The sequence below is a fragment of the Phyllobacterium sp. 22229 genome (genome assembly GCF_052056495.1).
Taxonomy (GTDB): domain Bacteria; phylum Pseudomonadota; class Alphaproteobacteria; order Rhizobiales; family Rhizobiaceae; genus Phyllobacterium; species Phyllobacterium myrsinacearum.
Window position 1 is genome coordinate 114,058 of record NZ_JBQEPA010000004.1, and the last position, 214,836, is coordinate 328,893.

The following is a 214,836-nucleotide window of genomic DNA, read 5'->3' on the forward strand; positions in this document are numbered from 1 at the left end:
GGCCAAGGCTATGGCAAAGCTGCCCTGCGTCACGTGCTGGAGGAGATCAGAAGTCTCGGCCATGTGCGCCAGGTTTCGATCTGCTATGAACCGGAAAACGAAGGGGCACGGCATCTTTATCGCGCCGCAGGCTTCGTCGAGGACGGGCTGGACGAAGACGGAGAAATGATCGCCAATCTGGTTCTGCCGGTGCAGACGGATCACCCGTGACACGACCTTCCCACGATCCCGCAAACCCATCAGCAGAAATGATCCTCCTGGAAGCCATGAACGGCATTGCACCGTCGGGCATCCGGGTCGGATGCCGGAGCATCCGTGAAGAGGATGAGGCTTTCCTGCTGCCCCGGGAAGCGCGCTCCATACCATCGCACCACCCGGCCAGGCGACGGGCCAGCGGTGCCGCGCGGCGGGTCGCACACGGGTTGCTGGCGGAGCTTGGCCTGCACGACATTGCTATCCTGCGCTCGTCAGCCGGTGCGCCGGTATGGCCTGACGGGATAACGGGTTCCCTCGCCCATGACGAGGACATGGCCGTAGCGGCGGTCGCGCCTCTGTCCGCTCGTATCGGCTCGATCGGCATCGATGTTGAACCCGCCATAGCGCTGCCGGATGATATTCTTGCGCTCGTCGCGACCCCGGACGACGTCACGGATGCCGTGGAGCCAAGCCTCGCCGGCCGCCTTCTCTTCTCGGCCAAGGAAGCCGTGTACAAGGCTGCGTATCCACTCGATCACTACATGCTGGACTATGAGGATATCGCCGTGGATCTGAATGCAGGCCGTGCGATGACCAAGACCGGACGCAGTGTCAGACTTGCATACTGCATCTCTCCCAGAGTGGTCGTCATCGCTTTTGTTGGCGGGAGTGGGCCGGGCGGGTTCGCTTAACCTGCCCGGCCCGCCAACTTATCTGCCTTGACCGGATATCGGTGCGTACTTGGCTGGTTTCAACGTCATATCACCATCTCGGGGCGCAGTGGCTTGCTTGCCGCTGTCAACCGTTTTGCAAAATTGATCATCCGCTTTTCCACGACCACAAACACGGCCCATGAGACCAAAATCGTAAGAAGAACGCACAGGCCCATAACAAACAGATCGCTCCACTGCCCGGTCAACGGAAAAACCCGGTAGACGAGCGTACAGACGATCCAATGGAACAGGTATATCGAATAGCTAATCTGACCGATGAACGAAAGGAACGCAAAATTTGGTCGCGCGCTCCAGACCGCAGCAATGAAAACAACAGCGGCAAGCGCATAGGCTCCCAGGACCGGTTGCAACCCAGCGATGACAAAACCATCGTCACGCCCAAGTGAAAAATCTGATATTGCCGCTATTGAAGCAAACTGAACACACAGCAGGCCGATCGCTGCCAGCCCGGCATATCGAACCTTTTCCACGATCGCCAGACGCAGCAGCAATCCGCAGAACAAGAATGACAGATGCAAGCCGATATATTGGACCGGAATGTTGGCAGAGAAATGAAGCCGAGCTAAAATCGGCAAGACTGTCGATGCCACGAGAAGAAGTCCAAACGCAAAGATCGCGCGAAAATCAAAGAGCAATCTGGTTGCAAACAATGCGGCTGCCAGGAAATAGAACACGAGCTCGATGAACAATGTCCAGTAAATACTGGAAAGCCAGGTTTTGCCGAACAAGGTCGGTGCCATCGTCAAGTTTGCGGTGATTGTCGTAAGACTCGGCGTGTTCCCGTCACTCCAGTACAGCACCGTGAGTGCGGCGATCGCCACCCATAGCGCCGGATAGAGCCGAAACAAGCGCGATATCGCAAATCTCTTGAGAGGCCGATCGCCGCGAATGCTGAACGGGACGACGAAGCCGCTGATCAAAAAGAATAAAACGACGCCGAAGCGTCCGAGGTCGATATTGTCGATCGACTGGCTTGCGAAGCTGAACAAAGGACCTGGTCCTGCAGCGCTGCTGCGCAGTAGATCGCCGAACATATGTTGAACCAGAACAGAGAGCGCAGCGATGGCCCGCAGGCCATCGATATGTGATAGTCGGTTTAATGACATGGTCGATCATTCAGCAGTTAGAGAAAATTGTCAGCCTAAAGCAACGAACCGTTACCCGACCCCCAGCCAACACCGCACATTCCCCGAAATGTCGCGTCATGTTGTCGTCTTTGAATATTCTAGTTTTACCCTACCAGCCAATTATTATCCGTTGCATCAACAATTCAATCAAATTGTCTTAACCTGCAGCAACGCATTTGACAGCAGAGCACTGAGTATTTGCAGCTGGCTTTTCGAGCGGTGTCAAGCGGTATTGAGCGAGATGGCTCATCGGCTACCCCATTCTGTTCCTGCCGAAGAAATAATGCCACGGGATGCCCCAAAGTCTAACGCGAGAGCGCCTGGCTGGGATAACGCAATGCCGGATCAAAGGGATTAAGCTTGGCGCTGATCGCAGCCGCCTCTGACTTCAAAAGTTCCGTCATGGTAGCGCGGCGTGCGTCAGTCAGCCGGTCGGACAGTGTACCGATACTGAGAGCGGCGACCGCACTGCCCTTGTTGTCAATGATGGGCACACCAAGACCCGCCATGCCTGCGATCATGTCGAAATTGATATGGGCCGCTCCCAAGCGCCGCACTTCCTCAATCTTGATACGCAAATCGACCTCGTCGATCTGCGAGCGGTCAAGAATGCGGGGCATATTGAATTGAATGATTGCGTCACGTTCCGGTTCCGGCAGAAAGGCCAGAATGGCAATACTCCCCTGACCAATTCCAAGCGGCACCTTCCCGCCGATATCCCCGGTAAAGGAGCGTATCGGGAAGGGGCCTTCCACGCGGTCCAGGCAGACAGCATCAAAATTGCTGCGCACGAGAAGAAACACCGTGTCATTCAGGGTTGCCGAGAGCCGCAGGAGTGACGGCCTTGCGATCTCCAGAATACCATCGCGGCGGCGCGCCTGAGCAGCCATTGAAAAGAACTCAAGTGACAGGCGATACAATTTGCTGCCCGGCAGTTGCTCGACCAGGCTCTCTGCAACCAGCGATTTCAGCAAGCGATGGGCCGACGGTTGATTCAACCCGACAGTCACGGCCATATCCTTCAGGCGCATGCCCTCTGCCGGCCCGCGTGCGAGTGCCCGCATGAGATTTACGGCCTTGTTCAGGCTCGTGCTTGTCTCGATCTGCTCTTTCATTTCCGCGACCATCATTCCCCTAATGTGCAATATAATTTTGCATTCCGAAATTTTTATTATTTTTATTCCAAAATACAAGATTCTAATTGCTGAACCTTGCGAATTCCGGTCACTAATAGTGAAACTGCCACACAGCAACCACGATGGCGGATCTGAATACAGGGGATTGCGGCATGGGATTTTTGCAACTCGAGCAGGTTTCCAAACTTTATGGAGAGTTTGCGGCTGTTCGCGATTTTGATCTGGAAATCGAAAGGGGCGAATTCATTTCGCTGCTGGGGCCATCCGGTTGCGGCAAGACAACGACCCTCCAGATGATTGCAGGACTGGTGACGCCGACAAACGGCAGAATTACCCTCGATGGCCGGGATATCACACGGGAGAAACCGGCCAGACGCGGCCTTGGCGTTGTCTTCCAGAGCTATGCGCTCTTTCCGCACATGACCGTTGCACAGAATGTCGCCTTCGGCCTGGAAATGCGAAAAGTTGCAAAGGCTGAGCGTGACAGACAGGTTGCGGAAATCCTTTCGCTGGTCAAGCTGACCGCCCTTGCCGACCGTTATCCGCGTGAAATGTCCGGCGGCCAGCGCCAGCGGGTGGCCATCGCCAGGGCGCTGGTGATCAAGCCGCCCGTATTGCTTCTCGACGAACCCCTCTCGAATCTCGACGCAAAACTGCGCGAAGAGATGCAATTCGAACTGCGCCGCATTCAGCGCGTCGTCGGCATCACCACGATCATGGTAACCCACGACCAAGCGGAAGCCCTGTCCATCAGCGATAGAGTCGTGGTGATGGAAGGTGGAAAGATCACGCAGGTCGATCATCCCTACAGCCTGTACGAACATCCGAAGAACAACTTCATTTCCTCCTTCGTCGGCAAGTCGAATTTTCTGGCCGCCCGGGCGATGAATGAAGCAACAGGCGTATCGCTGCTCGTTGACAACACGGATCTGAAAATTCCGGCAACCGGCAGCTATCCCGGCGGCGAACTTTGCCTGTCGGTCAGGCCGGAAAAGATCCGCTTGACGGATCCCGCCGGCGCCATGCTGCACGGACCGGTATCGAGCCGTTACTTTCTCGGGAACCACTGGCTTCTCAGCGTTTCGACCCCGGCGGGCGAAATATCCGTTGCGGTGGCCAATCTCGGCGCTCCCCCGCCATCCGAGGGAGACATCACGGGATTAACGTGGAACATCGAAGAATGCCGGGTATTGGCCGCAGAACAAGAAAGCGCTCTGCAATCATGACGGGCGCTGCAACCAGAACCCCGCCGCGTCCGCTGGCACCGTTCCTTCTCGCAGCACCGGCGACATTGCTCTTTGTCGGGCTCATTCTTTTGCCCCTCGCATTGACAGCCGTTCTGTCATTCAATGTCTATGATTACAGCAGCGGGGTGCGAAACCAGTACACAACGGCAAACTATCTGACCGTTCTCCAGGATCCCTACTACCTCGCCATATTCTGGCGGACACTGCGTCTTGCCTTGCTCACCACGGTGATCGCGGTCCTCCTGGGAACACCGGAGGCCTATATTCTCACGCGTATGGGCAAGCCATGGCGCTCGATCTTCCTGCTGGTCATCATCGGGCCGCTTTTGGTGTCCGTCGTTGTCAGGACCTTTGGCTGGAGCATGCTGCTCGGCCGCGACGGCCTCGTCAACCACGCATTGGCCGTGCTCGGCCTTGAGCCGGTACAACTGCTTTATACGGAAACGGCCATTGTCATCGCGCTCGTTCACATCATGCTGCCCTTCATGGTCATTCCGGTGTGGACGGCCTTGCAGAAGCTTGATCCGACGGTTGAGGCTGCCGCCCTGTCGCTGGGCGCTTCGCGGTTTACCGCGTTGCGGCGGGTTGTCTTTCCCCAGGCAACGCTCGGCATTCTCTCCGGCAGCCTGATCGTTTTCGGGCTTTCGGCCAGTGCCTTTGCCATCCCGGGCCTGCTTGGCGGACGGCGGCTCAAAATGGCTGCGACCGTGGTCTACGATGAATATCTGATCGAGCTGAACTGGCCGCTCGGCGCGGCGATCGCCATCATCGTGCTCCTGGCCAATCTTGCGATCATGCTGGCCTACAACCGCATGGTGGAGCGTCAGGCAAAGCGGAGGCTCGGATAATCCCATGCAGAAGAACGGCCCCTTTGCCCTCGCATTTCACACGCTGATCGTGCTTTTCGTGCTGGCACCCCTGATTGTGGTCTGTTTTGTCGCCTTCACGCCCCAGAACACGCTTTCCCTGCCATGGAATGGCCTATCCCTGCGGTGGTTTGCGGCGGTCTTCCATCATCCCGACTTCGTCGCCTCGTTCTGGAACAGCGCGCGTCTGGCGTTGTTTTCGGCAACCATCTCCACAATGCTCGCCGTGCCCTCAGCGCTTGCCATCACCCGCTATTCGTTCAGAGGCAGGGATGCACTCAATGCCCTGTTTCTGTCGCCGCTCATCATTCCACATCTGGTGATTGGCGTGGCATTCCTGCGCCTCTTTTCGTTCATCGGTGCAACCGGTTCATTCGGCTGGCTCGTGGCCGCCCATGTGATGGTGATCATGCCCTATGCCCTCCGCCTGATATTGGCCGCCCTGAACGGCATGGACCTCAGCGCTGAAATGGCGGCGCGTACGCTTGGTGCCGGTGAGTGGACCGTGTTCCGGCGCATCACCTTCCCGATGCTCCTGCCTGGCATCAGCGGCGGATGGCTGCTCGCCTTCATCAACAGCTTTGACGAACTGACCATGTCCATCTTCGTGACTGCGCCATCAACGGTCACCCTGCCGGTGCGCATGTACATGTATGCGAGCGAGTCAATCGATCCGATGATGGCCGCTGTCTCGACCCTGATGATCGCTTTGACAGGTGTGACGATGATCATCCTCGACAGGTTGTTCGGGCTTGATCAACTGCTGGTTGGAAAAGGCTGATGGCGACGCATTATTCCCGGCCCCAGTTTCAGCGTCACTTCAGACGCGATGAAGCGCATATCCCGTTTACGATAGATGGCACCGCCTACTCGGGACGGCGCGGCGACACGGTGCTCGTGGCCATCATGTCGGTGACCGGCCAGTTGCGCAGGAGTGAATTCACCAGCGAACCGCGTGCAGGGTTCTGTCTTATCGGAGCGTGTCAGGATTGCTTCGTGACCCTTGCCTGCGGAACACGGGTGCGCGCGTGCACCACGCCGCTCGAGGCACATATGGCGTTTACAACAAGAGAATCCGGCAATGAATGAGACTGCATCCGTTGTTGTTGTCGGAGCCGGGCCCGCAGGAATCTGCGCCGCCAAAGCGCTTGTCGCCGCGGGGCTGCGTCCGGTTGTAATTGACGAAGGTTTGCGTGCCGGTGGCCAGATCTACCGCCGCCCGCTCGTCGATGACGGCCGCAGTGCAACCGATCTTTATGGTTCGGAAGCGGCCAAAGCCACCCGACTGCACCGGGAGTTCGATGCTCTGCTCCCGTCCATCGACTACCGGCCGCAGACACTGGTCTGGAATATTGCGGACAATCAGCTCCACCTCACCGCAAATGGAGTGCATCAACGGATCGGTTTTCAAAACCTGATCCTGACGACCGGCGCCACGGACCGCGTGCTGCCTTTTCCCGGCTGGACATTGCCAGGCGTCTATACGCTGGGCGCAGCCCAGACCGCGCTGAAAGCGCAGGGCTGCACCATCGGCAAGAGGGTCGTCTTCCTCGGATCAGGCCCGCTTCTCTACCTGGTTGCCTGGCAATATGTGAAGGCTGGCGGCGATGTGGCCGCCGTGCTCGACACAGCTCCGTTTGCGGCCAAGCTCAATCTTCTCTCCGCTATCCGGTTCGATCCGCGTCTTGTGCTTACAGGCATGTCCTACGCAGCAAGGCTCGTGCGCCGCGGGGTAAAGCTTCACTACAACGTTCGTCCAACGGGCGTGAACGGCTCTCAACATGTCGAGGGGTTGAGTTTTAAGTCAGGCGCAAAGACGCATTCCATAGCGTGCGATGCAGTGGCTTATGGTTTTGCACTTCGCGCCGAAACACAATTGGCTGACCTTGCAGGCTGTCCATTCCGCTTTGATGACAGGGATCGTACCTGGCTGCCGGTAACGGACGATGCAGGCCGCACAAGCTGCAAAGGTATTTACCTTGCCGGTGATGGCAGCGGCATTGCCGGCGCCGATGCCGCGGAGATTTCCGGTGAACTTGCCGCCCTCGCCGTGATTCAGGATTCCGGAATGGCTGCTGATCCCCGGCGCATGTCCGTGCTTGCCGGAGCGCGCCAGCGCAAAGCCAAATTGAGAGACATTCTCGAAAAGGCATTTCCCTTTCCGCAAAACTGGTTTGACCAGATTCCCGGTGCGACAACACTCTGCCGCTGCGAGGAAATCACCGTTTCCTCCGTTATCGACACCGTGCATGGAAACGACCTTCGCGAGCTCAACCGGCTGAAAGCGCTGAGCCGCGCCGGCATGGGCCGCTGTCAGGGCCGTATGTGCAGCGCGGCCATGGCTGAAATCCTTGCCTCGACGCAAAAGCTCAAACTCGCAGAGATCGGCCGCTTGCGGGCGCAGGCGCCCATCAAGCCGCTGCCGCTGTCTCTGCACGAGGCTGGCTCATGACCCGGCGTTTCTCCGCGGATGTGGCCATCATTGGCGGCGGCCTTGTTGGCAGTTCGGCCGCGCTTGCACTGCGCTTGGCGGGTCTCTCGGTCATCCTCATGGATAAGGGCTTTTGCGGGGCGCAAGCGAGCGGCGTGAACTATGGCGGCGTGCGGCGTCAGGGCCGCCCGATGGGCCAGCTGCCACTCTCGCAACGGGCACACCAGATCTGGCCGCAACTAAACGCTTTGATCGGGATCGATGGAGAATACCAGCGCAGCGGCCATCTGAAACTCGCGCGCACGCCGGAGGATTTCGCAAAGCTCGAACACTACGCGGAAACCGTAAAATCCTTTGGTCTTGATCTCGAGCTCTACACCGGCGCGATGGCGAAAGCCCGTTTCCCATGGCTGTTCGGAAACGTCGCCGGCGCTTCGCTGAGCCCGGACGACGGACAGGCCAATCCCCGGCTGGTGTCGCCAGCCTTTGCCAAGGCAGCACGGGATGCCGGGGCGATTGTCCTTGAACACACCGCTGTTCATGCGGCCGTGCACACAAATGACGGGTTTGCCCTCCAGGCGGGCGTAGATTGCGAAATAACCTGCCGCTTCCTCATCAACAGCGCCGGTGCCTGGGCCAACAAAATTGCCGCCGGTTTCGATGAACCAGCGCCGCTCTCGCGCATCTATCCCTCGATGGTCGTGACCGAGCCTCTGGCACCGCGATTGCCCGTCAGCCTGGGCGAAGAAGGCGGCGGCTTCTACTGCCGGCAGGTGACGCGCGGAAACTATATCATGGGCGGCGGACGTGGTTACGCCCTTGCCGACCCCGATTTTTCCCGCCCATCCACGACAGCGGCGCTCTCCGTCATGAAACGGGCCACCACGCTTTTCCCGCATCTTGCCGGCGCACATGTGATCCGGTTCTGGTCGGGGACGGAAGGACAGCTTCCCGACAACAATCCCGTCATTGGCCCCAGCGGCACGACACCGGGACTTTTTCATGCATTCGGCTTTTGCGGCGCCGGTTTTCAGGTGGCACCGGCAGTGGGTGCCGTTTTGTGCGACCTCATCACATCAGGCGAAACAGCAACGCCGATCGATGCCTTTTCGATTGAACGCTTCCGGAACATGTCTTCACAACACAATGAGAAAAAGGGAACTCACAATGAAATGGTTGAATAATTGCCTGGTATCCACGATCACCCTGACCGTGGCTGCTTTTGCCGCCTCGCACGCGCAGGCTGAAACGAAAACGCTCTATGTCGGGATGAATGGCGGGAATTACGAGCGCACATTCACCCAGGATGTCTTTCCTGAATTTGAAAAGGCCAATGACGTCAAGGTGGTCGTCGTGCCTGGCACATCCGCCGATATTCTTGCCAAGGCAACCGCCGCCAAGGACAATCCGCAGATGCACGTCATGTTCCTGGACGACGGTGTCATGGTCCGGGCGATTGGCACGGGCCTGTGCCAGAAACTGCAGGCATCCCCTGTTCTTGGCGACATCACGCCCGGAGCACGCATGAAGGACGACATGGCCGTCGGCATTGACATGGGTATGACCGGCCTTGCCTACAACAAGCAGATGTTCGACCAGAACGGCTGGAGTGCACCCACATCGTGGATGGATCTTGCCGATCCCAAATTCAAGGGCAAGGTTGTCTTCCAGTCGGCTTCCGTCTCGACCTTTGGTCTGCATGCGTTTCTGATGTTCAACCGGATCCAAGGCGGCGATGAGAACAATGTCGAACCGGGATTCGAAAAATTCGCCGATACAATTGGCAAGAATGTTCTTGAATATATCTCCAGTTCGGCAAAAATCTCGGAAATGGTCCAGACTGGCGATGCCGCGATCTTCCCGCTGACACCGACTGCCGTCAACAATCTGAAGGAAAAGGGCATTCCAGTCGAATATGCCCAGCCGAAAGAAGGCTCGGTCGTATTGACGGTTTCCGAGTGCGTGATCGCCAACAACAGCGAACCGGAACTCAGCCAGAAACTGGCCCAGTATCTTCTCTCCGCCGAAGCACAGGCCAAGGCGCTGGACAAGGGGAATATCGTCCCTTCCAACGTCAAGACGCGTGCGGGAACAGCGGGAGGAGAAGAAAAATTGACGGCCTTCCAGACCTATATGGGCAACGCCAAGGTTGTGGACTGGGACGCAATCAACAAAAACCGGCCGGAATGGAACAACCGCTGGAACCGCAAGATCGAACGGTAAACCATGGCGTAGTGAGCGCGGCATGGATCAGGCTGCGCTCACTGCTTTGATGGACAAGGAGGCCCGTACCATCAAGCTGTTGACAATACCCGGGCGGCGGCCGCCTTTATATCGTCGATCAACCGGCTGACAAACGCGTCTTCCATTCGCTCGTGCAGAACATAAATGCCCACATTGAACCTCTCGAGCACGTTCTCGTCTTCAACAATGACGGGATAGACGTCCCGTTGCCTGAACGTGTGCGACATCACGGCCGAGTGACAGAAGACCGCATCCGTCTCCTTGATGTAATCAAGACAAGCCGCCAATGAGTTGGAGGCAAATGCAAACTTGTAGGCATTGGAAGCGATGTCGGCCCGCTCCCTGACATTGTAGCCAAAAAGCCTCAAGTGCCGTGTTTCCGGCGAGTTGCTGACCACAGCCGGATACTCCTCCAATTCGGCCAGTCTTCGCGGCTTATCGAGCAGTGGGTGACCCGCCCGGACAAAATAACCATTGTGCACCTGTGTCAGCGGGAGGAAGGTCGTCCCTGTATCCCGCGCCATGCCCTTCACCTCATGGCCGATGAAAAGGGAAGTATCGCCGGAGAGCAACTGATCCATGCAGCGCAACTGATTACCGATGCTCACATAAATCGGCGCATTTGGATTTCTCCGGCGATAATCAAGGATAAGGTCCTTGAGGAAAAGTGACCACCAGGAATAGCCGGTGCCGATATTCAGACCTTGCTCACGGCGCGCGCGCTGTTCCTCGATGGACGCGATTGTATTGTCGTAGAGGCGGCGCATGACACGGGTGTTTTCATACAGCGTCTCGCCGTAACTGGTGAGGGTAATGCCGCGCGAGGTGCGCACAAACAGGGGCACACCAAGGCTATCTTCCAGCTTTTTCATGTTGAATGTCAGCGTGGGCTGGGTCACGAACAATGTGGTTGCCGCCCCGCTGATGGTGCCGGCTTCCGCGATAGCAAGAAACTGCTGGAATACCTTGTCCATGACATTTGCTCCCCTCTGAGGACCGGTGAGGTAGCTGCCAGCGCGTTTGCTTCCGGCATCCACACGATGATGACTCGGCGTCATGATATAGATTTTATCTATAATACGATGCTCATTTCGTATTTTTCCATAGTCTGGTGACCTGTTACTGTTGCGTGCCGTCATCCGGTGAGGAGACCGATGCCGGCTCGTTTCAGTGGGAGGCACTATGAACGGACAAATCGACAGGCGTCATTTTCTCAAGGCGACAAGCGCATGGCTGGCAATGGGAGCCATGGGGAGCCGGATGGCCTTTGCAGAAGGCAATAATCTGCGTCTCATCTTCTGGGGAAGTCAGACGCGAGCCCAAGTCACCAACGCAGCCGCGGACCTCTACGCAAAGAGAGAGGGTGGCAGCGTTCAAAGCGAGTTCCTGTCATGGAACGATTACTGGCCAAAATTGGCCACGCAGACCGCCGGCGGCAACGCGCCTGATGTGCTGCAGATGGATTACCGCTACATCGTGGAGTACGCTTCGCGTCAGGCGATTGCACCGCTTGATGAGTTCATCGGCGACGCGCTCAATCTCGGTCAATTCGACAAGGATCAGCTCGCGGGCGGCTCAGTCGGCGGAAAATTGTATGGCATCAGTCTCGGGGCGAATTCATGCGCCACGATGATCAATACGGATGCCTTCCAGGAAGCAGGCATTGCGGTTCCGACAAACGCCCTTACCTATGACGGTCTTCGCGACATTGGCGCGGCGTTCAAGAAAGCCAATATACGCGGCGGCATCAGGGCGATTGCAGATACATCCGGGCTTGAGCCGGTTCTGGAAAACTGGCTGCGGCAGCGTGGCAAGGCGCTCTACACGGCAGACGGCAAACTTGCATTCGATGCGGACGATATTGTTCAGTGGTTCAAATTGTGGACTGAGCTGCGCGATGCCGGAATCTGCGTGACCGCGGAAGATCAGGCGCTCGACACGGGTTCGCTCGAGACCTCGATGCTTGTGACCGGCAAGGCTGCGATGTTCCCCGCCAATTCCAACCAGCTTGTAGCCTTGCAGGCGCTCGTCAAAGACAAGCTCGCACTGTGCGGTTATCCGCGCGTCGCGGCAACCACGGGCGGCGGCCACTACCGCAAGCCGGCCATGCTGTTCTCCGTCGCCGGTTCATCCAAGCAAAAGGCGGCAGCGGCCAAGTTCATCAGCTTTTTTGTCAGCGACCCTGATGCTGCCAAGCTGCTCGGTACGGAGCGGGGCATCCCCTGTTCGGCTGCCGCGCGCGAGGCCATTGCAGCGACGCTCAACGAAAACAGCCGGATGGCACTCGACTTCGTCACCAATCTCGGTGACCTGCTTGGACCAATTCCTCCGTCGCCGCCGAAAGCTGCAGGGGAGATCGAACTCTCTGTCCTCAGAACCCTCAGCCAGGAAGTCGCATTCGGGACCAAGACACCCGAAAAGGCCGGGCCTGAATTTGTTGCACTTGCCAATGATCTGCTGAGCAGGGGCTGACCATGGACATCACCGCCTCTAATCCAGCTGCCCGCACAAACCGGCGGGCAGCAACAGGAGAGCTGTCACGCGGTTTTGGCTCCAGGGAACGCTACGGCTATCTGTTCCTGGCTCCCTGGTTCATTGGTTTCTTCGGCTTGTCAGTCGGGCCGATGATCTGGTCCTTCTATCTGTCATTCACAAACTTCGATCTGTTGACCGATCCCAAATGGGTCGGCGCCAGCAACTACATCCGCATGTTCACGACCGATCCGAAATTCATGACGTCCATGCGCGTCACCCTGTTCTTCGTCGTCCTCTCCGTGCCGCTGAAACTGATCGCGGCCTTGACCGTCGCCCTGTTGCTCAACCGCGGCATGAAGGGCTTGCCGATCTACCGCGCCCTGTTCTACCTGCCGTCGCTTTTGGGAGCCAGCGTGGCAATCGCCATACTCTGGCGGCAAATTTTTGCGGGCAACGGGCTGGTCAACAAATTTCTGGCGCTGTTCGGCATAGCCGGGCCAAGCTGGATATCCAATCCCTCCTATTCCCTCTGGACGCTCATCATCCTGTCGGTTTGGCAGTTTGGCTCGCCGATGATCATTTTTCTCGCTGGCCTGCGGCAAATTCCTGCAGATGTGTACGAGGCTGCCAGCCTTGATGGTGCCGGACGCTGGCGGCAGTTCATCAAGATCACTTTGCCCCTGCTGTCCCCGGTGGTTTTCTTCAATGCGATCATTCAGACCATAGAAGCGTTCAAGAATTTTACGCCGGCCTTCATTATCTCCGGCGGTACCGGCAATCCCATCAACTCGACCCTGTTCTATACGCTTTACCTCTATCAGGAGGCATTCGGCTTCTTCCGCATGGGCTACGCCTCGGCGCTTGCCTGGGTTCTTCTTGCGCTCGTTGCGATCTTCACCGCCTTTGCCTTCCTCACAGCGAAGTATTGGGTGCACTATGACTGACACCGCAAAGCAACCGGCTGTAGTGCCAGAGGCGTCACAGAGCGCGCGAAAATATCTGACATTGGGCGCAACGCATATCGTCCTGATCATCGCCTGCGTGGTGATGCTGTATCCGCTTCTGTGGATGCTGGCGGCCTCCTGCCGTCCCGAGCAGGAGATATTCACATCGGTCAGCATCTGGCCGTCATCCTGTCGTTTTGATGCCTATGTCCGTGGATGGAGCGGACTGAAGGTTGGTTTCGAGACCTTCTTCAAGAACTCGCTCGTTATTGCGCTGTTGTCGGTGGCGGGCAACGTGCTCAGTTGTTCCATGGCGGCTTATGCCTTTGCCAGGCTGGAGTTCCGGGGGCGCAACTTCTGGTTCGCCCTCATGCTGATGACCATGATGCTGCCCTATCAGGTCACGCTCATCCCGCAATATGTGCTGTTCCGGCACTTGGACTGGGTGAACACCATCCTGCCGCTGGTTGTCCCGAAGTTTCTCGCGGCCGACGCCTTCTTCATCTTCCTGATGGTGCAGTTCTTCCGCGGGCTGCCCAGGGAATTGGACGAGGCCGCCATGATGGACGGCTGTTCGCCCTGGCGGATTTACTGGAAGATTATCCTGCCGCTTTCAACGCCGGTGCTGGCGACCGCAGCAATCTTCACCTTCATCTGGACGTGGGACGATTTCGTCGGCCCCCTCATCTATCTCAGCGACATGCGGCAATACACCGTGATGCTGGGGCTTCGCACCTTCACGGACTCAACCGGCATTTCCGACTACGGCAGCCTCTTTGCCATGTCGGTTCTGTCCCTTGTGCCAATCTTCGCCTTTTTCCTCTTCTTCCAGCGTCTTCTGATCGAAGGCATCGCAACCACAGGAATGAAACGATAAGCCATGTCCCATCTGAATTTTGCAGCCATTGGCATCAATCACAGCCATATCTACGGTCAGGTTGAGTGCCTGAAACGGGCGGGAGCGCGTTTTGTCTCCTTTCATGCGCAGGAAGATGATCTTGCCACCGCATTTTCCAGCAAATTTCCGGAAGCCACACGCGTTGCCGATCCGCGCGCGATTTTCGACGACCCGTCCATCCAGATCATAACCACTGCCGCAATTCCGGCCGAGCGCGCCGCGATATCGATTGCCGCCATGCAGCATGGAAAAGATGTTCTATCCGACAAGCCGGGAATGACAAGCTTTGAACAGCTGGCGGACATTCGGGCGGTCCAGAAGGCCACCGGGCGAATATACAGCGTCCTGTATTCCGAGCATTTTGAGGTGCCGGCGACGGTCAAGGCGGGCAGCCTTGTCGCTCAAGGAGCGATTGGCGAGGTTATCAACACCGTCGGTCTCGGGCCCCACGCCATCCGCAACAATCACCGGCCCGACTGGTTCTTTGACAGAGCACAATACGGCGGAATTCTCTGCGATATCGCCAGCCACCAGTTTGAACAGTTTCTGTTCTTTTCCAATGCGATCGACGGGGAAATCATTTCGGCCACCGTTGCCAACCGGGGCAATGCGGCTCAACCCGGCCTGCAGGACATCGGCGATGTCCACATGAAGACAGAACGTACATCCGGCTACGTCCGCGTTGACTGGTTTACACCGCAGGGACTTCCCACCTGGGGCGATGGCCGCCTAACCATCCTCGGCACGGAAGGATATATCGAGCTTCGCAAATATATCGACATCAATGGACGCCCTGGCACGGACCACCTTTTCCTGGTCAACGCGGACGGCGTCCAGCATATGGACTGTACGGCCGTGGACCTGCCCTTTGGACGGCAATTCCTTGATGACGTGCGCAACCGGACCGAAACGGCCATGCCGCAGGAACGATGCTTCAACGCCATGAAACTTGCCTTGACCGCTCAGCAACTGGCCGAGCGCGGTACGGAGTGGAATCAATGACACGCCTCAGAACAGTCGCCGTCGTCGGATGCGGTATCGGCAGAAGCCATATTGTCGAGGGATATGTTCCCAATGCCGACAAATTCAGGCTTCTCGCCATCTGCGACATTGACGAGATAAAAATGCACGCGCTTGCGGATGAATTCTCCGTCGAGCGCCGGATTGCTGATTTCGACGACCTGCTGGCCATGGACGATCTTGATATCATCGATATCTGCACGCCGCCGAAACTACACTTCCCGATGGTCATGAAAGCGCTGAAGGCGGGGAAACACGTCATCTGCGAGAAGCCCCTCGTCGGGTCGCTGTCCGAGGTGGATCAGGTTATCGCCCAGGAGAAATTGTCCAAGGGCCGCCTGATGCCAGTGTTCCAGTACCGCTTTGGTGATGGGATCGAACAGGCAAAGGCCATTATCGACGCCGGCATCGCGGGAAAACCGTTCATCGGTTCCGTCGAAACATTCTGGACGCGCGGACCGGACTACTACGAAGTGCCGTGGCGCGGCAAATGGGCGACGGAACTCGGCGGCGTGCTGATGACGCATGCCATCCATCAGCATGATCTGTTCAATTATCTAATGGGCGATATCAAACGTCTGTTTGGCCGGGTCGCCACCCGGGTCAACAAGATCGAGGTGGAAGACTGCGTCACTGCCTCGATTGAACTGACCAACGGCGCGCTTGCCAGCTTCACCGCCACCCTGGGCTCCGCCGATGAAATCACCCGTATCCGTCTCACCTTCGAGCATGTAACGTTCGAAAGCGACCACGAGGCCTATAACCCCGGCGCAAAACCCTGGGTTATCCTGCCACGGGATCAGGCAACGAAGGACAAGATCGACGCCCTGCTCAAAGACTGGAAACATGTTCCGTCGCGCTTCCAAACACAAATGGCACGGTTCTTCGATGCGCTTGAAAATGATAGCGCGCTTCCGGTGACAAGTGCCGATTCACGCAGGGCACTCGAATTGGTCACCGCATTCTACTACTCATCACTGACGCATCAGGACGTGGAGTTGCCGATTCCGAACGACCACCCGAACTATGAAAGCTGGATTCCCGCCGCATTCCGGCAGACAGATGAGGTGCCGCATGGCAACCGCAGTTGAGCTCCAGAATGTTGTAAAGAGCTACGGTAATCTGCAGGTCATCCACGGGGTGAACCTGACGATCGATCCCGGCGAATTCACTGTCTTCGTCGGTCCGTCAGGTTGCGGCAAGTCGACATTGCTGCGGATGATTGCAGGTCTCGAAGCCATCAGCGACGGGGATCTGCTGATTGACGGCGAGCGCATGAATGCCGTCACGCCGTCAGAGCGGGGGATTGCGATGGTTTTCCAGTCATACGCGCTCTACCCCCATATGAGCGTCTACAAAAATCTTGCCTTTGGTCTTGAAACGGCGCGGCTGCCGCGGGCTGAAATAGCAAAACGGGTGCAGCGGGCCGCTGAGATCCTGCAAATTGAACCGCTGTTGAACCGCAAGCCGAAGCAGCTCTCCGGCGGACAGCGCCAGCGTGTTGCCATTGGCCGTGCCATCGTGCGCGAACCGAAAATTTTCCTGTTCGACGAACCCCTGTCAAACCTTGACGCGGAGCTGCGGGTTCAGATGCGCGTGGAGATCGCCAAGCTCCAGCAGCGACTGGGCAACACGACGATCTACGTCACCCATGACCAGGTCGAGGCGATGACCATGGCGGACAAGATCGTTGTCCTGCGCGATGGCAGGATCGAACAGGTCGGTGCGCCCCTTGATCTGTACAATCATCCGCGCAACCTGTTTGTCGCCGGCTTTATCGGCTCGCCGAAAATGAACTTCCTGCAGATCTCTGCCGCCGGGATCGAGGCCGATGCTAACGCAACTGGATCAGCGGCGGCCGGCCGGCAGGACGTGCCGATGACACTGGGTATCCGTCCTGAACATATCAGCATAGACCCAAACACCGGTGCCGCCCTTGGTTCGCTGAAAGTCGTGCTGGTCGAGAGCCTGGGCGGTCAAACCGTGGTCTACGCGACCGCGGCGAACGGACAAACCATTACGGTTGTTCTCGATGGACAGGTTGCAGTTGGAGAAACGCTGGAGGCATTTTTTGATCCGGCCAAGGCCCATCTTTTTGCTGCCGACGGCAATGTGGTGGCGGGTGCTCGCCTGCCACACATCATCACGCTCGCGTGACGGATATGGGCGGTTCGGTGGTTTGCGTCACGCGTTTCCACGCCGATACGGCGGTGCGTCAGGTCATGATCAACCACAGCTGAAGGCCACATCGGGCAAAATGGGATCGGCATCAACGCTCTTTGCAGAAAGGAATAAAATATCCATAACGCATTGAAATCAGGAATATATTATTCTAGCCTGATGTTACTGATCTGACTTGTCCATGCGGTAGAATGAACATCCATCTCGAAGTCACAGAAACTCCCTCGCCAACCGATCTCAAATTCCTGGGAGATCAGCTGACGGCATTCAACGACAGCGATGTCGGACCGAGCCAGAGAATGCCACTTGCGGTCTTTGTGCGCGATGAAAGCGATAGGGTTGTCGGTGGAATATCGGGCTACACCGCGTGGGGATGGCTCTATATCCAATGGTTGTGGGTGGATGAGAGTTTTCGCGGACAGCACATGGCAGGCAGAATGCTTGCTGTCGCAGAACGAGAAGCGGCGAAACGCGGATGCCATGGCGCTTATATTGATACCTTCAATCCAAGTGCCGCGAAGACTTACCTGAAGCAGGGATACCAGACCTTTGCCACCCTGCCTGATTTTCCGATGGGGCGTAACCGCATCTTCCTGCAGAAACGGCTCTGACTAACCTGCGACGCGTCCACCACACGTAGGCTCGCGAACGCCTGTCGTCGTCGGAAAACTGATCGGCAGGTCCCTGAGGACGCGCACCGCAAGAAAACCAAAGCATTCCGCTTCGACCGCGTCGCCGCGCAAACCCAAGGCTTCGGCGGACACAACTTCGACGCCGGCACGATCCGCAAGCATGGCCATGATCGCCGGGTTGCGGCGGCCGCCTCCGCAAACCACCAGCCGCCGGGGCCGTTGCGGCAAGAGATCGAGCGCTTTCCCGACGGCCGATGCGGTAAATGCCGACAGAAGTGCCGCCCCATCCCGTGCATTGAGGCCATCGGCCATTTCTGCGCCAAAGTCGAAGCGGTCCAATGATTTTGGATAAGGGGCTGTCAAATAAGGATGCTGCAGGAGCTTGGAAAGGCGTTCTTCGTCAACTGTTCCGGCCAAAGCCAGAGCACCGTCGCGATCCATTTCACCCAGCCCTTTCGACTTGACGAAATCATTGAGCGGCGCATTGGCAGGCCCGGTATCAAATGCGATGAAACCACCGTCGCCGTCCCACCAGGTGACATTCGCGACACCGCCCAGGTTCAGCATCGCGGTGTCATTTCCAACCCCGGCAGCCTGCAGCAGCGCGGCATGATAGGCCGCTGACAAAGGAGCGCCCTGCCCGCCCATGCGCATATCCGCCGAGCGGAAATCATAGGCGACTTTCGTTCCAAGAATGGCGCTCATCAATTCGCCATCGCCAAGCTGTCGGGTTGCACCGGGACGGCCTTCTTGCGGTGCGCGGTGCAGGACAGTCTGGCCGTGAAACCCGACGATGCCGATGTCGGCCATTGTGAGGCCGGCACCATTGACCAAATCCTGGACCGCTGCCGATTGCGCGCGCGTCAGCGCCTCTTCGGCTTGCCGGAAGATCACCGGTTCGGGGCCGTTGAAATTCCAGACACGGGCCTGGTTCAACGTCTCCTCCAGCAGAACTCGAACGGATGCGTCGTAGGGGGTCAGCGCGTAAGCGCCGAACGCCTCTATGCGTTCGCCATCGGTTTTGATCAGGGCAACGTCAATATTGCCATCAAGTACTGTGCCGGTCATCAGGCCGACGGCCCATATTGGTCCCATGGTTGAATTCCTACGATCCGTTGACGAGATTGCCGACTTCTTGCCGAAGCAAGGCTATTCCACTGTCGAAATGGCGCGTCGGATGAATGCGGTTGGTGAGCAGTGTCCATGCCCTGCCTTTGTCGAAATCAATCCACAGGCCGGTGCCGGTGAAGCCCGTATGACCGATTGTATCTGCAGAACACAATCCACCACCGGACCAGTCGTCATACGGCCGCTCCCACCCATGCGTGCGTTTGGCGGACAGAGGTTCTTTCATAAGCGCAATCGCACCCTCGGATGCTCCGGTTCCATCCAGCAGACCTTGCGCGAAATCCAGGACGGAATGGGCCGTTCCGAACAGTCCGGCATGACCAGCCCCCTGCAAGGCGGCACAATTGTCGTCATGCACCTCGCCCGAGAGCACCCGGTGCCGCCAGGTACAATCCTCGGTGGCCGCTGCAGCATCAGGGGCAGCAGAGAATGCAAAGCCTGGCCCCGGATCAATGTCACGGATGGAGCGTTTGGACAGGCGCTCCAGTACAAAGCCCAGAAGAATAAAGTTGATATCGGAATAGACCGGTTCCCCGGCCGGCCATTCGCGCTGCAGGATGAAACTGCGCAGCAAATCCGAATCGCGGCCATAGGTATAGATGGGGGCAACAGCTGGTAACGGCGTTTGATGCCCAAGACATTGCCGGAATGTGATTTTCCGCTCCCAGGCGTTCGCATCATACTGGCGCAGATCCGGCAATACGGAAATGAGCGGTGCGTCGAGGTCAATAATACCCGCTTCCGCCAAAGCAAGGATACGCGGCGTCGTAAAGATGACCTTGGTCAGCGATGCAAGGTCGAACCATGTGTCGACCCGCATCGGTCTGATATTCGGAATGCGTTGAGCTGAGCCAATCGCCTGGATAATCCGGCGCTGATCCCGATCAACGATGCCGAACACGCCCCCCGGAATGCGGCCGGCTGCCACGGCATTGGCGAGCGGTGCAAACGCGCGATTGAACAATTGCGAAAGCGCGGTATTGGCGAATTGTTGGGTGCGATCGGATACAGGCATGATCTATCCCGCCGTTTGCGAATGTGTTGGAGCTTCGGCACGTGCCTTGTGATCGGCACCAAAATGTGTCCAGTCGGCCGGGCCGGGTTCAAAACCCGGCTGGCGTACCAGGGACGGAACCTGCCGCGTATCCAGTTCAAAGTGCTCCTTGCGGCGGCTGACCGTCGGAACGGCGGCAATGAGCCTTTGTGTGTAGGAATGCTGCGGATTTGCCAGCACCGCGGCGGCACGGCCGATTTCAACAATCTGTCCGGCATACATCACGGCAATCCGGTGGGCGATCCGCTCGACAACGGCCATATCATGCGAGATGAACAGATAGGCCAGGTTGAACTCCCGCTGCAGGTCCACCAGCAGTTCCAGGACCTTGGCCTGCACAGACACGTCCAACGCCGAAACAGCTTCATCGAGGACCACAACGGCTGGATTCAGCATCAACGCCCGGGCAATGCACAATCGCTGGCGTTGACCGCCGGAGAATTCATGCGGATAGCGGTCAAGACTGTTGATCGGCAGGCCGACACGTTCGATCAGCATGGACATTCTTTCGCGCGTCCGGCCATCGAGCCGCCCGCCTGCGGCGATCACCGGCTCCGCAAGAATGCTCTCAACGGAGAGCCGCGGATTGAGCGAGGCATAGGGATTCTGGAACACCATCTGCACCGGCCGCTGGCTTCGCCGCGCGGAGGCTTCCTGCGTGATGGCAGAAAACGTTCCGCGCGTGGACTTTGTCAGGCCCAGAATGGCGCGCGCCGTCGTTGATTTCCCCGAACCGCTTTCACCAACGATTGCCAGCGTTTCCCCAGGCATCAGATCAAAATCCACACCCTCTACCGCGTGAACCGCACCAGCTGGGCGGCGAAAAATACCCGACGTAACCGGAAACCGCACCGTAAGACCGTCAACCCTGAGGGCTGGGACGGCCGGCGCCTCCTCACTGCTGCGCTTGCCGTCGGTACGCGCTGCCTGCCCGCTGGCGAAATGCGGGACGGCGTGCAGGAGATGTTGCGTATAGGGATGTTGCGGGCGATCGAGTATCTGGTTCAACTCTCCCTGTTCCACTGCCAGCCCGTTCTGCATCACCATGACCCTGTCAGCAATTCCCGCGACCAGACCAATGTCATGCGTGATGAAGATCATCGACATCCCGGTTTCCCGCTTCAATTCTGCAAGAAGCGCCATGATCTGTGCCTGCACGGTGACATCCAACGCCGTCGTGGGCTCATCGGCAATCAGCAGACGAGAGTTGCATGCCAAAGCCGTTGCTATCATCACGCGCTGGAGCATGCCGCCGGACAGCTGGTTCGGATAATAGTTCAAGCGTCGCAAAGCGTCGGGAATCCGCACGCGATCGAGCGCGTCCTTTGCCGCCGCATGCGCCTGCTTTCCGGTTAAGCCCCGATGGAGGCGAAAGGACTCTTCAATCTGTGTGCCTATGGAAAGCACGGGGTTGAGCGATGTCATCGGTTCCTGAAAAATCATGCCGATTTCAACGCCGCGCACTTTTGTCAGCTGCAGTTCCGTCGCGGCTGTCAGGTCCAAAATGCTGTTGTCCGCCCGTGTCAGCTTTATGGAACCGGAGACGATGCGGCCTCCGCCGAAATCAACGAGACGATTGATCGACAGCGCCGTGACTGACTTTCCGGAACCGCTCTCGCCGACGATGGCCAGTGTTTCACCGGCGGCCACATCAAAGCTTACGCCGCGCACAACCGGATTGATTTCAGTATCGCGGCCAAAGCCGACGCGCAGATCACGGACAGAGAGTAACGGGCTCATGGGTTTGACCTCCGCATTCTCGGATCAAGGATATCGCGCAGCGCATCACCGAGCAGGTTGAAACCAAGGATGCTCACCATGATTGCAAGGCCGGGGAAGATCAGCAACCATGGAGCTGTCTCCATCAGATTGCGGCTATCGCTGAGCATCAGACCGAGCGACGATGCGGGCGGCTGGGTGCCGAGCCCAAGGAAACTGAGGCCCGCTTCCGTCAGAAGAGCCCATGCCAGCGCCAGGGTGATCTGAACCGTCAGCGGCGCCACCAGATTGAGCAGGAGATGTCGCGTCAGGATATATGTGCGACTGCTGCCGAACGTGCGCGCCGCGTCAACGAAATCACGCGCCTTCAGCGACAGGGCTGGGCCGCGCACGACACGGGTGAATATGGGCGTGTAGACAATCCCGATCGCCACAATACTGGTCCAGGTTCCCGGTCCGACAATGGCCACGACCAAAAGGGCGAGAAGAATGGCTGGAAATGCCAGCAACACATCCATCAGGCGCATGATGATGCCGTCCATCCGATGGCCGAACCATGCCGCGGCCAGGCCAAGGACAGTTCCCGCGAGCGATGCAAAGGCAACCGACAGGAAGGCGACGGTAAAGGACTGCCCTACCCCGCGCATGAGACGGCTGGCGACATCCCGGCCAAACAGGTCGGTGCCCATCCAATAGGTGATGGTGGGAGAGTGCAGACGGTCCAGGCGGTTCTGCATCAAGGGGTCATGCGGTGTGAAGCCCGTGAGGCCGAGCAAGGCGATCACGAGGTAGAGCATGACGATGATCCCGCCTATTCTGCCGCTTGTGTGTCCAAAGATGGCGCGGAGAATGCGCATTACCGTTCTCCCAAACGAATACGGGGATCAAGCGCCGAATAGGCAAGGTCGACCAGAAGATTGACGACCATGAAGTTGAAGGCAATGAACAGCACGCTCCCCTGCAGCAGGGCATAATCCCGCTGCAATATCGCGTCGAGAACCACGCGTCCCAATCCTGGCAGCGCATAAATCTTCTCGACCAGAACGGCGCCGCCCAGCAGATAACCGAATTCCATACCGCTGAGGGTGACGACCGGGATGAGCGCGTTCGGCAGCGCGTGCCGCCAGATGACACTGCGCGCCGGCGCCCCCTTGCTGCGTGCGGTCCTCACATAATCATCGCTCAGAACATCGAGCATGGCCGAACGGGATATGCGGGTGACGGAAGCGGCAAATGCCAATCCAAGCGTGATGGCCGGAAAGATCAACTGGCTGAGGTTGCGCAGCGGGTCCTGCCAGAAGGGCGAAAACTCTCCCATCGTCGGCAGCGCGCCGAAGCCGACGGACAGCACATAGATAATCAGAAGGCCGACAACGAAGCTCGGTGTGGACTGGCCGATCATGGCAAAGATGCGCACCGCCAGATCGGATGGCCTGCCATTGTGGGTGGCTGCAAATACTCCTGCCGGAAGACCAACCGCAAGCGCGATGATCATGGAAAGAAAAGCCAGCTCCAAAGTCAGGGGAAAGCGATCCAGTATCACGTCGAGAACCGGTTTTCCGTAGGCGACCGAGATACCCAGATCGCCGCGGAAAAGCCCGAGCAGCCAGTGCCAGTATTGAACGAGCCAGTTCTGGTCGAGGCCGAAATAGGCCGTCAACGCCACACGCTGCTGCGGCGTCAGCAACCCTGCCTCCGTCCCCAGCATTGCCGTGATGGAATCGCCGGGAACGAGACGGATCGCAACGAACACAAGTATTGAGACGCCGATCAAAACCAGCGGAAACGTCACCAGACGCCGTGTAAGATAACCCATCCAGAAACGTCTCCGGGTAAGAAGTGATCGGCAATCCCGGCCCAGCTATTGCTGAACGGTCACCTTGCTGAGGCCGAAAAGCGAACCGATGGGCGTTCCAGTAAAGCCCTGGACACTCTTCTGCTGCGCCGTATAGCTGTAGGAGGTATAGAGCCAGATCCACGGAGACATCTCCGCCAGATGTTTTTCGAAATCGCCGAAAATGGCCTTGCGTGCTGCGGGATCGGTCTCGGCACGGCCCTTCTGCATGAGGCCATCCAGGGTATCGTCGATGTAATTTGCGACCTTCTGCAGGTTTCCAGTCTTGGTCCAGTAGCGGCTGTACATCGAATAGGGATCAGCACTGCCGCCATTGAGGGCAACAGCCATGTCGAAATCACCTTTCAGCCATGTATCGACATAGACATTCAGTTCCATGACCTTGATATCGAGTTTGACGCCGATTTCGGCCAACTGTGACTGAATGATCTGCGCTTCTGCGGCGGCCGTTGGCGGTTCGCCGGTTGCCGCAATGACCGTGGCCGAGAAACCCTTCGCATATCCTGCGTCGGCCATGAGTTTCTTGGCTTTCTCGACATCCCGCTTGTAACAGAACAGACTATTGGGATCGGTTGCAAAGGATGGTGTTGTTATCGGGCCTGTCACTTTGCCTTCCCCCAGCGAAGCCGTATCGAGAACTTCCTTCCGGTCGATGGCACAGGAAATGGCCTGCCGCACCGCAAGTTCGGTCATTGGCTTGCGCGACGGATTAAGCTGCAGCACGTGATAGGCAAGAACCGGCGCACGATTGAGAACAAGGCGGTCCTCGCGCGGTATGAGCGTTGCGATCAATGGATCATTCAGCAGCGCAAAATCGATCTGGCCGGTGCGCATGGCTGCCAGGATCGCTGTCTCGTCGGGAAGAACGCTGATGTTGATGCCCTCGATACCGGTTGCGCCTCCCGCCCACATTTTGTTGGCAACCAGTATCTCGCGGGAATTCGGGTCCCACTTCTCAAGCTTGAAGGGCCCGGAGCCAACCGGCGTCGTGTTGATCGCCCCTTTTGCAATCTCGCCTGCGGAAACGATGGCCGCATTCAGATTTGTCATCGCCGTCAGAATTGGCACGTCAGGCTGAGAAAGATGAAAAACCACCGTGTGAGGATCGACAGCATCGATACTGGCAATCGACAAGAAGTTGGCCCGCGCCACCGCTCCGGTCGCCTCATTGAGTATGCGCTCAAATGACGCCTTCACATCCGCCGAGGTGACCGGCTCGCCGTTCTGGAATTTTGCATTCGGATTGAGCTTGAAGGTCAATTCCGTACCATTGGACGAAAATTGCCAGGAATCGGCAACAGCCGGAACAATCTGCAGATTGGCATCCAGGCGCACGAGCGGCTCATAAATGAGCTCGAGCAACCTTATGGAGGAGAAAGCGGTCTGCTTGTGCGGATCGAGCCCTGTTGCATCCTGCGACCAGGCCATGCGCAGCGTTGCCGCGCTTGCTGGCGAACCAACCATCGCCGCGCCAAGGGCTGCAGCTGTTGCAAGACAAGAAACCAGTTTCGCTGTTGAACGCCTTTTCATTTTTCTTTTTCCCTCTGGAGCTATTTTGAGCGGCCTTATGGACGCTTGATTCGTTTTACTTCCGGCGGAACCGGCATAGTCCTACACCGGCTTTGCATTTATCGCTTTTCGCAGAAAACCTCCTGCATCTTTTAGCGCCACCCGCGCTTTTTCCACGTCCATTCCCGTTTTGACCATCAATATCGCCAGTTTCACATCATTGTCTGTCTGATCGAGAGCCTGGCGCGCCTGCCCCGTGCTACAACCGGTTGCCTGCATGACAATCCGGGACGCCCTGGCCACGAGTTTTTTGTTGCTTGCATGAACGTCTACCATGAGATTCTGATAGCTCTTGCCGATCCTTATCATGCTGGCCGTCGTCAGCATGTTGAGAATGAGCTTCTGCGCGGTGCCGGATTTCAATCGGGTCGATCCGGTCAGAACCTCCGGGCCGACGACAGGAGAAATTGCGATATCGGCAATTCCGGCAATAATTGAATCCGGGTTGCAGGACAAGGCAATGGTCGCAGCCCCCAGCTGTTTGGCATAGTTCAATCCGCCGATCACATAGGGCGTGCGTCCGCTGACGGCGATACCGACAACCACATCCTGCGCCGTCAGGCCGATGTCCCGCAGCGCTTGTTCACCCTTGTGCGGATCGTCTTCGGCGCCCTCTATGGCCCTGACCATCGCTTCGGGCCCGCCGGCGATCAGCCCGACAACCAGGCCTTCGGGCACGCCAAATGTCGGCGGGCATTCGGAAGCATCCAGAACCCCCAAACGGCCACTGGTTCCCGCGCCCATATAGATCAGCCTCCCTCCGGCTTGAAAGGCGGTGACGACCCGGTCAACCGCCGCGGCGATATGGGGAATGACTTTCTCGACAGCCGACGGAACGCCTTTGTCTTCATCATTGATCTTCTGCAAAATATCAGCCGTTGGCAGAAGATCGATCTGCATCGTCTGCGGATTTCGGCCCTCGGAGACCAGTTTTTCCAACTCGGATATCAACGCCTGCTCAGTCATTGGCCAACTTTCGGGGGAACTGTTTTATGAGAATGCGATACCGCGAAGGGCCACGAGATGGCTTCGTCCGCGCATTGCATGAATTGTCTATTCCGCATCCGGAATGCGGCTGCTCGCTCCCTGCTGCTACAGTTCCCATTCTTTTTATATTAACTTTTTATGATTTATTATTCCTATTGTCAATATAAGTTTGGAATTATATATTCCTAATCAAGCGCGCTTGCCCATTGGCGGAAACTCGCGGGCACCCGCCTTCTGCGAGCGCCCGGCCGTGACTAGGCGGCGCTTACCAACGACAATGATGGGCAATGGTTGTCTGAAGTCTCAGCGCGATTTTCTCGCCAGAATGATCGCACCTGAAACCGCATCGCCATCAGCTGGTTTAAGGCGCCGGCGAATATCCGGAGCAAGCCATGGCTCCAGCGGCGTCGACAGCCCGCCGAGAAGCGTGACGCGGGGCGCACCCTTTTCGATCAAGGCGCGGACAATGGAGTCAATCTGTTCGGCCGCTCCCTGAACCAGACGCCGCCCCACCACGTCACCCTGATCCGCATGACGCATTACCATGGGTGCGAGCACGGCATAATCGGTCGCCGTCGCGCGATCCATCCATGCAACCACTTCCACCGGGTCATTCTGGAACCGCTGCATGACTTCGCTCAGCAATGCGCTCTGCTCGTGGCGGCCGTCAAATGCCCGCAAAGCGAATTGGACAGCTTTCAAACCCAGGTCCGCACCGCTGCCCTCATCGGATATTGGAAAGCCATAACCGCCAACCCGCAGATCGCGCCCCCCGGCAAAACCGAGGCCGATGGAGCCCGTTCCGGCAATGACAATCGCGCCATCCTCGCCGGAGTGAGCCCCCAGACAGGCCGCAACGCCATCGCTCGTGAAAGCGATGCTGGCAAACGGATGAGGGATCGCCCGAAGCGTCTCAAGCGCACCTTTGCGGCCAATGCCGGCAAGACCGATACCGGCATGTATGCGCGTGGTTTCCCGCTCCGTGAAACCAGCTTCCGCTATTGCCGAGGCAAAGGCGCTGGCGACGGAAGCCCAGGCTGCGTCCACGCCCAGACGGGTCGTCGCGGGACCGGAGAGGCCCTGACCAAGGATCGTACCAAAGCCGTCTTCAATGCGGGCGCGGCAGCCCGTGCCGCCGCCATCGACGCCAAGGAAAAACGGCTTTTCATGCATGGCGTCACTCATGAGCTAATCCGCTCGATATCCGCGCCACAGAGACGAAGCTTGCGATCCAGCTGCTCGTAGCCGCGATCCAGGTGATACACCCGGTTGATGATCGTCTCACCGTCACAAACGAGCCCTGCCAGAACGAGCGAGACGGACGCCCGCAAATCCGTCGCCATGACCTGCGCACCGTGCAGCGGTTCCCCGCCGCGCACCAGCGCAGTCGTTCCCTGCAATGTTATGTTTGCTCCCAGACGCATGAGCTCCGGGACATGCATGAAGCGGTTTTCGAATATGGTTTCACGCAGCAGCGATGCACCCTGGCTCCGGCACGTCAGTGCCATGAACTGGGCCTGGAGATCCGTTGGGAATCCCGGATAGGGCTCCGTGGTAATGTCAACGGCCTTCAGCGGCCCCTCCCGCGATACAATCAGGCCCCGGTCGCTGGGCCAGACGCTGACGCCGGCCGCTTCAAGCGCTTGTACAACCGAAGCGAGATGTTCCAGACGGGCATGGGTCAGCTCGAGCTGGCCGCCGGTGATGGCCGCCGCGATGGCATAGGTGCCCGCCTCTATCCGGTCAGGAATGATAGCGTGCCGGGCGGCGCGCCAGGTCGTATCGCCTTCCACAAGGATCCGGTGTGTTCCAGCACCTTCGATGCGGGCTCCCATCGCATTGAGGCAAGCGGCGAGATCAACCACTTCCGGTTCGCGTGCCGCATTGAGGATTTCCGTTTCACCTTTTGCTGCGGTGGCCGCCATCATGGCCGTTTCGGTTGCCCCCACGGATGGAGAACTGAGAACAATACGGGTTCCACGCAGCGAACCTTGCGCAGATGCAACGATGACGCCGTTCTCGATGGCAATATCGGCTCCAAGCGCGGCAAGTGCGCTGACATGCATGTTGACCGGCCGCGCACCAATCGCACATCCGCCCGGCAGCGAAACCCTGGCATGCCCGAAGCGGGCAAGCAGTGGTCCGAGAACCAGTATGGTCGCGCGCATCCGCCTGACGGTGTCATAGGATGTTTCTTTCGACACGACAGCGCTTGTATCGATGATTGCCGCATGCGGTGACCGGTCAATGCGCGCGCCGTGAAGCTGCACCACGCCCAGCATGTTCTCGACATCATTGACAGCAGGCAGATTGGTCAGTTCCAGCGGATAGGAGCTCAGCAGCGCAGCGGCGATTTGCGGAAGCGCCGCGTTTTTGGCGCCGGAAATGGTGACCGCACCTTCCAGCCTGTTTCCCCCGATGATCCGTAATCTATCCATGATAACCACTGCCTGATCCGAGGAGCATGAAAACAGGGCAGGCCTTGTGACCGCCCTCCCGACCCGTGGACAGCCATCCGGCACTGATTGCGCGGCCGCCACGGCGATGTACAAAAACTAATTGATCATTCCACCATGTCAATTGATTTAGGAATATATTATTCTATGCCTGAGTGTTGGCGCGCGCCGCGTTTTTCCGGCCTGCCTCTTGCGCGGTTGCCAGGAGTAGCCAGTGCTTTGAATTGACGGTAGGTATGTCATTTGAGCGAGCCTGAAGGCTCCGATTATTCCAGAGGTCCGCGCTCAGGCGCGTGCTGAACTGCCAACGCGCAAAGGAACGCATGTCTATACTGCAGAAAATCAATGCACAGTTGGACTCCATGGCGCCTGCCGATCGCCAGATCGGGCAGTTCATCATCGACAACCCCGATCAGATGCTGCGGCTGTCATCCGCTGCTCTAGCGGTGGAGACGGGCCGGAGCCAGTCCAGCGTCGTGAAATTCAGCCAGAAGCTCGGCTATGCCGGCTATATGGAGCTGAAGCTCGCCGTCAGCGAAGCCAAGGCGCAGGAATGGACGGCCCCGGCGGGAATGATCCACGGCACGATCGAAATAGGCGACAGCTATCTCGTCATCCTGCAGAAACTGATCGGCAGCAAACAATTGTCGATGCAGCAGACGGTTGCCGTCAACAATGAAAAAGACATCGGCATCGCTTTGGAAATCCTGCGCAATGCCCGGCGTATTCACATGGCGGGCGTGGGTGCGTCCTCGCTGGTGGCGCGCGATTTTGCCTATAAGCTGATGAAGCTCGGGCGCAACGTGCTGCACGACAGTGATAGCCATGTCCAGATGGCCAACGCTTCCACGCTTGGCCCCGACGACGTCCTGTTCGCTCTCTCCTATTCGGGCGACAGTATCGAGACGTTGCGGATTGCCGAACTTGCCAGCCAGCGCGGCGCGACCGTCATTGCCGTGACCGGCCTGAAGGACAATCCGCTGAGCCGCGTGGCGAACATCCGGCTTTACACTTTTGCCGATGAAGAGCGCGTTCGCTCTTCATCCATCACCGCGAGAGATGCGCAACTGACGCTCACCGATCTGTTGTTCATCCTGCTCATTCAGGGGCAACCGGATGCCCATGAATATATCCACAACAGCGAAGTGGCGGTTTCCGTTCTCAAGGCTGAGCGTCCCTAGCGATCCTCGACAGCCCATTCATACCGACATCCGTTTCGGTTACGAAACAGCCTGTATTGCCCTGATCCGATCGAGGCCTCCGACAATGGGAGCAAACTGCTCCCATACCCCCTGCGCGCCGCTTTCCCACGCCGCACGATTTTCCGGCTGGAGAATTTTACCCCCATGGTCCCCAGCGGCTTTCATCGATCCGGTTTCGTCCTCGACGATCAATTGGCTGAAATAATCGGCGCCGGCGGCTGACGCTTCAAGGAAGACCTGCTTCTGCTCGGCGTTAAGGCCGCTCCAGAACGCCGCCGAATAATAGACGACGCCGGATGCCCAGACATGGCCTGTCTCGGTCAGATAGGGCACGACTTCGTACAGCTTGAAACCCGCATAGGCCGATTTCGTCAGATCCATTGCGTCGGCAACGCCCGTTGACAAGGCATTGTAGGTTTCAGTGATGGGGATACCGATGGGCGTGGTGCCGAATGCCGCCCAGAGCTTGGTATGCAGAGGGCTCTGGATAACGCGGATCCGCTTGCCCTTGAGCTGCTCCGGTCGCGTGACAGGTTCCTTGGTCAGGAGGTGGCGCGCGCCGTAGTTGATATAGCCGCCGACGACAAAATTCTGCGCAAGAAGCTTCTCCTTGAGTCCCGTTCCCACATCTCCCTGCACGACTTTGTGCACATGCCCGGCATCGCGGAAGAGAAACGGCAGATCGAGAATCTGCAACTCGGGCACCCAGCCGGAAAGCCATGACACCGTTGACTGGCTGGCCTGGATCGAGCCGAGCCGCACGCCTTCCGCAACTTCCTTCTCGCCCCCGAGCGCGCCATTCCTGACGATGTTGAACTTGAACTGGCCGGGCAGTTTCGCTTCGACAAGGTCGCGAATTTTGAACCATATCCTGGTTTCCGGTTTGTCATCGCCAAACAGAGAGGCAACGGTAATCGTTCGGGTTTGAGCGGCGGCACGGCCGACAAGCGCGGGGGCCGCAAGCAATGCCGTTCCAGCGACGGCGACGGATTTGATGAAGGTACGGCGATGCATGATCATTGGATGGCTTCCTGATTTCTAGAAAATGATGGCCCAGGCGCAGATGATCGCCAGAGCTACAAGCAGTGCGAAGAGATAGGGAACAACAGCGCGAAACAGCGCCGATGCCGGCAGACGCGTGACACCGCTGACGACAAAGATCAGCATGCCGAGCGGCGGCGTCAGCCCATGGATCATCAGATTGACGACGATGATCACGCCGAAATGAACGGGATCGATACCGGCCGCCACCGCGGCAGGGAGCAGGATCGGGCCAAACAGAAGTATTGCAGCCCCGATATCGAGCACCAGACCGACGACGAGCAAAATGAGATTTGAAAGCAGGAGCACGGCAATTGCACTTCCGCCGAGCGCGGAGGTCAGGTTCGAGATAAGCCCGGAAACATCGTCCACCGCCAGCAGGAATGCAAACGGCCCCGCGGTTCCAATCAGCAGTCCGATGGCCGAAGCTTCCGTCGCCGCCTGTCGGAACGCGCTGAAGAGCGAACCGAACCGCAGACGCGCCCCGATCCCGAGAAGCAGGGTATAGATCGCCGCAAGCGCCGCCGCTTCCGTCGTCGTGACGACGCCCATGCGGATACCGACAACGACGATGATGCCGAGGCCAAATGCCGGAATTGCGCCGATGGCGGCATTCCAGCGTTCTGCCCTGCCCGCACGCGGTTGCGGCTGTTGCTCGCGAACGGTGAGGTGGATGGCAACTGCAAGACAGACGGCCATCACACCACCGGCAAAAAAACCGCCGACAAGCAGCGAGCCCACCGAGAGATTGGTCGCCGCGGCCAGGATCAGGAATGCGACGGACGGCGGTATGATGTTGTCGAGAACAGAGGTGGAGGCGATGATGGCGGCAGCCTGGGCCGGCGGGTAACCGCGCTTGACCAGTTCGGGCTGGAATGTCGATGCACCAAAGGCCGCATTGGCAACCGATGAACCGGACGCACCGGAAAACAGCACGCTGGTCAAAAGTGTCGTCTGCGCCAATCCGGCGCGGCGATGGCCGACAAGCGCCGATGCAAATCGCACCAACTGATTAGCAACACCCGATGCGGTCAGCAATCCGCCGGCCAGCAGGAAGAACGGAATGGCCAGAAGCAGAAATTTTGACATTCCGGTGACGGTAGAGGCGACAACGGCGGGCTCGGGCAATGTACTGCCAAAGGCAATCACGACATAGGCCGCCGCAAGAAACGCGTGCGGCAGCGGCGCAGCCACGACCAGACCTATGGCGGCGATCAATCCCAGAACGATGCTTGGAGGCCAGTTGAAACCCAGATCAAGGTGCGGAACAGCAAAGTAAAGGGCGGCCCCGATCATGCCGGCCGTGACGATCTGCACCGCTTTGCCGTCTGCCAAGCGTTGCAGCAGCACAGCGGCAAGCAACAATGAGCCGCCCGCGCCGAGGAAGCCGAACCGTATCCACTCCGGCAGCCCCAATGTCGGTGAAACGCCGCCGAGCATTGTCATGATCTCGCTGCTGCCGAAGCTCAGGATAAGTCCGGTCAAGACGGTAAAAATATCGGCGATGGCATTGGCAACAATCCTGCCGGATGGAGGCAACAGATTGGCAAAGACGTCAAGCCGCATGGCCAGGGCGCTGTTCAGGCTGAGAGGCGCACCGAAGGCGATGAGCGCAACGTGCAGCCCCACCGACAGATCCTCCGATCCCATGAAGCCGGCGCTGAAGACGTACCGCAGCACGACCGTTGCCAGGACAACCGCGAGCAAGATGGCGAGCAAAGCGGCACAGAGCCAGCCAAGCACGGCCTCCAATCGCTTGAGCAGTTGGCTTGAAATCCGGGCAAGCCCTTCACCGGGCAGAGGTTCTGTGGTCTCGATAAGGGTCACGTATCTGTCTCTTTCGCTCAAGTGGCAAAAACTTATGCGGATTTGGCACTGCCCAGGTCTTTGTCGAACAATGTCGACCAGGTGAAATGTTTCGCCTGCGAAACCTCTCGCGTCACGTCGAGACGCGGCAATACGAGTTCGCCGAAGCGATATGCCTCTTCCAGAAGCGGCATCCCGGAGAGAATGAACGTGTCGACGCCTGCCAGCCTGTAAGCGTCCATCGTCCGCAGAACGGTATCAGGAGAACCAACAATGGCGGTCCCGGGCCCTGGGCGGACGAGGCCGATTCCGGCCCACAGATTGGGCGCTATTTCGAGATCGCGCAGATCGTCCGGTTTGTGGCCGCCATGCAGTGCGCTCATGCGTTGCTGACCGACGGAATCGCTCTTGGAAACAAATCGCTGGTTGGCAGCGATCGCAACGGCATCCATGCGCTCATAGAGATCATTGGCCGCATCCCACGCCTTGGCATCGGTCTCCCGCACGATGACGTAGAGCCTGATCCCATACTCGAGCGTCCGGCCGAGCCGGCCCGCCCGCTCCTTGACCGCATCGATCTTTTGCCTGATCTGGTCGGGTGTTTCGCCCCAGGAGAGGTATACGTCGACATGCTTGGCTGCAACGTCGAGCGCCTTGTCGGACGAACCGCCGAACCAGAGTGGCGGCGGGGCGATGCCGGTTCCAACGGGAAGGGCGAGTTTGGCACCCTCCGTTGAAAAATACTTGCCCTGATGGGTCACGCTTTCGCCGGCAAAGAGCCGATGCCACAGGGTGAGATATTCGTCCGCCATGTCATAACGCTGGTCGTGCGGCAACGTCATGCCATAGGCACCCAGCATTTTGGCATCGCCCGAGACAACATTGATAAGCAAGCGGCCGCGCGAAAATTCCTGGAACGTTGCCGCCATTTTGGCCAGCAGCGTTGGCGCAATCAGACCGGGATGCACCGCCACCAGAAATTTCATGCGCTCGGTATAGGGAAGAAGCGCACCCGCCAGCACCCAGACATCGTGAGCTCCGGTTGCAAAAAGTGCTCCGGTATAGCCGAGATGATCATAGGCCTGCGCCAATTGCCGGTAATAGCCGTAGTCGACCTGACGCGAACCTTCCGGCTGCCAGGGATAGGCACCATCCGGTGCGCACATGTACCAAAGTACGTTCATGGCATTCTCCTCCGCTCAGACGCTGCGGGCCAATTGTCCAAGGCGGACGGGGTTCTTGAAATATCCATGGCGATACAGGGTATCGGCCTCTTCCTGCTGCTCTGCGATGATGTCCGCATCGGCCGCCACAACGCTGAAATCCCGGGATCGAACCACGCGCTCCCACGCATCAAGGTCGGCATCGCCGGCGCCGTTCGCGACAAGCCGTTCGGCAGCAATGCGCGTATCCGCTGCCACCTCGCGGCCGATACGGGACAACTCCGCGACAATCCGCTGACGCGTTTCCCGGGACAGCCGGCGATCGTCCGTCGTCCAGAACAGGGAGCGGTTGGGAATTGTCGAGCCGCAGCGCGCAATCAGACGAATGTCGCTGCGTTCCATCGCCTTTTCCAGACGTGGCGCCATGGCAATCCAGGCATCCACACGTCCTTCAAGCAGGGCTGGCAATGAATCTGCGGCCCCGGTCTCAAGGCGGCTGACATCCGGCAGCCGCAGCCCTTCGCCTTCAAGGGCTCGCGCCAGAAGATAGGTGTGAAACGAGCCGTCGATCAGGGAAATGCGTTTTCCCCTTAGATCGGCAATGGAACGGATCGGGCTGTCCCTGGCAACGAAAATACCGCCATTGGCTGGCCGCGGCGCGGATGCCGCGATGTAGGTGACATTCCAGCCAGACGCTTCGGCAGCAATCGGCGGCGTCGATCCGGTGCCGCCAAAATCAATCTGACCATTGCCGATCAGTCTGATGGTATCACGGCCTTCGTTGTAATTGACGAACTCCGGCTCAAGCCCCGAAAAAGCATCGGGCCAGGCCTGCGCGAGACGCAAGTGCAAATTGCTCGGATGAACGCCGATTTTCATGCTGATGTTCCAATAGGGTTGAAATGACTGCAGAAAACAATTTATATTTTTATATATTGTTCAGGAAAGGCAGCCATCCCAATTCACGCAGAGCGGCGAGACAAGATTTCCAATGGCTGGGGAAAAGAGAGAACAATTTTGCATTCTTGCCGGAGGCTGGTTTTGCGCATTGAAAGCGAAGACACCTCAATCTATCTTTTTATAAATGATGAGGGACACCAGTCATGGCAAAAGCGATTTCGTCCAAACTCTGCCGCAGCGTGGGAGATGCAAGCGAGCTGCTCAAGCACATTGCCAATCCCAACCGCCTTTCGATCGTGTGCTATCTGATGGAAGAGGAAAGCTCCGTGTCACATCTTGAGGAGGAACTCGGCATTCGCCAGCCCACACTTTCCCAGCAGTTGAGCGAATTGCGTGATGCCGGCATTATTGAAGGGCGGCGTGACGGCAAGACCATTTACTACCGTGTCGCCGACCGCAGGATTGAAAGACTGGTGCAGACACTGCGCGACCTTTTTTCCGGGCTGGATGATGTTACCGGCAAGCATTCCATGAAAAATTCCGGCGGCCTCCCCGTCGATGAAATGATGTTCGACTGAAGCCGCCGTGATTGACCTCTACACTTGGATCACCCCCAACGGATTGAAGGTTGCCATCGCGCTGGAGGAGTTCGGGGTGCCCTACCGCATCCATACCATCGACATCACCAAGGGAGAACAGTTTGCCGCCAGCTATCTCGATATCAATCCCGGCGGGAAAATACCCGCGATCATTGACAATGAAACCGGTATCAAACTCACGGAATCGAGCGCAATTCTGCTCTATCTGGCGGAAAAGACCGGAACGTACCTGCCGCATAAGGGCGTTCTGCGCGTACAAACCCTGGAGTGGCTGATGTGGCAGACCGGCGGACTGGGGCCGACGCTGGGGCATGCGCATCACTTCCTGACCTACCACGAGGGGGAAGCCCCGTTCGCAGAGGATCTTTTCCGCAACGATACCCGCCGTCTCTACGGAACATTGGACGCGCGACTGGCTGACCGGCCTTATCTGGCCGGCAACTATTCGATAGCCGATATGGCGGCGTGGCCGTGGGTTTCACGTTTCACGCGTCACAAAATCGATCTGAATGATTACCCCCACGTGAAACGGTGGTATCTTCATATCGCGGAACGGGAAGCCGTCCAGCGCGGCTATCGCGTGCCCCATTTCACGGGAGCGGTGCCGCTGCCCTGATACGGCGATCACGCCAAATTGCCAACCTGCTCCATGCTGGACACAGGGGACGGCGACTTGACCCGGGGGAAATCATAACCATTCACCTTGGATGTCTTGTATCCCGCCCCGACCAGCGCCTCGGCAACCTTGACGGCTGCCGTGACGCCGTCAATGACGGGAATACCGGTCGCGGCGCTGAGCCGGTCACACAACAGGGACATGCCGGCACAGCCAAGAACGATCGCTTCCGCGCGGTCTTCCTGCTTCGCCTTACCGATCTCCATCACAAGCAGACGCTCTGCCTCGACCGGGTCTTCATCCAGTCCCAGCACCGGCAGATTGATGGCGCGCACATTGCGGCAATGGTGGTTCGCGCCGTAAGCGCTGACCAGATCTTCGATGATCGGGATGGAGCGGGGCAATGTCGTGATCACCGTGAAGCGCCGGCTGATGGTCATCGCGACCTGTATGGCCGCCTGGCAGATGCCGATCACCGGACCCCGCGCAATCTCCCGCGCCGCATGCAAGCCGGGATCATCGAAGCAGGCAATGACATAGGCGTCAACGCCTTGCGCCTGCCCTTTGCAAATCTCGGAAAGCATGGCCGGAACGGCCATGGCTTCGTCGGCCCCGCCCTCGATGCTCACCGGCGTATCCACGGGGTTAACCGCGGTGATGCGCGTTGTCGGATAGGCCACCCGGACGGCACTTTCCAGAACCTGGGAAGTCATGGACGCGGTGGAATTTGGATTGATGAGAAGAATATGCACGGTCGAGTTCCTTCAGCGCCACTCAGTCGCGGCGGGATTTGATAAAATCGGCAATTGGCGGAGGCGCCAGAACGAACTGTCGATCGGAGGTGATGTAGTTATCGGCGTGGAGACGGGCGATGGGTTGATAAACGTCCGGATTGACGTAGCGCCCCTCCGCATCAAGGCAATCACGGCGCACATGCATGTGGACGACTTCGCCAAGGACAAGCACCCGCTTCGGAAATTCGATCAGGCGCTCGACGCGGCATTCCAGGGCGCAGGGAGCCGTGGCCGCATAGGTGGCATCGATCTGGTTGCATGCGGCTGCCTCCAGACCAGCCATTTCCAGCTCGTCCACCTCACTGTCGAAACCCAACCCGCAAATAAGCATCTGCTGCGCCATGCTCATGTCGACCATATTGACGGCAAACTCACCCGTACGGCGGATATTGGCGATCGTGTCTTTCTCTTCCCCCGACGGCCGTGGCTGTACGCCGAGGATCAGAATCGGCGGATCATGCGAGAACACATTGAAGAAGCTCATGGGAGCCGCATTGCTGTGACCGGCGCTTGACCGGGTGGTTACCAGGGCGATTGGCCGTGGGCCGATAAAATTCGTCAGCAGACGATATCGGCTCTCCGGCTCAAGCGCTGTAAAATCAAACTGCATTCCGACTCTCCCGTTTCGCCATATAGTATACAATTAATAGCATTATTGTCTACAATCATGCAGACAAAACGAGTTGACATTTTCCATTTGATCGCGATTGTCTGTCACGATCGGGAGACAGGTACATGACTGAACAAGCAGGGGCTTCAACACAGCAGATTGTTGAACGGGTATGGCTTTCCATTGCCGAGCGCAGGCTTCGACCCGGCGTGCAACTCAAGGAAGGGCAACTGGCGGCGATCTTCGACGTCAGCCGCGCCCGCATCCGCCAGGCACTGGCTGCACTTGAACGGGATGGACTTGTCACGATCATCCCGAACCGCGGCGCATTTGTCTGCCAGCCTTCGGTGGACGAAGCCCGGGATGTCTTTTTTGTGCGCCGTGCGGTCGAACGCTGCATTGTCGAGCGGCTTTGCAAATCAATCTCCAAGGTCAATGTCACGCGGCTGCGAACCCATGTTTCCAAGGAACGAACCGCCAATGCGCAGGATAGCACGACCGATATCATCAAGCTGTCAGGCGGCTTCCATCTCTTGCTTGCAGAGGTCGCGAATTCGGACTTCCTTTTCGCCACGATGCGCGATCTAATCGCAAGAAGTTCCCTCATCACGGCGGTCTACCGCAACACCAATCGCTTCAATTGCGGGCCGGACGAACACGCCGAAATCGTCGACGCAATCGCAAACGGCGATCTTTCCAAAGCAACAGGGCTCATGGAACACCACCTTGAGCATGTGGAGTCCGAGCTCGATCTGAGCGAAATCCGTGATCTTCCGTACGATCTGCGCTCGGCGCTCGCCTGAACCGCTGACCATCACCGTGCTGCATGTGCAACCTGCTCTTCAACCAGGTGGCACGCCACGCGCGTGCCGCCCGAAAGGGTGCGGACCTCGGGCACCTCGGCCGAGCAACGCCCGATTGCAACCGGGCAGCGCGGGTGGAAAGTACAACCGGATGGCGGTTTGAGCGGGCTCGGCACCTCACCCCCGCCAACGACCCGGTCCCTGTTCGGCTGCTGCACGTTGGGGATCGTCTGCAGCAGAAGCCGCGTATAGGGATGCCGTGGATTGGCAAACAGCTCTTCCGTATCCCCTTCTTCGACGATACGCCCGAGATACATGACCGCAATGCGATCCGACATGTGCCTGACAACGCTCATGTCATGGCTGATGAAGAGATAGGTAAGGCCGAGTTCGTCCTGCAGTTTGCGCATGAGATTGAGAACCTGCGCCTGCACCGACACATCGAGCGCAGATGTCGGCTCGTCGCACACGAGGAATTCCGGCTCGCTGGCGAGTGCCCGGGCGATTGAAATGCGCTGGCGCTGGCCGCCCGAAAACTCATGCGGATATTTTTCACCATCCGAAGCCGACAACCCGACGGTTTCGAGCAGTTCCTCAACGCGTTCGGTAATTTCAACCGAGGTTTTGAGCAGTTTCATCTCGCGCAACGGCTCGGCAACGATGTTCTTCACACGCCAACGGGGATTCAGCGAGGCATAGGGGTCCTGAAAGATCATCTGTACCGAAAGCGGTGCCCCGTTGCGCCCCGGCGCAAAGCGAAGTTCGCCACCGCTTGGCCTGTGCAGCCCGGTTACAAGGCGTGCAACCGTTGATTTGCCGCAGCCGCTTTCTCCGACGATGCTAAGGCATCCACCGGCGGGTACGGTAAAGCTGATATCATTGACGGCCTGCAGAAGCTGCCGCGGTTTGCGCTCGATAACCCGGCTCAGCCACGGTGCCGAGACATCGAATGTCTTGACAAGGCGTTCGGCGGTAAAAGCCGGCTTTTTTTGTCCGGTCCCGGTCATGCGGTTCCTCCCGCGTTGAGCCAGCAGGCGCTTGCGCCATCGCCCGCCGGCATGAGTTCAGGTTGCTCTCGAATACAGCGCGGCCCGACCGATTTGCAGCGCGGATTGAAGGCGCACCCATCTGGAATCGCGTCGAGCCGGGGCATGGATCCGTCGATCTGGTTGAGCCGCTCCACGCGGGCAGCAAGTGCCGGAATGGAAGCCATGAGACCACGGGTGTAGGGATGTGATGACGCGTGCAGCACCTGGTTGACCGGGCCAACCTCGATCAGCCGGCCGGCATACATGACCGCCACCCTGTCGGCTGCTTCTGCAATGACACCCATGTCATGGGTGACCAGCATGACGGCCGTGCGCTTCTCCTTGCATAGCCTGCGCAGCAGCGAAATGATCTGCGCCTGAATGGACACGTCCAGCGCCGTGGTCGGTTCGTCGGCGATCACCAGCTTGGGCGCCGCCGCAAGTGCCAGGGCTATGACCACTCTCTGCCGCATTCCACCGGAAAACTGATGCGGGTAGTGGTTGACCCGTTCGTCCGGGGAAGGAATGCCGACCTCTCCAAGCAATTCGATCGCCCGGGCCTTCGCCTGCGATTTGCTCATGTTGAGATGCTGGCGGATCGTCTCACCCAGCTGGGCTCCGACAGTGAACAGCGGATTGAGCGAGGTCAGAGGATCCTGGAAGATCGCGCCGATTTTGCGGCCGCGGATTTTTTCCATTTCATAGTCATCAAGCGTGTCGATCCGGCGTTTTTCCAGCCAGATTTCGCCGCCGCTGATATGGCCGGGGCGCTCAAGCAGCCCCTGGATGGCCAGGCCGGTCATCGACTTGCCGGCGCCGGATTCACCGACCACACCGAGAATCTCACCCGCCCGGATGTCGAGGCTCACATCCGAAAGCGCGGCCACCGTCCCGTGGCGACCGGGAAATTCCACCGTGAGATTGCGAACCTCAAGGATGGGCTGATCCATTGTTTCACCCATGTGCGCTGCTCTCTATTGGATAACTTGGAGGGAATATTTCGGCGACCGGCGGATGTGCCCAGCTTCGCTCAGGATATTTGGCAATCAACCCGTCAAACTGTTTCTGTATCCGTTCCCGGGCAGACGCCATATCGATGCCGGCCACCTCACCGAACAGCATGGAAGGACGCCCGTCGACAAAGGCCGCCCGCGTTACCTTGCCCGATCCGCCGGCAACAAGCGTTGTGATCGGATCGATCGATGGCGCCATGATCGCATCGTCAAGGCCGAACACCGCAATATCCGCACGCGCGCCCGGTGAAAGATGGCCAAGGTCAGTTCTGCCGAGCGCCCGTGCACCGCCAAGCGTCGCCGCATCGAAAAGATCAGCGCTGCGCACCCGGTCCGGCACCCCGTCATTGATACGGGATGTGATCAGTCCGACGAGCAGATTCATCAACATGTCAGCCGGTGCCGTGTCGGTACCCATCGCAATGTTGATGCCGCGGTTGCGGCATGCGGAAAAAGAATTCAGCGTGTTGCCGCCGCGGGCAGACACAAGCGGGCAATGCACGATCGACACGCCATTGGCCGCATAAAGACGCAGATCTTCATCCGTTGCATTGGTTGCGTGCGGCGCAATCAGCCGCTCGCTCAACAGTCCCGATTTTGCGAGCCAGACCGGTGCAGTCGATCCATGCAATGCGCGGACCGTCTCGACTTCCATGATGCCTTGCGCCATGTGCAGGCGGATCTTGCAACCGAGTTCGCGTGCGACCGCATCGGTGCGTTGCAGCAATCCGGTTGTGCAGGTCTCAACACGGTCCGGAACAAGCATACCCCGCACGAGATCGTCATGACGCCCGCTCTGCCGTTCGATGAAGCGCGCGGCATCTTCCAGGCCGCGCAAACCGCGTTCCTCATCGAACACCGGTCGTATCTGGCCCGGACTTTCAAGAACCATGCCGCCTGACCGGTAGGCAGGACTGAGATAGACCCGCAGGCCGAGGTCTCCCGCCGCATCTGCAGCCGCGTCGAATTCGGCTACGGTCTCACCCCATTCGCGATAGAACAGCGATGCGATGGGCGCGGCGGTGGTTATGCCGTTCAGCAGAAGCTGACCGAAGGAAAACCGCTTCTGGAAGGCCAGCTCTTCGGGCGTGTACATCTCATAGGGACCGGCATCGACATAGCTGCGGGGCCAGACCCGCCCCTTGGCCCAACCGGGATGGTTGTCGATACCGAGGATCGTCGTGTCGAGATCGGAGAGTGCATCGAGGTCGATGAACCCTGGACTGATCAACGACGTCCCGAAATCGATACGGCGTGCCACCTCACCCGGAAAGTCGTGTCCGGCGAACAGAATTTCGCCGTTCTCGAACACAACTTCTCCCTTGTGGATAAGGCGATGGGTTCCGTCACGATGGCCGAGCACCCAATCGGCAGTCAGCAGCGTGCGCCCCTCGGGTCTGCGGCCAAGCGTCAGTGTCTCAAATCCGGCTCTTGTCATGGCATGTCCACAATGGCTTGGCCTTGCCGTGCCGTGACACGTCCGCCCTTGATGACCAGCGGACGCGGGGCAATGTCGACAACCGCATGCGCCAGGGTTTCACCCGTCAGAAGAGTCAGGTCGGCCGCACACCCGATCTGCAGACCATAGCCCTCGATCCGCATCACATCAGCACCGCCCTGCGAGACGATATGCAGAACATGCTCAAGTTCGCGATCTTTGCGCAGCCCGTTCTTCATGCCAATAATCTTGGCCCTGTCGAGCATGTCGGGCTGACCCCACGGCCCCCACGTATCGCGGATACCATCGCAGCCGCCGCCAACGCGTATGCCGGCTTCCTTCAGCCGCATGACCGAGGGAACGGTGGCAGATGGCGCGCCGGTGGTGAGGATCGCCACGTCGAGCGCCGCGAGTTCATCCATCAGCTTTCCGACGCGCAGATAGTCGTTCATGCCAAGCGCGAATGCATGGCTTATGGCGACTTGCCCCTGCATGCCGTTTGCGCGGATGCGTTCGAAAATGAGCTCCATGGTGAATGCACCGAGATCCCCGACCTCGTGCAGATGGATATCGATCGGCCGTTGATGTTTGACGGCAAGCGCAAATATCGTGTCGAGCTGGCCCTTCGGGTCGCGATCTATACCGCAGGGGTCAATGCCTCCCAGCACCTCACAGCCTTGCCGCAGAGCCTCATCAAGCAGTTCGGCAGTGCCGGGCATGACCATGACACCGGACTGGGGAAAGGCGACGATTTCGATATCGATGATACCCCGCAGTTTCTCGCGGGTTTCCCAAACGCCTTCCACGATGGACAGGCCATGGGTCGGATCAATGTCGACGTGGCTGCGGATATGGGTTGCACCATGCGCCGCCAGCCCGATCGCATGGCGCATGGACTGCCGGTGCGGATCAATGCCGATCGCACTGCGGTTCTCGCGCTCAAAATCAATGCGCTCGCGCAGCACCGCCGCCCGGTTGTTCTCGTGCCACGGCATGCCCCATGTCGTCTTGTCGAGATGGGTGTGGGCGTCAATGAGACCCGGAATGACAATGGAATTGCCTCCGTCCTCGACCGGCATGCCAGGCTCCGGCGTAAATTGACCGAAAGCAGCAATCTTCCCATCCTTGATCAGGATATCACAGCTGTCGCCAGCCATGGGCCGTACGTTACGCAGCAATAGATTGGTCATGTGTCGTCTACCTCAATTTCGGGTTTAGGGCGTCGCGCAGCCAGTCGCCGAGCAGGTTCACCGCAACAACGAGAAGGCAAAGCTGGAGCACGGGAAACAGCACGATCCACCACGAGCCGGAAAACAGGAACTGGTTGCCGATGCGGATCAAGGTTCCGAGCGACGGCTGGCTGGGTGGCATGCCTATGCCGAGGAAAGACAGCGTTGCCTCCGTCAGAATGGCCATGCCGAAGTTCAATGTCGCCGCCACCAGGACCGGTGTGAGCGTGTTGGGCAGGATGTGGTTGGCCATGATCCGGCGGGCCGGCACTCTGATGAGCCTGGCTGCGTGCACATAGTCCTTGCCGCACTCCACGATCGTCTGGGCACGGACCGTGCGCGCATACTGAACCCATGCGGATAGCGCGATTGCAAACACCAGCACGGCCGACGCACCCATTTCCCGCAGCTCTGCGGGAAGCATTTGCCGAACGACCGTCGAAACCAGGATGGCCACGAGAATGGTGGGGATCGACAGGGTGACATCGCCGATACGCATCAGAAGATTGTCGACAAAGCCGCCGAAATAGCCAGCCACCAGACCGGCACTCATGCCGATCAGCAGGGACAGGGCGACCGACGCTATGCCGATGAAAATGGAAATGCGTGTCCCGTAAAGGATAGCCGAGAGCATATCGCGGCCCTGCGTGTCGGTTCCGAGCAAATAGGGCCATTCACCGCCCTGCTCCCAGATCGGCGGCAGCTCCGCCTTCCACATGTCCAGCTGTGCCCCGTCATAGGGGTTTTGCGCCGCGATCAACGGCGCAAACACTGCCGTGAGGATCAGGATTGCCAGAATGACGGCGCCCGCGATTGCCACCTTGCTGTGGGTGAACGACCACCAGAGGTCGCTGTTGCGTATGCGCTTGAGAAGCGGCGCTCGCGCAGGCCTTGGTACTTTCGGTGTGTTCGATACATCTGTTGTCATCGGACAGGACCCTAACTTCGGGGCTAGCGTGTGCTGCGCAGACGCGGATCGATGACCGCATAGGCGATATCCACGAGCATGTTCAGAACAACGAAAATGAAGGAGATGATGCACAGATATGCCGCCATCACGGGGATATCGATGAATGTCACCGCCTGGATGAACAGCATGCCCATGCCCGGCCACTGGAAGACGGTTTCCGTGATAAGCGCGAAGGCGATCAGTGAGCCGACGTTCATCGCGGTCATGGTGACAACAGGCATGAGGCAGTTTCTCAGCGCATGGCGGAAATAGATGCGCCAGCGGGGAATACCCCTCGCCCGGGCGAATTTAATGTAGTCGGACCGGAGCACTTCCAGCATCTCGGCCCGCACCAGCCGCATGATCAGGGTGATCTGGTAAAGTGACAGCGCGATTGACGGAAGAATGAGAGCAGCCCGTCCCGACGATGTCAGCAACCCGGTCGACCACCAGCCAATTTTGACGACGTCGCCTCGTCCGAATGCCGGCAGCCACCCCATGCTGACCGAGAACACCAGGATCAGCAGAATACCGACGACGAAGCTGGGCAAGGACACGCCGACAATGGAGAGGAACTGGAGGCCCTCCGTATACCACTTGCCGCGCTTGATTGCCGTCAGAACGCCCAGAGGAATGCCGAACACCAGTGAAATGAGCGTTGCCACCAGCACCAGTTCCAGGGTTGCGGGAAACCGGTCGGCGATGAGCGTCAGCACATCCTGGCCATTGCGATAGGAGATACCGAAATTGCCCTCAGCCGCGTGGACAACAAAGCGGATGTACTGGGTGGGCAGGCTATCGTTGAGACCCAGGCGTTCGCGCAGATTGTCGCGATCCGCCTGCGTCATCTGTTCATTCGCCATAAGCTCAACCGGATCGCCGGCAAGCCGGAAAATCAGGAAGGCGAGCATGGCTACTGCGAGCATCACCAGGATTGCGTTTGCCAAGCGCCTCACAATAAAAACCAGCATCTGTCGCCTCCCTTAATTCTGTCTGCCTTGAACCCGTCGCGGCAAACCGCCACTTCTACTTGGCAAAATGCGTCAACCAGTGACGGGGCTTGTTGTCGGGCAGTTGAACGATATGGTCGATCTTGTCCGTCATCACCCAGGCCATGGGCTGCTGGTGCAAGGGAAGCATGATGATCTCATCCTTGACCATCTGCAGGGCCTTGGTCTGCAGCGCCAGCCGCTTGCTCCTGTCCATCTCCGTCGAGGCCTGTATGACCAGCTTGTCGATTTCAGGATAACTCCAGCCTCCCCAGTTGAAGACACCGGCATTGTCCGTCTTCGTCTGTATCATCTGAAGCAGGATAGAATAACTGTCGAGCATCGGCTCGTTCGCCCAACCGATGAGATAGACATCAGCCTTGCCATTGGTGCGTTTGGGCGTTTGAGCAGCCACCGGTGCAATATCGAGCTGCGGTTTGAAGCCGGCACGGCTCAGCATGTTGACCATACCCTGGCAGAGCTCTTCTTCGTTGACATAAGCGTCTGTCGTGCACACGAGCGTGAAAGCGAAATCTTTTGCTCCAGCCTCCGCCAACAGTTTCTTGGACAGTTCCGGATCGTAGGACACCGGCTTGTCGAGCGCCTCGGTATAACCCGGAATTTCCGGTGCGATGATTGCACCCGCCGTGCGCGATTTACCGCGCATGATGCGTTTCTGGATCAATTGCGGGTCGAGCGCATGGGCGAATGCCTGCCGTACACGCAGATCGTTGAACTTGTTGTCATCACCGTTGGTGAGCTTCGGCTTGCGATTGAACCCCATCATGACCGTCCGCAGATCGGTCCGCTCCATGACCTTGAGTTCAGGCTGGGCCGAGAGGCGGGGCAGGTCCTGGGAGGGCGCGTTATCGGTGAAGTTGATCTCGCCTGACAGGAGAGCCGCAACACGGGTGGCGGCAGATGTTATCGGCGTGAATTCAATACGGTCGACATTGGTTTCAGACTTGTCCCACCAATTCGGATTCTTGACGAGAACCGTCTTGCTGTCCGGGACCCGGCTTTCAATGACGAAAGGGCCGGTGCCATTGGCATGATAGGTCGCATAGCCCTCAAGCTTTGCGCCGACGTCAGTCGGCTTCAGTGAATTGTTGTCGGCAAGCCAAGCCGCATTGAAGATGTGAATGTTGGTCAAGTCGTTGAGCAGAAGCGGGTACGGCCCCGTCAGCTCGATATCGATAGTATAGTCATCAACCTTTTTTGCCGATTTGTAGGCGGGCAGATTTCCACGCAGGGGCGAGGTCTTGTCGCTGACGCGGGTGAGCGAGGCCAAGACGTCATCGGCGGTAAAACCCGCACCGTTGTGGAACTTCACTCCCTTGCGCAGATGAAACCGCCAGACCGTGTCCGACATCGTCTCCCACGATGTGGCAAGGGCCGGCTCAATCTTCAGCTTGGCGTCGTACCGGACCAGGCCTTCATAGACGTGGTTGAGGAAGGCAAGCGTATAACTGTCACCGTAGGAATATGGATCGAGCGAGTATATATCATGGGGCGCGCCCCATTTGAGTGTTGCGGCTTGGCCTGGAAAAATCAGGCTCATTGCCACCGTGGCCGCGAGGCCTAGTTGCTTCAACATTGTGGTTTGCTCCGCTTCTGGACGTTTGCCGCCTCCTTGAACGGAGGTCTTGCCTTGGTTATCAGACAGCGCCAAAGGCGCTGCAGATCAGTCGGTCATGCGCGTCAGCCAATGCCGCGGCTTGTTGTCAGCCCGGATCACGACGTTCTCGATCTTGCTGGTCATGGCCCATGCCATCGGCTGCTGGTGCAGCGGGATCATGATTGCCTGATCCTTGGCAAATTTGAGCGCGGCGGTTTCAATGGCCAGGCGCTTGTCGCGATCCTGCTCCGTAGCGGCCTCTTTGACCATCTTGTCGAGTTCGGGATAGGACCAGCCACCATAGTTTGCGACACCATCGGCGCCATGACGGGTGGAAAGCACCTGAACCAGGATCGAATAGGCATCAAGCGTGGGTTCGTTGGCCCAGCCCACCATGTACACGTCGGATTTACCGCTCGAGCGTTTTGGTGTCTGCACGGCGCGCGGGCCGATATCGAGCGTCGGCTTGAAGCCGGCACGCGTCAGCATGTTGACGACACCAGAGCAAACGTCCTCCTCGTTCACGCTTTCATCGTTCATGCAAAGATAGGTAAAGGCAAGATCGCTCTTCCCGGCCTCGGCCAGAAGCTTGCGCGACAATTGCGGATCATAGGTTGCAGGCTTATCCAGCTCCGCGCTGTAGCCCGGTATTTCCGGCGCGACCAATGCACCGGCGGGATGCGCCAGTCCGCGCATGACTTTCTTGTTGATCAGATCCCGGTCAATCGCATGGTCGAACGCCTGCCGCACCCGCAGATCGTTGAACGGATTGTCACGACCGTCCGTCAGCTTTTCCCGGCGATTGAATGCAATGGAAATGGTTCGCAGATCCGAGCGCTTATCGACCTTGATACCCGGTGTTGATTCAAGGCGACTGATATCCTGGATAGGGGCCGCGTCAACCAGATCGACCTCTCCCGACAACAGAGCCGCGACGCGCGTCGCGGCGGATGTAATCGGCGTAAACTCGATGCGATCGATATTGTGCTTTTTCTCGTCCCACCAGGCGTCGTTTACGACAAGGATCGTCTTGGCGTCGGGAACGCGGCTTTCGAGCTTGAAAGGCCCGGTCCCATTGGTGTGATAGGTTGTATAGCCCTCGACCTGCGCGCCCACATCGGTGGGCTTCTCGCTCTTGTTGTCGACCAGCCATTGCGCATTGAACATGAAGATGTTCGTCAGATCGTTGAGGAAGAGCGGCGATGGCGCTGAGACTTCGATATCGACCGTATAATTGTCGACCTTTTTCGACCCGACGTAGAGTGGAATATTACCCCTGAGCGGCGAGCTCGGATCACTCACGCGCTTAAGCGATGCAATGACGTCATCCGCGGTAAAATCAGCTCCATTGTGGAATTTCACGCCCTGGCGGAGCTTGAAACGCCAGTACTTATTGTCGATGAGCTGCCATTCCGTGGCCAGCGCCGGAACAACCTTGAACTCCGGCGTGTAACGGACCAGGCCCTCATAGATGTGATTGAGAAATGCCAGATTGGAGGTCGAGCCGTAGGAATAGGGATCGAGTGAGAATATGTCCCGTTGCCCGGCCCACCGCAGTGTCGCAGCCTCTGCCGCCGTTCCAAACAATAGCAACGATGTCATTGCCACCAAGACGGATTTTCGCAGTCGCGTCATCGGCATTTCCTCCTCGTGTGTGCCCCGTCGCTAGGCTTGCCCGCGACTTTTATTTCCCTCCATAGGCCACAAGGATTTGGCTTTGTCAACGATATTGTCGACAATTTTCTCTATTATTGGCACCAATAAAGTATACAGTTCATAGGCAACCATCACTGAATTTGGCTCAGGTCCTCAACGATATCGTTGTCGAAACAGTACTTCCCCTTTGCCGGACACCGCAGTATCGCCGCCATATTTTCCCGGCTTCGGGCCGAGAAGCGGTTTGTCGATGATTTTCTCATCCATAAGAAAGCGATCGAACAGATGGGAGAAAGCGATATCAGGCTCGCCGCACGGCATGAAAGTTGGCGACAAATTCTCCGGCGGGCGATCAAGCAGCAATGAACCGCGCTTCATGAGATAGCCAGTCATGGCGCCGGTACGGCCGGTAATGACAAGTGTTCCGGCGATCATGCGATAACCGGCATAATTGCCACAGCCTTTGAGTATCGCGATCGTTCCGCGGCGAAGGCGGTCCCCCGCATAATCTGCAGCCTTCCCGCGGACGATCAACAGGCCGCCTTCCATGCCGGAGGTTTCACCGGCAAGCGATCCGCCGAGATAGTCTCCGGCATTGCCTTTGATCTCGAGCCGTCCATTGATCATGCCCGAACCCACATGGGTTCCAGCACTCCCGTCCACATACAGCGTGCCTCCGGACAGCCTTCTGCCCGCCTGGTTGCCGACATCCCCCATCACTCGGACTGCACCAGCGCTCAGCCCTGCCCCCAACTTGTCAAACCGCGAACTGCCGCCCTCGAACACGATATTGTTCACATCCTTGCCGGTGATCCTGAATACATCGCCAACCAGGGCCGGATTACGGCTCGTCCCGATGCGCAGTTTGGCAATCTGGACATCAGCCAGTCCGGCCAAAGCGGCGGGCGTCAGGCATGATAGATCCAGACGTTCGTCCGGTTGGGCCAACAGCGAGAAGGTCAAAGCTTTCATGGCAGCAAATCCTTCAGATGATAATGGAATTTGCCAAGCTTGCCGCCGTAGTTGCCAGCGCTTATCCGCAACGCGCCTTTCGCCGGACCAAGATCAATGGCCGCCTTCAACCCCGCGCGCATGGCAGCCGCAACCGCGTCACTGGTCTCTCCGTCAATGACGATTTCAAGCACAGCGTTGACCCCGGGCGTCAAGGCACTGTCGACAACGCCGCGCAATGTCGGTGCAAAGGCGTCATTGGTCGAAGCCATCATCCCCTTGTATTTTCCGCCCACTTTCGAACCGGAACGGACAATGCCGCCGGGAAATGGCATGATTGCCCCCGCTACTTTCTCGATAGCGGCAACCGCATATTCCGCTGCATTCAGGGCTTTGGCGTTATCGGCCGCGAGAAACAGCAGATTGCCGCCGCCAACTGCAAGCTTGGTCAGCCCCGTTGTTGCTTCACACAGGAACTCGCCATCCATGACGGGAACGCGCCAATAATGCTTTCCGCCAAATTTCTTGGATATCTGCCAGCCGTCGCCGAAGTAACGCAGCGAATTGCCGAGGTCGAGCGGGGCCGTACCTTCGAGCCCGGCAAAACAGGCACTTCCCGGCGAAGTCAGCACGCATTGGCCAAGCCTGCTTTTCAATTGCTTCTGCAGATCGTCGGTTCCCATGGCAAAAATCATCACGCGGCATCCCGGCCGCCCGTCCGGCGTCTTGGATGCGGGCAAATCGACATCAATCGCGGCCTCGCAACCGCAGCCAATAACGGAGGTTGCATAGCCCGTCATGGTGATAGCGGCCTGCCGCGCCCATTTCAGGGTCGGCGCAGTGATGATGATCGCCGTCGCACGCATGCCGAAAGCTTCGGCGAAGGTATCGTCAATAAGAACGCCATTGCGGCTCAACTGTTGCATGGCACCTCGGCAAAGGGTTCGTCGCGCTGGATGGCAGAATCCGGAAATGTGAACCAGTCCAGCGACAGTCCATAACGCTCTTCGTGATAGGCCTTCATGCGCTTGATGATCGCCTTATCGGGCGGCGGATTGAGCCGAAGGGTTTTGCCCCAACGATATTGACTGACCTTGCCATTTTTAACGACCAGATCGCCATTCTTGAAAACCAATGCCGCCTCGCGGAACATTTTGGCGATATCCCTGCCCTTCCGGTATACGGCGATATCGGCAATAGCCCCTGCCCCCAGATGACCGCGATCCTTGAGGCCAAGCAGTTTGGCGGGCGCCGCCCGGGTCATGATCGCGATCTCTTCCAGGGTATATTCACGACGAACCGACGCGAGCGTTGTCAGTTCCAGCGCGGCAGCATTGAGTTCTGCCGATTTCACATCGCGGGACGCACTGCTCATCAGCAGCTCGAACAATTCCGGATAGGCCGTGAATGGTGCGCCGTTGGGATGATCGGTTGTGAAGAACACCCGCCATGGATCGGTGATCAGCAGGAAGAGTTCAAGCCCGATAGCCCATTGCAGCGAACCGTAATAATCCTGTTTGTAGCGGTAGGGTACGATTCCGCCGCCGCCATTGCCGTCGCCATCAAAGATGATCGTCTTCTTCGGACTGGCATTGCCGATGGCGGAAAACTGCCGCATTACGTCTGAGGAAATTGTCACGGTCTGACCGAACATGACCTGACCGACATCGATTGTGACATCGGGATTGGCATTGACGGCTTCGGCCAGCCGCGCTGCCTCCGACGAGAACTTCCGCTTGCCTCCGGTCCCATAGCCATAGAATTGCAGATGGGCCAGATGCAAGGGCACACCTTCCGTTGCCGCGATGGTTGCAGCCGCCGTATCGGCGCTGCCGGCAATACCGAGATTGTTGGCGTGGACATGCAGCGGATGCGGGATGCCAAGCCGGGTCACGGAAGACTGAAGCGACTTGACGATCTTGCGCGAGCTGACGCCATATTCCGGAACCACATCATCCAGAGAGAACGAGCGGACATTGTCCTTGAACGCCGCAGCGGCGCCGGCATTGATGACTTTGACGCCAAGAGCGCGTGTTGAACCGACCACCCATGCCACATAGTCGTCGATCATTGCCGATGATTTGCCGTCACGCAGCAAGGACAGGGTAAAATCGTCATTGCCGAGTATCGCCAATGTCGCCCTGTCAATAATTGGAATATCGGCCAGCTCCAGGTGCGTATGCAACGCGGTATAGGGTGCCATGGCCGGCTCCACCACCGTCGTGAAACCCATTTGCGCATAGAGGCAGCCGGTCTGGAAAGTCGACCAGCCCGCATTCGACAGTGGCGTATTGGCAGGCCTTGGCATGTGTGCCGCATGGTGCTCCGGCAGAAGCAGACGTGCGGTGTTCACATTGCCGCCACCGATATGGGAATGAATATCGATAGCGCCGGCCATGACGATACAACCCGAAACATCATGGGTTTGATCGGCCGCTTCGCCCTTTGGCGCATCGACAAGCACTTCGTCCCTGATCCAAACGTCGCGCTGGCTGGTTTTGCCGTTGACGGGGTCGACGACGTCACCACCTGATAACCGGATCAGCATGCGAATTCCCTTCGTCCGGGCAGCGCATCAGCCAATTGGCCTATGACCTTTGAAACACTGGGCAGATGCGACGGCGTGGCGGCCTGGACCGCTCTGAACGTGCCGATCCGGCTCGAATAGGCAACCCCATCGTGATCGACCCCGGCCTGGCCAACGGCAATCGTTACCGCCGCACCAGATGTTGGAACGTCGGTCCGACTCAACGAAATCAAGACGACCTTTCCCCCTTTGGGGGGAGTTTGACCGCCGCGCCCCGACACCCAGACATGAAGATCCGTTTCCTTTGCATGAATCATGCGCTGGACGTCCCATTGCACCGGGTCATAGCTTGGGAGGCTATTGATAAAACCTGTCCGGAGTGGAAATCCGGTCATCCAAAGCGAGACAAGAGCAGAACCCCATGCATCGTCATCAGCCGGCAGGAATACACTGCTGGCACGCCCCTTTCTGTTCAGGTCGGCGATCAACCCCTGCAACATGACGAGACCCGCGGCTTCAACTGAACCGCCGGAAAACACGAAAACCGGGAACTGCGCGCTCGCCAGGGCCTTTTCAAGAGAATCGATATTGCTCAGCGAGGACAATGCAGGACGGTGCTGCAATCGAGCCCGCAAAAGCGCCAGTGTCGCTTCCAGTGAAAGGCCCTCGCCGCGCAGCGGTTTAGCCTTCAACTGCCGCAGAAGTTTGCCATGCGATGAACTCGTTTCATCGCCCGAGATATGAAACCAGCGACGGGTGTGTTTGTCGCCAAGATCGGGTTGCGAAGTCGCCCAGGCCTGCAAAAGGTCGTGATGCAGGGGCGGGATTTCACCGACCAGAATGATCAGGCTGGAGCGACGGCGCGCTTCTCCCGGCGTCGTGAACATGCCGCCATGATTTGTGAACAATGCAACTTCATTTGCAAGCACCTGACCCTTGGCATGATCGTAGGCGCCGCCCAACATGGTCGCCAGCGCGATGGTGCTGCGCGTACCATGCACATCCGTATCGAGAGTAAAAACTGGGCACCGGCATGATGCCAGAAGCTTCGCAGCGTTCCGAATTGCATCCGTCAAAGGTACCGGCTGGCTGCCAATCCATGCAACCGACATATTCCGCAACTTTCTGGTGCCAACCTGAGCTTAGCTATTTTTTCTAGAATGTGAACCCTGCGCAGATGCAAAAGTTTACGGGATCAATTGTCGTACTTGATATAGGCAAAGCGCTGGTCAGTTTGCGGCGTCCCTTCAAGCGATCCCGCCTCCTGGCCCGGCTGCCATTGGACAACGCTTTCAATCTTCGCCGCAAGATCGAAGTCCTTGTCGGTAACGCCTTTGGCGGCATGGTTCATCAACAAGACTTCCACCCAGGCATAGGATGCCTTGAGATCCGGATGATGCCAGGCCGCCTCCGCCAGATGACCGATGGTATTGATGACCATCAGGGTCGATTTCCAGCCATGCGTCTTGTATTTCCGACGAATCCAGCCGTTCTCATAGCGCCAGTGTGGCAGATCTTTCTCGAGTTTCGCAATAATTTCAGGTTCTGAATACACCTTTTCAGCGGGCCTCGTCCCTTTTGCTTCTTCAACCATTTGACCAATCCTCCACTTCTTTGCTCATGGTGCTTGCGCCTCGCCCGAAAGACGATATCATACTGCAGGGCCCGATTTCTGAGATTGTGTAAATTAAGCAAATGTCGGAATCCGTCACGATCGAAGTCCCGGCCCGTCTTCACCTTGGCTTCCTTGATATACCACGCAACGTGCCCGAACCTGGTCAGAACCGGTTCGGCAGCATTGGCTTACCCATTCAGGACATTTCCACCGTTCTGACGATCTCCCGCGCGGCAAAAGACCATATTGAAGGAGATGAGCGGGAACGCGTTGCACAGCACGTTGCAACCCTTTCCCGTCATCTTGGGATCACCGCACACCACAGGGTTGTCGTGCATCGAACCATTCCCCGACATATCGGCCTTGGCTCCGGCACCCAGATTGCCCTTGCCGTTGCAGCAGCGTTGCGCACCCTGCATGCGATACCGCTTGATATCGTGAACGATGCCCATCTGTTGGGACGCGGGGCGCGGTCTGGCATCGGCATAGCTGCGTTCGATGGGGGTGGTGTCATTATCGATGCGGGCAAAGCCACCCACGGCGCTGCCCCCACCATTATATCGCGGATTGCATTTCCCGAGGAGTGGCGAATCATTCTCGTCTTCGACACGTCAACCCAAGGCATTCACGGCAGTGCCGAGGTCGACGCTTTCAAAGCATTACCTCCGTTCCCGGTAACGACATCGGCAGCGATCAGCCGTCTTGTGCTGATGAGCGCCATGCCCGGCCTGATCGAACAGAACCTTGCCTTGTTTGGCCGGTCGATCGCCGCCATCCAGACCGAGATTGGCAATTATTTTGCACCCGCACAGGGGGGAATTTTCACCAGCAAACAGGTTGAAACCACCATCATGCAGCTTGCAGAGGCCGGCGCGGTCGGTATGGGCCAGAGCTCATGGGGACCGACGGGCTTCGCCTTCGCCGCGTCACAGGCGGAAGCCGAGCGGATCGTCAATACCATCCACAGCAACCCGCATGGCACGGCCATTCAAATCGTCGCGGGAAGAAATGCCGGGGCTGATATCACGCATACTGCTCTGAATCTTGCCAGAGCTTGTACCATGGGCGCCGTCATCAAGAAGGAGCGGATACCGTGAGCCGCAAAACGATCCTGCATATGTTAACCCCGCTTCGGCAAATGAGCCCTTTCGACGTCAACATGGCGCTCGACGCAGGTTATGACGCCGTTGTTCCCTACACTGATGTCACTCTTTCGGATGTCGGAAATCTTGTTCAAGACGCCATATTCTCACGGCCGCCGGATGCGGGTGTGGCCACGGGCATTTTCCTTGCTGGCAAGGATGCACCCGCAGCGCTCGACATGCTTGATGCCGCAAGAAACGCCATGGTTCCGCCGTTCGAAATCTCGGTGTTTGCCGACCCCGCGGGATCATTCACGACCGCCGCCGCCATGGTGGCCAAAGTCGAAAAGGCTCTCGCCAAAATTTGCGGCCGCAAGCTGGAAGGAACCAGCGTGGCAGTCTTCGGCGCGACAGGCGTGGTGGGCTATTGCACCGCGGTGATTACAGCCCAGCAAGGGGCGAGCGTGACGATCATCGGCCATGACGGCATTGAGCGGGTGAAGGCGATCGCCGCGTCGATCAAGCAAAGATTCAATCTGACCGTTGAGCCGGCCGACGGGTCAACCGAAGCGAAAAAGATGGAGGTGCTGCGAACCGCGGAGGTTGTGCTGACCGCCGCAAAAGCGGGTGTGCAGGTGATATCGGCAGCACAACTTGCCAAGGCGGGCAAACTTCTGATCGCGGCCGACGTCAACGCGGTTCCGCCAGCTGGTATCGAAGGACTGAAGGTCAACGCCAATGCCGATCCGCTCGATGCGACAGAAGCTGTCGGCATTGGCCCGCTTTCCATCGGTAATGTCAAATACAAGACTCAAGCCGGTTTGTTCGAACAGATGATCAAGGCGAAGAAGCCGGTTATCTTTGATTTTCGGGACGCATTTGCCCTTGCTCGCGAACTCGCCAAATAATGCGGTTCTGATAGCCGCTGTCTCTGGACGCTCGCTTGCCGCGGCAGCGCGGCGGGCTGGCTTGCGGCCGTTGGTCGCCGACCTCTTCAACGACGCTGACACGCTGGAATTGGCGGAACGCGCCGTGAAACTTTCGGGGAGCCTGCAGAACGGTATCGACCGAAAACGTCTCGTTGAAACGCTGCAAAAACTGGCCGGCGATGATAACCCGGTGGCTGTGATCTACGGCTCTGGTTTTGAGCGCGATCCGCAGATGATAGCGGCGATCTCACAACACTTTGCCGTTGCAGGAAACAGCGCCAGGACGGTTCGTCTCGTCAAGGACCCCGTCTCTCTGTCGCAGTTGTGCACCGATTTTGCCATACCGCATCCGGATATATGTTTCGACACTCCTGACAATCCTCGGGATTGGCTGATAAAGTTGACCGGTGGTGCTGGCGGTTCACATGTGAGGCCTGCGCATCACGGAACATCGGGACAAGAATACTATTTTCAGCGGTTTGTCCGAGGCAGGAATCTCTCTGCCCTGTTTCTGGCCAATGGGAACAAGGCGCACATGATTGGCCTGAGCCGGCAATGGTTTTCTCCGTCGGAAAGCAGTCCCTTTCGCTATGGAGGCGCGGTCCGGCTGCTCCGCTACAATCCGCACAGAGCACAGCAGATAAGCGATTGGCTGACGGCTTTAACCCGGCGGACCGGTCTGACCGGATTATGCAGCGCCGATTTCATCGTTGGTGCAGAGGGTCTGCATCTCATCGAAATCAATCCACGACCAGGTGCCACGCTCGATATTTTCGACACGGAAGAAACGCCTCTTCTGCGCCAGCATTTACATGCGGTCACGGGGTCGGATTTCTCGACACCCAGCTACAAAATCTCGGCGGCCTCGGCAATCGCCTATACCACAAAAGCCATCAGCGCATTTCCGGATGTTGTTTGGCCGGCGCTCACCGCAGACCACCAAACAGCAGGCACCTCCCTTCAAGCCGGTGATCCTGTTTGTACCGTTTTCGCCACGGCTCCCTCTGCCTCCGCAGCGATGAAAGCCGTGAAGGGCCGCGTCAAACAACTCGCGGTTAATTGGAGGGAGGAGTTTTCATGAGAGACGGTCACGCCTATCTCAACAGAAGCGCTCAACATCTGGCCGACAAGATGATCGAGCAAGCGGGACGGCTTGGCATCAATCACAGCCGTGGCCACCTTGGCGAACATGTGATTGACGCAGGGGCGAGTTGTCCGGGCGGCGTCGAAGCCGGACTGCGGATTGTCGAAATCTGCATGGGCGGTCTTGGCGTGGTTTCGGCAACCCTCGATACGGGCAAATGGCCCTACAGCGTGAATGTCAGATCTTCACAACCGGTTTTGGCCTGCCTTGCCAGCCAATATGCCGGCTGGAACCTCTCGCACGAGAAATACTTTGCCATGGGATCTGGGCCAGCCAGGTCTCTGGCGCGGGTCGAGCCGCTCTTTGATGAAATTTCCTATCGTGAGCCTGAGGCAAAATCGTCAGTCATCGTCCTTGAAACCACAACGCCGCCGCCTGCAGCCATCGTTGAAAAAGTGTCCAAAGCAACAGGATTTGCGCCTGAGAACCTGACATTCATCTATGCGCCGACACAAAGTCTGACAGGTGCCGTGCAGATTGTCGGGCGTGTTCTCGAAGTTGCAATGCACAAGGCACACGATCTGAAATTTCCGCTGGGTGACATCGTGGACGGCGCAGGCCGCGCGCCCATCCCTGCTCCGCATCCGGATTTTCTGAAAGCAATGGGCAGGACCAACGATGCCATCATCTATGGCGGCACGGTCCAGCTTTTCGTGCGGGGCACCTCAGAAGCCGCACGCACACTCGCTGAACAGCTTCCGAGCCATACATCACGCGATCACGGCCAGCCTTTTGCCGACATATTCAAGAAGTTCAAAGGCGATTTCTACGCGATCGATCCGCATCTGTTCAGCCCCGCCGAGGTCATTGTTACCGCGATCGAAACCGGCGATACTTTCCGCAGCGGCGGAATCCATGAAGCAATGCTCAAACAATCCCTGGACTGACGGACACGATGACAGAAACAATACTGATCCTTTCCGACCGGCCCGACGGTCAGGTAAAACAACTGCGTACCGCACTGCGATCGCGTGGCTTCAATGTTCAGACATTGCCGCTGGCAGATATCGGTTTTGACACCCGGTACCCCTCCGGGATTGCCGTCCCGCGCATGAACGGCGCCTTACCCGCCGCCGTGATCGTGCGGTCGATTTCATCGGGGACATTCGAGGCGATCACGCGCCGTCTCGGGATACTGCACGCCCTTGCTCATCTTGGCATTCCCGTTTGGAATTCTGCCAAGGCGATCGAGCGCTGCGTCGACAAGTCCACGACGACATTCTTCCTCGCACAGGCGGGGTTGCCGACACCGGAAACCTTTGCGGTCGAAAGTCTGGAGAATGCCAGAACCATTGCCGAGCGGGAACTGACCCACGGACCACTGGTGCTCAAACCGCTTTTCGGTTCACAAGGCCGGGGGATCAGGCTGATCCGCAACATTGAGGATCTGCCTCCGCCGGAGGAAATGGACAATGTTTATTATTTGCAGCGTTTCGTGGCGCGGCCAGGACCACCCTACTGCGATTACCGGGTCTTCACCTGCGCGGGCGAAGTGCTGGGTATGATGGCACGCCAGGCCGAAGGATGGATCACCAATATTGCCAAGGGCGCGAAGGCGGAGCCGGTCATTGGCCCGTTGAGGAACAAGCTGGAAGAACTTGCGCTCGCCGCGTCGGCCGCTATCGGCACGGATTTTGCCGGGATCGACATCATTCCTGCGGCTGACGGCAAACTTCTTGTTCTTGAAGTCAACAGCATGCCGGCCTGGTCCGGGCTTCAATCGGTCGTGCCGGTCCGCATTGCAGACTGTATTGCCGGCGCACTTGTCACCCGGATTGAACCTGACATCGGTGAGAGGCCTGCAGCGTGAGCCTGACACGCGAACATATCCGCCGCGCCTATATCGATGCCTGCTATCAGGAGATCGAAGCACTGAAACCAGGCAACGTGCATGTTTTCGCGGATGGCCATCGCATGAATGCACAGCAGTTTTTCGACAGCGCCCAGGTCTCATCGGGCCCGCTGAGCGATCCCGCCAATTCTGTCGGCCAACGGATTCTTGCCGCCGTTGCCGCGACGCGACTGAAGGTTCAGACCAATACGAATCTGGGCATTCTTCTCCTGTGCGCTCCGCTTGCCCGGGCAGCAGCCAATCGGACATCAGACCTGCAGCTCAGCCTCGCCGCGACACTCGCCCAACTCGACATGAACGATGCACGTGACGTATTCGCGGCAATCACATTGGCGCAGCCAGGCGGCCTCGGATCCGCACCAGAGCATGATGTTGCCAATGAACCGGATGTGCCGCTTCTGGAAGCCATGCGCGCTGCATCCGAGCGGGACATGATTGCCCGGCAATATGTGACCAACTTTTCAGACATCTTCACCGGCGGTTTGTCAGCTCATGGCGCAGCCATCGCCCACAATGAACCTGGGATGTGGCCGAGCGTATTCGTTTACCTGTATTTTCTCTCGAATTTCCCCGATAGCCATATTATCCGCAAACACGGCATGCCAATTGCCGAGGAAACGCGGCTGGCCGCAGAGAAAATCCTTGCACGAACGATGGAGATGCAAGATGGCCGCGAGCGAGAAAAACTGCTCCTTGCTTTCGATGCTCAACTTAAAGCTCAAGATATCAATCCAGGCACCTCGGCTGATCTTACAGTTGCAACCCTTTTTGCATCCAGACTTATCTGGCTCTTGCATAATGGCGAGGTAAATGCTTGAATTTCTCCAGCGGATTTTGTCCGCTGCTATCTGGCCAACCGACCCCGTTCTGAGGGTGCTGTGAACAAGGATAGCTGTCCATCGAGAGTCGTGTCTCGAGGTACGGCGTCTTTGGACAAACCACTTGGAAACAGTTTAGGGAGGAATTTGGCTGTGGCTAAAATCAATAAGGTTATGGTTGGCGAGTCGCTTGTAGGCGATGGGAACGAAGTTGCGCATATCGATCTCCTGATCGGACCGCGCGGCAGTGCAGTTGAAACAGCATTCTGCAATGCATTGACGAACAACAAGGATGGCTTCACGTCCCTGCTTGCAGTCATCGCGCCGAATTTGGCGTGCAAGCCAAACACCATTCTGTTCAACAAGGTTACCATCAAGGGAGCCAAACAGGCAGTCCAGATGTTTGGCCCGGCACAGCATGCGGTGGCTAAAGCGGTCCAGGACAGCGTTGCGGACGGCACGATTCCGGCAGATGAAGCAGACGATCTGTTTATCTGCGTCGGCGTTTTCATCCATTGGGAGGCTGAAGACGATGCCAAGATTCAGGACTTCAATTATCGTGCAACCAAGGAAGCTCTTGAGCGCGCAGTAACGGGCAAGCCGACTGCCGCCGAAGCGACCGCACAGCGCGATTCCGTGAAACACCCCTTCAGCGCTTAGACAAGAGACAACCTCGCACAGAGCATGCCCTCTGTTGCACCGGATGGCCTGTTGCGCCGGTTGGCAAAAAGTTTGGGCTTCTGAACCCGGACAAGGGGAAGAGCAATCATTCCCCTTGTTCACCCCGTCCCGGACTCGTTTCCGCTCATCAACGACGAGATCGTCTCCGGGGCAAGGGAGCCGTTGTGCAGAGAGGTCGCCACAAGTGCTGCTGAAATGCCGAGCGCTTCCAGTTGTTCAAGATCGGCGGCATGTCGAATGCCCCCAGCCGCAATGACGGCGCGATCACCGGCGCGGCGCTTGATCTCGGTCAATCGTTCGAAATCCGGCCCCGAACTGCTGCCAACGCGGCGAAGCGTCATCACGATAACCCGGGAAGGCCAAAGATCCGCATTCTCGAAAAGCTCGGAAGGTCCAACAAACTCATCCCCACGAAAATCCAGGGAGAGAACAAGTCGCGGATTTCCGCTCAAATGCCCAAGCACAGAGGTATCCGTCTGGGACTCCGAACCCAAGACCGGCCAGACCCCGTCCATTGTCAAGACGCCCTCCAATTGGTGCAGGCTCGCAAAGCCGGCATCCAGCCAGACATCAGCCACGGCAACCAATGGCTTCAGACGCTCCAGCGTACGGGGGGCAAGACCTTGCTGTATGGCATCCAGCTCAGCGACGTAAAACGCAGGAAAGGGGTAGAGCTGGCGTAGACCTTGCGCGACATCGAGGATATCGGCCGTTGGGCTGAGTGGCGTTTCGATGGGCCGATAGGCCGCGCGATTGCCCATGTGAGCACGGACAACGAGACCATCTTTTATGTCGAGTACCGGAATGATATGCACGAGCAGAATCCAAGGAATGATACAGCCATGAAATCCCGATTTGCCAGCAAAGGAAAGCCCCTGATCACCGGTTGGGATGTGGGTGGCGCCCATCTCAAGATGGCCCAATGCCGAAATGGCGAGATTGTCTCGGCAAAAATCTTCAAGACACCGCTTTGGCTTGGTGTCGATCAGGTGCGCGAGGCTCTGCGTGAACTGGGGCCTTTGCAGGCAGACGGCACCTTCAATGTATTCACCATGACCGGAGAACTCTCGGATACTTTCACGTCACGCGATGCGGGAGTTGCCAGCCTCCTCGATTTCATCGGAGAAAAATTCGGCGACGACAACACGCTCATCTATGCGGGTCGAGGAGGTTTCTGCGACATTGCCACAGCCCATGGTCTGGGAGGCGATATCGCCTCGGCCAATTGGCACGCAACGGCATCACTGAGCGCAAAGCTGGCCGATACCGGTCTTTTTGTCGACATGGGGTCAACAACGACGGATATTCTTGCCTTCATGAACGGCGACCTGATCCACCGCGGATATTCCGATGCGGAGCGACTGTTGACCGGTGAGCTGGTCTATACGGGGTTTGCCCGCTCGGCGTTGATCGGCATCGCGGCGCTTGTTCCGGTAGGAGGACATATGACCCCGCTCATGAACGAATATTTCGCCAACACCGCCGATCTCGGCCGCATTCTCGGCACGCTGGATGAAGCTGACGATAAATATCCATCTGCCGACCGCCAGCCGAAAACGCTCGCCGGATCGATCCAGAGACTGGCGCGCATGGTCGGACGCGATAGCAGTGACCTTAAAGAGGCTGAATGGATCGATATTGCCCGGTGGTTCAGCGAGCATCAGTTGCGAATGATCCATGATGGCGCAATTCGCGTGTCACGCGATCTTGCGTCAGCCGCCGATGCACCGATTGTCGGTGCCGGTATTGGCAGACCGCAGATCAGGCAACTCGCAAAGCGCATGGATCGGCCCTATGTCGATTTCGGAACGCTAATACCTGCAGCGTCAGCTGCGCGCGATGATGCCAGCAAAGCTGCGCCAGCAGCGGCAGTCGCGCTGCTCGCCTCGATGCACTTGCAGGGATAATTTAGGCTGTGCCGGAAGGATGGGCCGCGCTCTTGCCTTTGGAATCGGCCATCGCCTGATATTCTTTTACCCGCTGCAGCAGCCATGACCAGGCCAGCAGTTCATCCGGTCCGGCAGTCTTGTCAATTGCGATCGTAAGATAGTCAATTTCCGCCTCGATCTTTTCTTGCGGCAGCATGTGCAGCCGGCTGACCAGAATAGCCAGTTCAAGCACCGCAGCCTTGGCACGGTTGAGCCCGGTGAAAGGGGCGTGCATCGCTTCGGAAACCACTTTGCAGAAATGACGCGGTCGGAGCCCGTCATCATCGACAGACACCACCTCGAGTACGGAATGGCTCAGCGCCGATTGGAGACGCGGAACCGGACAATTCGGGACGGCAACGGTGGGCCAGTCCTTGCGTCCAGTCAAACAACCGGCAAACACCAGCATATCGTCGGTATAGTTGGCAATGGCGAAGGGAACCGCCGCCAGGTTCTCCAGCGTCTTCGAAGGACGAAACGGAGCGATGATCCAACCATGATCCTGCTCGATGATGCCGAGCGGTGCAATGTGAACAATACCGGCGGCATCGACCGTGGTGACGATGGTTTCCCTGATATAGGTCAAGTCGCCCTATCCTTCTTCGCTCGCAACGTGTGGCCCGCTTCCTTTAACCTGAGACGATCCGCCTGCACTTCCGGCGCACCCACTCCCCAGGAGAGTGGTTCGTCCTGCGTGTAACGCTTGCCCAGTTTCCAGGCTATTTCAGCCTTGGTCAGTTCCGCTCCCAGATAAAACGCATGAGCGCCATCCGATTCAACGTCGAGGCCTGGGAAAAGTTCAAATGCATCCTGCGCAGTCGCGTGACCGCTGGCGTTGAAAACATGGATACCATCCGGCGCGGTCATAATGCGGAAATTGCCATCCCGCACATTGGTGGCCAGCGCAGCGATATCCTCAACGCTGTTTGGATAGGGTTTGCGATCATGAATCTGCAACAGGCCCGCATCATAGCCGCGCGGCAGGGCATGATCCTGTTTGGCTGCAAACATCATGCGGCGGGCGTGATCATGCTCCTCGACCGTGCGGACCGTGTGGGGGCTGACATTGACGACCAGAACATTGTCTATCGATAGTTCCGAGCAGATGCCCGAGAGCAACGCCGTTACACCGGAGGAATCCGCATCGGTGAGTTCGGTCAGATTGCCCGTACCCATCATCATCGGAATATCTGGCCAGCGGCGGCGCGCCTCCATGAACCGGCCAAGCGAAGCGGCAAACCCGAAATGGATGGGATCGAGAACCGGATCAGCGATGAAAGAAATCTTGGCTGTCCGTGCCTTGTGAATCGCACGGCCAAGCGAATCGAGATCGCCGGCAATCGAAGGAATAAGGATCGGCGTGACGCCGTATCTTACCGCCAGATCAACGGTTTCCTCGGTCAGACTGAGAAGATAATCCGCGCCGGCCGTGGCGCCGGTTTCAAGCTCCCCTGGGTTGGCTGAATCCACGCTGACGGAAAGACCTTGCGCCTTTAAACGGCGAATGGCGTCGGCAAGATGCGGAAAGGGCGTTTCAGGCAGGCACCCCAGATCGATGACATCGGCGCCGGCAGCGGCAAGTTTCAAAGCGCGCTGCACCAACGCCTCCAGCGACAATGCCGACGCATCGACGATTTCTGCAAAGATACGCATATTGTGCCTGGAGAGATCAACGGGCTTGCCCACCCGCCCGAGGAAGACAGGCAGATCGGCAACCTCATCGGGACCTCGAACGAAGGGAACGCCAAAGCGCTGGTTCAGGCGATCAAGATCGCCGCGATATCGCCCGGGCAGAATGATGCGGTCGGCGGCCACAGGCATTTTCAATCGACGCGTGATAATCTCCTCGCTCATAAGCGCCGCAACCTTCACGCCGATGTCAACGATTTCATAGGTGAACGCCGGATCGTTGAGGCCGGCAAGGATGCGCTCCAGCCGTGAGCGGGCCAAATGCCCGGTCAGGAACAGGAGATGCTCCGCCATATCAAGCAACCTCTTTGGCACGGCGCGCAATGGCTGCCTTCAACTCTGCCAGCGACTCGACGACCTCGGTCCGCTCATAGGTCTTGAGGCGTGCCGTGTTTTCAAGATCGATTGGCCTGGGATAAACCTTGACCATGCCGCCGGGTGCCATTGTTTCAAGTTCAGGTGCCGTATCACAGGCAAAGACAATGGACGGCACCCGACATTTGCCGGCCTGTGCATAAACATTGGTCGGAAGGGAATCTGAAATGCCGGCAACGCATTTGGCGACGGTATTCGACGTCGCCGGTGCAATAATTGCCGTATGATAGACCCCGTTATAGAAGCCGCCAACCGGCACGGAACTTGCGGTCTTGTCATGCAAGACCCGCGTCGTCTCGGGGAAATCGAGCTTCACCTTATACATGCGCAAGACTTCATTGGCGGCCTTGGAGACGAACACATCACAATGTTCGAGTGTTCTTATGAGCTCGAAACTCTCCACGAAGAAATGGCCGGAGCCGGTCAGCGCCCAAGCCCATCGCGGCGTATGCAGTCGTGTCATTGCTCACCCGTTGCTTCGAAATAGCTGTTGCGCATCATCACGCGTCCCGGAAAGTCTGCCAAGGGTAAATCCAATGCGTCCAGCATCGCCGGTCCGGCAATATGAAGGGTCATCCCGTCTCCAAGCATGTCCCGAAGCATACTGTCGACGATACCCGCAGCGGCAATGTCTTCTACCGATGAATAGTATTGGTGTTCATCGGTCTGTTTGATGAGCAGCACTGCGTCGGCTTGCAATTGTCCGGCAAGCCACGCGCTCAAACTATCCGAGGTGATATCCCATGACATGGGAATGTCCGGTGCTCCGGCTGTCATCACAGATGGCAGCCAAACGGGTATGAACCCCGCTGCAAGTGCGTTAGCGATTTCCACGATGGACCGTGCCGTTTGGAAACGTTCATGACGTTCAGCAACAGCAATGCCAAACTGATCCATCGCAAGGATTGCCATCGCATGGGCTGCTTCGTCCGAATAGCCAAGACGTTTTTGCGAAACCCGCACCTGATCGGCAAAAGGGCCGCCGCCTGGAACAATCACCAGCGGGAACGTTGCGCTTGCCAGCGCGTCGATCCAGCGCCGCATTTCCACATGGCCCGCCGTGCTTCCTCCAAGCTTCACGACAAGCGCCTTCATGAGGACTTCCGTCCCCCATGCACCTGTGCAAACCGCAGCTTGGCGGAATTTTTCACATCGCGCGTACGCTCGATCTCGACACCGACACCGCCGGGTCCAATTTCGAGTTTTTCCGCGCGGACCGAGACCCGTGTCACCCGTGGATTTCGAAGCACCAGTGCGGCCACCTGTTCTGCCAATGTCTCGGCTAGTTCAACATGGCCCTCGGCAACGATGGCGCGAATACCGTCCATGATGAGGTCGTAGGAAACCACGTGCCGCATATCCTCAGGATTGCGCGTGACACGCAAAACCTCGGCCGTCACGTCAAACCGTACCTTCTGGGATTTCCCATGTTCGAAACGATAGGCACCGATATGCACAGGCAAAACAAAATCACGAACGAAAATCTTGTCGGTGCCCAGTCCCGCCTCTTCCGGTTCAGGAAAATAGCCCCGTGCAGCAAGCAGTTTGTAATCGACGCTTGCAGGCATTCCCTGCTCAAGCACTTCGGGAATCAGACCACGAATCTTCACCGTTGCCAGCGCATCAATGGACGCCTTGCGGTCGAGGTCAGCGCAGAGCGCTCCGCGAAACCCCATAAAATCGGGATTGTAAGTTAACAGCCGCGAGATATCCGGTGCTTCGAGCGATCCCGCGACGCCGACCATCAATCCATTCGATTGTCCATTCCCGATGAACTTACCGATCTGGTCCGGAGACAGATGATTGAGCAAGCGGCCCTTGGACTTGTCGGCGGTGTCGATCATCACGCCATGAAATCCGCTGGCCGCCAAGGTTTCAAACAGGTTTTCACCGTAATCGCTCCAGTTGTCGGCAAAGACAACGGCAATCAATTTATTGTGTAAAGCGAGAGGCCACAGCGCCGTCACGCAAGCATCAAACTGCCCGGACGGAAACAAACCTATCTTGATATAGTCGAGACCCGCTGCCGCAAACTCTTTCACCGTCCGCCTGAGCGTTTCCGGATGCATGGGAAGGTCGCCGCACGCTGCACTGATGGGCCGCCTGCCTGATAAAAAGCCCTTCACTTCCAGGACCTTGCTCAGGTCAACCGCGCCAAGTGCACCGTTGGCCGGATCTTTCATATCGATGATATCTGCTCCGCTTTGAAAGACAATTTCGGCTTCCTGACGGTTCTGCACACTGGCCAACATCTTCGTCATTGGCTTGCCCCCGCATGAAAACGAGAAACTTTGCCTCGCATGCAAGAAAAGCTGACCTGAAGGGTTGAGATTGTGGTGGGGTTGTTTAAAAACACTATGGGCACCTCTGTTCTTAACCCACCGCCATTACTTGAATGGCGGCAGTATGAATGGTTTGGTCATGAAGAGTACGGTGCCAATTACTCTCACGTTTTTATTCGGCTTTTTTTTGCTGTTCGTCAACGTGTCTGAGTTATCGGCGCAGCAGCCGGCAGCAAATCAATCAGCAAAGCCTGGGGTAGACGCACGCATCGGCTATCTTCGCGCCTACGAACCGCAATTGGCCCTTTCGGTTCTGGATATACCGCCGCGCGATGAAGGTGTCGCCGGTGCGAACGTCGCGATTAGCGACAACAACACGACAGGCAAGTTTCTCGGCCAGCAATTCACGCTCGATGTCACGGAAACAAAATTCAACGCCGATGTGATTCCGGCGTTCAAGGAGATGGTTGCGCGCGGCGATCGCTTCGTCCTTGCGGATGTTTCCGCCAAGCAATTGTTGTCCATAGCGGATATCGCAAAGGATGCAGGTGTGCTGCTTTTCAACATTGGCGCGACCGATGACATTTTGCGCGAGGAGGAATGCCGTCCGAATGTCTTTCATACGGCACCGACCCGCAGCATGCTTGCAGACGGGCTGGCGCAATATCTTGTCTGGAAACAATGGCGCAAATGGGTACTGCTCTACGGCTCCCACGAGAATGACAAGCTTTATGCTGACGCCATCCGGCGTGCTGCGAGCCGCTTTGGCGCAACAATTGTTGAAGAACGCCTGTACGAAGACCGGGGCACGGCACGCAGGACCGACAGTGGCGTCGTCCTTGTGCAGCAGCAGATGCCGGTTTTCACACAAAACCTGCCCGAACATGACGTCCTCATTGTTGCTGATGAAAGTGAAGTCTTTGGCAGCTATGTTCCCTACAGGACATGGACGCCACGGCCGGTGGTGGGAACCGCTGGCCTCGTAGCCTCGAGCTGGCATCCCGCAAGCGAACAATGGGGCGGCGTTCAGATCCAGAGCCGTTTCGTCAAGATGGCCGGACGGCGCATGCTGTCGAAAGACATGCAGGCATGGACCGCCGTGCGCATCCTGGGCGAAGCAATCACCCGGACAAAGAGCGCCGAGACCAAACAGGTCGAGGATTACATCAAATCCGATGAATTCTCCATCGCGGCTTTCAAGGGCCAGAAGCTCACCTTCCGCAATTGGAACTGGCAATTGCGGCAGCCGATCCTGATTGGCGACGGACACGGCGTCGTTTCGACATCACCGCAAGCGGGATTCCTGCACCAGTTCTCGGAGCTGGATACGCTGGGTGTCGACAGGCCAGAAACCAAATGCAGGCTCAAATAAACGATAAACCGATGGGAGGACTGGATGCGACATCACATGTGCCTACTTGCTGCGGCCGCAGCGCTGCCGTTTCTTGCGCAACCCGGCTGGGCAAACATGGTTTATGTTTCCAATGAGAAGGGCAATTCGATTACCGTCGTTGATTCCACATCAATGGAAGTGGTGAAGACCATCGAAGTCGGGCAACGCCCGCGCGGCATCACGATCTCGCCGGACGGGAAAATAGTCTATGTCTGTGCCAGTGATGACGACACCGTGCAAATGATTGATACGAGCACCGGCAAGATTGTCGGTACTTTGCCTTCCGGTCCGGATCCCGAACTTTTCATCCTGTCCCCTGATGGCAAGACGCTTTATGTGGCCAATGAGAACGATAATCTCGTCACCGTCATCAATGTGGAAACACGGGCAGTCGTTGCGGAAATCCCTGTTGGCGTGGAGCCGGAGGGCATGGGCGTGAGCCCCGATGGCAAGACCATCGTCAATACGTCGGAAACGACCAACATGGCGCATTTCATCGACACATCCACGCACGAGATCACCGATAATGTGCTTGTCGATTCGCGCCCGCGTTACGCCCAATTCAAGCCAGACGGTTCGGAAGTGTGGGTATCGGCAGAGATTGGTGGCACCGTCTCTGTCATTGACAACAAGACACGCGCGGTAAAGCACAAGATTACCTTCGACATTCAGGGGTTGCGCTCAGAACAGATCCAGCCGGTCGGTATACGCATCAGCGCAGACGGCAAGAAAGCCTATGTGGCACTTGGCCCCGCCAACCGGGTTGCCGTCATCAATGCCGAGACTTACGAGGTGGAAAAATATGTTCTGGTGGGGCAGCGGGTCTGGCAGCTTGCTTTCATGCCGGACGGCAAAACCATCATCAGCACCAACGGCCTGTCCAACGATATTACATTCATCGACACCGCGACGGATGAGCCGATCAAGTCGGTCACCGTGGGCCAGTTGCCGTGGGGTGTTGCGGTCGCGCCGAACTAGACAAGATCATCGACCAAAGGGAGGAACCATATGTCGACTTTCAAAAGATTTGCACTGGCGGGATTTCTTGGACTGGCGCTTGCCCCATCCTTCGCCTTGGCACAGGCAGATGACGACGACGACAAAGCAGCAGCTGAGCCAAAGGCCGCGACCGAAGCCAAGACACCTGCGGTCACCCGCTCCAGCAAGAACCTGCCGGAACTCATCCTTGGCTCAAAAGACAGCGACTTCACGGTCAACCAAAAGGATTTTGAGCTGGTGGCCGGACAAGGCTATCGCTGGAAGATTACGTCGGCCGCAGGGCTGGAGTATAAATTCGTCACCGACCTCTTCCGCAATGTCTGGATGAATCAAATCGTCATCAACAACCTCGAAGTGCATATGAACGGCGCTCCCGCCTGGCTTGAATTCGACTCCCCGGGTACAATGAGTGTTCAATTCACCACAGTACGTCCAGGCAAATACACCTGGTCGGTGCCTGATCTTGCTGAGAAAGGAATGAAGGGGACAATTACCATCAAATAAGCGCTAACATCAGCGAGCGCGGCAACTGCAGCGGGTAACCAAGGGTGGAGCTTGATGGGTCCGGATGTTGAGTTGAAAACTGTTCATGACAAGCCGGCAACGGATGCGAGTGTGCCGGCGCTGGAACTTGCCGCAGTCAGTTATGCCTATGGCAGGCGACAGGCGCTGGACAATATCTCGTTCTCAATTGCGCCCGGTCGTTTTGCCGTGCTCCTGGGTTTGAACGGTGCGGGCAAGACGACGCTGTTTTCCCTGATCAGCCATCTTTTTGCCACCCGCAATGGCCGCATCCACGTCTTCGGCAACGACATCGATCGCAGATCCGGCGAAGCATTGCGGCGCCTGGGAATTGTCTTTCAGGCCCGCACACTCGATCTCGACCTGACGATACACCAGAATCTGGCCTATCACGCTTCTCTGCATGGGATCGGGTCGCGCGAAACCGATCGGCGCATTCATGAGCTGATGCAATCAATCGACATGAGCGACCGGTTGCATGAAAAAGCCCGCAGCCTTTCCGGCGGCCAGATCAGACGTGTCGAAATCATTCGCGCCTTGTTGCATCAGCCATCCCTGTTGCTGCTGGACGAGGCAACCGTCGGACTTGATATCAAATCGCGGGCGACAATCCTTGCCGATATTCGCAGGCTGGTAGCGGAAAAGAGTATCAGCGTCCTGTGGGCCACCCATCTGATCGACGAGGTCAGCCACGCCGATCAGATCATTGTCCTCAATCAGGGTAAGCTGGTCGCCAATGGCACGACGCAGGATGTCATCAAGGATACGGGCGCCGACACCATGAACGAAGCGTTCTCACGCCTCACCGGTATCATCTCTTTGAATGCCGGAGGCCGTCTATGACCGATATCCCCGGCAACATTTCCATCAGGAGCAGTGGGCACAACCGCTTTGGCCCCATGCAATATCTGGTGTGCCTCAAGGGTATTCTCGTGCGGGAAGGGCTTCGCTATCTGCATCAACGCGAGCGCTTCATTTCATCGCTTGTCCGGCCCCTGCTCTGGCTGTTCATTTTTGCAGCAGGCTTCCGTCAGGTTCTCGGCGTCTCAATCATCCCGCCTTATCAAACCTACGTACTTTATGAGGTCTATATCACGCCGGGCCTATGCGGGATGATCCTGCTGTTCAGCGGCATGCAGTCCTCGCTGTCCATGGTCTATGACAGGGAGATGGGCAATATGCGCACCCTGCTGGTCAGCCCGTTTCCCCGCTGGTTCCTGCTCATGTCCAAGCTGCTCGCCGGTGTCGCGGTCTCGATTGTGCAAGTCTATGCGTTCCTGTTCATCGCCTGGTTCTGGGGCGTCAAGGCGCCGGCGTCCGGCTACGTCTTGACGCTGCCGGCGCTCTTCATCGCAGGTATGATGCTGGGTGCGCTCGGCATGCTGCTCTCATCCATGATCAAACAGTTGGAAAACTTTGCGGGGATCATGAACTTCGTGATCTTTCCGATGTATTTCGCCTCCTCCGCGCTTTATCCGCTCTGGCGCGTGCAGGAGGCCAGTCCCCTGCTTTACAAGATATGCCTGCTCAATCCCTTTACCTATGCCGTCGAACTGGTGCGGTTCGCCTTCTATGGGAAGATCGAATGGATGTCTCTTGCCGTCGTCTGCGGATTCACTCTCGTGTTCATTGCCGGCGCTATCATCGCCTATGATCCCTCGAGAGGCCTCGTCATCAAGAAACAAGAGGGAGGAAACAATTGAGACACTGTCGCATTATCGCAACCAGTCTTCTCATCTGCACCGCTTCGGCCGGAGGGTCTTTTGGCGCGGCGCAGAATGATCCGAGCTGGCCCTGCGTGCAGCGCAAGGTGCCCGAATTATCTGTTGGTCAGGTTTGGAATGGCCCCGATATTCCCGACTCCGCGAAGGGCTGGGACAACGATGCTGCAATCCATGCTCTGGTCGATGATTTGGCGGCGCGCCGCAATCCGCTCGATACAGCTCAGACCAGAATCGTCGAATTTGCCAATGGCCTGCCGAGGGATCAGGTGAATGACAAGATGTTGCTGCTGTTCCAGGGTCTGTTTGACACCCTGAACCGCGAGCGGATACAGGTCATCTCCGGTATTTCACGCTATGCCGGCAAACAGCGCGAAATGGCAAATGATCTGCGCACGGAAGCTGCCAGGGTCGATGCCATGCGAGGCAAACCTGATACAGACCCGGATGATCTGGACCGGGCCAATGAGCGGTTGACCTGGGAAACGCGGATATTCCAAGAACGCGTGCAGTCCCTGACCTATGTCTGTGAGGTGCCGACAATCATCGAACAGAGGCTTTACAGCCTGTCCAAGACCATCAGCCAATCCATGCTCAAGCAATAGCCTTCAGGCAACAGGCCCGGCAGTCTTGCCAATACGGCGATAGATGAAGCCATCTGCTGCCGCGTCCGGGGATTTTGCTGTCACGGCTTCGTCGATCAGCGCGGCCATCCGCGCGTGCAACGGTGATTTGATGCAGGCGGGGTCAGTCGCGGCGGCATCCCCCGCGATTGCCATGGCCTGACAGCGGCAGCCGCCCCAATCTATTTCCTGCCGTTCGCAGCTGCGGCACGGCTCCTGCATCCAGTCTGTCCCGCGAAACGCATTGAACGCCGGGGATTCATGCCAGATGCGACTGAGGCTCCACGCGCCGAAGCGTTCGAAATGCAGCGATTTGATCGATGCGGCCGCGTGGCACGGCAATACTGTTCCATCCGGTGCAACCATGAAGGCATCCCGCGCCCATCCCCCCATGCACGGCTTGGGATATACAGCGAAATAATCGGGTGTGACGAAGTCAATCGTCATGATACCGCGAAGCCGCTCCTGTGCTTCCTCAACGATCTGCACCTGCCGTTCGACAGCTTCCCGCTCGGGCATCAGAACCTTGCGATTGACAAGTGCCCAGCCCGCATATTGCACGTTGGCAATCTCGAGCCGTTCCGCGCCAAGCTCAAGCGCCAGGTCAATGAAATCCGGCACCTCTTCCATGTTATGGCGGTGTATGGGGGCATTGATGGTCAGTGGAAGACCGGCAGCGCGAACGCGACGGGCCGTTTCGAGCTTCTTTTCGTGCGCGCCGCGAGCGTTGCCGATCTTCTCGGTCGTGGCAGCAAAGGCGCCCTGAAAACTCAGTTGGATATGATCGAGCCCGGCATCAGCGAGGGCCTCGATACGCCCCTCGGCAATCCCGACCCCGGCCGTGATCAGATTGGTGTAAACACCGCGTTTGGCCAGACCGGCGACGAGTTCGGCAAGATCGGTGCGCAGCGTCGGTTCGCCGCCAGACAGATGCACCTGGAGGACTCCGAGATCCGCTGCCTGGTCGAACAGGGCAAGCCAGCTGACCGTATCCATCTCGCGGTTGGCCTTGAGCAATTCAACCGGGTTGGAGCAGTAGGCACATTGCAAGGGGCAGCGGTGGGTCAGCTCCGCCAGCATGCCAATCGGAGGAAGCACAGGGCTCATCATAGCGACACCAGGAACTTGTCGGACCACTCCTGCAGAAAGGCGCTGATGTCAGGTGCGATTTCTTCCTGCTCCGCGGCGTACTGATCGGCAAGAAGCGCAATCATCTGTGCCACATTGTGCCGGCCATTGCACAGTCGCAAAATGTCGAGACTGACTTCGTTCGGCCAGAATATTTTTTCCGGCGACAGCAGCGCCCAAGCTTCACGCACACCATCATATTGCAGCCGCACATGACGCTTCAAAACAGGCCGCGACTGCATCGATACGATAGCGCGTGAGCGGACAGCTGCTGTCATATTGCCTCCGGAACAAAGGCACCGGGCGGGATATTGCCCTTCTCACCATAAGCATGCGCCAACGCATCCAGCATCGCCCAGAGGATATCGCATTTGAAGACAAGCGCGTCGATCACCGACTGCTGCTTCTCGGCATTGTCGGCATGTTTCATCACATAGGCGAGTGCAAAATCGGAATCGCGCGATGCAAGCGCCGGACGTTTGTCGAAATAGGCGAGAATGTCCGCGGTGATATAGTCATATTTCGCCAGCATCGCCGGAACGCGCTCGCCAATGATGACGGGCGAGAACAGCTCCGTCAGCGATGACGCGACGGCTTCGAGCATTGTCCGGTTTGTGCAGTATGACAGATAGGCACCCACGGCAAAACGTGTACCCGGCAGCACGAATTTCTCACTTTTGACCATACCGGCATCAAGTCCGAGACCCGTTGCGAGCTTCAGCCAGCGTGCAATACCACCGCTCCAGCCGTCGCCGCCATCATGGTCTTCAATCCGTTTGCGCCATTCGGCGCGGAACGTTGGATCGTCCGACCGCATGATGATGGCAGCATCCTTGCGCGGAATGACCGATTGGTAGGCATAACGATTGAGAGCCCAGGCCTGCATCTGGCCCTTGCTCAGAGCGCCACTCGTCATCTGGTGGTGGAACGGATGCCGGTTGTGATAGCGCGCAGCACCCACGTCACGCAGAACGTTTTCAAGCTGGGCCGGAGATAACCCACCACGTGCCGCATCGCCAAATTCGCTCAAAGTCTGACCTCCATGCCATCGAATGCTATTTCCCAGCCGGCCGCGACAACCGCGGCGTGCTCGGCCGATGCGGCGTCAAGGACGGGATTGGTGTTGTTGATGTGAACGTAAATCCTGTTGCCGATGCCAAGTTCTGCCAGAGCAGCCAGCGACCCGTTTTCACCTGAAATGGAAACATGCCCCATCCGCGCGCCGGTCTTTGAACCGACGCCTGCCGCAACCATTTCGTCGTCGGTGTACAGAGTGCCATCAAAGAGCAGGCAATCGGCCCGCTGCAATCTCGACGTGAGTACCGCATCGATGCGGGCACAACCCGGGACGTAGAATGCTGCCCGTTCGCTGCCCCTTGAGGAAATGCAAAGGCCGATCGTGTCGCCTTCCTGCGTACCGAAACCTTCACCCGCTTTGCTGTGATCCTCAAGAAACAGTGCCACCTTGCCGGGTACAGCAAAGGCTTCAACCGAAATTCCTGTTGGGATTTTTGCGACGTCAAGAATATCGGTTCGTCCGCCGGCCGTCAGTTCGCGCCGGTCAACAAGCGCCCGATCAAGCACGTTGAAAATGGAATTGGCCTCAAGCACATCGAGAACACGCCGCGTCGCATAAATCACGAATGGCTCGCGCTCGCGCAAGCTGAGCAATCCGGCAATGTGATCGACATCGGCATTGGTCAGGACCACTGCGCGTATCGGCGTCGAGCGCAAGCGCCCGTTCTCCTGTGGCTGAAGTTCCGGTGTTGCCGCGATCTGCTGACGAATATCAGGCGACGCATTGAAGAGAACCCAGTCCGTTCCATTCGAGCTGACGGCAAGACTGGACTGCGTGCGGGAACGCACGTTTTCATCGCCGTTCCATGCGCGGCGGCTCAATTGATAATTGCAATTCCATTGGGGAAACCCGCCGCCAGCCGCCGAGCCGATTATTTTCAATCGCATTGCACACAATACCCCAACAGACCGGAATCCGCCCCGCGTGATTGGCTCACGCAGGGCGAAGACTGGAGATTACTTCTTTGTCTTCAGTTCAGCAGGCATGTAACGCGTCAGTTCCATACCAGCAGCAACCTGACACATGGTCGGCTTTGTCCAAGTTTTCTTCATGCTAGCCTCCTTCTATCCAAAGATCACCGCAGTGATCTTTCTCCGCCACCATACGCCATCATGGCGCAGGATCTAAATTAATAGGGTTCATTTTTTTGTGTGGCCTGCCCCGCCGCGATCCAGCCGTCCGTGCCGAGCGGGTACCAGAATACGGAACGATATCCCCATTCGACTGCTCTTTTGGCGGCATTCCACGACATCCAGCAATTCTCCATACAATAGAACAATACCCTTCGATTTTTCTCACGCCCGAGACGCGATTCCAGTCCCTTGCGAAAATAGGCTTCCGTCTCCTTGTTCAAAATTCCGTATCCCGTGTTTGCGAGCCAGATGCTCCCGGGAATGTCCTCCCGCGTCTTGTCTCGCCATATGGTTCCGGCCGGAAGATTTGCCGGTTTGGGATCATGCGGGAGCACGTCGACAAAAACGGTTTCCTTGTCTTTCCACAGAGCGATGGCCTCATCCGTCGTTACCACTCTTGCTCCCTTCAGCGTGGCCGGAACTGGAGCCCGGTACATCTCTGTCCGGTATCCCGCAGGTTCAGGCGCATTTCCTTCCGCACCAGCCAGATTGACACCCGTGTTCATCAAAAGGACTGCAGAGACAAAACAGATCGGCGCTGCGGCGCTCCACAGGCTATTGGGTGATCGGCTTGTCATTTTCGTCTATCAGCGGCACATGGTATTCGCCCAGAATCCGATTGATCTCCGGCTGGTTCTCCTTGATGACCTTGTTCAATGTCCGCTTCCATTCCTGATCGGACGGACGCACACCCATGGTGATCCGGTAAGCCATATGTCCGGACTTTTCCTTTGCCAGCGAGACAACCGCCAGATCCGGATTGATCTCATGCGCATAATAGCCCGCCATCGGTCCCCAAAGGATTGCCACATCTATCGTGCCCTTCATAAGATCCTTGATCATCACGTCAGCCATGGACGGTGCGAGGCGTGTGTCCACCATCAAAGGATAGGGAACAACGCTGCGCATATACCCGGCCTTGGCAAGATTGGCAGCCGGCGGCGTTCCCGCGACCACACCGATCTTCTTGCCTGCCAACGTCTTGTCCTCGATCGACACCACATCGTCGAGACCGGCTCCTTTCCTGTAGACCATGACATAGGTGGAGCGATAATAGGCATTGGTATTCTGCACCAGATCATCGCCTTGGGCGTATCCCATGATGATATCGCAATGGTTGGACCGCAGTGTATTGCGAACGAAGCCGGTCGCCATGGGATACCAGGTGTAGGCCACCGACTTCCGTCCGGTTTTGGCTGCAACCAGTTCAGCCAGCTTGTTTTCAAATCCTTTCCCGCTTTGGTCGGAAAACGGCATATTCGACGGGTCTGCGCACACGCGCAGTATATCCGGATCAACAAGCTCACCGGCAGCTCCCAAGCCGGCGCTCTGCGCCAGGGCAGCCGACGGCACAGCGAGCATCGCCGCAATGAAGGCTGCGATCCGGTATTGGCGGAAGTTCGCGCGCTGCATCATCTCATCCACCCATGCATGAATCTTCCGCCTGTTTGGCGGCCGCCGACTTGTCTTCATGCTTTGCAGGACGCCCACGCGGAAGATCCCCGACGGCACGTGCCCGCAGATAGACGTAGAGATCGTCCATGTAGCAATAAACGTTCTTGTTGTCGCCGAAGGCCGGCATCACCTTGTCGTTGCCGTTCGACAGATTCTTCCGGCCTCCCGCCACTGTCGACAGGAAATCGGCATAGGACATTGTCTTGAGCGATTCGGCGAGAACCGGCGCGAAGGACGACCCCGCACCGTCTGCTCCATGGCAGACATTGCATTCCGAATTGAACCGCCGGTAACCACTATAGGTATGCCAATCAACAGTTCCATCCGGTTGTATCTTGAATGTCGGATTTCCGTCCTTGTCGGCGTATTTGCCATTGTCGTCGGAAGCAACCGCTGCTGCGGCCTTGTCATCGGCACGGCTGCTGCCCTGCCCTATCAGGAGAGCAAGAGTGGCAGTGACGGCCAGAAGGATTGTTCGAATCGGCATTCGGTAACCTCGCATTCGCGCGTCGGGCAACACCTGTTGGCGCCAGCTCAACGGTTATGATTGATCATCAGGTATCGGTCAGGTGACACGAGGGGCCCGGCCTGATTGAAACCGGGCGCCCTGTTCAAGTGTCTGCTCGCCCCGGTTTATTCGGGGACGGCGAAAACGGTCAGCTGACCGCCCAAAGCCGTATAGTCGGAGAGACCGGCATAACCGCCGACCGCGCCCAGACCATCCGTACCTTTTGTCAGGCCGGCAGCAAGACCAATGCCTGCCCAGCCGCCAACACCGGACAGAACGGCAATATATTGCTTGCCCTTGTGTTCGTAGGTGGTGACATTGCCGATAATGCCGGAAGGAGTCTTAAACTTGTACAGTTCCTTGCCGTTCTTATCGACTGCCTTCAGATAACCTTCAAGCGTACCGTAGAACACCACGTCGCCATCGGTTGCAAGCGCACCGGACCAGACCGAGAACTGCTCGGGTTTGGACCAGACGATTTCACCCTTTGCCGCATCCCAGGCAATGAAGTTGCCCATGCCGCCATGGCTGTTCGGAGCAGGATACATGGAAAGCGTTGCACCGATATATGGCTGACCGGCGGTATAGCTGACCTTGTAGGGCTCGTAATCCATGCAGACATGGTTTGTCGGGACGTAGAAGAGTTTCGTCTTCGGTGAATAGCTGGCAGGCTGCTGATCCTTGGTACCAAGTGCAGCAGGGCAAATACCGGTCGTGTTGACGTCTTCACCCTGTTTTGCCGTCGAATATTTGTCAACGACGACAGGACGGCCGTAGTCCTTGCTGTTCTTGTCCATCACAACTTCTGTTGCCCAGTTCACAGCCGGATCGTATTTCTTGGCGACCAGAAGTTCGCCGGTTGCACGGTCCAGAGTGTAGGCAAAGCCGTTGCGATCAAAATGCACCAGCACATTGCGATCCTTGCCGTCAATTTTGATGCCATCTGCAAGGATCATCTCATTGACGCCGTCATAATCCCACTCGTCATGCGGGGTCATCTGATACAGCCATTTCGCCATACCAGTGTCGGCATCACGGGCCATGATTGTCATGGACCATTTGTTGTCACCAGGACGCTGGCTGGGATTCCATGTGGATGGGTTACCCGTGCCATAATAGATGAGGTTCAATTTGGGATCATATGAATACCAACCCCATGTTGTTCCGCCACCGATCTTCCACTGGTCGCCTTCCCATGTCTTGGTGCTGGAATCTGCGCCAACCGGCTTACCGAGTTGGGTCGTCTTTTCCGGATCAATCAATGTGTCCTTGTCCGAACCAATTGACCATGCCCGCCAGGCCTGCTTGCCGTCTTTGATGTTATAGGCAGTCAAAGCACCGCGAACGCCGAACTCACCACCGGAAATACCGACGATGACTTTGTCCTTAACGACCATCGGAGCCGATGTGCCGGATTCGCCTTTACTGCCATCGGCAGCTTCACCATTCTTCACAGACCATTCGGGCTTGCCGGTTTTTGCATCGAGAGCCACGAGGGTTGTATCGGCCTGGTACAGGAAAATCTTGCCATCGCCATAAGCTACGCCGCGATTAACGGTATCGCAGCACATGATTGGAATAACATTAGGGTCCTGTTTGGGTTCATATTTCCACAGGATCTTGCCGTCATTGTTCAGGTCAAGCGCATAGACTGTATTCGGATAGGGCGCATGGACATACATGACATCCCCGATGATGAGCGGGCCACCTTCGTGACCACGCAGCACGCCAGTCGAAAACGTCCAGGCGACCTGAAGGTTCTTGACGTTGTCCTTGTTGATCTTATTGAGTTTTGAATATCGGGTGTTGGCATAATCGCCGGTCTGGATCGCCCAGTCCTTCGAATTGGAAATCAAGGCTTGCAGATCGTCATTGGCTAAAGCTCCTCCCGCCAATGAAAACGACAGAGTAAAGGTGGCCAACGCTCGCATTAAATTCTTGTGTACACGCATTATGAGTCCTCCCTAAGTTCACATTTATGAACCATCGGGCGGAGCCGTTTATCACAGCGGTCCGCTCCATTAGCTCACGCAAATGGGGAAGTATTTCCGGCAGCGTGTCACGACCTAAGCCAGGCGCGCAGAGGGCACCGTTACTGCCCACCCCGCTTGGCCTACGAAGACTGTCACCACTCCCTTGACGGTAACGTCCTTGAAGCCGGAAACAAGGTGACGATAGGAGAAAGATTTGCATTAGGCAAGCATGTTTATCAATTTATATTTTCTGCGTTGCAATATACATATCTTGCACCGCAGCATGTATCGCGATTCCCCATTTTATTCTACAATCTATATGATCATCATGATTTGATACTTTAATACTGGACAATTCTTGCCAATCAATATTACTATTTGTTATCCATTTGAAAACTGCGGCACCTCACCAGCGCGAAGGCAACGGTCCGATGGCAATATCAAAAGCCCTGCAATTATGCCTGTTAGCAACCGCAGCAATTGCATATTCTTCGCCGGCAAAATCGGCCGCGGATTACCCCACGCCAGCCCTTGCCGAGTACGTTTACGGCTGCATGAAGGCCAACGGAGAGAACCGGGATTCGCTGCAACGCTGTTCCTGTTCGATCGATGTCATTGCCTCTGTCATCTCCTATGATCACTATGTTGCCGCTGAAACATACAAATCAATGGGAATGGTTCCCGGCGAAAACGGCGCGCTCTTTCGCGAAAGCGCTCCGGCGAAAGCTTCCATCACCGAACTGAAACGCGCCCAGGCCGAAGCCGACATACGCTGCTTCTGAATCCTCAGTTCCCTTCATCACAAACTTGATGATTCAAGCGGCCATTCATCCTTGAATTGCTTGCCTTCCGTGTCGGCCGCTTCAACCTTGATATCCTCTCCCGGCTTCGCATCAAATTCGAAGCGGAAGTTCGGATCTTCCGAAATCGAAATTCCGCCTTCCATCGACATGATCAGCCGATTGCCCTGTGACACCGTCAATCCCTGAATGAAGTGCGCGGGGATGTAGTATCGGGTTATCTGGTCCATCTGCAGCCCGGAATTGTTGGGATGGCGGATCATCAGCTGCATTTCCGTCGCACGGGTCATTGGCTCCATACCGGATGTTTTCGACGAGAACACGCGCAGTTTCATTTTGCCCAGATTGGCGAGTGCTTCATCGGTGTTCTTCATGGCCGGCGCCGAGCATCCTCCCGATGCCTTGACGAAGGTCTCCGTCATATGAAGTTTGCCGTCCTCGGTTTCCGCGATGGCTCTTACATAGGAATAGGCATTCACACGCAATCGCGTTGCCAGATGGGTCACCCCGGCATCGGGACCGAACTTGAACACAGCAGCAACCGGCGATGGATTTTCATCCACGATCAAGGTCACGGCCTTGATGCGGCCAGTACCGGTATCGGTTTTGAAATGCAGATCAACCGGCACAATCGCAGCATCTTCGGCGCGCTTCGGCGCATCAATCCTCACAATGCCGTTTGCCGGTTCAATGGTTTTCTGTCCAAAGACATCACCTTTCAAACCGTTCCAGGTCGCGCTTTCGGGAGGCCCAGCATTTTGAGCCCATACGGGAAATGAAATAACCGCACCAACCAACACAAGAAGCGCAATGGCAACCATCCGGTTGCGCGGCTGTAATATCGCAAGCATCGTGTTCTGCCTCCACCAAGGATAATTTGGCGGTGCCCGGCTCTGTTATCTATATCACCCATCCGAGTGGTCTGGCAAATGCCAAGACCGCCCAATCATTCCCACTCGAGTTCAGCGAAAGCAGCTGTTGCGTTGCGCTGATTGTATTCGTCAAAGAGTTTCCAGTTCGCACGTTCGCGTTGCGCCGCTGACTTGACGGCATCCGACATCGGCACACCATCGGCAATGGCTTTGCGCATATCGCTCGCAAGCACATCGAAGTAACGACGCTCCGCTTCCAGTGCCTGCGGCCATGGTGATGGTATGGGTCCATGCCCGGGGACAGCAGATTTCGCCTTGATCCCGTTCAGAATATCCAGTTGCGCAATCCATCCAAGCAGCGATCCGTCCATCGTTGGCAGATGGCCGATAAAGCAGAGATCGCCGGTAAAAAAAGTATCGGTTTTGTGGTCAAAAACGGAAAGATCATTGTCCGTATGCGCTGGCTTCCATGCCTTCAAGGTGAGTTTACGGTTGCCAAGATCGAGCTCTTCCTCATCGCTTATGAGCTTGGTCGGCGGAACGATCCTGATGTCCGCCATCAGATCATCGCCCATCGCGTCCCTGTAACTCTGCAGATAGTAAGCCCCGCGGCTTTCCAAAGCGCGCGGCAAGTTGCGGTGACCGACGATGATTGCGTCGATAGAATCGAACGCAGCATTGCCGAAGATGTGGTCCGGGTGCATATGGGTGTTGATCAGATAGCGGATCGGCCTGTCGGTTCTGGCGCGAATGGCCTCGATCAAGGCCTTGCCTTCAACCACGCTGCCGCCACTGTCGATGACAGCGACCGCCTCGTCACCGATGATGAAACCGACATTGCAGATCTCGCCATCATTCTGATCGTTCATCATCGCAGGGATGCCTGCAAAGGCAAACACCCCGTCGGCAATCTGTTTCACCGGCAGCGGATCACCTGGCCGTGACTGAGCCAGCGCCAGACGCGCATGCGACATGCCGCAACAGGCAAAGACCATAGCTGTTTTAAGAACACCGCGCCGGGTCGTGCCGCTCATGGACCGGCACCTCCGTCCGAGAATTTTGCGTGGAACGAACGCAAGAGATCTGCCCTGACCTGTGCATTGCGGCTGTGTCGCGGCACCCTGATGTCGAAAGTTCCGACGACATGGGCAGGACGATCCGAGAAAACGATGATCCGGTCCGATAGCATGATTGCCTCCTGCACATTGTGGGTCACCATGAGCGCCGTCGTCGGACGTTCGGACCAGACCGACAGGAGCAGGTGACGCAACTGATCCGCCGTTGCTTCATCCAGTGAGACAAAGGGTTCATCCAGCAGAAGAATGTCTGGTTCGATTGCCAATGCCCGCGCGATTGCCGCGCGCCGCGCAAGGCCGAGAGACAACTCACCGGGATAGAACGTCCGCATTGCGGCCAGCCCCAAGATGCGGAACAGGGCATCGAGATTCGCGCCCCTCGACCGTTTCGGCAATGCAAGGCGCACGTTTTGCTCGACTGAACACCACGGCAACAAGATCGGTTCTTGAAACACGGCCCCGACACGCGGTTCGGCCAGCCCCGGCAACTCAACGGAACCGTCATAACTCCCTTCAAGCCCGAGCAATATGCGGAGTGTTGTCGTCTTGCCGCATCCGGAAGGACCGAGGATGCAGGCAAATTCGTTCTGCTCCACTTCGAAATGCAGATCGCGCAGAACATCGATCGCTTCGCCATTGGATGAACGAAACGATTTTTCCTGGATATCGACCTTAAGCCGGGCGACGCCAACGCGTTGATGTGTGTTCAAGGGGCTGTACCAATACAAGTTCGATGAAAAGCATCACGGCAATGAACGCCAGAGTGTAGGCGAGAATTGCAGCAACATCGAAGAGTTGAAAAAACAGGTTGATCTGGAAGCCGATGCCGTTCGACCGGCCCATGAGTTCGACAACAAGCACAATCTTCCAAATCAGCGAAACGCCGGAACGTGACGTTGCAGCGATGTAGGGTTGCAGCTGCGGTAACAGGATATGCCGCAAACGGTCGATTGCGCTGAACCGGTAAACCCGCGCCATCTCCGCATAACGCCCGTCGAGCGCCCGGGTCCCTTCGCGCATTGTCACGACCACATTGGGGATCTTGTTCAGGGCAACCGCACCAATCGCTGCCGCTTCGTTCAGGCCAAACCAGATATAGGCCAGGACGATGATGACGAGGGCCGGGATGTTCAGGAAGAGAATGAGCCAGGGATTGAAGAACTGGTCGGCTCGCCGGTGGGTGCCCAAGAAAACGCCGATCACGGATCCGATGATCATGGCAAGGAAGAACGAGGCTGCCACACGCCATAGCGTGATTGCCAAATGATAGGGTAAATCGCCGCTCGCGGTCTCGCTTGTGAACTTTTGCAGAACGAGCAGCGGCGCCGGAAAGGATCGGCTCGGCCAAAACGTAGCCCCGATATGCCAGAGGATCATGAGGACTGCAAAAGACAGCAAAACCATGACGGATGAGGTCCAGCGCCGTGACCGCGGTAACGGCGCTACCTCACGTGCTCCTCGCCGTTCGGTGGGGACCACAGACATCTATCGGGCCCTCCAGAACGTGCCGGGAGTCAGCGTGACCGCCGGACCGACCAGCTGGGGGCCACCGAGTTCCGCGAGAAGCGCATAGAGCTTTTCTGCGTCGGCCTGTTCGGCGTCGACGGATCGGGAGGGAATGCCTTCGCGATAGCGATCCCGCAATATATCGAGTTCGCGCCCTTCGGCCTTTACCACCGGCGCGAGCCGCTGCCATTCCGCATCAGAGCTGCCAAGAAGCGCCTTGGCGTCTCGGCTGGCCTTGATGAATCCCGCAATGGCCTCGGGATGGGCGTTTGCCCATTTGTCGTGAAATATGTAGCCAAGAGCTGATGCGGCACCCGTGGCGCCGAGCGCCTTGGCGGCATCGCTCGTGCTGATCACCCTGCGAAAGCCGTTGGCCTCCAGCCGCGCACAAAAATTCCAGAAATTCAGAACGGCATCGAGCTCATTCTGTTGCGCTTTCTCCGCAAGCAATGGCGGAGCGCCAAAGACAATGTCGTTTTGCGCCGCCAGATCGAGCGACTGACGTTTGGCAAGCCCCTGAATGAGCAGCCAGCTCTTGTCGAGAGGTCCGCCGGCAATGCCGATTTTCTTGCCTTTGAGATCCGTGAGACTTTTGATCGGCGAGCCATCTCGCACCATGAGTGCGCCGACAGAACTGGAATAGGGCACGAAAGCCAGGTCTTCGCCCGAGGCGCGTTGACGCGATACCCAAAGCCAATCGCTGACGATTATATCAACATCCCCAGCCAACATCGCGACATTGGTCGCCTCCTCGCCGGCAAAGAACCGGACATCGACATGCACACCATATTTCTCATCAAGCTTGTTGTGCTTGATCGTGTCGAGTTCCCAATTCACCGTGCCGAATTTGAGAACACCGACACGAACCGTTTCCGATGCCAGACCACTCGCCGTGCCGCTGCACACAATCGACAATGTGAATAGCAACGCCAAGAAAAATCGATATTGATATTTGCCCGTCACAAAACCTCCCTGACAGATCGCTGCCGGATTATCCGGTCATAAAGTCAACTCGTTGGTTGGATAGGCGCACTTCCAGCGCGCAACACGCAGTTTTGGATGTTCTCCAGCCCACTTTGCAATTTCAGCGGGAGCGAGGAACATACAATTGAGAAGATTGCCCTTGTTCTCAAAGTGCAGGCGTTCCTCCCGGCAGCTTGACGGGTTGGATATAAGACAGACTGTCAGGATAAGATCGATAACGTCCATTCAGCACCTTCAATCCGCTACCCCTCCCCGCCAATGCCTCGAATACACAAGGTGGATTGACTGGATCAGAAGCCATTCGACGGATTCCTCAAGGTGCCCGATGAGAAATATCGTTGCATCCAAATTACGGTTACCGCCCGCTGCCGTCAATCATGCGTTCCGCGGAAAACGCAATCGTGATGCTGCGGCGTTATTTCCGCAACCCGGCGATTGACTTATGCAATGTCGCGGGTAACGTTTTGGAACGCTATGATCAGTCGTTCTACAACAAAAAGATCAAGCAAAATGGTGGTGCCAATGCATGGAAATTGGTGCCAGTCTTCGTCTAGGGCACCCTTGGCGAAAATGAGGAAATGCCATGCGATACCCTGTACTACTGATTGGTATGTCAGTTGTAGTTCTGTCAGTTGCCGGTGCCCGCGCTCAAGATGCGGGTGATGCAACTGCAGGTGCAACAGTTTTCAAGAAATGTATGGCCTGCCACGTGGCAGACACCGACAAGAACAAGGTCGGGCCATCTCTGTTCGGACTGTTTGGGCGAACAGCCGGTACACATCCGGGATTCGGCTATTCTCCTGCGATGAAGGCAGCCGGTGCGGGCGGTCTTGTGTGGGACATTGCCAGCTTGCGCGACTATTTGCATGATCCGAAGGCCAAGGTTCCAGGCACCAAGATGGCCTTTCCCGGCCTGAAAGATGAGACGGAAATTACCAACCTCGAGGCCTATCTCAAACAATACTCGAAGTAACAGATTGCCGCCGGTCGGATCGCCGGCGGCATCACTCTGTCAGGGCGAATCGCGCCATTTGATGGAGCAGCCAACTGAGGCGATCTGTTCGCGTGGTCCGGTGCCCGATTGCGCAATCTGGCGCATTGCCTCGAACAAATCCCGGCGCAGGTCTGCGATCGCTTCCTGTTTGCGCGAGCCGTCCAGCCGCCCCCGGTATTGCAATTCACCCCTTGCGTTGAACCCGAAGAAATCCGGCGTGCAGACAGCACCATAGGCACGCGCAACCGCCTGGTCCGCATCGTGCAAATAGGGAAAGGGAAACGCATTCTCCCGGGAAAACCGCTGCATATTTTCATAGGAATCGGCGGGGTAAGCTGCTGCATCATTGGCATTGATGGCAACAAAGCCAACATCCAGTGCTGCGAGATCATGCGCGTCACGCACGATACGCCCGATGACGGCCTTCACATAGGGACAGTGATTGCAGATGAACGCGACGACAAGTCCATGCCGTCCAGCCTGAGCCAAGAGAGAGTGCCGTTGGCCGCCGGTCCCGATCAAGCTTGCATCGACAGCTCGCCAGCCGAAATCACAAAGGGGTGGGACTGCCGCCATTGATGTTTCCTCCTCTCAGGCTGCCTTCTGGTGCCTGGCGTCATCGGCAGCATGGCGGATGGCGGCGATATTGGCAGCGTAAGCAGCCTTGCTACCTCCCTTGAAAATCGCCGATCCGGCAACAAGAACATCGGCGCCGGCAGCCGCCACCAGAGGGGCGGTCTCCGGGGTGACACCGCCATCGATTTCGATATGGATCGGACGATCGCCGATAAGAGCTTTCAAGCGCCGTGTCTTTTCGATAACCGACGGGATGAATGCCTGTCCGCCGAACCCCGGATTGACCGTCATCAACAATACGAGGTCGAGGCGGTCCAGCACATATTCTATTGCCGTTTCAGGCGTAGACGGGTTGAGGGACACGCCTGCTTTCCTGCCGAGATTGCGAATGGTCTGCAGCGAGCGGTCCAGATGCGGCCCCGCTTCCGCATGAACGGTGATGAAGTCGCACCCGGCGTCGGCAAAGGCCGCGAGATAGGCATCTGCCGGTGCGATCATGAGATGGCAATCGAACACCGCTGCGGTCCGGCCGCGGATCGACTTTATGACTTGAGGACCGAAGGTGATGTTGGGAACGAAATGCCCATCCATCACATCAAGGTGCACCCAGTCTGCTCCAGCCTCGATGATATCCTCCACCTCTTCACCCAGCCTGGAAAAATCCGCGGACAGAACGGACGGCGCGATGAGCGTCTTGCGGTTCATGGCATTTGCCCCTCCGCAGGCGGCATTGAAAAGACACGGCTATTGCCGATATCGGCTGCAGTGATTGTCGACAAGGCGTCTGCGTTCAGCAACCCCTTTGATGTCTCAAACAAGCGATTGGCCTGCCGCAGACGTGCCCGATCGAGTGCGTTACGGATGGAACGGGCATTGGCAAAATGCGGTTGTTGCCGGCGCCGCTCAATATAGTCAGCCATGATTGCACGGCCTTCCGCATCGAAGCCATAATTCTGCTTCGCCAACATTGTCTCTGCAATGCGAAGCAATTCGTCGGAGCTGTAATCCGGAAAATCGATATGATGAGCAATACGGGAGCGAAAACCCGGATTGCTTTCGAAGAACTTGTCCATGCGATCCGTATAACCGGCCAGGATAACCACAAGATCTTCGCGCTGATTTTCCATCACCTGAAGCAGTATCTCAATGGCTTCCTGACCATAATCACGCTCGTTCTCCTGCCGGTGCAGATAGTAGGCTTCATCGATGAACAGCACGCCGCCCAAGGCTTTCTTCAATATCTCCTTGGTCTTCGGCGCGGTGTGGCCGATATACTGCCCGACCAGATCGTCGCGCGTCACCGAAACGAGGTGACCTTTGCGGATATAGCCGAGCCGGTGCAGAAGATCGGCCATACGCAGCGCCACCGTGGTCTTGCCTGTGCCCGGATTACCACTGAAACTCATGTGCAGCGTCGGCGTCTCATGGGCAAGCCCCATCCGCCGGCGCGCCCGTTCCACCAGCAGCAGAGCGGCAGTCTCCTTGATCCGCAGCTTAACCGGCTTCAGGCCGATCAAATCACGGTCGAGTTCATCGAGCACGTCTTTCACACCGGATTCAACATATTCAGCGCGCAGATCAATTGCAGCTGGAATGTCCTCGCTGGCACGCGCGAGCTCTTCGATCCCGATGTCAGCCATAACGTTGCCCCGCCGGCTTGTCCGTTGCGTAGGATCTCGTCGTGTACCGGACGACACGGCCTTCGCCTTCCTGACGCGCAAGATGGAAGCCGGGCTCTTCCTGCGGTCGATTGACGAGGAAGGACAATTTCACCGACTCCCAGCCATGCGAATTGTCGAACGCAACGAAGCGAATATAGCCATCGCCATAGACCTTGCGGCATTCCTTCAGTTCCATGATCAATGCGGCGGCATCCGGATTGTCGAACATCGGATGCCCCCACATCTCCCAATAGGTATTGCGCGGATGCGGATCATCGGTGAATTCAAGACTGACAGCCCAGCCATTGTCGATGCAATACTGCGTTTGCCGGGCGATCTGCTCGTCTGTCAGGTCGGGCAGGAACGAGAATGCTCCTTGGGTAATACGCATGTCGTTTCTCCTATTCGGCTGCTGTTGCCGTCGGAACGAAGTCCGGCGAGTCCGTTGAGGTATAGTTGAAAGAAACGTCCTTCCAGACTTCCAGCGCCTGCTGCAACGGCTGACAGCTGCGGGCCGCCATCCGCAGGATGTCCGGCCCCTCGCGCAGGATATCCCGGCCTTCATTGCGGGCGAGCACCATGCATTCGAGTGCAACACGGTTGGCAGTGGCTCCAGCCGCGATGCCGAGGGGGTGACCGATCGTACCGCCGCCGAACTGCAGAACGACATCTTCGCCGAGAAGATCCAGCAGCTGATGCATTTGACCGGCATGGATACCGCCAGACGCAACCGGCATCATCTTGTTGAGAGAAGCCCAGTGCTGATCGAAGAACACGCCGTTTTCAAGCCGCATCGGGTTGAAATCTTCACGGCAAATGTCGTAGTAGCCGCGCGTGGTTGCAGGGTCACCTTCGAGTTTGCCGACCACCGTTCCAGCGTGAATATGATCCACACCGGCGAGACGCATCCACTTGGCGATCACACGGAACGAGACACCGTGTGACTTCTGCCGTGTATAGGTGGAATGGCCGGCGCGATGCAGATGCAGGATCATGTCATTGCGACGCGCCCATTTGGCCATTGATTGGATTGCCGTATAGCCGATGACGAGATCGATCATGACGATGTTGGAGCCCAGCTCCTTGGCAAAATCGGCACGTTCGTACATGTCCTCCATCGTCGCCGCCGTGACGTTGAGGTAACTGCCCTTGATTTCGCCGGTGGCAGCCTGGGCCTTGTTGACGGCCTCCATGCAGTAAAGGAACCGTTCGCGCCAATGCATGAAGGGTTGCGAGTTGATGTTCTCGTCATCCTTGGTGAAATCCAGACCGCCTTTCAGCGCTTCATACACGACACGCCCGTAGTTGCGGCCGGACAATCCAAGCTTTGGCTTGACGGTCGCGCCAAGTAGCGGCCGGCCGAACTTGTCGAGGCGTTCGCGCTCGACAACAATACCTGTCGGCGGCCCCTGGAAGGTTTTGACATAGGCAACCGGCAGTCGCATGTCCTCCAGCCGCAAAGCCTTGAGCGGCTTGAATCCGAAGACATTGCCGATGATCGACGCCGTCAGATTGGAGATGGAACCGGGTTCGAAGAGATCCAGATCATAGGCAATGTAAGCGAAATATTGACCTTCGCCATTGGGAACGGGATCAACGCGATAGGCCTTGGCGCGATATTTTTCGGTTGCCGTCAGCCGGTCCGTCCACACCACCGTCCAGGTTGCAGTCGATGATTCACCGGCAACGGCGGCGGCAGCCTCGATCGGATCAACGCCATCCTGCGGCGTAATGCGAAAAAGCGCGATGATATCGGTGTCTTTCGGTTCATAATCGGGCTCCCAATAGCCCATCTTCTTGTATTCCATGACACCGGACCTGTAGCGGTCCTTTCCCGTGACCGTTTCCGACTTGTTTGACATGATAAGGTCCTTTCCGTTTCATTCGGGACTCAAGCAGCCTGCGCTGCGGCGATTTGTGGATCGAGCTTGCCAGCTGCATAGCGTTTGGCCATGTCATCGAGACCGACGACCTTGATTTTCAAGGCATGGCCTGCCGTGCCGAACCGCTCGAAGCGGTCCCGGCAGAGATCACGCATTGCATCCATGGCGGGTTTCAGGAACTTGCGCGGGTCAAACTCAGCCGGATTTTCGGCGGCTATCTTGCGGAATTGTCCGCTCATCGCCATCCGGCAATCCGTATCGATGTTCACTTTCCGCACGCCATGGCGAATGCCCCGCTCGATTTCCTCCACGGGTACGCCATAGGTTTGCGGCATCTCGCCGCCATACCGGTTGATGATGTCCTGCAAGGGTTGCGGGACGGATGACGAACCATGCATGACCAGATGCGTGTTCGGCAGTTTGCGGTGGATCTCCTCGATCACACCCATCGCCAGAATGTCACCGTCAGGCGCGCGGGTGAACTTGTAGGCGCCATGCGAAGTGCCGCAGGCTATTGCGAGTGCATCCACTTTTGTGCGCAGCACAAAATCGACCGCCTGGTCCGGATCTGTCAGCAGTTGATCATGGCTCAGCACACCGCTTGCGCCGTGCCCGTCCTCGGCCTCCGCCTCGCCGCTTTCCAGCGATCCCAGCACACCGAGTTCACCTTCCACAGAAACGCCAAGCCAGTGGGCAATGGATGTGACCCGCTTGGTGATCCCGACATTGTATTCGTAAGATGCAGGGGTCGCCGCATCCGCTTCGAGCGAACCGTCCATCATCACCGACGTGAACCCATGCCGGATCGCCGTCATGCAGGTGGCTTCGTCATTGCCGTGATCCTGATGCAGGCAGACAGGAATGGCTGGGTACAATTCCACCAGCGCGTCGATCATCCGCGCCAGCATGACATCCTTGGCATAGGAGCGCGCGCCACGGGATGCCTGCAGAATAACCGGCGCCTCGCAGGCAGCAGCGGCTTCCATCACGGCAAGCCCCTGCTCCATATTATTGATGTTGAAGGCAGGAACGCCGTAGCCATGCTCAGCCGCGTGATCGAGCAGTTGTCGCAGTGTAATACGGGCCATCATCAATACTCCTTCTCGCTGATGAGCTTGCGTGCAGTGGCAACGATCTTTTCGGGCGTGATGCCGAAATGACGATAGAGGTCCGGCGCCGGCGCGCTGGCGCCAAAGCCGTGCATGCCGATGAATGCGCCCTTGTCACCGATCCAGCGGTCCCAGCCGAGACGTGCGGCCGCCTCGATAGCGATGCGCGGCGCCGCAGCCAGAACCGACCGGCGATAGGCCGGGGTCTGTGCCTCAAACAGTTCCCAGCAGGGCATGGAAACAACAGCCGCTACGATCTTGTGTTGCGCCCGCAGCATATCGGCAGCGGTACAGGCAATCTCGACCTCCGAGCCCGTGGCCAACAGAGTGACCGCACGCGGTTCGGCTGTTTCACGCAGGACGTAAGCGCCGCGGGCCGACCGGTTTTCGTCGGTATAACCAGGGCGCAGCATCGCAAGGTTCTGGCGGGACAATACGATGACGCTCGGACGGTCACTGTGTTTCAACGCCAGTTCCCAGCACTCCGCCGTCTCGATAATATCCGCCGGCCGGAATACGTTGATACCCGGTGTGGCACGCAGCATGGCAAGGTGTTCAATCGGCTGATGCGTCGGACCGTCCTCACCAAGACCGATCGAGTCATGGGTCATGACATAGACGACCTGCTGCCCCATCAAGGCGGAAAGGCGTATGGCTCCCCGTGCATAATCGGCGAAAGCCAGGAACGTACCGCCATACGGGATGAAACCTCCATGTAGCGCGAGGCCATTCATCGCGGCGGCCATGCCATGCTCGCGGATCCCATAGTGAATGTACCGGCCGGAAAAATCACCGGATGCAACAGCGCGCATACCGGGCGTTACGGTGAGGTTCGAATGCGTAAGATCAGCGGATCCGCCGATCGTGAGATCGGTAGCGGTGTTGACGACGCCAAGCACCATTTCGGAAGCCTTGCGCGTCGCGACCTTGGTGGCCTTCTCGATATGGTCGCGGCGAAACGCGGCAAGTTCTTCAAACACTGTTGCCGGCACCTGTTTCTGCGCCGCCAGCTTGAAGTCCTCACCAAGCGGCGATTTTGATACCCGCACCGACCAGTCGCGCCGTTCATCCGCACCCCGGCGGGCAACATCCCGCCATGTCTCAAGGATGTGCTCCGGGACGGTGAATGGCTCATGCGGCCAGTCCAATGCCAAGCGCGCATCAGCAATTTCCTCAGCACCCAGTGGCGCACCATGGGTCTTTTCAGTGCCCTGCAGATTGGGCGCCCCTTTTCCGATGATGGTGCGGCACGAGATCAACGAAGGCCGTCCAGAGGCCTTGGCATGGGCAATCGCCCCAGCAATTTCATCGAAGTCATGACCGTCGATGTCCTGCACGTCGAAGCCCGCGGCCTTGAAACGCACCAGCTGATCCGTAGACGTCGAGAGCGATGTTGACCCGTCGATGGAGATGGCATTGTTGTCCCAGAACACGATAAGCTTTGACAGGTTCAAATGACCTGCAAGATCAATCGCCTCCTGGCTGATACCTTCCTGCAGGCAGCCATCTCCCGCCATGACATAGGTATGATGATCAACGATATCCGCCCCAAATCGCGCGGCCTGCATGCGCTCGGCCAGCGCCATGCCGACCGCAGTGGCAATACCCTGCCCAAGCGGACCGGTGGTCATCTCGATGCCCTGTGCATGACCGTATTCCGGATGACCCGCGGTTTTTGCACCGATCTGGCGAAAACGCTGCAGTTCCTCAATGGGCATATCCGGATAGCCGACAAGATAATGCAGCGCATATTGCAGCATGGAGCCATGCCCTGCCGACAGGACAAACCGGTCACGGTCAGGCCACTGCGGGTGCAGCGGATCAAGTTTGATGAAACGCCTGAACAGCACGGTTGCGACATCCGCCATTCCCATCGGCATGCCTGGATGTCCGGAATTCGCCTTCTGGACGCTATCCATGACCAGAGTGCGGATTGCATTCGCCATGTCCCGTTCTGAAAGGATTTCGGTATCCGGCTTGTCTTGAAGCAGAGCTTGCGTGTTCATCGTCTTCTCCTCACGAGGCTCGGTTTTTGCGCTCAATCAACTGCATGATCAGCGGCGTCAGGATGAGTTGCATCGCCAGGTCGAGTTTATTGCCGGGCACCACGATCGAATTGGCGCGCGACATGAACGAGTCGTGAATCATCGAAAGCAGGTACGGAAAATCAATCCCGCGCGGCCGGGCAAACCGGATCACCAGCATTGACTCGTCGGGCGTCGGTATCCACCTGGCGATGAACGGATTGGACGTGTCGACAATGGGTACGCGCTGGAAGTTGATATCCGTCAGCGTAAATTGCGGCGTGATATAGCGGACATAGTCCGGCATGCGGCGCAGGATGACATCCATCACCGCTTCGGTGGAGTAGCCGCGGGTCGAGCGGTCCCGATGAATTTTCTGTATCCACTCGAGATTGATAACGGGCACCACACCGATCTTGAGATCCGCATGGCGAGCAAGATTGATGCCTTCCGTGACAGCGCAGCCGTGCAGTCCCTCATAGAAGAGAAGGGTGCTGGGCGGAAAATCGCGCCATTCGGTAAATGTACCGGCTGGCGTATTGTACTGCTCGGCTTCGGCATCATCATGGATGTAGGTCCGCGTCTGACCAGTTCCCTTGCGACCATATTCTTCAAACACCGCGTCGAGCTTGGCGAGTTCATTGGCGTCCACGTGGAAATGCGTAAAGTTGGGATTGCCCTTCTTGTCTTCTTCCGCAACCTTCACCTTCATGGTGTTGCGGTCATATTTGTGAAAGGCATCGCCTTCGATGAAGGCGGCTTCGATGTGCTCACGGCGAAAAATCTGTTCGAAGATGCGCTTGACCGACGTGGTGCCGGCACCAGACGAACCGGTGATGGAGATGATCGGATGCTTTGCTGACATGATTGATCTCCCTCCCCTCAAGCCCTGAACAGGCCACGGTTGCTGAAGAGCGGTGCTCGCTCGCCAATATTGCTGGGTTCGGCATGGTAGCGGCCGATCCGGGCCACTTCCCGTGCTGAACCAAACACGAACGGAACCCGCTGATGCATGGTATGGGGTACCAGATCAAGAATGCGGTTCGCCGTATCCGTCGCACCTCCGCCCGCTTGCTCGATGAGAAAAGCAATGGGGTTCGCCTCGTAGATCAGCCGTATCCGGCCCTCGCCGTAGCCTTTGCGCTTGTCACCGGGATAGAGAAACACGCCGCTGCGCATGAGAATGCGGTACGTCTCGGCGACCAGCGACGCGATCCATCGCATGTTGAAATCACGCTCGCGCGGCCCCTCGCTGCCCTTCAGGCAATCATCGACATAGAGCTGTACTGCCTCGTCCCAATGCCGATAATTGGCTGTGTTGATGGCAAACTCATGTGCCTGGCTTGCTATGACGATACTTTCATAGGCCTGCACGAAGGTTCCAAGCCGGCTTGAAAAGACAAAAACGTGTGTACCGCTGCCAAGTGTCACCACAAGAGCCAGCTGCGGACCGTAAATGAAAAAACCGGCAGCGAGCTGGCAGTCGCCCTTTTGAAAGAACGATGCGCCAGGCTCGCTGCTCGGGTCACCGGCCACCGGGAGGACGGAGAAGATGGTTCCGATCGAAACATTGGTGTCGATATTGGACGAGCCGTCGAGCGGATCGATTGCAAGTGCCAGCGGCGCACGCGGATTCAGCACTGCCGGATACGTCAGCTCTTCCGAGCCGTAGAGGGCGACAGGAGACTGCCGTGCCGCTTCGAGGAACATATCGTCGGCAAATACGTCGAGCGCCTTTTGCGGGTCACCGTCGGCATTCCTGTTACCGGTTCCCCCGGAAAAGGCCTTTCCAAGGGCTCCCTGATTGACAACACTGCGAATCTTGACTGCGGTCAAAGCCAGTTGGCGCAGCAGCGCGGATACCGATGCGCGCAAGGGATCGCCACATTCCGCATAGGATCCAAGAAAGGCGTCTAATGTCGCCGTGGTCATGGCCGTCCTCCCGTGCCTGATCGTCATTCTGCGTCAGACTTCGGTGCTAAGGGACCATTGATGGATACCTAAGTAAAATTTAATATATTTACGTATTAGATAAAATTTATTAACTTCGCACAATGCGCAATCTGAATCTCAAACAGCTACGGGCGATACAGGCAATCAAGAAGCATGGAACAATCGTCGCCGCTGCCAACGCGTTGGGACTGACGCCGCCTGCCGTGACCATTCAGCTCAAGCTGGCAGAGGAAGATGCGAATATTATCCTGTTCGATCGCACCAATGAGGGACTTCGCCCCACCGTTGCAGGTCTTGCATTTCTGGATGCCGCGCAGATGATCGAGGAAAGACTACGGCTCCTTCACGACGAAATCGATGCCATCAAGGGTTTGCGGGTAGGCACCCTGTCCTTGGGCGTGGTGTCGACAGCCAAGTACTTTGCGCCGCAGCTCATGGCGATTTTCGCAAAGGACCATCCCGACATTGTCGTCAAACTGGCAATCGGCAACCGCGCGGAAATCATCGACAGTTTGAAAAGCCATGCAGTGGACCTTGCTCTGATGGGGCGGCCGCCAAAGGATATCCCGTTGCGTTCGGCGGTTTTTGGCGATCATCCACTGGTAATGATCGCCGCACCGGATCACCCCCTGGCCAAATGCCGCGACATAACGAAAGAGCGTATCGCGCAGGAGCATTTTCTGATCCGCGAGCCCGGGTCCGGCACCCGCATTTCGCTGGAGATCTTCCTGAGCGAACTGCCGGGACGTATCGATGATCTCGGCACCGAAATGTCCTCAAACGAAACAATCAAACAGGCTGTCATGGCGGGGCTGGGCATAGCCTTCATTTCAGCCCACACGATCGCGCTCGAACTGGAAGTCGGCAGGCTCGTGATGCTGGATGTCACTGGTATGCCCATTCGCCGTCAGTGGTTTTCGGTCATGCGGACAGACCGGACATTGTCGCCGGCAATGCGGGCTTTCCAGGACTTTCTCAACCGCAAAGGCGCGCAATGTCTGCCCTCCATCGATCGGCTCTATCCCATGACCGGTGCGCAAATTTCGCAAAATCAGCGGGCTTAGACATGTGGGAATGGCGTTTAGTGAGCGCGGGATGTCCGGGGGTACCATGATTGAACAAAAGCCGCTGAGCCTGGCGTCGCGGATTACCTATTTTGCCTCCAGCCTCGTGTTCGCGATCTTGATGACCATTGGGTTATCAGTAGTATATCTTGCAGCACTCTCCAACCCTGCGGTGAGCAGGATGGATGTTGGAGCCTTGATGGTCGGGATGTTGTTGGTATGCATACTGCTCGTTGCGGCATGCTGGCTCGCATATTTTCCGCTTCGCCGGCATCATGGACTTATCCGAATTGTCACAACTGCCTTCTGTCTTTTGATCGCTATATCCGCCGTTCTTATCGTGTTCATTGACTGGGGTTAACAATCAAGTTGCAAACGGACAGACCGTCCGCGTTATGGTTCGCGTTTCGGACGTGGTGCTGCTAAAACGCCCACGCTCACTGATTGGCAAACGTAGGGACACTGAAATGAATTCAATGCGTCGCGGTGTGCTGGCTTTTTTGGGTGGTCTCGTCATCGGCAAGCCTTCTCTCAGCACTGCGTCCAGCAGGCTTCCGGCATATGCTGCACTGCGTTCCAGCTACACGCCGCGCCATGTGCTTTGTTTTCTTGGCGGTGAGCACGGTCTTCCGGCCCTGGTCGAAAATGCCCGCGCCGCCATACAGAAACTGGCGGATGGCTTTACCGCCGATGAAGATGGGTCCCGCAAAGAGCCCGATGACCGCATGGAGCGATCGTTCAGCGTCTGCTGGGATCGCGTTGATCCGGAAAGCTATCAGGACACCGACGAAAAAGCGGTCGCCGGGCACGGGTCTGTCCTCTACGTGCTCGGCCCGTCAATGACAGCGGAAACAAGTGTAACAACATCGGCAAAAGCCCTGCAGCTTGTACAATACATGCTTGATCACGGTGCCATTGCCGCAAAAGGCGAGAGTGCAGGGGTGGCCCATGGCGCACGCCGATGGAAAGAGCTGGCTGAACAGGCCCGCAGTGCATCGGCGGCCGGGGATGGCATGGCACTTGCCAGAAGCTGCCGTTTGGCCTTTGCGCGCCGGCCTATTGGCGACGACATCGACGGCATGGCCAGCGTCGGATTTCATTTGGTTGGCCTGCCCGATGTGCTTGTAACCACCGTTCGGCCGGACGATCAAAGGCCATCAACCAGTGCCGAACAGCTCAAGATTGCTGCTCTCATTGATGCTATCGCCGACGAGATGGCCCGTGACGGCGTTGAAGCCGCGCTAGCGGATCGCCGTGCCGCCCTGTCCAACGACACCCGCTATGAGGAAGACGAGTACAAGTTCAATCCATTCGGAGTTGTGCGCATTCAAATGAAAGAGCTTTAGCAAACCGATACTTGAAAGCTGCCATCAGCAGGAAATTCTTTGCTGGGCTGATTGACTTATCCGGTGTGCAGGATGACAATTTCAGTCAGGAGGGGGTTTCATGAAATATTGTGTCCTTCTTATCGGCTTGTCGGTTGCTGTCCTTTCCGCTGGCGGAGCGCACTCCCAGGAGGGAGATGCTACGGCGGGCGCAGCTGTTTTCAAGAAATGCAGCATCTGCCACGTGGCGGAAACGGACACGAACAAGGTAGGTCCCTCGTTGAACGGCCTGTTTGGCAGAACAGCTGGAACACATGCGAGCTTCAGTTATTCACCATCGATGGTGGATGCGGGCAAAGCTGGTCTTGTGTGGAATGAGACCTCGCTGCGTGACTATCTGCATGATCCCAAAGCCAAGGTGAAAGGCACGAAAATGGCTTTCCCCGGACTGAAGGATGATGGCGATATCACCAATCTGATTGCCTATCTGAAACAGTTTTCCAAGTAATTCTTCCGCCCGCTGAGAATGAATGAGCGTGAATAAAGTCAGTATGTCCGGAGAATAGATGTGGGAATAGGGCCTATACATGCGTTTCTTTCGGCCTGATTGCCTGTCTTATCCGTTCATGAGATAATAGATTTGTCTTTCCCAAGATGCGACCCATGTCCACACCCAGTAAAGGCCGGGAGGGCAGAAAATGGCAGTCGTGGTAATTCTGATCGTCATCGCTGTCGGCTCGGTATTATTTCACCTGCTGAGCCCGTGGTGGTGGACGCCTATCGCGTCGAACTGGGACTATATCGACAACACCATTATTATAACGTTCTGGATCACCGGGGTCGTTTTCGTCGCCGTGGTCCTGTTCATCGCGTTTTGCGTCTACCGCTTCCGGCACAATCCCGGCAAACGCGCCGCATATGAGCCGGAAAACAGGGTACTGGAGTTCTGGCTGGCGACCGTAACTGCCATCGGTGTCGCTGCTATGCTCGCGCCGGGCCTGTTTGTCTGGAATCAATTCATCACGGTCCCTAATGACGCCACGGAAGTGGAAGTGGTTGGGCAGCAGTGGCTGTGGAGCTTTCGTCTCCCGGGGAAAGATGGCCGGCTGGGAACCGCCGAAACCAGCGATGTCAGCTCGGATAACCCGTTGGGAATCAATAAGAAGGATCCCGCCAGCCTTGATGATATCATCATACAGGGCGGTGAACTGCATTTGCCCGTCGGCAAACCCGTCAAGATGCTGCTGCGATCCCTCGATGTCGTGCACGATTTCTATGTCCCCGAGTTCCGGGCCAAGATGGATATGATCCCGGGATCGGTCAGCTATTACTGGTTTATCCCGACACGAACGGGAACGTTCGAGGTTCTATGTGCGGAACTCTGTGGCGTTGGTCATCCGCAGATGCGCGGGACGGTCGTCGTTGACACCGAGGCAGACTATCAGACGTGGCTGCAACAGCAGCAAACTTTTTCCCAGATGGTGGCATCGGCAGGAGAGATTCAGGCGGCAAAATGAGAATGGCCGCTGTCGGGGAGAAGGGACGCTAGAGGTCGGGAGAACAGGGAATGGCCAATATTCCAGCTGGTATTGATGACACGGTTCCGTTAGCGGAAGTCGCCGACGTCGAACTTTACCACCCGAAGAGCTGGTGGACGACCTATGTGTTCAGTCAGGACGCCAAGGTCATCGCCATCCAGTACTCACTGACCGCCATATCAATCGGTTTTGTGGCCCTGGTCCTGTCATGGCTGATGCGCATACAGCTTGCCTTTCCCGGCGCGCTTTCCTTCATCGATGCGGAACACTACTACCAGTTCATCACCATGCACGGCATGATCATGGTGATCTATCTGTTGACCGCCTTGTTTCTTGGCGGCTTCGGCAATTACCTCATCCCGCTGATGCTGGGCGCCCGGGATATGGTGTTTCCCTATGCGAACATGTTGAGCTACTGGCTTTATCTGCTCGCTGTGCTGGTGCTTGTAGCCGGCTTCTTTGTACCCGGCGGGCCAACGGGTGCGGGGTGGACGCTCTATCCGCCCCAATCCATTCTTTCCGGCACCCCCGGCGGAAAGGACTGGGGCATCATCCTGATGCTGACCTCGCTCATCCTCTTCATCATCGGCTTCACGATGGGCGGGCTGAATTATGTGGTTACGGTCTTGCAGGGACGAACAAGAGGCATGACCCTGATGCGCATGCCGCTGACAATCTGGGGTATATTCACGGCGACCGTGATGGCCTTGCTGGCGTTCCCTGCCCTCTTCGTTGCCTCGGTTATGATGTTGTTCGACCGCGTTCTTGGGACCAGCTTCTTCATGCCGACCATTGTCGAGATGGGCGAGCATTTGAAGAATGGCGGCGGCAGCCCCATTCTCTTCCAGCACCTGTTCTGGTTCTTCGGCCACCCGGAAGTCTATATCGTCGCTCTGCCGGCCTTCGGCATTGTCTCGGACCTCATCAGCACCCATGCGCGCAAGAATATATTTGGTTACCGCATGATGGTGTGGGCGATCGTGGGGATCGGCGCGCTGAGTTTCGTGGTTTGGGCACACCACATGTATGTCAGCGGGATGAATCCCAAATTCGGATTCTTCTTCGCCACAACCACGCTGATCATCGCAGTACCGACCGCGATCAAGGTTTATAATTGGGTCCTTACCCTATGGCGGGGTGACATCCATCTGACCTTGCCGATGCTGTTCGCTCTCGGATTCATGGTTACATTCGTCAATGGCGGACTGACGGGGCTCTTTCTTGGCAATGTCGTGGTCGACGTTCCCTTGGCCAAAACGCTGTTTGTCGTTGCGCATTTTCACATGGTGATGGGCGTTGCCCCCATCATGGTGGTCTTCGGGGCGATCTGCCATTGGTATCCCAAGGTCACCGGCCGAATGCTGGACGAAACACTGGGCAGGGTGCACTTTTTCGTCACCTTCGTGGGTGCCTACGCCATCTTCTTTCCCATGCATTATCTCGGGCTGCTGGGCGTGCCCCGCCGCTATTCCGAACTGGGCGATACGGCGTTCATTCCGCCGTCCGTGCAGGCACTCAATGAATTTATCACGATCATGGCGCTGATCGTCGGGGCCGCACAGATACTCTTCCTGTTCAACCTGGTCTGGAGCCTGCGGCGGGGCAAGGAAGCTGGAGGCAACCCCTGGCGGGCAACGACGCTCGAATGGCAGACGCCGCAGACGCCGCCAGCCCATGGCAATTGGGGCAAGGAACTGCCCGTGGTCTATCGCTGGGCCTATGATTACAGTGTTCCAGGCGCCGCGCAGGATTTCATTCCGCAGAACCAGCCCAATGGCGACCGGATTTCCAGGGAGCCCGCATCATGAGCACCATTCTGGTTTTCCTGGCCGGCCTTGCCGTCATCATCACGTGGTGGATGGCGCAGCAGCGCTTGTCATCCAAACCCTGGCTTGAAGCAAATGGTATTCATGACATTCCCGTTTTGACCCGGTCTGCCGTTGCCACCGAGAAAATCGGTCTGGGCGTCTTCCTGGCCATCGTCGGCGCCTTGTTCACCCTGTTTATCAGCGCCTACTTCATGCGGATGGGGTTGCAGGACTGGTGGGCCATCCCGCTTCCGCGCATTCTATGGCTCAACACCGGCATGCTGGTAATAGGCAGCGCCGCGCTGCATTGGGCGAAGATGGAAGTGGTACGAAACAATGGCAATGCCTTGAAGCTTGCCCTTGCGACCGCTCTTGCAGCTACCACCGGATTTCTCATCGGGCAACTGTTCGCATGGAAGGAGCTTGTCACTGCCGGCTATGTCATCGCTGACAACCCCGCGAACAGTTTTTTCTACCTAATTACAGGAATGCACGGCCTGCATATTCTTGGCGGGCTTGTCGTCCTCAGCCGCACAACGTCCAGGGTATGGGAGGGCGCCGCGCTCGCAAAGGTGCGGCTGAGTACCGAGCTGTGCGCCATCTACTGGCATTTCATGCTGGTGGTATGGCTGGTTCTGTTTGCCCTGTTTGCGGGCTGGGCCAATGATTTCGTCGCCATCTGCCGGCAAGTGCTCAACTAGGATCTATGACCCATGTCTCACTCCGCACAAGCAAAACCCGAGATCGCCCTTCCCCGGCCGGCTGGCCTGCGCGGCTTCGCTTCCGACTGGGCTTCCGATCAGCGCGCATTCAAGAACGTTTCCTGGGGCAAGGCCATGATGTGGATCTTCCTGCTCAGCGACACGTTCATCTTCGGATGTTTTCTGGTCGCTTACATGACGGCACGCGTGTCCACTGCCATTGCCTGGCCCAATCCCAGCACTGTCTTCGCTCTCAGCATCGGCGGCAAGGAAATCCCGCTCATCCTGATCGCCATCATGACCTTTGTCCTCATCAGCAGTTCAGGGACGATGGCCATGGCCGTCAATTATGGATACCGGCGTGATCGCCGCAAAGCCGCCATCCTCATGCTGACCACGGCATTGTTCGGCGCGATCTTTGTCGGCATGCAGGCTTTCGAGTGGACCAAGCTGATCACCGAGGGTGTTCGCCCATGGGGAAATCCGTGGGGTGCGGCACAATTCGGTTCAACGTTTTTCATGATCACCGGCTTTCACGGCACGCATGTCAGCATCGGCGTCATTTTCCTTGTCATCATAGCGCGCAAGGTCTGGCGCGGCGATTTTGATACGGAAAAACGCGGCTTTTTCACCAGCCGCAAAGGCAATTACGAGATCGTCGAAATCATGGGCCTGTACTGGCACTTCGTCGACCTCGTCTGGGTTTTCATCTTCGCATTTTTCTATTTGTGGTGAGGATCATGGAACAACCGGTGACACATTCGGAAACACAGGTGCTGACGCACACCGACCATCAACAGCATCCCATCAAGCTTTATCTGGTGGTCTGGGGGTTGTTGTTTGTTTTGAGCGTCTGCTCATATATGGTCGACTATCTCGGGTTTCAGCACTACCTGCGATGGGGTCTGATCCTGCTCTTCATGGTTTTGAAAGCCGGATTGATCGTCGCCATCTTCATGCATATGGCGTGGGAAAGACTGGCCCTGGTTTATGCCGTGATCCTTCCACCCGTATTGGTGCTTGTCTTTGTTGCCCTGATGACTTCGGAAGCGCACTACACCTTGTTCACGCGCATGACGTTCTTTGGCACTGCGCAATAGAACGCGGTTCGCGTGGGTGCATCGCGCTTCACGATGCCGCAAGAAAACTTACCGGCGAACCGGACGTTTCTTCGCCTCTGCCAGGATGGGCTGGGGTTCCACCACCTTGCGGTAGAGGTGCCAGGTGGCATGGCCAAGCACCGGAATGATGATCGCCAAACCAACAAAGAGGGTCAAAAAGCCGACCACCAGCAGTGCCGCAACGATCAATCCCCACAATGCCATCGTCACGGGGTTGACGGCGACCGCCTTTATCGAGGTCAGAACGGCAGCAAATGCGCCAACATCCCGGTCAAGCAGGAGCGGGAATGTCACGACGCTTGTGCACAGCACAACCACGGCAAAGACAAAGCCGATCGCATTGCCAAGAAGGATCATTCGCTGGCCTTCCGGCGTGTTGAAAACCTGATCAAGGAATGCGCGCATCGATACCGGTGCTTCGGAACCGAAAAGGCTCGTGTAAAGAGACTGAGCCGTCAGCAGCCAGGCGATGAAAATTGCAAACAGCATGACGCCGACGGCAATGATGGAAGGAATGGCCGGCGAATGCCTGACCTCAAACGCGTGACGCCAGGAGGTATCGAGATTGAGTTCGCGCCTGCGGCTGATTTCGTAGAGACCCAGAGCTGCGAGGGGACCGATCAGCGCAAAGCCGGACATCAGCGGGAAGATGAGCGGCAATGTGTTGGCACCCGAGGACCACCGCATGAGGACCACACCGACAATCGGATAGATGAGACAAAGAAAAACATAATGGGACGGTTTGTCCCAAAAATCATCCAGCCCTTCGCGGAGAGCCGCAACGATATCGGATACGCCAATTCGGCGGACTTGGGGGTAGACAGGAACCTCGCTTGCACCAGCAATCACATGAAATTGCGCCATGACCAGTTCTCCCAATTCAGTTATGGGCGGCAACGATGCACCGATATACCTGGCATTGGCAGGGCTACCGGATCGAACCTGAACCCTTGTCCAATATACGCCCATCAACCTCGTTTTGCCAGAGTTCGATCTTTACCCGATCATATCAAAGGCCATGTCGGCGCCGCCGTTCAATTGCTCACTCGCCGACATAGCCTGTGAACCGGCCGTGCAGTTCCGAAACCTTGTTCATGCGCTTTTCGACGGAAATGCCCAATTCATTGAAAACACCGTTCAGGAGCAAATTGCCGAGACTGGCCATCTGCGCCGTGGATTCCCAGAACATATCGAATTCCGTCGGAACAACGAACATTTCATCGGCCAGATCGTGCCCCCAATCGCAGAAGGCATCGGTAATCAACGTGATGGGGATTTTTGCCTTTCGTGCCTCGCGGGCCAATGACAATGCCAGTTGCGAATAGCGGCGCGCTTCAAAGAGAACAAGACAGGCCGATTTGGGCGGCGCCATGAGAATTTCATGAAAATTGCCGCCCGCGACATCGGCCAGGAACACGTCCGGGCGAAGGTACTGCAGCTGGTTGGCAAAATACTGCGCCATGCCGCGCTCGGTCTGGAAGCCGGCCACGAAAACCCGCGGCATGGCGGCCAGGCGCTTTATCGTGCGTTTCCATTCTTTCGTATGCGCAACTTCGTATATCCGCACCAGCGCAGCAATTTCGAGATCCAGACTGCGCGCAAGCCCATCGCCCTCAAGATTACGCTCACGGAATTCCTTGAGACGATCGCCGACGAGCCATGGCCGGTCGCCGATGTTGTCACGAAGATCCGCCTTCAAATCCTTGAAACGCGCATAGCCAAGCGACCGGCAAAAGCGGCCAACAGTGGGCTCGCTGACGCCCACCTTGGCAGCCAAGGTCGCGGATGTTTCGAACGGCAAGCCGTTCAGGTTTGCCAGCATGTAGTTGGCGATTGCCTTTTCTGCATTGGTGGCAGTGGCAAGGCTTTCGCTCAATCTGGCCCGAACTGATTCAGTCATTCTCTTCCTCGCAGCGTTCCGTCGAATAAATTGACAGATTTCTAACATTATAGCAATTGACGTTTGTTTTCTTTCATTCTAGCTTCGCTCTACCATGTTGGGAGGCATGATGAAGAATGGGTGCCGCAACGCATCTCCGGGCACAGCCATACATATCATCACAAGAAACGACGGGCTTGTCGCGAACGGCCGATATCAAATCCGATTTCATCAGCGAAGCCCTGTTCATGCCGCGCAATCGTAACGGATGCGGCGGGACTGGGAAGGAAAAACAATAAAGGGGAAATAGCATGAACCGGCGTGAATTCCTTACATCAGCATCGGTCGTCACCTTGGGTATCGGCCTCGGCCTGACATCCGGCCTGCCAGCTTACGCGGCGGAATCGGAGGCGGTCATCGTGCTTGGCAGCGCAGAGGCCGGAGCACCGAACCAGGATCCGATCCGCGCTTCCCTGCTCAGCCTCGCATCCAATCTGATTTATGACCGCCTGGTCGAGCAGGATGATGATCAGTCCTATCATCCGCACCTCGCCGAATCCTGGGAAACTGACGCGGATGGCATGAACTGGACCTTCAAGTTGCGCCAGGGTGTTACATTCCACGACGGCGAACCGTTCAATGCCGCCGCGGTTGTCTGGTGGATCGGCAAATATAAAGGCAGCGTCAACGAATACATGACAGCTGCGATCGACCGCGTCGAGGCCGTTGATGACCACACGGTCCGTTTTGTGATGAAGCGTCCCGAACCCAACCTGATTTTCAACCTGGCTGCCGTGTTCATGGGCATCCCCTCGCCGAAATCCTACGAGGCGGCTGGCGACAGCTACGGGGTGACCGAAGCAATAGGCACGGGGCCCTACAAGCTGGAGAGCTTCGTCGTTGGCCAGGAGATCGTGCTTGTTGCCAATGAAGATTATGCCTGGGGCACCGCGCTCTCGGAAAACCAGGGAGCACCGCACATCAAGCGGCTGACACTCCGTGAAATTCCCGACTCATCGACAGCCTTTCTGGAACTGAAAACGGGCGGTGTCGGCATGCTCTCCAGCGTTCCCGATGAATTCCTGCCGCAATTGCAGAAGGAAAAGCAGGTAAGCTTTCGCGACCTGCCGGGAATGGGTGTTACCTATCTGATCTTCAACAGCCGGTCCGAACCTTTCTCCGACATCGCAATGCGTCAGGCGACAGCGCTGGCCGTCGACCAGAGCGCCGTTCTCAAGAGTGTTTACAGCGGCGTCGGCCGGGAGGCCCATCAATTCCTCATCAGTTCCCTGGCGGAATCGAAAGTCGATCCTCAATTCGAAATTCGCCACGATCCGGATAAAGCCAGGAAACTGCTCGATGCGACTGGCTGGACCGTGGGCGGCGACGGTATCCGCGTAAAGGACAACAAGCGCCTGCGCATCAAATTCTGGACGAGATCCGAAACGGAATTCAAACGCATAGCCGAGGTGGTCCAGGCCCAGCTCAAGGCGGTGGGTATGGAAACCGAGATCGTCACTTTCGACAACACGACCTTGCGTGACCAGCTTCGCAAGGGCGAACACCAGTTGGTCGTAAGCCACTACGATTGGAACAATGCCGACATCCTTGACTGGTGTTTCAGCGCCAAGAACATCCCTGCGCCAAATTCGGCAATGTGGAACGACGCCAAGTCGGAAGAATTGCACGATATTGCCATGCTCCATTCGAAGAATTGGGATGAACGGGTGGCGAACTTCAAAAAATACCAGGAGCATCTCCTCAGCCAGTATGCGTTCGCGCCGCTGCACGAACCGGCACAGAACACCGCCTACAACAAGGACCTGCTTGAAGTCCCCGAGAGAATCCGCGGACCCCAATTGGGCCAGTCAACCATTGTCGACATGAAAGCCGTGCAATAGCGGTGCCAAGCGAGGGCGTGATATGTTTCTGTTCATCGTGAAGCGGCTCGTTTTGCTTGTACCCGTCTTCTTCGTGGTTTCCGTGGTGGTGTTCCTCATCATTCACCTCGTTCCGGGTGACCCGATCGACAATCTCCTGCGTGCAGGATCGTCCACGGCGCAGCGGGTGCAGATTGCTGCGAAATACGGCCTCGACCGCAGTCTTGCCGAGCAGTATTTCGTATGGATGAGGCGGCTGGTATCAGGCGATCTCGGCACATCGATCATCCAAGGCCGCCCAGTTGGCGCGCTTATCGCCCAGAACCTGCCCTACAGCCTGCAACTGGGCGGGGCAGCCCTGCTCTTCTCTGCCCTCACCGGTATTGCCGCCGGCGTTCTGGCTGCCAGCTTTCACGGCACAAAGCTTGATGATGGCATCAGCGGCCTCATCTTGCTCGGCTCTACTGTGCCGAGCTTCTGGCTCGGCCTGCTGCTCATCCTGGTTTTTGCCGTATGGCTTGGCTGGGTGCCGATCTCAGGCGCACGCGGCTGGACGTCACTGATCCTCCCGGTCATCGCGACGGGTATTGGCGGCATTGCACTGGTGGCAAGGGTGACCCGCATCGCCATGATCGAGACAGCAAGACAGGACTTCGTGATGTTGCTGCACGCCAAGGGGCTTTCGCCTGCAATAATCCAGGTGCGCCACGTCTTGCGCCATGCGTTGGTCCCGGTCGTGACCATCCTTGCTCTGCGGATCGGCTGGATCCTCGGCGGCACCGTGACGATTGAGTATGTCTTTGCCCGTCCAGGCCTGGGATCGTTGCTCATTCGGGCGCTGAACCAGCGCGATTACCCCCTGGTGCAGGCCTGCCTTCTCATGCTGGCCATGGCAGTCATTCTTGGCACGCTGCTCGGTGACATCATCCAGGCAGCAATGGACCCGCGCCAGCGCGAGGTGCGGTCATGAAAGCTCTGCATGCACTGCCCGTCATCAAGACGCTTGCATCGGTCAAAGGCAGCATAGCCGCCGCCTACCTTCTCCTTCTGATCGTCGGAGCAGTCTTTGCTCCCTGGTTGTCGCCCTATCCATATGACCAGCAGGATCTGACAATCATGAACCAGCCGCCATCAATGACCCATCTCATGGGCACCGATGAATTCGGACGTGATGTGTTGTCGCGCCTGATCACCGGTGCCCGCACCTCGCTCTCCGTCAGTGTCACCGCGATCAGCGTCTCCGTACTCTCGGGCCTCATTCTCGGTGCAGTGTGCGGCTACTTCGGCGGTGCCTTTGACCGTGCCGTCATGATCGCGGTCGACCTGACCTGGTCATTCCCGGAAATCCTGATTGCGCTGATGCTCGTCGCGATCATCGGGCCGGGATTACAGGGGGTCGTGCTTGCCATCGCCATCGCCTATCTCGCTCAGTTCACCCGGCTGACACGCACCCAGGTCATGGTTTTGAAAGGCGAAACCTTTGTCGAGGCCACCGTCAATCTCGGGGCCGGCCACACCCACATCCTGTTTGCCCATCTGTTGCCGAATGTATTGGCGCCGGTCCTCGTGGCGGCAATGCTGGCAACGGGCGATGCCATTATCCTCGAGGCGACACTCGGATTCTTCGGTTTGGGGGCACAGCCGCCGACACCCAGCTGGGGCGCAATGATGAGTTCCGGCACGGCTCAGCTCTTCATCGCGCCCTGGGTGATACTGCTCCCCGGTCTGGCGGTGGCACTCACGGTGATCTTCCTCAACCTGTTCGGCGACGCGATCATCGCTGCGCTGGATATCCGCACAAAACTCAGGGAGGCCTAGTCATGCTTTTGACTGTAGACGGGCTGCAGATCGGTTTCGGAGCATTCTCTCCGGTCGACGATGTCGCCTTCAGCATCGACCGGGGTGAAATCCTTGGCATTGTCGGGGAATCCGGATCCGGCAAGTCGCTGACCGCGACCGCCATCATGGGGCTTCTGCCGCGCGTTGGCGGCCGGGTCGTGGCGGGCCGGATCTGCTTTGACGGCACTGACCTTGTCGGCCTGGCTGAACGGCAGTTGCGCCGCTTGCGCGGCGGGCGCATCGCTCTCATCACACAAAATCCGATGACCTCCCTCGATGCAATGATGCCGGTCGGGCCGCAGATCGATCAGGCGGCACGGCTGCATCTCGGACTTGATCGCAGCGCTGCCCGTGCGCGCAGCCTGGAGCTGATGGCCGACCTCCGGATTCCGGACCCGGCCAGGGTCTATGCCCTTTACCCGCATCAGCTCTCCGGCGGCATGAAACAGCGTATCGTGATCGCGATGGCCCTGGCAGGAGATCCCGAACTTCTCGTTGCCGATGAGCCGACGACTGCGCTCGATGTCACGGTTCAGGCGCAAATAGTTCAGATTCTCGTCGAGCTGGTCAAACGGCGGGGATTGGCCATGATCCTCATCACGCATGACATGGGTGTCGTTGCCCAGACGTGCGACCGGGTCGCGGTGATGTATTGCGGCCGGGTCGTCGAACGCGCGCAGGTCAATGCAATCTTCGAGGACGCGCGTCATCCCTACACCCAGGCATTGATCCGCTGCATTCCCCGCCGCGATATGCTGCGCGGCAGCATGCAACCTATTCCCGGCATGGTGCCGACGGCGGCCGCCCATCCCGCCGGTTGCCGCTTCCATCCCCGTTGCCCGCGCGTGTCTGATCAATGCCGTGAGGAAGCTCCGGTCCTGCGAACCGGTATCAGCGGTCACGGCGTCGCCTGTCATAGGGCGGACGCAGCATGAGCGATCTTCTTTCTGTCGACCACCTCAGCCGCCGCTTCACGAATGCGGGCCTGTTTCAAAAACGCCAGGTATTTCATGCCGTCAGCGATGTCTCGTTCACCCTTGCCCGCGGCCAGATCCTTGGCGTTGTCGGTGAATCCGGCTGCGGCAAATCCACATTGGCACGTCTGATCCTGCGGCTGATCCAACCCAGCGAGGGATCGGTCCGGTTCGATGGCATAGACATGGCGTCCCTGTCGCGCGCAGATTTGCGCCGTTTGCGGCAACGCATGCAACTGGTCTTTCAGGACCCCTATTCCGCAATCGATCCCCGATACCGCGTGCGGGATGCACTGCTCGAACCATTCAAGGTTCAGGGCGTAAAACTCAAATCAGCGGACGCAACCGTGGCGTCGCTTCTTGAGATGGTCGGGTTGAACCTGGCGCTGACGCACAGCTATCCGCATCAATTGTCGGGCGGGCAAAAACAGCGCATTGGCATTGCCCGCGCCCTTGCGCTCAACCCGTCACTGGTCGTGCTTGATGAGCCGACCGCGTCTCTGGATGTCTCCGTGCAGGCGCAGATCATCGCACTGCTCAACCGGCTGCGGGAGTCGCTGGGACTGACCTATCTTTTTATCTCGCATGATCTCGGCCTGGTGCGTTACTTCTGCGACAAAATCCTTGTCATGTACCTTGGCCGCATTGTTGAAATCATGCCCAGCGATGCGCTGCCGGCCCATCCCTATACGCGGGCATTGCTTGACAGTACCTTTGAACCCGATCCACGCCAGCGCCGCACGATTGCGCGGCTTTCGGGCGAAATTCCAAGCGGTTACAACCCGCCGCCCGGATGTGCTTTCGCCGCGCGTTGCCCACGGGTATCCGGGCTTTGCCGCACAACGCTGCCACCGCTTCAGCCGCTCACCGATCGTCATCAGGCGGCCTGCCACCACCCGTTGGCCGGCGAGGAAAAACCGGAGACCGTGCAGCAGATTGATACACGGTTGAGCGCTGTTCCCTAGGGGCCGGCAGCAACACCAATGAACCCCGCCTACCGCTTATATTATGGAGGAAAGTGCTGTGAGTTTCACCAGTGCCTTGAATGACTATCTTAACTCAGAAATAGAGCAACAACAGATTCCGGGTCTTGGGGTCGCCGTTGTCCAGCACGGTCAGATCGTGCATCTTGCGGGCTACGGCCTGGCAAATATCGAACACAAGGTTGCGGTTACGCCGGATACGATTTTCCAGTCGGGATCGACCGCCAAGATGTTTACCGCCACGGCGATTCTGCTTTTGGCGAGAGATGGCCGCATCGATCTCGATCACCCGCTCACCCGCTATATCCCCGAGGGGCCTGCAATCTGGTCCGCCATTACCATTCGACAGATGCTTTCGATGACGAGCGGGCTTGGCAACTTCGCGGAGGTTTTCGCGCCAACGCCTATTCAAGACGGCGTCGTACCGATCAATGTATGGCAGGACTACAGCAGCGATCAGCTGGTTGCACTGGCGGCGCTGTCACCGCTCGTCTTTCAGCCCGGCGAAAGCTACGAGTACAGCAATATCGGCTACGTCCTGGCTGGGATTATCATAGAGCGGATCACCGGCGAACCTTATTACACCTTGTTGAAGGATCGCGTGTTCAAGCCAATCGGCATGGCCACTGCCCGCGAGGCAAGCTGGTTCGATATTGTCCCAAACCGCGCGGCCGGACACAGCATTGAAACCGGCGCCTTGACCAGCAGGCATTGGACCGCCCCAACACTGCTTCGCACGGCAGATGGCGGGCTCTATTTCTCGCCACGCGACCTTGCCCATTGGCTGATCGAGCTGGAGTCGCCGCGGGTCCTGCCGCCGGAACTCCTCTCGGTCATGTTCGAACCAACCCTATTGAACAATGGTCACCCCGCCTTCAACAACTATGCCCTCGGTTGGGAAAACACTGAAATTCGCGGCCATCACAAGATCAGGCATGGCGGCACATGGGATGGATTCAGGGCTGAAATCGCACGTTTTCCAGCACAGGGTGTTTCCGTTGCGGTGCTGGCGAACATTCAGGAAGCTTGCATCGCTCATGTCGCCCAGACAATCGCTGGCTTTGTCGACCCGGCATTGGCACCCTATGCGCCGATCGAGGACACTGATCCGGCCTCGACGATCAACGACCGCATTCTGCTGCGCTCCATCCTGACCGGCCACCCTGCGGCTGAAGCCTTCACGGCGGAAGCCTGGGAAGCCTGGTCGGGCAATGGATGGCTCCAGCAGCTGATTGCGAGCGGCGGCGTGAATTGCACCAACAGCACGCTGCAACTGTTGGAACACGGCCAAACCCCCGACAGGAACATCCGTCATTACAGCCTGCCAACCGAATATGCCTATCAGATGCATTGGCTTGTTCGCCGCAGTGACGATGGGCGGGTAAGCGAAATGCGGTTCAGCCGAACGTAACCGTATCGCGGCTGCACGCCCCGCCGGTCAACAATTTCCCAGTTTAACGCCAAGCAATGTTTTGGAGGAGATCGCCATGAATTTTCGTGTCCTGACTGCTGAATTTGCACACGAGACCAACACTTTCAACATTCGGAAAACCGACTACGACGCCTTTGAGGTCGAAGGCGTTCTTTTCGGCGATGCGGCTATCCGCGCCCGGGGCCAAGCCAATACGGAGATCGCAGGTTTTCTGGATATCGCCCGCAAGTTCGACTGGAAGATCGAACATGTCGTCAGTGCATCGGCCGAACCTGCAGGTCCGGTGACACGTGACGCGTTCGACCGGATCGGCGGCGCCATCGTGCAGGCCGCCATGGCCGGAAAGGACAATCTCGACGGTATCCTGCTTGGCCTGCACGGCGCCATGGTGACCGATTTCACTCCCGACGGCGAAGGCGAACTTCTGGCCCGGCTGCGCGCCGTGGTCGGGCCGGATGTGCCGATCGCCGTTACGCTCGATCCGCATGCCAACGTCACGGCGAAAATGTGCGAGTATGCCGATATCCTGATCTCGTTCAAAACGTATCCGCACATTGATATGCGCGATATTGCCCGGCACGCAGGCGAACTGCTTCAACGGACAATGGCGGGCGAGATCCGGCCAAAAACGTTGCTTGTCCGCCGGCCGATGCTCGAGGAAGCCAATGCCGGACGGACCGATGTCGGCCCCATGATCGGCTGGATCAGCAAAGCGCGGGACCATGAAAGAACACCTGGCGCCTTGGCGGTCAGTATCAACGGCGCCTTCCCCAATGCCGACATCCCGGAAGTTGGCCCGACGGTGCTTGTCACCTATGACGGAAATCCCACGCCGCACGAACTGTTTGCCGAAGGCATTGCCGACCAGATCTGGGAATCGCGGTTTGACGTGCTGAATACGTTCCACAGCGTGGAAGAGGCAGCTGACATTGCCCTGACCTACCGGGGGGACCGGCCGCTGATCATTGCCGATTACGCCGATAATCCCGGCGCAGGCGGCTATGGCGATGCAACCTCATTGCTTGGCGGCCTGCTCCGGGCGGGGATCGGCGACGCCTGCTTTGGTCCGATTGTTGATCCCGAAACAGCCCTTCTGCTCCACCGTGCAACCGTTGGCGATGTCGTTCAACTATCACTGGGCGGCAAGACAGACTCGCGCTTTGGTGGCGGCCCGTTGCAGGTTTATGCGAAGCTGCTGCACCTCAGCGACGGGAAGCTGATCGGTGACGGACCGCAGCTCGGCGGCCTCGCGTTCACTTTCGGCCTGACGGCGGTCGTCCAGATCGACGGCATCAGCGTCCTCGTCGTCAGCGAACCCTCGCAGATGCGCGACCTGCAGCAGTTCCGTGCCTTCGGCATCGACCCGAGCGCACACCGTGTCGTGGGACTGAAATCGATGCAACATTTCCGGGCCGCATTCGAACCCATTGCAGGCAAGATCATTGTCTGCGACAGCGGCGCGCTGTGCACGATGGACTACGGCAAGATGCCCTATCGCAATGTACCGCGTCCGATCTTTCCACTCGACCGCGACATGGCGATTTGAACAGCCAGGATACATGATGTCTCAGACAGGCAATAAAAGTGAAGTCATCGTTCTGGGCGCCGGCATTGTCGGCGTCTCCATCGCGCTGCACTTGCAGCAGCGCGGCAGGACCGTGACGCTGGTCGACCGGCGGGGGGCCGGCGAGGAAACAAGCTATGGCAATGCCGGCTTGATCGAGCGATCGAGCGTCATACCCTACGGTGTCCCCCGCGATCTTTCAGTCATGCTGCGCTATGGTTTGAATCGCTCCGCGGACGTGCATTTCGACTGGCGCTATCTGCCCCGCATCGCACCCTGGCTGTGGCGCTTCTGGCGTGAATCCGCGCCAAAGCCGCTGGCACGGGCCGCAAACGACATGTGGCCGCTGATCGAACGCTCGGTGATCGAACACGAGACGCTCATGTCCCAGGCCGGCGTGTTGCCGCTGTTGCGCAAGACCGGCTGGATTGAGGCTTACCGGAGTGAACGGACATTCGAACAGGCGTGCCGCACCGCTGCAGCCCTCCATCGGTTTGGTCTGAACTATGATGTGCTGGATGCAAAGGCGCTGCAGCAGCGAGAACCTCATCTCAGCAACGTACTGACCGGCGCCATCCATTGGCTCGATGCGGCGACAGTGCCCGATCCGGGCGGCATTGTGAAAGCTTACGCCAAGCTCTTTACGGAGCGCGGAGGCCTGTTTCTTTGCGGTGACGCGTACAACCTCAAGCAGGAACAAACCCGGTGGAGCATCGCCACCGCCAGCGGGACCGTTGAGGCACCCGAAGTCGTCGTGGCGCTGGGACCATGGTCTGACACCGTGTTCCGGCCGCTCGGCTACAGGATACCGCTCCTGATGAAGCGCGGCTACCACGTGCATTTCGGTACCCAGGCCAACGCTGTTCTCAACCACCCGGTGATCGACGCCGAGAATGGCTTTCTGATTGCGCCGATGAACCAGGGTATTCGTCTGACGACGGGTATTGAATTTTCCCGGCGTGACAGCCGGCCGACACCCGTTCAGCTTGACCGCACGGAACCGCTTGCACGGGAAATCCTTCCCCTTGCACACCGCATCGAGGCCGCTCCCTGGATGGGATCACGCCCGTGCCTTCCCGACATGCGTCCGGCTATTGGGCGCGGCTGGCGGCACAAAGGCCTCTGGTTTGCCTTCGGACACAATCATCACGGCTTTACGCTGGGTCCGGTGACGGGCCGTTTGCTGGCGGAGATGATGACCGGCGATACCCCGTTCACGGACCCCGCCCCTTACGCCCTGCAGCGTTTCGCCCCTTGAGGTTTTGCGATACCGGCTAAATGACGATTCATTGCCTGTACAAACAACATGGCCCTTGAACCATGTCTGGGAATCAGCAAAGAATCATGTTCGTACAGTATCGGACGGCCCCGTTTCAGCGGCCTGTATTCATACAATCAAATGGTTTGGAAAACACTGTGAGCAGCAACGCGTTCAAGCGGACGGCGAGTCATTCGGATTCGTTGGCGCACGCAAATGCAGCAGGGTGGGGTCAAGGCTTCTCCACCCTTGTCCGCATTACGCATATGACGCTTCGCCATCCCTGGCAGACGACATTTGCGATCGGAGCCACCGTGATTGCGGCAAGCCTCCAGCTAATGATCCCCAAACTTCTGGGCCGCGCCATCGACGAGACCCAGACGGCCATGGCCGGAGGAACCGCGGGCACGATTGCGCAGAATGCGCTGCTGGTGACCGCTTTCGTTCTCCTGGCGGTCAGCGTTCTGCGCGGCGTCTTCACCATGATTCAGAACTATTATGGAGAGGCCGTGGGTCACCATATGGGTTATGAGTTGCGCCTGGCCTGCTATGAGAAAATTCAGCGGCTCAGTTTCAGTTTCCATGACAGCGTTCATTCAGGCGATCTCATCACGGTCGGCATGCTCGATCTCGAAGGGGTCCGCATGTATTTTTCGACGGCGCTGATACGCACCGTCCTCCTTTTCATTCTGATCGGCATCGGCGCTTATATGCTCTTGTCGACGGATTTCGTTTTAGGGCTTGTTGCGCTCAGCTTTGTGCCCTTCGTCGCATGGCGCTCGTCAGTCACGCAGCTGCGCTTGCGTGCGACATGGCTCGATCTGCAAGAGCGTCTGTCGGTGCTCACCAGGGTCATGGAGGAAAATCTCGGCGGCATTCGCGTGGTACGCGCGTTTGCAGCAAAGGACCATGAGCTGGCAAAGTTTGACAAGGCCTCGCAAACCGCACTCGATCTTGCGCATGATCGCGTCGGTATCCGCGTCAGAAACACCAGCGCGATGACGCTTTCCTTTTTTGCCGCCATGGGGCTCGTGCTGTGGGTTGGCGGCAACAAGGTCGTTGCAGGCGAAATCACAGTGGGAACCCTGACATCGTTCCTGACATTCATGACCATCCTGCAAATGCCCGTGCGGCAGCTCGGCCTGATGGTCAACTCCTACGCCCGTGCCTCCACATGTGGAACACGTATCTTTGGGCTGCTTGACCTCGACGTCGCGATCAAGGACCCCGCAAATGCCAGGGAACTTACCATATCAGATGGCCTGTTGCGCTTTGAGGATGTTGGCTTCTCCTATCCGCAACTCGGCAACCGGCCGGTCTTGCAGCATCTGAGTTTCGAAGCCCGGCGCGGTGAAACCATTGGCATTGTCGGCAAGCCAGGCAGCGGAAAAAGCACGCTGGCACACCTCATTCCACGATTTTACGATGCGACCAGCGGCAGGATCACCATCGACGGACAGGATATTCGCAGCGTGACGCTGGAATCGTTGCGCCAAGCCGTCGCTGTCATTCAGCAGGATGCATTCCTGTTCACAACGACAATCGAAAACAACATCGCCTATGGTGATCCATGGGCGGAAGAGCCTCGAATCGAGCGGGCAAGCGAGTCCGCGCAGCTGCACAATTACGTTCTTGGCCTGCCCATGGGCTATGGCACAATCGTTGGTGAACGCGGTGTTTCATTGTCAGGTGGACAACGGCAGCGCCTTTCGATCGCGCGCACCCTCATGCTCAAGCCGGCGGTCATGGTGTTTGACGATTCAACGGCTGCAATCGACGCCGGCACCGAGCAGCGCATCCGCATTGCCATGCGCCGCTACGCCAAGGACCGGGTAACAATCGTTGTCGCGCATCGCCTGAGTTCATTGATGCACGCCGATCAGATTCTGTTCATTGAGGATGGCCAGATCGTCGAACGCGGTACCCATGACAGCCTGCTTGCAGCGGGCGGCCGCTACAAGGCTCTTTATGATCTGCAGGTCCGCCCGGACGACGGCCTCGCCGCGACGGAGAAAACGGAGATGGGATCGTGAGCGACGAGAATGAGACAGAGCGGAATGACGTTCGCGACGATGGACGGCGTCCGCCGCGCGCCGTCGTCGGGTCGCACCGGATCGAAGAAGAAATGTTCGGCAAGGTTTTTGATGGCAACATCGTCAAACGGATCTGGGCGTTCGTGGCACCCTACAAGACACAGATGCTCGTTGCCGTTGGCGCCGTACTGACATTCACAGCCACCCAATTGATCATCCCGCTCATCATCCGCTACGCCATCGACCATGGCATTGCGCCGGGCGGCAATCACGCCGCGCTTGCCTATGCGATCGTTGCATTCGCTCTGGCGATACTTGTCAATTTCATGGCCAGCTATATCCAGGAAACTGTGGTCGGACGTGTTGCGGAAGACGTTCTGTTCGACATTCGCCGGGCGATGTTCTCGCATCTCCAGCGTGTTTCGCTTTCCTTCATGGACAAGACGGAGGTTGGACGGCTGATGTCGCGGCTGCAGGGCGATGTGAACTCGATGCAGGAGTTCCTGGAAACCTCCGTGCTGTCGGTTGGCGATATCACCCTGCTTTTCGGCATTGTCTTCGTCATGCTGTATCTGGATTTTCGCCTCGGTCTTTTGACCCTTGCCGTACTTCCCATTTTGTTCGTCGTGCGCATTTTCTGGCTGCCCCGGGCCCGGATCGCCTTCATGGCCGCACACGAAACCAATTCCGTCACCAACGGTGCGCTGGCTGAAACCATCCATGGCGTGCGTGCCGTTCAAAGCATGGGACGTCAGAGGGTGAATTTCATGCTCTATAATGACAAGGCTCACGCCAACCTGATGGCACATCTCCGAGCAGCGAAATATGCCCAGGTCATGGTGCCGATCGTGGATTCGCTCACCGGCGTTGCCATGGCACTCGTCATAGTCGTCGGCGGCGCGCGCGTGCTCAATCAGGCGCTTGACGTCGGCGTCATGGTCGCATTCCTGTTTTACATCCAGCGCTTCTTTGACCCAATCCGCTCCCTGACCCTGCAATATTCGGTGATGCAGCGGGCCATGGCGTCGGGACAGCGGCTGACTGAAGTGCTGGATGTGCCGATCAGCATTACCGATGCGCCGGATGCGCGCGTTCTCACGCCGGACACGGATGGATCGGTCGAGTTCCGCAACGTCGTTTTCGGTTATAATCCCAAGCATCCGGTTCTGAAAAATGTCAGCTTCAAGGTCAACCCGGGCGAGACGGTAGCGCTTGTTGGCCCCACCGGTTCCGGCAAGTCGAGCGCGATGGCGCTCATTCACCGCTTCTACGATGTCCAGCAGGGGCAGGTCCTCGTCGGCGGCCACGACGTAAGGAATCTGACCCAGGATTCCCTCGGTCAGCAGATCGCAATGGTCCTGCAGGAGCCGTTTCTGTTCACCGGAACGGTTTTCGAAAATATCCGCTACCACAAAGACAGCGCATCACTCGACGACGTCATCGATGCCGCCAAAGCTGTCGGCGCGCACGAGTTCATCATGAATCTCGCCGAAGGATATCAGACGGAGCTTGGCGAGCGCGGCGGAAATCTTTCGCTTGGCCAGCGCCAGCTGATCAGCTTTGCCCGCGCACTGGTGGCCGATGCCAAAATCCTCGTTCTTGACGAAGCCACGGCAAATATCGACAGCTACACCGAGATGCTCATCCAGAAGGCCCTCGTCAAATTGCTGGAAAACCGCACCGGGCTTGTGATCGCCCACCGCCTCGCCACCATTCGAGAAGCCGATCGCATCATCGTCCTGCAAAACGGGCAGATGATCGAGATGGGAGATCATGACGCCCTTATGGAGAACGGCAAACTCTACGCGCAGCTCTACAATCTCAACTATTCATCCTTCGACGATATTCCGGCCGTCGAGCCCGAATGGGGCCAGACCAAGGATTCCGGCACATAGAGAATTCACCGCAGATGGCAGTGCCGGGAATGCCTATTTTGGCGCGCGTTTGCCGGCAATTCGGGCCCGCGGACCGCGTTTGTCCGGTGCCGGTTCCAGGCGCGGCTTGCCGGTAAGTTTCCCCTCGGCAAAGGTGAGATAGACTGAACCGCTCCAACCGTCAGGAACGATCCTCGGCAGTGCCGCCAGTTCCAGATGGAGCATCCCCGCAGCGGGGGCATCAAACAAGGCGGCGAGTTTCGAACCGATGGGCGAGCCGATGCCTGTGCAGGGATCAGGACCGATGCGTGCCCGGTAATAGCCATTGTCGCCCGCAGTGATGTCATTGAAACACATGTGGTTCAGCCAGAGTTTGGGCGTGACAAAACCGAGTTTGCGGCCAAAGGCGGCAAACAGGCCCGCATAGAGCGGCGCCACCGCGCTGGTGCCGCCGACGACCATCGTCTGCCCGTGCACATAAACTTCATAGCCGTTGCGCGGATCGGCATGCGCCGCAACATCAGGCACGATCCGGCCCGGCCCGTGCGGCGCACCCGCTTCCCATGGTTGCGGCGCAAACAATGTCGAGAAGCCGCCACCCGTTCCATTGCCGTCCGGATTGCCGGGATCTTCATTCCAGACCACTTCACCTCCGGCTGATTTGGAGGTTCCACCGCAACCAATCACATTCGGGCAGGATGCAGGCATGTCGACATTGGCAGGAGTACTGCCGCCATCACTTGAATTATTATCGCCAGCCGCAGCGAAAACCACCATACCCGCTGTTGTGGCCGCCTCAGCTGCGCTTTGCATCTGGGAAACCAAATCCTGGCCGGTGCCCTGTCCGGCCTTGACCCAAAGTGCCTCATCGGCACCCCACGAAAGCGAGCAGGCATCACAGCCATCCGCTGCCGCCGCCCGCACCGCCGCTGCGATTCCACTGGGCTGAGGCGACGCCCAGTAGACCCGGATCGAAGCGGGCCGGCCGGTTGCTGCATAGTAGGATGCGGCGGCGATTTGAATATCGAGTGCAACCTCCACGTCGGCATCACCAGACCGGCCAGTGTTCCTATTGGGATTGTTCCCGGCACCGGCAACCGGCACATCAACGATCTGAGGCACAGGCTGTCCCAACGCCGCAAAGTACGCGTCCATGTCGCTCGCAACCCAGCCGCCGCCAAGCTCAACAATGGCAATCACACCGCCGCCGAGAAGGTTTTGCGGCCAGTCATAGGCCTTGCAAAGATCAGGAACACCCCAGCTTGCCGGTACTGCCTGGCCTCGGCCGGCCTTCTGCGCCTCGCCGGGCTTTCGAAGTTTGAAATAAGGCCTGCAGATGGCAGACTGTTCGCTGCGCAGCGCCTGGGCAATGAAACGAGCCCTTGTGCTGTCGTAGAAAACACTGAGATCGGCTTTCAAAGCAGTCCGGGACTCACCATCAAGATAAATCATGTGCCCCGACGGATAGTTGCGAATAGTCAGATTGGCGCGCACCGACGGATTGGTGAGCGGCATATCCGCCAATGTCAGCGCCGTCTGGAAGAATGGCGTAACGGAATCATAATAGCCGTTGGCTGAAAACACCTTGAGGCTGGGATTGAGCGCCATCACCGCCGCCAGATCACCGGCCGTATAGAGAACCGGGTTGCCATTGGCGTCCTTGCCGCCTTTCTGCGCGCCCGTTGGATCGATGTGGCCGAAATCCCAATTTTGGAATGCCTGGTCATTGAGATCGGAAAAGGGCGACAACGCAGTGAACTTCAACTCATCGTTCAGATAGGTATTCCACATGGCGGTATAAACGCCGCTCACGGCGGTCATCGTCGGGTCATTGCCGCCGGAATTCGGGTCGATCTGACCAGCAATTCCCGTATCGATGGCCGTCACCCTTCCGTCATAGGCCCCAAGCGCCAGCCCCTGATCCTGCAGGAGGGTTGTCAGGAAGAGGAGATTGGCGCCATTGTTCGCCTCGACGTTGAGGCTCCACGACGTCAGTACGATGGGCGAAATGCCGAGATAATCACTCAATGTCTGCAGCGTTGCCGCGTCAAACTTGGGAAAATCCGTCAAAGCCTTTGCATAGGGGCCTTGCGCGAAAGCCTTCACCGTATCCATGAAGGCGGGCAGCGGCGGGCGCCCGCCTGCATGGACCTTATTATGATACCAGGCGTCGGCAGCCAATGTCGGCAACAGTCCAACCGGATTGCCGGTTTGTGTATAATCGAGGATTGACGACTGCAGCGTCAGGCCGTTGATATCGACACCGTCTTCATGCAGCATCCATGCCAATACACAGGTGCGAGGCGTGCCATAGGATTCACCAAAGAGGAATTTTGGCGAATTCCATCGATCAAAGGCGGTCAAATAGCGCTTGATGAATTGGGCGATCGAGCGCGCATCCTGATCCACGCCCCAGAAATCACGATTCCGGTTTGGCGCGATTGCGCTTGAGTAACCAGTGCCCACCGGATTGATGAATACCAGATCGCTGCGATCCAGCAGGCTGTCCGGATTGTCTTCGATGGTATAGGGAGCGGGCGGCGTAAAACCGGGCATATTGGTTTTGATGCGCCGTGGCGCAAACGACCCAAGCAGCAAAAACACCGACGAGGACCCCGGTCCGCCATTGTAGAAAAACGTCACGGGGCGCGTTGACGGATCAGCACCGTCAGCCGTGAAACTGACGTAGAAGAACGCCGCCGCCGGCTGCGCACTGGATGGATTGACTGTAACCAGATGGCCGGCGCGCGCCGTGTAGGCAATCGGCTTGCCGCCAATCGTTGTCACATGGCGGGTAATGGCCGCATTCTCCGCCGCACTTGCAATGGAATCCTCAGGCCCTGCGCCATAAGGCGTGGTGTCGAGAAAGGGCTGGTCTAAGGGAGATTCTTTAACAGATGAAACCTCGGTCATGGATTGCACTCCGCTACTCGGTCACATTTTCTCTGCTGCTTTGATCCTAGACCTCAAGCTTTGCCCTGTAAATCAGATAGGCGACGCCATCCCGATCCGACGCCAAACACAGATGCGCGGCTAAAGCCAGCCCAGAGTGTTTATGCTTCAGTGCCGTGCAATGGAGAATGCGTTGTCCAGCTGTTTGAATATCAGCATCACCAGAACATTGAGGGCGAGGTAGATCGCTGCAACCATGCAGAACACCTCGATGACGGCGTAGGTCTCGCTCATCAGATTCTTGGCAACACCCGTAAGCTCCATCACCGTCACCGTTGACGCCAGAGAGGTCGACTTGATCGTTATGATGATTTCATTGCCATAGGCCGGAAGGGCTCTGCACTGATCTCCAATTTTCTCGTTGAACAGGAGCTTTTCAAATGAGTCCCACCGATATGATTGCGTAACTCGCATTGGCGTTGCCGAGAATTTTCGGAGCGATTGCCCATCCGGCGCCGATGACGAACACCAGAAAAACAGGACAAAGGCAGCGTATAAGAACGTTTGATAAATCAGTGTACAACCCAGTTTGAACATAGGACTCCACTCATCCGGATCAAGCGGGTCTGTGTGCAGGATGAAGAACAGCGATTTAAAGAAACGGTTGGGATGAACGATGTTGTTTTGAACAGCTGGAGCAGAACCAGGGCAAGGGCCACCTGCAATGCACCGGCTCTAATGCGTCACTGTCTCGGAGAAGAGATTCATGTAGCTGACCCCAACGACGATACAGCCGAGGCCGAGAATGGCGGGTCTATCAAGAACCTGGCCAAACCAAATCCAATTGATCAACGAGACAAGCACGATCCCTAGCCCCGTCCACACTGCATATGCGATCCCAGCATTCAAGACGCTCAGCGGAAAAGAGAGCAGACCATAAGACATTGCATATCCGAGAATGGCGATGATGGATGCACGGAGACTAGAAAATCCGTCGGAACGGCCAAGCGCGGTTGTGGCAATCACCTCAAATAAGATAGTGATAATTAAGATTATATAGGCGGCCGAGACACTCATCAACTACTTCCAGCTACTGGAAGTCTTACAATCGGTCGCATTGGGATCATCTATACAGCGTCCTCGAAAAGAGGTTGACGATAAGAACCCCCACGAGGATGAATACCATTCCAATGACAGAAGCGGAATCGAGTCTCTGGTCGAACACCAACCAATTGGTTGCAGAGATGAGGATTATTCCTGTTCCAGACCAGATCGCATAAACGACACCAACGTTCAGAACCTTAAGCGGTTTGGAAAGAAGCCAGAATGCCACCACATAGGACAAAATGGCAATCACGGCCGGCACGATCCTGGTCAACGTAACGGACTGTGCAAGAGCTGTTGTCCCTATCACTTCGCCAAGAACGGAAAGAGCCAAGACGACATATACTGGGCCGGTCTTACCTTGTGCGCGTCCAGTCATCGCCCAACGCCCGATCCGTTATGCATCAGACTGGACGAGCGCCAGATCTAGGCTTTTGTCTATTGCTGCTTCAATTTTTTCAAGATCGACGGTCTGGTGCGCTTCGCAGAAGAACCAAGGCTCTCGTGAATCAGGTTCGACAAGAATGCCATTCTTCAGAAGATTTTTGCTGAACCGTACATAGAGATCATTGTTTGCCTTCGTCCAATCGCGATAGCTTGTCGGCACCTCTTCGCTGAGATGAACGCCGAACATCGCTGACGGGCCTATAATTGAGTGCGGAATTCCATGTCTGGTGAGGAGCACCGACAGAATCTGCCTTACACGGGCACCGACGCCATCAACAATATCCAGTGCGGCTGAATTCTGCAGCGCGTCGAGTGTCGCAATCGCAGCGGCGACACCGACCGGGTTGGCGGTGTAGGTTCCTCCGTGAACAACGCCGCCGCCAAAGTGTATTTTCTCCATCACCGTTTTCCGGCCGCCAAAGGCCGCGATCGCATAGCCGTTCGCGATCGCCTTGGCGTAAGTCGTCAAATCGGCAGAAATACCGTGTATTGATTGCACGCCGCCTGTACCGACGCGAAACCCTGTCTTGACCTCATCAATGATCAGAAGCGCTCCATATCGATCACACAATGCCCGAAGATGCCGCAAATAATCGCCAGTCGCAGAAATACTTCCACAATTGCCCATGATTGGCTCGATGATAACCCCTGCGATCCGCTCGCCATGCACCGCAAAAACACTTTGTATTTCCTCGAAGTCGTTCAATGACACAGCGATCGGATAATCGCGAAACGCTTTTGGAATACCAGATCCGAATGGCAGAAGGGCAGGTTTGGGAGTGGTTTGCCGATCCCAGCCAACTACGTCGGCTTGCCACATCATTTGGTCGGAAAGGCCATGAAAGCCTCCTTCAATGAACACGAAACTTTCCCGGCCAGTGAAGCCACGGGCCGTTCTGAGAGCCCCCATCACAGCTTCGGTACCTGAATTGGCAAAGCGGAGCAGCTCGACATGAGGGCACATGTCTTTGATCTTGTGCGCCAAAACCGCCTCGTTTTCGAGGGAGAGGCCAAACATCGAGCCTGTGTTGCTGATCACATCGACCACAGCCTCATCCACGCGCTGATCTCGATAGCCGAGAATAATTGGCCCGTATGCCAACCGGAAATCGGTATAAATGTTTCCATCTATGTCCGTGATCTGCCCCCCGCGTCCAGAGGCTACGAAAAGCGTTTCTTCATCACCCCAGAAGCGGTAGCTGTCCGCTACGCCGAGTGGCATGTACTGACGGGCACGCAAATGCGCTTCTGCGCTTTTTTTGAGAGTAAAAATCGGAACCTCCTATGATAGGAAAAAATACCCCTATCGTGCAGGCTATGAATGTGACGGACAAAGACAAGTCAGATGTGTTGAGATAGCGTAAGATATAGTTACACTAGCGACGCAGACTGAGTGTCGAATATGCGAAAACGGCAATCGTTAAATGCGCTACGCGCCTTCGAAATGGCGGCGCGGCTGAAAAGTATATCAGCCGCGGCAGAAGAGCTTTGTGTTACCCGTCCAGCTATTTCCAGGCAGATTGCGCTTTTGGAGGCAGAAATAGGCTGTGCGCTGTTCGAACGACACGGCAATCGCATAGCATTGACGAAGCTTGGGGATGAACTTTTCAGTGGGGTCAGCGGCGGTTTTGAACTAATCGCGTCATCAGTGGCAACTGTTACCCGCCGAGCACGGGAACAGGATACAGTGCGCATATTGGTCTGCCGAGATTTCGCCTCGCGATGGCTTGCTGAGCGTATTGGGTCGTTCCTGATAGCCAATCCTGGCATCTCGATCGAAATCGTGGCCGAACGGAATGGCTATTATCGCCAGGACGAGGATTTCGACTTTCGCATCTTTTACTGCGAACCTGACCGGAATGAAAACAACAGATTCATCAGTTATGAACTGTGCCGGTGGATTGATATTCCAGTCTGCACGCCCGGCTTCGCGCGTCAGTATCTCCTGATAGGACATGATATCTGTGATGTCCCCCACCTGATTGACGCGAATTACGATATCTGGGATGAGTGGTGTGCTCGGGCTGCGATTTCAACCGGTATGCGCCGCAGGACAACCGTATTTAACGAAACCGCACTTTGCTTGTCTGTTGCCGCATCGGGAGGTGGGCTGACGATTGGCGACAGCATCCTCACCCTGCCGGAAATCATGTCTGGCGAACTGATCACACCAATTCTGATCGGTGTCGTCAGTATCCAAGCCTATATGGTGTTCAAGTCCGAACGGAGGGCTCGTCGTTCTGCGCGCATATTCGAGAATTGGCTGAAAAAGGGCGTTGAAGACTACCAATCATCGGCGCAAAATACCCTACAGCAAAAGGGAATTACAATTGTTCCGTGCTGACACAAGCACATTTTTGTTCGAAGGTGCTGATGGCCATTGTCGCCATAGGATACCGCAAAGCGAATAGCTTCTGCACCAGACATAGTTTCCCTCACCTCTATCATTGACAACCATAGATCAGAGGGAGAAATCTCTGGTAAACCAATATTATTCCCGCTCATGCTTAGAAATATTGAGTCTTACCATGGTTCGTTACCTGCCACCCCTGTCCGCATTGAAGGCTTTTGAGGCGGCAGCCCGCCATCTCAGTTTTGCCCGGGCTGGCGGAGAGCTTGGCGTGACGCCGGGCGCAATCAGTCATCACATGAAACAGCTTGAAGAATGGGTTGGGGGTGCCCTGTTCGAGCGCCGGGCAAATGGTGTCGTGCTGACGGAACGCGGGCGCGTCTACTCCAAGAAACTGGGCGCAATTTTTGATCAGATCACCTCAGCAACCGTGTCCGCCCGCTCAAGCGAGATGATCAGCGAGGTCATCATTCGTTGCCAGTTTTCCCTGGCTGCCCGATGGCTGGCGCCCCGCATGGCAACGTTCCATACCGCGCATCCGGATATTTCCATCAATATTTCCGCACTTCCCCATCGCTGGAACGCGCAAGACCCCTCGCCTGATCTCGCCATTTATCACAGTCATGGCGATGTGGTGGGAATGCAGCAGGACCTTCTGTTGACCGGGCACCTCGCGGTTGTATGCGCACCCGGCTTTTTGGATACGCTGCCGCCTCACCCGACACCGGCGGACCTTTTGAACCAGCCCCTCATCAAAATCAATTTCTCCGAACCCGGCTGGTATGATGACGGCTGGGAAAGCTGGTTCATCGCCACAGGCTTCGGCCACCTGGACCTTCACTTCAGCATTTCATTCAATCTGATTTTCCTCGCGATCGAGGCCTGCATCGCCGGCGCAGGCTTTGCGCTGATCCCCAATTTTCTCATCGAACGGGAGCTTTTAAACGGAACACTTGTGGATCCGTTTGGAATTCAACTCCCAGTCCGCCAGCCCTATGTGCTGATGACGCCGGAGCCCAGCCTTCGCAAACCGGAAGTCGCAATCGTCCGAAGCTGGCTTCTGGCCCAGTAATGTAACGGGCAATGCAAGAGAGCCTTTGATCGTACATAACCCCGCGATGAAAGACTGGTATCGATGCCGGACCGGCCGTATGCCCAACATCCTGTCAAACAGCCCATTCAAGGTCCGTGGTGAAGGCAATGGTCAGCCAGCGGTCTGTGCTTTCATCGCCAATGGCATCACCGATTTCATCCCGGATTGCGTCCCATTCCTCAAGGCGTCTTGGCGGCCAGCCCATGGGAACGATGAAGTACAACTCGATCTGCTTGCCGCGTCCGACCTTGGCCACATAAGCGCGGTAGGAAACGAAACCATAGCGTTCGACGAAACGCTGCGCGACCATATCGACATGCGACTTCAGCGCCGGGGGCGTTACCAGGAAGATATCAGCCAGGGCCTGCCTGATCGTGCCGATGGGAAGTGGAATGATGATAACGCAGACGAGGGCAAGCACGGCTGGGTCGATATAGGGCGTGATCCAGTTGAATTGCGTTCCTTCGATTGCATATCCAACGGAAAACGCCACCAGCAATGCAGCGGTAATGCCCCCGGACATGATCCAGGCCTTGGCATCCAAGGCGACGAAATCGGACTGTAAATGCCTGTTCATTTTCGTTTCAACGACTGCCATGACCGTACAGGCAAGCAAGGCAACCGCAGCATAGAAAATAGCGAAGCTGAATTCGAGATCGCGACCGCCACTCATCAGGCTGCCGATCGCATTGATCAATGCGTAAATGGCAACTCCCGACAGCATGATACCGTTGAGGCCGAGAACCATGGGCTCAAGATGCCAAAAGCCCATCGTGAACCGCTCCCGGAGCTTTCCGGTGGGAACGGCGGATAAGGCGATGAGCTTCGCAACACCGAGCGCCAGCCCGCTCATGGCGGCATCGGCCAGCATGTAAACGCCGTCGAATACGATGGAAAAGGATCCTGCGAGCAAGCCGAATATCACACCAAAGCCCGCAACAAAAATTGTGACAGCTATGGATATGCGAAGAATGCCCTGTTCGCTATTCAACGGTGATCTCCGGTAACGAGAGTCGGCGTCATGGTCGGGTGAACCTATCACCATCGCGGAATAACCGATAGAGTTCCAGAGCAGGCAGCGCGGCGACCTGAGCCGCGCCCGCCACCCTTTGCCCCCGGCCATTCAATCAACAGATAGACGGCATACGGACGATGCGTGTTGAGACGTTTTTTTCGAAGAATACCTCCGGCTGTTGATGAGCACTTGTATCGATAACGCCTATTCAATCGCCAATGCGTCCAGCCTGACATAGCTTGCTTCCATGCCGTGTTCCATGCCGCTTGCCAGCATCATTGACCGCGTTTCAGCGTCAGGCAACGTCATACGCATGATCATCAGCGTACCGGATCCATCCGGATCGAACCGGGTTTCCACATGGTTGTCTGGCGTCGTATCCGGAAGATGCATCCGTTCCACATGAACAATGCGGCTGTAGGGCTGCAACTCCAGATATTCGCCGGTCAGATGAAACCCGCTACCGTCGGGCCCTTTCCATTCAAACCGGATCTTTCCACCGGGCCGCAATTCGTTGATGCAGACAGGCATGGTCCATCCATCCGGTCCAAGCATCCATTTCTGGATCAGCGCTGATTCCGTGTGCGCACGATAAACGGCTTGAGGCGGTGCATTGAACTGCCTCCTCACAACAACATGCAGGTCACCTTCGGTCTTGATCGTTAGCTTGCTCATTTCAAGTCCTCTCCATTTTCAACCATGTCCGCCAGGACGCGATCCAGTCGGTCGTAGTTCTGAACCAGCGCTTCCCTCAGCATCGCAAGCCATCGATCGACGGCTTCGATCCCGGCATTCGATAACCGGCAGGGCCGCTTGGTACCCTCGATCCGCCGGACAATCAGTCCAGCGCTTTCGAGCACCTTCAAGTGCCGCGAAATTGCCGGCTGCGTCATCGCAAAAGGCTCTGCCAGTTGCATCACTGTTTCCTCGCCGTGCGCCAGGCGCGCGAGAATTGCCCGGCGGGTCGGGTCGGCGAGCGCTAAAAACGCCGCATCCAGTCTTGTGGCTTCAATAGAATTATTCATAACAACATTGTTATATAACATATCCGTTATAGTCAACAGGGAGTATTGCGACTGTCTCCTCCAAACGGAGGATGCGCAATGATCTGCATTATGGGAACGTAACACCGGCTCGCGGATCGGGGGGCGTGCATCTTTCAGCAGCGGTATCACGCTGTCTTGAAAATCGGGATATCCGGTCTGCCCCTCAATGTTCCCAGTGGAGGCTCCCATGAAAACAGAAGCTGACCCGTTGCACATCCGAGTACACGCTCATGACGCTGCCGGAGGCGTGCCGCTCGGAGAGGTGCTCATCCAACTGCAAAACACCGGCTGCGATGATCTCAAGGTGGTCGCAGAGGCCCGAACCGGCTCGGACGGCATCGCGGTGCTCGCGCTGGATCCCGCCTTGTGGCGCAACGAGCTTACCCTTGCCGCAACCGGGCAGGTTGCGCCAGGCATTGCAGTGACGCTCGGCATGCTGAACGGCACCGAAGACGGGATAATCAATGTTGCCGCTGCGGACCATGTCGATAACGGCCAGCTTGAGATGTTGGCCGAGCAATTGGTCGCTACACGAAGAGTGCGTGCCGACGACGTGGCCAGTGACCTCGCCAGTCCGGGACAAGACAGCATCGCGCGCCTTTTACCTGCTGGTACCCGAGCCAGACTGCTCGCGGACATCGACCGGGCGGTCGCCAACAACAGTGATGCCTTTATCCTTGACCCCCAGGCGCTTCGCAACGGCCAGGTTCAGGTGCAGCCGGTGCGCGATCTGAAAAATCAGTTCGACATGACGGACCGGCCCTACTTCGATCCGAACCTGTTTATCAAGCCCGGGTTCGATTGGCAGATACTCCCTTGGGCACTGCCCGATGACCAGTCCTATCGCGACTATCTGCGCGGCGTGTTCGTGCTCTTTGCGCATCAGCAAAAGTTGGGAGTCGGTGCCGATCCTGCAACCTTCCCGGCGATCGTCGAGCGTCAGCTGCAACAACGGTTCTTCCAGGACTTCCGTACCACGGATCGCACGGAAGTTTCCCTCAACAAACTTCTCATACCGATCGTGACAAAGATTCTGGCTGCGCCGACTGGATCCGGTTTCGGCTTCGCCGTGGCAGCGGCTGCGTTGCCGGTGCAGGGCACGCACACCGACAGGGAACACCTCGACGCGCTATTGGCAGCAGCCCCTGTCACTACCCTGGAGTTTGCCAACAGGTATCGCCTGCCGCTGACCGAGCCCGACGGCACCATGTATTCGCCGGTAACGCTCAACATCCACACGCTGTCGCGCGCGCTGAGCGATACGGCACAAGGCCCAGTCGAGCCGCAAGAGAACGTAATCCAGCCACAGTTACCGGGAGAGGAAGGCAAACCTATCCTCTGGAAGGACGTGGTCGGTGCCGCACCGTTCTTCCTGCGTTTCGATGAATGGCTCGCGCGTCAGCAACCGTTCTTCGGCGAGAATCTGTTTGCGTTGCGCACCCAGGTCGAAAGCGTGGCCCACGGCCTTTGGCTGGATGATGCTCGCAAGCGGTTTCTCGAATATCATAGAGATCTGCCCCTGACTTCAAGCATGACGCCGTACAACGGCTACTTTGATTCAATGGGTGAGGTCCGTCGATCGGCAGTGTTCCTGCTCAACTACGGCGTCGCCGACGCCAAGCTGCTGAATCTCGTTCAAGCGATCGACAAGAGCGACTTCGGCGCCGCGGTCAGACTTGCAGACGAGGCCGAGCTCCTGCTCCGGGCCGCAGCACCGATGCCGGCGAGCGGCGAGAATTGGGAACCGTCAATGAGTGCCGGCAATTTTCCGCGACCGCTCAGCTTCACCCGGCGGCGCCGGGTGAAAGTCAGCAACATCACGGAGCTTACCGGTACGCAGGCGAATTACCTGCCGGACGGTCTCGAACGCTTCTGGCAGCTCGCCCGCCCCATTGACCTGTGGCTTGACGTCGTCCACTTCCGCATTGCGCGCGATCAGGCAACACGACTGCTGAAATATCAGCAGCTCTTTGTCATGCCAATGCTGCGAGCGATGATCCGTGCCGGCCTCGGCGATCTCACCGGTACCGTGGATGTGCTTGCAGGGGTAACCGGCTTCTACGTGGGCACCGCCATGCTGGGAACACCAGCGGGAATGGTGAAGCACCCCGACGCCATCGTCGCTGTGAAGCGCGTCGTGGCCGGCCGATTGCGCTGGAACGACGAGTTGGGGGATCGTCCGTACACGGCGCGGTTGCAGTACGACGATGATCGCAATCTCGATGGTCCCTATTCACTCACACCTCAGTTCCGCGGCGGCTATGACGTGTTAAAGCCGGATGCTCCGATCCTGCATGCGATCGACGAGCGCTACGCTCGTATCGTTCAGGCCGACGCAATCCTTGCATGGGCCGAAGCGCTCTACCGCACTGACGATGCATCAATGCTCGAGCGTGCGCGCGAACTCTACAAGGCCGTGCTGTTCCTGCATGGGGAGGATCCCGGCACGAGCGCCTATCTGCCGTTCAATTTCCTACCCGGCCCGTGGTTCGGGCTGGTCGAGAATCCGCGTGTGCGCAACCAGAAGGATCGGGCACGCCTCGCCCTCCAGCAGCTCGCCGCCGGGCTGAACTTCTATGGCTACAACGACTCCGCCGTCCCGACCCTCAGGTATGAAACGTTGATTTCCGCTGCAGGACGGTGGGCGACCGCTGCGAAATCTGCGCAGAACGACTATCTGCAGTATCTCTCACGCGTTGAGCAACTCGATCTGGATCTCCTGGCCGCCAAGGCACAAGAGCGTAAGGCGCGCGCCACGGTCGGCATCGCGGCCGAGCAAATTGAGATCGCCAAAGCGGGCGTCGTCGTCGCAAAGAAGCTTGCCGCCGATGTGGAGAAACTGATTACCGCAAAGCAGGCGGAAATCGCCGATGCGAACTCAATCTTCAGCCAGTTCAAGGATTATTTCAAAGGCATGAAGGACAGCGTCACATCGATGGTCGATGTCGGCAAATCCGCCTCGGAAGGATGGACGTCGCTGAGCACGAGCGGCGTTGGCGACGCGTTAGGGCTCGGATCAGGTTCAGGCGCGGGGACGGGTGCCGCGGCTTCGGAGTCCGTGGGTCTCGGCAGTGCAATGGGCGGGCTTGGCGTGGTTGGCGGATTTGCGGTCTTTGCAGTCCTTAGCACCACGACGTTGCAAGGCATGGCCGACGCGGCCACCAAGCGTGATGGCGAACTCAAGACCCTTATGAATGAAGCGCGGCCCGCAGCCGCGGCGGCGGTGCGGGTTCAGGAACGCAATGTGACGATCGCCAACCTTCAGGCCCTGATTGCCGCGACCGATCTGGCATACGCGGTCGATCTGATCAACTACCAAAACGAGCGCTTCCTCAATCGCGACTTCTGGGATGCGCTCGCCGGTGTGGCACGCCGCTCGTTGCATCGGCATCTTGACCTGGCCGCACAAGCCGCATGGTTTGCCGAACGGGCGCTTGCCTACATGCTCGGAACGGCGCTGCGAATTATCAGGCTCGGATACTTCGACGCGAAGATGCGCGATGTCGGCGGCGTCGATCGATTGTCACTGGATCTCGCCGAGCTCGAAGCTGTCCGTCTCGCGGCGGCACGGGTTACCGTACCACTCACTCGCACCTACTCTCTTGCGCAGGATCTGCCATTGGCCTTCGGCCAGCTCAAGGCTACCGGACGCTGTACTTTCACGTTGAATGATGACGATCTGGCGGCTGCGCATCCGGGTACTTTCGCCCATCGCATCCGGGCGGTCGACGTGTTCGTTGACGCGCCGGGCACGACGGTGCAACTGCGCGGCATACTCACCAACGGCGGGTTCTCCCGCTTCCGTCGCGAGCCGGGCGGCACTCCGGTACCGCTCGTTCGCTTCGCCGACGCATACCCGGTGAGCGAGTTCCGCGTTCGCAGGGACCTGGAATTGCATGGGCTGCCGGGCGACCGGCTGTTGCCGTTCGAGGGCTCGGGATTTGCGACGAGCTGGGCGCTCGAACTGCCAAAGTCCGCCAATGCGACCGGGCTGAACCGCGTCACTGATGTTCGTGTCACATTCGATGTACAGGCGGGGTATGCCGCCAACACCGCCGTTCCCGCTGCCCCGCCCACAGCTGCCAGCCGTGCGGTGTTCGTTTCGGCGCTCGCCGTCGACGCGACGGGACTGGCAACGCTGCGCAAGAGCGGCGCTGCCGCCAAAGTCATGCTTTCCCTCGACAGGCTCGCTTTGCCGGCGGGCGCTATGATCACGAACCTTGCTGTCCTGCTTCCCGGCGTCCAAGGAGGAAACTTCAGTGCCAAGCTCAAATTCGGAAGTGCAGCGCAAACGCCGTTCACGATTGACGATGGTTTGGCAATGTCAAACAAGGGATCGCTTGACGATGGCAATCCCGCGAATGTCCAGCCACTCAATCAAGCGGTTGGCGGGTCGGCGGCCCGTGCCGCGGTGCTCACCATCGACAAGGGCGTGGATGGCGCGCGGCTCGCTCAAGCGCGCGACGTTTTGCTGTGGCTCGAATACGAGGCGCCATAGCAATAAGCAGCCAGCACATGCTTTGCCGCGATGCAGCGGTTCCGGGAGGCGTTCAACTCTTGACTTCGAGGAAGAGTTGACCCTTTTCGCCACTATAAGAAAACGCCCTGAGGCAGATCGACGACGATGTCGAGCGCTGCTGAGCAGGCAGCAAGATAATATGATTGAGTTCATCATGTTTTTTGGCTAAAGCGATGTGCAGTCACACGCAGTCAGGAAAGATGCCATCATGTTTGGTAAGGGCCTCAAGTCTCTTTGTGCAATCGGCTTGCTCAGCCTTCTAACCGCGGCATCGGCGTCAGCCGATAATGCAAAAACATTGTCGATTGTCGATGATCGTGGAGCCACCATCGATGTTCCTGCCAATCCCAAGCGTATCGCCTCCATTTCCTACTTTGCTACCGACGTGGCGTTTGCGCTTGGTATCAAACCGGTCGCAACGACCTATATGGCAGCTGGCCGCGAGCCCGATTTTCTTCTGGGTCTGACAAAGCAGATCAAACAGATCGGCCAGCGCGCCAAACCCAATCTGGAACTGCTGTCGGAAGCAAAACCCGACATCATCATTGCCATGCGCCGCTACACGATTGGCAATGCCGAGCAATTGCAGAAGATCGCACCCTATGTGGCCTATAATATGGAGCTTCTGAGTGAAAGCGATCGTGAGATTTCCCAGCTTGCACAGGTGCTGGGCAAGCCGGAACGTGGCACAGAGCTCAATGCTGCTTTCCGGCAGCACCTCGCCGAATACAGTGCTAAAGCGCCGAAAGACGTGCATCCGCGCTTTCAGATCATGTGGGCCGGAGATACGCCATGGTCCTTCCACACGGAGAACACGACGGCCTCAATCGTTGCCGCACTTGGCGGTGACAACATTGCGGGACCGATGCGCCAAGGCGGGCCGTTCGGCGTGGAGCTGAGCCTTGAGACCATGCTTGAAAAAGACCCGGAGGTCATTTTTGTCTACGATTCCGGGCCGGATCGTCCGCACGAGAACAATCCGATCTGGCAGCAGCTCTCGGCGGTCAAGAGTGGCCGCGTTTTCTATGTCGGCGATCATTGGGTTGAAGCCAATGGTCCGATCGCCCGCGAAATCGTTTTGCGCGAAGCAGCACATTATCTGTATCCGGAGACGTTTCCGAAAGTCGATGTCAAAGCCGAGGCGGCAAAATTGATCCCTGCCGATATCCGTTAGCGATATCACCTTGGCACAGCAGCGAACAGCAGGCATGGGACGGTCATTGGCCATGACCTCACTCATCGTGGCGGCAACCCTGCTGGTGATTGTTGCCGGCCTGCTCGTCGGGGCCAAACCGCTTGGACTGTCCAAATTGTGGCCGGTGCTCCTGTCGCCGGATGGCAAGATCGATTCCATTCTTGTCTGGTCGCTGCGCCTGCCCCGCAGCCTTGCTGCCGTCGTTGCCGGTACCGGTCTCGCTGTCTCGGGATATCTCCTGCAGGCGCTGACCCGCAATCCGCTGGCTGGTCCCGATATTACCGGCGTTGCGTCGGGCGCAGTGGCACCCATCGTGTTCTGTTTCGTATTCCTGCCTTGGATTTCGTCGGTGTATTATCCCTTTGTCGGGCTGGCCGGCGGCTTGGCCGCCGCTTCCGTCACTCTTTGGGTATCGCGCGGCGGCGAGGGACGACCGCTGCATCTTGCGCTCGGCGGGATCAGCATTTCCCTCTTCCTGGGCGCAACAACCACCTATGTGCTGCTCTTGAGCGGACCACAAGCGCCATCCCTGCTCTTCTGGCTATCCGGTGGCTTTCAGGGCCGATCGTGGCCGCACCTTCTATACATGACGCCGTGGGTGCTCGGCGGCCTGGCCGGCGCCTTTGCATGCCAGCGCATCATCGGCATGCTTGCTCTGAGTGAACACGCATCCATTGGCATGGGACTGAACTTGCGTTTCTGGAAACCGGTCCTGCTGCTGTTCGCGGTGCTTCCCGTTGCAGGTGTCGCGCCGGTCGCCGGGCCGGTTGCCTTTGTCGGTCTTGTCTCACCGCACATCGCCCGGCTGCTTAAACCGCATAACGTCGGCTGGTCCATTGCGCTGACCGCGGCCATCGGTGCGTTGATGGTTGTGACTGCAGACGTCGTCGCACGCAGCATCGCCTTACCGCGCGAGCTGCCGGTGGGTATCATCACAGCGCTGCTCGGTGGCCCCTTCTTTATCTATCTCGTCCAGACACGACGCGTTTCGCTGAATGGCGGGCAGTGACGATGACCGCCTCCGCACCCATTCACCGCCCTTCCCTGTTTGGACCAGTATTGGCTCTCCTGGCCATGATGGCGCTCGTTCTTGTCGGCGCAGTGTTTCTGGGCGTTGCCGACATTCCGCCTGGAGATGTTGCAGCTGTCCTGACCGGACATGGCTCCGATCAAGCCAGATCGATCATCCTGGATATCCGGCTGCCGCGCATTGTCACCGGCATCCTGGCCGGGATCCATTTTGCAGTGGCTGGCCTCCTGCTGCAGACCATCACCCGCAATCCGCTTGCCGATCCGTCCATCATGGGGATTTCACAGGGCGCAACCTTGGCCGTCACCATTTTCCTTATCTTCGCCGTTTACATCCATGACCCGGGTTCCAACACGCTCGCCGAGCTGCCCCTTGCATGGCTTCCCGCAATCGGCACACTGGGCGGCATGGCAGCGGGCGGCCTTATCTATGCCCTCGCCTTCCGGCTTGAGCTGGGGCCGCTCCGGATTACCCTTTGCGGCATTGCAATCGGTGCCGTGCTGCATGCCGTGGCGATTGGACTGATTGCAGGCTGGGGCTCTGCGCGCATTGAGATCCTGCTGGAATGGTTGTCCGGCAGCCTTTACGCACGCAGCTGGACCCACGCCCTGTTCCTTGTGCCTTTCACAATCGCCGGGCTCGCAGCGCTCCCGGTTCTGCGGCGGTCCATAGATCTGCTGCGGTTCGACGCCACGGCCGCACGCTCCTTTGGCCTCTCCTATCGCACACAGTTCTCAATCGTTCTGCTGTTGTCGTGCGGACTTGCGGCAAGCGCGGTCGGTGCCGTTGGCCCCATCATTTTTGTCGGTCTTGTTGTTCCCCATCTCGCCCGTTTTCTGGCGGGCCGTCATTTTGCCCTCGTGCTGCCGCTGACCATTGCCCTTGGCGCATTCATCGTCACGCTGGGTGATCTTCTCGGCCGGCTGCTCGGGCAGGCCGAGGAGATTCCAATCGGGGTGATCACCGCCCTGTTCGGAGTGCCTGTATTGATCGCACTCCTGCGCAAAATACCTTGAGGACCATAATGCCCCTTTCCTGCTCGCAATTGTCGGTTTTCTATGGCCGCCGCAAGGCGTTGAACAGCTTCAACCTTGATTTGAAGCCCGGAGAGATACGGGCCCTCATCGGCCCCAACGGTTCCGGCAAGAGCACCGCACTTCAAGCAATTGCTGGTTTGATCACGCCGCATGAGGGGCAGGTCGAAATCAATGGCAAGCCCGCCAGGGAAATGCCGCGGCGGACCTTGGCCAAACAGCTGGCGTTCTTGCCGCAGCAGCCGTCAGCCCCGGATGAGATGACCGTCGAACAGCTTGTGCGACAGGGCCGCTATCCCCATGTCGGTCTGTTTCGCAATTACAGCAGTCGGGATGAACAGGCGATAGAATGGGCATTGGAAAGCACGGGGCTGGCCAATCTGGCGGACCGGAGCCTGCATGAATTGTCCGGGGGCGAGCGGCAGCGCGCCTGGATATCGGCGGCACTTGCCCAGGAAGCCCAGATCCTGCTGCTGGACGAGCCTACATCCTTCCTCGATATCGGCTTTCAGGTAGAAGTGCTCAATCTGGTGCACCGCCTCAGCCGCGAAAGAGGCGTGACAATCATCATGGCCATTCACGACATCAATCAGGCCATCTCGATCAGCGATCGCATTTCCCTGTTGGAAAAGGGCCAGCTGCTCTTTGATGGCGAGCCGGACGAGCTTGCAGAGAGCGGACTGATCGAGAAGGTATTCCGCGTGCAGGGCAATTTTGTCCGCATCGCGCCCGATAGCCGCCCTCATTTCGATATTGAGCTCATCCGATCCTAATTTACGGTTTCACCAGCCGGAAAATGACCTTGGTCTGCGTGTAATAGGTAAGCGCATCCGCAAAATCCGGCATCCAGCCATCAGCGACGAAGGGAATGAAGCCGTCAAACTCGAGTTTACGCGCCGATACGTCGAACCCCGCACCCTCAAATACCCGGGCATAGTCGGTAATGGAGCGATCTTGCACGACCGTGTTGGTCTTCGCCGCAACGAGGTCACGCCATTTCGGCCATAACGGATTATCCGTATGGCAACCGGTGACCGCGTAGTAAACGCCCCCAGGCTTCAGACTCCGCCATACATCGCGCGCATGCGCTTCGATATCGGCAATGAGATAGATTACCTCATGGCTGATCGCCAGATCGAACTCGCCATCCCAGCCCTCGACATGGGCAGCGGCCTGGTACTGAATGGGCAGATTGCCCTTGAGTTCATTGGCCCTGGCGATTGATTGCTCGGCGATATCGATCCCGAGAGCCTTGCGAAACGGCCGGATTGCATAGAGGTGGCGCAGAAGTCCGCCCTGATTGCAGCCAAAATCCAGCACTGCCTTTCCGGACAGATCCTGTTCCGGCAAAAGACCGATCAAATGCCGCCAGATCGGCGCATGCCCGTCGGCCATGGCATCCTCGGCGTCAGGATCGATGTACCACGTGCTGATTTTTGGTGTGCTGCTATGCATGGGAATCTCCGGTCATGTGTTGATGCACTTTTACACATTCCCGAAGGACGACAACAGGAACTACGCCAAGATTGTTGCTTGCCAGACGGATAAATGTTGCGGGCTTCCCGTCATTCATTCCGCGTCCCGGCCGCGGTTGTAGTCTTCAGATGAAACCTTCTCCATCCAGGTTACGGTGTTGCCATCGAGCGCCTCCGATACAGCGAAATGCACCATCGGTTGATCGGCCACCACACCGTGCCAATGTTTGACCATCGGCGGAATCCAGACAACGTCGCCTGGCTCCATACCGCCGGCGGAGCCACGCGGGGGTTCTGCTGCGCTTCAGCGCCTGCGGCTGCTGATACCGAGATGGCAAGGCTTGTGGCCCTGGAATCACCGATGGTCGGGGTCACCGCATCCCCTTGCCTGCCGGACGATTGACATGTATATTCACTAAATGCCTGACCATTCGTCCCGTCACTCTTCACCACCACACATCCCGATGGATGCGCTGAGCGAAGTCCTGCAGGATTTTCGCTTGAGTGGCGTCAACTATGGCCGCTGCGAGCTCCGGCATCCATGGAGCATCGCCATTCCGCAACAGCAGCTGCTTCGCTTTCACTTTGTCAGCCAGGGACCGTGCTGGATCCATACCGAAGCGCAAGGCTGGCAGGAGTTGCACGATGGCGACCTGGTGCTGCTGCCGCAAGGCATCGCCCATCGGCTGGCCAGCGCGCCGGACGTTGTGGGCGACTCGCTCAATGACTGCCATGTGACCAAGTTGGGGAGCAATGTCTGCGAAGTGGTGCGGGAAGGAACGGGTGCAACCAGCACGCTTTTCTGCGGCTCGATGGCCCTCGGCGCCTGCGCGCTCAACCCCTTGATCACGTTGATGCCGCCGATCATCAAGGGCTGCGACGTGGCCGGAAATGACCCGATCGTTGGTCCCTTGCTGGCGGCCATGACGGTGGAGGCGGCGCAGCCGCAGATGGGCAGCGCCACCATTCTGTCACGGATGGCGGACCTGCTGACCGCGCGGCTCATCCGCTGCTGGGTCAATTGCACCGGAGCCCCCACCACCGGTTGGCTCGCCGCCATCCGCGACCCCCATATCGGCCGCGTCCTGGCAGCCATGCACCGGGACCCCGGCCATAACTGGACCCTCGAAAGCCTCGCCGTCCTGGCGGGCCAATCGCGCTCGATTTTCGCCGAGCGCTTCAGCGCTGTTTTGGGAGAAGGCGCGGCACGCTATCTCGCCCGGTTGCGTATGCAGCTTGCCCGCGAATTGTTGGGGCAAAACGGCATGTCGGTTGCAGAGGTCGCTACCCGTCTGGGCTATGAGTCCGAGGCGTCCTTCGCTCGCGCGTTCAAGCGCATCACCAGTGTCTCACCGGGCGTTGTGCGCCGCACAATTTCCGGACGAACGGACATGCATTTCGGATTTTAAGATACATATCATCCGAAAGGACTCATTTATGAATATCTCCAAACCTTGGAGATACTTCAATGACAGATACAACATTACAACTTGAAGGCGCCGCGATAGACCTCGACGCCGATGCGCCAGCCGCGTGGAGCACGGGCACCTGGTTCGCGGTCCTTTCAATGGCGGCTGCCAGCTTCGCGCTGGTATCAGCCGAGTTCCTGCCGGCAGGCCTGTTGACGCCAATGGCGCGCGACCTCGGCATCAGCGAAGGTACAGCCGGACAGGTCGTCACGGCTACCGCGTCCGTTGGCGCCGTGACGGCCATGCTGAGCAATGTTCTCATTGGCCGGTTGAACCGCAAGACGGTGCTGGTCGGTCTCAGCGCCCTGGCGATCGGTTCCAATATTCTTGCGGCGGTCGCAACCGATTTCTGGCTGCTATTGTTGGGCCGGGCCGGACTGGGCATCGCCCTCAGCGCTTTCTGGGCGCTTTCGGTTGCCGTCGTAGCAAGACTGGTTGGCGCCAACGCCACAGGCCGTGGCATGGCTATCGTCACCCTCGGCGTCTCGCTCGCCACCATTGCCGCACCATCGATGGGTGCATTGATCAGCGACTGGGTGGGCTGGCGCAGCGCCATGGCCATGACTGCTGGTCTGGCCGCGATTGCCATGCTGCTGCAATTCCTCAGTCTGCCGACCTTGCCTGCCACCACAAGCAACAGTCTTGCCGATGTCTTTCGGCTGATGCGGCGGCGGGGCATTCAACTCGGCATGCTTGCCATCCTTTTGCTCATGACGGGGCATTTTGCCGGCTCGGTCTATGTGCGCCCCTTCCTCGAACAGGTCACGCACCTTGGAACCGGACCGATTGCCCTGGCGCTGCTCGGGTTCGGTATCGCCGCCGTGATCGGCAATGTCGTTGGCGGCCGCATGGCCGACGCCAATATCCATACGGCTCTCATGGCCACCGCCGCCTTGATGGGGCTTGCAGCGCTCGCTTTGGTGCTGTGGGGCGTGCATATTGGCGTTGCCTTCGGTTTCGTCACCCTGTGGGGGCTCGCCTTCGGCATGGCGCCGGTGGTGCTGCCGACGAACCTGTCCCGTGCCGCACCTGACGCTCTGGAAGCAGCGGGCAGCCTGATGGTCACCTCTTTCCAGGTTGCCATCACGATTGGCGCGGTGGTCGGCGGCTATGTCGTGGACACCTATGGCGCCACGGGCCCCCTGACCCTGACCGCCATCCTTGCCGCATCGACAGTCGTGCTGGCGCTGCTGCAGCCCCGCAGTTGATCCTTTGCCGCTGCGCGGGGGTTGAGCGCAACCATAGCGAGGTTGCAATGATTGCAGATGCGGCGCTTGCGCCGCATCTGCGCAGCCAACACCAAGGCTGCGATGCGGTTCGAACGTGAACCCTTTGAGAGACGATGGTTAACGCGCCGGCCCAATGGTCTTCGCCCGAGGCCGGCTTGCATCACGCGCTGACGAAAGCCCGGACAGCCGCACATATTCCCGGCCACAACATTCGCTTCATCGAGATTGCCGTCGAGGACGACATGAGCATGAACGCTGCCGCGGCGCGCATAAACCACGAAGCTTAGGGCTTGAAGGTTGCTGCTATAATCACTCCACCAACGCTTGACGCATTTAAAGCCGTTGCGCGTTAAGGGTAAAGGAAGTGATTTCATCTTCAAAAACAATTATCCCATGCGGAAAACCAGCCTGAAGCGGATTTTCTGCTACAAGGTGTTGAGCGGTGAAATTGAGCACAACCAGGGGGGTGATTTCATGCCGACACTTTACGCGATCAAACCGGCTTTTCAGACTCTGCTGCGCCCCTTGGCCTCTCGTCTTGTCAGCGCTGGCGCCACCGCCAATCAGGTTACGACAGCCGCAATGCTCATCTCGGTTGCAACGGGTGCATTGATTGCGCTGTTCCCCGAAATCACGCTGCTTTTCTGGCTGTTGCCATTGGTGCTTTTTGTCCGCATGGCACTCAACGCCATTGATGGAATGATGGCTCGTGAATTCGGGCAGGCATCGAAACTCGGCGCATATCTGAATGAGGTCGGCGATATCATTTCGGATGTGGCCTTGATCCTTCCATTCGTACTTGTTGCCCCGTTTGCCGCTGCAGGAGTGGTTGCCTTTGCCATTACAGCGATGATTGCCGAATATGCCGGCGTGCTTGGCGTCATGACCGGAGGCGGGCGCGGTTATGACGGGCCATTCGGAAAAAGCGACCGCGCATTGGCCCTCGGCATCATTGCCGCGCTGATTGGTAGCGGCATCATCTTGCCATCATGGTTCAGCTGGGTTTTCCCTCTCATGGCCGTCCTATCCATTGTCACCGCCTTGAACCGTATTCGTGCGGGCCTGCACCGCGCCAATTCCTGAAAATCAATTCTGCTTCCGGAGCAAGCCTATGTCGACAGACCCATCCTCCAATCCTGCGGCATCCGGTGCAGCACGGGAAGGCACCTTTGCGACAAATGACGGGACCGAACTTTTCTATCGGCAATGGCCGGCAAGATCAGGAAAGCCGAAGGGTGCAATTGTTCTTCTGCATCGCGGTCATGAACATGGTGGCCGCGTTGCACATCTGGTCGAGGAACTTGGCCTTGGCGATTTCACCTTCTATGCCTGGGATGCCCGCGGCCATGGCCGTTCACCGGGCGAACGCGGTTATTCTCCATCCTTTGCAACCTCGGTGCGCGATCTCGACAGTTTCGTAAAGCACATATGTGAAACCGGCGGTTTTGCCATCGAGGACATCGCTGTTGTCGCCCAGTCGGTTGGTGCCGTGCTCGCGGCGACCTGGGTCCATGACTACGCGCCCCGTATCCGGGCACTTGTGCTTGCTTCTCCCGCATTCAGCGTGAAACTCTATGTTCCGTTCGCTCGTGAAGGCATCTGGCTCTGGCAGAAATTGAAAGGACAATTCTTTGTCAATTCCTATGTCAAAGCCAAGTTTCTGACCCATGATCCCGCGCGCATCGCGTCGTTCGACAATGACCCGCTGGTCACGCGGGCCATTGCATCGAATATACTGCTTGATCTTTATACAAACGCTGAACGGGTGGTTGATGACGCCCGTGCGATCATCGTGCCGACACAGCTGCTCATCTCCGGAAGCGACTGGGTTGTCCGGCACGGGCCACAGCATCGTTTCTATGAAAATCTGGCCCACCCCCTCAAAGAACGTCACGTGCTCAAGGGATTTTACCACGACACTCTTGGTGAGAAGGAGCGCGCCATTGCCGTGGCGCATGCACGCCGGTTCATTCTCGCATGCTTCGACGCAGAACCGGCGCCGCTGGACGTGACGAACGCCCATCAAACCGGCTTTACCCGCGATGAACAGGACAGGCTGTCATCCCCGCACGACCTGCTTTCCTTGAAAGGTCTCTATTGGGCAATCTACCGCTCGTCCATCCGCTTCAGTGCATTGTTCTCAAAGGGGCTGAAAACGGGCGTCGAGACCGGTTTCGATTCTGGCTCCACCCTCGACTATGTCTATGAGAACGAACCGAGAGGAATGGGACCTGGAGGCAGGCTCATCGACAAGCAGTTCCTGAATGCGATCGGCTGGCGCGGCATTCGTCAGCGCAAGCTGCATCTGCAAGAGCTTATCGGCTTCGCTCTGGCAAGATTGCGGGACGCCGGCCGCACCACGCATATTCTTGATATCGCCGCCGGCCATGGCCGTTACATCGTCGACGCGATTGCCAAAGCCGACGTCAAACCGGCAAGCGTCCGGCTGCAGGACTATGCGCCGATCAATGTCGATGCCGGGCGCAAATCCATCGCCGAGAGAGGCATCCAGGATATGGCGAGCTTTCATCAGGCGGATGCTTTCGATGCCGAACAACTGACTGCAATCCAGCCTGCGCCTGATCTGGCGATTGTATCCGGTCTTTACGAGCTCTTTCCCGACAACGCGCTTATCAAGCGCTCGCTTGACGGCCTTGCAACGTCGATGCAATCTGGCAGCTTGCTGATCTACACAAACCAGCCGTGGCATCCGCAACTGGAAATGATTGCACGTGCGCTCACCTCGCATCGTGGCGGCGAAGCGTGGATTATGCGCCGCCGGACACAGGCTGAAATGGATCAGCTGGTTGCAGCGGCAGGTTTCAAGAAGATCGACCAGCTTGTCGACGAGTGGGGCATATTCACTGTTTCCATCGCTGAGCGGACATGACCGAACACACCGTCACCCCGATTGGACAATGGCGCTTGAATGGCGCCGTTGCAAAGCGCGCGCTGATCTGGCTCGTCTGCCTCGCACCATTGTTCTACGCGACCTATGGGACAGCCAACTGGCTTGCCTCGCAGCGGGAGAACGTTCCAAATATCACCTTTGCCTGGGAACACGCCATTCCGTTCATTGCCTGGACCATTTTTCCCTATTGGTCGATCAACCTGTTCTATGGACTTTCTTTGTTCTTTAACGATACGACTGCTGAGGTCGATCGCCTGGCGAAGCGTTACCTGACAGCACAGACCATCGCGGTTGCCTGCTTCATCGCGTTTCCCCTGACCGTCGTCTTCCACAAGCCGCCAACCAGCGGCGCGTCAGGCTTCCTGTTCGATATGCTGGGTGGCTTTGACAAGCCCTTCAACCAGGCGCCCTCGCTTCATATCGCTCTCCTTGCGATTATCTGGACGCATTGGCGCGTTCGCCTGTCGGGTATTGTTCTTTGGATCTGGCATCTCTGGTGCGCATTGATCGGTATTTCCGTTCTCACGACCTACCAGCATCATTTTATCGATATCCCCACCGGCCTGCTTTTGGGTCTTTTTGCTCTCTGGCTCTTCCCGGCACACAATCCCTCACCCGTGGCCGCATTCCGCTTGACCGGGGATCGCAGGGCCCGGCGCATTGGCGCCTGTTATGCGATGGCCGGTACGATCTTCCTGCTTGCAACGATCATCGGAACGCCGGCCTCGGCGGCATTCCTGTTTTTCCTGTGGCCGGCGCTGGCCCTCGGGATCGTATCCATCGGTTATTTCGGTGCAGGACCCGCCATCTTTCAAAAATGCATGGACGGCACGCTTTCCCTCGCCAGTACATGGCTGCTGGCCCCTTACCGCCTTGGTGCCATTCTTAACAGCCGGATCTGGACACGCCACCTCCCGCCCTCTGTTGCGATTGGCAAGAACGTGTATCTGGGCCGGCTGCCGCGGATATCCGAACTGCCGAAGTTCAAGACCGTCATTGACCTGACCGCCGAACTGGCAAAGCCTTCCGGTATGACGATTGAATGGCGGTCATTCCCGACGCTTGATCTCGTTTCGCCTCAACACGATGAATTGCGCAATGCGGCCGACGCCATCGAACTTGCCCGGAGCAAAGGCCCGGTTCTCGTCTGTTGCGCACTTGGTTTCCAGCGCAGTGCGGCGGCAATTGCCGTTTGGCTTTTGCAGTATGGCGATGTCAAAACCGCAGCTGACGCAATCCGGGTCATTGAAGCTGGCGGCAGGCGCATTCATCTGACGGAAGACATGGTGCTTTTTGCTCAAGAGACGAAACTACCATGAGTGAATGCGCCTCTGCATTCGCCCGCCATTTGCATGCCAAGGTAGCGGCCAAGGCGTCATGGCTGCAACAAGCCGCCTCTTGTTGAAACTGCATCTTGCTTTTGCAGTTTTACTTGTTCTATTCGCTGTAATTGCAACCTATGGGTTGTGGGGGCGCAGATGAATACAAGAGCCACGTTGAGGCGAATTTCCGCTATGGTGCTTGCCGGATTGGCTCGCGGCATTACCGGCGTGCGCCCGATCTGGCAAGGGTGCGCGCCTTCGGACCGGCAACGCATTTTCTTTGCGAACCATTGCAGTCATGGCGATTTCATTCTGCTTTCCTCCAGCCTGCCGCCACGCGAGCGACAGCGCACACGTGCTGTTGCCGGGGCCGATTACTGGAAACGGAATAAATTGCGGCACATTCTCGCCAAGGACTTGCTGAACACCGTGCTGGTTGACCGCAATTGGGTCGAGCGTTCGGAGGATCCAATGGTCGTCATGCTCGATGCATTGCAGGAAGGAAGCTCACTCATTGTCTTTCCCGAAGGCACGCGCAACATGACTGAGGAACCACTGCTGCGCTTCCGCTCCGGTCTCTATAATCTCGCCCTGGCGCGCCCGGACGTGGAACTTATTCCCTGCTGGATCGAAAATATGTCACGCGTCTTGCCGAAAGGCACCTTCCTGCCTGTCCCTCTCCTGTGCCGCGTTGTTTTCGGCACGCCGGTCGCACTTGAGCCGAATGAAGACCGGAAAGATTTTCTTCAAAGGGCGCGCCAATCTCTGCTCGAACTTTCGCCGGAACATCGGAAGGCGCTCAATCATGGCTGAAACGGTCTGGCTCTTTCTCGGTCTGCTCGGTGTACTGACGCTCGCCAGCGCCATTGCAACCATGCTTAGCTGGAAAAGCCGGCGCATGACGGAGGTCTTGCCTTCAACGCTCGTCAATCTCAACGCGCGCATCAAGGCATGGTGGATGATGATCGGCAGCATTTCCATCGCTTTTCTCTTCGGCAAAACTGGTGTGATTTTACTGTTCGCCTTTGTCTCTTTTGCCTCGCTGCGCGAATATGTGACACTCACCCATACGCGGCGTGGCGATCACTTTATTCTCATCGGCATGTTTCTCATCGTCATTCCCATCCAGTATTACCTTCTCTGGATTGAGTGGTACGGGCTCTATTCCATCTTTGTGCCCGTCTACTGTTTCCTTGCCATGCCTGCCTTGACCGCAATCTCGGGCGATACGGAGCGCTTTCTCGAACGCGTGAGCGAACAGCAATGGGGAATCATGCTGTCGGTTTACTGCATCAGTCACGTTCCGGCCCTGCTCACGCTTTCCATCCCAGGCTTTCAGGGCAAGGGATTGCTTTTGATCGCATTCCTGATCGTAACCGTTCAGGGGAGCGATGTGCTGCAATATGTGTTCGGTAAGCTTTTCGGCAAACACAAGGTTGCACCGAAAATCTCCCCCTCCAAAACCTGGGAGGGTCTGATCGGCGGCATTGCCAGCGCATCATTGCTCGGCGCATCGCTGACCTGGTTGACCCCGTTCACCGTCCTGCAAGCCGGGCTCATGGCGGGACTTGCCTGCATTATGGGATTCTTCGGCGGGCTCGTTGCTTCGGCGATCAAGCGCGACCGCGGCGTCAAGGATTGGGGACAAATGATCGAGGGGCATGGCGGCATGCTTGACCGGGCGGACAGCCTGATTTTTGCGGCCCCCATATTCTTTCACATCGTTCGCTATTTCTGGACAGCCTGAAGTAAACCCGCCGGTACGAGATCCTGCAGCAAATGGCCGGATCGCTGGTAGCCTCCCTGTGTGGAGTTGGAACTCGACGATAAGCTTTTAGCCCAACCGTACCCAGTTTATACCTTCGAGCACATAGGGAGCGAACAGGAAATCCCTGATCTCCATGATCCGGCTATCCGACCAACCGATCAGCACAAAATGTGCAGGTCTGTCCATCGGGCCGGTGCCGTCGAAGACAAGCATGGCCGACTGTCCTTCAACCGCGCCAAAGGCGAACCGCCATTTCGTCTCTTCCGCATAGCGCGTGAAATAAAGGCCGATCTTGTCACGCCCTTTCCATTGCAGGCGGTTTACCAGATCGAGCCTCACGTCATCGGCGAGCATAGCGCGAATTGCGTCGAAATCGCCGCTGCGAAACAGATGGACATAAGCGGTCATCTTCCGCCTGTCCGCATCGGACATCAGCGGTAGCCGGCTGTCTTCGGGCACCTGCGCGAGCTGCCGCAATGCGGTGCGCCCCCGCTGAAGCGCCGATTTGGCCGCAGCTGGCGTGCTGCCGGCAATCGTCGCGATCTCTTCAACCGAGTGGCCAAGGACATCCTTGAGGATCACGGCGCAGCGCTGAAGTTCGGGCAGCTGCAGAAACGTCTGAAAGCCGACGGCGACGATGTCCGTTTCAGGCATCGCCGCGGATTCCAGATCGTCGGTAAGCGGAACCACATTGCTGCGGGAACGCCGGCGCAGAAAATCCAGACTCGCGTTATGGGCGATACGGAGCAACCAGGCCTCGAGGTTTTCGACGATCGTACCCTCCGCATGTGCGCGCAGGGCCTTGATCAGGGTATCTTGCAGTACATCTTCGCCGTCCACGCTCGAACCGGTCATGCGTGCACAGTAGCGGTGAAGCCGTGGCCGCAGTGTATTCAGTCGATCCTCGAATTCGCCGGTATTCATGTGCCGAGACTTCCTGCGCTTACGCGCTCTACCCCACCATAGATTGCACACCGGCAGCGGCGAGACGTTTTCGGCAGATTAGCCGGTTGGGAAAGGATCTGTCTTCCACTTTCCTTTGGCAGCCTGTGTGGCGCGAACTCACTTGTGTCTACCTCACCGGCTTTCGCTCAGTACCGCCGAGCCCATGACCGAGTCCAAGCTCGCCAGCTCGATAATCTCCGGAAAATAGGCTGTCATGCGCGGATCGCTGCGCATTGCCTCGACGGCTGCCGGGTTTTCCCACTCGGAGTAGATAACAACGCTGGCTCCGTCCTTTGCCGCGATCAGGCGCGTTGTCTTCCAGCCGGGAAGCGTGCGGATCACTGCATCGGTGTTTTGCTTCAAAAGCGCGATCAACGCATCCTGCTTGCCGGGTTTGACCTTCAGCAGATTGATCAAAATAACGGATTGGTCGGACATGGCATGTCTCCTTCTGTTTCGTACACACCAAGGACGACCCGAAGCGTGAAAACGGATCGCGATACAAAAGATTTTTTTTGGAGCACCGCCTCCGTGGAACGCGCTTTGCCGGGTTTGCAACGCCAATCGCAATGGGCTGACGTCCTGAACTTGCGCCAAGGCCGGTTCCGGCATCAGGACCAGCATGATGCGTTCTCAATGTTCAAGGGCGGTCACTTCCGCCCTTGAACGGCAGTGTCAAGCGGCGGCCGCACGCGCGAGTGCCGCATCCTGTTCAGGGGTTCCACCGGACACCCCGATCGCGCCGATCAGCACACCATCCTCGCCAAACAGCGGGAGGCCTCCGCCCATCAATAGCAGCCCACCCGCATGGATGTGATCGAAATGCGGGACCGGCTCGCCCACCTGCAGCGGGGCATTCAACGCCTCGCTTGGTGCCTGGAACATCACAGAGGTGCGGGCCTTGGCGATCGCCAGCTCGTTCGATGCCAACCACGCACCATCCATGCGCGAGAAAGCGACAAGGTGTGCGCCAGAATCAAGGATTGCAAAGACCGCGTTCAGCCCGGCTTCCGTCGCAGCAGCGCGCCCGCGCGCCACAATCCGATGCGCGTGGTCGAGTGCCAGATCAGGCATCTTGTGTCCACTCCGTCTCCTGCCACTGCTTGGCCGCATCAATCGTCGCGCGCGGGCGCATTGTGCGGTACAGATGCTTGTCGGCAGGGATGATCTCCACCATTGCGTCGATCATCTCCTGCGGGTCGGCCTGTCCGGCCAGGCTTCCGCTGAAATCAGGCATCGGCACGACCGCCGTATCGGCGTCGTACCACTGGACGTAACTTTCCGCGCCGGTGTCGTTGAAGCCGGTGCCGAAGACGCCTGGGTTGACGGTGGCAACCTTGACACCATACGGCGCGAGCTCGGCCTTCATCGACCCGGCAATCGCCTCGATCGCGTGCTTGGTTGCGCAGTATGCGCCGAGGAACGGGACCACCAGGATGCCGCCCATTGACGAGGTCCAGACGATCTTCCCGGACTTTCGGGCCACCATCTTCGGCACAATGAGCTGGACCAACTGCAGGTGCCCGAACACATTGATGTCGAACGACTCGCGCACGCGCTGCATGGGAATGTCGGCGATGGATCCACCCTCCATGACGCCGGCATTGAGTACGAGAACGTCGGGGTCGAACGTGCCGGCGTGGGCAATGTCGATGCTGTCGAGCAGGTTCAGCTTGATCACGTCGAGGGTGACGCCCGCCTCGGCTGCGTCAGCGCGCAGGCTGCGAACCTGCGGCCAGGTTTCGGCAGCGGCAACCACCTCGTGGCCAAGGCGCGCCAGTTCAATCGCCGCACCGCGACCGAAACCGGAGCTGGCGCCTGTAATCAGTATCTTTTGGGGCATCTGTATTCCTTTGGATTGTTATTCCGGTCAATTTATGGAACACCCATTATCAAAACAATTCCATCAATGTTTGATACCCAAATGAAGAATGCTCATCAATTAAAGGGAGGCGATCTCTTCGCCTTCACCGTGTTCCTGGCGATTGCAACCCGCCGCAGTTTTCGCGGGGCTGCCACCGAGCTCGACATCACGCCATCAGCGGTCAGCCATTCGGTGAAGGCCCTTGAGCAGCGTCTGGGCATACGCCTGTTCAATCGCACGACCCGCAGCGTCTCCTTGACCGAGGCGGGGGAACGGCTCGCGGCAAAGCTGCGACCGGCAGTGTCTGCCATTGAAGAAGCCATGCGAGAAGTCGATGATCTGCGCCAAGTTCCCAGCGGAACCGTGCGAATCAACGCCAGCGAAGGCGCGATCCGTATGATCCTGCGGCCCATTCTCGCGCGCTTCCTGCGCGCCTATCCCCAAATTCACCTTGAAATCGTCAGCGATGGACGGCTTAGCAACATCGTCGCGGAGGGATTCGATGCCGGCATCCGGCTGGCCGAGGCCGTGCCGCAGGACATGGTGGCCGTTCCTCTCATTGATAGCGTACGCTTTGCGGCAGTCGCCTCGCCGGCATACCTCGCGGCCCGTGGCCGTCCGGCGTCCCCACAGGATCTTCACAGCCATGACTGTATTCGTTTCCGCTTTGAGAGCGGCGCGATCTACAATTGGGAATTTGAGCGCCACGGCAGCGTTGAAAAGATTAACATCGCGGGCCCCCTCACCCTGACTGACCAGCCACTGATGGTCGATGCCGCGATTGATGGTATCGGCATTGCCTTCGTGCCTGACCACCTCGTCACGGATGCATTGCGCGATGGTCGCCTTGAACGGGTCCTGGAGGATTGGTGTCCGCCCTTTCCTGGCCTGTGCCTTTACTACCCTGGCCATCGCCACGTCTCGGTGGGTCTGCGTGCCTTGATCGCCATGATCAAGGCCGGAAGATCATCGTCCCGGCCGATCCCTTGAATAAGGCCTGCCCGCTTTCTTTTGGCATTCACTGCCGCCGTTCCGTGAGATTCAGGTCTTGAACGGCCTTCACTTTGACCTTAAATTTGCCGGGATATAAATTTCACAGGATGTGCACAGCCATGGATTTTCACCCGACGACAAAGCTCACCAGCCTTGCCACCGGGAAAATCCGTATCCATGCCTGCTTCAATCGCACTGTCCAATATAACCTGGTCCACGCCTGACGGCCGCCGCCTGTTTTCAAACCTTGATCTCAATTTCGGGCCAGAACGGACCGGGCTTGTCGGCCGCAATGGCATCGGTAAAACTTCGCTGCTGCACCTCATCGACAGCACTTTGCATCCTCAATCGGGCAAGGTCACAGTCACCGGCACTTTGGGTATCCTGCGTCAAACGGTTGCGGTGAACCAAACCGAAACAATAGCCGGCGTGTTCGGAGTGACCGAGGCTCTCGATATTCTCCGGCGCGCGGAGATGGGGCAGGCAACCGCCGCCGACCTTGTCCGGGCCGATTGGACACTCAAAGCCCGTATGACGTTGGCCCTTGACCTCGTTGGATTGGATTCTGCACCCGACACCCGTCTTGCAACTCTGTCAGGCGGACAGCGCACGCGGGCCGGTCTTGCGGCACTGATCTTTGCCCAGCCGGATTTCCTCCTGCTGGATGAGCCGACCAACAATCTCGACCGGGAGGGACGCCGTGCCGTTCTTGATCTTCTCGCCAAATGGCGAACCGGAGCAATCGTAGTCAGCCATGACCGGGAGTTGCTTGAAGCAATGGACGCCATTGTCGAGTTGACTTCACTGGGCGCCAAACGATATGGCGGCAATTGGAGTTGCTATCGCGCCTGCAAGGCCGGTGAACTTGAGACGGCGCAGCGTGACCTTGCACAGGCAGATAGGCGGGTTGCCGAAATTGCCCGCGACGCGCAGATCATGATCGAGCGGAAGGCCCGCAAGGATAGTGCCGGCCGGAAGAAACGGGCCAAAGGCGACACACCGCGCATTCTTCTTGGGAAAAAGAAGAACCGCAGCGAGAATACGAGCGGCGGAAATGCCCGTTTGGTGGAAAGCCGAAGCACGCAAGCCTTGGAAGCCGCTGCGGCCGCGCGCAAACGCATTGAAGTCCTTCAGCCATTCTCTGTACAGCTCGCACCGACAGGCCTCGCACCGGATAAACCAGTATTGCAGATCGACGCCGTGAGGGTTGGTTATGAATCGGGCCCGCCGGTCCTGAGCGACCTATCATTTGCGATCATCGGGCCGGAGCGCATCGCCGTGACCGGGCCGAATGGCTCCGGCAAGACGACGTTTCTGGCGCTCGTTTCCGGCACACTGCCACCGATCTCCGGCACAGTCAGGGCCATGACCGACTTTGCCATGCTTGACCAGAAAGTCAGCGTCCTGGATCCTGCGTTGTCGATCCGCGACAATTTCCGCCGCCTCAACCCTGGCACAGACGAGAATTCCTGCCGGGCAGCGCTTGCACGCTTCATGTTTCGAGCCGATGCTGCATTGCAGGCCGTGGCCAGTTTGAGCGGCGGACAGGTGCTCCGTGCTGGTCTCGCCTGCACATTGGGCGGGCCAAAGACACCTTCCCTGCTCATCCTTGACGAACCGACCAACCATCTCGATATCGAGTCCATTGAAATCGTCGAAGCAGGCCTACGAGCTTATGACGGAGCACTGCTTGTCATAAGCCATGACGAAACGTTCCTCGCCAATATCAACATCACGCGTCGTTTTCGCGTACCCTCAAGCGCTTCCGCATGAGGTGTCGATTATCGTAACGAGTAACCAGTTTGCCATGCGGCAGATGGCGCGAACCGAACTCGTGCGGACGCTCTGCCAACATTTCCTTCCGATGGCGCAGGCTGAGATTGCACATCAGATACCATCGCACACATGAATGGATGGTAGACCCGTCAAAAATGGCGGCTTTGAGCTTTGAAAATGCCTGGCTCATGTGAAAGCCGGCAGAACACCGCCGCCATTATTGATTGGCAGAAGGTTTGCACCGCATCCCATTTGCGTGACATTGAAACGGAATGGTACAAACCTCCAATCGCCCAGCACAGATTTATTGTGGTGACGGCTCACCACTTAAGGGCATGGCCCACATAAAGTTGGTGACATCACCTCCATAACCCTTGCTGTAAATGAAAGGGCTATTGGCATCCGTTCTGTTTGATATTTCAGCCTTTATTTCGCTGTTACACGCAGCTGTTACGATGTCACCCTTTGAGTAGTTCGTCGTCCATTTAACTTTAAGGCACTGAGAATCAGAAGCTGGTCGCAGATTCGTGTTGTCGGCGGGCTTGCGTTCGCCGGCCTGAATCATACCATTGATGTAATAGTGGAATTGCTGTGTCTTCACATCCGGGCGTGGAGATGCACAGCTTTCCAGCTCGATAGAACTGTCTTTTTTTAACGACAGGCAGAGCTCTGTACCTGCGAATTTGATCGTATTTGTTTCCACGTCCCGGATCCAGGTTTGGGCAACGTCTCCATTACAGTAACCCAGTTCGACTTGCGTACCCGGTTGAGCTGTCTTGGATACCTGCCAGCACAAGGTGGAATTATGCTGTTTATTGCCCGCTCCATCGTTGAATTCAGGCGAATAATTATTCATGATAAGTCCACGCGGCTTCGGATGCTCAGGCTCCCCATCCCAAGACCGAGGAGTATTGCTAATTCGGTAAAGACGGCTGGCATGGGGAGGTAACTCATTAATGTTGATCCTATCCAACACGGACCAAAGAACCTCATCCTTGTTCTGCCAGACATCGTGAACAACGGCTCTGATATTTCCCGAAGAAGTATAACCAAGCTGTTCAAGTGAAACATCGAGCGACAGCAGCGGCGTGCTGCCTTTGTTAAGCACCACGACGGCCAAGCCGCCATACAAAAGGGGACGAGCAGCAATGACATAACCCTTATCCTGTTCTTGCGACGTCTCCTGGATGATGTAACCGCCAGCACCCAACTTGTCCTGGTCGATGGCAATTGCATCTTTGTTGCTTAGTATTTCAACAGAACTCTTGAGATGATCTTTGAGGGATTGACCGGTATTAAAATACTCTTGCTTTTCAAGCTTGCCGAAGTAAGCACCTCGAAGCTTTCGCATGTCTGAGCTGTCAATAAGCGGTGAGCCCAGAATGGCCCATAGGCTCATCTGGCTTTGTTCTTCATCCGAGGTGAGGCCATTATCGCCAATCATCAGATAATCGAGATCGTTCCAGTGGCCAGGAGCCGTGTATCGTCCAAGCAAAGCACCTTGGCGAAACGTGGCATAGACGCCAGCTTTACCAGAGCCGTCAATCGGTGAGGACCAGGGATGTGGGGAGGGTATCTTATCGGGGGACTTCTCTTGATAATCTCGATACGGATATTCCACAATATCCGATCCGATGCGAAGTTGGGGAACGCCATTGTTGCGAAGAAACTCCAGCCCATCATAGTATTGAGGATTGCCCATCTTGCCTCCACCAACACGATATGCCGGCGTTCCATCAAGAAACAGGATGGGCCTGCCGGTACTGGAACTGGCGGCTTTTAAGGCGGCGGCCATGGTTGCCGCTGCTTCCTCCGGATGATTTCGTGTTGCACAGTTGTCGTATTTGACGAAATCGACGCCCCATTTCGCGAATGCCGCAGCATCCGTCTTTTCAAAATAGCCGGATGCGGGCGGCCACCAATCTGTGCACTTCTCATCACCTTTTGACGAGTAGAGACCCACCTTCAATCCCATTGCATGAACATATTTTGTGTAGTTGGTCAGATCCGTGTCGAACCCCCTTTGTTTTTTCTCAGCGCCATAGAGATATGTGATGTGTTCCCAGCGGGGAGCCCCTTTCAAAGGCCCCGTCAACCCTTGCAGGAGCGATCGTGCCGTGGCGGCAATAGACACAGTAAGATTATTTCTCTTGGACTCTATGGTGTTGCTCACATTTTGAAGCAGTGCTTTTTCCTGAATTGATATGAAGTCAGTTCCCTCTGCAGCTTTCGTTTTATCCAATGCCCTTTTCAGTGGTACCAGTATTTCGTTATCCGGCACGTCAACATTCATCGTGCTTGCAGCCTGGAGAGCAGCTTTGAGCAGCGGATCAAAGTTTACCACAGGCTCGACCTTTTCCCGATCGAGCGCCTGCCAGCAATCATCGACGTTCAGATAGGTGTAACCAGCAGCGCTCAAACCGGATTCAACGAGAGACTGCGCCTGGTCCAGCATGAAATGCTGGAATGAATAGGGTTGTTCCTCTGTTGATGTGCCGGGACTAGGTTCGTTCAGGGGGGCGGGCATGCTGGTGCCTGCAGACGTCAGATCGGGCAGTTTGATAGCGGGCGACAGTTGCGTCTGCGGCATGCAGCCGAACCGAGTCCAGGTGGAAAAGCCCATAATGGGTTTAGCCAAGAGGTCCGCGGATGTGTTCTGCGCGGGAGTACCCTGACCCGAACCCATTTCTTTGGACCAGACGCTCGCTGTTCCGCTAAGACACATCGTGGAGGCTGTTAAAATAAAAACTGATATCTTGAAAATATTCATTTACTTCGCCTTTTCATTTAACCATGAAAGAACAAGAAGAGTACAAATAGCGATATGAAATTTTTTATCAGAATATGATCGTCGCTCCTTTCATCATATGTTGAGATAAATAAACCGGCTTCAAACTCAAGATCCCGACGGTTCAGCGAAGGGATACCGTGGTTGTCATGCTGGTTTTCCGATTTCCATTTCCTGTTGCCGCCGAACAGCTACCAGACAACGAGGATTGGCTTTCGAGCGTTGAACTGGGCGGCCAAGATACATTCTCAAATGTCTTCTAGAACATGCAGGTGGGAACCGGTCAGGCTGGCGCACTGAATCGGCGTGTCGATCAATTGAAATCTGAATTATTCAGGTATCGGGAACAGGAATGGTGTGGCTTGCATGGTCGCAGGGATAGAAACGCCCAACCGGTCCAATATCGTGGGGGCAAGCTGCAGTTGGTCAAGGACCGTATCAGTCCCAGACCCTTCTGCATCGCCGAAATAGTACAGGGCAAACTCCTGCATCCGACGGTCTCTCCCCCCGTGATGGCCGCGCAAGGTCTGCCCGTGATCCGCCGTTACGATCACTTCGTATCCGGCTGCTCGCCAGCGCGGAAGATAGGCCGCCAGCTGCGCGTCCAACAAATAGGCGGCATGATCCATTTCCGGTGTTTCATGCCCGAAACGATGCCCCATCGAATCCAGCGTACAGGTATGCAGGATTCCATAGTCCACCGAATAACGCTCGATCAGCATTGTCAGCGTTGCAAACAGGTCATCGTCGCTGGGCGTCATTTGATTGGCTGAATTATAGCCTGACATGGAATGAAAGCGCCCATGATGGATTGGCCCTTCCGCATTGTCACACTCGATATCCCTGACCGGATCGAACGGATGCCGCTGGAAAAATTCCGACCAGAAGGAGTGAGTAACGGCGGCGGTTATGCCGCCCGCTTTCGAGACTTCGGAGAAAATATCCGGTTGGGAAACCCTGAACCTGATATCGTTGGAGAGTATGCCGTGCACCTGAGGCGGAACCCCGGTATGAATAGAGGCATAACAACTGGCTGAGGTGGATGGCAGCACGGAGCGCATGGTCCATACACGCGCCTCGCCCGACTGCACCCAGCCCTCCAGATTGCCGAAAAGAGATCGCCAGTTCTCGTAGGGTACCCCATCGAGAACGATGAGCAGGAGTTTCGACCTGACTGTCATTATGTCTCCCTCAGGCCGCAAGCCAGCATTCACTCAGCGCGTATCCGTCCATCAATTCTCCTTGCCTGCTTTTGACAAATCCCCCCACCTTGACTGACGTGGCGTCGATAATCTGATTGAAGAATGGTACAATCAACCCGCCTTCGTTACGGATCAACACCGCCATATCCCGGTAAATTTGCTTGCGCTTGCCTTCGTCAAGCTCGGCGCGGGCAGCGAGTGTCATCTTGTCGAAAGCCTCGTTCTTGAACCGGGTATCATTCCAGTCCGCACTCGATATATATCCGGTAGAATACATCTGGTCCTGTGTCGGACGGCCACCCCAATATGACAATGAAAACGGCTGCTTGTTCCAGACCTCGGACCAGTAGCCATCGCCTGGCTCGCGTTTGATTTCGATCTTGATGCCCGCCTTGGCGCAACTTTGCTGATACAACTGCGCCGCATCAACGGCACCGGGAAATGCAACATCCGACGTCCTTAAAACGATGGGGCCGGAGTGGCCGGATTTTTTATAGTGGGATGCGGCCATATCCGGATCAAACCGGCGCTGTTCGATATCGTCGGAAAACAACGGATAGGCTTCATTGATTGGAAAATCATTTCCCACCGAACCATAGCCTCTCAGAACCTTGTGAAGCAAATCTTCGCGGTCCATCGCCAGCTTGAGCGCCATTCGCAAATCGTTGTTGCCGAATGGCGCGGTATCGCAAAACATGTTGAACGGATAAAAACCCCGGCCGGACACGTTCTCAATCTTTATGGCTGGTACCCGCTTGATCAGATCGACCACTTTTGGCTCGACGCGATTGACTATATGCACCTGGCCGCTTTGCAACGCTGCCATCCTTGCCGTTGCGTCGTTGATGACTAATGATTTCGATCTGGTCGGCATGTGCAGCCTTGCCGGCGCGCCAGTAATTGGCAAAACGTTCGCCGCCGTGCCGCACGCCCGGCTGATTGACCGCAATCTTATAGGGGCCTGCAGAAATGCCCTCAGCGGGATTGTCCTTTCCGCCATTGGGTTGAATGACAAGATGATAGTCAGCCATCAGATAAGGGAAATCGGCGTCGGACACCGCCAATGAGATAATGACATCGTTACCCGCCGCCTTGATTCCGGTGATATTCTTGAGAATACCAAATGCTCCCGATTTAGAGCCTGCACTTGCATGGCGCTCAAGCGTAGCGGCCACATCGCCGGCGGAAACGGTTTTCCCATTATGAAATTCAATGTCACGGCGGACTTTGACGGTCCAGGTCTTCCCGTCACTGGATGGATTGATTTCTTCGGCGATCCGATTTTCAAGACCACCCTCCGGTGTCAGCCTTACAAGAAACTCCCCCCACTGCTTGCAGAACAGAAAGGGCACCTGCGACGAGTTTAGAGCTGGATCAAGGCTATCGGTCGATTGGCCGCCTTGCATCCCTGCCTTCAGAAGCCCTCCCCTGATTGGTGCACCAATATTCGCTGTGCCTGCATAAGCTGATCGGCCAAGCAGCATGCCTGCGCCCGCAACCAAGGCGCACTCCATGAACTGCCGTCGATCCATATCTTTTTTTGCTGTGAATATGCGCGGGAAATCGAATTTGTCTTGCATATGAATACCTTTAAAAAATGGGCGACGGCATCAAATGGCACCGGCGCGGTCCGTGAAAAAAATAAAAAATCAATCATAAAATTCTGTAATTGCAGTGTTTTATATGAGTAATGGGCGGCGTGCAACATTTATGACGCTTTCGACAGCGCGTCGGCAAACGTGGCCTTTGAAGCCATCAGGGATACGCTCGCCGCAACCGCTGGACAGAGCTATGCAATGTGTCACGAACCCCAGGTCGATCCTGGCAGCGCGTCAAGCGGGATCTTCAGATAACGCCGCCCATTTTCCTCAATCCGGGGCAGTTCCCCTGCGCGGATATTGACCTGCAGCGCATGCAAAATGAGCTTCGGCATTGGCAACGTCCTGTCGCGGGCCTCTCGAAGCAAGACGAAATCCTTCTCTGACAGACCGGCAACATGCGGATTTCTCTCCTTCTGCTCCGCTATCGAACTCTCCCACTGCGCCGGGCGCCCTCCTGGCATATAATCATGCCCGGTGAAGAGGCGGGTGTGGCCGGGCAAGCTCAGAATGGCCTGGATCGATTGCCATAGCTTGGCTGCACTGCCGCCTGGAAAATCTGCGCGGGCCGAGCCGCTGTCGGGCATAAAAAGCGTGTCGTGAATGAAGGCTGCATCGCCAATGACATAGCTGATCGATGCCAATGTGTGGCCTGGCGCGTGCATCACGCGCACCTCCAGCTCGCCAATGCGGAACGCCTCGCCATCGGAAAACAGCCGATCCCATTGCGAACCGTCGCAGGCAAGATCCGGGCAGTTATAGATCTGTTGCCAGATCTGCTGCACCTGCTTCACATGCTCGCCGATCGCTGTCGGCGCACCCGTGCATGACTTAAGATAGTGTGCAGCCGAAAAATGATCCGCATGCGGATGGGTATCCAGAATCCACGCGAGCTTCAGATCGCGGCTATGGATATAATCGAGAATATTGTCGGCGTTTGTCGTTGCCGTCGAGCCAGACTTCTCGTCAAAATCGAGCACCGGATCGATGATTGCGCAGTTGCGCGTATTCGGGCATGCAACAACATATTGGATGCTGCCTGTGCGCACATCGTGGAATCCAGTGACGTCAGGCCTCTGCATAGGCGATACCTTCCTTGGCTGCGACTCGTGGAAAGAATATTGCCCGGCTCGGATCGACGTCATAGTCGGCCTCGAAGGCCGGTGCATCGGCTGCAATCTGCGCCACCGCGTCGAGAATGAACTGTACCTTGTCATCCGGCAGCAGAACGCTGAAATTCAGCCGGATGAACCCGGGCTTCCTGATTTCCTCACCGGAAAGAATGGCTTGTCTTATCTCCTCGGACTCCTGATCATCGATCGACAGCAGCCGGTGCACGTAAGGTCCGGCACAGGCGCAACCGCCGCGAGCCTGGATGCCAAACCGGTCGCTCAGCATGCGCGTGATCAACTGCTGGTGGACATAGCCGCCCTTTCCGTTTTTCACCCGGAACGAAAAAATCGGCAGGCGATCTGGCTCGCACAGGCCGAGGAGCTCCAGTTGCGGTATGCCTTCCCAGGCGCGCAATGCACGCTGTACAAGCTCGCGGTTGCGCGTGACCATCGCATCAAGCCCGATCGCATCCTTGACGATGAATGCCAGCGCGGCCCGTATGTCGCCAATCACATTCGGCGTGCCTGCTTCCTCGCGGGCCTCAAGACTATCGCTGTAATCATGCGTGCGCGGCGACACAAATTTCACCGTCCCGCCCCCCGGCCAAGACGGCTTTTCCGTCGAAAGTGCGTCGCGGCGAAGGATCAATATTCCGCTGGCACCAGGACCGCCGATGAACTTGTGCGGCGATACAACAATGGCGTCGATCTCTGCATGCGGCGCGGGCGACATGGCAATCGGCACATAGGGACCCGCGCCCGCATAATCCCAGACCATCTTTGCACCGGCCGCCTTCACCATCGCGGTGATCGTCGCAACATCGCTGGTAATGCCCGTGATGTTCGATGCCGCAGACAGTGTGCATATCGTCAGATCCGGCGATCCGTCGAGGAGCGCCGCCTGGAGAAGCGACAGGTCAGGTCCTCCGGATGGATGCTCGGCGATTTCAACGATCTCAGCCCCGCTTTCCCGCCAGGGCAGAATGTTGGAGTGATGCTCGTAGGGACCGATAATGATCCGGGCGCGCTTGCCCGCCGCAGCGGCTTCAGCAACGCCGAACAGCTTGACGAGACGGTTGATCCCCGCCGTTGCACCGGATCCGGTGAAGATCACGGCGTGCCCTTCGTTGGCTCCGCAGAACTCACCAATCAGTGCGCGCGCTTCCCGCCGCATCCGGGTCATGAAGCCACCGCAATAGGAGGCTTCCGTGTGGCTGTTGGCGTAATAGGGGAGCACCTCCTCCAGGATGAAGCGCTCGATCTGGTGGAGTGCGCGGCCGGATGCGACATAGTCGGCGTAAACCAGGTCTCTTTCCCCATAAGGCCCGATGATTTTCGCGTTCGCCCCGACGAGCCCGTCGCGCAGAGCACCCGTCACGCCGACGTTTTTCAGACTCTGGCGGAACTTGGAAAGAGGCGTTTCGCTCCGTCCTATCGCTGGGCGAATGGCATCCATGATCATTCTCCTCGACTTGGATATTGACACAGATTGTAATCTGCTACACGTTCAAAAACTCACTTATTTTCTGCCATTTTTTCCAAAAGACGTGTCAAATGATCGATGATCTGAAAAAAATTGATGTATTTGATATGAAAATTTTGACCGCCATGCAGATCGACGCGAACCGCTCGCAGCGCGATCTGGCGGAAAAGGTCGGCCTGTCTCAAAATGCCTGCTGGCGGCGGCTGCAGCGCCTCCACTCTCTCGGCCTGATATGTGGATCGCACAGTGTTATCGATCTCGAGGCGCTGGGGCTCGACCTGACCGTCTTCGTGATGATCCGCACCCGCCACCATTCCAAAGAGTGGAGTGAGGGTTTCCGTGCCCATGTTGAGCGGTTGCCGGAGGTGATTGATTTCTATCGAATCGGCGGAGAATGGGACTATCTGATCAAGGTCGTGACAAAAGGCATGTCCGGCTACGATGCGTTCTACCAGAAATTGATCACGAATTTCGACCTTGCAACGGTCACCGGCTTCTTTTCGATGGAAGCGATCATCAACAATCGTCCGGTGGATCTCAGCCGACTGCGGTGAACCCGCATCGGGGTGTCCACGCTTTTTGCTCACGCGATTTTCAGTGCCGTTAAACCAGCCAAAATTAACTTTCTGTTAACCATTAGCCGCCTATACCCGCGGAACGAAAAATTAACCTAGATGAACAAAGTGCTAACAGATTCTCAGCCAATTCGCCTTAAAGGCCGCTCGTTTCTTGCCCTCGTGCTTTCGCCCGAAGCACCAATCGATCGTTGGCTTGTCCAATTGGACGACCTCGCATCGCGTTCTGCAGGCTTTTTCCTCGGCAAGCCGATCGTTCTCGACATTGAGAATCTGCAGACCGACCGTGCGCAGCTGACGCTTTTGATCGAAGAGCTTGCCAGGCGCGGGGTATCGATCATGGGCATCGAAGGCGCACGCCCGTCGCTGCTTGCGCCCGGCATGCCACCCGCAATGAGGGGTGGGAAATCAGCAACCGATTTCCAAGCGCCGGCAGCAAAAACAGCCATTGAACCGCGTGGCGGAAATGCCCAGCCTTCCGCAGCTTCTGTAAATGCTTCCGGCGCTGCTCCGCTTCGCGTGATGCCGTCGATCATCATCAAAGAGCCTGTGCGATCGGGACAGTCTGTGATTTTCCCCGAGGGTGATGTGACAATCATCGGATCGGTTGCATCGGGCGCTGAAGTCGTCGCCGGCGGTTCTATCCATGTCTATGGCACGCTGCGGGGCCGGGCCATGGCCGGATCGGCCGGTAACGCCACGGCGCGCATTTTTTGCCGCAAGCTTGAAGCGGAACTGTTGGCCATAGACGGCCTCTACAAGACAGCCGAGGACTTGGAACCGCGGCTGAAAGGGAAAGCTGTGCAGTTGTGGCTCGAGGGAGACACCATACTGGCAGAGGCATTTGGTTGAATCAGGGCTCGCGGAAGGTAGGAAAAACATGGGAAAAGTGATCGTAGTGACCTCGGGCAAGGGGGGTGTTGGTAAAACAACGTCAACCGCCGCGCTTGGCGCGGCACTCGCGCAGCGCAACGAGAGGACGGTCGTCATCGATTTCGATGTGGGCTTGCGGAACCTTGATCTGGTCATGGGCGCGGAGCGTCGCGTGGTCTTTGATCTGGTGAATGTTATCCAGGGCGATGCCAAACTGCCGCAGGCCCTCATTCGCGACAAGCGGCTCGATACGCTCTTCCTGCTGCCCGCATCGCAAACCCGCGACAAGGACAACCTCACGGCAGAGGGTGTCGAGAAGGTCATCGAAGATTTGAAGAAATCGTTTGATTGGATCATTTGCGACAGTCCGGCCGGCATTGAACGCGGTGCGACACTCGCGATGCGCCATGCCGACATTGCAGTCGTGGTCACGAACCCGGAAGTCTCCTCGGTTCGGGATTCAGACCGGATCATTGGCCTTCTCGACTCAAAGACGCTCAAAGCCGAACGCGGCGAGAGAATGGAGAAACATCTCCTCTTAACCCGCTACGATGCAAACCGGGCGGAACGAGGCGATATGTTGAAGGTGGAAGACGTTCTCGAAATTCTATCCATTCCGCTGCTTGGTATCATTCCTGAAAGCCAGGATGTCTTGCGCGCATCCAACATCGGTTCGCCGGTAACCCTGGCTGACAAGGATAGCGCACCGGCTTTGGCCTATATGGATGCCGCGCGGCGCCTTGCCGGCGAAACGATCCCTGTTACCATTCCCAGTGAAAAGCGCGGTTTGTTGGGCAAAATATTCCGGCGGAGGGCAGCATGAGTATTTTCCGTTTCTTCAACAAGCAAGCCTCAGCGCCCAAGGCGCGTGAGCGTCTGCAAATCTTGCTCGCCCATGAGCGCGCATCGCAGGGGCATTCCGATCTGGTCCTTGTGTTAAGGGAAGAAATTCTGGCCGTTGTCACGCGGCACATACAAATCGATCGCGAAAAAGTTCGCGTTACAATGAACAGTGATGATCAGGTCTCGATGCTGGAGGTTGATATCGAGATTCCATTGAAAGCCGGAGTTCGGGCTGCTTAGTGAATACATGCCAAGGGGTCGGGGCAAACGTCAAACCAGTGGATGAAGGAGACGAATATGAACCGGGTTGCACTTCTTGAACGGCTGAAGGAACTTCAGCGCATGCCAAAATTTCAAAAGCGCGATATTTGCACGGTCAGTGCGTTCCTGCCAATCGATGCGCTGGCCAAACATGTGGCTCTGTGTGAAGAAGCTATCGGCACCAAACAGGCGAGCAGCGAACAAGCCCGTCCGTAGGTATTGTCCATGCACGGTTTGGCCTGTGTGGATTGAGGCAGTTGCCTCAATCCACCGTCGCACCACAGCCGGTACCTCTCTGCGGCGCATAGCATAGTGACTATCCCTCGGGGTCCCGATGCGGCTCTTGCGAGGTTGTCAGGTTGTACGCCCGCTCGACTTTCGCGACCCGAACTTCAAAATGAGAATACCACTCTTTGCGTCCCCGCATTCGCGCATCGGCATGCTTGGCGAAGCTGGATGAAGACATGAGGTTCGGTTCCGCAATATTTTCAGGTGTGCGTCAGGCTGTTCGCATCGATCTAAATCCACGGATGATCAAAAGCACACTGCCGACAACCGTAAGCCAGCCAAAGACATCACCGAATAGCGCATAGAGCGTTGTACCGTCCCGCAATCCAAGCTTGGCGGACAAGACCACCGCCTCGTCTTTAGCAGTGGCTTTCTCTGCTACTATCTCGCCATATGCATCGCTGACGGTGAGCAAGCCATTGGCCGCCGCGCGTACAACCGCAAAGCCATTTTCTACACCGCGCACGACTGCCATGCGGGCGTGCAATCGCGCATCGGCCCTGAAATCCCATGCCGGAACCAGCATCAACTGAACGCCGCGCCGGCCATAATCCCGAATAGCCGCGGCAAAATCCATGTCCTTGCAGATTGCGATGCCGGTGCTCCCGATGATGAGGTTCTCCGTTCCAGATACGAACTCGCTCTCAAGACCCGGTATCAGCCTGCGCTTGAGGTAGCGCCCGTTTTGCTGCATTGGCTGATAGAACTCAGCGGTATTGGCATGATGTCCATCCGCCAGGGTCTCATTGAAACCTGCGACGACGGAGATGCCATACTGTTCTGCCGCGCTCCGTATCAGGGTGCCTGTGTCACTCCAGCCGGGTTTGCGGATCAGGCTTTTCTCGGGAAGGACGATAATATCGGGGCGCGTACCGGCGGAGGTATCGATCAGGTCCGCATAGGCCTTCGCATTCCGCAGGGCTGTTGGTTCGTCTCTGACGTCGTCATCCTGCAATGCGTCAACGGCGATCAAAGAGACAGCCACTTGCCGGTCATAGCCATGTTCCATCCGGACTGCGCCAAATATCAAGACGACAATCAATGGTGCCCCGGCAAGGAGTGCCGTATGTCCGCGGGAACGCGGAGAGATGATGAATAAGGTCCCGGCCATTGGCACAAGCGAGCCGATGAACGTTAGGGCGGCAATACCCCCGACGCTGGCAGCCTGTACAAGGATGGGAAGATCAATCAAGGCATAACCGAGCGATCCGAAGCTGCCGTGAGGCGAGACAAGATTGAACAGGAACTCGCTTGCCGTGGAGAATACCGGATAAGCCAGCAGAGCCATCCAGAGCGAAGCGGAGCGGTAGAGCCAGCGTGTCAGCAGCACGGTGCCCATAAACCAAAGCGGCAGGAAGATTATCCAAAGAATGAGCACAGCCGGCGGAATCACGGTGATATAAGTCAGGATCAATCCAAGCCGGCCAAGTGTACCCGCCAAAAAGGACAAGACAGCGATCCACACCACACGCTCTGCTGTCAAAGCGTAAGCCAGCCATGGAATGGGCGCTATCAGCACGAGAGGGCCAAACGGTCCCGTATCGCGCGAAGCCCAAAACAGCAATCCTGTTGTCGCGGCTGCGGCAATGCCAAGATATGGATGGTCCTTTCTGATCATGATGAGCGTGCCGGTGTTCCCTCGCCCGCCGTCGCATCGTTGAGCATGCGATCAACAGACCGGTTTATGAGAGCCAAAAAGGCGGGGCGTTCCATGGCAAAACGCCCCGAGCGGTGCAACAAAGCGAGCCCATGCAATTCTGCCCAATAGAAGAGCGCGAACTCCAGGGGGTTTCCCGCCCTCAATCGGCTTTCCGCCTGCGCAATGGCGATGCGCTCTGTCACCATTGCGATAACCGGCGATAGTCCTGCTTCAAAGTCCTTGGGGTAGAGCCTTTCCACGCGGGTCCGTATGACAAAGCAGGCATCGAAGTGAGCTGGTTCATCAAGCGCAAACTCGATATAGGCCTGTCCCACTCGTCGCAGCCAATACAGCGCGCCTTGCTCCCTGATGGCTTCGACACGTCGCAGCCATGTTGCGAAGGCCGCTTCGCCTGCTGCAAACAGAAGTTCTTCCCGGTTGCCAAAATAGCGATAGATGGCCATCGGGGTGATGCCGGCGGCAACCGCGACGGCTCGCAAACTAAACCCCTGCGCCCCGGCACGGGCCAGTTCATTCAGTGCACAGTCAAGGATACGTTGTTTTACACTCATCGACGCTCTTTCCGTCACGAATATACACTGTATACTAAGATGTCACGGGCGTTCAATAGGGATGATTCAGAAGCAGGAAGAGCCGCCTTACCCTTGAATTCGGCAAGCCTGCTATTTCAGGAAATTTCAGGCCGGCAGGTCCAGTTGGACCAAAGCGAAAAGATACCATAGCCAGAGAGCGATTGTGACCATGCCCACAATAAGGAAGAGGTACCTTAGGCTTCTGCTACAGACTATTGCCGCCCAAACGCAAATCAATGCAGCTATCGGTAGCAAAAACAAAATGGGCATTGTGTAAGACTCCAGTCGGCGGCAACTCGGTACAAATCGGGATTGACAATTGCCAATGCGAAAACCCCGTGGTGATCGCGGACCATTCAAAATCGCCGTAGGCCCTGGTGGGACCACTATCATGAAAAGCCGTTATCCTCTGCCTGCAATATCCTGAGCCAGCATCAAAGCATTCCCCTCGGGCGAAAGTGCGGATTATGCCACTCGCCCCACCGTATTTCCTCCTATGGGAGGCTGGGTTCAGGCCCCTCCCGTCCAGCCCGCCTTGAGGGCAAGCACGCTTCCCGGTCCATGCACGGCCGCGAACAACAAACCGGCTACAAAGGTAAAATGGTCAACGAAGAAACCTAATTCGTCCTGGTTGCCGGCCCAGTGCGAAGGACCGTGGAACGAAAATCCAAGGAAGATGACATAAACGGCCGCGACCACTGCCGCCGGTGTGAAAAAGACGCCGGTCAGAAAGGCAATGACCAGCAGCACTTCGAGGATCGCTGCGCACCAGGCCAGAAACAGCGGGAACGGGAAGCCAGCGGCAGCGATGTAACCTGCGGTCGCGCCCATACCCATGAATTTGAACGAGACAGCCATCAGAAAGACGGCGGCAAAGATAATGCGGGCAATGAGAATGGCAGTCGTCTGCCAGGCCGATTGGACGTTTTCCATGATGCACCTCCGAGATTAAAGCGGTTGATACTGCAAGGACGACCAAGATAGGGAGATTCCGACAAGGATGAACGAAATTGTTTTGCCGGGCGATCGCCCGGATGGAAAACCGGCCAAGTCAGACAACGATCACCGTGGATGGTCCGGTGACCGCGCAGCTGCAATGCCGTGACGACTGAAGTCTCGCCGGTCTGATGTGCCATTTCGGTCGTTGAGAATCCTCATAACCTTATCATCATCTTATCCTCGTAGCCTTCAGGGAGGTTTGCGAACAATCCTCAGATCAGCTCATATTTCGCATCGGGTACGACGACGAGCTTACCGACAAAGGCCTTTGCCATGAAGTCACTCTGCGCCCGGTGGAATTCCGAGAGCGGATAGACGCCGCCGACAAGCGGTTTGATCTTGCCGTCCTCGATATAACGGACAATACGCCGGAAATCGGCGCGCGTGCCCTGCGACGATCCGTGCAGCTGCAGCTGTTTCAGATACATGGTCCGAAGGTCGAGTTGTACCACAGGTCCAGCGATGGCTCCGGCTGTCGTATAGCGGCCTTCCGGCCGCAATATCCGCAGGAGATCGTTGAACAGAGGTCCGCCAACGAGATCGGCGACCACATCGACAGGCCTGCCGTTCAGTGCGCGCTCCACTGCCATGACGAGATCGCCATCACCGCGGGTGATCACAGCCTCGGCACCGATATCGAGCAGCGCCTGCTCCTTACCGGCACCGACCACCGCATAGGGAATGGCCCCGCGTGCCCGTGCCAATTGAACGATACCAGAGCCAACGCCGCCCGAAGCACCCGTAACCAGCAACCGTTCGCCAGATTGCAATCCAGCTCGTTCAAGCATCTGCTCACCGGTCAGATAGGCACAGCAAAAGGTCGCCAGTTCGACGTCGGTCATATCAGTATTGACCACATGGGCGTTTTCCGCAGGCACAGCCACATACTCAGCGTATCCGCCGTCACGGCCATGACCGATATAATCGATGTCGGCAAGACTGTCGTCTTCGCGGTTGTAGATCGAAAAATCCACCATGACCCGCTCGCCGGTTCGGCCGGAGGTAACACCGCTTCCAACCGCAACGATATGGCCGACAATATCCGTGCCTTGAATGCGCGGGAAGGTCAGTGTCGGCTCCTGCCGCCGCCACGTGGAAACCGCATTCGCATCATTCTCGGTGCCATAGGCGCCCTGGCGCACCCATACATCCGTATTGTTCATGCCGCAGGCGGAGATTTCGATCAGAACCTCGCCTGCCGCCGGTTGCGCCACCGGAACATCGGTCCGGTACACCAACTTGTCGAGATCGCCGTGCCCGGTCAGCAACACGGCCGACATTGTTCGGGAAACCATATCCGTCATCCTGGACCTCAGAGCGTTTTTGCAACGGCATCGACGGCCGCAACCGCCGCCTTGACGACAGTATCGGCCTCGTCCCGCGTGAGACACAATGGAGGGGCAAATCCGAGGATATCGCCCTGCGGCATGGCTCGTCCGATCACACCGCGTTCCGCCAGTGCTGCCGCAATTTGCGGGCCGACCTTCTGCGGCGCGTCAAAGAACACCCTGTCGTCCCGGTCTTTGACGAATTCAACGGCGGCCAGCATGCCGTCACCACGCACCTCGCCGACGATGGGATGATGCCCCAGTGCTTCGGTAAGGGCGTTGCGGAAATAGGCTCCGGTCTCCCGCGCATTGGTCACGAGATCGAGCTTGTCGATCAGCTTCAGATTGGCAACACCGGCGGCAGCGCAGATGGGATGCGCCGAATAGGTCCAGCCATGACCGAGTGATCCGAGTTTGTCTGAGCCCTGCACCAGAACCTGCCAGACCTTGTCGCCAACGACAACTCCGGAGAGCGGCGCGTAGGCCGAAGTCAGGCCCTTGGCGATCGTGATCAGATCAGGCTTGATGCCATAATGATCGGAACCGAACATGGTGCCCAGACGGCCAAAGCCGGTTACAACCTCATCGGCGACCAGAAGCACATCATATGTGTTGAGAACGGCCTGTATTTTCTCCCAGTACCCGGCAGGTGGCGGCACGATGCCTCCGGTGCCAAGGATCGGTTCGCCGATGAATGCCGCTACGGTCTCCGGCCCTTCCGCAAGGATCATCTCCTCCAGTTTGTCGGCGCAATGCTGGGAGAACTGCTCTTCGCTCATCGAGCGGTCGTCCCGGCGGAAATAATAAGGTGCTTCCGTATGCAGGATCGGTGCTCGGGGCAGGTCGAAGGCATTGTGAAAGAGGTCGAGACCCGTCAGGCTTCCTGTCATCACGCCCGAGCCATGATAGCCGCGCCAGCGGGAAATGATCTTCTTCTTGTCCGGCCGTCCAAGCACATTGTTGTAGTACCAGATCAGCTTGATATTGGTCTCGTTGGCATCGGACCCCGAAAGACCGAAATAAACCCGGCTCATCCCTTCCGGCGCCCGGTCGATGATCATCTTGGCCAGCTTGATTGAGACTTCGGTGCCATGCCCGACATAGGCGTGATAATAGGCAAGCTCCTTGGCCTGCTGCGCAATCGCATCGGCTATTTCCTGCCGCCCATAGCCGACATTGACGCAGTAGAGCCCGGCGAAGGCATCAAGGCTCTTCTTGCCGTTCACATCAAAAATGTGCACGCCTTCGCCGCCCTTTATCACGCGCGTCGGGCTTTCGCCCCGCGCATGGGTGCCCATATGGGTGGAGGGATGAAAAAAGTGGTCGCGGTCCCAGGCGTTCAGCTCGTTCGAACGGTCCAACATGTCTATTGCTCCTGCTTTTTACCTCAACTTGCTTCGAGGCAGAGATATTTGAGTTCCGTGAAGGCTTCGATGCCGTGGCGCGATCCTTCCCGTCCGAGACCGGATTGCTTCACGCCGCCAAAGGGGATCGGCGCACCGGTGATTTTCACCCGGTTGATTGCAACCATGCCATATTCGAGTGCCCGGCCCAGACGCAGCATGCGCTGGCCATCGCGGGTAACGACATAGGCCACAAGACCGTATTCCGTATCATTGGCACGGCGGATGACCTCATCTTCGTCGTCAAACACGGTCACGGCGGCCACTGGCCCGAATGTTTCCTCACGCATGATCAGCGCGGTGTCGGGGACATCGGTCAGCAGGGTCGGTTGAAAGAAAAACGGCCCTGCTTCATGACGCCTGCCGCCGGCGACGCATTTGGCACCGCGATCGAGTGCATCCTGCACCTGCTCTTCGACCTTCTGCACGGCCCTTTCGTGCATCAACGGGCCGATTTCCGCCCCACTTGTCAGACCGGATGCCACTTTCAGCGCCGCAATTTTCCGGGCGAAGGCAGCCACGAATACGTCGTGAATCGGCCGTTCCACGTAAATGCGGTTGGCTGCGAGACAATCCTGACCTGACGTGGCGAATTTTGCACCAATCGCAATGTCCACGGCGCGATCTATATCGCTGTCGGCAAAGATGATCAGGGGCGCATGTCCGCCCAGTTCCATGACGAGATTCTTCATTGTCGGCGCGCACTGTGCTGCAATCAGGCGCCCAACCTCGGTCGAGCCCGTGAAACTCAAGGCCCGCACGCGCGGATCGGCACAAAGCGCCTCGACGATAGGTGCTGCCTTGCCGGTGATGATATTGAAAACACCCGCTGGCACCCCGGCCCGCTCCGCCAATTCCGCCAGGGCAAGGGCTGACAGCGGCGTTTCGGATGAGGGATGCGCGACAACGGGGCAACCGGCCGCAAGAGCCGCAGCTGCCTTGCGGGTGAGCATGGCAGACGGAAAATTCCACGGAGTGACGATACCAACGACGCCAATCGCTTCGCGGCTGACCATCATCTGCGCACCGGGCAGGTGGCTGGTCACGCCCTCCGCGTTCAGCCGCTTCCCCTCCTCCGCATAGAACTCGATGAAGGATGCGGCGTATTCGATCTCGCCGCGTGACTCATCCAGCGGTTTGCCCTGCTCGAGCGTCATGATCAGCGCGAGATCTTCCTTTGCCGCCAGAATGAGGTCGTGCCATTTGCGTAAAACAGCAGCACGCCGTTGCGGCAGCAACGCACGCCATGAACGGAATGCGCGTGATGCCGCATCGATGGCAAGAGACGTTTCCTCCAGACCAAGAGTGGCGACCCATGCTACCGGCATTCCCGATGCCGGGTCACGGACCTCGAATGTCTGCCCGCTTTTGGCTGAGCTCCAATGGCCATCAATATAGGCAAGATCGCGCAACATCCTGCGGTCCTGCAGGCGGTCCAGTCCATCGTGGCGTTCGGGTCGTGCGAAATGGGCAGACATCGGGCTCTCCCTGAGAATATCCAGCGATGCTCGCCGATCCCGTCAGGAGAGAGTGACTGTAATGCGCCGCCAGCAGAGAGAGATTGTCTGATTTACCCCTCTGATTTGGAGAGATGGACCGCAGTGTCAGCCTTCCGGCTGGATCAGGTCATACACAGGCAAAGCCGTTTCCTCTTTGACCATCTTGGTGATGATGTAGGAAAAATACCGGTCGATACCGAGTTCGCGCTGCAACAGATCATCGATCAGCCGCTGATAGGCATCGATGTCCCGGGCGACAATTTTCAGAATGTAATCGACACCGCCGCCAACCGACCAGCACGAGGTGACCTCAGGCAAAAGCTTGATCGCCCGCTCAAACCGTTCGAAATCCGTCTGCCTGTGCGATGCAAGGGTGACTTCCACCAGAATACTGGCAACCGGCGCAACCAGTTTGAGGGCAAGGCGCGCGTGATAACCTGTGATGATACCTGCCTTTTCCAGTCGGCGAAGCCTGGTCCAGCATGGCGTCGGCGAGATGCCCGCCCGCTCGGCAAGGGCAAGTTTGGTGATCCGGCCATCCCTCTGGATGGCGTCAAGAATACGGATATCGATTGCGTCAAGCCTTGGGGCACCCATTACTGTTTCCGATCAAAGAGTGGATTGATCATGGCCTTGTGTTTTTCTGATTGTCAATTGACCTGATTTCAATCAATCTGAAATCATGACATTATGGCGACCCGATATCAGTTCACTCACCCGCCCTGCCTATCTCTCCTTGGCTGACCAGATTGCGCGCGCCATCGGTGACGGCACGCTGGAAGCAGGCGCCCGCCTGCCGACCCATCGAAAGATGGCGGAGGATCTGCACCTGTCCGTGCAGACGGTCAGCCGCGCCTATGAGGAACTCATTCGCCGCGGGATGCTTTCGGGCGAAACCGGGCGCGGTAGTTTCGTCAAGGCGCAGCGGCGCGAAATCGATCAACCCTATCTGCCCGAACGGCTCGGCGAAGTGATCGACCTGTCGATTCTCAAGCCCGTCTGCGAGAAAATGCATCATGAGCGTTTGAAGAAGGCGCTTGGCTGGCTGTCCGAAACCCTGCCCGCAAGTTCGGCTCTGTCGTTCCGTCCGAACGTGGTTTTTCCGCGCCACCGCACCACGGCTGTCAAATGGCTGCGGGAGTGCGGACTTGATGTTCCTGCATCGAATGTCAGCATCACCAACGGCGCGACCGCTGCGATGACGGTTGCAATCATGAGTGTTGCGCCTGTCGGTTCGACGATTGCGACCGAGGCCACCGGCCATCATACCCTGGTGCCGCTCGCTTCCTATCTGGGATTGACGCTGAAGGGGATCGCCATCGATGATCAGGGCATTATCCCCGAAGCATTGGATGCGGCGTGCAGGGAATCCAGCATTCGCGCCTTGTTTGTGCAGCCGGCAGCAATCAATCCGTGCGCGACGGTGATGGGATCCGTCCGTCGCGCACAGATTGTGGAAGTGGCCCGCAAGCGCGATATTGCCATCGTTGAAAGCGACATACTTGGGCCCCTGGTTCAGGACCGCCCGCCGCCGATTGCCGCGTTGGCTCCCGAGCGGACGCTCTATTTCACCAGTTTCACCAAGACGGTCGTACCGGGTTTGCGTATCGGCTATCTCGCAGCGCCTGATCGTTACGTCGCTGCCGTTGCCAACCGGCACCTCGTTTCCAACTGGATGGCAACGCCGATGGTCGCTGAGATTGCCACGCGTTGGGTCGAGGACGGCACGGCCATGCAACTGGTGGAATGGCAGCGCGATGCTTTGCGGCGCAGGCACGAGATCGCATCGCAGGTGCTATCGGGCATCCCCTTCCGCTCGCATCCGCAAAGCCTGCACATCTGGCTGCCGCTGACCGACGGGCGGACGGAAGAGACATTCGTGGCTCAGGCACGCCTGCAGAATGTCGCCATTGCGCCTGGCGCATCATTCCGCATTTCCCAGGAGGACTGGACCCCTGCCGTGCGCATATCCCTAGGCTCAACGACCGAGGTGGAATTGCTGCGCGGTCTCGCTGTCGTCGGGAATCTACTGCAGGGTGATCCCGAACATCTGCTGCTCGCCATTTAGCCGAAGCGCCCAATTTCATGGCAATGAAACTTATATTGTCATGATTTAATTTTTATAATTGACATGATTTGATAAGTCTCTCATCGTTTAGGCATAGCCGGTCTCAACCAGAGGGAGAGACGCATGCCGCCAATCAACGAAGCAGAAGCAGGAATGACGGGCCAACCGCCGATCATCGAGATTGACGGTATCAGCAAGAGTTTTGGCGCGTTCAAGGTTCTGGATCAGCTGTCGTTCAACGTCGCGCCCGGTGAGAAGCTCGCACTCATAGGCCCATCCGGCTCCGGCAAGACCACGATCCTGCGTATTCTCATGACTCTCGAGGGCATTGATAGCGGCGATATTCGCGTTGCGGGTGAAAATCTCTACCGGATGCAGAAGAATGGCAGTCTGCAACCGGCTGACGAAAACCATCTGCACAAGATGCGTGCAAAGATTGGCATGGTGTTCCAGCTGTTCAACCTGTTTCCGCACAAATGTGTTCTCGATAACGTGACGCTGGCACCAATGCTGACGAAAAATGCGCCGCGCAAACAAGCCGAAGAGCAGGCCATGCAATTGCTCGAGATGGTCGGGCTTGCCAGCAAGGCCAAATCCATGCCTTCGCAGCTGTCCGGCGGACAGAAACAGCGTGTCGCCATCGCCCGCGCCCTGGCGCTGCAGCCCAAGATTATGCTGTTTGATGAAGTGACATCGGCACTCGATCCTGAGCTGGTCGAGGAAGTGCTCAATGTCCTGTGGCGCCTGTCCGAGGAAACGGACATGACCATGCTGCTCGTCACCCACGAGATGGGTTTTGCCCACGAATTTGCCGATCGGGTCCTGTTCTTTGACAGGGGCAGGATCGTCGAGGACGGCAAGCCTGACGAGATATTCCGCCATCCCAAGCAGGAACGCACGCAGGCATTCCTGAAAAAGATCATCGCTGCCGGTCACAGGGTTTGACCGGCGCGGTACATGCACACCTAAAAACACAAGAAAACTGAGGAGTTGGGAACATGTTAAACTTTAATGCCATAACTGCGTCGATCGGAGCGATCGCACTCTCCGCCCTGGCGCTCTCCCTGCCTGCAAAGGCTGACGAAGCACTCGACAAGCTGAAAGCACAGGGCTTTGCGCGTATTGCCATCGCCAATGAACCACCCTTCACTGCGGTCAAGCCGGACGGCACCGTGTCCGGCGCGGGTCCTGATGTCGCCAGGGCCGTGTTCAAGAAGCTCGGCGTTGCCGATGTGGTCGCCTCCATTTCGGAATACGGCGCCATGATCCCGGGCCTCCAAGCAGGACGTCATGACGTGGTGACGGCGGGGCTGTTCATGAAACCGGAGCGCTGCAAGGCCGTTGCCTATTCCGAACCGATCCTGTGCGATGCCGAGGCTTTTCTGGTCAAGAAGGGCAACCCAAAGGGATTCAAGAGCTACAAGGATATCGCCGTTGATGCGAAAGCAACCATAGGTGCGCCCGGCGGCGGCACGGAAGAGCGGCTAGCGCTGGAAGCCGGTGTGCCGCGTGACCGCGTGATCGTCGTCCCAGATGGCCAGAGTGGCATCAAGATGCTGCAGGACGGGCGCATCGATGTCTATTCCCTGCCGGTTCTTTCGATCAACGATCTGGTCAAGAAGGCCAATGATCCGAACGTCGAAGTCTTTGCCCCAGTCGTCAACGCGCCGGTCTATTGCGATGGCGCTGCCTTCCGCAAAGACCAGACTGCCCTGCGCGACGAGTTCGACAAAGTCCTCGCCGAGATGAAGACATCGGGCGAATTTGCCAAAATTGTCGAACCCTACGGCTTCTCCGCCAAGGCCGCCATGTCAACCACGCGCGACAAGCTCTGCGCCGGCTGACGGCCATTCCGTCTCCGTTACTCCGGCCCTGGTGCCGGAGTAAACACCCGCAATTTCCGTCACGAACGAGAGCATGACCAATGGGCCAGTGGGCCGGATACTTACAGCTGATTCTGGAAGGGGCGCTGGTCACCATCAAGCTGACCCTGATGGGGTCACTGCTTGCGCTGATTATGGCCTTTATCGCCGGTCTCGGCCGGATATCGCGCTTCTGGCCGGCGCGCGCATTGGCCACGGCCTACATCGAATTCTTTCGCGGCACATCCATTTTCGTTCAGCTCTTCTGGGCGTATTTCGTCTTGCCGCTGCTTGGCTTTTCGCTGACACCCTTGCAGGCGGGTGTTCTCGCGCTCGGCCTCAATGTGGGCGCCTATGGCGCCGAGGTCGTGCGCGGCGCGATCAAGTCTATCGGCCGCGAACAATATGAGGCTTGCATAGCCCTGAACTTCAATCGCTGGCAAAGCTTGCGCCATATCATACTGCCACAGGCTTTCGTGCTGATGCTGCCAACCTTCGGCAACAATGCGATCGAGCTGTTGAAAGCCTCGGCCGTGGTGTCGCTGATCTCGCTTTCGGACATGACATTCCAGGCACAGGTCGTGCGCGCCCAGACAGGCAGCACATTGATCCCGTTCCTGACCATTCTCGTTCTCTATTTCCTTATGTCGTCGGTCATCTCCGCCTCGATCCGTGGCCTGGAGCGCTATCTGACCCGCGGCCTTGACGGTGTGAGGTCGTAGGATGGAATGGGATTGGGCCTTTGTCGTTGAAATTCTTCCGACCCTCGTCGAGGGCGTGAAGATTACCATTCTGGCGACCCTTCTGGGATCGGTCCTTGCGGCTCTCATCGGCCTCGGTCTGGCCATCCTGCGCCGCTCGAAAAATGTCTTTGTCTCGAAACCCGTTGGTTTTCTTGCCGACTTCATTCGCGGCACGCCATTGCTCGTGCAGCTCTATTTCATCTTCTATGTCCTGCCCGATGCGGGGATTACCCTCTCGCCACTGGTGGCCGGTGTAATCGGCCTTGGCCTGCACTACGGCACCTATACGGCAGAGGTCTATCGCGGCGGCATCGACAATGTGGCGCGTGGCCAATGGGAAGCCGCCCGTGCCTGTAATTTGTCCGCATTCCAGACCTGGACCCGGATTATTCTTCCGCAAGCCTTGCCGCCAATGATCCCGGCGCTGGCCAACTATTTCATCGCCATGTTCAAGGAAACACCGCTGCTCTCCGCCATCACCGTGCTCGAGCTGATGAACCAGGCGCGCAGCATAGCCAATTACAACTACCGTTACATTGAGCCGATCACGCTGGTGGGGGCATTCTTCCTGGTGATCAGCCTTGTGTCGGTCATTGCCCTTCGCTGGCTCGAGCGCCGCTACGGGCGGATCGAGGAGAGATAAAATGGGCATTCCGATCAAAGTCACCCAGACGATGACGCCGCTTGGCTTCGATAACCGGCCCATCGCCAAGCGCGTTGGCTTGGTGATCCTCGCAACGGACCATACGACCGAACCGGACTTTCAGCGCATGGTCGCCAGCCCGAAAATCGGGCTCTACACGGCGCGCATTCCCTATGCCAATCCGACAACGCCGGAAAACCTGCGCCGCATGCAGCCCGGACTAACGGTTGGTGCCGGATTGATCCTGCCCGACGAAAATCTCGACGCGATCTGCTATTCCTGCACTTCCGCATCAGTGGTTATCGGCGACGATGCGGTTGAGGCCGCGATCAAAACCGCCAAACCGGGCGTACCGGTCATCACACCGCCGCTCGCCGCCGTTCGGGGCCTCAATGCCTTCGGCGCCCGGCGTATCAGTGTGCTGACGCCCTATACCGTCGAAACCAGTACCCCGATGCTGGCTTACTTCCAGACCAAAGGTTTTGATATCGCACGCTTCACCTGTTTCGGCCTTGAAGACGACCGGGAAATGGCACGGGTGACACAAGCATCGCTTGTGGCTGCAGCAACCGAAGCAATGGCGCCCGATTGCGACGCTCTGTTCATATCCTGCACTGCATTGCGCGCCGCCATTGCCGTACCGCAGATCGAAGCGGCAACCGGCAAGCCTGTCGTTACGAGCAATCTCGCCACCGCATGGGCAACATTGCGCCTGTGCGGTGAAAACCAGCCGCGACCGGAAATGGGGCAGTTGATGACCCGTCCCATGGCTGCCTGGTAAATCAGCATGGCTGGAACGTTCGTCACCCTGACCGAGATCGAGGCAGCACGACCGGTGATTGCACCTCACATCCTGCGCACACCGACGGTTCCATCGGTAAGCCTGAGCGAACGGATGGGGCAGCCCGTCTATCTCAAATTGGAACATAGGCAGATCACCGGGGCATTCAAGCTGCGCGGTGTCCTCAACGCGTTGAACCGATTGACCCCAGACGAAAGGCGGCGCGGCGTCGTCACCGCATCGACCGGCAATCACGGCCGCGCTCTCGCCTATGCCGCCGGTCTGCAAGCAATGCGTTCCATCATCTGCATGTCAAATCTCGTGCCTGGTAACAAGGTCGATGAGATCCGCAAGCTCGGTGCAGAAATCCGCATTGTCGGCGCATCGCAGGATGATGCCCAGGAGGAAGTCGAAGAGATCGTTGCGCAGGATGGTCTTGCCATGATTCCGCCGTTTGACAGCGCGGCCATCGTCGCCGGCCAGGGAACGATCGGACTTGAGATCATCGAGGACGTACCGGACGTTGAAACCGTTCTCGTCCCGCTTTCCGGCGGCGGACTGATAGCCGGAATTGCAGCTGCTATCAAAGGCTTGAAGCCAAGGACCAGGATCATCGGCATTTCCATGCAGAATGGCGCGGCAATGGCCGCCAGCCTGACGGCCGGTCATCCCGTGAGCGTTGTGGAGCAGCAAAGCCTGGCGGATTCACTCGGCGGCGGCATCGGCCTCAACAATCGTGTGACCTTCGGCATGGTGCGCGAGCTCATCGATGAGATTGTGCTGCTCTCCGAAGAAGAAATCGCTGCGGGCATCGCACACGCCTATGCACACGAGCGGGAAATCATCGAAGGCGCTGCCGCAGTTGGCATCGGTGCCCTTCTGGCGGGCAAGATCAGGTTGCAGGGACCCGTGGTTGCCCTGCTGTCCGGTCGCAACATCGACATGGAGCAGCACCGCCGCATCGTTGCCGGATATCACCCAGGAGAGACCGTGCCATGCCGCGCATGACCATTCTCACCGAAGCCGATCTGCGCTGCATCGTTTCCCTTGATCTGGATGCGGTTGCATGCGTCGAAGCTGCCTTTGAAGCCCTTGCAACAAAGGCCGTTGCCATGCCGCCGATCCTGCGGCTCGACATCCCGGAACATCGCGGCGAGGTGGACGTTAAAACCGCCTATGTGCCTGGTATCGACGCCTTTGCGATCAAGATCAGTCCCGGCTTTTTCAACAATCCCGGGATCGGCCTTCCCAGCGTTAACGGCATGATGGTGCTGTTCTCCAGCAAGACGGGACTGGTCGAAGCCCTGCTGCTCGACAACGGCTATCTGACGGATGTCCGCACGGCTGCTGCCGGAGCGGTGGCGGCTAAGCATCTCGCCCGCAAAGATGCAAGCATAGCGACGATCTTTGGTGCAGGTGTTCAGGCACAACTGCAGCTCAAGGCACTGACACTCGTTCGCCCCATTGGGGAAGCGCGCCTGTGGGCACGCGACCGGCAAAAAGCCGCAGCAATGGCAGCACAGGTGCAGACCGAGCTTGGCATTCCGGTATCGGCCGAAAGCGATCCGTCAAAGGCCGTCGCAGGGAGCCATATCATCGTCACGACAACGCCATCCGAGAAGCCATTGCTTCGGGCGGAATGGCTGGAACCCGGCCAGCACGTGACTGCAATGGGATCCGACGCCGAACACAAAAACGAAATTGATCCGGCCATTATCCGGTTTGCCGATCTTTATGTGGCCGACAGCCTGAAACAGACGCGGCGGCTGGGCGAACTGCATCATGCCATTGCCGCGGGCCTCGTTTCCGAGAACCAGGCCTTTCCGGAACTCGGCGCCATTATTGCAGGCTCCAGCACCGGCCGGCAATCGGACCATGCCATCACCGTGGCCGACCTGACCGGAACCGGCGTCCAGGACACAGCCATTGCCACGCTTGCCCGTGACCGCGCTCAAAGAGCCGGTGCAGGCACGGCCTTTGAAAGTTGATACCCGAAAGTGAGGAAACCAGAATGAGCGAGCCCAATCTGAAGTTCAGCCGTGACGAGTTTGCGCAGCGGCTGGCAAAAACCCGCAAGGCAATGGAGAAAAAGGGCATCGACCTGCTCATCTGCAGCGACCCCTCCAACATGGCCTGGCTGACGGGCTATGACGGCTGGTCATTCTATGTGCATCAGGCGGTGATCGTTCCGCCCGAAGGCGAGCCCATCTGGTACGGCCGGGGACAGGATGCCAACGGCGCCAAGCGCACCGCCTATCTCGGGCACGACAATATTGTTGGCTATCCCGATCACTACGTTCAATCCACCGAGCGTCATCCGATGGATTTTCTGTCAAAACTTCTGGAAGAGCGCGGATGGGGCAGAAAAACCATCGGCGTCGAAATGGACAATTACTGGTTCTCCGCAGCAGCCTTCGCTTCCCTGCAAAAGCATTTGCCCAATGCCCGCTTCATCGACGCAACGGCGCTCGTCAACTGGCAGCGCGCCATCAAGAGCCCGACTGAGCTCGACTATATGCGCAAGGCCGCACGCATCGTCGAACGCATGCACCAGCGTATCGTCGACAAGGTCGAGGTTGGCATGCGCAAATGCGATCTGGTCGCAGAGATTTATGACGCCGGCATTCGCGGCACCGATGCATTCGGCGGCGACTATCCGGCCATCGTACCGCTGCTTCCATCCGGTGCCGATGCGTCCGCGCCCCATCTGACCTGGGACGACCAGCCCATGAAAAGCGGCGAAGGCACCTTCTTCGAAATCGCCGGATGCTTCAACCGGTACCACGTGCCCTTATCCCGCACGGTTTTCCTCGGCAAACCAACCCAGGCATTTCTCGATGCAGAAAAGGCGACGCTTGAGGGAATGGAGGCGGGGCTTGCCGCAGCCAGACCCGGCAATACCTGTGAGGACATCGCCAATGCCTTTTTCGGCGTGCTGAAGAAATACGGTATCGTTAAAGACAACCGCACCGGTTACCCCATCGGAATCTCCTACCCGCCGGATTGGGGCGAGCGGACCATGAGCCTGCGCCCCGGAGACAAGACCGTGCTCGAGCCCGGCATGACATTCCATTTCATGACCGGTCTCTGGCTTGAAACTATGGGACTCGAGATCACGGAAAGCATCCTGATCACCGGCACCGGCGTCGAATGCCTCGCCAACGTGCCCCGGCAGCTTTTTGTGAAGAATTGACAGCCATGACATCAGCCAATCCTCTTCCGCCATCCCCGATCACGCCGACCGTCGATTTCGACAGGGATGGCGTACAGCACGGCTTCCTGCGCCTGCCCTACAGCCGGGACGAGTCCGCGTGGGGTTCGGTCATGATCCCCGTTGCGGTCATCCGCAACGGCAATGGCCCGACAGCGCTTTTGACCGGCGGGAACCACGGCGATGAGTATGAAGGACCCATTGCCCTCTCCGATCTGGCACGCACGCTTGATCCGAAGGATGTCAACGGTACGGTGATCATCGTCCCGGCGATGAACTATCCGGCCTTTCGCGCCGGGACGCGCACATCCCCCGTCGACAAGGGCAACATGAACCGCAGTTTCCCCGGCCGCCCCGATGGGACGGTGACGCAGAAAATCGCCGACTATTTCACCCGCGAACTGTTGCCGCGTGCCGATGTGGTTCTGGATTTCCATTCGGGCGGCAAGACACTTGATTTCCTGCCGTTCGCCGCTGCCCATGTCCTGCCTGACAAGGCTCAGGAAACGCGCGGGTTTGATGCCGTCCGCGCGTTTTCGGCGCCCTGGTCGATGCGGATGCTGGAAATCGATGCAGTCGGCATGTACGACACGACAGTGGAAGAACTGGGCAAGACCTTCGTTACAACCGAACTTGGCGGAGGCGGCACTGCCCGAGCGGAAACGATCCGTATCGCCAAACGCGGGGTTCGCAATTTTCTGCGGCATACGGGTATTTTGAGCGGGGACGTCGATCTGCATGAAACGCGCTGGATCGACATGCCCTCGGCGGACTGTTTCTCGTTTGCCGAAGATGCCGGCCTGATCGAAACGATGGCCGATCTGGGCGATCCGGTCGCTGCGGGTCAGGTTATCGCCCGCATCTACCCCATGGGGCGCACTGGTGCAGCACCAGCGGAGATCAAAGCCGGACTTTCGGGCATCCTTGCTGCCCGTCATTTCCCTGGCCTGGTCAATCCAGGAGATTGTGTTTCAGTAATAGCGGTGACGGAATAGACAAAGGAGGCGTTGGGGCCGCATCCATGTGACACGACCGGAACTATTGATCGGCCCCTTGTAAACGGAAGTTGCCCTTGACCAAGGCAGCGTGGACGGCTTCCAACGTATCGGCACGGCTCTGCCCTGTGGTTTCAATGACATGTTGCTCCAGTCCGTTCAGCGCCGAAAACTGCTGGTGCAATGCGCTGATAGGGCCGGGATCCGTGAGTGTATCGCCGCCCCGCTGTTGGCATCTTTCGATGGCGTCGCTGAGGACCGGCCGCAGAACGATGTAGTGGAGCGGTATTGAGAGCGAACGGAATGGATCAAGAAACCATGGTCCTATAATACCATCCACCACCACAAAATAATTTCCCTTGGCATATCTTTCGGCTGCGCCGGCCAGGACATCCACAACTGTTGTATTCTGCCTATGTGCCGTTGGCAGATAAGGTTCGATGAAGCCGCTCTTTATATAGTGCCAGAAGTCATCTGAGTGCAGATGAACAGCCGGAATGCCTGACGACGCAACCAGGGATGCCGCGGCCGTGCTCTTTCCAGAACCCGGAGGCCCGGTCAAAATCAGGACGTGACCACACAGATCTTTCATACGACACCTCTACAACTCAATTGGGGAAGCACAACTGCAGTATTACCCCACAACACGTTATGCTCATCTAACACGGGAAACCAATCACTCCACTCACAACAATCATCTCTTACTTTGTTGCATGGCGAAAAGGCATTTCGGCAGATCGACACCCACGTCGTCGATCTGTTTGCAAATCAACAGCCAGCATATCAATTCGATGAAAAATAATGTGGTTTCCGTAGCTTGTAATCCACTTGAGATGATGGAAGTCTTTAAAAAAACACAAGCATGACGGGAACGTGCTTCATGACTCCACCAATACTGGTCGCTGCAGACAGCATTTTGCACAATGGTAACATCTGGTGCGGATACGAAGACGGCGTCGTTGAGGCGCTGGCCATATGGCAAGGCAAGATTCTTGCAACAGGCTCATCTGCTGAGATACTCAAACTGCAGGGCGCACATACGAAGCTTATCGATCTTGAGGGAGCATTCGCGACGCCGGGCTTCAACGATGCACACCTGCATTTGATTTCTACCGGTCTGACGCTCCAATGGATAGATGCAACGCCGGCTAATCTCCCAACACTTGACGCTCTTCTTGAGGCAATCCGCGACAAAGCTGCGAGTCTTCCAAAGGGCGAATGGATTCTGGCGCGTGGTTATGACCAGACCAAACTGGACACGGGCCGCCATCCCTTGAAAGCAGAGCTGGATCAGGCCGCACCCGATCATCCGGTCATGCTGACACGGGCCTGCGGTCATGTTTCAATCTTCAATTCCGTAGCTTTCGCCAAGGCGGGCGTCGATGAAGCCTATGCCGCTCCGTCGGGAGGCCTGATCGAACAGAAAAATGGCGTTCTGACGGGCATGGTCGCTGAAAATGCCCAGGACGTTCTGCGCGCCGCCATTCCGGATCCCGATGAAAACCAATTGATCGAAGCGATCGAAACAGCCGGCGAAATGCTGCTCTCTTATGGCATCACGTCGGTCATGGATGCTGCGGTGGGTCACCTCGCCGGTTTTAATGAAATTCGTGCCTATCAGATTGCCCGGCGCGATGACCGGCTTCCGGTCCGCAGCTGGCTGGTGCTGCTGGGTGATCCGGGCAAATCGATTGTGCCAGACTGTTATCGCGCAGGGCTTGTCTCGGGGGTCGGCGATGACATGCTGACGATTGGTGCCGTCAAGATTTTCCTCGACGGTTCGGCGGGCGGGCGCACGGCCTGGATGTCCAGACCCTATCTCGGGGACGATAACAATACCGGCATTCAGATGCTGCCGGATGCCGAGCTGCAGGACCTTGTCACGGATACCCACAACAAAGGCTATCAGCTGGCCTGCCATGCCATCGGCGATCAGGCCATAGAACAGCTGATTACGGCTTACGAAAAGGCCCTCGCTGCAACACCTGATCCAAACCGCCGCCACCGGATCGAGCATTGCGGGTTTTCAACGCCTGCACAGCATGATCGCATGCAGAATGCCGGTATCTATCCCTGCCCCCAGCAAGTCTTCATCTATGATTTCGGTGATGCCTATATTTCGGTTCTGGGCGATGAACGCAGCCGCTCCAGCTATCCGTTGAAGACGTGGGCCGATCTCGGTTTCAAGCCTGCCACGGGCAGCGACAGCCCTGTCTGTCATCCCAATCCGTTTCCAAATCTCTACACGATGCTGACGCGCAAAACCTGGAAAGGGACGGTGATGGATGCCGCCCAATCCGTTTCCATCGAAGAGGCGCTACGCGTCTATACCGAGTATGGGGCTTTCTCTCAGAAGCAGGAACACGTCAAGGGTCGCCTGGTGCCCGGACAGGTTGCCGATATCGCGGTTTTCTCACGCAATCTGTTGACTGCGACACCGGAGGAAATCCTGCATGAAACCCAGTGCAACATGACCTTGAGAGGCGGGAAAGTCGTCTTTACGCGAGATTAAAACCTGCCAGTACCGTGCATAATCATAAAAGGGGGAACACTCAATGTACAAACGGTTCGCGTTTCAATCAACTCTCGCCGCCGTGCTGCTTGCCGGTGTGGCGATGTCAGCGTCCGCGGAAGAGCCACGCAAAGGCGGCACGATTAATTTCGTTGCTCCCTATGGTTCAAGCTTTGGCACGCTTGATAATCAGGCGAGCCCGGCAACGCAGGACGAGTTTGTCACCAAGGCCATTCATCGACGGCTTTATGCCTGGGATGGCAACGCCAACAAGCCGGCCCTCGATCTGGCAACCGAGGTCAGCACTTCGCCTGATCGCCTGACCTACACGTACAAACTGCGTCAGGACGCATACTTCCACAATGACAAGAAGATGACTGCCGATGACATCATCGACAGCTACAAGCGTATCATGACCCCCGGCAAGGCCTATACGGGCGCGCGCTATATCAGTGCAATCAAGGGCGCAAGCGACTATTCCGACGGCAAGGCAAAGGATATTGCCGGCTTGAAGAAGATCGACGATTTCACGCTGGAGATCACCTTCAACGAACCCGTCAATCCGGCATTCCAGCTCATGCAGCCGAGCACGGTGATCTATCCGTCGGGTGAAGCCGACAAGGACAGTTTCAAGAGCCATCCGATCGGTCTTGGACCCTATAAATTCGCAGAATATGTCCCAGGCTCACGTCTGACCGTTGAAAAATGGGACAAGTTCTACGGAGCTGACAAGCCCCATGCCGATAAGATCAACATCATGATCATGGGTGAAGCCTCAGCGCGTGATGTTGCTTTCCGCAACAAGGAAGTCGATGTCTCCGTGCTTGGGCCGGCGCAATATGTCGCCTATAAGAATGATCCGGAGCTGTCGAAGAATATCCTGGAAGTGGCCGAGGTCTATACCCGTCTCGTCGGCTTCAATACGGATTTCAAGCCGTTTCAGGATAAGCGGGTTCGCCAGGCCATCAACTATGCGATCGATTCGGATCTGATCATCAAGCGCCTCGGCAAGGACAAGGCCTATCGTGCCGTGAGCTGGTTGCCGCTCTCTTCGCCCGCCTTCGATAAAGCGGCCAAACCCTATCCTTATGATCCCGAGAAAGCCAAGGCGCTGTTGAAGGAGGCCGGCTATCCCGATGGATTTGAGTTTGAACTGACCGCCACCCAGAATGAGAGCTGGGGATTGACCATTGTCGAAGCGATTATTCCGATGCTCGACAAAGTGGGTATCAAGGTCAAAGCCAAGCCGGTCGAAGCGGCTGTTCTGTCGGAGGTGGTACCAGCCGGTGATTTCCAGTCCTTCATGTGGTCCCTGGAAAGCGGCCCTGATCCAATGACGGCGATGCAGTGCTTCTATTCAAAGACCTCGCAGTCTGCCTGCAATTATTACAAGTTCAATAACAAGGACTTCGACAAATTGTACGAGGCGGCGCTGAGTGCACCGACTGAAGAGCAGAAGAATGATCTTTTGCGACAGGCGAATAATCTGTTGCAGGACGAGGCTCCGGTTTGGTTCTTCAACTACAACAAGGCAGTCATGGCCTATCAGCCATGGCTGCATGGTTTGCAGCCAAATTCGGCGGAGCTTGCCATTCAGTCCTATGAACAACTCTGGGTAGACGAAGGCGTCCCGTCCGGCCGCTGAAGCGACACTGCTCTGCCCGCCATCAACGCAGCGATGGCGGGCCGCCCTTTCATTTCTCGCACAAGACGCCGTGCACGTACCTCTATCTTCCAGCCTCAAGCGGTGAGAGGTGTATTGAGGGCATCGCACCGGACAAGGGATACGCGACAGCCATTCGAACGAAAGGAACTGGATCCGTTGCTTCGATTCATCATTCGGCGAGTTCTGCAGATGATACCGACGATTCTGGCGGTTTCATTGTTGATCTTTGTGATTTTCAGCGTGATACCGGGCAGCTTCACGTCGAGCCTGATCGCTGATGGCAAGGGCCGTAACGATCCGAAAGTCGTCGAACAGATGAACAAGGAATTCGGGCTGGACAAACCCGTTTATCAACGGTTCGCTAGCTACATCATCAATCTCGCGCAACTCGATCTCGGGCAGTCTTTCCGCACGCGCCAACCCGTCACCCACATGCTGCTGGAGCGGGCATGGCCAACCATGAAACTGGCCATCGCTGCCATGGTGATCGCCATACTCATTGGTGTGCCGCTTGGCTTCGTCGCGGCGCTCAAGCCCGGCAGCCTGCTGGATACAACCACGATGATCGCGGCCGTCTCGGGCCTGTCGCTGCCCCAATTCTGGCTGGGGCTGCTGGCCATGTACGTCTTCGCGCTCACATTGGGCTGGCTGCCGAGTTTCGGCTATGGCGATGGCGGAATACGCAATCTGATCCTGCCCGCCGTTACACTCAGCGTTGCGCCCCTGGCACTGCTTGCCCGGACGACACGGGCAGCGGTTCTCGACGTGATGAGTGCGGACTTCATTCGCACCGCCCGCTCGAAAGGCATGAATGCCTACCGTCTGGTCACATGGCACCTGATGCGCAACGCGCTGGTATTGATCATCACCACGGTCGGGCTGCAATTCGGCTCGTTGATGGGACAGGCCGTGGTGATCGAGAAACTTTTCTCATGGCCGGGCCTCGGCTCCCTTCTCGTTGACAGCGTTTCCATGCGGGACATACCGGTGGTGCAGGGTGCCATCCTCATGATCGTATTGTGGTTCTTGATCATCAATACGGTTGTCGATGTTCTCTATGCGGTCATTGACCCGCGTATCAGCCACGGGTGACGAATATGCGACTGCGGTTCAATCTCCTCTTTGGCGGCGCCATTTGCCTGATCATCCTGACGCTGGGCGTGTTTGCGCCCTTGTTCGTTCATCACGATCCGATCCTTGATGCCAATTTGATGAACGCGGAACTGCCTCCCAGTGCCGATTTCTGGTTCGGAACCGACTCCCAGGGCCGGGATGTGTTCAGCAGGGTTCTTTATGGATCCCGCATATCCCTGACGGTCGGTATCGTTTCGCAGCTGATAAACAGCTGTATAGGCTTGTTGTTTGGTATCTCGGCCGGCTATTTCGGCGGCAGATGGGATGAATTCGTCAGCGGGCTCACCAACGTGATGCTGTCGATCCCGTCACTGATTTTTGCCCTGGCGATCATGGCGATTCTCGGTCCTGGCCTCGGCAGTTTGCTGATCGCACTGGGACTGACCAACTGGTCCTGGACCTGCCGGATTGCACGCTCATCCGCGCTATCCTTGAAGAGCCAAGGCTATGTGCAAGCCGCCAAGACGCTTGGCTATGGCGATATCCGCATCATGTTCACGCAGATCCTGCCCAACATGATCGGCCCCATTCTCGTGATCGGGACACTCGGCATGGGTGACGCCATTCTTGCTGAAGCAGCGCTTTCCTATCTGGGACTCGGCATCAGACCACCCTTCCCCAGTTGGGGCAGCATGTTGACAGACGCGCGAGAACTGATCGCCGTCGCACCGTGGGCAGCCATATTCCCCGGAATCGCCATATTTCTGACCGTGCTCGGCCTCAACCTGTTTGGAGATGGGCTGCGCGATTACCTCGATCCGCATATGAGGACACGCAAGGCATGAGCGCTCCCCCTTTGCTTGAGATCAAGAACCTGCATATTGATATGCGTTCGGGACAAGAACGGCTGAATGTCGTTGAAAATGTTTCTTTTTCGATCGGCGCCGGCGAAACGTTCGGTCTGGTCGGTGAAAGCGGATGCGGCAAGAGCATAACCGCCTTGTCGTTGATAGGTCTCCTCAACCGGCCGCTTTCGGTTGGACAGGGCGAAATCCTGTTCAAGGGCCAGAACCTGCTGAAGATGAACGGCAGCGAGCTGCGCAGGCTGCGCGGCAATCGAATCTCCATGATTTTTCAGGAGCCTATGACGGCCCTCAATCCGCTGGCAACGGTCGGACGCCAGATCGCTGAAATGTTCGTATTGCACCAGGGATCGACCTGGCACGAGGCAGAGCGCAAGGCGATCGCCGCACTGGCGCAGGTTCAAGTGCCGGCTCCGGACAAGCGCGTCAAAAATTATCCACACCAGATGTCAGGCGGCATGCGCCAGCGCGTGATGATTGCAATTGCATTGGCCTGCCATCCCGACCTGTTGATTGCCGACGAGCCCACGACGGCGCTCGACGTCACCGTACAGGCGGAAATTCTCAAATTGATGCAGGAACTCTGCGATCAACGCGGCACATCCGTCCTGATGATCAGTCACGATCTGGGAGTGATTGCCAAGATGTGCCGGCGTGTTGGCATCATGTATGCGGGTCATCTCGTTGAAGAACGGGCGGTCGCCGATCTCTTCCGCCATCCGGCTCATCCTTACACCCATGGCCTGCTTGCGTCATTGCCGGTCTTGGGGCAGCGCACGCTGGATGAGCGCAAACCTTTGCAGGAAATCGAGGGAATTGTGCCATCGATTGCCGCTTTCCCCACCGGCTGCCGTTTTGAGCCACGCTGTACACGCGCCACGCCAATCTGCCGCGATACGGTACCGGGTCCATCCATTCTGGGGGACGGTAGCTTTGTGAGGTGCTACCATCATGGTTGACCAGACCCTTTTGCGAATTGAAAATTTGAGCGTGTGCTTCCCGGTTTCGGCTGGATTGTTCCGTCGTTCACATCAAGCTGTGCGGGCGATCAACAATCTCAGCCTCAGTCTTCACAAGAACGAATGCCTGTCGATTGTCGGTGAATCGGGCTGCGGCAAATCTACCCTGGCATTGACGATACTGGGCTTGCAGAAGCCCACGCAGGGCAGCATTTCCTTCGATGGAAAGCCGATCACCGGCGCTGAGCAGCCGGGACGTATGCAACGTGCACGCATGGCGCAAATGGTGTTTCAGGACCCCTATGCATCGCTCAATCCGCGCCAGACAATTTACAGTGCCCTTGCGGTCCCACTTAGGTTGCATGGACTATGCAACCAAGGTGAAGTCGAAGACCGTATTGCGGCGACCCTGAAAATGGTCGGGTTGAAACCGGAGCAGGCGAAGCGCTTTCCACACGAATTTTCCGGCGGTCAACGCCAGCGTATCGGGATTGCGCGCGCGTTGATTCTCAACCCCAAAATCATTGTTCTCGATGAGCCGGTTTCCGCGCTCGATGTGTCCATCAGGGCGCAGATTATCAATCTGCTTCTGGAGCTTAAAGCACAGCTGGACCTGTCATACATCATGATCAGTCATGACCTGAGTGTTGTTGAACATATGAGTGACCGGATCGCCGTGATGTATTTCGGCCAGATCGTTGAGGAAGGCCCGTGGCAAAGCATTTTTACCAATCCGGTCCATCCCTATACGCGCCGCCTGCTCGCCGCCATTCCGGATCCGTTCATGATCATCCGCCAGGAAGACATGACCCGCAAGGACGTGCAGCCGCCGCCCCTATCGGGCTTTTCCTATTATCCCGAAGAAATCGGCACACATGACGTCTATCAGTCACCTCCTGCCACGGAGTTTCTCCCGGTTGGGGACGATCATAGGGTTCGCTTCATCGCCAGATAGCCCTCCCCCAAGCGCTAGGCCTATCAGAACGGCCGAGCCCTGCCCCCTGTTCAACAATGCAAGATGCCCCAGCACCATTTTCGGCAATATTGGTCCGCCTGGCCCTATTTCTCACGGGCATTCATTGATATGGTCCGCCTTGCATGACTTTGAAAAACCGATGCTCGTTTTGGAATACAGTTTGCCGACGCAACAGCACTGTATTTATTGGATATATACATGGAATTGAAATGGCTTGAAGATTTCCTGAGCCTCTCTCAGCACTACAGCTTTTCAAGAGCGGCCAATGACCGCCATATCACGCAGTCTGCCTTAAGCAGAAGAATCAAGCAGTTGGAAGATTGGGTCGGCATACCCTTGATCGACCGCTCAACCAATCCCATTCGGCTGACGGCAGCGGGTCAGAGTTTTCTGCCCCGGGCTCAGGATGCCGTGGAGCTGCTGCATGGCGTTAGAAGCTCCCTGGCCGAGCGCTACGCACCCATGTGGGAAATACTATCCTTCGCCACGCTCAATACACTTTCCCTGACATTCTTTCCTGCCTGGATGGCTGCGCTGGAAGCATCCGGCGACAATTTTCGCGCGCGGTTCGCCGATCCGCACTCCTCGTTTCTCGGCAACATCTCGACCCTCGTGAATGGTGACTGCGACTTCTTTCTCACCTATGCGCATGACGCGGTTCCGCAGATGGAAGATCTGAAAAGGTTCCCGTTCCTTCCTCTCGGAATTGAAAGGGTCATTCCGGTTTCGGCCGGTGGGCCCGCCGGCAGTCCGTTGCACAGTCTCAAGGATCGCTCGCGTCCGACTGATTATCTCAGCTACCGCGGCAACTCGTTTTTTTCCTCAGCCCTGCCCTGGCTTTTCGACAAGCACAAATTCCAGCTCAACACTGTCTACGAAAACGGCATGTCCGTTGCTCTGAAGGCAATGACTGTTTCCGGCCACGGCGTAGCGTGGATCCCCGAGGGCCTTGTTGCGGACGAGCTAAAACGGGGCGTTCTCGTTCGGGCGGGCGATCCCGACGCCGATCTGCTGGTCGATATCAGAGTGTACCGCACGCCGCAGTTTCGTAACCGGCATGCGGAACGATTTTGGCGGCGGGCCTCGCAACTGGCGGTCTAAGCCCGCCGGGAAGCAATTTGCCCGGCGCCTGCCACAAGAGCTTTACACGAACAGGGACCGTATGATTTTCAGGTTTCCGGCTGTGTCGATGTCCTGCAAATGACCGTAGATTTCGTCAACGTTTTCCACGCCGTCGCAGCAGTCCCGGAACTTTCGCAAACGGTCTGAGTCAGAAAATGGCTGCCGGTTGGTGCCGACAGCAAACTGACGCGCTCCTTGCAGAACCCGGCCATCGCGCAGCGTTATCGTCACCACATGCGGCAGCTTTTCCGCTGCTGTGCATTCTTCTTCCAAACTGTAGCTCTGCATGGTCACCGCGCCGAGCAGGTCGTCACCCGCGAAGGACCGCACAGCTGCGGGCGTAAAATCGGAAAGACCGAGATAACCTTGCCGCAAGGCGCGGGCGACGCAGTATTGCATGGAAAAACGTGCCTGCATCTGGTCGGCGGGTATGGGATAGGCCAGATTGCGATAATTGGCGATGCCGACCAGCGTATCGACAGCCTTCACATCTTCGGCACCAAAGCCATGTTCGTTCGCCAGATCGAGCAAGGCATCGACAATCATGTGCGTGGAACCACAGCATGGATGGCGCTTTGGCATCACGCCGGCCGTTTCGATGATATGCGCAGCCGGCGCGAGTATATCCTTTGTTTGCCAATTGATCTGCGGATCGCCGGCAAAAAGTTCGCGAAACCCCTGCTCCCCTTCCAGAATGTCATACCTTGCCTGCATTCCAGCCCGCGCAAGCAAAGCGGCTTCAACGGCATTGCGCGCCGCCATTCCCGCATGAAACGGCTTGATGAGAGTACCGAACTGCCCCTTCGTACCGGATGCGAAACTCACTGCAATGGTCAGTGCACGGGCGGTCGCCTCGACATTGAGCCCCAATATATGTGCCGTGGCTACAGCCGTTCCGATACTGCCAATCGTCGATGTGCCGTGCCAGCCGGCAGTATAATGCGCCTGCCCGACACCATCCCCGACGAATGCTTGCGCCTGCAGGCCCGCCAGATAGGCATCGATCAATTGTGATCCGCTTGTCTTTTCCATATCTGCCAAGGCCAGAATGGCCGGGACCAACACTGCGGATGCGTGGCTCATTCCGGGTAGAAAATTGTCATCGTAATCCAGCGCATGTGCGGCAGTGCCGTTGATGAGCCCTGCCAGCATGGGGCTGGATTTACCGCCAGTTACCAGGAGCGCCTCGCCATCGCTGCCCGGTCCGGCAAAGGCGTCCCTGACACTGCATGTGCTTGGGTCCGTACGCCCCGCCACCATGCACGCCAGCGTATCGATGATGGCATTGCGCGCCAGCCTGCGGGCATTGGCGCTCGTCACAGGCCTGGTGCTGGCTTCCGCTATGGCGGCGGCCACGCTCATGTCTTCTCCCTGCATGCTGCCTACCCCTGAAATGCGTCCAGAACCAGCTTCAGCAGCCGTCCAAATTTGTGACGGTCAAGCTGCCGTCCCTGCACATCGGTATCGACCCGGTGTATGAGCACCATGTCCAGTGCCGGCAGGACAATGCAGAAATGGCCGCCCGCGCCAAAGCCGGCATAACTGCCCTTCGGCGTCACCACTCCAGGGAAAAATACGCCGTCGCGCTCCAGCCACCACATATAACCATAGGCCCCGCGCGCACCGGCGTGGGAATAGGGCATGACGCATTCCTGTGCCCAGCCCTGCGGCAGGATGTGGGCGCCGTTCCATGACCCATGGCGCAGGTAAAGCTGACCGAAGCGGGCCAGATCCCGTGTCGACAAGCGGAACGGATAGGCCGCATGGCGGCTTTCGGTGAAATGGTCATGCCAACCATCCGGCTTTTCACCGGCAAGCGAGAAATCTTCAAATTGCAAAGGCTTGGCGATGCGCTCGTCGAAGGCTTGATGAACCGTCTTGCCTGTCAATTGCTCAAAGATCGTACCGAGCGCATTGAAGTCCCAGTTGTTGTAGCACCAGAAGGTGCCCGGAGCATGGGAATACCGCTTTTCCTTGATCATCCGCATCCACGGTGTTTCATAACCGGCAGCGTGATAAATGCCTGAACGGGCGGTCAGCAGGTCATAGACTGTCGCCTGCCTTTCGACCGCGCTCAGTCCATCATTGTCATCAATGTCCAGTGCTTCGAGCGTCTGGCTCAGATCAATGGTTCCATCTTCGACATCCCGCCCCATCAGGGCGGCCAGAATGCTTTTACGGATCGAATGACAGAGATATTTGCGGGTGATGTCGCCATAGGTGTAAACAATCTTGCCACCCTGCACGATCATCAAAGCATCGGTTTCCTGCGCATCGGCGCAGGCATCAACCGCTTCCAGCCCCTTATCCAGCCAACCAGCGGCTGAAGGGTCCTTGATCCGCTCCCATTGCCCTGCCGGATTGGCTGCCGAATGATAGTTCATTATTGCATGTCCTTGTCATGATTGTGTGCGACCGCCTCGACGCTCGCCTGCAGGAAATCCTGCGTGTAGGAATCCCGAGCCCGCGATTGCCGCAGATCGTCTGCGGTGAGTTCTTCCAGTATAATGCCTTTGTGCATGACACCGACGCGCTCGCAGATATGCGCGACCACGGCCAGATCATGCGAGACCATGAGATAGGTGAGGTTTCGCTCGCGGCGCAGCGTCTTCAGAAGATTGAGAATTTCCGCCTGAACCGACACGTCCAGCGCCGAGGTCGGCTCATCCAGCAGCAGCACCTCAGGTTCAATGATCAGCGCGCGGGCAATCGCCACGCGCTGGCGTTGGCCGCCTGACAATTCATGCGGATAGCGGTACATGAAGTTTGGCCCGAGCCCGACGGCTGCAAGCACATCGCGGATACGCTCTTCCCTGCGGTCCATGTCATGAATCGCAAGAGATTCAGCAAGTACCTTGTACACCTGTTTGCGCGGGTGCAGTGAAGCGTAGGGATCCTGAAACACCATCTGCACCCGGCGGAAGAACGCCTTGTCGCGCGCGCCGGTCATCGGCTGACCGTCAAAGATAAAGCTGCCCTGATAATGCGGGATCAATCCTGCGAGCGCGCGCAAAATCGTCGACTTGCCGCAGCCGGATTCTCCTATCAGGCCATAGGCTTGGCCGCGCGCAATGTGAAAGCGAGCTTTCTTGACCACGGCGGTCCGTTTGCGGCCTTTGCCGAAAATAACCGACAGATCCGACACATCAACGTGCGGTCCCCCAATGTCTTTCATCATGCCTGTCCCTCGCTCAGAGTTGCACCGCTCAACCAGCCCGGATCACGCTCTGGAACTTTCAGCATGTCGACCGGGTGATCCAGCCGTGGAAGACTGGCCAAAAGCGCCTGCGTATAGGGATGCCGGGCCTTATGCAGTTCCTTGGCAGGCAGGTCCTCCATGATGCGGCCCGCATACATCACCAGAACGCGGTCGCAGAAATCGGCAACCAGGTTGAGGTCGTGGCTGATGAACATCAGCCCGGTGCCGGAACGGCTGACAAGTTCATCCAGGACAGTCAGCACCTGCCGACGCACCGTCACATCCAAGGCGGATGTCGGCTCGTCGGCGATGATCATATCCGGCTCCGGAATGAGCATCATGGCGATCATCACGCGCTGTCCCATGCCGCCCGATATTTCATGCGGGAACAGTTTCATGACACGTTCCGGATCGCGAATATGGACGGCTTCCAGCATGGCCAGTGTTTTTTGCCTGGCTGTTGCGGGCCGTGCGCGATGATGGAGACGATAGGCTTCCATGATCTGATCGCCGATACGAATCAAGGGATTGAGTGAGTATTTCGGATCCTGCAGGATCATGGAAATACGGTTTCCCCGTATCGTGCGCATCTTCCGTTCGCTGGCGGAAAGCAGGTCGACGCCATCAAAACGCATTGTCTTCGCGCGAATTTGTGCAGATTTCGGTGTCAGTTTCAGCACCGAGCGGCCCGTCATCGATTTGCCCGACCCGGACTCACCGACAATTCCCACCTTCTCACGTCCGATGGAGAAACTGATGCCACGCACAATGTCGATATCGTGTTTCACACCCGGAAACGATACCCAGAGATCATCAACTTCAAGCAGAGGTTTTGTCATGATCTTTATCCGTTCCGTGGATCGAGAATATCGCGCAGACCATCGCCCAAAAGGTTGAAGGCGAGACTGGCAAGAAGAATTGCGCAGCCCGGCACCGCAGCAAGCCACCACGAGGTCATCATGAATTCGCGGCCGCTGGAAAGCATAGCGCCCCATTCGGGGCTTGGCGGCTGGGCGCCCAGGCCCAGAAAGCCGAGGCCCGCAGCCGTCAGAATGATCGACGACATGTTGAGCGTGATGCGGATGACGACCGAGGGGATGCACATCGGCACGACGTGTTTTGCAATCACACGCATCGTGGATGCGCCCTGCAGGCGGATCGCGGCGACATAGTCGGACGAGCGAATGGTCAGGGTTTCCGCACGGGCAAGACGGGCGATCGGCGGCCAGGCGGCAAGCGAAATCGCGATGACCGCATTTTCAATACCGGGCCCAAGCGCAGCGGCAAAAGACAGGGCGAGAACGAGACTGGGAAACGCAAGAAAAATATCGACAATGCGCATCAAAGCCGTGTCGACCCAGCCGCCGATATAGCCGGCAGTGGTGCCGACGATCAACCCGATCGGTGCAGCGATAATCGCTGTCAGTGTGACAATATAGAGCGTGATGCGCGAGCCAAAGACAAGACGGCTGAAAATATCGCGCCCCAATTCGTCAGTCCCGAAATAGTGGGCCCATGACGGCCTTTGCAGCCGGTTCGCCAGATCATTGGTTCCGATATCATGGGTGGCTATATAGGGCGCAAACAACGCCACCAGAACCAGCAGCACAATCACAAAGAGGCCAAAGACGGCTGAGGTATTGGAGAGAAGCTTCAACCAGGAACGCCGCAACTGCTGTGCATTGGCTTGCAACGCAGAGGTCGGCACGGGCGCGGTCAGCCATTCACGCAGAGAACTGAAAGAGCGCACCGGATTTGTCGTGAGTTCATTGCTCATCTATGGCTCCTATCGGGTTCGCGGATCGAAAATGCGATAGAGAAGATCGCTGATCAGATTGATGCCGACGAACAGAATGCCGACGATCAACGTGCATCCGACGACGGCGTTCATGTCACCGGCCAGAAGCGCATTGGTGAGATAACGGCCAAACCCCGGCCAAGCGAACACGGTTTCCGTCAAGACAGCTCCCTCCAGCAGAAATGCATAGGAGAGCGCAACAACCGTAACCACCTGAACGGCGACATTGCGGAAAGCGTGCCCCCAGACAGTGCGTGCCCAGGAAAGCCCTTTGACGCGGGCGGTAATGATGTATTCCTGATTGAGCTGCTCGATCATGAAACCGCGCGTCATGCGGCTGATATAGGCCATGGAGCCGAAAGCAAGGATCAGGGCAGGCATGATGACGTGACTGACGGCATTGCCAAAGGCATCCCATTGCCCCTGCATTGCGCTGTCGATGAGCAGGAAGCCCGTCGTCGGCTCGACCGTATATTCATAGAGAAAGTCGATGCGTCCCGGCCCGCCGATCCATCCGAGCGTGGCATAGAAGATGAGGAGCGCCATAAGGCCAAGCCAGAAATTCGGGGTGGAATAGCCAAGCAGACTGATCATGCGCACGGCATGATCCAGCGGTGAATTGCGGTACATGGCCGAGAACACGCCAAGCGGAATGCCGAAGCCGGTCCCGATGATGATGGCGACCGTGGCCAGTTCGATGGTCGCCGGAAAGACGCGGCCAATATCCTCCAGCACTGGGCGTCCCGACGTCAGCGCATTGCCGAAATCGAACATCATGGCATTCTTGAGATACAGGCCATATTGAACAATCAGCGGCTGGTCGAGGCCAAGCTTGCGATACATCATGTCGTAAGCCTCCTGGGAGATATTATCGCCCAGCATGGCAACGACCGGATCAAGCGGCAAAAGACGGCTGATGAAAAATGTCAGCGTGACCAAGCCCAGAAGCGTAATGGCCACGGAAAAGATCAGGCGTGCGGCGGCGGCGAGAAACAGAAGTACGGGCCCGAACTCCTCCTCGCCTTCCAGGTCTTCCAGAATGTCGTGCGTCGTCATCGGCTTTGATCCTGAACAAGAGGAATAAGGATGCGAAATCCACCCCACGTCCGGTAATGTTCGCCCCCGCACAACCAATGCGCCTTGAGGCAGTTGCAGACATCACCTGATCAACGTAGAGGCCGCCGGTCCGCGATGGGACCGGCAGGGTCTTGAAACGCGTTATTTCGCCGCCAGATCGTAATAGACGCGGAATCCGTTCCAGCTCCAGTTCTTCATGGCCTTGCTGACGCCGGCAACATTGTAGATCTGGAAGATGAAGGCGTGCGGACCTTTCTCCATCATCTGCTTTTGCAGATCGATATATCTCTGCTTGCGCGTGGATTCATCTTTTTCAAACAGGGCGTCGTCTACCTGTTTGTTGACCGCCTCGTCGAAATAGCTGGCACGCCAGCTCGGATACATGGTCTGCTTGGCTTCGGCGCGGTTGTCCGGATTGAAAATCTGGCGCGAGGCGTTGCCATGCGCATCCGGCACTGTTGTCTGCCAGCCCATCAAAGACGTCTGGAATTCACGGCCGCGGATACGGCTGAACAATTGCGCATTGGCCATGCGCTCGATCTTGATCTTCACGCCCGCCTTGGCAGCAGCATCCTGAATGCTTTGTGCAATCGGAGCCGCATAAGGCGCGGTGCTGATGAACATTGTTGTTTCGAAGCCGTTGGGATAGCCAGCGTCTTTCAAAAGCTCCCTGGCCTTTTCCACGTCGAGCTTGAACGGCTGGCCTTCCCTTTCATCGAGCGCACCAAATGCACCGAGTTGAACGAAGCTTGCGCGCGGAACGCCCACATTGTGGATGACCGTTTTGCCAAGGCCTTCATAATCGATGAGATAGCGCATCGCCAGACGCACTTTCTCATTGGCGAAAACCGGATCTGCATTATTGAAATTCCAATAGAACAGCGACGGTTTCAAAGCACGTGAGGCTGTTGCCTTGTTCTGGGTTTCAAGGTCGCGCAAATCTTCAGGCGTCAGATCACGGGCAATGTCGATATCGCCCTTTTCCAGCAGCAGGCGCTGCGTTCCGGCTTCTGAGACGTGGCGGATCAACACCTGCTTCAGCTTCGGCGCTTCGCCCCAATAATTGGTATTCGCCTGTAGGATGACAACTTCCGCCGGGTTCCACCGCATGAGCTTGTAGGGCCCGACACAATCGGAACGTGTGGCAAGATATTTATTGCCCATATCCCCATCAACCTGATTTGCCATCAGCGCTTTCTGATTGAGCAGTGCGGCAACACGATTGGCGGCAATGGCGGCCAGAATGAGGTTGGCCGGATAGGGCTTATCAAGCCTGAACACCAGCGTCTTGTCGTCCGGGGCTGTGATGCTCTGGTCTGCATTATCCTTGGTGAAACCATATTCAGTCAGCGTCGCGGCGTTGCCAAAGCCAAGTTTGACAACACGGCGCAGCGACCACGCCATGTCTCCTGCGGTTGCCTTTTCGCCGGACGGAAACGCCAGATCGTCACGCATGTGGAAAGTGATCTGCAGCCCATCCTGGGAAACGTCCCAGCTTTTTGCCAGCTTGGGCACAAGCTTGGTTTCATCGGCGGGATCGAAATCGACGAGTGGATCGCAGATATTCTGGATGATCTCATTGGTGGCCGCTTCGCCGATCTGCGCCGGATCAAACGTGCTGATGGCATCGATATTCCAGGCCATTGCCAGCGTATTGGGTGGCGATGCCGCTTCTGCGGCAAAACTGATACCTGCCAGGCCTGCAACAAGGATAAGCGCCGTGCTGCGGCGCAAAATTGTTCTGGTCTTCAAATCGCTCATGTTCGTCCCCTTTTATGATTTTCATGTAGCTTGGAGGGCACAGCGTCCTCGCCGACACGGTGCCAGACCGGATTACTCCGCCGGGCGCGGTTGGAGCGGCGGGTTAACCTCCGGTGGGATTGGGCAGGTATAGGGTGTTTTCGCGAGGCGTGCCTGATGATCAGCCTTGGCCTCTTTCAACAGGGCTTCGTCTCGCAAGACATCCAACGCGGTTCCGGCCATGACCTTGGCGGCGTAGACCATCCCCTTGTGCGCAGCAGGCATTTTGCCCTGCGCCGTGATCTGCCAGGAGTGACCCGGCGAACCGATGGCATGGGTGGCCACACGTGCCTGGACGGTAGGCACCGCCCAGCTGACATCGCCCAGATCGGTCGAACCGATCATCGGCACGCCTTTCTGCTCGCGCGGCAGCACATAGTCGCAAAGCGGCGCATTGTCCGCGAGCGGCTGGCCAACACGCTGATAGTCGGTTTCGATGTCTTCCCGCGATAGCGTAGCCTGGATTTTTGCGGCAAACGCCCGGTCCGCATCATCAAACGGCACACCGCCCAACCGTTCCATATTGGACTGCATGATGGTTTCAAGCGGTGTATTGCCCAGCAGGTTCGACACCGCACTCATGATCGAAATATCGACCGTGGTTTCGGTCATCATGGCCGCGCCCTGCGCTACCTTCTTCACCCGTTCATTGAGTGCGAACATGCCCGGCAAATCGGTGGCGCGGATCGCATAACGGATCTTGGTCTTGGCCTGCACGACGTTGGGAGCGATGCCGCCGGCATTGAGATAGGCGTAATGCATCCGGCAATCGGCAGGCACATGCTCCCGCAGGTAATTGACGCCGACATTCATCAGTTCCGCCGCATCGAGGGCGGAGCGCCCTAGATGCGGTGCGGCGGCGGCGTGAGAGGCCCGGCCGGTAAACTCAAAATCCATCCGCGTATTGGCAAGCGATTGCGCATCGTCCACTTGGGTGAACGATGCCGGATGCCATGAAATGGCAATATCGACATCATCGAAAGCCCCTGCACGCACCATGAACGCCTTTGCCGCGCCCCCTTCCTCCGCTGGACAGCCATAATAGCGCACGCGGCCGCGTGCGCCTGTTGTCTCCAGCCAATCCTTGACGGCAGTAGCTGCAAGAAGAGCAGCCGAACCAAGCATATTGTGACCACAGCCATGACCATGCCCTGTGCCTGGGATCGGGCGCGGCTCGGCAATCCCAGCCTCCTGACTGAGGCCCGGCAGCGCGTCATATTCGCCCAGAATCGCGATGACCGGCCCGCCCTCGCCCGCTTCACCCATCACCGCTGTTGGAATGCCGGCAACGCATTCGGTAATGTTGAATCCTTGCGCGCGCAGCATGGATGTATGTTCAGCACAGGACTTGTACTCGGTATAGGCTATCTCGGGCATTGCCCAGACACGGTCACTCAGAGCCTCAAACGCGCTCCTTTTGCAGTCGACCAGATCCCATATCACATCACCATTTTTCATGGTGTCACTCCCAGATTGTTCAGTTCAAAGATTCTCGGCGATGAAGCGGGCCAGAGCGCCAAAGACGCGACGACGGTTTTCGATACGGGCAAAGCCATGCCCTTCATGCGGAACGCGCAGATATTCCACCGGCTTACCCAGGCCGCGCAGGCAGGAATAAACCATCTCGCTCTCGCATGGCGTCACGCGCGGATCTTCCAAGCCGTGCGCAATCATCAACGGCGCTTTGATGGCATCAATCCGGTGGATGGGCGAATAGCGCTCCAGCTGGTCGCGCATGGTTTCCGCATCGCCATATTCGGCAGCGCGCAGTTGCTTGCGCCACGGCCCAGTCGTCTGCAGCAAGGTCAGAAAATTGGCGATTCCGTAATATTCCACGCCCAAGCGCCACAAATCCGGATATTCGGTCAAGGCTGACAACACCATAAACCCGCCATAGGAGCGGCCGAACACCCCGACGCGGCTTTCATCCACGTCTGGCCGGGCGCCCACGGCGATGCGCACGGCTTTGAGATCCGCAACGCTGTCCATGCGCAGTTCCCGGTCATCCAGATGCTGATAGCGGCGGCCATAGCCGGTGCTGCCGCGAACATTCGGCGCCACCACCATGATTCCCTTGGCCAGCATGTATTGAATGTCAGCGCGAAAATCCGGCTTCCACTGCGCCTCGGGCCCGCCATGGACGATGATCATGACCGGATAGCCGTCCGGTCCCGCCGCAACTTTCGGCAGATAGACGAAATAAGGAATGTCGAGCCCATCGAAGCCCGCGACACTGGTCACGGTCGGCTCGATAAAGTCCGGCAATCCGGCAGCGGCTTTGGGCACATCCGTCAGCCGCGTGAACGTGCCGGTCTCAACATCGCAGCGCCATATATCGCCTGACGTGGCCCCACCCTCGATTGGCATGACGAGCGCCGTGCCATCGGGTGTCCAAGCAACGGAACCAATCACGCAAGGCATGGGGGTTGCGAGCTGCTTCAGGATATTTCCGGAACGGTCGATGACGACCAGATCATTCCATCCCTGGCGATTGACGATGAGCGCGATCCTGGCTTGATCGGGCGCTATCGCCAGTGCCTCGATATCCTGCTCTGCAAAGGCTGCAAGTTCCACGAGGGTATCAGCCTCGAACAGCTTTACCATCAGTGAGAGATATTCTCTCTCCTGATCGGAGATCATGAGAATACCGGAATTATCCTTGAAGAATTTGGGTGCGAGGTAACGCGCCCGCCCCATATGGGGTAGGATATTTTCATAGGTGCCCGTGGCAAGATCGAGTCTGCAGAAATCTTGATCCATCATCGCCCTCTGGCAATCATTGACCAGAAGGAACGCCCCGTCGGGAGAAAAGGCAAAAGGTGTGCGCCATCCCTCGCCTTGATGGACGCATTTCACCGCGCCCGTTGCGATCGTCATCACGTAGAGATCCATATGCGCGCGGTCGCGATAATTGGCCGAATAGGCAATCTGCAAGCCATCAGGCGACCAGCATCCCCAGCCATGAACAACGGTCGTGTCGGTCGTCAGGAGGCGTGGCTCTTCCTTGGCATTTTCGATCAGCCAGAGCTGATGACGCTCGTCGCCTCCCCAATCCGTTGTGATCAGGAGGTCGCGGCTCTTTGGGTTGAAGGCAAGATTACCAACCGGTTCTGACAGGGTGGTCAACTGACGGGCTGGACCGCCCGCCAGTGGACGCACCCAGACCTGCAGCGTACCGCTTTCGTCACTCAAATAAGCCAGCAGCTCGCCATCGGGCGAAACGGCGGGTTTTACCGCTTTGCTGATATCAATGTAGTGTGACATCGAAAGCGCGGGATCAGTTTGCAGTGCGTCGAGCATCGTCATATCTGTCTTTCGTCAATGGGATTAACCAGCGGCGGCGGCCGGTGCGGCAAATTTGATCGCAGTTGCCAACCGCCGGGAGGCTGCTTCGAGTTCTTTCGCCATGGGCCCAACCGTCGATTGATGATTGGAAAGGGTGACAATCGTGAAGGCGGCTTCCGGCCAGGCATTCCTCAGCTTCCACGCCGTCGCCATCGGCGTTACGGTGTCGTACCGCGCTTGCACGATTTCCGCTGGCAGATGACGGATGAGATCGATGTTTTCCAGCAGGTGGCCTTCCGGCAAGAACGCCCGATTCATGCAATAATGGGTGAAAATCCGCGAAACAGCCAAGGCCGCATCCGGATGCAATAGCTGTCTTACATGATCAAGGCTTGGTTCGAATGTCTGGGTACGGGCTGAAAAGCCACGCAGGGCCTTGGCGGCAGCGAGCTCAACAGCCTGATCACCGCAGGTCAGCCGTGCATAATAGGCCTTCAGAAGAGTGCCGCGTTCCTCGGGAGGGATGAATTCAGCGAATTCCTGCCAATGATCTGGAAAAATGGCCCTGCAGCCGTGAAACCACCAGTCGATGTCATCCTGGTCCGCCAGGAAAATGCCATGCAGCCGAAATCCAAGGCATCGCTGCGGAAAAGCAATGCCATAGGCGAGCGCGAGACACGATCCCCAGGAACCGCCTGCAACCAGCCACTGCTCGATGCCAAGAACCTCGCGTATCCGTTCCATGTCGGCAATCAGGTGCTGCGTGGTATTTTCGGAAATCTCTGCTGTTGGTGTCGAACGTCCCGCGCCGCGCTGATCGAAAGTGACGACGCGATAGGCAGCAAGATCGAAGCTTGCGATCTGTTTTGCCGACACACCGGCGCCCGGCCCGCCATGCAGGAACACTGCTGGGATGCCCTCAGGATTACCGTATTCTAAAACGGAAAGTTCATGTGTCGTGCTGACAACCAGACGAAATTCCTTGTTCGGCAGGATTTCCGTATCCATCCGTCCCCCTCAAACATCATCATGTCCCTTTGCCGCGATTTTTTGTTTTTCCGCGGTCGCAAATTTTATAGTCGGTAAATTTGGGAGTTGGCTAATGCAATTTCAGACTGCTTATTCCAAAACGGAATAAGGTTGCAAATGCGGCACGGCTCGCCAAACGAGCGGTATCCATCTGCCCATTTATGCGCGGGAATGCTCGGTTGCTCTGCCGTCTCGCTGGAAAATTGCATCTCAAGGGTTGACGGGACCGTATCGAGAACCGAAACTGCTCAGAGTCGCAACCGACAGCCCTTAGGGCACAGGCATCATTTTGCCGTCTCAGTTTCGGTCTTTCCCGGGAGAACCATCTGAACAGTAGAACCGCAGTATTGCAATCTCGGAAGCGGGCATATGTCCGTTCGTTTCGCGTGCAATATGGACGGCCCATGCATCTGAAACAAAGAGGATTCATATTGTGCGCCAGACTAAAACCGCCACTGCCTTTTGCGCGCTTGTTGCCGCGCTGGTGATCGCAGGATTTTCCAACACAGTTTCTGCCCAGACCCAAACGGAGACCGCCCCGGCTACACCTCTGGCTGTGGGATTGACCAATGGTGGCAATGCAGAGGCACAGGTGGTCGAGGCGGTTCGCAAAGACGATATCCTCACCATCAAGTTGCGCTTCAAACCTGTCGTCCCGGACAAATTGGAGCGGATTTACGATTCGATCAGCAAGACCGACTACGAAAACAGTTTCTACCTTCTTGCCGGCAACAAGAAACACCTTTTGCTGACGGACAGCAACGACAAGCCATTGACCGATCCATATCTGGTTATAAAGACCACCAAAGGTTCACCGATTGCAGGCTCCTGGCATGGCAGATTTCCCGCCCCGCCGAAGGAGGTGACTGAGGTGTCGTTGACGATACCTGGAGTCGAGACACTCGACGCAATCAAAATCACTGACCGATAGTCATGCCTGGAGTCAGCCGGTTCGGCCTTGCAGCGGTGATGATGGTGGCGGGAGTAAACTGGTCCTTCGCGCAGGATCTGGTCTACAACCGCGACGTCCGCGGCCTTAAAGCCACCATCCTGGAGCTGAAGGGCCTCCCTTCTGATCTGGATAGCGCCATATCGGATTTGTCTGCCAAGGCCGATGGGCTTGCCGCCCAACACAGCGGTCTTTCAGTACGACAGGACAAGCAGACCGTCAGGGTGTCAATGACGGGCGATATCCTATTCGATTTCGACAAAGCCAGTGTCCGGCCGGCTGCGGAATCGACGCTCGACGATATTGCGCGTTTGGTCAAATCGGTTTCCACCGGCTCCATCGTCATTGAGGGTCATACCGACGCCAAAGGCTCTGCCCGTTACAACAAGAATCTGTCCCTTCGGCGGGCGCAAGCCGTAGCCGAATGGTTGATGGCACGCGGAGCCGAAAGGACGCGCCTATCGGTCAAGGCTTTTGGGGACAGCCGTCCCGTGGCACCCAACACCCTTGAAAACGGCGACGACAATCCAGACGGGCGAGCACTGAACCGGCGCGTCGAATTCGTGTTTCCAAGACAATAGTGTCCGCGGTTGCTTGGCCGAAAGCCATGCGACTGATGCTGCGCTCTGCTAAAGTCGCTCTGGCCGGCCCTCATTGCAACCGGCGCGCGACTGCACCGCGGCGGGACTGGACAGACAAATCCTCATCCTTCCGATCAGTTTCGAGGCTTTGCAGGATTGGGCAGTGGGGGCGATGGTCACCATGGCAGGCGTTGACGAGCTCGGTGAGCGTATGGGCCATGTCCTGAAGACCCTTGATCTTCCTTTCCAGTTCGTCAATGTGGCCTTGCGCCAGCTGCTTGACTTCGGCGCTCCGCCGGGTGTCGTCACGCCACAGGCCAAGAAGATCGCTGATATCGGCAACCGAAAAGCCAAGATCGCGTGCGCGCCGGATGAAGCGCAGCATATGGACATCGGTGTCCGAGTAATCGCGGTAGCCGGAAGATTTCCGGTCTGCAGCCGGAATGAGGCCGGTCTGCTCGTAGTAACGGATCATCTTAGCCGAAACGCCCGATGCTTTAGATGCCTGTCCAATGTTCATCAATAATCTCCTTGAAACGGTGCAACAGCCGCCTCGGATATAGGGCCGGCTGTTGCGGCTTGTCACTTCGCCACTTTGAACCGGCGCAATCGCAGCGCATTGCCGAGCACGAACACACTCGACAAGGCCATGGCGCCCGCGGCAAAGACTGGCGACAAGAGGATGCCGTAGGCCGGGTAGAGAAGGCCCGCCGCGACGGGGACCAGAGCGGTGTTATAGGCAAACGCCCAGAACAGGTTCTGCCGGATATTGCCGATCGTCGCCTTTGACAGAGCGATCGCGTTTGCTATGCCCCGCAGGCTGCCCGACATGAGAACGACATCCGCCGCCTCAATTGCGATGTCCGTACCTGTCCCGATGGCGAGACCCACATCCGCCTCCGCCAGCGCCGGGGCGTCGTTAATGCCATCGCCCACAAAGGCAAGCTTGCCATACTTGGCCCTGAGACGGCGAACCGCATCGACCTTGCCGTCCGGCAGCACTTCCGCCACCACCTCGTCAATCTCCAGACGAGCCGCTATGGCTCCGGCCGTGCGGGCATTGTCGCCCGTGATCATCGCAACCTTCAGGCCGAGTGCATGCAGAGCTCTGATTGCCGCAGGCGTCGTGTCTTTGATCGGGTCAGCCACGGCGATGATTGCCGCGAGCACGCCGTCGATTGCGGCGTATAGGGGCGACTTGCCTTCGTTGCCCAGACGCTCGGCAACGTTGGACAACGCTGCCACGTCATAGCCCAGTTCGGCCATGTAGCGGTCTGCACCGATCTCAACGCGTTTGCCGTCGACCTTGGCCTTGACGCCGAAGCCCGTCACCGATTCGAAGTCCGACACGGCCGGCAGAGCGATGCCCTCCCCGGCCGCCGCTTCCACGATCGCACCGGCAATCGGATGTTCCGATCTGGCCTCGACAGCTGCGATAAGACCCAGGACATTGGGACGGACGAAGCCAACGGACAGTTCCAGATCGGTCAGCACCGGCTTGCCCTCGGTCAGAGTGCCGGTTTTGTCGAGCGCCACGATCTTGGCGTCCTTCAGCAACTGGAGCGCTTCACCCTTGCGGAAGAGCACGCCGAGTTCGGCGCCACGGCCGGTGCCCACCATGATCGAGGTCGGCGTTGCCAGGCCCATGGCACACGGGCAAGCGATGATCAGGACGGCAACGGCGTTGACCAGCGCGAAGGTGAGCGCGGGCGACGGGCCGAAGACGAGCCAGGTCGCAAAGGTCAGCGCCGCTACGGCGAAGACAGCCGGTACGAACCACATGGTGACCTTGTCGACCAGCGCTTGGATTGGCAGTTTGGAACCTTGAGCTTCTTCGACCATGCGGATGATCTGCGAAAGCACCGTATTGCCGCCGACAGCGGTCGCGCGGAACGCGAACGCGCCCTTCTGGTTGACTGTGCCGCCGACGACCGCACCGCCCACGGACTTTGAAACCGGGATTGGCTCGCCGGTAACCATCGACTCGTCCACATAGCTGGCGCCTTCGACCACCTCGCCGTCGACAGGCAGGCGTTCGCCGGGGCGAACCTCGACGATATCGCCGGAAATGACCAGGCCGACAGGCAGATCGACCGTCTGGCCGCCCCTGCGGATACGCGCCGTCTTAGCCTGAAGGCCAGCCAGGCGCTTGATCGCTTCGGATGTCCGGCCCTTGGCACGGGCCTCGAGCAGGCGGCCGAGCAGAATAAGCGTCACGATAACCGCGGCGGCTTCAAAATAGACGTTGATGGCCGCGGGCGGAAGAAAGCCGGGTGCGAAGGTCGCGACCAACGAATACCCATAGGCCGCAAGCGAACCGACGGCCACAAGCGAGTTCATGTCGGGGGCGAGACGCCAAAGCGCCGGGAGCCCCTTGTTATAAAAACGAATGCCCGGAATAAAGAGCACAAGTGTTGTCAGTGCGAACTGGATGTACCAGCTCCACTGCATGCCAATCGTCGATTCGATGAGGCCATGCACGCCAGGAATAAGGTGCGATCCCATCTCGATGAGAAAAATCGGCGCGGTAAGCACCGCCGCGATAGTGAAGTCGCGGGTCAGTCCGCGACGCTCCGTTTCCTTCTTCTCTGCGCGCCCTGCATTCTCATCCAGACCGCCATCATTTGCAGCTGCGCCGACCACCTTTGCCTCATAACCGGCGTGTTCGATCGCTGCAATCAGCGTAGCCGTATCGGTGGTTCCGCGGATCGTGGCGCGCTCTGTCGCCAGATTGACGGCCGCTTCCGTTACGCCGGGAATCACCTTCAGCGCGCGTTCAACGCGCCCGACGCAGGATGCGCAGGTCATACCCTCGATGGATAGCGATATCGTTGCAGATAGGTCTGTTGTTCGAACGGGAGCATTCATAGCCGCCTCCTTTATCGTTCCGAAATTGAAGTTCGGAGGGAAGGTGGGGCTTCCAACCATGGGAAGGTCAATAGCAAATTTTCCTTTTTCACACCCCTTGACCTTACCACGGTTGGAAGCCCCACCTTTGAACGCATGAGGCCAAACCAAGGAGAATTCTCATGGAACTTAAAATCGAAAACATGACCTGCGGCGGCTGCGCCAAATCCGTGACCAAGGTGATCCAGTCAGTCGATCCCAACGCCAGAATCGAGACCAATCCGGCAACAGGCATGGTCAAGGTCGAGACGACCGCTACCCCAGCGGCCCTTCAAGGGGTTCTCGAAGAAGCCGGTTATCCGGCGACCATGAGCTGACATGATGACGCCTTAGCGCGCGGACCGCTGCAAGCAGCAACCGGACGCGCGGATTCCAGGAACCGCCGTTGGCGAAGAAAACGAAACTCAAGACCAGTTGTGCGGCCTTGCCGCTCACTGTCAAACGACTGAAAGGAGACGATCAATGCATCGGCGGACTTTTCTAGCGAGTCTTACAGGCCTCGTCGTTGCCGGGCCTGCGGCAGCCCAGATGAAACACGATATGGGCCGCATGAGCGGCCATGGCAATCACACCATGCCCGTGACGAGCACCCTTCCCGTTTTGCCGGAGGGGCAGCCGCTTCAGGCGTTGCCACGCCTGTCCAACCAGTCGGCCGTACCCGGCATATTCAAAGCAGAGTTGGCAGCAGAACCAGGTGTCGTACGGTTCGCCGAAGGAATCGATACGCCAGTGCTTCTCTATAACGGCACCAATCCCGTGATCGAGGCGCATGAGGGCGACAGAGTCGAGATCAGCTTCAGGAACGGGATTCCCGGCCAACCGACAACGATCCATTGGCATGGCATGCCCGTGCCAGCCGACCAGGATGGCAATCCGGCTGACCCCGTAGTTTCAGGCGGCGAGCGCGTCTACGCGTTTGAACTGCCGGAAGGCAGCGCGGCATCTTACTGGTTTCATCCGCATCCCCATGGTCTGACCGCCGAGCAGGTCTATCGCGGGCTCGCCGGTATCTTTCTGGTCAAACCGAAAGACGATCCCATCCCGGCGGAATACGGCGACACGGTCCTCATGCTCACCGATCTCAGGATCGCCCCCGACGGGACGATACCGGAAAGCACAATGACCGATTTTATGAATGGCCGTGTTGGCGATCATCTGCTCGTCAATGGCCAGAAGAACCCGCAGATGGCTGTGGCACTTGGCGAAAAGCGCCGTCTGCGTCTCTACAACGTGACGAATGCGCGATTCCTGCGGCTCAAGTTCGAGAATGCCAGCATGACCCTCATCGGAACGGACGGCGGCCTGATCGAAGCGCCCATCGCCATCGATGAGCTGCTGCTCACGCCGGCCGAACGCGTTGATCTGATCGTCTCCTTCGACAAGCCGGGAGCGGCCAAGCTCATTACGCTCGAGTATGAGCGCGGTTGGATGGGGCCGGGCAAGCCCGACGAGGCTGGCAAGATCCTACTGACCGCGAACGTATCCGACGAGCCGGCGGCCGCGACGCCGCCCCTACCGGCGAAGCTGCGCGCCATCGAATCTCTTGGGAAGCCGGTCGTCACACGCCGGTTTGTACTGACGGAAACCATGGGTGGAATGAACCATGGCAGCATGTCGATGCAAGGCATGGATCACGCCACCATGTCCATGCCTTCCGACAGCATGGGGATGAAGTTCCTGATCAACGGTGCCAGTTTCGATATGGACCGCATAGACGAAGTCTCGAAAGCCGGGCAAGTCGAGCTTTGGGAAGTCATTAACGAGGCGGATATGGATCATCCGTTCCATGTGCATGGAACGCAGTTTCAAGTGGTAGAGCACGAGAAGGACGGGAAGGTTACCACGCCATCCTATCGCGCGTGGAAGGATACGGTGAACGTTGTGGCCGGCGAGACGGTCCGGATACTGTTGCGTCAGGATCTACCGGGACCGCGCATGTATCATTGCCACATCCTTGAGCACGAACAGCTTGGTATGATGGGTACGGTTGACGTTCAAGCCTAGCCGTGGATCAGCGAATGAAACAAAGGACCGCCGCGGCGATTTGAAAATCTGACCACCGGGATGTCGCTTTGTGCAATAACGGCTGGAACTTCAAGATTCTTTCAATCCCGCAGCACTGAAAGAATGGCCAAGGGATCCATCTCCCGATACTCTTGAAACATCCGAAGTAGAGCTTGTTCGCTGCAACCCACGGCACCGGCAATGTCTGAAAGAGCGATTTTATTGCCCACATTGGCATGCATGAATGCTTCAGCGTCTATAAGGCACTGTGGTAATAGCCGGTCATCCGGGTGATGTGACACTGCTCGCCCTTGTGAATCGCACCGATTGATCGTGCTACAGCGCCGCACATATCGGCCAACGCCATCAATTGGCTCCTAGTTCAGATGCTCGTTGGCCCGGTGGCTCCTGATGGTGCATGATCGCACAAATGGAAATGACCTCTCTCTGACGCACGAATTCATGTCGGTCATGCTTGGCGTGCGCCGGCCGCGGGTCACGGAAACACTCCATGTCCTGGAAGGCAAAGGTTACATTCGTTCGTCCCGCGGAAAGACAACCGTTCTCAATCGCGTTGGCTTGATCGAAGACGCCGGGGGTTACTATGGCGTGGCAGAGCAGGAATATGAAAACCTCATGAACATCATTTAGGTTTCAAGGCGCCCGACTTCGGATTGGCTGCCTGGAACAGGCGGTCGGATCTGTGGATCGGCAGGAAATGGAAGGCGTATGTAACCCAATCGATGTATGCGGATGTCACGTGGGCGTTAATCCCCCTCTAATCATGACATGAAGAAAGAACCGGAATAATATGGGTTGTTAAAACGAATTGGAATACATCCAAACAGGGAGCAACAGGTGTCCATCGGTCAAGATGCGAAACGCCGCAAGGCACACAATGCGCCGGCCGCAATCATCATAGAACCGCATACACTCGTGCGTACAACGATCATCCGGCTTCTCCAGCACGAGCTTGCAGGTTGGGATCTGATCGATATGGTCTCTGTCGAGACTCTCGATAGTGCCCTCGGAATGGATGTGCATCTCATTGCGCTGGACATGGCTGGAAGAACTCTCGCGAGCGCCAGTCTGTGCCACGATCTTGATTTCATTCGACACACATTTCCTGAGGCTTCGATCGCCCTTCTCTCCAACACGGACGATGTCTTGGCGGCCTCTCAGGCACTTGAGATGGGTATACGCGGCTACTTCACAACCTCAATTCCGATCGATATCGCGCTTGCGGGGATGAGACTCATCCTTGCCGGTGGTGTTTTCTATCCCCATCCATTCGTCGCACACCCGAACGCTTCAGCAATGCGAAGCAAACCCCAGAATACGCCGCACAAAATAATCGAGAACAATACACATTTCATGTCAATTGCGGACTTCACCCCACGCGAAGCGGATGTTCTTGCGGAACTGCAATGCGGACATCCCAATAAGGTCATAGCGTGCAAGCTGAATCTTTCGGATCATACAGTGAAAATGCATTTGCAGCACATCATGCGAAAACTGCAGGTGCAGAATAGGACCGAAGTGGTCGCCCGGCTCGGGCAAAAAGCAACGTCAGACATTTCCGTGCAATGACTCATGCATTGCTTTGCATGACGACAGCGGCCAACTGGCAAAAACACAGTCCCGAATATGACAGGCGATGCCCTTGCCGGAATGGATCGCCTGTGTCGCGTCAATCTTCGCGAAACGCGCGGGTGAAACTGTCGAGGAGCGGCCTGACGGCATAAAATGCCACACTGCTCTCCCCGGTTTCGATCAGCGCCTGTGCAGGCATGCCCGGAATCAGCGTGACATCGTGTATTTTTGCCAGCCGTTCGTCGGTCACGCGGATTGTTGCGGCGTAGTAGGGTTGGCCGCTTTGCTTATCAACGAGGCGATCGGCAGAGACGTATTCGACCATACCTTTCAATAATGGTACGCGACGTTGGTTGTAGGGAAGCAGATGAATCTGCGCCTCAAGCCCTGAATGGACGCGATTGATATCTTCTGGCCGCACATGTGCTGACACAACAAGATTGCCGTTACGTGGTACGAGATCGACGAGCGGCTCGCCCGCACCAATAATGCCGCCGGCAGTGTGAATACGCAGATCAATGACCACCCCATCCTCGGGCGCTCTGATTTCAGTCCGCGCGAGCTGATCGTCTATTGCCCGTAGTCTTTCGCTCAGTTGCAATATCTGGCCTTCAGCGTCGCGCATGCCTTGAGCGACTTCGTTTAACCGGTCACTTTCGATTTTCACAAGATAGGCTTGGCTTTCGCTGATGACCTGGTATGCGCGCGATATCTGGGCGACGACTTCCCCGAGCTGACCGTCGAGATCCGCTATTTCCCTCTCCAGAACAAGCAGCCCGGTCTTTCGTTCAAGCCCCTTGGCCGCCAAAGGGCCGACGGCATCGAGCTCCTGCCGTGCGATTTCCACCCTCTGCGTCAGCGCAGCCTTCTGCGCCATGAGACCGGAAATTTCCTCCTGCACCTGATCCATTTTCTTCTGTGTGATGGCGATCTCGGATTTCATCACCAGCCGGCGCGTCTCGAAGATGTGCTGTTGTCCGTCAAGAATGCCCTCGATTGCCGGATTGGTCACTCTGAGGGTTTCGAGATCCGCACTATAGGCAACTCGCTCGCTACCCCTCTGTTCCGCACTCAGGCGCGCCTGACTTGCCTTGGCATCCCAGAGCTGTCCCTGGAGACTGTCGCGCTCCGACCGTGATTTCGTGTCGTCTAGCTGGAAGAGGAGCTGGCCGGCTTTCACGGTATCGCCGTTCTTGATGAGGATTTGCCGCACGATACCCCCTTCCAGATGTTGGATGACCTTGCGGCTTGTTTCAGGCTCGACAACGCCTGCGGCGATTGCCGCGCTTTTGAGTGGCGCAAGGACCGACCAGGTGCCTAGGCCAATAATGAAGACGCCGATCAACAGATTGCCTAACAAGGCAACGTTTCGAAGCCTCGGCATTGGGGAAGCAGGAGCTAGCGCTCCGTTGATTGGTCCAACAACCGGCACATAGACAAAGTGCTTCTTCGTTTGACCCGGCTTTACCACGGCGTGGCGCAAAGTATTAAACACACCTGAAAACTTGAGCGGCATGTCGAATTGAACGAGGGCCATTTTGCTGCCTCCTATGTCCCTGTTCGTGCTGGCGGTTGAAGATAGGCGTCGTAAATTTCGTCACTGTCTCCGAAAGCATCGATGCTGCCGTTCCGCATGATCGCAATTTTGTTGGTGACTGGAAGAACGCCCAACCGGTGCGTGATAATGACAACCGTCATCCGCTTGGCTCTCATGCGCTGAATCGCATTGAACAGAACACGCTCGCCGTCATAGTCCAGACTTGAGTTTGGATCATCAAGCACGACAAGGGCTGGATTGCCGTAAGCCGCCCTTGCCAGCCCCAGCTGCTGTCGCTGTGCACGCAGGAGCAAACTGCCGCCTTCGCCGATGTCGGTCTCGTAGCCCTGCGGGAGGCGCATGATGGCTTCATGCAGACCGACGAGTTTGGCTGCGTCGACTGCCTTGGTGGAATCGGCGCCATCAAGCCGGCCGATCACATCCTTGATTGCGCCGCCGAACAACTCGATGTCCTGCGGCAGGTATCCGATATGGCGTGTGCCTCCGCAAAGACGTAGGGCGGATATATCCACGCCGCCAAGCAGAGCGCTTCCGCTCGTCGGTTGCAGGACGCCGGCCATGACCCGTCCAAGCGTCGATTTGCCGGACCCTGACGAACCGATAAGCGCTACGCAATCACCAGGCGCGAGGCGCAATGAAACATCATTCAATATGTGCCGGTCGGCGTACGGCATGGCGAAGCTCACATTCTGAAGCACGAGGCTGCTGGATTCAGGCACCGGTACCATGCGCGACCCGGCATCCGATGCGACGGCAATCAGCATCCTGTTGAGACGGTTGAAAGCGCTGCGCGCGTAAGCGAAGGAACGCCAAGCGCCGATTGCCCCCTCGATCGGAGTGAGCCCACGGCCCAGCACCAGGCTGGCGACGAAAATAATGCCAGGGCTGCTGCCGTCGGCAAGCACCAGCCACGTGGCGGCACCCATCACCAGAATTTGCGTCAGCGTGCGGATGGATTTCGAGAAGCCAAGGATGATCTCGGTCCGGTGCATCGCGTTGTCCTGTGCCATCCGCGCAAACTCCGCATCGCGGTAGACGATCTGCGCGGCACCATCCTGCATGCCCATTGCCCGGACCACTTGGATGTATTTCAGCGCCGTTCCAAACCGGGAATAGCTCCGCGCCAGTGCTGCACTTGCATGGGTAAGCGGTTCACGTGTCGCAAGCTCGGTCAGAACAGCCAGAAACAGCAGTATAAGCGCGCTCAGGAGGCCAATTGCTCCAAGCAGAGGGTGAACGAGAAAAAGCAGAAGCAGGAAGACCGGCGCCCACGGTATGTCGAAAAGCAGCGAGCTCGCAGGGGAATCGAGAAATTGGCGCAGCGAAGCGAGATCCCGATAGCAATCGGCGGCAACACTCGTATTGACCCTTGCTGCATATTCGAACGCCGCGGTCAGGACAACTGGCCGCAATCGATGATCGAGCCAACTGCCAATACGGGTAAGCGCCGCGCGGCGCACGATATCGAGCACCGAGCCGACAACGACGGCAACTGCGATGACAAGCGTCAACATCAGCAGCGTGTCGGTGCTCCTGCTCGACAGGACGCGGTCATAGATCTGGAGAAGATAGATCGACGGTGCGAGTAGAAAGATATTGTAACCGCAACTGTAAATGAAAACCAAGCCAAAAGCGCCTGCGCAGGCTCGAAGGGCTACGACCAGATGCGTCGGTTGGCGCTCGGATTGTATGATATTCGTTGTCATTATCAGATCTCGGTTTTCGCGGTACTGACAAGGCAAACACCTGGCCGCCGATGAGGATCGTCGGTTTGGACCCGACGTTCCTCACGGGCCGGAAGCGTCAGATCAAATGGCTCAGATCGAGATCGACGTGGCTGTGGTCGAAATGATCGAGCGTATTTGATACGGACTGAGTCGTCGTTGTGGGATCGGTGTGAACCACTGCAGCCGAGATATCGCCACCGCGTGCAATATTGCCGTTACCGCCATTGCCGCCGACGCCGGCGAGAATAGTGGCATGCTGATCTGCAAAGAATTGGGTGTTCTGGGTAGCAGTCGTTGCTGCAGAAACTGCTGCTACGTCACCGCCACTGCCGTTCGTCTCACTCCCATTCGAGGTGGAAGCGCCGCCAGCGCCGCCTGCACCATTGTTCGTGATGGACGAAAGGGTCCCGTTCTCAGCTTCAGCTGCGCCGCCATGGCCACCAGGCCCCGCGCCCCAATCCGCAGTTTGCCAAACGTGATCGCCATTGTGCAGATCCGTATCTGCGCCATACACGGTCTGTGAATTGGCGACATACGCACTGGGATTGTAGTTGATATCTCCATAGCTATAACCGTCGCCGCCGTTGCCGGCATTTGCATCGCCTGCGTTGGCATGATTGAGCTGGATCGTATCGGATAATTGTGGAATAGGCATAACTATACTCCCTTTATATCGTTTGTCGGTGTTTCTCCCACGCCCTGGTGCCCGGCGATGTCATCGCCAAGCAAGATAATCGCCTTGGAACAGTGCCCGCCATTTGCATCGCGAACTAGCTAGATATTCGGGGACGTTCTTTTGGGGAGGGTATGGCTGTATAGGGGGGACGAATCGTCACGACATCTGATCGGCTATAGCCGCGCGGCTCTTGGCGGCGATCTGCTCGCCGCAGACGTTTCATTGTATTTGAAATGGAAATTAGCCGGGCTTTGCTCGCCGGGGCATGTCCATCCACGCCGCGTCCGATAAATCATGTGCTTACACATGCAAGAACGAGAGAATGTCGTCTACCAGCGCCGAATGGGCATGCGAGACATCGCCCCCATGGCCACCAATGCCTGCCATTTGCAACGCATGTTGATCGTAAAGGACGTGATCAAGTTGTTGCGCGTCGGCCGTGCCGCCCGCAGGTACGGCGATGTTGATGGGATGGAAATATCCTATATTCACGTCCACCATGCTGCCGTTCGAAAAACCCGATCCGCCTCCGCCAGCGGCATGATCACCGGTGAAAATCGTATCGGAACTAAGATTGAAACCACCGCCATTGCCTCCAATGCCCGCGATTTGAACGGCGCCCTGGTCGAAGACCGCATTGTTGGTCTGATGGGCCTCGGCCGAACCACCTGCGGCACCGACCGCAATATTGATCGGCGAGAAAATGGCAACGTTCAGGTCGATCATACTACCGACGAAATAGCCGTTGCCGCCATGCCCCGCATACAGGTCGCCGCCGTAGGTGAGCGCAGACCCGGACCCGCCCTGGGAATCATGGATTGTTGCATTGTGGTCGCCGCCAGCGCCGCCGACCCCACCGATCTGGGTAGCATCCTGCAGCATGGCCGAATTGTTCGATTGATCGGCAATAGCGTGTGCTCCCGGTCCGCCGGCTACGGCAATATTGACCGGGACGAAACTCCCGACATCCGAACTTACCATGCCGCCGTAGAAAATCCCGTTGCCGCCGCTACCGGCATGATGGACATTGTCGCCCCCACCACCGGTGAGCACAGCGTTGCCAAGGCCGCCGTTACCGCCCATACCAGCTATTTCGGTGGAATGCTGATTCATCAACGCATTGTTGCCCTGCAGTGCCTCAACCACAGCATGCGGTCCGGCAATTGCGGCGTTTGAAGGCGCGAAGACAGCCATGGGGGTGCTGCTTATGACGCCAATCGCGATGCCATCGCCGCCGCTGCCAGCTGAACTGCTTGGCACAACCTCCAGGGGAAGCCACGTTGGGACGAGCGCCAAATGTCCCGAGGCGGAACCGGGAATCGCATTCTGGCTGGTGCCCGTACTGAACACCCCTTCCGTTGTGGGGCGGTTATCCGCCATCGTCGTTACTCCACCTCAGCTGCAACCATCTGCCTCGCGAAGCTCCGCGAAACCCATGGCTCGACCAGACTTTATTGTGCCGTCAGATGAGCAAAAAGAAGAGCCTGCAATTCATCTACAGCCATCTGGCTGTAGGGATAGCTATTTGACCGTAGTCCTTTCAGGCCAATTCATATGGCATTTGAGAGATTGGAACGTCTGCCCATCTTCCAGGCAAACGATATAATCTGGTGTGGGCGCCAGGTCACCTCTGGGCTACGGTGGCAAAGGCGGATGCCCATGTTTCTGCCACGCACGGTGCGTCCTTCGGGTGCGTGCCCGCCAATGCCTGCAAAAGGTTTAAGCAGAACAAGCCCATCAGACTATAT

205 protein-coding genes and 2 pseudogenes (1 of these 207 only partly in view) are annotated in these 214,836 nt (G+C 57.5%); 101 read left to right on the forward strand and 106 right to left on the reverse strand.

The features are described 5' to 3' along the window. Nucleotides 1–210, forward strand: partial view of a GNAT family N-acetyltransferase gene (locus tag ACTJJ7_RS06125; protein WP_245421134.1) — the final stretch only. Its footprint begins 273 nt before the window's first position; only the last 210 of its 483 coding nucleotides appear in the window; its start codon lies beyond the left edge, outside the window; it ends in the stop codon at nucleotides 208–210. Further along, entirely contained in the window at nucleotides 207–887 is a 681-nt protein-coding gene (locus ACTJJ7_RS06130; RefSeq protein WP_440966011.1) for a 4'-phosphopantetheinyl transferase family protein, read from the forward strand. Before ACTJJ7_RS06125 ends, ACTJJ7_RS06130 begins: the two co-directional genes overlap by 4 nt. Before the next feature lie 65 nt (nucleotides 888–952). Here the strand turns inward: ACTJJ7_RS06130 and ACTJJ7_RS06135 are convergent, their stop codons facing one another. Beyond that, entirely contained in the window at nucleotides 953–2,035 is a 1,083-nt protein-coding gene (locus ACTJJ7_RS06135; protein WP_130272426.1) for an acyltransferase family protein, read from the reverse strand. A 326-nt stretch (nucleotides 2,036–2,361) separates the two neighbouring features. Further along, the gene (locus ACTJJ7_RS06140) at nucleotides 2,362–3,186 is read right to left on the reverse strand and encodes an IclR family transcriptional regulator (RefSeq protein ID WP_440966013.1); all 825 of its coding nucleotides are present in this window, start codon (nucleotides 3,184–3,186) and stop codon (nucleotides 2,362–2,364) included. 158 nt (nucleotides 3,187–3,344) lie between these two features. Between ACTJJ7_RS06140 and ACTJJ7_RS06145 the strand changes: the two genes are divergently transcribed. From ACTJJ7_RS06145 to ACTJJ7_RS06175, 7 genes are read left to right on the forward strand one after another with little or no spacing between them, the layout of a single operon-like run. Beyond that, nucleotides 3,345–4,418 carry an ABC transporter ATP-binding protein gene (locus ACTJJ7_RS06145; RefSeq protein ID WP_440966014.1) on the forward strand — a complete coding sequence of 358 codons (1,074 nt, stop codon included), beginning with the start codon at nucleotides 3,345–3,347 and terminating at the stop codon, nucleotides 4,416–4,418. After that, nucleotides 4,415–5,287, forward strand: coding sequence for an ABC transporter permease (locus ACTJJ7_RS06150; protein ID WP_440966016.1), 873 nt, complete (start codon nucleotides 4,415–4,417; stop codon nucleotides 5,285–5,287). Before ACTJJ7_RS06145 ends, ACTJJ7_RS06150 begins: the two co-directional genes overlap by 4 nt. 4 nt (nucleotides 5,288–5,291) lie before the next feature. Then, nucleotides 5,292–6,086 carry an ABC transporter permease gene (locus tag ACTJJ7_RS06155; protein WP_440966017.1) on the forward strand — a complete coding sequence of 265 codons (795 nt, stop codon included), beginning with the start codon at nucleotides 5,292–5,294 and terminating at the stop codon, nucleotides 6,084–6,086. Next, complete coding sequence (locus tag ACTJJ7_RS06160) at nucleotides 6,086–6,394, forward strand: (2Fe-2S)-binding protein (protein WP_440966018.1); 309 nt, start codon at nucleotides 6,086–6,088, stop codon at nucleotides 6,392–6,394. Before ACTJJ7_RS06155 ends, ACTJJ7_RS06160 begins: the two co-directional genes overlap by 1 nt. Continuing rightward, complete coding sequence (locus tag ACTJJ7_RS06165) at nucleotides 6,387–7,757, forward strand: FAD-dependent oxidoreductase (protein ID WP_440966020.1); 1,371 nt, start codon at nucleotides 6,387–6,389, stop codon at nucleotides 7,755–7,757. The genes ACTJJ7_RS06160 and ACTJJ7_RS06165 overlap by 8 nt, the downstream gene beginning before the upstream one ends. Continuing rightward, on the forward strand, nucleotides 7,754–8,920 hold the full coding sequence (locus tag ACTJJ7_RS06170) for an NAD(P)/FAD-dependent oxidoreductase (protein ID WP_440966022.1): 1,167 nt from the start codon (nucleotides 7,754–7,756) through the stop codon (nucleotides 8,918–8,920). The genes ACTJJ7_RS06165 and ACTJJ7_RS06170 overlap by 4 nt, the downstream gene beginning before the upstream one ends. Continuing rightward, nucleotides 8,904–9,959 (forward strand): ABC transporter substrate-binding protein, encoded by a 1,056-nt coding sequence (locus tag ACTJJ7_RS06175; protein WP_130272433.1) that lies wholly within the window; start codon nucleotides 8,904–8,906, stop codon nucleotides 9,957–9,959. Before ACTJJ7_RS06170 ends, ACTJJ7_RS06175 begins: the two co-directional genes overlap by 17 nt. Nucleotides 9,960–10,030: 71 nt before the next feature. On the opposite strand, the gene ACTJJ7_RS06180 is transcribed toward ACTJJ7_RS06175, so the two are convergent. Next, nucleotides 10,031–10,954, reverse strand: coding sequence for a LysR family transcriptional regulator (locus ACTJJ7_RS06180; RefSeq protein WP_440966024.1), 924 nt, complete (start codon nucleotides 10,952–10,954; stop codon nucleotides 10,031–10,033). Nucleotides 10,955–11,162: 208 nt separating this feature from the next. Here ACTJJ7_RS06180 and ACTJJ7_RS06185 point away from each other — a divergent pair, with 208 nt between their 5' ends. From ACTJJ7_RS06185 to ACTJJ7_RS06215, 7 genes are all read left to right on the forward strand, one after another. Beyond that, entirely contained in the window at nucleotides 11,163–12,452 is a 1,290-nt protein-coding gene (locus ACTJJ7_RS06185) for an ABC transporter substrate-binding protein (protein ID WP_440966026.1), read from the forward strand. A gap of 2 nt (nucleotides 12,453–12,454) precedes the next feature. Next, nucleotides 12,455–13,399 carry a carbohydrate ABC transporter permease gene (locus tag ACTJJ7_RS06190; RefSeq protein WP_440966028.1) on the forward strand — a complete coding sequence of 315 codons (945 nt, stop codon included), beginning with the start codon at nucleotides 12,455–12,457 and terminating at the stop codon, nucleotides 13,397–13,399. A gap of 103 nt (nucleotides 13,400–13,502) precedes the next feature. After that, nucleotides 13,503–14,276 (forward strand): carbohydrate ABC transporter permease, encoded by a 774-nt coding sequence (locus ACTJJ7_RS06195; protein ID WP_440966278.1) that lies wholly within the window; start codon nucleotides 13,503–13,505, stop codon nucleotides 14,274–14,276. Between the two features lie 3 nt (nucleotides 14,277–14,279). After that, entirely contained in the window at nucleotides 14,280–15,299 is a 1,020-nt protein-coding gene (locus ACTJJ7_RS06200) for a Gfo/Idh/MocA family protein (RefSeq protein ID WP_440966030.1), read from the forward strand. Then, entirely contained in the window at nucleotides 15,296–16,408 is a 1,113-nt protein-coding gene (locus tag ACTJJ7_RS06205) for a Gfo/Idh/MocA family protein (RefSeq protein WP_440966031.1), read from the forward strand. Before ACTJJ7_RS06200 ends, ACTJJ7_RS06205 begins: the two co-directional genes overlap by 4 nt. Beyond that, a complete protein-coding gene (locus ACTJJ7_RS06210) occupies nucleotides 16,392–17,474 on the forward strand; it encodes an ABC transporter ATP-binding protein (protein ID WP_440966032.1) in 1,083 nt (360 codons plus the stop codon). The genes ACTJJ7_RS06205 and ACTJJ7_RS06210 overlap by 17 nt, the downstream gene beginning before the upstream one ends. 215 nt (nucleotides 17,475–17,689) lie before the next feature. After that, nucleotides 17,690–18,109, forward strand: a complete 420-nt coding sequence (locus ACTJJ7_RS06215) for a GNAT family N-acetyltransferase (RefSeq protein WP_105734891.1) — start codon at nucleotides 17,690–17,692, stop codon at nucleotides 18,107–18,109. Here ACTJJ7_RS06215 and ACTJJ7_RS06220 read toward each other — a convergent pair whose 3' ends face one another. The 9 genes from ACTJJ7_RS06220 to murA form a co-directional block, all read right to left on the reverse strand. Continuing rightward, a complete protein-coding gene (locus tag ACTJJ7_RS06220; RefSeq protein WP_440966034.1) occupies nucleotides 18,110–19,225 on the reverse strand; it encodes an anhydro-N-acetylmuramic acid kinase in 1,116 nt (371 codons plus the stop codon). A gap of 10 nt (nucleotides 19,226–19,235) precedes the next feature. Next, nucleotides 19,236–20,273 (reverse strand): serine hydrolase domain-containing protein, encoded by a 1,038-nt coding sequence (locus tag ACTJJ7_RS06225; protein WP_440966036.1) that lies wholly within the window; start codon nucleotides 20,271–20,273, stop codon nucleotides 19,236–19,238. Nucleotides 20,274–20,276: 3 nt separating this feature from the next. Next, entirely contained in the window at nucleotides 20,277–22,052 is a 1,776-nt protein-coding gene (locus ACTJJ7_RS06230) for an ABC transporter ATP-binding protein (protein WP_440966038.1), read from the reverse strand. Continuing rightward, entirely contained in the window at nucleotides 22,049–22,888 is an 840-nt protein-coding gene (locus tag ACTJJ7_RS06235; protein ID WP_440966040.1) for an ABC transporter permease, read from the reverse strand. Before ACTJJ7_RS06235 ends, ACTJJ7_RS06230 begins: the two co-directional genes overlap by 4 nt. After that, entirely contained in the window at nucleotides 22,888–23,847 is a 960-nt protein-coding gene (locus ACTJJ7_RS06240) for an ABC transporter permease (RefSeq protein ID WP_105734886.1), read from the reverse strand. Before ACTJJ7_RS06240 ends, ACTJJ7_RS06235 begins: the two co-directional genes overlap by 1 nt. 45 nt (nucleotides 23,848–23,892) lie before the next feature. Next, nucleotides 23,893–25,416, reverse strand: a complete 1,524-nt coding sequence (locus ACTJJ7_RS06245; RefSeq protein ID WP_440966042.1) for an ABC transporter substrate-binding protein — start codon at nucleotides 25,414–25,416, stop codon at nucleotides 23,893–23,895. A gap of 81 nt (nucleotides 25,417–25,497) precedes the next feature. Then, nucleotides 25,498–26,421 carry an N-acetylmuramic acid 6-phosphate etherase gene (gene murQ / locus ACTJJ7_RS06250; protein WP_440966043.1) on the reverse strand — a complete coding sequence of 308 codons (924 nt, stop codon included), beginning with the start codon at nucleotides 26,419–26,421 and terminating at the stop codon, nucleotides 25,498–25,500. A 324-nt stretch (nucleotides 26,422–26,745) separates the two neighbouring features. Further along, entirely contained in the window at nucleotides 26,746–27,627 is an 882-nt protein-coding gene (locus ACTJJ7_RS06255; RefSeq protein WP_440966045.1) for a BadF/BadG/BcrA/BcrD ATPase family protein, read from the reverse strand. Continuing rightward, nucleotides 27,624–28,880 (reverse strand): UDP-N-acetylglucosamine 1-carboxyvinyltransferase, encoded by a 1,257-nt coding sequence (gene murA, locus ACTJJ7_RS06260; RefSeq protein ID WP_440966047.1) that lies wholly within the window; start codon nucleotides 28,878–28,880, stop codon nucleotides 27,624–27,626. Before murA ends, ACTJJ7_RS06255 begins: the two co-directional genes overlap by 4 nt. A 341-nt stretch (nucleotides 28,881–29,221) precedes the next feature. Here murA and ACTJJ7_RS06265 point away from each other — a divergent pair, with 341 nt between their 5' ends. Next, nucleotides 29,222–30,079 carry a MurR/RpiR family transcriptional regulator gene (locus ACTJJ7_RS06265; protein WP_440966048.1) on the forward strand — a complete coding sequence of 286 codons (858 nt, stop codon included), beginning with the start codon at nucleotides 29,222–29,224 and terminating at the stop codon, nucleotides 30,077–30,079. A 39-nt stretch (nucleotides 30,080–30,118) separates the two neighbouring features. Here ACTJJ7_RS06265 and ACTJJ7_RS06270 read toward each other — a convergent pair whose 3' ends face one another. From ACTJJ7_RS06270 to ACTJJ7_RS06285, 4 genes are read right to left on the reverse strand one after another with little or no spacing between them, the layout of a single operon-like run. After that, a complete protein-coding gene (locus ACTJJ7_RS06270; RefSeq protein WP_440966050.1) occupies nucleotides 30,119–31,120 on the reverse strand; it encodes a TRAP transporter substrate-binding protein in 1,002 nt (333 codons plus the stop codon). A gap of 18 nt (nucleotides 31,121–31,138) precedes the next feature. Next, nucleotides 31,139–32,941 carry a TRAP transporter large permease gene (locus ACTJJ7_RS06275; protein WP_440966280.1) on the reverse strand — a complete coding sequence of 601 codons (1,803 nt, stop codon included), beginning with the start codon at nucleotides 32,939–32,941 and terminating at the stop codon, nucleotides 31,139–31,141. A 59-nt stretch (nucleotides 32,942–33,000) separates the two neighbouring features. Then, the gene (locus ACTJJ7_RS06280) at nucleotides 33,001–34,131 is read right to left on the reverse strand and encodes an LLM class flavin-dependent oxidoreductase (RefSeq protein ID WP_440966051.1); all 1,131 of its coding nucleotides are present in this window, start codon (nucleotides 34,129–34,131) and stop codon (nucleotides 33,001–33,003) included. A gap of 15 nt (nucleotides 34,132–34,146) precedes the next feature. Beyond that, nucleotides 34,147–34,989, reverse strand: a complete 843-nt coding sequence (locus tag ACTJJ7_RS06285) for an ABC transporter substrate-binding protein (protein WP_440966053.1) — start codon at nucleotides 34,987–34,989, stop codon at nucleotides 34,147–34,149. A gap of 224 nt (nucleotides 34,990–35,213) precedes the next feature. Between ACTJJ7_RS06285 and ACTJJ7_RS06290 the strand changes: the two genes are divergently transcribed. Together ACTJJ7_RS06290 and ACTJJ7_RS06295 are read left to right on the forward strand one after the other, a co-directional pair. Then, the gene (locus ACTJJ7_RS06290; protein ID WP_105734877.1) at nucleotides 35,214–35,588 is read left to right on the forward strand and encodes an ArsR/SmtB family transcription factor; all 375 of its coding nucleotides are present in this window, start codon (nucleotides 35,214–35,216) and stop codon (nucleotides 35,586–35,588) included. 7 nt (nucleotides 35,589–35,595) lie between these two features. After that, nucleotides 35,596–36,225, forward strand: coding sequence for a glutathione S-transferase family protein (locus ACTJJ7_RS06295; RefSeq protein ID WP_130272453.1), 630 nt, complete (start codon nucleotides 35,596–35,598; stop codon nucleotides 36,223–36,225). Nucleotides 36,226–36,233: 8 nt separating this feature from the next. Here the strand turns inward: ACTJJ7_RS06295 and ACTJJ7_RS06300 are convergent, their stop codons facing one another. Both ACTJJ7_RS06300 and ACTJJ7_RS06305 read right to left on the reverse strand, forming a co-directional pair. Continuing rightward, complete coding sequence (locus tag ACTJJ7_RS06300) at nucleotides 36,234–36,977, reverse strand: aspartate/glutamate racemase family protein (protein WP_440966054.1); 744 nt, start codon at nucleotides 36,975–36,977, stop codon at nucleotides 36,234–36,236. A gap of 22 nt (nucleotides 36,978–36,999) precedes the next feature. After that, nucleotides 37,000–37,629, reverse strand: coding sequence for a flavin reductase family protein (locus ACTJJ7_RS06305; RefSeq protein WP_105734874.1), 630 nt, complete (start codon nucleotides 37,627–37,629; stop codon nucleotides 37,000–37,002). Between the two features lie 125 nt (nucleotides 37,630–37,754). On the opposite strand from ACTJJ7_RS06305, the gene ACTJJ7_RS06310 reads away from it, so the two are divergent. Beyond that, nucleotides 37,755–38,432: a GntR family transcriptional regulator gene (locus ACTJJ7_RS06310; protein WP_440966056.1), complete on the forward strand. Its 678-nt coding sequence runs from the start codon at nucleotides 37,755–37,757 to the stop codon at nucleotides 38,430–38,432. A gap of 11 nt (nucleotides 38,433–38,443) precedes the next feature. Here the strand turns inward: ACTJJ7_RS06310 and ACTJJ7_RS06315 are convergent, their stop codons facing one another. From ACTJJ7_RS06315 to ACTJJ7_RS06375, 13 genes are all read right to left on the reverse strand, one after another. Beyond that, nucleotides 38,444–39,439 (reverse strand): ABC transporter ATP-binding protein, encoded by a 996-nt coding sequence (locus ACTJJ7_RS06315; protein ID WP_105734872.1) that lies wholly within the window; start codon nucleotides 39,437–39,439, stop codon nucleotides 38,444–38,446. Further along, the gene (locus ACTJJ7_RS06320; protein ID WP_425350468.1) at nucleotides 39,436–40,410 is read right to left on the reverse strand and encodes an ABC transporter ATP-binding protein; all 975 of its coding nucleotides are present in this window, start codon (nucleotides 40,408–40,410) and stop codon (nucleotides 39,436–39,438) included. Before ACTJJ7_RS06320 ends, ACTJJ7_RS06315 begins: the two co-directional genes overlap by 4 nt. A gap of 4 nt (nucleotides 40,411–40,414) precedes the next feature. Beyond that, nucleotides 40,415–41,911, reverse strand: a complete 1,497-nt coding sequence (locus ACTJJ7_RS06325) for an amidohydrolase family protein (protein ID WP_130272455.1) — start codon at nucleotides 41,909–41,911, stop codon at nucleotides 40,415–40,417. Continuing rightward, nucleotides 41,908–43,101: an amidohydrolase family protein gene (locus ACTJJ7_RS06330; RefSeq protein ID WP_440966058.1), complete on the reverse strand. Its 1,194-nt coding sequence runs from the start codon at nucleotides 43,099–43,101 to the stop codon at nucleotides 41,908–41,910. The genes ACTJJ7_RS06325 and ACTJJ7_RS06330 overlap by 4 nt, the downstream gene beginning before the upstream one ends. 7 nt (nucleotides 43,102–43,108) lie before the next feature. Beyond that, entirely contained in the window at nucleotides 43,109–44,068 is a 960-nt protein-coding gene (locus tag ACTJJ7_RS06335; protein WP_440966060.1) for an ABC transporter permease, read from the reverse strand. 23 nt (nucleotides 44,069–44,091) lie between these two features. Continuing rightward, on the reverse strand, nucleotides 44,092–45,060 hold the full coding sequence (locus ACTJJ7_RS06340) for an ABC transporter permease (protein WP_440966062.1): 969 nt from the start codon (nucleotides 45,058–45,060) through the stop codon (nucleotides 44,092–44,094). A 55-nt stretch (nucleotides 45,061–45,115) separates the two neighbouring features. Next, a complete protein-coding gene (locus ACTJJ7_RS06345) occupies nucleotides 45,116–46,675 on the reverse strand; it encodes an ABC transporter substrate-binding protein (RefSeq protein WP_440966063.1) in 1,560 nt (519 codons plus the stop codon). Nucleotides 46,676–46,762: 87 nt separating this feature from the next. Beyond that, nucleotides 46,763–48,331 carry an ABC transporter substrate-binding protein gene (locus ACTJJ7_RS06350; protein WP_130272460.1) on the reverse strand — a complete coding sequence of 523 codons (1,569 nt, stop codon included), beginning with the start codon at nucleotides 48,329–48,331 and terminating at the stop codon, nucleotides 46,763–46,765. Nucleotides 48,332–48,505: 174 nt separating this feature from the next. Further along, entirely contained in the window at nucleotides 48,506–49,324 is an 819-nt protein-coding gene (locus ACTJJ7_RS06355; RefSeq protein ID WP_440966065.1) for a formylmethanofuran dehydrogenase subunit C, read from the reverse strand. Next, entirely contained in the window at nucleotides 49,321–50,229 is a 909-nt protein-coding gene (gene fhcD / locus ACTJJ7_RS06360) for a formylmethanofuran--tetrahydromethanopterin N-formyltransferase (protein ID WP_105734863.1), read from the reverse strand. Before fhcD ends, ACTJJ7_RS06355 begins: the two co-directional genes overlap by 4 nt. Further along, nucleotides 50,217–51,851 carry a formylmethanofuran dehydrogenase subunit A gene (locus ACTJJ7_RS06365; protein WP_440966068.1) on the reverse strand — a complete coding sequence of 545 codons (1,635 nt, stop codon included), beginning with the start codon at nucleotides 51,849–51,851 and terminating at the stop codon, nucleotides 50,217–50,219. The genes fhcD and ACTJJ7_RS06365 overlap by 13 nt, the downstream gene beginning before the upstream one ends. Further along, nucleotides 51,845–52,942, reverse strand: coding sequence for a tungsten formylmethanofuran dehydrogenase (locus ACTJJ7_RS06370; RefSeq protein ID WP_440966070.1), 1,098 nt, complete (start codon nucleotides 52,940–52,942; stop codon nucleotides 51,845–51,847). The genes ACTJJ7_RS06365 and ACTJJ7_RS06370 overlap by 7 nt, the downstream gene beginning before the upstream one ends. Nucleotides 52,943–53,025: 83 nt before the next feature. Further along, nucleotides 53,026–53,424, reverse strand: coding sequence for a 4a-hydroxytetrahydrobiopterin dehydratase (locus ACTJJ7_RS06375; RefSeq protein WP_440966072.1), 399 nt, complete (start codon nucleotides 53,422–53,424; stop codon nucleotides 53,026–53,028). A gap of 101 nt (nucleotides 53,425–53,525) precedes the next feature. On the opposite strand from ACTJJ7_RS06375, the gene ACTJJ7_RS06380 reads away from it, so the two are divergent. The 7 genes from ACTJJ7_RS06380 (at nucleotide 53,526) to fae (ending at nucleotide 59,930) form a co-directional block, all read left to right on the forward strand. Beyond that, a complete protein-coding gene (locus tag ACTJJ7_RS06380; RefSeq protein ID WP_440966074.1) occupies nucleotides 53,526–54,542 on the forward strand; it encodes a beta-ribofuranosylaminobenzene 5'-phosphate synthase family protein in 1,017 nt (338 codons plus the stop codon). Beyond that, on the forward strand, nucleotides 54,539–55,435 hold the full coding sequence (locus ACTJJ7_RS06385; RefSeq protein WP_440966076.1) for an NAD(P)-dependent methylenetetrahydromethanopterin dehydrogenase: 897 nt from the start codon (nucleotides 54,539–54,541) through the stop codon (nucleotides 55,433–55,435). Before ACTJJ7_RS06380 ends, ACTJJ7_RS06385 begins: the two co-directional genes overlap by 4 nt. Continuing rightward, nucleotides 55,413–56,537, forward strand: a complete 1,125-nt coding sequence (locus ACTJJ7_RS06390) for an ATP-grasp domain-containing protein (RefSeq protein ID WP_440966078.1) — start codon at nucleotides 55,413–55,415, stop codon at nucleotides 56,535–56,537. Before ACTJJ7_RS06385 ends, ACTJJ7_RS06390 begins: the two co-directional genes overlap by 23 nt. Next, nucleotides 56,534–57,487, forward strand: coding sequence for a methenyltetrahydromethanopterin cyclohydrolase (gene mch / locus ACTJJ7_RS06395; RefSeq protein WP_105734857.1), 954 nt, complete (start codon nucleotides 56,534–56,536; stop codon nucleotides 57,485–57,487). Before ACTJJ7_RS06390 ends, mch begins: the two co-directional genes overlap by 4 nt. A gap of 8 nt (nucleotides 57,488–57,495) precedes the next feature. After that, on the forward strand, nucleotides 57,496–58,410 hold the full coding sequence (locus ACTJJ7_RS06400; protein ID WP_130272465.1) for an ATP-grasp domain-containing protein: 915 nt from the start codon (nucleotides 57,496–57,498) through the stop codon (nucleotides 58,408–58,410). After that, nucleotides 58,407–59,270 (forward strand): triphosphoribosyl-dephospho-CoA synthase, encoded by an 864-nt coding sequence (locus ACTJJ7_RS06405; RefSeq protein ID WP_440966081.1) that lies wholly within the window; start codon nucleotides 58,407–58,409, stop codon nucleotides 59,268–59,270. The genes ACTJJ7_RS06400 and ACTJJ7_RS06405 overlap by 4 nt, the downstream gene beginning before the upstream one ends. A gap of 153 nt (nucleotides 59,271–59,423) precedes the next feature. Beyond that, entirely contained in the window at nucleotides 59,424–59,930 is a 507-nt protein-coding gene (gene fae, locus ACTJJ7_RS06410) for a formaldehyde-activating enzyme (RefSeq protein WP_105734854.1), read from the forward strand. A gap of 119 nt (nucleotides 59,931–60,049) precedes the next feature. On the opposite strand, the gene ACTJJ7_RS06415 is transcribed toward fae, so the two are convergent. After that, complete coding sequence (locus tag ACTJJ7_RS06415) at nucleotides 60,050–60,766, reverse strand: HisA/HisF-related TIM barrel protein (protein WP_440966083.1); 717 nt, start codon at nucleotides 60,764–60,766, stop codon at nucleotides 60,050–60,052. 27 nt (nucleotides 60,767–60,793) lie between these two features. On the opposite strand from ACTJJ7_RS06415, the gene ACTJJ7_RS06420 reads away from it, so the two are divergent. Beyond that, complete coding sequence (locus ACTJJ7_RS06420; protein ID WP_440966085.1) at nucleotides 60,794–61,858, forward strand: hydantoinase/oxoprolinase family protein; 1,065 nt, start codon at nucleotides 60,794–60,796, stop codon at nucleotides 61,856–61,858. Nucleotide 61,859: 1 nt separating this feature from the next. Here the strand turns inward: ACTJJ7_RS06420 and ACTJJ7_RS06425 are convergent, their stop codons facing one another. From ACTJJ7_RS06425 to ACTJJ7_RS06445, 5 genes are read right to left on the reverse strand one after another with little or no spacing between them, the layout of a single operon-like run. Continuing rightward, nucleotides 61,860–62,465: a DUF447 domain-containing protein gene (locus ACTJJ7_RS06425; RefSeq protein WP_440966087.1), complete on the reverse strand. Its 606-nt coding sequence runs from the start codon at nucleotides 62,463–62,465 to the stop codon at nucleotides 61,860–61,862. Continuing rightward, nucleotides 62,462–63,862 (reverse strand): DUF6513 domain-containing protein, encoded by a 1,401-nt coding sequence (locus ACTJJ7_RS06430; RefSeq protein ID WP_440966089.1) that lies wholly within the window; start codon nucleotides 63,860–63,862, stop codon nucleotides 62,462–62,464. The genes ACTJJ7_RS06425 and ACTJJ7_RS06430 overlap by 4 nt, the downstream gene beginning before the upstream one ends. A gap of 1 nt (nucleotide 63,863) precedes the next feature. After that, nucleotides 63,864–64,406, reverse strand: a complete 543-nt coding sequence (locus tag ACTJJ7_RS06435) for a flavoprotein (RefSeq protein ID WP_440966091.1) — start codon at nucleotides 64,404–64,406, stop codon at nucleotides 63,864–63,866. Beyond that, on the reverse strand, nucleotides 64,403–65,038 hold the full coding sequence (locus ACTJJ7_RS06440; protein ID WP_440966093.1) for an amino acid kinase family protein: 636 nt from the start codon (nucleotides 65,036–65,038) through the stop codon (nucleotides 64,403–64,405). Before ACTJJ7_RS06440 ends, ACTJJ7_RS06435 begins: the two co-directional genes overlap by 4 nt. Beyond that, a complete protein-coding gene (locus ACTJJ7_RS06445) occupies nucleotides 65,035–66,249 on the reverse strand; it encodes a (5-formylfuran-3-yl)methyl phosphate synthase (RefSeq protein WP_440966095.1) in 1,215 nt (404 codons plus the stop codon). Before ACTJJ7_RS06445 ends, ACTJJ7_RS06440 begins: the two co-directional genes overlap by 4 nt. Before the next feature lie 115 nt (nucleotides 66,250–66,364). Between ACTJJ7_RS06445 and ACTJJ7_RS06450 the strand changes: the two genes are divergently transcribed. The 6 genes from ACTJJ7_RS06450 (at nucleotide 66,365) to ACTJJ7_RS06475 (ending at nucleotide 71,465) form a co-directional block, all read left to right on the forward strand. Beyond that, nucleotides 66,365–67,597, forward strand: coding sequence for an ABC transporter substrate-binding protein (locus ACTJJ7_RS06450; RefSeq protein ID WP_440966282.1), 1,233 nt, complete (start codon nucleotides 66,365–66,367; stop codon nucleotides 67,595–67,597). 36 nt (nucleotides 67,598–67,633) lie between these two features. Beyond that, complete coding sequence (locus ACTJJ7_RS06455) at nucleotides 67,634–68,596, forward strand: YVTN family beta-propeller repeat protein (RefSeq protein WP_105734848.1); 963 nt, start codon at nucleotides 67,634–67,636, stop codon at nucleotides 68,594–68,596. 30 nt (nucleotides 68,597–68,626) lie between these two features. After that, the gene (locus ACTJJ7_RS06460; protein ID WP_440966098.1) at nucleotides 68,627–69,121 is read left to right on the forward strand and encodes a hypothetical protein; all 495 of its coding nucleotides are present in this window, start codon (nucleotides 68,627–68,629) and stop codon (nucleotides 69,119–69,121) included. 72 nt (nucleotides 69,122–69,193) lie between these two features. Then, the gene (locus ACTJJ7_RS06465) at nucleotides 69,194–69,982 is read left to right on the forward strand and encodes an ATP-binding cassette domain-containing protein (RefSeq protein ID WP_440966100.1); all 789 of its coding nucleotides are present in this window, start codon (nucleotides 69,194–69,196) and stop codon (nucleotides 69,980–69,982) included. Nucleotides 69,983–70,038: 56 nt separating this feature from the next. After that, on the forward strand, nucleotides 70,039–70,842 hold the full coding sequence (locus ACTJJ7_RS06470) for an ABC transporter permease (RefSeq protein WP_440966284.1): 804 nt from the start codon (nucleotides 70,039–70,041) through the stop codon (nucleotides 70,840–70,842). After that, nucleotides 70,839–71,465, forward strand: a complete 627-nt coding sequence (locus ACTJJ7_RS06475) for a hypothetical protein (RefSeq protein WP_105734844.1) — start codon at nucleotides 70,839–70,841, stop codon at nucleotides 71,463–71,465. Before ACTJJ7_RS06470 ends, ACTJJ7_RS06475 begins: the two co-directional genes overlap by 4 nt. Before the next feature lie 3 nt (nucleotides 71,466–71,468). Here ACTJJ7_RS06475 and pqqE read toward each other — a convergent pair whose 3' ends face one another. The 9 genes from pqqE to xoxF5 all read right to left on the reverse strand — a co-directional run bounded on the left by pqqE (nucleotide 71,469) and on the right by xoxF5 (nucleotide 78,716). Then, complete coding sequence (gene pqqE / locus ACTJJ7_RS06480; protein ID WP_440966102.1) at nucleotides 71,469–72,593, reverse strand: pyrroloquinoline quinone biosynthesis protein PqqE; 1,125 nt, start codon at nucleotides 72,591–72,593, stop codon at nucleotides 71,469–71,471. Continuing rightward, the gene (gene pqqD, locus ACTJJ7_RS06485) at nucleotides 72,590–72,889 is read right to left on the reverse strand and encodes a pyrroloquinoline quinone biosynthesis peptide chaperone PqqD (RefSeq protein WP_440966104.1); all 300 of its coding nucleotides are present in this window, start codon (nucleotides 72,887–72,889) and stop codon (nucleotides 72,590–72,592) included. Before pqqD ends, pqqE begins: the two co-directional genes overlap by 4 nt. Further along, nucleotides 72,886–73,641, reverse strand: coding sequence for a pyrroloquinoline-quinone synthase PqqC (gene pqqC, locus ACTJJ7_RS06490; RefSeq protein WP_440966106.1), 756 nt, complete (start codon nucleotides 73,639–73,641; stop codon nucleotides 72,886–72,888). Before pqqC ends, pqqD begins: the two co-directional genes overlap by 4 nt. Then, on the reverse strand, nucleotides 73,638–74,576 hold the full coding sequence (gene pqqB, locus ACTJJ7_RS06495; protein ID WP_440966108.1) for a pyrroloquinoline quinone biosynthesis protein PqqB: 939 nt from the start codon (nucleotides 74,574–74,576) through the stop codon (nucleotides 73,638–73,640). Before pqqB ends, pqqC begins: the two co-directional genes overlap by 4 nt. Nucleotides 74,577–74,645: 69 nt before the next feature. Then, nucleotides 74,646–74,741 carry a pyrroloquinoline quinone precursor peptide PqqA gene (locus tag ACTJJ7_RS06500; RefSeq protein WP_105734839.1) on the reverse strand — a complete coding sequence of 32 codons (96 nt, stop codon included), beginning with the start codon at nucleotides 74,739–74,741 and terminating at the stop codon, nucleotides 74,646–74,648. A 77-nt stretch (nucleotides 74,742–74,818) separates the two neighbouring features. After that, nucleotides 74,819–75,328 carry a PQQ-dependent catabolism-associated CXXCW motif protein gene (locus ACTJJ7_RS06505; RefSeq protein WP_440966111.1) on the reverse strand — a complete coding sequence of 170 codons (510 nt, stop codon included), beginning with the start codon at nucleotides 75,326–75,328 and terminating at the stop codon, nucleotides 74,819–74,821. A gap of 49 nt (nucleotides 75,329–75,377) precedes the next feature. Then, the gene (locus ACTJJ7_RS06510) at nucleotides 75,378–76,238 is read right to left on the reverse strand and encodes a substrate-binding domain-containing protein (RefSeq protein WP_440966113.1); all 861 of its coding nucleotides are present in this window, start codon (nucleotides 76,236–76,238) and stop codon (nucleotides 75,378–75,380) included. Between the two features lies 1 nt (nucleotide 76,239). After that, nucleotides 76,240–76,764 (reverse strand): c-type cytochrome, methanol metabolism-related, encoded by a 525-nt coding sequence (locus ACTJJ7_RS06515; RefSeq protein WP_105734837.1) that lies wholly within the window; start codon nucleotides 76,762–76,764, stop codon nucleotides 76,240–76,242. A 146-nt stretch (nucleotides 76,765–76,910) separates the two neighbouring features. Further along, a complete protein-coding gene (gene xoxF5 / locus ACTJJ7_RS06520) occupies nucleotides 76,911–78,716 on the reverse strand; it encodes a lanthanide-dependent methanol dehydrogenase XoxF5 (protein WP_105734836.1) in 1,806 nt (601 codons plus the stop codon). A gap of 473 nt (nucleotides 78,717–79,189) precedes the next feature. On the opposite strand from xoxF5, the gene ACTJJ7_RS06525 reads away from it, so the two are divergent. Further along, on the forward strand, nucleotides 79,190–79,540 hold the full coding sequence (locus ACTJJ7_RS06525) for a hypothetical protein (protein WP_105735030.1): 351 nt from the start codon (nucleotides 79,190–79,192) through the stop codon (nucleotides 79,538–79,540). Nucleotides 79,541–79,557: 17 nt separating this feature from the next. Here ACTJJ7_RS06525 and ACTJJ7_RS06530 read toward each other — a convergent pair whose 3' ends face one another. From ACTJJ7_RS06530 to ACTJJ7_RS06555, 6 genes are all read right to left on the reverse strand, one after another. Continuing rightward, complete coding sequence (locus ACTJJ7_RS06530) at nucleotides 79,558–80,409, reverse strand: quinoprotein dehydrogenase-associated SoxYZ-like carrier (protein WP_440966115.1); 852 nt, start codon at nucleotides 80,407–80,409, stop codon at nucleotides 79,558–79,560. Between the two features lie 95 nt (nucleotides 80,410–80,504). Continuing rightward, the gene (locus ACTJJ7_RS06535; protein ID WP_440966117.1) at nucleotides 80,505–81,464 is read right to left on the reverse strand and encodes a quinoprotein relay system zinc metallohydrolase 2; all 960 of its coding nucleotides are present in this window, start codon (nucleotides 81,462–81,464) and stop codon (nucleotides 80,505–80,507) included. After that, nucleotides 81,461–82,216, reverse strand: coding sequence for an ABC transporter ATP-binding protein (locus ACTJJ7_RS06540; RefSeq protein ID WP_105734834.1), 756 nt, complete (start codon nucleotides 82,214–82,216; stop codon nucleotides 81,461–81,463). The genes ACTJJ7_RS06535 and ACTJJ7_RS06540 overlap by 4 nt, the downstream gene beginning before the upstream one ends. Further along, a complete protein-coding gene (locus tag ACTJJ7_RS06545; protein ID WP_440966119.1) occupies nucleotides 82,179–82,910 on the reverse strand; it encodes an ABC transporter permease in 732 nt (243 codons plus the stop codon). Before ACTJJ7_RS06545 ends, ACTJJ7_RS06540 begins: the two co-directional genes overlap by 38 nt. Before the next feature lie 81 nt (nucleotides 82,911–82,991). Then, the gene (locus ACTJJ7_RS06550) at nucleotides 82,992–83,945 is read right to left on the reverse strand and encodes an ABC transporter substrate-binding protein (RefSeq protein WP_130272484.1); all 954 of its coding nucleotides are present in this window, start codon (nucleotides 83,943–83,945) and stop codon (nucleotides 82,992–82,994) included. A 66-nt stretch (nucleotides 83,946–84,011) separates the two neighbouring features. Further along, nucleotides 84,012–84,221, reverse strand: coding sequence for a hypothetical protein (locus ACTJJ7_RS06555; RefSeq protein ID WP_105734831.1), 210 nt, complete (start codon nucleotides 84,219–84,221; stop codon nucleotides 84,012–84,014). A gap of 113 nt (nucleotides 84,222–84,334) precedes the next feature. Between ACTJJ7_RS06555 and ACTJJ7_RS06560 the strand changes: the two genes are divergently transcribed. Both ACTJJ7_RS06560 and ACTJJ7_RS06565 read left to right on the forward strand, forming a co-directional pair. Continuing rightward, nucleotides 84,335–84,550 (forward strand): hypothetical protein, encoded by a 216-nt coding sequence (locus ACTJJ7_RS06560; protein ID WP_440966122.1) that lies wholly within the window; start codon nucleotides 84,335–84,337, stop codon nucleotides 84,548–84,550. Between the two features lie 29 nt (nucleotides 84,551–84,579). Beyond that, a complete protein-coding gene (locus ACTJJ7_RS06565) occupies nucleotides 84,580–84,969 on the forward strand; it encodes a c-type cytochrome (protein ID WP_105734829.1) in 390 nt (129 codons plus the stop codon). A 39-nt stretch (nucleotides 84,970–85,008) separates the two neighbouring features. Here ACTJJ7_RS06565 and ACTJJ7_RS06570 read toward each other — a convergent pair whose 3' ends face one another. The 9 genes from ACTJJ7_RS06570 to ACTJJ7_RS06610 are packed head-to-tail and all read right to left on the reverse strand — an operon-like array spanning nucleotide 85,009 to nucleotide 94,175. After that, nucleotides 85,009–85,566, reverse strand: a complete 558-nt coding sequence (locus tag ACTJJ7_RS06570) for a thioredoxin family protein (RefSeq protein ID WP_105734828.1) — start codon at nucleotides 85,564–85,566, stop codon at nucleotides 85,009–85,011. Between the two features lie 15 nt (nucleotides 85,567–85,581). Beyond that, nucleotides 85,582–86,271 carry a ribulose-phosphate 3-epimerase gene (rpe, locus tag ACTJJ7_RS06575; protein ID WP_105734827.1) on the reverse strand — a complete coding sequence of 230 codons (690 nt, stop codon included), beginning with the start codon at nucleotides 86,269–86,271 and terminating at the stop codon, nucleotides 85,582–85,584. Continuing rightward, nucleotides 86,268–87,206, reverse strand: a complete 939-nt coding sequence (gene cbbX, locus ACTJJ7_RS06580; protein WP_440966125.1) for a CbbX protein — start codon at nucleotides 87,204–87,206, stop codon at nucleotides 86,268–86,270. The genes rpe and cbbX overlap by 4 nt, the downstream gene beginning before the upstream one ends. After that, the gene (locus ACTJJ7_RS06585) at nucleotides 87,199–87,618 is read right to left on the reverse strand and encodes a ribulose bisphosphate carboxylase small subunit (RefSeq protein WP_130272487.1); all 420 of its coding nucleotides are present in this window, start codon (nucleotides 87,616–87,618) and stop codon (nucleotides 87,199–87,201) included. The genes cbbX and ACTJJ7_RS06585 overlap by 8 nt, the downstream gene beginning before the upstream one ends. Before the next feature lie 10 nt (nucleotides 87,619–87,628). Beyond that, entirely contained in the window at nucleotides 87,629–89,089 is a 1,461-nt protein-coding gene (locus ACTJJ7_RS06590) for a form I ribulose bisphosphate carboxylase large subunit (protein ID WP_105734824.1), read from the reverse strand. Between the two features lie 29 nt (nucleotides 89,090–89,118). Beyond that, nucleotides 89,119–90,198: a class II fructose-bisphosphate aldolase gene (fba, locus tag ACTJJ7_RS06595; protein WP_105734823.1), complete on the reverse strand. Its 1,080-nt coding sequence runs from the start codon at nucleotides 90,196–90,198 to the stop codon at nucleotides 89,119–89,121. 2 nt (nucleotides 90,199–90,200) lie between these two features. Continuing rightward, entirely contained in the window at nucleotides 90,201–92,225 is a 2,025-nt protein-coding gene (tkt, locus tag ACTJJ7_RS06600; protein WP_440966128.1) for a transketolase, read from the reverse strand. Between the two features lie 10 nt (nucleotides 92,226–92,235). Then, nucleotides 92,236–93,108, reverse strand: coding sequence for a phosphoribulokinase (locus tag ACTJJ7_RS06605; protein WP_105734821.1), 873 nt, complete (start codon nucleotides 93,106–93,108; stop codon nucleotides 92,236–92,238). Nucleotides 93,109–93,125: 17 nt separating this feature from the next. Further along, a complete protein-coding gene (locus ACTJJ7_RS06610; protein ID WP_440966130.1) occupies nucleotides 93,126–94,175 on the reverse strand; it encodes a class 1 fructose-bisphosphatase in 1,050 nt (349 codons plus the stop codon). A gap of 122 nt (nucleotides 94,176–94,297) precedes the next feature. On the opposite strand from ACTJJ7_RS06610, the gene ACTJJ7_RS06615 reads away from it, so the two are divergent. The 9 genes from ACTJJ7_RS06615 to ACTJJ7_RS06655 all read left to right on the forward strand — a co-directional run bounded on the left by ACTJJ7_RS06615 (nucleotide 94,298) and on the right by ACTJJ7_RS06655 (nucleotide 101,732). Beyond that, on the forward strand, nucleotides 94,298–95,260 hold the full coding sequence (locus ACTJJ7_RS06615; RefSeq protein WP_130272490.1) for a LysR family transcriptional regulator: 963 nt from the start codon (nucleotides 94,298–94,300) through the stop codon (nucleotides 95,258–95,260). Nucleotides 95,261–95,306: 46 nt separating this feature from the next. After that, entirely contained in the window at nucleotides 95,307–95,621 is a 315-nt protein-coding gene (locus ACTJJ7_RS06620; RefSeq protein WP_440966132.1) for a hypothetical protein, read from the forward strand. Nucleotides 95,622–95,727: 106 nt separating this feature from the next. Continuing rightward, entirely contained in the window at nucleotides 95,728–96,606 is an 879-nt protein-coding gene (locus tag ACTJJ7_RS06625) for a hypothetical protein (protein ID WP_440966134.1), read from the forward strand. A gap of 100 nt (nucleotides 96,607–96,706) precedes the next feature. Beyond that, the gene (locus tag ACTJJ7_RS06630) at nucleotides 96,707–97,093 is read left to right on the forward strand and encodes a c-type cytochrome (protein WP_440966136.1); all 387 of its coding nucleotides are present in this window, start codon (nucleotides 96,707–96,709) and stop codon (nucleotides 97,091–97,093) included. Nucleotides 97,094–97,283: 190 nt separating this feature from the next. Next, nucleotides 97,284–98,102, forward strand: a complete 819-nt coding sequence (locus tag ACTJJ7_RS06635) for a cytochrome c oxidase subunit II (RefSeq protein ID WP_105734815.1) — start codon at nucleotides 97,284–97,286, stop codon at nucleotides 98,100–98,102. A gap of 50 nt (nucleotides 98,103–98,152) precedes the next feature. Beyond that, entirely contained in the window at nucleotides 98,153–99,931 is a 1,779-nt protein-coding gene (locus ACTJJ7_RS06640; RefSeq protein WP_440966139.1) for a cbb3-type cytochrome c oxidase subunit I, read from the forward strand. Beyond that, nucleotides 99,928–100,632, forward strand: a complete 705-nt coding sequence (locus ACTJJ7_RS06645) for a cytochrome c oxidase subunit 3 (protein ID WP_440966141.1) — start codon at nucleotides 99,928–99,930, stop codon at nucleotides 100,630–100,632. Before ACTJJ7_RS06640 ends, ACTJJ7_RS06645 begins: the two co-directional genes overlap by 4 nt. A 12-nt stretch (nucleotides 100,633–100,644) precedes the next feature. After that, nucleotides 100,645–101,367 (forward strand): heme-copper oxidase subunit III family protein, encoded by a 723-nt coding sequence (locus tag ACTJJ7_RS06650; protein WP_440966143.1) that lies wholly within the window; start codon nucleotides 100,645–100,647, stop codon nucleotides 101,365–101,367. Nucleotides 101,368–101,372: 5 nt separating this feature from the next. After that, complete coding sequence (locus ACTJJ7_RS06655) at nucleotides 101,373–101,732, forward strand: cytochrome C oxidase subunit IV family protein (protein ID WP_440966145.1); 360 nt, start codon at nucleotides 101,373–101,375, stop codon at nucleotides 101,730–101,732. A 48-nt stretch (nucleotides 101,733–101,780) separates the two neighbouring features. Here the strand turns inward: ACTJJ7_RS06655 and ACTJJ7_RS06660 are convergent, their stop codons facing one another. Beyond that, nucleotides 101,781–102,617, reverse strand: a complete 837-nt coding sequence (locus ACTJJ7_RS06660; protein ID WP_105734810.1) for a DUF2189 domain-containing protein — start codon at nucleotides 102,615–102,617, stop codon at nucleotides 101,781–101,783. 178 nt (nucleotides 102,618–102,795) lie between these two features. Further along, nucleotides 102,796–103,653 (reverse strand): MurR/RpiR family transcriptional regulator, encoded by an 858-nt coding sequence (locus ACTJJ7_RS06665; protein ID WP_440966148.1) that lies wholly within the window; start codon nucleotides 103,651–103,653, stop codon nucleotides 102,796–102,798. Nucleotides 103,654–103,943: 290 nt separating this feature from the next. Here ACTJJ7_RS06665 and ACTJJ7_RS06670 point away from each other — a divergent pair, with 290 nt between their 5' ends. The 10 genes from ACTJJ7_RS06670 to ACTJJ7_RS06715 all read left to right on the forward strand — a co-directional run bounded on the left by ACTJJ7_RS06670 (nucleotide 103,944) and on the right by ACTJJ7_RS06715 (nucleotide 117,490). Further along, nucleotides 103,944–105,533, forward strand: coding sequence for an ABC transporter substrate-binding protein (locus ACTJJ7_RS06670; RefSeq protein ID WP_440966150.1), 1,590 nt, complete (start codon nucleotides 103,944–103,946; stop codon nucleotides 105,531–105,533). 22 nt (nucleotides 105,534–105,555) lie between these two features. Beyond that, entirely contained in the window at nucleotides 105,556–106,482 is a 927-nt protein-coding gene (locus tag ACTJJ7_RS06675; RefSeq protein WP_105734807.1) for an ABC transporter permease, read from the forward strand. Continuing rightward, entirely contained in the window at nucleotides 106,479–107,330 is an 852-nt protein-coding gene (locus tag ACTJJ7_RS06680) for an ABC transporter permease (protein ID WP_440966152.1), read from the forward strand. Before ACTJJ7_RS06675 ends, ACTJJ7_RS06680 begins: the two co-directional genes overlap by 4 nt. Before the next feature lie 2 nt (nucleotides 107,331–107,332). Further along, nucleotides 107,333–108,286 carry an ABC transporter ATP-binding protein gene (locus ACTJJ7_RS06685; protein WP_440966154.1) on the forward strand — a complete coding sequence of 318 codons (954 nt, stop codon included), beginning with the start codon at nucleotides 107,333–107,335 and terminating at the stop codon, nucleotides 108,284–108,286. Further along, on the forward strand, nucleotides 108,283–109,290 hold the full coding sequence (locus tag ACTJJ7_RS06690; RefSeq protein WP_440966156.1) for an ABC transporter ATP-binding protein: 1,008 nt from the start codon (nucleotides 108,283–108,285) through the stop codon (nucleotides 109,288–109,290). The genes ACTJJ7_RS06685 and ACTJJ7_RS06690 overlap by 4 nt, the downstream gene beginning before the upstream one ends. Before the next feature lie 58 nt (nucleotides 109,291–109,348). Beyond that, nucleotides 109,349–110,719 (forward strand): serine hydrolase domain-containing protein, encoded by a 1,371-nt coding sequence (locus ACTJJ7_RS06695; protein ID WP_440966158.1) that lies wholly within the window; start codon nucleotides 109,349–109,351, stop codon nucleotides 110,717–110,719. 76 nt (nucleotides 110,720–110,795) lie between these two features. Continuing rightward, nucleotides 110,796–112,286 (forward strand): M81 family metallopeptidase, encoded by a 1,491-nt coding sequence (locus ACTJJ7_RS06700; RefSeq protein ID WP_440966160.1) that lies wholly within the window; start codon nucleotides 110,796–110,798, stop codon nucleotides 112,284–112,286. A 13-nt stretch (nucleotides 112,287–112,299) separates the two neighbouring features. Beyond that, complete coding sequence (locus ACTJJ7_RS06705; RefSeq protein WP_440966162.1) at nucleotides 112,300–113,562, forward strand: NAD(P)/FAD-dependent oxidoreductase; 1,263 nt, start codon at nucleotides 112,300–112,302, stop codon at nucleotides 113,560–113,562. Nucleotides 113,563–113,720: 158 nt separating this feature from the next. Beyond that, nucleotides 113,721–115,595, forward strand: a complete 1,875-nt coding sequence (locus ACTJJ7_RS06710; protein ID WP_440966164.1) for an ABC transporter ATP-binding protein — start codon at nucleotides 113,721–113,723, stop codon at nucleotides 115,593–115,595. Further along, a complete protein-coding gene (locus tag ACTJJ7_RS06715) occupies nucleotides 115,592–117,490 on the forward strand; it encodes an ABC transporter ATP-binding protein (protein WP_130272502.1) in 1,899 nt (632 codons plus the stop codon). Before ACTJJ7_RS06710 ends, ACTJJ7_RS06715 begins: the two co-directional genes overlap by 4 nt. Before the next feature lie 33 nt (nucleotides 117,491–117,523). Here the strand turns inward: ACTJJ7_RS06715 and ACTJJ7_RS06720 are convergent, their stop codons facing one another. The 5 genes from ACTJJ7_RS06720 to ACTJJ7_RS06740 form a co-directional block, all read right to left on the reverse strand. Further along, nucleotides 117,524–120,382 (reverse strand): S10 family serine carboxypeptidase-like protein, encoded by a 2,859-nt coding sequence (locus tag ACTJJ7_RS06720; protein WP_440966166.1) that lies wholly within the window; start codon nucleotides 120,380–120,382, stop codon nucleotides 117,524–117,526. A 147-nt stretch (nucleotides 120,383–120,529) separates the two neighbouring features. Beyond that, the gene (locus ACTJJ7_RS06725; RefSeq protein WP_440966168.1) at nucleotides 120,530–120,958 is read right to left on the reverse strand and encodes a hypothetical protein; all 429 of its coding nucleotides are present in this window, start codon (nucleotides 120,956–120,958) and stop codon (nucleotides 120,530–120,532) included. Between the two features lie 138 nt (nucleotides 120,959–121,096). Then, nucleotides 121,097–121,438: a DMT family transporter gene (locus ACTJJ7_RS06730; protein WP_440966170.1), complete on the reverse strand. Its 342-nt coding sequence runs from the start codon at nucleotides 121,436–121,438 to the stop codon at nucleotides 121,097–121,099. Nucleotides 121,439–121,484: 46 nt separating this feature from the next. After that, on the reverse strand, nucleotides 121,485–121,844 hold the full coding sequence (locus ACTJJ7_RS06735) for an SMR family transporter (RefSeq protein ID WP_440966172.1): 360 nt from the start codon (nucleotides 121,842–121,844) through the stop codon (nucleotides 121,485–121,487). Between the two features lie 18 nt (nucleotides 121,845–121,862). After that, the gene (locus tag ACTJJ7_RS06740; RefSeq protein ID WP_440966174.1) at nucleotides 121,863–123,152 is read right to left on the reverse strand and encodes an aspartate aminotransferase family protein; all 1,290 of its coding nucleotides are present in this window, start codon (nucleotides 123,150–123,152) and stop codon (nucleotides 121,863–121,865) included. 162 nt (nucleotides 123,153–123,314) lie between these two features. Between ACTJJ7_RS06740 and ACTJJ7_RS06745 the strand changes: the two genes are divergently transcribed. After that, nucleotides 123,315–124,256, forward strand: a complete 942-nt coding sequence (locus ACTJJ7_RS06745; protein ID WP_440966176.1) for a LysR family transcriptional regulator — start codon at nucleotides 123,315–123,317, stop codon at nucleotides 124,254–124,256. Between the two features lie 184 nt (nucleotides 124,257–124,440). Then, on the forward strand, nucleotides 124,441–125,334 hold the full coding sequence (locus tag ACTJJ7_RS06750) for a LysR substrate-binding domain-containing protein (RefSeq protein WP_130272508.1): 894 nt from the start codon (nucleotides 124,441–124,443) through the stop codon (nucleotides 125,332–125,334). Nucleotides 125,335–125,428: 94 nt separating this feature from the next. Here ACTJJ7_RS06750 and ACTJJ7_RS06755 read toward each other — a convergent pair whose 3' ends face one another. The 3 genes from ACTJJ7_RS06755 to ACTJJ7_RS06765 all read right to left on the reverse strand — a co-directional run bounded on the left by ACTJJ7_RS06755 (nucleotide 125,429) and on the right by ACTJJ7_RS06765 (nucleotide 127,395). Continuing rightward, nucleotides 125,429–126,346 carry a cation diffusion facilitator family transporter gene (locus ACTJJ7_RS06755; RefSeq protein ID WP_440966286.1) on the reverse strand — a complete coding sequence of 306 codons (918 nt, stop codon included), beginning with the start codon at nucleotides 126,344–126,346 and terminating at the stop codon, nucleotides 125,429–125,431. 228 nt (nucleotides 126,347–126,574) lie between these two features. Continuing rightward, on the reverse strand, nucleotides 126,575–127,045 hold the full coding sequence (locus ACTJJ7_RS06760; protein WP_440966178.1) for an SRPBCC domain-containing protein: 471 nt from the start codon (nucleotides 127,043–127,045) through the stop codon (nucleotides 126,575–126,577). Beyond that, entirely contained in the window at nucleotides 127,042–127,395 is a 354-nt protein-coding gene (locus ACTJJ7_RS06765; protein ID WP_130272580.1) for an ArsR/SmtB family transcription factor, read from the reverse strand. Before ACTJJ7_RS06765 ends, ACTJJ7_RS06760 begins: the two co-directional genes overlap by 4 nt. Nucleotides 127,396–127,603: 208 nt before the next feature. Between ACTJJ7_RS06765 and ACTJJ7_RS06770 the strand changes: the two genes are divergently transcribed. The 5 genes from ACTJJ7_RS06770 to ACTJJ7_RS06790 all read left to right on the forward strand — a co-directional run bounded on the left by ACTJJ7_RS06770 (nucleotide 127,604) and on the right by ACTJJ7_RS06790 (nucleotide 135,967). Continuing rightward, entirely contained in the window at nucleotides 127,604–131,914 is a 4,311-nt protein-coding gene (locus tag ACTJJ7_RS06770; RefSeq protein ID WP_440966180.1) for a hypothetical protein, read from the forward strand. Between the two features lie 229 nt (nucleotides 131,915–132,143). Continuing rightward, complete coding sequence (locus tag ACTJJ7_RS06775) at nucleotides 132,144–133,109, forward strand: ABC transporter substrate-binding protein (RefSeq protein ID WP_130272512.1); 966 nt, start codon at nucleotides 132,144–132,146, stop codon at nucleotides 133,107–133,109. Between the two features lie 52 nt (nucleotides 133,110–133,161). After that, complete coding sequence (locus ACTJJ7_RS06780; protein ID WP_440966182.1) at nucleotides 133,162–134,139, forward strand: FecCD family ABC transporter permease; 978 nt, start codon at nucleotides 133,162–133,164, stop codon at nucleotides 134,137–134,139. Nucleotides 134,140–134,204: 65 nt separating this feature from the next. Beyond that, nucleotides 134,205–135,176: a FecCD family ABC transporter permease gene (locus tag ACTJJ7_RS06785; protein ID WP_440966287.1), complete on the forward strand. Its 972-nt coding sequence runs from the start codon at nucleotides 134,205–134,207 to the stop codon at nucleotides 135,174–135,176. A gap of 8 nt (nucleotides 135,177–135,184) precedes the next feature. Continuing rightward, on the forward strand, nucleotides 135,185–135,967 hold the full coding sequence (locus tag ACTJJ7_RS06790; RefSeq protein WP_440966184.1) for an ABC transporter ATP-binding protein: 783 nt from the start codon (nucleotides 135,185–135,187) through the stop codon (nucleotides 135,965–135,967). 1 nt (nucleotide 135,968) lies between these two features. Here ACTJJ7_RS06790 and ACTJJ7_RS06795 read toward each other — a convergent pair whose 3' ends face one another. Continuing rightward, nucleotides 135,969–136,649, reverse strand: a complete 681-nt coding sequence (locus tag ACTJJ7_RS06795; RefSeq protein ID WP_440966186.1) for a class I SAM-dependent methyltransferase — start codon at nucleotides 136,647–136,649, stop codon at nucleotides 135,969–135,971. Nucleotides 136,650–136,763: 114 nt separating this feature from the next. Further along, the gene (locus ACTJJ7_RS06800) at nucleotides 136,764–136,904 is read right to left on the reverse strand and encodes a hypothetical protein (RefSeq protein ID WP_245457881.1); all 141 of its coding nucleotides are present in this window, start codon (nucleotides 136,902–136,904) and stop codon (nucleotides 136,764–136,766) included. A 184-nt stretch (nucleotides 136,905–137,088) separates the two neighbouring features. Between ACTJJ7_RS06800 and ACTJJ7_RS06805 the strand changes: the two genes are divergently transcribed. From ACTJJ7_RS06805 to ACTJJ7_RS06840, 8 genes are all read left to right on the forward strand, one after another. After that, a complete protein-coding gene (locus tag ACTJJ7_RS06805) occupies nucleotides 137,089–138,078 on the forward strand; it encodes an AraC family transcriptional regulator (RefSeq protein WP_105734790.1) in 990 nt (329 codons plus the stop codon). Between the two features lie 59 nt (nucleotides 138,079–138,137). Further along, the gene (locus ACTJJ7_RS06810; protein ID WP_105734789.1) at nucleotides 138,138–139,346 is read left to right on the forward strand and encodes an MFS transporter; all 1,209 of its coding nucleotides are present in this window, start codon (nucleotides 138,138–138,140) and stop codon (nucleotides 139,344–139,346) included. Nucleotides 139,347–139,480: 134 nt separating this feature from the next. Further along, a complete protein-coding gene (locus ACTJJ7_RS06815) occupies nucleotides 139,481–139,654 on the forward strand; it encodes a hypothetical protein (RefSeq protein WP_440966189.1) in 174 nt (57 codons plus the stop codon). 106 nt (nucleotides 139,655–139,760) lie between these two features. Further along, a complete protein-coding gene (locus ACTJJ7_RS06820) occupies nucleotides 139,761–140,450 on the forward strand; it encodes a CDP-alcohol phosphatidyltransferase family protein (protein WP_440966190.1) in 690 nt (229 codons plus the stop codon). 28 nt (nucleotides 140,451–140,478) lie between these two features. Then, complete coding sequence (locus ACTJJ7_RS06825) at nucleotides 140,479–142,257, forward strand: bifunctional alpha/beta hydrolase/class I SAM-dependent methyltransferase (RefSeq protein WP_440966192.1); 1,779 nt, start codon at nucleotides 140,479–140,481, stop codon at nucleotides 142,255–142,257. After that, nucleotides 142,254–143,597, forward strand: coding sequence for a phosphatase PAP2/dual specificity phosphatase family protein (locus tag ACTJJ7_RS06830; RefSeq protein ID WP_440966194.1), 1,344 nt, complete (start codon nucleotides 142,254–142,256; stop codon nucleotides 143,595–143,597). The genes ACTJJ7_RS06825 and ACTJJ7_RS06830 overlap by 4 nt, the downstream gene beginning before the upstream one ends. A 159-nt stretch (nucleotides 143,598–143,756) precedes the next feature. After that, complete coding sequence (locus ACTJJ7_RS06835) at nucleotides 143,757–144,413, forward strand: lysophospholipid acyltransferase family protein (RefSeq protein ID WP_440966196.1); 657 nt, start codon at nucleotides 143,757–143,759, stop codon at nucleotides 144,411–144,413. Further along, nucleotides 144,406–145,347: a phosphatidate cytidylyltransferase gene (locus ACTJJ7_RS06840; RefSeq protein WP_440966198.1), complete on the forward strand. Its 942-nt coding sequence runs from the start codon at nucleotides 144,406–144,408 to the stop codon at nucleotides 145,345–145,347. Before ACTJJ7_RS06835 ends, ACTJJ7_RS06840 begins: the two co-directional genes overlap by 8 nt. Before the next feature lie 87 nt (nucleotides 145,348–145,434). Here the strand turns inward: ACTJJ7_RS06840 and ACTJJ7_RS06845 are convergent, their stop codons facing one another. The 4 genes from ACTJJ7_RS06845 to ACTJJ7_RS06860 form a co-directional block, all read right to left on the reverse strand. Continuing rightward, the gene (locus tag ACTJJ7_RS06845; protein WP_440966199.1) at nucleotides 145,435–146,292 is read right to left on the reverse strand and encodes a sigma-70 family RNA polymerase sigma factor; all 858 of its coding nucleotides are present in this window, start codon (nucleotides 146,290–146,292) and stop codon (nucleotides 145,435–145,437) included. Between the two features lie 153 nt (nucleotides 146,293–146,445). Then, nucleotides 146,446–146,937, reverse strand: a complete 492-nt coding sequence (locus tag ACTJJ7_RS06850) for a putative quinol monooxygenase (RefSeq protein WP_440966201.1) — start codon at nucleotides 146,935–146,937, stop codon at nucleotides 146,446–146,448. A 51-nt stretch (nucleotides 146,938–146,988) separates the two neighbouring features. Continuing rightward, nucleotides 146,989–147,387, reverse strand: a complete 399-nt coding sequence (locus tag ACTJJ7_RS06855) for a GlcG/HbpS family heme-binding protein (protein ID WP_105734781.1) — start codon at nucleotides 147,385–147,387, stop codon at nucleotides 146,989–146,991. Beyond that, a complete protein-coding gene (locus ACTJJ7_RS06860; protein ID WP_440966203.1) occupies nucleotides 147,380–148,156 on the reverse strand; it encodes an SDR family oxidoreductase in 777 nt (258 codons plus the stop codon). Before ACTJJ7_RS06860 ends, ACTJJ7_RS06855 begins: the two co-directional genes overlap by 8 nt. Nucleotides 148,157–148,222: 66 nt before the next feature. On the opposite strand from ACTJJ7_RS06860, the gene ACTJJ7_RS06865 reads away from it, so the two are divergent. After that, a complete protein-coding gene (locus ACTJJ7_RS06865) occupies nucleotides 148,223–149,167 on the forward strand; it encodes a LysR substrate-binding domain-containing protein (protein WP_440966204.1) in 945 nt (314 codons plus the stop codon). A gap of 180 nt (nucleotides 149,168–149,347) precedes the next feature. Then, a complete protein-coding gene (locus ACTJJ7_RS06870) occupies nucleotides 149,348–150,943 on the forward strand; it encodes an ABC-F family ATP-binding cassette domain-containing protein (RefSeq protein WP_440966206.1) in 1,596 nt (531 codons plus the stop codon). Between the two features lie 307 nt (nucleotides 150,944–151,250). On the opposite strand, the gene ACTJJ7_RS06875 is transcribed toward ACTJJ7_RS06870, so the two are convergent. The 5 genes and pseudogenes from ACTJJ7_RS06875 to ACTJJ7_RS06895 all read right to left on the reverse strand — a co-directional run bounded on the left by ACTJJ7_RS06875 (nucleotide 151,251) and on the right by ACTJJ7_RS06895 (nucleotide 159,102). Continuing rightward, entirely contained in the window at nucleotides 151,251–153,716 is a 2,466-nt protein-coding gene (locus ACTJJ7_RS06875) for a ricin-type beta-trefoil lectin domain protein (RefSeq protein ID WP_440966207.1), read from the reverse strand. Nucleotides 153,717–154,063: 347 nt separating this feature from the next. Continuing rightward, a complete protein-coding gene (locus ACTJJ7_RS06880) occupies nucleotides 154,064–154,915 on the reverse strand; it encodes an alkaline phosphatase family protein (protein ID WP_440966208.1) in 852 nt (283 codons plus the stop codon). A 10-nt stretch (nucleotides 154,916–154,925) separates the two neighbouring features. Next, a pseudogene (locus ACTJJ7_RS06885) lies at nucleotides 154,926–156,516 on the reverse strand (ABC transporter substrate-binding protein). Between the two features lie 221 nt (nucleotides 156,517–156,737). Beyond that, entirely contained in the window at nucleotides 156,738–157,616 is an 879-nt protein-coding gene (locus ACTJJ7_RS06890; protein WP_440966289.1) for an MBL fold metallo-hydrolase, read from the reverse strand. Next, nucleotides 157,603–159,102: an aminotransferase class V-fold PLP-dependent enzyme gene (locus ACTJJ7_RS06895; protein ID WP_440966209.1), complete on the reverse strand. Its 1,500-nt coding sequence runs from the start codon at nucleotides 159,100–159,102 to the stop codon at nucleotides 157,603–157,605. The genes ACTJJ7_RS06890 and ACTJJ7_RS06895 overlap by 14 nt, the downstream gene beginning before the upstream one ends. Nucleotides 159,103–159,200: 98 nt before the next feature. On the opposite strand from ACTJJ7_RS06895, the gene ACTJJ7_RS06900 reads away from it, so the two are divergent. From ACTJJ7_RS06900 to ACTJJ7_RS06920, 5 genes are all read left to right on the forward strand, one after another. Further along, the gene (locus ACTJJ7_RS06900) at nucleotides 159,201–159,683 is read left to right on the forward strand and encodes an Lrp/AsnC family transcriptional regulator (RefSeq protein ID WP_105734775.1); all 483 of its coding nucleotides are present in this window, start codon (nucleotides 159,201–159,203) and stop codon (nucleotides 159,681–159,683) included. 120 nt (nucleotides 159,684–159,803) lie between these two features. Beyond that, nucleotides 159,804–160,556 (forward strand): septum site-determining protein MinC, encoded by a 753-nt coding sequence (minC, locus tag ACTJJ7_RS06905; RefSeq protein WP_440966211.1) that lies wholly within the window; start codon nucleotides 159,804–159,806, stop codon nucleotides 160,554–160,556. A 28-nt stretch (nucleotides 160,557–160,584) separates the two neighbouring features. Continuing rightward, nucleotides 160,585–161,400 (forward strand): septum site-determining protein MinD, encoded by an 816-nt coding sequence (minD, locus tag ACTJJ7_RS06910; protein ID WP_105734773.1) that lies wholly within the window; start codon nucleotides 160,585–160,587, stop codon nucleotides 161,398–161,400. After that, nucleotides 161,397–161,660 carry a cell division topological specificity factor MinE gene (minE, locus tag ACTJJ7_RS06915; RefSeq protein ID WP_105734772.1) on the forward strand — a complete coding sequence of 88 codons (264 nt, stop codon included), beginning with the start codon at nucleotides 161,397–161,399 and terminating at the stop codon, nucleotides 161,658–161,660. Before minD ends, minE begins: the two co-directional genes overlap by 4 nt. Nucleotides 161,661–161,717: 57 nt before the next feature. Further along, a complete protein-coding gene (locus tag ACTJJ7_RS06920) occupies nucleotides 161,718–161,897 on the forward strand; it encodes a hypothetical protein (protein ID WP_130272530.1) in 180 nt (59 codons plus the stop codon). Between the two features lie 283 nt (nucleotides 161,898–162,180). On the opposite strand, the gene ACTJJ7_RS06925 is transcribed toward ACTJJ7_RS06920, so the two are convergent. The 7 genes from ACTJJ7_RS06925 to ACTJJ7_RS06955 form a co-directional block, all read right to left on the reverse strand. Then, entirely contained in the window at nucleotides 162,181–163,587 is a 1,407-nt protein-coding gene (locus ACTJJ7_RS06925) for a nitrilase-related carbon-nitrogen hydrolase (RefSeq protein ID WP_440966214.1), read from the reverse strand. Next, nucleotides 163,584–164,198, reverse strand: a complete 615-nt coding sequence (locus tag ACTJJ7_RS06930) for a TetR/AcrR family transcriptional regulator (RefSeq protein WP_440966216.1) — start codon at nucleotides 164,196–164,198, stop codon at nucleotides 163,584–163,586. Before ACTJJ7_RS06930 ends, ACTJJ7_RS06925 begins: the two co-directional genes overlap by 4 nt. 513 nt (nucleotides 164,199–164,711) lie before the next feature. Continuing rightward, the gene (locus ACTJJ7_RS06935; RefSeq protein ID WP_440966217.1) at nucleotides 164,712–165,134 is read right to left on the reverse strand and encodes a DoxX family protein; all 423 of its coding nucleotides are present in this window, start codon (nucleotides 165,132–165,134) and stop codon (nucleotides 164,712–164,714) included. A gap of 278 nt (nucleotides 165,135–165,412) precedes the next feature. After that, nucleotides 165,413–166,495, reverse strand: coding sequence for an alcohol dehydrogenase family protein (locus ACTJJ7_RS06940; RefSeq protein WP_440966219.1), 1,083 nt, complete (start codon nucleotides 166,493–166,495; stop codon nucleotides 165,413–165,415). A gap of 17 nt (nucleotides 166,496–166,512) precedes the next feature. After that, nucleotides 166,513–167,892 carry an aspartate aminotransferase family protein gene (locus ACTJJ7_RS06945; protein ID WP_440966220.1) on the reverse strand — a complete coding sequence of 460 codons (1,380 nt, stop codon included), beginning with the start codon at nucleotides 167,890–167,892 and terminating at the stop codon, nucleotides 166,513–166,515. Nucleotides 167,893–167,915: 23 nt separating this feature from the next. Then, nucleotides 167,916–169,409 (reverse strand): NAD-dependent succinate-semialdehyde dehydrogenase, encoded by a 1,494-nt coding sequence (locus ACTJJ7_RS06950; protein ID WP_440966222.1) that lies wholly within the window; start codon nucleotides 169,407–169,409, stop codon nucleotides 167,916–167,918. Nucleotides 169,410–169,535: 126 nt separating this feature from the next. Beyond that, nucleotides 169,536–170,027, reverse strand: coding sequence for an Lrp/AsnC family transcriptional regulator (locus ACTJJ7_RS06955; protein WP_440966224.1), 492 nt, complete (start codon nucleotides 170,025–170,027; stop codon nucleotides 169,536–169,538). Nucleotides 170,028–170,112: 85 nt separating this feature from the next. On the opposite strand from ACTJJ7_RS06955, the gene ACTJJ7_RS06960 reads away from it, so the two are divergent. The 10 genes from ACTJJ7_RS06960 (at nucleotide 170,113) to doeB (ending at nucleotide 179,733) form a co-directional block, all read left to right on the forward strand. Then, entirely contained in the window at nucleotides 170,113–171,498 is a 1,386-nt protein-coding gene (locus ACTJJ7_RS06960) for a PLP-dependent aminotransferase family protein (protein ID WP_440966226.1), read from the forward strand. Nucleotides 171,499–171,651: 153 nt separating this feature from the next. Beyond that, the gene (gene ehuA / locus ACTJJ7_RS06965; RefSeq protein WP_105735022.1) at nucleotides 171,652–172,443 is read left to right on the forward strand and encodes an ectoine/hydroxyectoine ABC transporter ATP-binding protein EhuA; all 792 of its coding nucleotides are present in this window, start codon (nucleotides 171,652–171,654) and stop codon (nucleotides 172,441–172,443) included. Nucleotides 172,444–172,496: 53 nt separating this feature from the next. Next, a complete protein-coding gene (ehuB, locus tag ACTJJ7_RS06970; RefSeq protein ID WP_105734763.1) occupies nucleotides 172,497–173,342 on the forward strand; it encodes an ectoine/hydroxyectoine ABC transporter substrate-binding protein EhuB in 846 nt (281 codons plus the stop codon). A gap of 80 nt (nucleotides 173,343–173,422) precedes the next feature. Continuing rightward, complete coding sequence (ehuC, locus tag ACTJJ7_RS06975; protein WP_105734762.1) at nucleotides 173,423–174,082, forward strand: ectoine/hydroxyectoine ABC transporter permease subunit EhuC; 660 nt, start codon at nucleotides 173,423–173,425, stop codon at nucleotides 174,080–174,082. 1 nt (nucleotide 174,083) lies between these two features. Further along, the gene (gene ehuD / locus ACTJJ7_RS06980) at nucleotides 174,084–174,746 is read left to right on the forward strand and encodes an ectoine/hydroxyectoine ABC transporter permease subunit EhuD (protein ID WP_105734761.1); all 663 of its coding nucleotides are present in this window, start codon (nucleotides 174,084–174,086) and stop codon (nucleotides 174,744–174,746) included. Nucleotide 174,747: 1 nt separating this feature from the next. Then, nucleotides 174,748–175,527 (forward strand): ectoine utilization protein EutA, encoded by a 780-nt coding sequence (gene eutA / locus ACTJJ7_RS06985; protein WP_440966229.1) that lies wholly within the window; start codon nucleotides 174,748–174,750, stop codon nucleotides 175,525–175,527. 6 nt (nucleotides 175,528–175,533) lie between these two features. Next, a complete protein-coding gene (eutB, locus tag ACTJJ7_RS06990; protein ID WP_440966231.1) occupies nucleotides 175,534–176,535 on the forward strand; it encodes a hydroxyectoine utilization dehydratase EutB in 1,002 nt (333 codons plus the stop codon). After that, nucleotides 176,523–177,515, forward strand: a complete 993-nt coding sequence (eutC, locus tag ACTJJ7_RS06995; RefSeq protein ID WP_440966233.1) for an ectoine utilization protein EutC — start codon at nucleotides 176,523–176,525, stop codon at nucleotides 177,513–177,515. Before eutB ends, eutC begins: the two co-directional genes overlap by 13 nt. Nucleotides 177,516–177,538: 23 nt before the next feature. Then, nucleotides 177,539–178,720, forward strand: coding sequence for an ectoine hydrolase DoeA (gene doeA, locus ACTJJ7_RS07000; RefSeq protein WP_440966235.1), 1,182 nt, complete (start codon nucleotides 177,539–177,541; stop codon nucleotides 178,718–178,720). 5 nt (nucleotides 178,721–178,725) lie between these two features. Continuing rightward, entirely contained in the window at nucleotides 178,726–179,733 is a 1,008-nt protein-coding gene (gene doeB, locus ACTJJ7_RS07005; protein WP_440966237.1) for a N(2)-acetyl-L-2,4-diaminobutanoate deacetylase DoeB, read from the forward strand. 43 nt (nucleotides 179,734–179,776) lie between these two features. On the opposite strand, the gene ACTJJ7_RS07010 is transcribed toward doeB, so the two are convergent. Then, the gene (locus tag ACTJJ7_RS07010) at nucleotides 179,777–180,325 is read right to left on the reverse strand and encodes an AAA family ATPase (protein ID WP_440966239.1); all 549 of its coding nucleotides are present in this window, start codon (nucleotides 180,323–180,325) and stop codon (nucleotides 179,777–179,779) included. Nucleotides 180,326–180,613: 288 nt separating this feature from the next. Here ACTJJ7_RS07010 and ACTJJ7_RS07015 point away from each other — a divergent pair, with 288 nt between their 5' ends. The 7 genes from ACTJJ7_RS07015 to ACTJJ7_RS07045 all read left to right on the forward strand — a co-directional run bounded on the left by ACTJJ7_RS07015 (nucleotide 180,614) and on the right by ACTJJ7_RS07045 (nucleotide 188,884). Continuing rightward, entirely contained in the window at nucleotides 180,614–182,245 is a 1,632-nt protein-coding gene (locus ACTJJ7_RS07015; RefSeq protein WP_130272545.1) for an amidohydrolase, read from the forward strand. A 43-nt stretch (nucleotides 182,246–182,288) separates the two neighbouring features. Continuing rightward, nucleotides 182,289–183,890: an ABC transporter substrate-binding protein gene (locus tag ACTJJ7_RS07020; RefSeq protein WP_440966241.1), complete on the forward strand. Its 1,602-nt coding sequence runs from the start codon at nucleotides 182,289–182,291 to the stop codon at nucleotides 183,888–183,890. A 177-nt stretch (nucleotides 183,891–184,067) separates the two neighbouring features. Continuing rightward, nucleotides 184,068–185,003, forward strand: coding sequence for an ABC transporter permease (locus tag ACTJJ7_RS07025; RefSeq protein ID WP_440966243.1), 936 nt, complete (start codon nucleotides 184,068–184,070; stop codon nucleotides 185,001–185,003). 5 nt (nucleotides 185,004–185,008) lie between these two features. Next, the gene (locus tag ACTJJ7_RS07030; RefSeq protein WP_105734751.1) at nucleotides 185,009–185,830 is read left to right on the forward strand and encodes an ABC transporter permease; all 822 of its coding nucleotides are present in this window, start codon (nucleotides 185,009–185,011) and stop codon (nucleotides 185,828–185,830) included. Then, nucleotides 185,827–186,807 (forward strand): ABC transporter ATP-binding protein, encoded by a 981-nt coding sequence (locus ACTJJ7_RS07035; protein ID WP_105734750.1) that lies wholly within the window; start codon nucleotides 185,827–185,829, stop codon nucleotides 186,805–186,807. The genes ACTJJ7_RS07030 and ACTJJ7_RS07035 overlap by 4 nt, the downstream gene beginning before the upstream one ends. Continuing rightward, on the forward strand, nucleotides 186,800–187,762 hold the full coding sequence (locus tag ACTJJ7_RS07040) for an ABC transporter ATP-binding protein (RefSeq protein ID WP_440966245.1): 963 nt from the start codon (nucleotides 186,800–186,802) through the stop codon (nucleotides 187,760–187,762). The genes ACTJJ7_RS07035 and ACTJJ7_RS07040 overlap by 8 nt, the downstream gene beginning before the upstream one ends. 219 nt (nucleotides 187,763–187,981) lie before the next feature. Then, a complete protein-coding gene (locus ACTJJ7_RS07045; RefSeq protein WP_105734748.1) occupies nucleotides 187,982–188,884 on the forward strand; it encodes a LysR family transcriptional regulator in 903 nt (300 codons plus the stop codon). Nucleotides 188,885–188,926: 42 nt separating this feature from the next. On the opposite strand, the gene ACTJJ7_RS07050 is transcribed toward ACTJJ7_RS07045, so the two are convergent. The 10 genes from ACTJJ7_RS07050 to pip all read right to left on the reverse strand — a co-directional run bounded on the left by ACTJJ7_RS07050 (nucleotide 188,927) and on the right by pip (nucleotide 201,072). Beyond that, a complete protein-coding gene (locus ACTJJ7_RS07050) occupies nucleotides 188,927–190,282 on the reverse strand; it encodes an MmgE/PrpD family protein (protein ID WP_440966248.1) in 1,356 nt (451 codons plus the stop codon). Between the two features lie 5 nt (nucleotides 190,283–190,287). Then, nucleotides 190,288–191,289: a serine hydrolase domain-containing protein gene (locus ACTJJ7_RS07055; RefSeq protein ID WP_440966249.1), complete on the reverse strand. Its 1,002-nt coding sequence runs from the start codon at nucleotides 191,287–191,289 to the stop codon at nucleotides 190,288–190,290. Next, complete coding sequence (locus ACTJJ7_RS07060) at nucleotides 191,289–192,083, reverse strand: ABC transporter ATP-binding protein (protein WP_440966251.1); 795 nt, start codon at nucleotides 192,081–192,083, stop codon at nucleotides 191,289–191,291. The genes ACTJJ7_RS07055 and ACTJJ7_RS07060 overlap by 1 nt, the downstream gene beginning before the upstream one ends. Then, nucleotides 192,080–192,943: an ABC transporter ATP-binding protein gene (locus ACTJJ7_RS07065; protein ID WP_440966253.1), complete on the reverse strand. Its 864-nt coding sequence runs from the start codon at nucleotides 192,941–192,943 to the stop codon at nucleotides 192,080–192,082. The genes ACTJJ7_RS07060 and ACTJJ7_RS07065 overlap by 4 nt, the downstream gene beginning before the upstream one ends. 5 nt (nucleotides 192,944–192,948) lie before the next feature. After that, nucleotides 192,949–193,881, reverse strand: a complete 933-nt coding sequence (locus tag ACTJJ7_RS07070) for an ABC transporter permease (RefSeq protein WP_130272551.1) — start codon at nucleotides 193,879–193,881, stop codon at nucleotides 192,949–192,951. Nucleotides 193,882–193,890: 9 nt separating this feature from the next. After that, nucleotides 193,891–194,958, reverse strand: coding sequence for an ABC transporter permease (locus tag ACTJJ7_RS07075; RefSeq protein ID WP_440966255.1), 1,068 nt, complete (start codon nucleotides 194,956–194,958; stop codon nucleotides 193,891–193,893). 162 nt (nucleotides 194,959–195,120) lie between these two features. After that, nucleotides 195,121–196,740, reverse strand: a complete 1,620-nt coding sequence (locus ACTJJ7_RS07080; protein WP_440966257.1) for an ABC transporter substrate-binding protein — start codon at nucleotides 196,738–196,740, stop codon at nucleotides 195,121–195,123. A gap of 72 nt (nucleotides 196,741–196,812) precedes the next feature. Then, nucleotides 196,813–198,237 (reverse strand): M20 family metallopeptidase, encoded by a 1,425-nt coding sequence (locus ACTJJ7_RS07085; protein ID WP_440966259.1) that lies wholly within the window; start codon nucleotides 198,235–198,237, stop codon nucleotides 196,813–196,815. Nucleotides 198,238–198,261: 24 nt separating this feature from the next. Next, nucleotides 198,262–200,085, reverse strand: a complete 1,824-nt coding sequence (locus ACTJJ7_RS07090) for a S9 family peptidase (RefSeq protein ID WP_440966261.1) — start codon at nucleotides 200,083–200,085, stop codon at nucleotides 198,262–198,264. Between the two features lie 21 nt (nucleotides 200,086–200,106). Then, nucleotides 200,107–201,072 carry a prolyl aminopeptidase gene (gene pip, locus ACTJJ7_RS07095; RefSeq protein WP_440966263.1) on the reverse strand — a complete coding sequence of 322 codons (966 nt, stop codon included), beginning with the start codon at nucleotides 201,070–201,072 and terminating at the stop codon, nucleotides 200,107–200,109. A 454-nt stretch (nucleotides 201,073–201,526) separates the two neighbouring features. Here pip and ACTJJ7_RS07100 point away from each other — a divergent pair, with 454 nt between their 5' ends. Together ACTJJ7_RS07100 and ACTJJ7_RS07105 are read left to right on the forward strand one after the other, a co-directional pair. Further along, nucleotides 201,527–202,024: a hypothetical protein gene (locus ACTJJ7_RS07100; RefSeq protein ID WP_245421122.1), complete on the forward strand. Its 498-nt coding sequence runs from the start codon at nucleotides 201,527–201,529 to the stop codon at nucleotides 202,022–202,024. 2 nt (nucleotides 202,025–202,026) lie between these two features. Beyond that, the gene (locus tag ACTJJ7_RS07105; protein WP_105734738.1) at nucleotides 202,027–202,623 is read left to right on the forward strand and encodes an OmpA family protein; all 597 of its coding nucleotides are present in this window, start codon (nucleotides 202,027–202,029) and stop codon (nucleotides 202,621–202,623) included. Nucleotides 202,624–202,693: 70 nt separating this feature from the next. Here ACTJJ7_RS07105 and cueR read toward each other — a convergent pair whose 3' ends face one another. Both cueR and ACTJJ7_RS07115 read right to left on the reverse strand, forming a co-directional pair. After that, on the reverse strand, nucleotides 202,694–203,143 hold the full coding sequence (gene cueR / locus ACTJJ7_RS07110) for a Cu(I)-responsive transcriptional regulator (protein WP_440966265.1): 450 nt from the start codon (nucleotides 203,141–203,143) through the stop codon (nucleotides 202,694–202,696). A 62-nt stretch (nucleotides 203,144–203,205) separates the two neighbouring features. Next, on the reverse strand, nucleotides 203,206–205,641 hold the full coding sequence (locus ACTJJ7_RS07115; protein WP_440966267.1) for a heavy metal translocating P-type ATPase: 2,436 nt from the start codon (nucleotides 205,639–205,641) through the stop codon (nucleotides 203,206–203,208). Nucleotides 205,642–205,652: 11 nt separating this feature from the next. Here ACTJJ7_RS07115 and ACTJJ7_RS07120 point away from each other — a divergent pair, with 11 nt between their 5' ends. From ACTJJ7_RS07120 to ACTJJ7_RS07135, 4 genes and pseudogenes are all read left to right on the forward strand, one after another. Next, complete coding sequence (locus ACTJJ7_RS07120; RefSeq protein WP_105734736.1) at nucleotides 205,653–205,847, forward strand: heavy-metal-associated domain-containing protein; 195 nt, start codon at nucleotides 205,653–205,655, stop codon at nucleotides 205,845–205,847. Nucleotides 205,848–205,992: 145 nt separating this feature from the next. After that, nucleotides 205,993–207,534, forward strand: coding sequence for a multicopper oxidase family protein (locus tag ACTJJ7_RS07125; RefSeq protein ID WP_105734735.1), 1,542 nt, complete (start codon nucleotides 205,993–205,995; stop codon nucleotides 207,532–207,534). A gap of 393 nt (nucleotides 207,535–207,927) precedes the next feature. Continuing rightward, nucleotides 207,928–208,185: pseudogene (locus tag ACTJJ7_RS07130) on the forward strand (Crp/Fnr family transcriptional regulator); the annotation flags it as partial. Between the two features lie 207 nt (nucleotides 208,186–208,392). Then, the gene (locus tag ACTJJ7_RS07135) at nucleotides 208,393–209,124 is read left to right on the forward strand and encodes a LuxR C-terminal-related transcriptional regulator (protein WP_440966269.1); all 732 of its coding nucleotides are present in this window, start codon (nucleotides 208,393–208,395) and stop codon (nucleotides 209,122–209,124) included. Between the two features lie 100 nt (nucleotides 209,125–209,224). On the opposite strand, the gene ACTJJ7_RS07140 is transcribed toward ACTJJ7_RS07135, so the two are convergent. The 4 genes from ACTJJ7_RS07140 to ACTJJ7_RS07155 all read right to left on the reverse strand — a co-directional run bounded on the left by ACTJJ7_RS07140 (nucleotide 209,225) and on the right by ACTJJ7_RS07155 (nucleotide 214,468). Further along, a complete protein-coding gene (locus ACTJJ7_RS07140) occupies nucleotides 209,225–210,664 on the reverse strand; it encodes an HlyD family type I secretion periplasmic adaptor subunit (RefSeq protein WP_440966270.1) in 1,440 nt (479 codons plus the stop codon). An 11-nt stretch (nucleotides 210,665–210,675) separates the two neighbouring features. Then, nucleotides 210,676–212,391: a type I secretion system permease/ATPase gene (locus ACTJJ7_RS07145; protein ID WP_105734733.1), complete on the reverse strand. Its 1,716-nt coding sequence runs from the start codon at nucleotides 212,389–212,391 to the stop codon at nucleotides 210,676–210,678. 97 nt (nucleotides 212,392–212,488) lie between these two features. Beyond that, nucleotides 212,489–213,067 (reverse strand): PE-PGRS family protein, encoded by a 579-nt coding sequence (locus tag ACTJJ7_RS07150; RefSeq protein ID WP_105734732.1) that lies wholly within the window; start codon nucleotides 213,065–213,067, stop codon nucleotides 212,489–212,491. A gap of 321 nt (nucleotides 213,068–213,388) precedes the next feature. Continuing rightward, the gene (locus ACTJJ7_RS07155; protein ID WP_130272563.1) at nucleotides 213,389–214,468 is read right to left on the reverse strand and encodes a hypothetical protein; all 1,080 of its coding nucleotides are present in this window, start codon (nucleotides 214,466–214,468) and stop codon (nucleotides 213,389–213,391) included. Nucleotides 214,469–214,836 lie beyond the last annotated feature (368 nt).

Bases quoted from the DNA above. Each gene is read 5' to 3' on its own strand.
- ACTJJ7_RS06135 (WP_130272426.1), bottom strand. From the start codon at position 2,035: ATGTCATTAAACCGACTATCACATATCGATGGCCTGCGGGCCATCGCT.
- ACTJJ7_RS06140 (WP_440966013.1), bottom strand. From the start codon at position 3,186: ATGATGGTCGCGGAAATGAAAGAGCAGATCGAGACAAGCACGAGCCTG.
- ACTJJ7_RS06145 (WP_440966014.1), top strand. From the start codon at position 3,345: ATGGGATTTTTGCAACTCGAGCAGGTTTCCAAACTTTATGGAGAGTTT.
- ACTJJ7_RS06150 (WP_440966016.1), top strand. From the start codon at position 4,415: ATGACGGGCGCTGCAACCAGAACCCCGCCGCGTCCGCTGGCACCGTTC.
- ACTJJ7_RS06155 (WP_440966017.1), top strand. From the start codon at position 5,292: ATGCAGAAGAACGGCCCCTTTGCCCTCGCATTTCACACGCTGATCGTG.
- ACTJJ7_RS06160 (WP_440966018.1), top strand. From the start codon at position 6,086: ATGGCGACGCATTATTCCCGGCCCCAGTTTCAGCGTCACTTCAGACGC.
- ACTJJ7_RS06165 (WP_440966020.1), top strand. From the start codon at position 6,387: ATGAATGAGACTGCATCCGTTGTTGTTGTCGGAGCCGGGCCCGCAGGA.
- ACTJJ7_RS06170 (WP_440966022.1), top strand. From the start codon at position 7,754: ATGACCCGGCGTTTCTCCGCGGATGTGGCCATCATTGGCGGCGGCCTT.
- ACTJJ7_RS06175 (WP_130272433.1), top strand. From the start codon at position 8,904: ATGAAATGGTTGAATAATTGCCTGGTATCCACGATCACCCTGACCGTG.
- ACTJJ7_RS06180 (WP_440966024.1), bottom strand. From the start codon at position 10,954: ATGGACAAGGTATTCCAGCAGTTTCTTGCTATCGCGGAAGCCGGCACC.
- ACTJJ7_RS06185 (WP_440966026.1), top strand. From the start codon at position 11,163: ATGAACGGACAAATCGACAGGCGTCATTTTCTCAAGGCGACAAGCGCA.
- ACTJJ7_RS06190 (WP_440966028.1), top strand. From the start codon at position 12,455: ATGGACATCACCGCCTCTAATCCAGCTGCCCGCACAAACCGGCGGGCA.
- ACTJJ7_RS06195 (WP_440966278.1), top strand. From the start codon at position 13,503: ATGCTGTATCCGCTTCTGTGGATGCTGGCGGCCTCCTGCCGTCCCGAG.
- ACTJJ7_RS06200 (WP_440966030.1), top strand. From the start codon at position 14,280: ATGTCCCATCTGAATTTTGCAGCCATTGGCATCAATCACAGCCATATC.
- ACTJJ7_RS06205 (WP_440966031.1), top strand. From the start codon at position 15,296: ATGACACGCCTCAGAACAGTCGCCGTCGTCGGATGCGGTATCGGCAGA.
- ACTJJ7_RS06210 (WP_440966032.1), top strand. From the start codon at position 16,392: ATGGCAACCGCAGTTGAGCTCCAGAATGTTGTAAAGAGCTACGGTAAT.
- ACTJJ7_RS06215 (WP_105734891.1), top strand. From the start codon at position 17,690: ATGAACATCCATCTCGAAGTCACAGAAACTCCCTCGCCAACCGATCTC.
- ACTJJ7_RS06220 (WP_440966034.1), bottom strand. From the start codon at position 19,225: ATGGGACCAATATGGGCCGTCGGCCTGATGACCGGCACAGTACTTGAT.
- ACTJJ7_RS06225 (WP_440966036.1), bottom strand. From the start codon at position 20,273: ATGCCTGTATCCGATCGCACCCAACAATTCGCCAATACCGCGCTTTCG.
- ACTJJ7_RS06230 (WP_440966038.1), bottom strand. From the start codon at position 22,052: ATGAGCCCGTTACTCTCTGTCCGTGATCTGCGCGTCGGCTTTGGCCGC.
- ACTJJ7_RS06235 (WP_440966040.1), bottom strand. From the start codon at position 22,888: ATGCGCATTCTCCGCGCCATCTTTGGACACACAAGCGGCAGAATAGGC.
- ACTJJ7_RS06240 (WP_105734886.1), bottom strand. From the start codon at position 23,847: ATGGGTTATCTTACACGGCGTCTGGTGACGTTTCCGCTGGTTTTGATC.
- ACTJJ7_RS06245 (WP_440966042.1), bottom strand. From the start codon at position 25,416: ATGAAAAGGCGTTCAACAGCGAAACTGGTTTCTTGTCTTGCAACAGCT.
- murQ (WP_440966043.1), bottom strand. From the start codon at position 26,421: ATGACTGAGCAGGCGTTGATATCCGAGTTGGAAAAACTGGTCTCCGAG.
- ACTJJ7_RS06255 (WP_440966045.1), bottom strand. From the start codon at position 27,627: ATGAGTGACGCCATGCATGAAAAGCCGTTTTTCCTTGGCGTCGATGGC.
- murA (WP_440966047.1), bottom strand. From the start codon at position 28,880: ATGGATAGATTACGGATCATCGGGGGAAACAGGCTGGAAGGTGCGGTC.
- ACTJJ7_RS06265 (WP_440966048.1), top strand. From the start codon at position 29,222: ATGTCTATACTGCAGAAAATCAATGCACAGTTGGACTCCATGGCGCCT.
- ACTJJ7_RS06270 (WP_440966050.1), bottom strand. From the start codon at position 31,120: ATGATCATGCATCGCCGTACCTTCATCAAATCCGTCGCCGTCGCTGGA.
- ACTJJ7_RS06280 (WP_440966051.1), bottom strand. From the start codon at position 34,131: ATGAACGTACTTTGGTACATGTGCGCACCGGATGGTGCCTATCCCTGG.
- ACTJJ7_RS06285 (WP_440966053.1), bottom strand. From the start codon at position 34,989: ATGAAAATCGGCGTTCATCCGAGCAATTTGCACTTGCGTCTCGCGCAG.
- ACTJJ7_RS06290 (WP_105734877.1), top strand. From the start codon at position 35,214: ATGGCAAAAGCGATTTCGTCCAAACTCTGCCGCAGCGTGGGAGATGCA.
- ACTJJ7_RS06305 (WP_105734874.1), bottom strand. From the start codon at position 37,629: ATGCAGTTTGATTTTACAGCGCTTGAGCCGGAGAGCCGATATCGTCTG.
- ACTJJ7_RS06310 (WP_440966056.1), top strand. From the start codon at position 37,755: ATGACTGAACAAGCAGGGGCTTCAACACAGCAGATTGTTGAACGGGTA.
- ACTJJ7_RS06315 (WP_105734872.1), bottom strand. From the start codon at position 39,439: ATGACCGGGACCGGACAAAAAAAGCCGGCTTTTACCGCCGAACGCCTT.
- ACTJJ7_RS06320 (WP_425350468.1), bottom strand. From the start codon at position 40,410: ATGGATCAGCCCATCCTTGAGGTTCGCAATCTCACGGTGGAATTTCCC.
- ACTJJ7_RS06325 (WP_130272455.1), bottom strand. From the start codon at position 41,911: ATGACAAGAGCCGGATTTGAGACACTGACGCTTGGCCGCAGACCCGAG.
- ACTJJ7_RS06330 (WP_440966058.1), bottom strand. From the start codon at position 43,101: ATGACCAATCTATTGCTGCGTAACGTACGGCCCATGGCTGGCGACAGC.
- ACTJJ7_RS06335 (WP_440966060.1), bottom strand. From the start codon at position 44,068: ATGACAACAGATGTATCGAACACACCGAAAGTACCAAGGCCTGCGCGA.
- ACTJJ7_RS06340 (WP_440966062.1), bottom strand. From the start codon at position 45,060: ATGCTGGTTTTTATTGTGAGGCGCTTGGCAAACGCAATCCTGGTGATG.
- ACTJJ7_RS06345 (WP_440966063.1), bottom strand. From the start codon at position 46,675: ATGTTGAAGCAACTAGGCCTCGCGGCCACGGTGGCAATGAGCCTGATT.
- ACTJJ7_RS06350 (WP_130272460.1), bottom strand. From the start codon at position 48,331: ATGACGCGACTGCGAAAATCCGTCTTGGTGGCAATGACATCGTTGCTA.
- ACTJJ7_RS06355 (WP_440966065.1), bottom strand. From the start codon at position 49,324: ATGAAAGCTTTGACCTTCTCGCTGTTGGCCCAACCGGACGAACGTCTG.
- fhcD (WP_105734863.1), bottom strand. From the start codon at position 50,229: ATGCAACAGTTGAGCCGCAATGGCGTTCTTATTGACGATACCTTCGCC.
- ACTJJ7_RS06365 (WP_440966068.1), bottom strand. From the start codon at position 51,851: ATGCTGATCCGGTTATCAGGTGGTGACGTCGTCGACCCCGTCAACGGC.
- ACTJJ7_RS06370 (WP_440966070.1), bottom strand. From the start codon at position 52,942: ATGTCGGTTGCATGGATTGGCAGCCAGCCGGTACCTTTGACGGATGCA.
- ACTJJ7_RS06375 (WP_440966072.1), bottom strand. From the start codon at position 53,424: ATGGTTGAAGAAGCAAAAGGGACGAGGCCCGCTGAAAAGGTGTATTCA.
- ACTJJ7_RS06380 (WP_440966074.1), top strand. From the start codon at position 53,526: ATGTCGGAATCCGTCACGATCGAAGTCCCGGCCCGTCTTCACCTTGGC.
- mch (WP_105734857.1), top strand. From the start codon at position 56,534: ATGAGAGACGGTCACGCCTATCTCAACAGAAGCGCTCAACATCTGGCC.
- ACTJJ7_RS06400 (WP_130272465.1), top strand. From the start codon at position 57,496: ATGACAGAAACAATACTGATCCTTTCCGACCGGCCCGACGGTCAGGTA.
- ACTJJ7_RS06420 (WP_440966085.1), top strand. From the start codon at position 60,794: ATGAAATCCCGATTTGCCAGCAAAGGAAAGCCCCTGATCACCGGTTGG.
- ACTJJ7_RS06430 (WP_440966089.1), bottom strand. From the start codon at position 63,862: ATGGCGGAGCATCTCCTGTTCCTGACCGGGCATTTGGCCCGCTCACGG.
- ACTJJ7_RS06435 (WP_440966091.1), bottom strand. From the start codon at position 64,406: ATGACACGACTGCATACGCCGCGATGGGCTTGGGCGCTGACCGGCTCC.
- ACTJJ7_RS06440 (WP_440966093.1), bottom strand. From the start codon at position 65,038: ATGAAGGCGCTTGTCGTGAAGCTTGGAGGAAGCACGGCGGGCCATGTG.
- ACTJJ7_RS06450 (WP_440966282.1), top strand. From the start codon at position 66,365: ATGAAGAGTACGGTGCCAATTACTCTCACGTTTTTATTCGGCTTTTTT.
- ACTJJ7_RS06455 (WP_105734848.1), top strand. From the start codon at position 67,634: ATGTGCCTACTTGCTGCGGCCGCAGCGCTGCCGTTTCTTGCGCAACCC.
- ACTJJ7_RS06460 (WP_440966098.1), top strand. From the start codon at position 68,627: ATGTCGACTTTCAAAAGATTTGCACTGGCGGGATTTCTTGGACTGGCG.
- ACTJJ7_RS06470 (WP_440966284.1), top strand. From the start codon at position 70,039: ATGCAATATCTGGTGTGCCTCAAGGGTATTCTCGTGCGGGAAGGGCTT.
- pqqE (WP_440966102.1), bottom strand. From the start codon at position 72,593: ATGATGAGCCCTGTGCTTCCTCCGATTGGCATGCTGGCGGAGCTGACC.
- pqqD (WP_440966104.1), bottom strand. From the start codon at position 72,889: ATGACAGCAGCTGTCCGCTCACGCGCTATCGTATCGATGCAGTCGCGG.
- pqqB (WP_440966108.1), bottom strand. From the start codon at position 74,576: ATGCGATTGAAAATAATCGGCTCGGCGGCTGGCGGCGGGTTTCCCCAA.
- ACTJJ7_RS06500 (WP_105734839.1), bottom strand. From the start codon at position 74,741: ATGAAGAAAACTTGGACAAAGCCGACCATGTGTCAGGTTGCTGCTGGT.
- ACTJJ7_RS06505 (WP_440966111.1), bottom strand. From the start codon at position 75,328: ATGAACACGGGTGTCAATCTGGCTGGTGCGGAAGGAAATGCGCCTGAA.
- ACTJJ7_RS06510 (WP_440966113.1), bottom strand. From the start codon at position 76,238: ATGATGCAGCGCGCGAACTTCCGCCAATACCGGATCGCAGCCTTCATT.
- ACTJJ7_RS06515 (WP_105734837.1), bottom strand. From the start codon at position 76,764: ATGCCGATTCGAACAATCCTTCTGGCCGTCACTGCCACTCTTGCTCTC.
- xoxF5 (WP_105734836.1), bottom strand. From the start codon at position 78,716: ATGCGAGCGTTGGCCACCTTTACTCTGTCGTTTTCATTGGCGGGAGGA.
- ACTJJ7_RS06525 (WP_105735030.1), top strand. From the start codon at position 79,190: ATGGCAATATCAAAAGCCCTGCAATTATGCCTGTTAGCAACCGCAGCA.
- ACTJJ7_RS06530 (WP_440966115.1), bottom strand. From the start codon at position 80,409: ATGCTTGCGATATTACAGCCGCGCAACCGGATGGTTGCCATTGCGCTT.
- ACTJJ7_RS06535 (WP_440966117.1), bottom strand. From the start codon at position 81,464: ATGAGCGGCACGACCCGGCGCGGTGTTCTTAAAACAGCTATGGTCTTT.
- ACTJJ7_RS06545 (WP_440966119.1), bottom strand. From the start codon at position 82,910: ATGGTTTTGCTGTCTTTTGCAGTCCTCATGATCCTCTGGCATATCGGG.
- ACTJJ7_RS06555 (WP_105734831.1), bottom strand. From the start codon at position 84,221: ATGGACGTTATCGATCTTATCCTGACAGTCTGTCTTATATCCAACCCG.
- ACTJJ7_RS06565 (WP_105734829.1), top strand. From the start codon at position 84,580: ATGCGATACCCTGTACTACTGATTGGTATGTCAGTTGTAGTTCTGTCA.
- ACTJJ7_RS06570 (WP_105734828.1), bottom strand. From the start codon at position 85,566: ATGGCGGCAGTCCCACCCCTTTGTGATTTCGGCTGGCGAGCTGTCGAT.
- rpe (WP_105734827.1), bottom strand. From the start codon at position 86,271: ATGAACCGCAAGACGCTCATCGCGCCGTCCGTTCTGTCCGCGGATTTT.
- cbbX (WP_440966125.1), bottom strand. From the start codon at position 87,206: ATGGCTGACATCGGGATCGAAGAGCTCGCGCGTGCCAGCGAGGACATT.
- ACTJJ7_RS06585 (WP_130272487.1), bottom strand. From the start codon at position 87,618: ATGCGTATTACCCAAGGAGCATTCTCGTTCCTGCCCGACCTGACAGAC.
- ACTJJ7_RS06590 (WP_105734824.1), bottom strand. From the start codon at position 89,089: ATGTCAAACAAGTCGGAAACGGTCACGGGAAAGGACCGCTACAGGTCC.
- fba (WP_105734823.1), bottom strand. From the start codon at position 90,198: ATGGCCCGTATTACACTGCGACAACTGCTCGATCACGCGGCTGAGCAT.
- tkt (WP_440966128.1), bottom strand. From the start codon at position 92,225: ATGAACACGCAAGCTCTGCTTCAAGACAAGCCGGATACCGAAATCCTT.
- ACTJJ7_RS06605 (WP_105734821.1), bottom strand. From the start codon at position 93,108: ATGTCAGCAAAGCATCCGATCATCTCCATCACCGGTTCGTCTGGTGCC.
- ACTJJ7_RS06610 (WP_440966130.1), bottom strand. From the start codon at position 94,175: ATGACCACGGCGACATTAGACGCCTTTCTTGGATCCTATGCGGAATGT.
- ACTJJ7_RS06615 (WP_130272490.1), top strand. From the start codon at position 94,298: ATGCGCAATCTGAATCTCAAACAGCTACGGGCGATACAGGCAATCAAG.
- ACTJJ7_RS06620 (WP_440966132.1), top strand. From the start codon at position 95,307: ATGATTGAACAAAAGCCGCTGAGCCTGGCGTCGCGGATTACCTATTTT.
- ACTJJ7_RS06625 (WP_440966134.1), top strand. From the start codon at position 95,728: ATGAATTCAATGCGTCGCGGTGTGCTGGCTTTTTTGGGTGGTCTCGTC.
- ACTJJ7_RS06630 (WP_440966136.1), top strand. From the start codon at position 96,707: ATGAAATATTGTGTCCTTCTTATCGGCTTGTCGGTTGCTGTCCTTTCC.
- ACTJJ7_RS06635 (WP_105734815.1), top strand. From the start codon at position 97,284: ATGGCAGTCGTGGTAATTCTGATCGTCATCGCTGTCGGCTCGGTATTA.
- ACTJJ7_RS06640 (WP_440966139.1), top strand. From the start codon at position 98,153: ATGGCCAATATTCCAGCTGGTATTGATGACACGGTTCCGTTAGCGGAA.
- ACTJJ7_RS06645 (WP_440966141.1), top strand. From the start codon at position 99,928: ATGAGCACCATTCTGGTTTTCCTGGCCGGCCTTGCCGTCATCATCACG.
- ACTJJ7_RS06650 (WP_440966143.1), top strand. From the start codon at position 100,645: ATGTCTCACTCCGCACAAGCAAAACCCGAGATCGCCCTTCCCCGGCCG.
- ACTJJ7_RS06655 (WP_440966145.1), top strand. From the start codon at position 101,373: ATGGAACAACCGGTGACACATTCGGAAACACAGGTGCTGACGCACACC.
- ACTJJ7_RS06660 (WP_105734810.1), bottom strand. From the start codon at position 102,617: ATGGCGCAATTTCATGTGATTGCTGGTGCAAGCGAGGTTCCTGTCTAC.
- ACTJJ7_RS06665 (WP_440966148.1), bottom strand. From the start codon at position 103,653: ATGACTGAATCAGTTCGGGCCAGATTGAGCGAAAGCCTTGCCACTGCC.
- ACTJJ7_RS06670 (WP_440966150.1), top strand. From the start codon at position 103,944: ATGAACCGGCGTGAATTCCTTACATCAGCATCGGTCGTCACCTTGGGT.
- ACTJJ7_RS06675 (WP_105734807.1), top strand. From the start codon at position 105,556: ATGTTTCTGTTCATCGTGAAGCGGCTCGTTTTGCTTGTACCCGTCTTC.
- ACTJJ7_RS06680 (WP_440966152.1), top strand. From the start codon at position 106,479: ATGAAAGCTCTGCATGCACTGCCCGTCATCAAGACGCTTGCATCGGTC.
- ACTJJ7_RS06685 (WP_440966154.1), top strand. From the start codon at position 107,333: ATGCTTTTGACTGTAGACGGGCTGCAGATCGGTTTCGGAGCATTCTCT.
- ACTJJ7_RS06690 (WP_440966156.1), top strand. From the start codon at position 108,283: ATGAGCGATCTTCTTTCTGTCGACCACCTCAGCCGCCGCTTCACGAAT.
- ACTJJ7_RS06700 (WP_440966160.1), top strand. From the start codon at position 110,796: ATGAATTTTCGTGTCCTGACTGCTGAATTTGCACACGAGACCAACACT.
- ACTJJ7_RS06705 (WP_440966162.1), top strand. From the start codon at position 112,300: ATGATGTCTCAGACAGGCAATAAAAGTGAAGTCATCGTTCTGGGCGCC.
- ACTJJ7_RS06720 (WP_440966166.1), bottom strand. From the start codon at position 120,382: ATGACCGAGGTTTCATCTGTTAAAGAATCTCCCTTAGACCAGCCCTTT.
- ACTJJ7_RS06725 (WP_440966168.1), bottom strand. From the start codon at position 120,958: ATGTTCAAACTGGGTTGTACACTGATTTATCAAACGTTCTTATACGCT.
- ACTJJ7_RS06730 (WP_440966170.1), bottom strand. From the start codon at position 121,438: ATGAGTGTCTCGGCCGCCTATATAATCTTAATTATCACTATCTTATTT.
- ACTJJ7_RS06735 (WP_440966172.1), bottom strand. From the start codon at position 121,844: ATGACTGGACGCGCACAAGGTAAGACCGGCCCAGTATATGTCGTCTTG.
- ACTJJ7_RS06745 (WP_440966176.1), top strand. From the start codon at position 123,315: ATGCGAAAACGGCAATCGTTAAATGCGCTACGCGCCTTCGAAATGGCG.
- ACTJJ7_RS06750 (WP_130272508.1), top strand. From the start codon at position 124,441: ATGGTTCGTTACCTGCCACCCCTGTCCGCATTGAAGGCTTTTGAGGCG.
- ACTJJ7_RS06760 (WP_440966178.1), bottom strand. From the start codon at position 127,045: ATGAGCAAGCTAACGATCAAGACCGAAGGTGACCTGCATGTTGTTGTG.
- ACTJJ7_RS06765 (WP_130272580.1), bottom strand. From the start codon at position 127,395: ATGAATAATTCTATTGAAGCCACAAGACTGGATGCGGCGTTTTTAGCG.
- ACTJJ7_RS06770 (WP_440966180.1), top strand. From the start codon at position 127,604: ATGAAAACAGAAGCTGACCCGTTGCACATCCGAGTACACGCTCATGAC.
- ACTJJ7_RS06775 (WP_130272512.1), top strand. From the start codon at position 132,144: ATGTTTGGTAAGGGCCTCAAGTCTCTTTGTGCAATCGGCTTGCTCAGC.
- ACTJJ7_RS06780 (WP_440966182.1), top strand. From the start codon at position 133,162: ATGACCTCACTCATCGTGGCGGCAACCCTGCTGGTGATTGTTGCCGGC.
- ACTJJ7_RS06785 (WP_440966287.1), top strand. From the start codon at position 134,205: ATGATGGCGCTCGTTCTTGTCGGCGCAGTGTTTCTGGGCGTTGCCGAC.
- ACTJJ7_RS06790 (WP_440966184.1), top strand. From the start codon at position 135,185: ATGCCCCTTTCCTGCTCGCAATTGTCGGTTTTCTATGGCCGCCGCAAG.
- ACTJJ7_RS06795 (WP_440966186.1), bottom strand. From the start codon at position 136,649: ATGCATAGCAGCACACCAAAAATCAGCACGTGGTACATCGATCCTGAC.
- ACTJJ7_RS06800 (WP_245457881.1), bottom strand. From the start codon at position 136,904: ATGGTCAAACATTGGCACGGTGTGGTGGCCGATCAACCGATGGTGCAT.
- ACTJJ7_RS06805 (WP_105734790.1), top strand. From the start codon at position 137,089: ATGCCTGACCATTCGTCCCGTCACTCTTCACCACCACACATCCCGATG.
- ACTJJ7_RS06810 (WP_105734789.1), top strand. From the start codon at position 138,138: ATGACAGATACAACATTACAACTTGAAGGCGCCGCGATAGACCTCGAC.
- ACTJJ7_RS06815 (WP_440966189.1), top strand. From the start codon at position 139,481: ATGGTTAACGCGCCGGCCCAATGGTCTTCGCCCGAGGCCGGCTTGCAT.
- ACTJJ7_RS06820 (WP_440966190.1), top strand. From the start codon at position 139,761: ATGCGGAAAACCAGCCTGAAGCGGATTTTCTGCTACAAGGTGTTGAGC.
- ACTJJ7_RS06825 (WP_440966192.1), top strand. From the start codon at position 140,479: ATGTCGACAGACCCATCCTCCAATCCTGCGGCATCCGGTGCAGCACGG.
- ACTJJ7_RS06830 (WP_440966194.1), top strand. From the start codon at position 142,254: ATGACCGAACACACCGTCACCCCGATTGGACAATGGCGCTTGAATGGC.
- ACTJJ7_RS06835 (WP_440966196.1), top strand. From the start codon at position 143,757: ATGAATACAAGAGCCACGTTGAGGCGAATTTCCGCTATGGTGCTTGCC.
- ACTJJ7_RS06840 (WP_440966198.1), top strand. From the start codon at position 144,406: ATGGCTGAAACGGTCTGGCTCTTTCTCGGTCTGCTCGGTGTACTGACG.
- ACTJJ7_RS06845 (WP_440966199.1), bottom strand. From the start codon at position 146,292: ATGAATACCGGCGAATTCGAGGATCGACTGAATACACTGCGGCCACGG.
- ACTJJ7_RS06850 (WP_440966201.1), bottom strand. From the start codon at position 146,937: ATGCTGGTCCTGATGCCGGAACCGGCCTTGGCGCAAGTTCAGGACGTC.
- ACTJJ7_RS06855 (WP_105734781.1), bottom strand. From the start codon at position 147,387: ATGCCTGATCTGGCACTCGACCACGCGCATCGGATTGTGGCGCGCGGG.
- ACTJJ7_RS06860 (WP_440966203.1), bottom strand. From the start codon at position 148,156: ATGCCCCAAAAGATACTGATTACAGGCGCCAGCTCCGGTTTCGGTCGC.
- ACTJJ7_RS06865 (WP_440966204.1), top strand. From the start codon at position 148,223: ATGTTTGATACCCAAATGAAGAATGCTCATCAATTAAAGGGAGGCGAT.
- ACTJJ7_RS06870 (WP_440966206.1), top strand. From the start codon at position 149,348: ATGCCTGCTTCAATCGCACTGTCCAATATAACCTGGTCCACGCCTGAC.
- ACTJJ7_RS06875 (WP_440966207.1), bottom strand. From the start codon at position 153,716: ATGAATATTTTCAAGATATCAGTTTTTATTTTAACAGCCTCCACGATG.
- ACTJJ7_RS06880 (WP_440966208.1), bottom strand. From the start codon at position 154,915: ATGACAGTCAGGTCGAAACTCCTGCTCATCGTTCTCGATGGGGTACCC.
- ACTJJ7_RS06890 (WP_440966289.1), bottom strand. From the start codon at position 157,616: ATGCAGAGGCCTGACGTCACTGGATTCCACGATGTGCGCACAGGCAGC.
- ACTJJ7_RS06895 (WP_440966209.1), bottom strand. From the start codon at position 159,102: ATGGATGCCATTCGCCCAGCGATAGGACGGAGCGAAACGCCTCTTTCC.
- ACTJJ7_RS06900 (WP_105734775.1), top strand. From the start codon at position 159,201: ATGATCGATGATCTGAAAAAAATTGATGTATTTGATATGAAAATTTTG.
- minC (WP_440966211.1), top strand. From the start codon at position 159,804: ATGAACAAAGTGCTAACAGATTCTCAGCCAATTCGCCTTAAAGGCCGC.
- minD (WP_105734773.1), top strand. From the start codon at position 160,585: ATGGGAAAAGTGATCGTAGTGACCTCGGGCAAGGGGGGTGTTGGTAAA.
- minE (WP_105734772.1), top strand. From the start codon at position 161,397: ATGAGTATTTTCCGTTTCTTCAACAAGCAAGCCTCAGCGCCCAAGGCG.
- ACTJJ7_RS06920 (WP_130272530.1), top strand. From the start codon at position 161,718: ATGAACCGGGTTGCACTTCTTGAACGGCTGAAGGAACTTCAGCGCATG.
- ACTJJ7_RS06925 (WP_440966214.1), bottom strand. From the start codon at position 163,587: ATGATCAGAAAGGACCATCCATATCTTGGCATTGCCGCAGCCGCGACA.
- ACTJJ7_RS06935 (WP_440966217.1), bottom strand. From the start codon at position 165,134: ATGGAAAACGTCCAATCGGCCTGGCAGACGACTGCCATTCTCATTGCC.
- ACTJJ7_RS06940 (WP_440966219.1), bottom strand. From the start codon at position 166,495: ATGGTTTCCCGAACAATGTCGGCCGTGTTGCTGACCGGGCACGGCGAT.
- ACTJJ7_RS06945 (WP_440966220.1), bottom strand. From the start codon at position 167,892: ATGTTGGACCGTTCGAACGAGCTGAACGCCTGGGACCGCGACCACTTT.
- ACTJJ7_RS06950 (WP_440966222.1), bottom strand. From the start codon at position 169,409: ATGTCTGCCCATTTCGCACGACCCGAACGCCACGATGGACTGGACCGC.
- ACTJJ7_RS06955 (WP_440966224.1), bottom strand. From the start codon at position 170,027: ATGGGTGCCCCAAGGCTTGACGCAATCGATATCCGTATTCTTGACGCC.
- ACTJJ7_RS06960 (WP_440966226.1), top strand. From the start codon at position 170,113: ATGACATTATGGCGACCCGATATCAGTTCACTCACCCGCCCTGCCTAT.
- ehuA (WP_105735022.1), top strand. From the start codon at position 171,652: ATGACGGGCCAACCGCCGATCATCGAGATTGACGGTATCAGCAAGAGT.
- ehuB (WP_105734763.1), top strand. From the start codon at position 172,497: ATGTTAAACTTTAATGCCATAACTGCGTCGATCGGAGCGATCGCACTC.
- ehuC (WP_105734762.1), top strand. From the start codon at position 173,423: ATGGGCCAGTGGGCCGGATACTTACAGCTGATTCTGGAAGGGGCGCTG.
- ehuD (WP_105734761.1), top strand. From the start codon at position 174,084: ATGGAATGGGATTGGGCCTTTGTCGTTGAAATTCTTCCGACCCTCGTC.
- eutA (WP_440966229.1), top strand. From the start codon at position 174,748: ATGGGCATTCCGATCAAAGTCACCCAGACGATGACGCCGCTTGGCTTC.
- eutB (WP_440966231.1), top strand. From the start codon at position 175,534: ATGGCTGGAACGTTCGTCACCCTGACCGAGATCGAGGCAGCACGACCG.
- eutC (WP_440966233.1), top strand. From the start codon at position 176,523: ATGCCGCGCATGACCATTCTCACCGAAGCCGATCTGCGCTGCATCGTT.
- doeA (WP_440966235.1), top strand. From the start codon at position 177,539: ATGAGCGAGCCCAATCTGAAGTTCAGCCGTGACGAGTTTGCGCAGCGG.
- doeB (WP_440966237.1), top strand. From the start codon at position 178,726: ATGACATCAGCCAATCCTCTTCCGCCATCCCCGATCACGCCGACCGTC.
- ACTJJ7_RS07010 (WP_440966239.1), bottom strand. From the start codon at position 180,325: ATGAAAGATCTGTGTGGTCACGTCCTGATTTTGACCGGGCCTCCGGGT.
- ACTJJ7_RS07015 (WP_130272545.1), top strand. From the start codon at position 180,614: ATGACTCCACCAATACTGGTCGCTGCAGACAGCATTTTGCACAATGGT.
- ACTJJ7_RS07020 (WP_440966241.1), top strand. From the start codon at position 182,289: ATGTACAAACGGTTCGCGTTTCAATCAACTCTCGCCGCCGTGCTGCTT.
- ACTJJ7_RS07030 (WP_105734751.1), top strand. From the start codon at position 185,009: ATGCGACTGCGGTTCAATCTCCTCTTTGGCGGCGCCATTTGCCTGATC.
- ACTJJ7_RS07035 (WP_105734750.1), top strand. From the start codon at position 185,827: ATGAGCGCTCCCCCTTTGCTTGAGATCAAGAACCTGCATATTGATATG.
- ACTJJ7_RS07040 (WP_440966245.1), top strand. From the start codon at position 186,800: ATGGTTGACCAGACCCTTTTGCGAATTGAAAATTTGAGCGTGTGCTTC.
- ACTJJ7_RS07045 (WP_105734748.1), top strand. From the start codon at position 187,982: ATGGAATTGAAATGGCTTGAAGATTTCCTGAGCCTCTCTCAGCACTAC.
- ACTJJ7_RS07050 (WP_440966248.1), bottom strand. From the start codon at position 190,282: ATGCAGGGAGAAGACATGAGCGTGGCCGCCGCCATAGCGGAAGCCAGC.
- ACTJJ7_RS07055 (WP_440966249.1), bottom strand. From the start codon at position 191,289: ATGAACTATCATTCGGCAGCCAATCCGGCAGGGCAATGGGAGCGGATC.
- ACTJJ7_RS07060 (WP_440966251.1), bottom strand. From the start codon at position 192,083: ATGATGAAAGACATTGGGGGACCGCACGTTGATGTGTCGGATCTGTCG.
- ACTJJ7_RS07065 (WP_440966253.1), bottom strand. From the start codon at position 192,943: ATGACAAAACCTCTGCTTGAAGTTGATGATCTCTGGGTATCGTTTCCG.
- ACTJJ7_RS07070 (WP_130272551.1), bottom strand. From the start codon at position 193,881: ATGAGCAATGAACTCACGACAAATCCGGTGCGCTCTTTCAGTTCTCTG.
- ACTJJ7_RS07075 (WP_440966255.1), bottom strand. From the start codon at position 194,958: ATGACGACGCACGACATTCTGGAAGACCTGGAAGGCGAGGAGGAGTTC.
- ACTJJ7_RS07080 (WP_440966257.1), bottom strand. From the start codon at position 196,740: ATGAGCGATTTGAAGACCAGAACAATTTTGCGCCGCAGCACGGCGCTT.
- ACTJJ7_RS07085 (WP_440966259.1), bottom strand. From the start codon at position 198,237: ATGAAAAATGGTGATGTGATATGGGATCTGGTCGACTGCAAAAGGAGC.
- ACTJJ7_RS07090 (WP_440966261.1), bottom strand. From the start codon at position 200,085: ATGACGATGCTCGACGCACTGCAAACTGATCCCGCGCTTTCGATGTCA.
- pip (WP_440966263.1), bottom strand. From the start codon at position 201,072: ATGGATACGGAAATCCTGCCGAACAAGGAATTTCGTCTGGTTGTCAGC.
- ACTJJ7_RS07105 (WP_105734738.1), top strand. From the start codon at position 202,027: ATGCCTGGAGTCAGCCGGTTCGGCCTTGCAGCGGTGATGATGGTGGCG.
- cueR (WP_440966265.1), bottom strand. From the start codon at position 203,143: ATGAACATTGGACAGGCATCTAAAGCATCGGGCGTTTCGGCTAAGATG.
- ACTJJ7_RS07120 (WP_105734736.1), top strand. From the start codon at position 205,653: ATGGAACTTAAAATCGAAAACATGACCTGCGGCGGCTGCGCCAAATCC.
- ACTJJ7_RS07125 (WP_105734735.1), top strand. From the start codon at position 205,993: ATGCATCGGCGGACTTTTCTAGCGAGTCTTACAGGCCTCGTCGTTGCC.
- ACTJJ7_RS07140 (WP_440966270.1), bottom strand. From the start codon at position 210,664: ATGGCCCTCGTTCAATTCGACATGCCGCTCAAGTTTTCAGGTGTGTTT.
- ACTJJ7_RS07145 (WP_105734733.1), bottom strand. From the start codon at position 212,391: ATGACAACGAATATCATACAATCCGAGCGCCAACCGACGCATCTGGTC.
- ACTJJ7_RS07150 (WP_105734732.1), bottom strand. From the start codon at position 213,067: ATGCCTATTCCACAATTATCCGATACGATCCAGCTCAATCATGCCAAC.
- ACTJJ7_RS07155 (WP_130272563.1), bottom strand. From the start codon at position 214,468: ATGGCGGATAACCGCCCCACAACGGAAGGGGTGTTCAGTACGGGCACC.